Source organism: Bartonella sp. W8122, assembly GCF_016102485.1.
GTDB classification, from domain to species: Bacteria; Pseudomonadota; Alphaproteobacteria; order Rhizobiales; family Rhizobiaceae; genus Bartonella; species Bartonella apihabitans.
In genome coordinates this window covers 1,730,144-1,960,829 of sequence record NZ_JACFOO010000001.1, presented here as the reverse complement: position 1 = coordinate 1,960,829, position 230,686 = coordinate 1,730,144, and the positions used below count along the sequence as shown (strand labels likewise).

The 230,686-nt window shown below is 44.9% G+C and carries 205 protein-coding genes, 5 tRNA genes, 1 other RNA gene and 4 pseudogenes (2 of these 215 cut by a window edge); 132 read left to right on the top strand and 83 right to left on the bottom strand.

What is annotated here, in order from left to right; translation table 11 throughout:
- Window positions 1-131, bottom strand: partial view of an SCO family protein gene (locus tag H3S83_RS08610; RefSeq protein WP_198233147.1) — the 5' portion only. It extends 475 nt beyond the left edge of the window; the window shows 131 of its 606 coding nt (coding positions 1-131); it begins with the start codon at window positions 129-131; the stop codon falls past the left edge of the window.
- 212 nt (window positions 132-343) lie between these two features.
- On the opposite strand from H3S83_RS08610, the gene H3S83_RS08605 reads away from it, so the two are divergent.
- The gene (locus H3S83_RS08605; RefSeq protein ID WP_077973574.1) at window positions 344-985 is read left to right on the top strand and encodes a DapH/DapD/GlmU-related protein; all 642 of its coding nucleotides are present in this window, start codon (window positions 344-346) and stop codon (window positions 983-985) included.
- A gap of 107 nt (window positions 986-1,092) precedes the next feature.
- On the top strand, window positions 1,093-2,808 hold the full coding sequence (locus H3S83_RS08600; protein ID WP_198233146.1) for a thiamine pyrophosphate-dependent enzyme: 1,716 nt from the start codon (window positions 1,093-1,095) through the stop codon (window positions 2,806-2,808).
- Between the two features lie 113 nt (window positions 2,809-2,921).
- On the opposite strand, the gene H3S83_RS08595 is transcribed toward H3S83_RS08600, so the two are convergent.
- From H3S83_RS08595 to ssrA, 6 genes are all read right to left on the bottom strand, one after another.
- On the bottom strand, window positions 2,922-5,402 hold the full coding sequence (locus H3S83_RS08595) for an ATP-dependent helicase (RefSeq protein WP_198239694.1): 2,481 nt from the start codon (window positions 5,400-5,402) through the stop codon (window positions 2,922-2,924).
- A gap of 75 nt (window positions 5,403-5,477) precedes the next feature.
- Complete coding sequence (locus tag H3S83_RS08590; RefSeq protein WP_198239430.1) at window positions 5,478-6,584, bottom strand: serine/threonine protein kinase; 1,107 nt, start codon at window positions 6,582-6,584, stop codon at window positions 5,478-5,480.
- Window positions 6,585-6,876: 292 nt separating this feature from the next.
- Entirely contained in the window at window positions 6,877-7,143 is a 267-nt protein-coding gene (locus H3S83_RS08585) for a ribbon-helix-helix domain-containing protein (protein WP_198233144.1), read from the bottom strand.
- Complete coding sequence (locus tag H3S83_RS08580; RefSeq protein ID WP_077971934.1) at window positions 7,133-7,324, bottom strand: DUF4169 family protein; 192 nt, start codon at window positions 7,322-7,324, stop codon at window positions 7,133-7,135. The genes H3S83_RS08585 and H3S83_RS08580 overlap by 11 nt, the downstream gene beginning before the upstream one ends.
- 11 nt (window positions 7,325-7,335) lie before the next feature.
- Entirely contained in the window at window positions 7,336-7,917 is a 582-nt protein-coding gene (locus H3S83_RS08575; RefSeq protein ID WP_198224313.1) for an SspB family protein, read from the bottom strand.
- 286 nt (window positions 7,918-8,203) lie between these two features.
- Window positions 8,204-8,573, bottom strand: a transfer-messenger RNA (tmRNA) gene (ssrA, locus tag H3S83_RS08570).
- Window positions 8,574-8,752: 179 nt separating this feature from the next.
- Here ssrA and H3S83_RS08565 point away from each other — a divergent pair.
- Window positions 8,753-9,058 (top strand): DUF2853 family protein, encoded by a 306-nt coding sequence (locus tag H3S83_RS08565; RefSeq protein WP_077971932.1) that lies wholly within the window; start codon window positions 8,753-8,755, stop codon window positions 9,056-9,058.
- A gap of 307 nt (window positions 9,059-9,365) precedes the next feature.
- On the opposite strand, the gene H3S83_RS08560 is transcribed toward H3S83_RS08565, so the two are convergent.
- Both H3S83_RS08560 and H3S83_RS08555 read right to left on the bottom strand, forming a co-directional pair.
- A complete protein-coding gene (locus H3S83_RS08560; RefSeq protein WP_198239429.1) occupies window positions 9,366-10,709 on the bottom strand; it encodes a dicarboxylate/amino acid:cation symporter in 1,344 nt (447 codons plus the stop codon).
- A 688-nt stretch (window positions 10,710-11,397) separates the two neighbouring features.
- Window positions 11,398-11,793 (bottom strand): STAS/SEC14 domain-containing protein, encoded by a 396-nt coding sequence (locus H3S83_RS08555; protein WP_198224319.1) that lies wholly within the window; start codon window positions 11,791-11,793, stop codon window positions 11,398-11,400.
- Window positions 11,794-11,898: 105 nt separating this feature from the next.
- On the opposite strand from H3S83_RS08555, the gene H3S83_RS08550 reads away from it, so the two are divergent.
- The 4 genes from H3S83_RS08550 (at window position 11,899) to ilvC (ending at window position 16,618) form a co-directional block, all read left to right on the top strand.
- Window positions 11,899-12,636 (top strand): pyridoxine 5'-phosphate synthase, encoded by a 738-nt coding sequence (locus tag H3S83_RS08550; protein WP_198239428.1) that lies wholly within the window; start codon window positions 11,899-11,901, stop codon window positions 12,634-12,636.
- Window positions 12,637-12,737: 101 nt separating this feature from the next.
- Window positions 12,738-14,663 (top strand): potassium transporter Kup, encoded by a 1,926-nt coding sequence (locus H3S83_RS08545; protein WP_198233140.1) that lies wholly within the window; start codon window positions 12,738-12,740, stop codon window positions 14,661-14,663.
- Between the two features lie 264 nt (window positions 14,664-14,927).
- Window positions 14,928-15,587, top strand: coding sequence for a TetR/AcrR family transcriptional regulator (locus tag H3S83_RS08540; RefSeq protein ID WP_077971923.1), 660 nt, complete (start codon window positions 14,928-14,930; stop codon window positions 15,585-15,587).
- An 11-nt stretch (window positions 15,588-15,598) separates the two neighbouring features.
- Entirely contained in the window at window positions 15,599-16,618 is a 1,020-nt protein-coding gene (gene ilvC / locus H3S83_RS08535; protein WP_198233139.1) for a ketol-acid reductoisomerase, read from the top strand.
- Window positions 16,619-17,155: 537 nt separating this feature from the next.
- Here ilvC and H3S83_RS11700 read toward each other — a convergent pair.
- Window positions 17,156-17,497: a BA14K family protein gene (locus tag H3S83_RS11700; RefSeq protein ID WP_078039689.1), complete on the bottom strand. Its 342-nt coding sequence runs from the start codon at window positions 17,495-17,497 to the stop codon at window positions 17,156-17,158.
- A gap of 175 nt (window positions 17,498-17,672) precedes the next feature.
- Here H3S83_RS11700 and H3S83_RS08525 point away from each other — a divergent pair, with 175 nt between their 5' ends.
- Both H3S83_RS08525 and H3S83_RS08520 read left to right on the top strand, forming a co-directional pair.
- A complete protein-coding gene (locus H3S83_RS08525; RefSeq protein ID WP_198239427.1) occupies window positions 17,673-18,167 on the top strand; it encodes a DUF992 domain-containing protein in 495 nt (164 codons plus the stop codon).
- 207 nt (window positions 18,168-18,374) lie between these two features.
- Window positions 18,375-19,298, top strand: coding sequence for a PhzF family phenazine biosynthesis protein (locus H3S83_RS08520; protein ID WP_370541370.1), 924 nt, complete (start codon window positions 18,375-18,377; stop codon window positions 19,296-19,298).
- A 752-nt stretch (window positions 19,299-20,050) separates the two neighbouring features.
- Here H3S83_RS08520 and H3S83_RS08515 read toward each other — a convergent pair.
- Both H3S83_RS08515 and H3S83_RS08510 read right to left on the bottom strand, forming a co-directional pair.
- Window positions 20,051-20,692 (bottom strand): hypothetical protein, encoded by a 642-nt coding sequence (locus H3S83_RS08515; RefSeq protein WP_198239425.1) that lies wholly within the window; start codon window positions 20,690-20,692, stop codon window positions 20,051-20,053.
- 149 nt (window positions 20,693-20,841) lie between these two features.
- Window positions 20,842-21,185 (bottom strand): annotated as a pseudogene (locus H3S83_RS08510) (integrase core domain-containing protein); the annotation flags it as partial.
- Between the two features lie 171 nt (window positions 21,186-21,356).
- On the opposite strand from H3S83_RS08510, the gene H3S83_RS08505 reads away from it, so the two are divergent.
- The 3 genes from H3S83_RS08505 to H3S83_RS08495 all read left to right on the top strand — a co-directional run bounded on the left by H3S83_RS08505 (window position 21,357) and on the right by H3S83_RS08495 (window position 23,688).
- Window positions 21,357-22,166, top strand: coding sequence for an ABC transporter substrate-binding protein (locus tag H3S83_RS08505; RefSeq protein ID WP_198239423.1), 810 nt, complete (start codon window positions 21,357-21,359; stop codon window positions 22,164-22,166).
- A gap of 104 nt (window positions 22,167-22,270) precedes the next feature.
- Window positions 22,271-22,996, top strand: a complete 726-nt coding sequence (locus H3S83_RS08500; protein WP_198239422.1) for an amino acid ABC transporter permease — start codon at window positions 22,271-22,273, stop codon at window positions 22,994-22,996.
- Window positions 22,993-23,688 carry an amino acid ABC transporter permease gene (locus H3S83_RS08495; RefSeq protein WP_198239421.1) on the top strand — a complete coding sequence of 232 codons (696 nt, stop codon included), beginning with the start codon at window positions 22,993-22,995 and terminating at the stop codon, window positions 23,686-23,688. The genes H3S83_RS08500 and H3S83_RS08495 overlap by 4 nt, the downstream gene beginning before the upstream one ends.
- Window positions 23,689-24,007: 319 nt before the next feature.
- Here H3S83_RS08495 and H3S83_RS08490 read toward each other — a convergent pair.
- Window positions 24,008-24,083: transfer RNA gene (locus tag H3S83_RS08490), tRNA-Lys, on the bottom strand.
- A gap of 459 nt (window positions 24,084-24,542) precedes the next feature.
- Between H3S83_RS08490 and H3S83_RS08480 the strand changes: the two genes are divergently transcribed.
- The 3 genes from H3S83_RS08480 to H3S83_RS08470 all read left to right on the top strand — a co-directional run bounded on the left by H3S83_RS08480 (window position 24,543) and on the right by H3S83_RS08470 (window position 27,823).
- On the top strand, window positions 24,543-26,105 hold the full coding sequence (locus tag H3S83_RS08480) for a TerC family protein (RefSeq protein ID WP_198239419.1): 1,563 nt from the start codon (window positions 24,543-24,545) through the stop codon (window positions 26,103-26,105).
- A 100-nt stretch (window positions 26,106-26,205) separates the two neighbouring features.
- A complete protein-coding gene (locus H3S83_RS08475) occupies window positions 26,206-26,778 on the top strand; it encodes an NADPH-dependent FMN reductase (protein ID WP_198239418.1) in 573 nt (190 codons plus the stop codon).
- A gap of 25 nt (window positions 26,779-26,803) precedes the next feature.
- Window positions 26,804-27,823 carry a dihydroneopterin aldolase gene (locus H3S83_RS08470; RefSeq protein ID WP_198239417.1) on the top strand — a complete coding sequence of 340 codons (1,020 nt, stop codon included), beginning with the start codon at window positions 26,804-26,806 and terminating at the stop codon, window positions 27,821-27,823.
- 31 nt (window positions 27,824-27,854) lie between these two features.
- On the opposite strand, the gene H3S83_RS08465 is transcribed toward H3S83_RS08470, so the two are convergent.
- The 3 genes from H3S83_RS08465 to secD all read right to left on the bottom strand — a co-directional run bounded on the left by H3S83_RS08465 (window position 27,855) and on the right by secD (window position 33,330).
- Window positions 27,855-28,832 (bottom strand): YbhN family protein, encoded by a 978-nt coding sequence (locus H3S83_RS08465; RefSeq protein ID WP_198239416.1) that lies wholly within the window; start codon window positions 28,830-28,832, stop codon window positions 27,855-27,857.
- A complete protein-coding gene (ybaL, locus tag H3S83_RS08460; RefSeq protein ID WP_198239415.1) occupies window positions 28,829-30,601 on the bottom strand; it encodes a YbaL family putative K(+) efflux transporter in 1,773 nt (590 codons plus the stop codon). Before ybaL ends, H3S83_RS08465 begins: the two co-directional genes overlap by 4 nt.
- Before the next feature lie 179 nt (window positions 30,602-30,780).
- Entirely contained in the window at window positions 30,781-33,330 is a 2,550-nt protein-coding gene (gene secD, locus H3S83_RS08455) for a protein translocase subunit SecD (RefSeq protein ID WP_198239693.1), read from the bottom strand.
- 388 nt (window positions 33,331-33,718) lie between these two features.
- On the opposite strand from secD, the pseudogene H3S83_RS08450 reads away from it, so the two are divergent.
- The 3 genes and pseudogenes from H3S83_RS08450 to H3S83_RS08440 form a co-directional block, all read left to right on the top strand.
- Window positions 33,719-33,802, top strand: a pseudogene (locus H3S83_RS08450) (hypothetical protein); the annotation flags it as partial.
- Window positions 33,803-34,751: 949 nt separating this feature from the next.
- Entirely contained in the window at window positions 34,752-37,121 is a 2,370-nt protein-coding gene (locus H3S83_RS08445; protein ID WP_246741733.1) for a mechanosensitive ion channel family protein, read from the top strand.
- 1 nt (window position 37,122) lies between these two features.
- Complete coding sequence (locus tag H3S83_RS08440; RefSeq protein ID WP_198239414.1) at window positions 37,123-37,389, top strand: hypothetical protein; 267 nt, start codon at window positions 37,123-37,125, stop codon at window positions 37,387-37,389.
- A gap of 543 nt (window positions 37,390-37,932) precedes the next feature.
- On the opposite strand, the gene H3S83_RS08435 is transcribed toward H3S83_RS08440, so the two are convergent.
- Window positions 37,933-38,019, bottom strand: a tRNA-Leu gene (locus H3S83_RS08435).
- 648 nt (window positions 38,020-38,667) lie between these two features.
- Here H3S83_RS08435 and ilvA point away from each other — a divergent pair.
- The 5 genes from ilvA (at window position 38,668) to H3S83_RS08410 (ending at window position 44,373) form a co-directional block, all read left to right on the top strand.
- Complete coding sequence (gene ilvA / locus H3S83_RS08430) at window positions 38,668-39,936, top strand: threonine ammonia-lyase IlvA (protein WP_198239413.1); 1,269 nt, start codon at window positions 38,668-38,670, stop codon at window positions 39,934-39,936.
- Between the two features lie 40 nt (window positions 39,937-39,976).
- Window positions 39,977-40,507, top strand: coding sequence for a hypothetical protein (locus H3S83_RS08425; RefSeq protein WP_198224353.1), 531 nt, complete (start codon window positions 39,977-39,979; stop codon window positions 40,505-40,507).
- Between the two features lie 578 nt (window positions 40,508-41,085).
- Window positions 41,086-42,588: a DEAD/DEAH box helicase gene (locus H3S83_RS08420; protein WP_246741732.1), complete on the top strand. Its 1,503-nt coding sequence runs from the start codon at window positions 41,086-41,088 to the stop codon at window positions 42,586-42,588.
- 401 nt (window positions 42,589-42,989) lie between these two features.
- On the top strand, window positions 42,990-43,850 hold the full coding sequence (gene sseA / locus H3S83_RS08415; protein ID WP_198239412.1) for a 3-mercaptopyruvate sulfurtransferase: 861 nt from the start codon (window positions 42,990-42,992) through the stop codon (window positions 43,848-43,850).
- Window position 43,851: 1 nt separating this feature from the next.
- Window positions 43,852-44,373, top strand: coding sequence for an N-acetyltransferase (locus H3S83_RS08410; protein WP_198239411.1), 522 nt, complete (start codon window positions 43,852-43,854; stop codon window positions 44,371-44,373).
- Window positions 44,374-44,946: 573 nt separating this feature from the next.
- Here H3S83_RS08410 and pqqE read toward each other — a convergent pair.
- From pqqE to H3S83_RS08380, 6 genes are all read right to left on the bottom strand, one after another.
- A complete protein-coding gene (gene pqqE, locus H3S83_RS08405) occupies window positions 44,947-46,038 on the bottom strand; it encodes a pyrroloquinoline quinone biosynthesis protein PqqE (RefSeq protein WP_198239410.1) in 1,092 nt (363 codons plus the stop codon).
- The gene (pqqD, locus tag H3S83_RS08400) at window positions 46,035-46,340 is read right to left on the bottom strand and encodes a pyrroloquinoline quinone biosynthesis peptide chaperone PqqD (protein ID WP_198239409.1); all 306 of its coding nucleotides are present in this window, start codon (window positions 46,338-46,340) and stop codon (window positions 46,035-46,037) included. Before pqqD ends, pqqE begins: the two co-directional genes overlap by 4 nt.
- Window positions 46,337-47,095, bottom strand: a complete 759-nt coding sequence (pqqC, locus tag H3S83_RS08395) for a pyrroloquinoline-quinone synthase PqqC (protein ID WP_198212394.1) — start codon at window positions 47,093-47,095, stop codon at window positions 46,337-46,339. Before pqqC ends, pqqD begins: the two co-directional genes overlap by 4 nt.
- Window positions 47,088-48,023, bottom strand: coding sequence for a pyrroloquinoline quinone biosynthesis protein PqqB (gene pqqB / locus H3S83_RS08390; RefSeq protein WP_198239408.1), 936 nt, complete (start codon window positions 48,021-48,023; stop codon window positions 47,088-47,090). The genes pqqC and pqqB overlap by 8 nt, the downstream gene beginning before the upstream one ends.
- A 400-nt stretch (window positions 48,024-48,423) precedes the next feature.
- Window positions 48,424-50,871, bottom strand: coding sequence for a membrane-bound PQQ-dependent dehydrogenase, glucose/quinate/shikimate family (locus H3S83_RS08385; protein WP_198239407.1), 2,448 nt, complete (start codon window positions 50,869-50,871; stop codon window positions 48,424-48,426).
- A gap of 282 nt (window positions 50,872-51,153) precedes the next feature.
- On the bottom strand, window positions 51,154-52,191 hold the full coding sequence (locus H3S83_RS08380) for a LacI family DNA-binding transcriptional regulator (RefSeq protein WP_255520571.1): 1,038 nt from the start codon (window positions 52,189-52,191) through the stop codon (window positions 51,154-51,156).
- Between the two features lie 948 nt (window positions 52,192-53,139).
- Between H3S83_RS08380 and H3S83_RS08375 the strand changes: the two genes are divergently transcribed.
- Window positions 53,140-54,123: an autotransporter outer membrane beta-barrel domain-containing protein gene (locus H3S83_RS08375; protein ID WP_198239406.1), complete on the top strand. Its 984-nt coding sequence runs from the start codon at window positions 53,140-53,142 to the stop codon at window positions 54,121-54,123.
- Window positions 54,124-54,435: 312 nt separating this feature from the next.
- Window positions 54,436-55,116: a glutathione S-transferase gene (locus H3S83_RS08370; protein ID WP_198239405.1), complete on the top strand. Its 681-nt coding sequence runs from the start codon at window positions 54,436-54,438 to the stop codon at window positions 55,114-55,116.
- Window positions 55,117-55,694: 578 nt separating this feature from the next.
- Here the strand turns inward: H3S83_RS08370 and H3S83_RS08365 are convergent.
- A tRNA-Asn gene (locus tag H3S83_RS08365) sits at window positions 55,695-55,769 on the bottom strand.
- A 576-nt stretch (window positions 55,770-56,345) separates the two neighbouring features.
- Between H3S83_RS08365 and H3S83_RS08360 the strand changes: the two genes are divergently transcribed.
- From H3S83_RS08360 to H3S83_RS08340, 6 genes and pseudogenes are all read left to right on the top strand, one after another.
- A tRNA-Cys gene (locus tag H3S83_RS08360) sits at window positions 56,346-56,419 on the top strand.
- 559 nt (window positions 56,420-56,978) lie between these two features.
- Entirely contained in the window at window positions 56,979-57,653 is a 675-nt protein-coding gene (locus H3S83_RS08355; protein WP_077971865.1) for a protein-L-isoaspartate O-methyltransferase, read from the top strand.
- A gap of 142 nt (window positions 57,654-57,795) precedes the next feature.
- The gene (locus H3S83_RS08350) at window positions 57,796-59,151 is read left to right on the top strand and encodes a TolC family outer membrane protein (RefSeq protein WP_077971863.1); all 1,356 of its coding nucleotides are present in this window, start codon (window positions 57,796-57,798) and stop codon (window positions 59,149-59,151) included.
- Window positions 59,152-59,869: 718 nt separating this feature from the next.
- Window positions 59,870-59,957 (top strand): annotated as a pseudogene (locus H3S83_RS11695) (DUF2497 domain-containing protein); the annotation flags it as partial.
- Between the two features lie 137 nt (window positions 59,958-60,094).
- Window positions 60,095-60,634, top strand: a complete 540-nt coding sequence (locus H3S83_RS08345) for a DUF2497 domain-containing protein (protein WP_370541369.1) — start codon at window positions 60,095-60,097, stop codon at window positions 60,632-60,634.
- Between the two features lie 282 nt (window positions 60,635-60,916).
- Window positions 60,917-63,640, top strand: coding sequence for a valine--tRNA ligase (locus tag H3S83_RS08340; RefSeq protein WP_198239403.1), 2,724 nt, complete (start codon window positions 60,917-60,919; stop codon window positions 63,638-63,640).
- A 91-nt stretch (window positions 63,641-63,731) separates the two neighbouring features.
- Here the strand turns inward: H3S83_RS08340 and H3S83_RS08335 are convergent, their stop codons facing one another.
- A complete protein-coding gene (locus H3S83_RS08335; RefSeq protein WP_198239402.1) occupies window positions 63,732-63,980 on the bottom strand; it encodes a hypothetical protein in 249 nt (82 codons plus the stop codon).
- 356 nt (window positions 63,981-64,336) lie between these two features.
- On the opposite strand from H3S83_RS08335, the gene H3S83_RS08330 reads away from it, so the two are divergent.
- On the top strand, window positions 64,337-65,131 hold the full coding sequence (locus H3S83_RS08330; RefSeq protein ID WP_078040401.1) for a tetratricopeptide repeat protein: 795 nt from the start codon (window positions 64,337-64,339) through the stop codon (window positions 65,129-65,131).
- Window positions 65,132-65,731: 600 nt separating this feature from the next.
- On the opposite strand, the gene H3S83_RS08325 is transcribed toward H3S83_RS08330, so the two are convergent.
- The 5 genes from H3S83_RS08325 to xth form a co-directional block, all read right to left on the bottom strand.
- Window positions 65,732-66,478, bottom strand: coding sequence for an amino acid ABC transporter ATP-binding protein (locus tag H3S83_RS08325; RefSeq protein ID WP_077971854.1), 747 nt, complete (start codon window positions 66,476-66,478; stop codon window positions 65,732-65,734).
- Window positions 66,479-66,490: 12 nt separating this feature from the next.
- A complete protein-coding gene (locus H3S83_RS08320; protein ID WP_149867440.1) occupies window positions 66,491-67,204 on the bottom strand; it encodes an amino acid ABC transporter permease in 714 nt (237 codons plus the stop codon).
- Between the two features lie 2 nt (window positions 67,205-67,206).
- The gene (locus tag H3S83_RS08315) at window positions 67,207-67,959 is read right to left on the bottom strand and encodes an amino acid ABC transporter permease (RefSeq protein WP_198239401.1); all 753 of its coding nucleotides are present in this window, start codon (window positions 67,957-67,959) and stop codon (window positions 67,207-67,209) included.
- A gap of 128 nt (window positions 67,960-68,087) precedes the next feature.
- The gene (locus tag H3S83_RS08310; RefSeq protein WP_198239400.1) at window positions 68,088-68,993 is read right to left on the bottom strand and encodes a transporter substrate-binding domain-containing protein; all 906 of its coding nucleotides are present in this window, start codon (window positions 68,991-68,993) and stop codon (window positions 68,088-68,090) included.
- A 157-nt stretch (window positions 68,994-69,150) separates the two neighbouring features.
- On the bottom strand, window positions 69,151-69,927 hold the full coding sequence (xth, locus tag H3S83_RS08305) for an exodeoxyribonuclease III (protein WP_198239399.1): 777 nt from the start codon (window positions 69,925-69,927) through the stop codon (window positions 69,151-69,153).
- A 1,025-nt stretch (window positions 69,928-70,952) separates the two neighbouring features.
- On the opposite strand from xth, the gene rpsL reads away from it, so the two are divergent.
- From rpsL to alaS, 36 genes are all read left to right on the top strand, one after another.
- A complete protein-coding gene (rpsL, locus tag H3S83_RS08300) occupies window positions 70,953-71,324 on the top strand; it encodes a 30S ribosomal protein S12 (RefSeq protein ID WP_002964366.1) in 372 nt (123 codons plus the stop codon).
- An 18-nt stretch (window positions 71,325-71,342) separates the two neighbouring features.
- Window positions 71,343-71,813, top strand: a complete 471-nt coding sequence (gene rpsG, locus H3S83_RS08295) for a 30S ribosomal protein S7 (RefSeq protein WP_075868529.1) — start codon at window positions 71,343-71,345, stop codon at window positions 71,811-71,813.
- Window positions 71,814-71,843: 30 nt separating this feature from the next.
- Window positions 71,844-73,928, top strand: a complete 2,085-nt coding sequence (gene fusA, locus H3S83_RS08290; RefSeq protein WP_077971840.1) for an elongation factor G — start codon at window positions 71,844-71,846, stop codon at window positions 73,926-73,928.
- 64 nt (window positions 73,929-73,992) lie between these two features.
- Complete coding sequence (tuf, locus tag H3S83_RS08285) at window positions 73,993-75,168, top strand: elongation factor Tu (RefSeq protein ID WP_078040400.1); 1,176 nt, start codon at window positions 73,993-73,995, stop codon at window positions 75,166-75,168.
- 66 nt (window positions 75,169-75,234) lie between these two features.
- On the top strand, window positions 75,235-75,543 hold the full coding sequence (gene rpsJ / locus H3S83_RS08280) for a 30S ribosomal protein S10 (RefSeq protein ID WP_075870855.1): 309 nt from the start codon (window positions 75,235-75,237) through the stop codon (window positions 75,541-75,543).
- 27 nt (window positions 75,544-75,570) lie between these two features.
- The gene (gene rplC, locus H3S83_RS08275; protein WP_077971839.1) at window positions 75,571-76,308 is read left to right on the top strand and encodes a 50S ribosomal protein L3; all 738 of its coding nucleotides are present in this window, start codon (window positions 75,571-75,573) and stop codon (window positions 76,306-76,308) included.
- A gap of 2 nt (window positions 76,309-76,310) precedes the next feature.
- Window positions 76,311-76,931 (top strand): 50S ribosomal protein L4, encoded by a 621-nt coding sequence (gene rplD / locus H3S83_RS08270; protein ID WP_077971838.1) that lies wholly within the window; start codon window positions 76,311-76,313, stop codon window positions 76,929-76,931.
- The gene (locus tag H3S83_RS08265) at window positions 76,928-77,221 is read left to right on the top strand and encodes a 50S ribosomal protein L23 (RefSeq protein WP_077971837.1); all 294 of its coding nucleotides are present in this window, start codon (window positions 76,928-76,930) and stop codon (window positions 77,219-77,221) included. Before rplD ends, H3S83_RS08265 begins: the two co-directional genes overlap by 4 nt.
- Before the next feature lie 20 nt (window positions 77,222-77,241).
- A complete protein-coding gene (gene rplB, locus H3S83_RS08260) occupies window positions 77,242-78,075 on the top strand; it encodes a 50S ribosomal protein L2 (protein ID WP_077971836.1) in 834 nt (277 codons plus the stop codon).
- Between the two features lie 15 nt (window positions 78,076-78,090).
- A complete protein-coding gene (rpsS, locus tag H3S83_RS08255; protein ID WP_075870482.1) occupies window positions 78,091-78,369 on the top strand; it encodes a 30S ribosomal protein S19 in 279 nt (92 codons plus the stop codon).
- A 2-nt stretch (window positions 78,370-78,371) separates the two neighbouring features.
- Window positions 78,372-78,761: a 50S ribosomal protein L22 gene (rplV, locus tag H3S83_RS08250; RefSeq protein WP_075870483.1), complete on the top strand. Its 390-nt coding sequence runs from the start codon at window positions 78,372-78,374 to the stop codon at window positions 78,759-78,761.
- A complete protein-coding gene (rpsC, locus tag H3S83_RS08245) occupies window positions 78,761-79,471 on the top strand; it encodes a 30S ribosomal protein S3 (protein ID WP_077971835.1) in 711 nt (236 codons plus the stop codon). The genes rplV and rpsC overlap by 1 nt, the downstream gene beginning before the upstream one ends.
- Before the next feature lie 38 nt (window positions 79,472-79,509).
- The gene (rplP, locus tag H3S83_RS08240) at window positions 79,510-79,923 is read left to right on the top strand and encodes a 50S ribosomal protein L16 (protein ID WP_075870485.1); all 414 of its coding nucleotides are present in this window, start codon (window positions 79,510-79,512) and stop codon (window positions 79,921-79,923) included.
- A gap of 12 nt (window positions 79,924-79,935) precedes the next feature.
- Window positions 79,936-80,136 carry a 50S ribosomal protein L29 gene (rpmC, locus tag H3S83_RS08235; RefSeq protein WP_077971833.1) on the top strand — a complete coding sequence of 67 codons (201 nt, stop codon included), beginning with the start codon at window positions 79,936-79,938 and terminating at the stop codon, window positions 80,134-80,136.
- Window positions 80,137-80,148: 12 nt separating this feature from the next.
- On the top strand, window positions 80,149-80,388 hold the full coding sequence (gene rpsQ / locus H3S83_RS08230) for a 30S ribosomal protein S17 (RefSeq protein WP_077971831.1): 240 nt from the start codon (window positions 80,149-80,151) through the stop codon (window positions 80,386-80,388).
- A gap of 144 nt (window positions 80,389-80,532) precedes the next feature.
- A complete protein-coding gene (gene rplN / locus H3S83_RS08225; protein ID WP_008039971.1) occupies window positions 80,533-80,901 on the top strand; it encodes a 50S ribosomal protein L14 in 369 nt (122 codons plus the stop codon).
- 12 nt (window positions 80,902-80,913) lie between these two features.
- Window positions 80,914-81,228, top strand: a complete 315-nt coding sequence (rplX, locus tag H3S83_RS08220; RefSeq protein WP_077971829.1) for a 50S ribosomal protein L24 — start codon at window positions 80,914-80,916, stop codon at window positions 81,226-81,228.
- Window positions 81,221-81,778: a 50S ribosomal protein L5 gene (gene rplE, locus H3S83_RS08215; RefSeq protein ID WP_077971827.1), complete on the top strand. Its 558-nt coding sequence runs from the start codon at window positions 81,221-81,223 to the stop codon at window positions 81,776-81,778. Before rplX ends, rplE begins: the two co-directional genes overlap by 8 nt.
- 24 nt (window positions 81,779-81,802) lie before the next feature.
- Window positions 81,803-82,108, top strand: a complete 306-nt coding sequence (rpsN, locus tag H3S83_RS08210; protein WP_077971825.1) for a 30S ribosomal protein S14 — start codon at window positions 81,803-81,805, stop codon at window positions 82,106-82,108.
- A gap of 14 nt (window positions 82,109-82,122) precedes the next feature.
- A complete protein-coding gene (gene rpsH / locus H3S83_RS08205; RefSeq protein ID WP_075870491.1) occupies window positions 82,123-82,521 on the top strand; it encodes a 30S ribosomal protein S8 in 399 nt (132 codons plus the stop codon).
- Between the two features lie 37 nt (window positions 82,522-82,558).
- Entirely contained in the window at window positions 82,559-83,092 is a 534-nt protein-coding gene (gene rplF, locus H3S83_RS08200) for a 50S ribosomal protein L6 (RefSeq protein WP_078039658.1), read from the top strand.
- 12 nt (window positions 83,093-83,104) lie between these two features.
- Window positions 83,105-83,467, top strand: a complete 363-nt coding sequence (gene rplR / locus H3S83_RS08195) for a 50S ribosomal protein L18 (RefSeq protein WP_077971821.1) — start codon at window positions 83,105-83,107, stop codon at window positions 83,465-83,467.
- Between the two features lie 103 nt (window positions 83,468-83,570).
- Window positions 83,571-84,131: a 30S ribosomal protein S5 gene (gene rpsE / locus H3S83_RS08190; RefSeq protein ID WP_078040399.1), complete on the top strand. Its 561-nt coding sequence runs from the start codon at window positions 83,571-83,573 to the stop codon at window positions 84,129-84,131.
- A gap of 33 nt (window positions 84,132-84,164) precedes the next feature.
- Window positions 84,165-84,371 carry a 50S ribosomal protein L30 gene (gene rpmD, locus H3S83_RS08185; protein ID WP_077971819.1) on the top strand — a complete coding sequence of 69 codons (207 nt, stop codon included), beginning with the start codon at window positions 84,165-84,167 and terminating at the stop codon, window positions 84,369-84,371.
- A gap of 20 nt (window positions 84,372-84,391) precedes the next feature.
- Window positions 84,392-84,859 (top strand): 50S ribosomal protein L15, encoded by a 468-nt coding sequence (gene rplO, locus H3S83_RS08180; RefSeq protein ID WP_077971814.1) that lies wholly within the window; start codon window positions 84,392-84,394, stop codon window positions 84,857-84,859.
- Between the two features lie 230 nt (window positions 84,860-85,089).
- Window positions 85,090-86,436 (top strand): preprotein translocase subunit SecY, encoded by a 1,347-nt coding sequence (secY, locus tag H3S83_RS08175; protein ID WP_198239398.1) that lies wholly within the window; start codon window positions 85,090-85,092, stop codon window positions 86,434-86,436.
- Window positions 86,433-87,011 (top strand): adenylate kinase, encoded by a 579-nt coding sequence (locus tag H3S83_RS08170; RefSeq protein WP_198239397.1) that lies wholly within the window; start codon window positions 86,433-86,435, stop codon window positions 87,009-87,011. The genes secY and H3S83_RS08170 overlap by 4 nt, the downstream gene beginning before the upstream one ends.
- Window positions 87,012-87,194: 183 nt before the next feature.
- Window positions 87,195-87,563 carry a 30S ribosomal protein S13 gene (rpsM, locus tag H3S83_RS08165; protein WP_075870498.1) on the top strand — a complete coding sequence of 123 codons (369 nt, stop codon included), beginning with the start codon at window positions 87,195-87,197 and terminating at the stop codon, window positions 87,561-87,563.
- Between the two features lie 125 nt (window positions 87,564-87,688).
- Complete coding sequence (gene rpsK / locus H3S83_RS08160; RefSeq protein ID WP_075870499.1) at window positions 87,689-88,078, top strand: 30S ribosomal protein S11; 390 nt, start codon at window positions 87,689-87,691, stop codon at window positions 88,076-88,078.
- Window positions 88,079-88,171: 93 nt separating this feature from the next.
- Window positions 88,172-89,185, top strand: a complete 1,014-nt coding sequence (locus H3S83_RS08155; protein ID WP_077971808.1) for a DNA-directed RNA polymerase subunit alpha — start codon at window positions 88,172-88,174, stop codon at window positions 89,183-89,185.
- A gap of 23 nt (window positions 89,186-89,208) precedes the next feature.
- The gene (gene rplQ / locus H3S83_RS08150; protein ID WP_077971806.1) at window positions 89,209-89,634 is read left to right on the top strand and encodes a 50S ribosomal protein L17; all 426 of its coding nucleotides are present in this window, start codon (window positions 89,209-89,211) and stop codon (window positions 89,632-89,634) included.
- 885 nt (window positions 89,635-90,519) lie between these two features.
- Entirely contained in the window at window positions 90,520-91,914 is a 1,395-nt protein-coding gene (locus H3S83_RS08145) for a DegQ family serine endoprotease (protein ID WP_198239396.1), read from the top strand.
- A gap of 47 nt (window positions 91,915-91,961) precedes the next feature.
- A complete protein-coding gene (locus tag H3S83_RS08140) occupies window positions 91,962-93,242 on the top strand; it encodes a replication-associated recombination protein A (protein WP_198239395.1) in 1,281 nt (426 codons plus the stop codon).
- A 111-nt stretch (window positions 93,243-93,353) separates the two neighbouring features.
- Window positions 93,354-94,025, top strand: a complete 672-nt coding sequence (locus H3S83_RS08135) for an OmpA family protein (RefSeq protein ID WP_077971798.1) — start codon at window positions 93,354-93,356, stop codon at window positions 94,023-94,025.
- 216 nt (window positions 94,026-94,241) lie between these two features.
- Window positions 94,242-95,324: a recombinase RecA gene (recA, locus tag H3S83_RS08130; RefSeq protein WP_077971797.1), complete on the top strand. Its 1,083-nt coding sequence runs from the start codon at window positions 94,242-94,244 to the stop codon at window positions 95,322-95,324.
- Between the two features lie 1,323 nt (window positions 95,325-96,647).
- Complete coding sequence (gene alaS, locus H3S83_RS08125; RefSeq protein WP_198233210.1) at window positions 96,648-99,314, top strand: alanine--tRNA ligase; 2,667 nt, start codon at window positions 96,648-96,650, stop codon at window positions 99,312-99,314.
- Between the two features lie 546 nt (window positions 99,315-99,860).
- Here alaS and H3S83_RS08120 read toward each other — a convergent pair.
- Entirely contained in the window at window positions 99,861-101,690 is a 1,830-nt protein-coding gene (locus tag H3S83_RS08120; RefSeq protein ID WP_198239394.1) for a glucan ABC transporter ATP-binding protein/ permease, read from the bottom strand.
- Between the two features lie 210 nt (window positions 101,691-101,900).
- Here H3S83_RS08120 and H3S83_RS08115 point away from each other — a divergent pair, with 210 nt between their 5' ends.
- The 4 genes from H3S83_RS08115 to H3S83_RS08100 all read left to right on the top strand — a co-directional run bounded on the left by H3S83_RS08115 (window position 101,901) and on the right by H3S83_RS08100 (window position 104,859).
- Complete coding sequence (locus tag H3S83_RS08115) at window positions 101,901-102,884, top strand: RluA family pseudouridine synthase (RefSeq protein WP_198239393.1); 984 nt, start codon at window positions 101,901-101,903, stop codon at window positions 102,882-102,884.
- A complete protein-coding gene (locus tag H3S83_RS08110) occupies window positions 102,881-103,558 on the top strand; it encodes an HAD-IA family hydrolase (RefSeq protein ID WP_198239392.1) in 678 nt (225 codons plus the stop codon). The genes H3S83_RS08115 and H3S83_RS08110 overlap by 4 nt, the downstream gene beginning before the upstream one ends.
- On the top strand, window positions 103,551-104,339 hold the full coding sequence (locus tag H3S83_RS08105; RefSeq protein WP_198239391.1) for an ATP12 family chaperone protein: 789 nt from the start codon (window positions 103,551-103,553) through the stop codon (window positions 104,337-104,339). The genes H3S83_RS08110 and H3S83_RS08105 overlap by 8 nt, the downstream gene beginning before the upstream one ends.
- A gap of 91 nt (window positions 104,340-104,430) precedes the next feature.
- Window positions 104,431-104,859 (top strand): organic hydroperoxide resistance protein, encoded by a 429-nt coding sequence (locus tag H3S83_RS08100; RefSeq protein WP_077971782.1) that lies wholly within the window; start codon window positions 104,431-104,433, stop codon window positions 104,857-104,859.
- Window positions 104,860-105,502: 643 nt separating this feature from the next.
- On the opposite strand, the gene H3S83_RS08095 is transcribed toward H3S83_RS08100, so the two are convergent.
- The 3 genes from H3S83_RS08095 to H3S83_RS08085 all read right to left on the bottom strand — a co-directional run bounded on the left by H3S83_RS08095 (window position 105,503) and on the right by H3S83_RS08085 (window position 108,020).
- Entirely contained in the window at window positions 105,503-106,051 is a 549-nt protein-coding gene (locus tag H3S83_RS08095) for a hypothetical protein (RefSeq protein ID WP_198239390.1), read from the bottom strand.
- 142 nt (window positions 106,052-106,193) lie between these two features.
- Window positions 106,194-107,603, bottom strand: a complete 1,410-nt coding sequence (gene glnA / locus H3S83_RS08090; protein WP_077971776.1) for a type I glutamate--ammonia ligase — start codon at window positions 107,601-107,603, stop codon at window positions 106,194-106,196.
- Window positions 107,604-107,681: 78 nt separating this feature from the next.
- Window positions 107,682-108,020, bottom strand: coding sequence for a P-II family nitrogen regulator (locus H3S83_RS08085; protein WP_075870859.1), 339 nt, complete (start codon window positions 108,018-108,020; stop codon window positions 107,682-107,684).
- 236 nt (window positions 108,021-108,256) lie between these two features.
- Here H3S83_RS08085 and H3S83_RS08080 point away from each other — a divergent pair, with 236 nt between their 5' ends.
- Both H3S83_RS08080 and H3S83_RS08075 read left to right on the top strand, forming a co-directional pair.
- The gene (locus H3S83_RS08080; RefSeq protein ID WP_246741731.1) at window positions 108,257-109,786 is read left to right on the top strand and encodes an NAD(P)H-hydrate dehydratase; all 1,530 of its coding nucleotides are present in this window, start codon (window positions 108,257-108,259) and stop codon (window positions 109,784-109,786) included.
- Between the two features lie 131 nt (window positions 109,787-109,917).
- Window positions 109,918-111,159, top strand: coding sequence for a porin (locus H3S83_RS08075; RefSeq protein WP_078039644.1), 1,242 nt, complete (start codon window positions 109,918-109,920; stop codon window positions 111,157-111,159).
- Window positions 111,160-111,826: 667 nt separating this feature from the next.
- Here the strand turns inward: H3S83_RS08075 and uvrA are convergent.
- The gene (gene uvrA, locus H3S83_RS08070; protein WP_198239388.1) at window positions 111,827-114,742 is read right to left on the bottom strand and encodes an excinuclease ABC subunit UvrA; all 2,916 of its coding nucleotides are present in this window, start codon (window positions 114,740-114,742) and stop codon (window positions 111,827-111,829) included.
- Between the two features lie 236 nt (window positions 114,743-114,978).
- Between uvrA and H3S83_RS08065 the strand changes: the two genes are divergently transcribed.
- Window positions 114,979-115,470: a single-stranded DNA-binding protein gene (locus H3S83_RS08065; protein ID WP_198239387.1), complete on the top strand. Its 492-nt coding sequence runs from the start codon at window positions 114,979-114,981 to the stop codon at window positions 115,468-115,470.
- Window positions 115,471-115,895: 425 nt separating this feature from the next.
- Here the strand turns inward: H3S83_RS08065 and H3S83_RS08060 are convergent, their stop codons facing one another.
- Window positions 115,896-116,528, bottom strand: a complete 633-nt coding sequence (locus tag H3S83_RS08060) for a MarC family protein (protein WP_077973562.1) — start codon at window positions 116,526-116,528, stop codon at window positions 115,896-115,898.
- A 242-nt stretch (window positions 116,529-116,770) separates the two neighbouring features.
- Between H3S83_RS08060 and gyrA the strand changes: the two genes are divergently transcribed.
- The 13 genes from gyrA (at window position 116,771) to H3S83_RS07995 (ending at window position 133,895) form a co-directional block, all read left to right on the top strand.
- Window positions 116,771-119,563 carry a DNA gyrase subunit A gene (gyrA, locus tag H3S83_RS08055; protein WP_370541343.1) on the top strand — a complete coding sequence of 931 codons (2,793 nt, stop codon included), beginning with the start codon at window positions 116,771-116,773 and terminating at the stop codon, window positions 119,561-119,563.
- A 40-nt stretch (window positions 119,564-119,603) separates the two neighbouring features.
- On the top strand, window positions 119,604-120,098 hold the full coding sequence (gene coaD / locus H3S83_RS08050) for a pantetheine-phosphate adenylyltransferase (RefSeq protein ID WP_198239386.1): 495 nt from the start codon (window positions 119,604-119,606) through the stop codon (window positions 120,096-120,098).
- Window positions 120,099-120,135: 37 nt separating this feature from the next.
- Entirely contained in the window at window positions 120,136-120,693 is a 558-nt protein-coding gene (locus H3S83_RS08045; protein ID WP_198239688.1) for a peptidylprolyl isomerase, read from the top strand.
- A 10-nt stretch (window positions 120,694-120,703) separates the two neighbouring features.
- Window positions 120,704-121,216 carry a peptidylprolyl isomerase gene (locus H3S83_RS08040; protein WP_198239385.1) on the top strand — a complete coding sequence of 171 codons (513 nt, stop codon included), beginning with the start codon at window positions 120,704-120,706 and terminating at the stop codon, window positions 121,214-121,216.
- Window positions 121,217-122,070: 854 nt separating this feature from the next.
- Window positions 122,071-123,147, top strand: coding sequence for a tRNA preQ1(34) S-adenosylmethionine ribosyltransferase-isomerase QueA (gene queA / locus H3S83_RS08035; protein ID WP_198239384.1), 1,077 nt, complete (start codon window positions 122,071-122,073; stop codon window positions 123,145-123,147).
- A gap of 5 nt (window positions 123,148-123,152) precedes the next feature.
- Window positions 123,153-124,280, top strand: coding sequence for a tRNA guanosine(34) transglycosylase Tgt (gene tgt, locus H3S83_RS08030; protein ID WP_198239383.1), 1,128 nt, complete (start codon window positions 123,153-123,155; stop codon window positions 124,278-124,280).
- Window positions 124,281-124,347: 67 nt separating this feature from the next.
- Complete coding sequence (locus tag H3S83_RS08025; RefSeq protein WP_198239382.1) at window positions 124,348-125,334, top strand: LLM class flavin-dependent oxidoreductase; 987 nt, start codon at window positions 124,348-124,350, stop codon at window positions 125,332-125,334.
- Between the two features lie 473 nt (window positions 125,335-125,807).
- Complete coding sequence (locus H3S83_RS08020; RefSeq protein WP_198239381.1) at window positions 125,808-127,262, top strand: cobyric acid synthase; 1,455 nt, start codon at window positions 125,808-125,810, stop codon at window positions 127,260-127,262.
- A gap of 265 nt (window positions 127,263-127,527) precedes the next feature.
- Window positions 127,528-128,040, top strand: coding sequence for a bifunctional adenosylcobinamide kinase/adenosylcobinamide-phosphate guanylyltransferase (gene cobU / locus H3S83_RS08015; protein ID WP_198239380.1), 513 nt, complete (start codon window positions 127,528-127,530; stop codon window positions 128,038-128,040).
- 5 nt (window positions 128,041-128,045) lie between these two features.
- Entirely contained in the window at window positions 128,046-129,113 is a 1,068-nt protein-coding gene (gene cobW / locus H3S83_RS08010) for a cobalamin biosynthesis protein CobW (protein WP_077971754.1), read from the top strand.
- Window positions 129,113-132,862 (top strand): cobaltochelatase subunit CobN, encoded by a 3,750-nt coding sequence (cobN, locus tag H3S83_RS08005; RefSeq protein WP_198239379.1) that lies wholly within the window; start codon window positions 129,113-129,115, stop codon window positions 132,860-132,862. Before cobW ends, cobN begins: the two co-directional genes overlap by 1 nt.
- Complete coding sequence (gene cobO / locus H3S83_RS08000; protein WP_198239378.1) at window positions 132,841-133,467, top strand: cob(I)yrinic acid a,c-diamide adenosyltransferase; 627 nt, start codon at window positions 132,841-132,843, stop codon at window positions 133,465-133,467. The genes cobN and cobO overlap by 22 nt, the downstream gene beginning before the upstream one ends.
- A complete protein-coding gene (locus H3S83_RS07995) occupies window positions 133,467-133,895 on the top strand; it encodes an EamA family transporter (protein ID WP_077971747.1) in 429 nt (142 codons plus the stop codon). The genes cobO and H3S83_RS07995 overlap by 1 nt, the downstream gene beginning before the upstream one ends.
- A gap of 102 nt (window positions 133,896-133,997) precedes the next feature.
- On the opposite strand, the gene H3S83_RS07990 is transcribed toward H3S83_RS07995, so the two are convergent.
- Complete coding sequence (locus tag H3S83_RS07990) at window positions 133,998-134,786, bottom strand: TSUP family transporter (protein ID WP_198239377.1); 789 nt, start codon at window positions 134,784-134,786, stop codon at window positions 133,998-134,000.
- A 159-nt stretch (window positions 134,787-134,945) separates the two neighbouring features.
- Between H3S83_RS07990 and H3S83_RS07985 the strand changes: the two genes are divergently transcribed.
- From H3S83_RS07985 to cobM, 3 genes are read left to right on the top strand one after another with little or no spacing between them, the layout of a single operon-like run.
- Window positions 134,946-135,383 (top strand): TerB family tellurite resistance protein, encoded by a 438-nt coding sequence (locus H3S83_RS07985; protein WP_198239376.1) that lies wholly within the window; start codon window positions 134,946-134,948, stop codon window positions 135,381-135,383.
- Between the two features lie 14 nt (window positions 135,384-135,397).
- Window positions 135,398-135,784, top strand: a complete 387-nt coding sequence (locus H3S83_RS07980) for a cobalamin biosynthesis protein (RefSeq protein WP_198239375.1) — start codon at window positions 135,398-135,400, stop codon at window positions 135,782-135,784.
- Window positions 135,781-136,548 (top strand): precorrin-4 C(11)-methyltransferase, encoded by a 768-nt coding sequence (gene cobM / locus H3S83_RS07975; RefSeq protein WP_198239374.1) that lies wholly within the window; start codon window positions 135,781-135,783, stop codon window positions 136,546-136,548. The genes H3S83_RS07980 and cobM overlap by 4 nt, the downstream gene beginning before the upstream one ends.
- Here the strand turns inward: cobM and H3S83_RS07970 are convergent.
- The gene (locus tag H3S83_RS07970; RefSeq protein WP_198239373.1) at window positions 136,481-137,260 is read right to left on the bottom strand and encodes a cobalt-precorrin-6A reductase; all 780 of its coding nucleotides are present in this window, start codon (window positions 137,258-137,260) and stop codon (window positions 136,481-136,483) included. The two genes, cobM and H3S83_RS07970, sit on opposite strands and share 68 nt — an antisense overlap.
- On the bottom strand, window positions 137,247-138,350 hold the full coding sequence (locus H3S83_RS07965) for a cobalt-precorrin-5B (C(1))-methyltransferase (RefSeq protein ID WP_198239372.1): 1,104 nt from the start codon (window positions 138,348-138,350) through the stop codon (window positions 137,247-137,249). Before H3S83_RS07965 ends, H3S83_RS07970 begins: the two co-directional genes overlap by 14 nt.
- A gap of 117 nt (window positions 138,351-138,467) precedes the next feature.
- On the opposite strand from H3S83_RS07965, the gene cobA reads away from it, so the two are divergent.
- From cobA to cbiB, 4 genes are all read left to right on the top strand, one after another.
- Window positions 138,468-139,277 carry a uroporphyrinogen-III C-methyltransferase gene (gene cobA, locus H3S83_RS07960; protein WP_198239371.1) on the top strand — a complete coding sequence of 270 codons (810 nt, stop codon included), beginning with the start codon at window positions 138,468-138,470 and terminating at the stop codon, window positions 139,275-139,277.
- Entirely contained in the window at window positions 139,274-140,572 is a 1,299-nt protein-coding gene (locus tag H3S83_RS07955) for a cobyrinate a,c-diamide synthase (RefSeq protein WP_198239370.1), read from the top strand. Before cobA ends, H3S83_RS07955 begins: the two co-directional genes overlap by 4 nt.
- A gap of 229 nt (window positions 140,573-140,801) precedes the next feature.
- A complete protein-coding gene (locus H3S83_RS07950; protein ID WP_077971732.1) occupies window positions 140,802-142,025 on the top strand; it encodes an MFS transporter in 1,224 nt (407 codons plus the stop codon).
- A 5-nt stretch (window positions 142,026-142,030) separates the two neighbouring features.
- The gene (gene cbiB / locus H3S83_RS07945) at window positions 142,031-143,008 is read left to right on the top strand and encodes an adenosylcobinamide-phosphate synthase CbiB (protein WP_198233051.1); all 978 of its coding nucleotides are present in this window, start codon (window positions 142,031-142,033) and stop codon (window positions 143,006-143,008) included.
- Here the strand turns inward: cbiB and H3S83_RS07940 are convergent.
- From H3S83_RS07940 to grxB, 4 genes are all read right to left on the bottom strand, one after another.
- Entirely contained in the window at window positions 142,967-144,424 is a 1,458-nt protein-coding gene (locus H3S83_RS07940; RefSeq protein ID WP_198239369.1) for an MFS transporter, read from the bottom strand. The two genes, cbiB and H3S83_RS07940, sit on opposite strands and share 42 nt — an antisense overlap.
- A gap of 158 nt (window positions 144,425-144,582) precedes the next feature.
- Window positions 144,583-145,794 (bottom strand): NADP-dependent isocitrate dehydrogenase, encoded by a 1,212-nt coding sequence (locus H3S83_RS07935; protein ID WP_077973559.1) that lies wholly within the window; start codon window positions 145,792-145,794, stop codon window positions 144,583-144,585.
- An 80-nt stretch (window positions 145,795-145,874) separates the two neighbouring features.
- Window positions 145,875-146,225 (bottom strand): DMT family protein, encoded by a 351-nt coding sequence (locus H3S83_RS07930; protein WP_077971728.1) that lies wholly within the window; start codon window positions 146,223-146,225, stop codon window positions 145,875-145,877.
- A 21-nt stretch (window positions 146,226-146,246) separates the two neighbouring features.
- Window positions 146,247-146,897: a glutaredoxin 2 gene (grxB, locus tag H3S83_RS07925; RefSeq protein ID WP_198239368.1), complete on the bottom strand. Its 651-nt coding sequence runs from the start codon at window positions 146,895-146,897 to the stop codon at window positions 146,247-146,249.
- A 640-nt stretch (window positions 146,898-147,537) separates the two neighbouring features.
- On the opposite strand from grxB, the gene H3S83_RS07920 reads away from it, so the two are divergent.
- The 8 genes from H3S83_RS07920 (at window position 147,538) to H3S83_RS07885 (ending at window position 160,983) form a co-directional block, all read left to right on the top strand.
- Window positions 147,538-148,182 carry a hypothetical protein gene (locus H3S83_RS07920; protein WP_077971724.1) on the top strand — a complete coding sequence of 215 codons (645 nt, stop codon included), beginning with the start codon at window positions 147,538-147,540 and terminating at the stop codon, window positions 148,180-148,182.
- Window positions 148,183-148,601: 419 nt separating this feature from the next.
- Window positions 148,602-149,081, top strand: coding sequence for a thermonuclease family protein (locus tag H3S83_RS07915; protein WP_198224439.1), 480 nt, complete (start codon window positions 148,602-148,604; stop codon window positions 149,079-149,081).
- Window positions 149,082-149,376: 295 nt separating this feature from the next.
- Window positions 149,377-149,526, top strand: coding sequence for a hypothetical protein (locus H3S83_RS07910; protein WP_210327920.1), 150 nt, complete (start codon window positions 149,377-149,379; stop codon window positions 149,524-149,526).
- Between the two features lie 304 nt (window positions 149,527-149,830).
- Window positions 149,831-150,580 carry a hypothetical protein gene (locus H3S83_RS07905; protein ID WP_198239366.1) on the top strand — a complete coding sequence of 250 codons (750 nt, stop codon included), beginning with the start codon at window positions 149,831-149,833 and terminating at the stop codon, window positions 150,578-150,580.
- A gap of 164 nt (window positions 150,581-150,744) precedes the next feature.
- The gene (locus H3S83_RS07900; protein WP_198239365.1) at window positions 150,745-150,963 is read left to right on the top strand and encodes a hypothetical protein; all 219 of its coding nucleotides are present in this window, start codon (window positions 150,745-150,747) and stop codon (window positions 150,961-150,963) included.
- 225 nt (window positions 150,964-151,188) lie between these two features.
- Window positions 151,189-151,788 (top strand): invasion associated locus B family protein, encoded by a 600-nt coding sequence (locus tag H3S83_RS07895; protein WP_246741729.1) that lies wholly within the window; start codon window positions 151,189-151,191, stop codon window positions 151,786-151,788.
- A gap of 186 nt (window positions 151,789-151,974) precedes the next feature.
- Entirely contained in the window at window positions 151,975-160,275 is an 8,301-nt protein-coding gene (locus H3S83_RS07890; RefSeq protein ID WP_370541368.1) for a hemagglutinin repeat-containing protein, read from the top strand.
- A 435-nt stretch (window positions 160,276-160,710) separates the two neighbouring features.
- Entirely contained in the window at window positions 160,711-160,983 is a 273-nt protein-coding gene (locus tag H3S83_RS07885; RefSeq protein ID WP_198232751.1) for a hypothetical protein, read from the top strand.
- Window positions 160,984-160,988: 5 nt separating this feature from the next.
- On the opposite strand, the gene H3S83_RS07880 is transcribed toward H3S83_RS07885, so the two are convergent.
- Entirely contained in the window at window positions 160,989-161,318 is a 330-nt protein-coding gene (locus H3S83_RS07880; RefSeq protein ID WP_198239363.1) for a hypothetical protein, read from the bottom strand.
- A 232-nt stretch (window positions 161,319-161,550) separates the two neighbouring features.
- Here H3S83_RS07880 and H3S83_RS07875 point away from each other — a divergent pair, with 232 nt between their 5' ends.
- Window positions 161,551-162,009: an invasion associated locus B family protein gene (locus tag H3S83_RS07875; protein WP_198239362.1), complete on the top strand. Its 459-nt coding sequence runs from the start codon at window positions 161,551-161,553 to the stop codon at window positions 162,007-162,009.
- A 141-nt stretch (window positions 162,010-162,150) separates the two neighbouring features.
- Here the strand turns inward: H3S83_RS07875 and H3S83_RS07870 are convergent, their stop codons facing one another.
- Together H3S83_RS07870 and H3S83_RS07865 are read right to left on the bottom strand one after the other, a co-directional pair.
- Entirely contained in the window at window positions 162,151-163,872 is a 1,722-nt protein-coding gene (locus H3S83_RS07870) for a ShlB/FhaC/HecB family hemolysin secretion/activation protein (protein WP_246741728.1), read from the bottom strand.
- Window positions 163,873-164,687: 815 nt separating this feature from the next.
- Window positions 164,688-164,837, bottom strand: coding sequence for a hypothetical protein (locus tag H3S83_RS07865; RefSeq protein WP_198239360.1), 150 nt, complete (start codon window positions 164,835-164,837; stop codon window positions 164,688-164,690).
- A gap of 46 nt (window positions 164,838-164,883) precedes the next feature.
- Here H3S83_RS07865 and H3S83_RS07860 point away from each other — a divergent pair, with 46 nt between their 5' ends.
- The 8 genes and pseudogenes from H3S83_RS07860 to H3S83_RS07820 all read left to right on the top strand — a co-directional run bounded on the left by H3S83_RS07860 (window position 164,884) and on the right by H3S83_RS07820 (window position 173,223).
- Window positions 164,884-165,117 (top strand): DUF3363 domain-containing protein, encoded by a 234-nt coding sequence (locus H3S83_RS07860; protein WP_198239686.1) that lies wholly within the window; start codon window positions 164,884-164,886, stop codon window positions 165,115-165,117.
- A gap of 2,349 nt (window positions 165,118-167,466) precedes the next feature.
- Window positions 167,467-167,955, top strand: a complete 489-nt coding sequence (locus H3S83_RS07855) for an SDR family oxidoreductase (RefSeq protein ID WP_198239359.1) — start codon at window positions 167,467-167,469, stop codon at window positions 167,953-167,955.
- 869 nt (window positions 167,956-168,824) lie between these two features.
- Window positions 168,825-169,037, top strand: a complete 213-nt coding sequence (locus tag H3S83_RS11690; RefSeq protein WP_198239358.1) for an AraC family transcriptional regulator — start codon at window positions 168,825-168,827, stop codon at window positions 169,035-169,037.
- A gap of 342 nt (window positions 169,038-169,379) precedes the next feature.
- Window positions 169,380-169,862, top strand: a pseudogene (locus tag H3S83_RS07840) (ABC transporter permease); the annotation flags it as partial.
- Complete coding sequence (locus H3S83_RS07835; protein ID WP_198239357.1) at window positions 169,862-170,167, top strand: hypothetical protein; 306 nt, start codon at window positions 169,862-169,864, stop codon at window positions 170,165-170,167. The pseudogene H3S83_RS07840 and the gene H3S83_RS07835, both read left to right, overlap by 1 nt.
- 149 nt (window positions 170,168-170,316) lie before the next feature.
- Window positions 170,317-171,603 carry a peptidase M14 gene (locus tag H3S83_RS07830; RefSeq protein ID WP_198239356.1) on the top strand — a complete coding sequence of 429 codons (1,287 nt, stop codon included), beginning with the start codon at window positions 170,317-170,319 and terminating at the stop codon, window positions 171,601-171,603.
- Between the two features lie 19 nt (window positions 171,604-171,622).
- Window positions 171,623-172,579, top strand: coding sequence for a prolyl aminopeptidase (pip, locus tag H3S83_RS07825; protein ID WP_198239355.1), 957 nt, complete (start codon window positions 171,623-171,625; stop codon window positions 172,577-172,579).
- Window positions 172,580-172,863: 284 nt separating this feature from the next.
- Window positions 172,864-173,223, top strand: a complete 360-nt coding sequence (locus H3S83_RS07820; RefSeq protein WP_198239354.1) for a porin — start codon at window positions 172,864-172,866, stop codon at window positions 173,221-173,223.
- 58 nt (window positions 173,224-173,281) lie between these two features.
- Here the strand turns inward: H3S83_RS07820 and H3S83_RS07815 are convergent, their stop codons facing one another.
- Window positions 173,282-173,911 (bottom strand): hypothetical protein, encoded by a 630-nt coding sequence (locus H3S83_RS07815; RefSeq protein ID WP_198239353.1) that lies wholly within the window; start codon window positions 173,909-173,911, stop codon window positions 173,282-173,284.
- A 443-nt stretch (window positions 173,912-174,354) separates the two neighbouring features.
- Here H3S83_RS07815 and H3S83_RS07810 point away from each other — a divergent pair, with 443 nt between their 5' ends.
- Window positions 174,355-174,492 carry a hypothetical protein gene (locus tag H3S83_RS07810; RefSeq protein ID WP_198239352.1) on the top strand — a complete coding sequence of 46 codons (138 nt, stop codon included), beginning with the start codon at window positions 174,355-174,357 and terminating at the stop codon, window positions 174,490-174,492.
- Between the two features lie 137 nt (window positions 174,493-174,629).
- Here the strand turns inward: H3S83_RS07810 and H3S83_RS07805 are convergent.
- The 6 genes from H3S83_RS07805 to H3S83_RS07780 all read right to left on the bottom strand — a co-directional run bounded on the left by H3S83_RS07805 (window position 174,630) and on the right by H3S83_RS07780 (window position 179,893).
- Window positions 174,630-174,705, bottom strand: a tRNA-Thr gene (locus H3S83_RS07805).
- A 136-nt stretch (window positions 174,706-174,841) separates the two neighbouring features.
- Complete coding sequence (aat, locus tag H3S83_RS07800) at window positions 174,842-175,456, bottom strand: leucyl/phenylalanyl-tRNA--protein transferase (protein WP_370541367.1); 615 nt, start codon at window positions 175,454-175,456, stop codon at window positions 174,842-174,844.
- Window positions 175,453-176,808, bottom strand: coding sequence for an acetyl-CoA carboxylase biotin carboxylase subunit (gene accC, locus H3S83_RS07795; RefSeq protein ID WP_198234056.1), 1,356 nt, complete (start codon window positions 176,806-176,808; stop codon window positions 175,453-175,455). Before accC ends, aat begins: the two co-directional genes overlap by 4 nt.
- Window positions 176,809-176,822: 14 nt before the next feature.
- Window positions 176,823-177,305: an acetyl-CoA carboxylase biotin carboxyl carrier protein gene (gene accB / locus H3S83_RS07790; protein ID WP_077971708.1), complete on the bottom strand. Its 483-nt coding sequence runs from the start codon at window positions 177,303-177,305 to the stop codon at window positions 176,823-176,825.
- Between the two features lie 258 nt (window positions 177,306-177,563).
- Window positions 177,564-178,367, bottom strand: coding sequence for a DsbA family protein (locus tag H3S83_RS07785; RefSeq protein WP_198239350.1), 804 nt, complete (start codon window positions 178,365-178,367; stop codon window positions 177,564-177,566).
- Window positions 178,368-178,477: 110 nt separating this feature from the next.
- Window positions 178,478-179,893 (bottom strand): M48 family metalloprotease, encoded by a 1,416-nt coding sequence (locus tag H3S83_RS07780; protein ID WP_198239349.1) that lies wholly within the window; start codon window positions 179,891-179,893, stop codon window positions 178,478-178,480.
- A 120-nt stretch (window positions 179,894-180,013) separates the two neighbouring features.
- Between H3S83_RS07780 and H3S83_RS07775 the strand changes: the two genes are divergently transcribed.
- Window positions 180,014-181,159: a pyridoxal phosphate-dependent aminotransferase gene (locus H3S83_RS07775; RefSeq protein ID WP_198239348.1), complete on the top strand. Its 1,146-nt coding sequence runs from the start codon at window positions 180,014-180,016 to the stop codon at window positions 181,157-181,159.
- Window positions 181,160-181,196: 37 nt separating this feature from the next.
- Entirely contained in the window at window positions 181,197-182,177 is a 981-nt protein-coding gene (gene dusA / locus H3S83_RS07770; protein ID WP_198239347.1) for a tRNA dihydrouridine(20/20a) synthase DusA, read from the top strand.
- Window positions 182,178-182,247: 70 nt separating this feature from the next.
- Here the strand turns inward: dusA and H3S83_RS07765 are convergent, their stop codons facing one another.
- Together H3S83_RS07765 and cobS are read right to left on the bottom strand one after the other, a co-directional pair.
- Complete coding sequence (locus H3S83_RS07765; protein ID WP_198239346.1) at window positions 182,248-182,937, bottom strand: TIGR02281 family clan AA aspartic protease; 690 nt, start codon at window positions 182,935-182,937, stop codon at window positions 182,248-182,250.
- A gap of 39 nt (window positions 182,938-182,976) precedes the next feature.
- Window positions 182,977-183,723: an adenosylcobinamide-GDP ribazoletransferase gene (gene cobS, locus H3S83_RS07760; protein ID WP_198239684.1), complete on the bottom strand. Its 747-nt coding sequence runs from the start codon at window positions 183,721-183,723 to the stop codon at window positions 182,977-182,979.
- Window positions 183,724-183,842: 119 nt separating this feature from the next.
- On the opposite strand from cobS, the gene cobT reads away from it, so the two are divergent.
- Window positions 183,843-184,853, top strand: a complete 1,011-nt coding sequence (cobT, locus tag H3S83_RS07755; protein ID WP_198239345.1) for a nicotinate-nucleotide--dimethylbenzimidazole phosphoribosyltransferase — start codon at window positions 183,843-183,845, stop codon at window positions 184,851-184,853.
- Window positions 184,854-184,855: 2 nt separating this feature from the next.
- Here cobT and thiM read toward each other — a convergent pair whose 3' ends face one another.
- The 7 genes from thiM to H3S83_RS07720 all read right to left on the bottom strand — a co-directional run bounded on the left by thiM (window position 184,856) and on the right by H3S83_RS07720 (window position 190,014).
- Entirely contained in the window at window positions 184,856-185,680 is an 825-nt protein-coding gene (gene thiM, locus H3S83_RS07750) for a hydroxyethylthiazole kinase (RefSeq protein WP_198239344.1), read from the bottom strand.
- 2 nt (window positions 185,681-185,682) lie between these two features.
- Window positions 185,683-186,168: an Lrp/AsnC family transcriptional regulator gene (locus H3S83_RS07745; protein ID WP_077971696.1), complete on the bottom strand. Its 486-nt coding sequence runs from the start codon at window positions 186,166-186,168 to the stop codon at window positions 185,683-185,685.
- A gap of 97 nt (window positions 186,169-186,265) precedes the next feature.
- Window positions 186,266-186,913 carry a uracil-DNA glycosylase family protein gene (locus H3S83_RS07740; RefSeq protein ID WP_246741726.1) on the bottom strand — a complete coding sequence of 216 codons (648 nt, stop codon included), beginning with the start codon at window positions 186,911-186,913 and terminating at the stop codon, window positions 186,266-186,268.
- A gap of 763 nt (window positions 186,914-187,676) precedes the next feature.
- Entirely contained in the window at window positions 187,677-188,213 is a 537-nt protein-coding gene (locus H3S83_RS07735; protein WP_198224468.1) for a thermonuclease family protein, read from the bottom strand.
- Window positions 188,214-188,266: 53 nt separating this feature from the next.
- Entirely contained in the window at window positions 188,267-188,890 is a 624-nt protein-coding gene (locus tag H3S83_RS07730; protein WP_077971693.1) for a glutathione S-transferase family protein, read from the bottom strand.
- Window position 188,891: 1 nt separating this feature from the next.
- A complete protein-coding gene (mobB, locus tag H3S83_RS07725) occupies window positions 188,892-189,419 on the bottom strand; it encodes a molybdopterin-guanine dinucleotide biosynthesis protein B (RefSeq protein ID WP_077971692.1) in 528 nt (175 codons plus the stop codon).
- On the bottom strand, window positions 189,403-190,014 hold the full coding sequence (locus H3S83_RS07720; protein ID WP_198239343.1) for a molybdenum cofactor guanylyltransferase: 612 nt from the start codon (window positions 190,012-190,014) through the stop codon (window positions 189,403-189,405). The genes mobB and H3S83_RS07720 overlap by 17 nt, the downstream gene beginning before the upstream one ends.
- 547 nt (window positions 190,015-190,561) lie before the next feature.
- Between H3S83_RS07720 and H3S83_RS07715 the strand changes: the two genes are divergently transcribed.
- Window positions 190,562-192,547: a murein L,D-transpeptidase gene (locus H3S83_RS07715; RefSeq protein ID WP_198239342.1), complete on the top strand. Its 1,986-nt coding sequence runs from the start codon at window positions 190,562-190,564 to the stop codon at window positions 192,545-192,547.
- A 719-nt stretch (window positions 192,548-193,266) separates the two neighbouring features.
- Here H3S83_RS07715 and rpmG read toward each other — a convergent pair.
- The 4 genes from rpmG to topA all read right to left on the bottom strand — a co-directional run bounded on the left by rpmG (window position 193,267) and on the right by topA (window position 199,951).
- Window positions 193,267-193,434 carry a 50S ribosomal protein L33 gene (rpmG, locus tag H3S83_RS07710; RefSeq protein ID WP_075870557.1) on the bottom strand — a complete coding sequence of 56 codons (168 nt, stop codon included), beginning with the start codon at window positions 193,432-193,434 and terminating at the stop codon, window positions 193,267-193,269.
- A gap of 104 nt (window positions 193,435-193,538) precedes the next feature.
- The gene (locus tag H3S83_RS07705) at window positions 193,539-194,711 is read right to left on the bottom strand and encodes an MFS transporter (protein WP_198239341.1); all 1,173 of its coding nucleotides are present in this window, start codon (window positions 194,709-194,711) and stop codon (window positions 193,539-193,541) included.
- A 290-nt stretch (window positions 194,712-195,001) separates the two neighbouring features.
- Entirely contained in the window at window positions 195,002-197,260 is a 2,259-nt protein-coding gene (gene rnr, locus H3S83_RS07700) for a ribonuclease R (protein ID WP_198239340.1), read from the bottom strand.
- Window positions 197,261-197,290: 30 nt separating this feature from the next.
- Entirely contained in the window at window positions 197,291-199,951 is a 2,661-nt protein-coding gene (topA, locus tag H3S83_RS07695; protein ID WP_198239339.1) for a type I DNA topoisomerase, read from the bottom strand.
- Window positions 199,952-200,197: 246 nt separating this feature from the next.
- Between topA and H3S83_RS07690 the strand changes: the two genes are divergently transcribed.
- The gene (locus tag H3S83_RS07690) at window positions 200,198-200,368 is read left to right on the top strand and encodes a hypothetical protein (RefSeq protein ID WP_188318327.1); all 171 of its coding nucleotides are present in this window, start codon (window positions 200,198-200,200) and stop codon (window positions 200,366-200,368) included.
- Here H3S83_RS07690 and dprA read toward each other — a convergent pair.
- Genes dprA through H3S83_RS07670 form a run of 4 tightly spaced genes read right to left on the bottom strand, consistent with a single transcriptional unit; the run spans window position 200,349 to window position 204,488 of the window.
- A complete protein-coding gene (dprA, locus tag H3S83_RS07685; RefSeq protein WP_198239338.1) occupies window positions 200,349-201,524 on the bottom strand; it encodes a DNA-processing protein DprA in 1,176 nt (391 codons plus the stop codon). The genes H3S83_RS07690 and dprA overlap by 20 nt on opposite strands.
- Before the next feature lie 32 nt (window positions 201,525-201,556).
- Window positions 201,557-202,198, bottom strand: coding sequence for a glycerol-3-phosphate 1-O-acyltransferase PlsY (plsY, locus tag H3S83_RS07680; protein ID WP_198239337.1), 642 nt, complete (start codon window positions 202,196-202,198; stop codon window positions 201,557-201,559).
- 32 nt (window positions 202,199-202,230) lie between these two features.
- Window positions 202,231-203,529: a dihydroorotase gene (locus H3S83_RS07675; protein WP_198239336.1), complete on the bottom strand. Its 1,299-nt coding sequence runs from the start codon at window positions 203,527-203,529 to the stop codon at window positions 202,231-202,233.
- Window positions 203,526-204,488: an aspartate carbamoyltransferase catalytic subunit gene (locus H3S83_RS07670; protein ID WP_077971677.1), complete on the bottom strand. Its 963-nt coding sequence runs from the start codon at window positions 204,486-204,488 to the stop codon at window positions 203,526-203,528. Before H3S83_RS07670 ends, H3S83_RS07675 begins: the two co-directional genes overlap by 4 nt.
- 143 nt (window positions 204,489-204,631) lie before the next feature.
- Here H3S83_RS07670 and H3S83_RS07665 point away from each other — a divergent pair, with 143 nt between their 5' ends.
- Complete coding sequence (locus H3S83_RS07665) at window positions 204,632-206,260, top strand: acyl-CoA dehydrogenase family protein (protein WP_198239335.1); 1,629 nt, start codon at window positions 204,632-204,634, stop codon at window positions 206,258-206,260.
- 9 nt (window positions 206,261-206,269) lie between these two features.
- On the opposite strand, the gene ruvX is transcribed toward H3S83_RS07665, so the two are convergent.
- Window positions 206,270-206,749, bottom strand: a complete 480-nt coding sequence (gene ruvX / locus H3S83_RS07660) for a Holliday junction resolvase RuvX (RefSeq protein ID WP_198239334.1) — start codon at window positions 206,747-206,749, stop codon at window positions 206,270-206,272.
- Window positions 206,750-206,865: 116 nt separating this feature from the next.
- On the opposite strand from ruvX, the gene H3S83_RS07655 reads away from it, so the two are divergent.
- The 4 genes from H3S83_RS07655 (at window position 206,866) to gatA (ending at window position 210,967) form a co-directional block, all read left to right on the top strand.
- Window positions 206,866-207,570 (top strand): metal-dependent hydrolase, encoded by a 705-nt coding sequence (locus tag H3S83_RS07655; RefSeq protein WP_198239333.1) that lies wholly within the window; start codon window positions 206,866-206,868, stop codon window positions 207,568-207,570.
- Window positions 207,571-207,789: 219 nt separating this feature from the next.
- Entirely contained in the window at window positions 207,790-208,575 is a 786-nt protein-coding gene (locus H3S83_RS07650) for a hypothetical protein (RefSeq protein ID WP_198239332.1), read from the top strand.
- A gap of 592 nt (window positions 208,576-209,167) precedes the next feature.
- On the top strand, window positions 209,168-209,455 hold the full coding sequence (gene gatC, locus H3S83_RS07645; protein WP_077971667.1) for an Asp-tRNA(Asn)/Glu-tRNA(Gln) amidotransferase subunit GatC: 288 nt from the start codon (window positions 209,168-209,170) through the stop codon (window positions 209,453-209,455).
- 30 nt (window positions 209,456-209,485) lie between these two features.
- Window positions 209,486-210,967 (top strand): Asp-tRNA(Asn)/Glu-tRNA(Gln) amidotransferase subunit GatA, encoded by a 1,482-nt coding sequence (gene gatA, locus H3S83_RS07640; RefSeq protein ID WP_198239331.1) that lies wholly within the window; start codon window positions 209,486-209,488, stop codon window positions 210,965-210,967.
- Window positions 210,968-211,709: 742 nt separating this feature from the next.
- Here the strand turns inward: gatA and H3S83_RS07635 are convergent.
- The 6 genes from H3S83_RS07635 to H3S83_RS07610 all read right to left on the bottom strand — a co-directional run bounded on the left by H3S83_RS07635 (window position 211,710) and on the right by H3S83_RS07610 (window position 217,132).
- Window positions 211,710-212,420 carry an ABC transporter ATP-binding protein gene (locus tag H3S83_RS07635; RefSeq protein ID WP_077971665.1) on the bottom strand — a complete coding sequence of 237 codons (711 nt, stop codon included), beginning with the start codon at window positions 212,418-212,420 and terminating at the stop codon, window positions 211,710-211,712.
- The gene (locus H3S83_RS07630) at window positions 212,407-213,189 is read right to left on the bottom strand and encodes an ABC transporter ATP-binding protein (RefSeq protein WP_198239330.1); all 783 of its coding nucleotides are present in this window, start codon (window positions 213,187-213,189) and stop codon (window positions 212,407-212,409) included. Before H3S83_RS07630 ends, H3S83_RS07635 begins: the two co-directional genes overlap by 14 nt.
- On the bottom strand, window positions 213,186-214,244 hold the full coding sequence (locus H3S83_RS07625) for a branched-chain amino acid ABC transporter permease (protein WP_198232664.1): 1,059 nt from the start codon (window positions 214,242-214,244) through the stop codon (window positions 213,186-213,188). Before H3S83_RS07625 ends, H3S83_RS07630 begins: the two co-directional genes overlap by 4 nt.
- Window positions 214,244-215,320 (bottom strand): branched-chain amino acid ABC transporter permease, encoded by a 1,077-nt coding sequence (locus H3S83_RS07620; RefSeq protein WP_078039589.1) that lies wholly within the window; start codon window positions 215,318-215,320, stop codon window positions 214,244-214,246. The genes H3S83_RS07625 and H3S83_RS07620 overlap by 1 nt, the downstream gene beginning before the upstream one ends.
- Window positions 215,321-215,433: 113 nt before the next feature.
- Complete coding sequence (locus H3S83_RS07615) at window positions 215,434-216,567, bottom strand: ABC transporter substrate-binding protein (protein WP_078039588.1); 1,134 nt, start codon at window positions 216,565-216,567, stop codon at window positions 215,434-215,436.
- Between the two features lie 124 nt (window positions 216,568-216,691).
- Complete coding sequence (locus H3S83_RS07610) at window positions 216,692-217,132, bottom strand: VOC family protein (protein ID WP_198224490.1); 441 nt, start codon at window positions 217,130-217,132, stop codon at window positions 216,692-216,694.
- 223 nt (window positions 217,133-217,355) lie between these two features.
- Between H3S83_RS07610 and H3S83_RS07605 the strand changes: the two genes are divergently transcribed.
- From H3S83_RS07605 to H3S83_RS07585, 5 genes are all read left to right on the top strand, one after another.
- Window positions 217,356-217,934: a cold-shock protein gene (locus H3S83_RS07605; protein ID WP_077971657.1), complete on the top strand. Its 579-nt coding sequence runs from the start codon at window positions 217,356-217,358 to the stop codon at window positions 217,932-217,934.
- An 80-nt stretch (window positions 217,935-218,014) separates the two neighbouring features.
- Window positions 218,015-218,494, top strand: coding sequence for a DUF192 domain-containing protein (locus H3S83_RS07600; RefSeq protein ID WP_198239329.1), 480 nt, complete (start codon window positions 218,015-218,017; stop codon window positions 218,492-218,494).
- A 2-nt stretch (window positions 218,495-218,496) separates the two neighbouring features.
- Window positions 218,497-219,270, top strand: coding sequence for an alpha/beta fold hydrolase (locus tag H3S83_RS07595; RefSeq protein WP_198239328.1), 774 nt, complete (start codon window positions 218,497-218,499; stop codon window positions 219,268-219,270).
- Between the two features lie 54 nt (window positions 219,271-219,324).
- On the top strand, window positions 219,325-220,134 hold the full coding sequence (gene cysE / locus H3S83_RS07590) for a serine O-acetyltransferase (RefSeq protein WP_246741725.1): 810 nt from the start codon (window positions 219,325-219,327) through the stop codon (window positions 220,132-220,134).
- Window positions 220,135-220,218: 84 nt separating this feature from the next.
- Entirely contained in the window at window positions 220,219-220,431 is a 213-nt protein-coding gene (locus H3S83_RS07585; protein WP_077971651.1) for a DUF3126 family protein, read from the top strand.
- An 89-nt stretch (window positions 220,432-220,520) separates the two neighbouring features.
- Here H3S83_RS07585 and radC read toward each other — a convergent pair whose 3' ends face one another.
- Window positions 220,521-221,294, bottom strand: a complete 774-nt coding sequence (radC, locus tag H3S83_RS07580; protein ID WP_077971649.1) for a DNA repair protein RadC — start codon at window positions 221,292-221,294, stop codon at window positions 220,521-220,523.
- A 16-nt stretch (window positions 221,295-221,310) separates the two neighbouring features.
- Window positions 221,311-222,141: a type I methionyl aminopeptidase gene (gene map, locus H3S83_RS07575; protein WP_077971647.1), complete on the bottom strand. Its 831-nt coding sequence runs from the start codon at window positions 222,139-222,141 to the stop codon at window positions 221,311-221,313.
- A 908-nt stretch (window positions 222,142-223,049) separates the two neighbouring features.
- Between map and H3S83_RS07570 the strand changes: the two genes are divergently transcribed.
- The 4 genes from H3S83_RS07570 to ttcA all read left to right on the top strand — a co-directional run bounded on the left by H3S83_RS07570 (window position 223,050) and on the right by ttcA (window position 226,713).
- A complete protein-coding gene (locus H3S83_RS07570; protein ID WP_198239327.1) occupies window positions 223,050-223,871 on the top strand; it encodes an RNA methyltransferase in 822 nt (273 codons plus the stop codon).
- A 1-nt stretch (window position 223,872) separates the two neighbouring features.
- The gene (gene murI, locus H3S83_RS07565; protein ID WP_078039584.1) at window positions 223,873-224,679 is read left to right on the top strand and encodes a glutamate racemase; all 807 of its coding nucleotides are present in this window, start codon (window positions 223,873-223,875) and stop codon (window positions 224,677-224,679) included.
- Window positions 224,680-225,180: 501 nt separating this feature from the next.
- Window positions 225,181-225,798, top strand: coding sequence for a 30S ribosomal protein S4 (gene rpsD / locus H3S83_RS07560; RefSeq protein ID WP_075870585.1), 618 nt, complete (start codon window positions 225,181-225,183; stop codon window positions 225,796-225,798).
- A gap of 81 nt (window positions 225,799-225,879) precedes the next feature.
- Entirely contained in the window at window positions 225,880-226,713 is an 834-nt protein-coding gene (gene ttcA / locus H3S83_RS07555; RefSeq protein ID WP_198239326.1) for a tRNA 2-thiocytidine(32) synthetase TtcA, read from the top strand.
- A gap of 229 nt (window positions 226,714-226,942) precedes the next feature.
- Here ttcA and H3S83_RS07550 read toward each other — a convergent pair whose 3' ends face one another.
- The 4 genes from H3S83_RS07550 to purL form a co-directional block, all read right to left on the bottom strand.
- Window positions 226,943-228,223, bottom strand: a complete 1,281-nt coding sequence (locus H3S83_RS07550; protein WP_198239325.1) for a multidrug effflux MFS transporter — start codon at window positions 228,221-228,223, stop codon at window positions 226,943-226,945.
- A 72-nt stretch (window positions 228,224-228,295) separates the two neighbouring features.
- The gene (grxD, locus tag H3S83_RS07545) at window positions 228,296-228,628 is read right to left on the bottom strand and encodes a Grx4 family monothiol glutaredoxin (protein WP_077971641.1); all 333 of its coding nucleotides are present in this window, start codon (window positions 228,626-228,628) and stop codon (window positions 228,296-228,298) included.
- A gap of 101 nt (window positions 228,629-228,729) precedes the next feature.
- Window positions 228,730-228,963, bottom strand: a complete 234-nt coding sequence (locus tag H3S83_RS07540) for a BolA/IbaG family iron-sulfur metabolism protein (protein WP_077971639.1) — start codon at window positions 228,961-228,963, stop codon at window positions 228,730-228,732.
- A 63-nt stretch (window positions 228,964-229,026) separates the two neighbouring features.
- Window positions 229,027-230,686, bottom strand: partial view of a phosphoribosylformylglycinamidine synthase subunit PurL gene (gene purL / locus H3S83_RS07535; protein WP_198239324.1) — the 3' portion only. Its footprint extends 548 nt past the window's final position; 1,660 of the gene's 2,208 nt are visible here — the last part of the coding sequence; its start codon lies beyond the right edge, outside the window; the stop codon is at window positions 229,027-229,029.

Sequence of the window (230,686 nt, the reverse complement as noted above, 5' to 3'; positions counted from 1 at the left end):
GTCAGGCTAAAATCCTCACCCAGTGGCGGACTGACGAAGGTTTGCCAACCAAATATGAAGGCCATAAAAACCGCAACCAATAAAACAATGTAAAAAACACTTGAAACAGTACTTTTGGTTTCACTCGTCATTGCCAAAATCCCTTGAGCTTGAAGCATCGTCATAAAAGCCACTCGCGTGACCCCTGAAGATGATATTTCAAAATATATCGGTATGAAAACGATACTGCAATGAAAAGCGGAATTTAAATAATAATTGTCGACAAGCTTAGGGAGAATAGTCGGGATTGCACTTCTAGTCTATGCGTTTTATGGTAACGCAGTATTCAATATACCAGATTATCATGAGCATATCGCCAACAGATCAACGCTTTCAGGATAGTGAACCGCGCATCCATTCAACAGCCAAACTCCACGGTTGTAAACTTGGCCGTTTTTCCGAAATCGGCGAACGGGTTCTCTTACGTGATGTGACGGTTGGAGATTTCAGCTATTTCGAGCGCAATGGTGAAGCAATATATACCGATGTCGGCCGTTTTTGTTCGATTGCTTCGAATGTGCGGCTCAATGCTCTTGAACATCCGATGGAACGGGTAAGCATGCATAAAATGACTTACCGTCCGAATGAATATTTTCGTTTCATGACACTGGATAGTGCTTTTCGCGAGCGGAGACATAATAAACGCGTGACATTGGGTCATGATGTCTGGATCGGGCACGGAGCAGTGGTGATGCCGGGGATTACCATTGGTCATGGTGCGGTGATCGGTGCCAATGCTGTTGTAACCAAAGATGTCATTCCTTACGAGATTGTCGGCGGCGTTCCGGCAAAGCGAATAAGAATGAGATTTCCCGACTACATCATTCAGGCGCTTCTCGACCTTTGCTGGTGGAATTGGCCGCTAAACACACTTTATGAAGCTATACCCGATATGCAACAACTCTCGGCTGAAGAATTTATTGCAAAGTGGAAAAAGCTGGTCTGAGAGTAGAAAATCATCAAAGACGCGTGATTGACAAGGAATTTATTTTCAATTTCTCGTTGTTTATTTCATTAATTACAACGTATCTCAATTTTGAAAGGAAATTGTGAATGTCTTCTAAACGTGTTGGCGAGATTATCGTGGAAACACTGCAAAACGCAGGTGTGAAACATTGTTACGGCATTGTCGGTGATACACTCAACTATATCACCGATGCGATATATCGCTCGAAAATCGAGTGGGTCCATACACGCCACGAAGAAGCTGCTGCTTTGGCAGCAGGAGGAGAAGCTTATTTGACTGGCGAATTGAGTGCATGCGCAGGCTCGTGCGGGCCGGGGAGCTTGCATCTTATCAACGGAATTTATGAATCAAATCGCAATCGCGCTCCGGTTGTGGCTATAGCAAGCCAGCTTTCAACCGAAGTTATAGGCAGTGAATGGCCGCAGGAAGTTGATTTTCCCGCACTTTATTCACATTGCTCGGTATTTTGCGAGCAAATTTTGAACCCGGAGGAAGCCCAACGCATAACCGTCGAAGCATGTCAGGCAGCACTGACAAAAAGAGGTGTTGCTGTCATTGTTCTGCCGGTTAATGTTTCCATGCAAACGGTAAGCCATGTCACGCAATATAGCGTTCATCGGCCGAATCCGGTTATTCGTCCTTCCGATAGCGAACTTGAACAAGTTGCATCCCATTTGAACAAGGGCAAAAAAGTTGCAATCTATGTCGGTTCGGGTGTCAAGGGGGCTCATGACGAGGTGGTCGCTTTGGCTGCCAAATTGAAAGCACCAATCGGGCATTCATCAAAATCGAAAGATTTCATCGAATATGACAACCCGTATAATATGGGAATGAATGGTATGTTGGGTGGAAAGCCCGGTTTTGACATGGTTGAACATTGCGATACTTTGCTTCTGCTTGGTACCGATTTCGCTTATACGCAATTTTATCCTGATAAAGCGACGATTATTCAGGTGGATGAGGATGGAACCCATCTGGGGCGCCGTCATCCCGTCAATATGGGGTTGATCGGGGATGTCAAATCGACAGCGGCAGCACTTTTGAAATATGTTGACGAAAAGACCGATACCGCTTTTCTCGACCAGTGTCTGAAAACCAAAGCCGAGGCAGAAAAAGCCGAAGCGAAGGAAACCGCTGTTTCAAAATCGATTATTCATCCGCAATATCTCGTTTCGCTTATCAATCAATATGCCGACGACGATGCGCTGGTTACAGGTGACTGCGGTTCGCCAATGGTCTGGTTGCTCCGCCATTTCAAAACAAATGGCAAGAGAAGAACCCTTGCCAGTCTTTCCCATGGAACCATGGCAAATGCTTTGCCGCAGGCTATCGGCTTCAAAAAAGCCTATAAAGACAGACAAGTTATATCGCTTTCGGGTGATGGTGGCCTTGCCATGTTGATGGGTGAGCTTTTGACTGTTGTTCAGGAGAAGGTTGACATCAAGATTGTGGTTTTCAACAATTCTTCACTCAACTTTGTTGAACTTGAACAAAAGGTCGAAGGACTGGTTGATCACTACACCGATTTGCAAAATCCCGATTTTGCAAAACTCGCCGAATCGATTGGCATTAAAGGTTGGAAGGTTGACAAGCCGGAAGAACTCGAAGGCGCTGTCAAAGCCTTTTTGAGTGCCAAAGGTCCGGCACTTCTTGATGTCAAAACCAGCGGATATGAACTGGTTATGCCGCCAAAGGTAACGGCCGGTGAAGTTTCCGGAATGGCACTTTATGGTACCAAGGCGATTATGCAGGGACGTGTGAAAGATGTAACCGATCTGCTTATTCACAATTTCATCAAATAATCGCTTGAACGATTTGATAAAATAAAAGGCAGAAAATTGATTTATTTTCTGCCTTTTTTAAATTTTAGGGAAGCAGCGATAAAACCGGATGAAAGCCGGTGGACAAAAGATGCTCAGACTTTTTTGACAAAACTGTCGAGCACGCGTTTTTCGCCTGCTTTATCAAAAGCGATGGTGAGTTTGTTTCCGTCAATCGCTGCCACATTGCCATTTCCGAATTTGATGTGAAAAACCCTGTCACCCACGCTGAATTCGGACGGTTTGTCGGAAACGGATTTGGCGACAAGTTCGCCTTCTATAGTCTTTGAACGCGCTGCCCGTCCTGCACCATAGCCGGAATCGACTTCCCCATAACCGATGCGTTCCACATTGGCGCCCGAGCGGTTACCCCAATTGGTGCGTGTCGCGTCGGTTGCATTTTTTTTGGCTCTCTGCCAGCCAGGTGTCGAATAATTGTTCTGGAACGGTTCCTGCCGATCAAAGCGCGATTGCCCATAACCGCCATAGGATGTTTCTACTTCTGCAACTTCAACATGTTCATTAGGCAGTTCATCAAGAAAACGGGATGGTATTGTCGTTTGCCACAACCCGTGAATGCGCCGGTTCGAAACAAACCAGATATGCAGGTTTTCCTTTGCACGGGTAAGCCCGACATAAGCGAGGCGCCGCTCTTCTTCAAGCCCCGCACGCCCGCCTTCATCAAGTGAACGTTGATGGGGAAACAGCCCTTCTTCCCAACCGGGCAAGAATACGGTGTTGAATTCCAGCCCCTTGGCCGAATGCAGCGTCATGATATTGACCGCATCCATATCTTCGTTCTTTTCTGTATCCATAACCAGCGAAACATGTTCAAGAAAACTTCTCAAACTCTCGAAATCTTCCATGGAATGGATAAGTTCTTTCAGGTTTTCAAGACGCCCCGGAGCTTCGGCAGAACGATCAGCCTGCCACATGGCGGTATAGCCGGATTCATCCAGAATAATTTCTGCAAGTTCGGTATGGGGAGTATTATCAAGCATATTCTGCCAACGGCGGAAATCTTCGACGAGTTTTCTCAAAGAACTTCTGGCCTTGGGCTTCAATTCGTCGGTTTCTACCATTTCCTGAGAGGCTTTGAGCATAGGCTCATTGCGGGCACGAGCTGTATCATGAATTTGACGAACGGTTGCTTCACCAAGGCCACGTTTGGGCGTGTTGATAATACGCTCGAATGCAAGATCATCGGCGGGTTGTGTAACAACACGGAAATAGGCGAGCGCGTCGCGAATTTCTTGCCGCTCATAAAAACGCGGGCCACCGATAACGCGATAATTAAGCCCTAATGTGACAAACCGGTCTTCAAATTCACGCATCTGGAAGGAGGCGCGAACAAGAATGGCAATGTCGTTCAAAGCTAGGCCATGATGTTGTAATTGCTCGATTTCTTCACCAATAGCGCGCGCTTCTTCTTCCGAATCCCAGGCAGCATGGACTTTGACCTTCTGGTCATTTTCCGTTTTGCTATCGGTAAAAAGCGTTTTACCTAACCGGCCTTCATTATGGGCAATGAGATAGGATGCAGCCCCCAGAATATGCGAAGTCGAGCGGTAATTGCGTTCAAGACGAATGACAGTGGCACCGGGAAAATCTTTTTCAAAACGCAAAATATTATCAATTTCGGCACCGCGCCAGCCGTAAATTGACTGGTCGTCATCACCCACGCAACAAAGATTGACAGTTTGTCCGGCAGGGCGCTGTGCCAATAGCCTCAGCCATAAATATTGTGCTGTATTGGTATCCTGATATTCGTCGACCAGAATATAGCGGAATTTTTTATGATATTCGCGCAAAACATCGGCGTTTTTCTGAAAAATATGGATGGGATGCATCAACAAATCGCCAAAATCACAGGCATTCAGCGTTTGTAAACGTTCCTGATAGGCACGATAAAGCTCGCGCCCTTTGCCATTGCCAAATGAGCGGGCATCACCTTCCGGTATCTGGTCGGGTGCAAGGCCATGGTTTTTCCACCCGTCAATCATATTGGCAAAAGTGCGCGCCGGCCATCTTTTGTCGTCAAGCCCTTCAGCCTGAATAAGCTGTTTGATAAGCCTTATTACATCATCTGTATCAAGAATTGTGAAATTGCTGTTGAGCCCCACAAGCTCCGCGTGACGACGAAGAATCTTGACACCGATCGCGTGGAAAGTGCCAAGCCACGGCATACCTTCAACCGCGCCGCCGACCAGTTCACCGATACGGTTTTTCATTTCACGCGCGGCTTTATTGGTGAATGTGACTGCCAGAATCTGGCTCGGATAAGCAAGGCCAAGCCGCAAAATATGGGCAATGCGTGTGGTCAAAACCCGCGTCTTTCCCGTGCCTGCACCGGCCAGAACCAGAACCGGACCTTCCGTTGTTGTTACAGCAAGGCGTTGTTCGGGGTTGAGTTTTTTAAGATAATCGGCGTCAGCATCGGCATTACGGCGCGCAGCCATGGCGCGTTCTGCCAAACCAGTTTGACCATTACGAGCTTCATCGCGCGCAGAAGATTGCGGCGTCGGCTTTTTCGGCTCATCATCAAAAAACGGTATATCGTCAGGAAAATCGGTCATCATCACCAATCTAATGGTTCAAGATATTTTCTGCTAGGCTAGACTTGACGCTTTTACACGAAAATGAACGGAAAATCACTTTTTTTTGCGCTGTGCTTCATATTGATAGACACGCCGGTCAGTCAAATTTTTCCGGTTGTCTATGATTGGCGCAACAACCGGTTTCAAATTCGGCTCGCGTCTGATCAAGGCGACAAGATCATTGAGTTCGTTCATGGCAACGAGTTTTATAATGTCATCACGAATGGAGCCGTCTTCGCGCTTGGGCAGTTGATGCACAACTTGTAGAGACTCGATTTTCTGTCCTTTCAGAAGGTCGCGAACGGCTTTTTCGTCAAGTTTGTCGGATTCGACAAAAACATAAAGCCCTACACCCTTCGCCGGAAGCGAATAGGTTGCGATGGCAATATCGCCAATATCGGGATTGTCTTTCAAAAGATTGCGAATGACCGGTCCCTGATGTTGGACGCGGTCACCTGTTCCATCTCCATCCGACCATTTGAACATGTCTTTGGTAATAAAATTATAGACACGTTTTCCGGTCGCTAACCATAGACGTGACGGCCAGGAGCGGTTTTTCAATATCCGCTTTTCTGTCGGTGTCAGTAATTCGGGTGCAAAACTTCTTTTTTGTTTTATGAGATGGCGGAAATCTTCATAAGCAAAATAGCGATAGAGAGCACCTCGGCATTTATGCACACTTGCCAACTGGAAATCAATGATCGAAGCTTTCCCGTCACTTGTCATCAGCCAGTTTTGCGGCTTTGCAAGATCGTTATGGGTAATGCCCATGCGGCGTAAATTACGAAGTATTTTGAATGCACTCAAATAAAATTCGGGTTTGTTCGGGCGCGCCAGATGTAATGGTGTTCCTTCACTCCACGAGCGATAAAGCCCGTCTTTATCAACAGCAATAAGCTGTGGCACACCGTCAAGCCCGCGCACCTTCTTTAATGCCCGTATTTCTCTTCTTGCCAATATCCAGGCAAGCGGGCGAGACCATTTTGGCGCAGCCGTAACAATGCGGCGGATAACGCGTTTATGTGGATCATCAGCAAAATAGCCAACCCGCGTTTCCGAAAAAACATCGCGTTTCAAAACCATCAAGGCCACAAATTCTGTTAAAAATTGTGGGTCTTTCAAAGGCGGCAAATTACTGTCTGAATCGGCAAAATGTTCCATAGTGTTGAGTTAGACGGTTGGCTCTCTTCTATCAAGTCGGTTTGTTCAAATCGGGTAAAATTATAAAGGAGAAAAGAGAGGAAATAACTATTATTTTCAATTTTTTACAGAAAATTGCATTCTTTGCCATTTGTTCATGAGACACTTGTGTCAAATCGGAGGCAGATTATCCAAAGATGGACAAAGATAATATCCCGATTGACCTTCTTTTATTGACGAGCATTACTGGCACATAAAGGCGTGATCCGGTTTGCTATTTCCAGTAATCATAGCCTGATACGAGGCTGCTTTGTCATGTTTTGGAATGTTGCGCCAATTCGAGTGCAAAAAGGCGTAAGGAGGCTGAAAGGTTGACTCCCGCCGGTCTTGCCTCATCAACACATGTAACAAGGCTGGCAAAGGATAGACCCTGAGCTTCCGCTTCGCGCAACAAAATGTTGATATAGGCTTCTTCGAGCGAAATACTTGTTGCATGACCGTCAATGCGTACCGAAATCTTTTTCGATTGTGCTTTTTGCCAGTCTAGTGCAGCGATTGAAGACAGAATTTCATCCTTCATCTTCGTCGTGCCGAATTTTTCTCAAATCAAGAAAACTTACGGTTTTTTTCTTTTGCTTCTCTTCGAAATTGCGCTCGACTTTGGTGCGGCCGAAAATGACTCGGTTTTCGCTTGCTTTTGTTTCGTCATTCTGACGTTTTTTCTGTTTGCGAAATTGCCTTAAATTGACCAGATCAGCCATGAAAAAACGCCTTATTTCTTGCGAAAAGCATCAAGCGAGACAACATCTGCCGACGGTTTCTTTTCTTTTGGCGTTTGTTGACCGTCTTTTTCATTTTCTGTCTTTGAATGTGACTTCAATTTTACAGCAGATTTTTTCTTGTCTTTCTTGTCTGCAAGAATGGTAAGCTCGCCACCCTCGGTCTCTTTTGCAAGTGTCTTCACGTCCGGACTGTCATTATCGCTTTTGGGAAGATCGGAGGCGAGATCGAAAGCCGCTTCGAAAGCAGCCGTAGGATCATAGAATACCTGAACAGCAGAAAACGGTATAACCAGACGTTCGGGAACATCGCCGAAAGAAAGACTGACTTCAAAGCCGCTTTCGGAAACGTTCAAATCCCAAAACTGGTGTTGCAAAACAATTGTCATTTGATCGGGATAACGTTCTTTGAGACGTGAGGAGATTTTCACGCCCGGAGCGTTCGTCAGAAACGTAATGAAAAAATGATGGTCACCCGGAAGGCCGGCTTTTGCTACTTCAGACAAAACTTTGCGAATAACACTCCGTAAAGCGTCCTGAACGAGAATGTCATAACGGATCTGATCATGAACCATTGAAAACCTGTTCCTTCTCCGATGTATTTTATCCAAACTTGGCAATCATCTCTAATGCAATGTAGACGGTCTTTATGCAATGAGGCAATCAAAATCTCTTCAAAAATTTTATTGAATTTCTGTATGACAATGTCTTTTGGGTCTTTCGGGTGTTCCGGCTTTGTTTTTGACCCAAAAAAAGAAACTTCAGGAATGGCTTCCCGCACCAATTCAAGGACCCCTAAGAGAAAAAAGAGCAGTAAATTTTTACCAATAAAACCAATAGAGAGAACGCTTACAGACAGATAGTGAAGGCTTCTGTTGCCAGGTGCCTCCGAACCCCGCTTGGACCGGCGAAGGTCCAAGACTTAATTTGAAGCGTTCGCGCCGCAATTAAGCAGCGAGACGAGCTTCCGCATAGTTGTCATTTGCAACTACTTAAGTAGCCCGATAACGGTGGTACAATGCCGGGTAAAAGAGCAATCTTTACGCCCTTGTCGATCCTGTTTCGCCCCCTTCATAACAAAAACAGCTACAAAGCGTGAGCCGTTTTGGTTGTGGTGGAGGCGCCGGGTACCGCCCCCGGGTCCAATGGGTTTATTACACTGTCCATTTATTACCATAGCTGGCAAGCCAGCAAACCCAATATAGGTAAATCGAGGGAAAGAGGAAAGGGGGTTGTCTAACTTTTTCGCGCCCTATTTTCTACTTGGTAGAGATCAAAAAAATACCGGACCTGTCCGGCTCTGACACTGATTTTCTCGGGGGCATAAAGTCCGAAACGGGTTTAACGGAAGATCATTAACCGGTCGTTTTAAAAAATATCACCAATTTTTCCGATAGGAGACTGAAAGCAATGAAAAACCATTTGGAGCAAATAAAAAAATATGACGCAAATCCCGACGAGGATGCGGTTAAACGGCTAGAGAACCGTTTGTCACTTACTTTGCAAAAACGCGATGCTGCCGAGGTCGCTGTAAGCGATCAGAAAGAGCTTCAACGGGTAGAAAAATGGGCCGAAGAAAAGCTCGGTGCAGATGTCGAACAGAGTAAACGTGCAGTGAAAAAGACCGCCGAATTACTGAAAACGGAACATATGAAGAATCGGGTGACATTTTATTATTTTGTTGCCAAAGAATTGGGGCTTTTGGGCAAGATCTGACAAACGCGAGCTAAAACTGGACAAGCCTTAGCCAAAAAGTCGGAGTGAGAAAGTCCGGTTAGGTCGAATAGATAGCCCGCTTGCCCGAGCGTTTATAGAATTTTTCAGAATAGAGAAGCACATATGCTTTATTTGGTTTGATCGGGCGCTTTGTGTGGTTTGATCGGGATGTGGCTTGATCGGCGCTTGGGGTAGCTCGTTCGCGGCGTAATCTTGGCGTGGGTTTATTGGAGATTACCCAAAAATAAAAGCCCCTAAAGAGGGGCTTTTAATCGGCATAGTGTCTAATCTAGTAAACCAAATATTATTATTTGGCTTCTCCACTTTTCTGTTCTTCAACATGATGATGACCATGTTGATGTTCATGTCCGCCTAGAACCTTGTGAAGTTGGACTGTGTCTAGCTCGTTTTCCCAACGGGCAACCACAATACAGGCAACCGCATTACCAACGAGATTGGTCAATGCACGACATTCCGACATGAAACGGTCGATACCGAGAATAATTGCCATACCGGCAACAGGAATAGCCGGAACGGCGCCAAGTGTAGCAGCGAGCGTAATAAAACCGGCACCGGTCACACCGGCAGCACCTTTTGAGGAGATCATCGCCACAACAAGAATAAGGATTTGATGCTCGAGGGTGAGATTAATATCCAAAGCTTGTGCGATGAACAAAGTAGCCAATGTCATATAAATGTTGGTACCGTCGAGGTTGAATGAATAGCCTGTCGGAATAACCAGACCAACGACCGATTTTTTTGCTCCCGCATTTTCCATCTTTTCCATCAAGGTCGGTAAAGCTGCTTCGGAAGAGGAAGTACCGAGAACCAGTAGTAATTCATCCTTGATGTAGCGAATCACTCTGAAAATCGAAATGCCGTTATAGCGGCAGACAGCCCCGAGAATGACGACAACAAACAAAAACGAGGTGAGGTAGAAGGTTGCGACAAGGAAGAACAGGTTGATGACCGAATGAATACCGTATTTGCCGATTGTGAAAGCCATAGCACCGAAAGCGCCGATAGGAGCTGCTTTCATGAGAATGGCTACCAATTTGAAAATCGGTGTGGAAAGAGCATGGATGAAATCCAGAATAGGACGGCCACGTTCACCAACTGATCCCAAAGCAATACCGAACAATATCGAAAAGAACAGTACCTGAAGAATGTCACCTTCTGCAAAAGCCGAAACCACAGTGGAAGGAATGATGTTCATCAAGAATTTGACGATTGATGCATCATGGGCTTTTTCGGCGTAAACTTTGACCGCAGCGGTGTCGAGTGAAGCCGGATCGATGTGCATTCCGGCACCCGGTTCCAACACATTTCCGATGATCAAACCGACAATCAAAGCCAGAGTTGAAAAGGTGATAAAATAAAGCATGCATTTACCGGCGACCCGTCCGACTTTTTTCAAGTCGCTCATACCGGCAATACCGCTTACAATGGTCAAAAAGATAACCGGTGCGATAATCATCTTGACCAATTTGATGAAGGCATCGCCAAGCGGCTTCAATGATGCACCGACATCAGGATAAAAATATCCGAGCAAAATACCACAGATGATCGCGAATATCACTTGTACATAAAGTACTTTATAGAGCGCACGATGGGGTCGTGGTTGTTTCATTTGTTCAATTTTGTAAGCCATGAAGCCTCCCTCTGATCGACCGTGCTATTACTCATGTTGCATCGGCGGCTCCTCGGCCACCGCCCGGTCGACTTCTACAATAAAGTCTCGCAAGTCATATGCCAAGAGACTATTGGTCTGCAAGTTTATTTGAACGGAAAATAACCTTAAATATTGATAATTTTGATAAAAACGCACAGAAATTGTCAGAAAAAACCGTTCTTTTTTTTGAGCTTATCAACAACCGATTTAGAAAACGGGGCGTGCCGTAGCGCAGCTATTCTATTTGGCCATTCTTTGTAGCGGCAAAAGTTTCAATCGGACGGAAGACTTCAAGCTCCGGTTTTAACCGGATTCGAATATCGGCAAACATGGTTATAAAACGACGCTATCCAACTCCGTTAAAGCCGGGTTTGTAAAAAAACAGGAACCACCGGTTATTTTAAATGATGAGACAGCTTTGCTTCGGCTATAAACAAACGGTGAGAATAACAATTCTGTCATCTGTTGTCTTTAGACAAATGCCGGTTCTTTTGAAGCTATATCCGGTTGGCTATTGATATTGATCCGGTTGAGTCTTTTGCCGTGTTTCTTGCTGATAATATTAGAAATCCGGTTTGGGAAAGCATGTTGCGGTTGCATTTTGTCATGGACAAAGCTTTTTATACTGCCCGTTAAAAACAATGTGAAAGTTGAATAGTTGATATGATCAAACAGGTTTTGCCCCGATATAGTCCCAGGCTTTATCAATATTTTCGGAAGCAAACCATTTTGTTTCGATACGTCCGAAAGGCCGGAAAAACTCAATCGCAAGATTGAGCCAGGAGGGGCCGCCGACAATGGCATAACGCCTCAGTTTTTTGAAAGCTTCGGCTCTGATTTTGGCTGTGTCTTCGTTAAAGAGACTTTCCCAATCAATTCCGTCATATTCTTTAAAAATGACAATCATATCAATATGATTTTGCCCTTCCGCTTCCGCTTCAAAAAGTCCATAGAGATTTTCCACATCGGAAGAAGCAAGCACACCGTTAACGGAAAAACCGATTGCACCGGCGCGGTTGGTTTTGATCTTGGAGATCACCGGTATTGTATCTTCGGGTAACATGCTTTTGCCCTTTCTTGTGGCTGAATTAAGTTATATGTAGAACTTTGTATAACGTTTGAAGTTTTCAATACTACAGATTTTAAGCGGACTTGATAGGTGCTGTCGATGACAATAAAACTTTCGGTTAATCTTAACGCCATCGCGGTGTTGCGCAACCGCAGGAATTTGCCTTGGCCAAATGTTGTCGGGATGGGACGCATAGCGCTTGATGCCGGTGCTGACGGCATTACTGTCCATCCCCGTCCTGACCAGCGCCATATAAGGTTTACCGATCTTCCTGATATACGTCGTTTGATTGACGATGAATTTCCAAATCGGGAATTCAATATTGAAGGATATCCTGACGAAGCCTTTCTCGATTTGGCTGAAACTTATGCCAACCAGATAACATTGGTGCCCGACTCTCCCGACCAGTCGACTTCCGATCACGGCTGGAATTTTGCAAAGGATAGTGCGTTTTTGGAGCCGATTGTCAAACGGCTGAAAGATCGCTCGATCCGCGTCATTTTATTTGTAAATCCGGTGATCGACGGCCTTGATCAAGCAAAAGCGCTCGGTGCCGACGGTATCGAGATTTATACCGGTCCTTATGGTGATGCCTATGACAGTGATAAAAAACAGTTGCTCGCACTCGAAGCGGTGACACTTGTTGCTGAAAAGGCAAAACAATTGGGGCTTCTTGTCAATGCGGGGCATGATTTGACAGTGCCCAACCTCGCCCCTCTTGTCAAAAACGTGCCATGGCTTTATGAAGTTTCGATCGGCCATGGACTTATTGCAGATGCTTTGGAACATGGAATGAGGGAAACCGTTCTAAGGTTCAAAAGGGCGTTGGCCATTTAACTGCCCGATCGGGTGTCAACTGAAATAAATAGTTCGGGTAACCTTTTGCCCGTTTTTGATCTCTTTAACACAATTAAAATTTCGGCTGAAAGGATTGCGCTATGGCGGAGCCTCAAGATATTGACGCTGTGAGCGACGATCTCACGACAGCTGATGAAAATAATGACCATTCGAAAGAGAGTTTTTTACTCCTTTTGATTGGCGCTATCGGTGTTGTCTATGGCGATATCGGTACCAGTCCGATTTATGCTTTCCGCGAAGCCTTACGCGCCGGTGCAGGAAACCATGACATTTTGAAATATGACGTTTATGGCGTAATTTCCCTGATATTCTGGGCTTTATTGCTTATTGTTACAATCAAATATGTTGTGTTTGTTTTGCGCGCCGACAATAACGGGGAAGGCGGCATTCTCTCCCTTATGGCGCTCGCGCGCTCGACCTTTCGTAGAAAAGGTGGTTGGGCATTGGGAATCGGGATTCTCGGCGCATCTCTGTTTTTCGGTGATGCCGTTATTACACCCGCTGTCTCAGTGTTGTCTGCAGTTGAAGGTATGGAGGTTGTCGCTCCCGATCTTGAGCCTTTTATTGTGCCGCTCACACTTATTATTCTGGTGGCACTTTTTGCCGTGCAACGATTTGGCACGGGCAAGGTCGCAATTGTTTTCGGGCCGATAACGCTGGTCTGGTTTCTGGCTTTAGGCGGTTTCGGACTTTTCCATATATTTGATGATCTGACGATTCTGAAATCATTATTTCCCTGGTATGCCGTTTCCTATATTATCAGCAATCCGGCGACATCCTTTGCGGCAGTTGGAGCGGTATTTTTGGCGGTGACCGGCGCTGAAGCACTTTATGCCGATCTTGGACATTTCGGACGCCGGCCAATCGTCGCAGCCTGGCTGTGGATAGTATTCCCATGCCTTGTCCTCAATTATTTGGGGCAGGGGGCCTTTATTCTTTCTCACGGGCGCAACACAATTAATCCGTTTTATCAAATGTTGCCGGAATGGTCGCTCATTCCGATGATTGTGCTTGCAACTATGGCAACAGTGATCGCTTCCCAAGCTGTTATAACAGGTGCTTTTTCCATGGCACGTCAGGCCGTCCAGCTTAACATTTTGCCGCGACTTGAAATTTTGCACACTTCGGAAAAGAATCTCGGACAAATCTATATGCCGCGGGTTAATCTGCTTCTTGCGGTGATTGTTATTTGTCTTGTGATCGGCTTTGAAAAATCGTCCAATCTGGCAGCCGCTTACGGCATTTCGGTTACCGGCAACATGATTGTGACAACATCTTTGCTTTTCATTGTTATGAAACGCATCTGGAAGTGGAGCCTTGCTTTATGTCTCGTGCCGACACTGGCGTTTCTGTGTCTTGATCTTCTTTTCTTCAGTGCCAATCTCATTAAAATCCATGATGGCGGCTGGGTATCGGTGGGGCTTGCCTTTAGTGTTGTGCTCGTTATGTGGACATGGGTTCGAGGCAGCCGTCATTTGTTCAAGAAAACCCGCAAGGCCGAGGTACCGCTTGATCTGATTGTTAATAAAATGGCGGAAAAGCCGCCAATTATTGTACCGGGCACAGCGGTCTTTTTGACAAGCGATCCGAAAAGCGCACCCAGTGCTTTGATGCACAGCCTCAAACATTATAAAGTTTTGCATGAAAACAATGTGATATTGACGGTGAATACGGCTTCAACGCCACGTGTACCTTCAGTAGATCGGGCCCGTGTTTCCCAGTTTAATGAGCGTTTCATGCAAGTTACTTTAACATTCGGTTATATGGAACAACCAAACATTCCGAAGGCTTTGGCAATATGTCGCAAACTCGGCTGGAAATTCGATATTATGACGACATCCTTCTTTGTGTCCCGTCGTTCGATTAAGCCTGCAGCCAAATCCGATATGCCAATGTGGCAGGATAAATTCTATATTTTCCTTGCCAGAACCGCCGCCGATGCAACCGAATATTTCCAGATTCCTACCGGTCGGGTTGTAGAAATCGGCACCCAGATTACCGTTTGAAAGACAAAATTTGCTGTTTTCTGCCGGCTTTGTTCACGACCCGAAACGTGACAAGGCCGGTAAAATTATCCTGACAAATCTCATTCAAAACAAAAAAGAAATTTTTACTGAAAATAATACTTGATATTGCCGATTTCTCGTAGCATGGTTACGAACCGTACGGTACGGTACGCAAACGAAATGAAAATAGCGAACATGCAACTTTCTCGTAGCATGGTTACGAACCGTACGGTACGGTACGCAAACGAAATGAAAATAGCGAACATGCAACAGTCGACAAATGCTCTGGTCAATAATTTGACAGATCGTCAGAAAGACGTTCTGGACGCGGCATTACAATTGCTTGTCAAAGACCATCTGGCATTGACAATGTCGAAAGTCGCAAAGGCGGCGAGTTGCTCGAAAGAAACGCTTTACAAGTGGTTCGGCGATCGCAATACATTTCTTGAAGCAATGGTCGAGTGGCAGGCGTCAAGGGTTCGCGCAGTACCGATCAGCCGCGAAGCGGTTGATGAACAAACACTTTTTAACAGTCTTGAACATTTTGCGCGCGATTGGTTAATGGTTTTGACCTCGCCAACTTCGATTGCGCTTAACCGGCTTGCAGTCAGTCAGGCCGGTACGGACAAAAACAATCTCGGTAATATTGTGCTTTATCGTGGGCCTTACGCAATGGCGCGTCGCCTGAAACCGATTTTGGAAATCGGTCGCGATTGCGGACTTTTGCAAGTGGACAACCTCGATAATGCATTCCGGACCTTTTTCGGACTTGTTGTTCGTGATGTCCAGATACGTAAATTGCTGGGTGACGATTTTCACATGGATGATGAAGAAATCATTCGCGAAGCGCGCACAGCGACAAGGCAATTTTTTGCTCTTTTCGGGCATAAAAATATGAATAAAACAGATGAAACGCAAATTTAAGGGAGTTTTCTATGCGTGTTTATTATGATCGTGATGCAGATGTAAACCTGATAAAATCCAAAAAAGTCGGTGTTATCGGCTATGGCTCGCAAGGCCGCGCCCATGCATTAAACCTGAAAGATTCCGGTGTGAAGGAAATCAAAATTGCTCTTCGTCCGGGCTCTGCAACAGCTAAAAAAGCTCAGGCAGATGGATTCGAAGTTGTGACCGTTGCCGAAGCAGCCAAGTGGGCTGACCTCATTATGATGGTTACCCCCGACGAATTGCAGGCCGACATTTTTAAAGAACAGATTGCCAACAATTTGCGCGACGGCGCAGCAATTGCATTTGCTCATGGTCTGAACATTCACTTCGGTTTGATCGAACCGAAAAAGACAGTGGATGTCATTATGATTGCTCCTAAAGGTCCCGGTCATACAGTGCGCAGCGAATATCAGCGCGGCGGCGGTGTTCCGAGCCTTATTGCTGTTGGTCACGACGCTACAGGCAATGCGCATGATCTGGCGCTCTCTTACGCTTGCGGAATTGGTGCCGGTCGCTCTGGCGTTATTGAAACAACATTCAAGGAAGAAACCGAAACCGATCTTTTTGGTGAACAGGTTGTTCTTTGCGGTGGTCTTGTCAACCTTATCCGTTCGGGTTTCGAAACTCTGGTTGAAGCCGGTTATGCTCCGGAAATGGCTTACTTTGAATGCTGCCACGAGATGAAGCTCATTGTTGACCTCATCTATGAAGGTGGCATTGCCAATATGAACTATTCAATTTCCAACACCGCCGAATGGGGTGAATATGTCAGTGGTCCGCGTATCATCAACGATGAAGTCAAGGCGAATATGAAGCGTGTTTTGAAGGACATTCAGGACGGTACATTCTGCTCCAACTGGATGCAGGAATATAAATCCGGTGCTGTTCGCTTCAAAGCAATCCGTCGCATTAATGACGGACATCAGCTTGAACAAATCGGTGGCAAATTGCGCGAGATGATGCCGTGGATCAAAGCAAACGCATTGGTTGATAAAACACGCAACTAATCGCGCGTTTTTGTAGTCCAAATTCTGAAGAAGGGCTGAGGATGTCAGCCCTTTTTCTTTTAATATCATATAGAAAATTACCAATTGTGATAATCGGCTTGCAACTTACGATCAACGCGCAGGGCTGAAGCGCTGCAGCGTCATATTTATTTTCGAACCGTTCCGTGTTTCATTATCGGCTTCAAGAAACCTCCGGTTATAATTTTGTAAGGCAGGAAAAAGATTATCCGGTTTGATCACATAAAAACCTTCAATAATGTTTAACGGCCTTTTTTTACTCGATATAACCGACAAGCCAATGGTTGGAGCAAAACCCCGAAAAGCGCGGTTGACTGTGACAATACCTGATACCTCTTTAAAAGACGGGTAAGTGCAGACAACGTAGCAAACATCATTTGCAATTACCGTTTAGTCAAAATCGGCAGACGAACAAAAATATCATTGATTATAATAACGATCATCTTGTCCGGCCGGTAGATGAACGACCGACCACCAGATCGATCGCACATCAAAGCGTGTCCCGATTATAAAAATGATTTATTTCGGAAAAGGTGACTTGCAGGTCTGGCGAACGCCGCCCCGATCTATATAAGTATCGTCCGACGAACGATAGCTTTTATAACGGTCGCTACACCATTGCTGATGATTTATATCAGGGCCGGTATCCAGTTTATATGTGGGGCCGGAAGGATGCGTCAGCTCCGGTTTATAATTACGGTTAGGTTTTGGAACTCCATAATTCGAGTGAGGAAGCGGGGCATTTTGCGGGCGGGTTATGGGAGCCAATGGACTGTTTAATTCTACTGCACCGGCGTTTATTGCGAGCGTTGTGGATAAGAACAAAGGTATAACAAATAATTTAGCTAACCGGAAAATCATGGCCTTCCTCGTTAAAACCTTAAAGAATTCTGAATAAATTGAATCATAACGATCACGTTTCGTATCGTAAGTTATAAGAATTCAATGATACTCTTCAAAACTTCTCTTCAGGCAACTTGTAATTTTTTTAATATACGCCAAATTTGGAATGGTTAGTAGAGAAGGATCAAATATAATGTCACATTTTTTGAGAAATATTGTTATTGCCGGGATCGTGGTCGGGAGCGCTTGTTTGAGCGCCTCCGGAGCATTTGCAGATGACAAAGTCACAATCGGGGTGCTTGTCTGTACCGGGCAGGGCGCCGAGGGACATATCTTCAAAGCGACAGAAAAGCTCACCTGTGTTTTCCAGCCGAATGATAAAGGCGCCGAGACAGACAAATATGTCGGCAAAATCGAACAGCTCGGCATCGATATTGGTAAAGCAGGTGCCGGACAATTGTCGTGGATGGTCATGGCGGCAAGTAAAGACGCATACAAGTCCGGAATTCTCGTGGGTAAATATGAGGGGGTCAGTGTCGACGCTGCTGCCGGTGTTGGTGGTGGAGCCAACATACTTGTTGGCGATAACAAAGCGTTTTCTTTGCAACCAGTGAGTGTACAAGCTCATGAGGGAGCCAATATTGCTATTGGCGTTTCGAAATTGACTTTGAGCGCCGATAACAAATAATTTTTGAAAACGTCATATCTGGCGAAAAGAATAAAACTTTTCGACGCAATTGTTTGTTGAGAGACGAGACGTTTTAACAGAAAGGATGCAGCCTCAAGGCTGTGTCCTTTTATTTTTAGCATAATGAAACTTTACATATCGGTTTGTTTCATCATAAGCATAGAGAGGAAAAGTTTTATATTAAATGAACTTTGTCGCAAAAGGGGAATTGCTACCGTGGCGTATCATGGCCGTTTTTTTGAAGTTTACGACGTATTCAGTGACATGGTTCTCTCGGGCAATCCTGTAGCAATTGTGCATGAGTCAGACGGTTTGACCGATCAGCAAATGCAGTCTATCGCGCGTGAATTCAATTTGTCGGAAACTGTTTTCGTCAATCCTCCGAAAGATGAAAAACATGTCGCCAATTTGCGAATTTTCAAACCGGATGGAGAAATGTCATTTGCCGGTCATCCGACTGTTGGCGCCGCCATATCCCTCGCACGGAAAAATATAAAAAACAATTGCCGTAATGATTCACTTATTATTCTTGAGGAGAAAGTCGGAATTATCCGTGCGGTGGTTGATTTGAGTGAAAAAGTCGCTTTTGCCGAATTCGATCTGCCAAAACTCCCCGAACAACTTCCGATGGATACACCGAAAGAAATTTTTGCAGCAGTATTCGGGCTTGAAAGTAAGGAAATAGGCTTTGAAAATCATGTTCCCTCGCTTTGGACAGCGGGTGTTCCATTCTTTTTTGTGCCCTTGCGTAATCTCAAAACTGTTGCCAGTGCATCGCCTGATCCCGTTTATATTATGGAGAACTTCGACAAGCTTAACGTAAAGACACCGTCATTTTACCTCTATAGCCGGGAAACGCAGTTGTTCCAGAGTGCTTTTCATGTTCGTATGTTTCGTCCGGATGGTTCGGAAGATGCCGCAACCGGCTCGGCAGCATCTGCATTTTGCGGTGTTGTCCAGCATTTTGATCATCCATTGGATGGCAAGAAAGACATTTGGCTCGAGCAGGGAATGGAGATGAATCGTGTGTCGAAAATCCGTCTCGAATGGTATGTCGAAAACGGAAAACTCGTTTCTGCACGCATTGGCGGAACAGCTATCAAATATTCCGAAGGACATATCTTCCCTTGAATATTTTTTGGCTGTCCTGCCGTGATCATAGGGGGCGAGGAAACATTCTTTTACTTGAGATTGCTTTCAGCTTTTATGATTTTCGAAAAGCTGTTTTCAAAAACCATTATTTTCAGTTACCGAAAATCCTTAGCAATGTATGGTTTTAATATCCCGCTTTGGTTACGATGATAGAATAATCATAAAAAAATATAATATCTCACCACACTGTTGGTGAACTATCTTGTAAATTTATCTCGAAAACCATGAAATGATAAACCAATGTTTTCTGACCTTCGCAAAATTCAAGAAGTATTCTGCCAGAATTTTGTAGAAAAGCATGTTTGGCAACTTAATAAGTACCTTGAAAAGCTGATCATGAACAAGTGATGAAAAAGACCCTCATTCCAACTCGAGCTTGAAGGGAAGGTAAAAAACACAAGTTGGTTTCAGCCAGCATTGGCAGCAATGCGGTCAACTAAGCCGCGCGGCGTATTTTTCTCTAAAAGTAAACCGCGTTGAATCTCAGATGATCAGCGGTATATGAAGTTTAACACCCCGCGGCGCAAAGACTTAATTCAAGCAATTTAATCCAGAAGGTCGCTCCTCCCGGCGGGCAATCACTATGGAAGTCGCCTTTCACAGTGAAACCGCAGAGGACCAATCGCCCGATATAACGCATCTGAAAAAGCACAAACAGCAGTTAATGCACCAAAAGCGATAAGTATTTTTTCTTATTTCCTTCGATAATATGTTAGGTCAGAATAGATTATTTAAAAAATAATCCCGAAGCGCATTGGTCCAATTCCAGATTCGATGACGCGTTTACCAGAAGCATGAAAAGCATTGATTGCCTCATTATCAGCCTCTGATCTCCAAGCTTTATCACTAATAAAGCCATATCCATCCCCGACAACTTTAAAACTACCTTGTTTAAATATCGGGTTACCAGTCATATCGCCTTCAAGGACAATTTCAAATTTACCGGATTGGATAGCTTCGGCTAACCCGGACTCAGTAATTTTACCTTGAGCAATATGGCTTTTCATAACTTGAGTGAATAATTCCTTCAATTCATCATCGGTCATGTTGGGATTTGCTGTAATTGTTCCATCAGCTGAAACAGACGATCCATTCCTTAAAGATTCAGCAATGCTTGTCATGGTGTCATGATAAACAGAACCAGTCTGAACAGCATTAACATCGATTTTGCCTGCGATAAGTTCTTGAATTCTGGATATTGCATCAGATGAAGACGCAGAAAGAGGAGTGTTGCCAGAAGCGGCAACGGTCGGTGATATACCTCTTGAACCTTTAGTGTCGCTATTGAATTGATTGGTCTCGTTGGACTTCAGAAAATGTAGAGCCGTTTCTGCACCTGACATACGGCCATTATTAAATACAGAATTAATCATAACTGTCCTCCATAAATTGAAGGCAACTTAAGCCGTCATGTCTTAATACACCTAAAATACATTATTCTTCATGAATACAAGATTATTATATAATATAATTGGTTATAGATCAATTGATGTACTTTCTCCCGTTTGAGCGGACACATGATCTATTGATTTAACGCCCTTCTGAACATCCTTGGAGAGTTTATATTGAGCGCGGAATGTGGATGGATTACATTATAATCCTTGATCCATCCATTGATCTGCCGAAGAGCTGATTTGGAATCCGGAAAATTGGATATTTTGATATAATCGCGTTTAAGCGTTTTGACAAAAGCTTCCGAAATACCGTTTGATTGCGGGCTTTTGACCGGCGTAAAGCAGGGCTTGAGATTAAGCGCTACTGCAAACTGCCTCGTTTCCAATGCAGTGTAGCATGAGCATTGTCTGGTAAATGCTCAATGAGGTGTGGCGCCCTTGCGGTTGCAAAGTGCTTTTCAATCGCTTCCAGATTTTGCAAAAATAACAGTAGCAATCCGGTCAGGTTTGCATAACCTAAAAACATTCATTTTCTAAAATTTTTTTCTAATTGTAATAACGATTTTAGCAATATGTTTCTTATCTCACCGCTAAAAATGGAGAAAATGAAAACCTCATTCCAACTATCATGAAGAGGATCATCATGAAGCGTTATTTTTCCACATTATTGGCTGCAGTTCTTGTGCTTTTTGCCAGCGCCGCATATGCTGATCGTCTTGACGACATAAAAAAAGCTGGCGTTCTAAAAGTTGCATCTTTTGATAGCAATCCGCCATTTGGTTTTGTTGATGAAAAAACAAAACAGATCACCGGGCTTGATGTTGATTTTGCTCAAGCTGTTGCTGACAAAATTGGCGTTAAATTGGAAGTTCATCCAACCAATCCGGCAAACCGCATACCTCTTTTGACTTCAGGTCAGGTGGATTTGGTTGTGGCGAATTTTACGGTCACACCAGAGCGCGCCGAGCAGGTTGATTTTTCCATTCCCTATTTTGCTTCAGGTCAACAATTTATTGCCAAAAAAGGGTTTTTAAAATCAGCTGACCAACTGGCAAATTTGCGCATAGGAGCAGATAAAGGCACAACCAATGAAATCAATCTGAAAAATTTGTACCCGACAGCAAAAGTTATTACTTACGATGACACGCCATTTGCTTTTGCCGCGTTGCGAAACGGCAATGTGCAAGCCATCACACAAGATGGTCCGAAGCTTGTTGGTTTATTGGCAAATGTCCCGGACAAAGATCAATATGAGGTGCCAGCGTTTACCATTTCCAATGATTACATGGCAGCAGCAGCACCCAAGGGTGAAACTGCACTTGTTACTGTTGTCAATGAAACTCTGCTGGATTTGGAAAAGACAGGGAAAGCGGAAAAAATTTACAATAAATGGTTCGGCCCCGATAGCAAAACTCCGCTCCCCAGATTGTTCAAGATTGGAGATAAACAATAATTCTCGTCATCCAACATGAAACTTGTGCAAAGGAGCCGGCACAACCGGCTCTTTTGTCTGTTCCAGGAACAAAAATTTATACGCAAGACTTTTGAGTAAAGCACATGCTGTCACACGAGTATTTAGGTTGGATATGGAACGGTTATCAGGTAACCATTGTCCTTACTATTCTTTCATGTATCGCCGCCTCATTACTTGGTGCCGTCTTATGCAGCATGCGCATAAGCCCGTTTTGGCCCCTCAATATTTTTTCCAAAGCTTACATAGCGATTTTCCGAAATACACCATTGTTGGTTCAACTGTTCTTTTGGTACTTCGGGGTCAGCCGTTTTGTACCGGACAACATCAGATTTTGGTTACTGGATGCACATCAATGGGTTTTCGGCCCAGTTACTTTAAATTGGCCGTCATACGAGTTTATATACGGATTTATTGGTTTGGCACTCTATACAGCCGCCTATATCGCAGAAGAATTGCGGGCTGGTATAAAGACTGTACCGATAAATCAGGAATCTGCTGCTTATGCCCTTGGTTTTACGCGAAGCCAGGCATTCCGTTTTATAATTTTACCGCAAGCGGTACGCAACGCGCTTTCACCACTGCTCGGCCAATATATGATGGCTTTAAAAAACTCTTCTCTAACAGCCTCAATAGGCGTTGCCGAACTTTTCTATGTCGCAAGCCAAATTGAAACGCGTTCACTTTTGGCTTTTCCTGTCTATCTTATTTTGACAGTGTTATATTTAATAACCATTGCGCTTATCGAGATAATCGGGCGCATTATCGAAACACGTCGGCTTAAAAGCACTGGTCGGAGGGTTCAGGCATGAACTTTTCGTTCATTTTCGATAATTTCGAATATTTGATGATTGGTGCTTGGCCAAACGGGCCGGTAGGCGGCTTGGCTTTAACATTGCTATTGTGTGTTTTTTCAGCTGTCTTATCAGCTTTGTTCGGTCTTTTATCCGGTATCCTGCTTGTTATGTCGAGACAGAAATGGCAGTTGGTTCTGGTTGCTATTCTCGGGTTTTTCCGGGCCATCCCGATTTTGATGTTAATTTTCTGGATCTATTTTTTGCTTCCCATGATGCTTGGCATATCTGCGCCAAAAGTACAGACTATTGTTTTGGCGTTATCCTTGGTTGGCGGGGCTTATCTTGGTCATTCTGTTGCAGCAGGTCTGCGCAGCGTTGGCGACGACCAATGGGCAGCCGGACTAGCACTAGGATTTAATAGGTGGAAAGTTCTATGGTTTTTGATTTTGCCACAAGCACTGCCACGCATGGCACCATCATTTATCAACCAATGTATCTCGCTTACGAAAGATACGTCGTTGGCATATATCATTGGTACACAAGAATTTCTGACCTTGGCGCGGCAAATTGACGGTCGCTTGACAGGCGCTTATTCAACAGAAATCTATCTATTCGTCGGGATTGTTTACTTCGTGCTCTGTATGACATTGAATTTTTTTGCAGAATGCATCAACAAACACTATTCAAAAGAAAGACAGTTTGTCTGAAAGGCATTGCAGATTAAGTTTGTGTTTTGGTTCTGCTGCAATTATTTTAGAAAAACAAGCGAGATCCGTTTAACTATTTTCAAACATTGTCCGAAAATATAGGCATGGCAATGCGTTGGGACAAAAGACAATTGAAATCGCAAGACACTATTCTCAACGTGCTGACAAGAGCAAAAAGGTCGAAGCGGCTGTTGTCAGACTAGGTGCTAGAATGAACAAAAAGAGTACATAAATTGTCAAACTCTTCGAAAAAAGTGTCAAACTTTGTTATCGGAAAATTTTCTGGTCTAAAAAAACACTTATAAATCAGAGACTTAAATGGTGGGTGATACAGGGATCGAACCTGTGACCCGCTGATTAAGAGTCAGCTGCTCTACCAACTGAGCTAATCACCCAACGGCGTTGTTGATCAACGATAGCGGTTCTATAGCGTTCCTAAGGATTGATGTCCATAGAAAATTTTCGTTTTTTTGTCATTTCATTCATTGTTGAAGCGGGAAGTATAAAGATTGCGAAAATATCTTGATCTTCATACGAAATAGCCTCATTATATCACTTTCATTAACGCGTGTGACTTTGATTGTTACCGGTAAAGAGAGGACGATCGAGCGTAATGCCCGACCAAAATTCATCAGAAGACCCTTCTTGTAGTAGCGAGCGGTATAGGCCGTTTCGGGGATTTTTTCATTACCATCATGTTGATTTGGCGTTCCGGCGTGCTTTTAGAGCCGGAATAACAGGATCGGTTGTGTTCGCTGTTTTGCAAATGGCGACCTCGAGGATTAAAAATGGTTGACTATATTTTTCCTCGACTATTTTCCTTTGTTTGGCACTTTTCTCGGAATTGACGGATTATGGAATGGATAGCAAATCCCCATGCATGGATGGGGCTTGTAACACTTATATTTCTGGAAATTGTACTAGGCATTGATAACCTTGTCTTTATCGCAATTTTGGCTACAAAATTGCCTCCTAAAGTAAGGAACCGTGCCCGTTTGACAGGCTTGAGCTGTGCATTGGTCATGCGCTTGATACTGCTGACGGCGATGGGGTGGGTCATGACACTTGACCAACCTCTTTTTTCAGTGGGGAGTTTCAATTTCAGTTGGCACAGCATCATCCTGATAATAGGCGGAGCTTTTCTTCTTGCAAAAGGGACACTCGAGCTTCATGAAAGGTTGGAGGGCGAGGTTCAGGAAAACTCGACTTCGGTTGTCCATGCGGTGTTTTGGCAAGTTATTGTCCAGATTGTTGTGCTCGATGCAGTCTTTTCTCTGGATAGTATCATTACGGCGACGGGTATGATCCCAAAAGATCAGATGATGGTGATGTATCTTGCCGTCATTATCGCTATGGGTGTGATGATGTGGGGCTCTGGCCCCCTGATGGTATTTGTTAACCGCCATCCAACAGTTGTCATCCTGTGTCTCGGATTTTTGATGATGATCGGCTTTAGCCTCATTGTTGAAGGCTTCGGTTTCCATATTCCGAAGGGCTATCTTTATGCAGCTATCGGCTTTTCTGTTCTTATCGAAGCGTTCAACCAGATCGGCCGGCATAACAGAGAGAAACTTATTTCAACCAATGATTTGCGCGAAAGGACAGCCGGTGCAGTGCTGCGTCTTCTGGGCGGCGGTAAAAAAGAAGGGAGTCTCGGTGAAACAGTTGATCTTATTGCTGAACAGGCTGCCGCCTCGGAAATATTCAGGCCGGAAGAAAAGCAGATGATTCGTGGTGTACTTGATCTCGCTGACCGGCCTGTCCGGTCGATCATGTCCCCGCGAAACGAGATAGAATGGCTTGACCTTGATACTGATGAAGAGGAAATGCGCAACGAACTCGAGCAATTCAAACACAGCCGTCTTGTGCTTGCCCGCGAGAAAGTTGACGAATTTGTCGGCGTTGCATTGACTAAAGATTTGCTGCTTGATCTCGCCGAAGGCAAGAATATCGACTGGCAGAAAGCCATGCGTCAGCCCCTCGTCGTTCATGAAAATACCAGTGTTTTGCGTCTCATGGAAAAATTGCGTCGTTCAGCAATTCAACTTGCCATAGTGGTTGATGAACATGGCTCGTTTGAAGGTGTCGCAACCCCGACGGATATATTGGAAGCTATTGCCGGCGATTTTCCGGATGAAGATGACGAACCGGTTATTGCAGAACAGTTGAAAGATGGCAGCTTTATGGTTGAAGGCTATGCCGATATTCGTCGATTGAGCGGTTATCTTGATAAAGATTTGGTGGATGAGAATGATCGTTATACAACTCTTGCCGGTTTTATGTTATGGCATTTCGGACATTTGCCGGTGACGGGCGAGAGTTTTGAAGCCGAAGGCTTTAATTTCAAGGTCGTTGAAATGGACCGACGGAACATAGCAAAAGTGTTGATATCGCCGGTAAAAAAGCAAGATCAATAATTTGTCAATAAAAAAATAGTCAGTTATTTGTTAAAGACGCTTAACTTATCTACGAGAATTTGTAAGATAAAGAATAGTTCTCATTTGGAGGGAATTGGATATGGAACCACGTTTGCAGATCATCGTTACGCCTACGCGCGCTGGCCGTGTCGGTAAAAAGCTTGGCGATTGGCTGTGTTCATATGCGGACAGTCACTCGAACTTTGATGTTGAATTGATCGATCTGGCAACAATCAATCTGCCATTATTCGATGAGCCGAAGCATCCGCGTCTTCATCAATATGAACATTCCCATACAAAAGAGTGGAGCAAGCTCATCGCCAAGGGAGATTGTTATATTTTCGTCATTCCCGAATATGACCATCTGCCACCCTCATCTTTTGTCAATGCTGTGACTTATCTTGCACATGAATGGAGTTATAAAGCAGTATCATTTTTGAGCTATGGCGGCATTTCCGGAGGCTTGAGAGCTGTAGAAACGGCACGGTTGATGGTTAACGCCGTAAGAATGGTACCGATTCTTGAAACTTTGCCAATTCCCCAATATACCCAGTATATAGACGAGAATGGTAATTTCAGACCAAGCGCCGCTATTGAAGGTGGGGCACAGGCAGTTTTTGATGAATTGTTCAAAATGAATAACGGTTTGAAAAATATCCGCCCGAAATTTTGACATGTTTTAGCCTTCGGACAAGGTGATGACTAAATTATTAGTCGTTCTTGAAGATCAGGACGATGCGCGGGTCGCTTATAGCGTCCGCGCTGACATTGTTTTAGTGTCCGGCACATTGCAAAAAATGCAAAAACTATGTTCGGCACTGAAAAATATGGCGAGCTATTCGCCGCAAATATGGTTGCTGACTTCCGATCCCCATTTGTTGACTTCCAGAGTGATGGAGCGGTGCGGCGCGCAAAGGATTGTTGTTTCGGCTTTGCCGGAAGAGCTTCCGGCTTTTGTGAAAACGCTGGTAAATCAATGTAATGATTATCCTCTGGTGGCATTGATAGAAGCGGAAAATTCGCCAGATAATTCTTTGATCACGATTATCGGCGCTTTGGGCTTTAGTGGTATTCTGCTTCAGCCACGTAATCTTGACCAGACAATTTTGAGCCAGATAAAGGTAGGAAATATCGGTCAATTCATGACAAAATCCCGTGCCAATAATTTGGAAGCGGGTGTTATCGGGATGATCGAGGCACCTGACATTCCACGTTTGCTACCTTATTCACCTGATTGGCTGGGATTTATTATTAAACATCCGGTCAAATCGGGCCAGTTTGGCGATAATGCAACCAATTTATTGATGCGCGCTCTTTTACCCGTAGATAGTGGGCAGGAACAACTTCCCGAAGGTTCGGGGCTCGGTACGGATCGCATTATTATTGAAGATTTTATTTTGCCGATGGAAATCGGTGCCTATAAACGTGAATACGGGCATAAACAAAAGGTCCGCTTCAACATCAAGGCCGATGTTGAACGTTTGTCTTCCAATCCGGAAGATATGCGTCATATTTTTTCCTATGATCTTATTCTTGATGGTATCAAAAATCTCGTTTCGCTGGGTCATGTCGAACTTGTTGAAACATTGGCCGAACGGATAGCTGCACTCATTCTTGCTTACCCGAGGGTTCAAAAAGTTATCGTCCGGGTGGATAAGCTCGAGTTGGGGCCTGCCGCAGTTGGTGTGGAAATCGAGCGACAAAAAAAGAAAGCTTGAATAACGTCGTCTCTTCAAGCTTCTTTGAATTTTATTTCGTATCCGGTTTTTTCGCTGCGTTATTGGCAATATTTGCATTGCGCTGGCGGTATTGGCTTATTTCAAAAGCGGCAACGAAGAATAGCGAGATAACAAGCGGTATAATGAGATAAAGCAGGCGGAAGACAATGAGAGCCGAAATGACATCTGCCGCATTCATATTCGGCATACCGGCCATAAACAGGGCTTCCAATACTCCGACACCGCCAGCAGGCGCATTCGATAAAAGCGTTACAGTAAAGGACGCAAGGAATACACCCAAAACCGCAATAAAACCGGGGTTTCCGATATCGGGCAGGGTGGCATAAATAACGCCTGCCGCGCCAATCAATTCCAAAGGTCCAATAATCAATTGTTGAACGACAATACTGAAATGCGGATAGGAAATCTGGAATGACTTGCCGATTTTTAACGGGCGCAATTGCAAAAGGCTGCCCAAAATATAAAGCGCAACAAATGTCAACATTCCTATACCGATGGTAACGGCAAGCCATGTGGGAATACCTTCATGGACAAGCGTAATGAGATCCGGTCGTATCACGAGTACCAGTCCGGAAAGCAGGATTGTACCAAGAGCAAAGGTAAAGGAACAAAAAGCGACGAGAACGGCAATTTCCACACCACTCAAGCCCTTTTTGCTATAGGCACGATAACGCACTAAGGCGCCTGAAAAAACCGATGCACCGATATTATGGGAAAGCGCATATGTTGTGAACGAACAAATGGCAATATAATGAAGCGGTATTTTTTTGCCTAAATGTTGCAACGCAATACGGTCGTAACCGGCAAGAGCAGCATAAGCAAGCAATGCAAAAAATGCGGCAAGTACCCAGTGATGCGGGCTTAATGCGCCAAGCCTGCCGGTAACGTCACTAAATGAAATCGCCGATAATTTGTGGTAAAGAATATAGATGGACACCACCATTGCGACGATGCCGATAAGCGGCCAAATATATTTCTTCAGTTTCATACGTATCCACTCACATTTTCCGGCGTTCCCCCATTATTCGACGGGGAAGTTTTGTCATCCGAACATGCCTGTTCATCCTCTTCGGGATAACTCAAATGTTTTAACATACCTTTAGCGATTTCTTCGTCATCCGTCACTATCGTATTCGCCCCCATATCTTTTAGATAAGCGGTTTCCACGCCTGTGACAGCGTGGGCAATAATATGGATCCGGTCATTCGATTTGCGAGCCTCGGCAACAATTTTAGCCGCGTCAATTGCGCTTTTTGTTGATATAACCAGTTGACGGGCCTTTCCGATATTGGCTCGCTCAAGTATAGTGATATTGGCTGCATTGCCTAGAATTGCTTCATTTTTTTTGTCCTCGGCGCTTTTGACAGCCTGCCCGTTATGATCAATGACGATGAAATCTGTGTGAGAGCGTTGGAGAGAATCGGCAATTTTTTCACCGATATCGCCAAAGCCGACCAGAATTGTGTGGTTGGTTTTATCGGTTTTTGCCAAATCACTATCGTCATCGGCGCCGACATCTATAATCGTGGTTTCGCCATTTTTCGTCTCAAGACGGGAACGAATTTTTTCGGCGGCAAAACAGACCAGAGGATTTAAAAGAATGGAAAGAATGGCGCCTCCCACAATAAGATCCCGCGCTTCGTCATTGATAATTCCCAACGAAGTTCCAAGCCCTGCAAGAATAAAAGAAAATTCACCTATCTGGGCAAGGCCGGCACCAATTGTGAGAGCAGTTGCATAAGGACGATGAAAGAGCCGGACGATTGCGTAAGCAGCAAGAGATTTGCCGCCAATAATAATGACGAGTGTTACAATCAGAGGCAAAAAAGCTGTCAACAATTTGGATGGGTCAAAAAGCATTCCGACGGAAACGAAAAACAGAACGGCAAAAGCATCACGAAGTGGCAATGTTTCTTCTGTTGCTCTTTGGCTGAGCTCCGAACCACTCATAATCATACCGGCAAAAAAAGCACCCAATGCAATAGAAACGCCAAAAAGATGAGCTGAAAAAAATGCGACACCAAGAGCAATTGCAAGAACACTCAAGCGAAAAAGTTCTCTCGAACCGGATTGGGCAGAAATTTTCAAAAGCCAGGGGATAACACGTTGGCCAACGATCACCATCAAAATGACAAACAGTACAACTTTTGCAATTGTCAGAAGGATTGTCCCGAAGAGTCCCAATTGCATCCATTGGGCAAGAGGATCGGCTTCGCCGGTTATTCTTCCTCCCAGTGATGTTGACAGGGCAGGGATGAGCACCAGGGCCAGAACCATTGCCAGATCTTCGACAATAAGCCATCCGACAGCAATGCGTCCACGGTCTGTTTCAATGAGATTGCGCTCTTGCAACGAGCGCAAAAGCACAACGGTACTGGCTGTAGAAAGCGCAAGCCCAAAGACCAAGCCGCCACCCATTCCCCATCCCATGATAAGACCGAAACCTAGCCCCAATGCTGTGGCAACAGTCATTTGGACAATAGCACCGGGGATAGCGATTGCTTTGACCGAAAGAAGATCTTTAAAAGAAAAATGCAGGCCGACACCGAACATCAACAGGATAATACCGATTTCGGCAAGCTGATTGATCAAAACCGAATCGACACGGAATCCACCAGTGTGGGGCCCTACAATGACACCGGCCAGAAGATAACCGACAAGTGGCGAGATTCGTAAACGATTGGCGAGGACACCGAACAGAAATGCAAGGCACAATCCCACAACAATAGTTGTTACCAATGGTGTATCCTGTATCATCTGCGGCTGGAATTTCCTCCCTGTTTTTAATTAGACCCCCTCAATATGCCACGAACCTAAACATCATTTGTGTTAAGCTTATGACAAAATTTTCCGATTTGTTTTGTTAAAATCGGGCGATTACCCCCCCAAAAAAAGCCGGTATGACATGACCTCGTCACACCGGCTTTTGGAAAAAATTATTTTGCGCTCACTGAATTCGGGTGCGGTTTGTCTTCAATGAGATCGCGCCCCTCATGGTGATGATGCCACCAATTGCCAAGGAAGAGCAGAATTGGTGCAGCAATGAAAATTGACGACGATGTCGCAATAATCACACCGACAACCATTGGAACGGCAAAATTATGAACAGCACTACCGCCCCAGATCGCCATCGGGAGCATAGCAAGAACAGTGGTCGTTGAGGTGAAAATACAACGGATAAGCACCTGATTGATCGACATGTCGACCAATTGTCGCAAGGCCATCTTTTTATAGAGCCTCATATTTTCACGCATACGGTCATAAACCACCACTTTATCGTTGACCGAGTAGCCGACAATTGTGAGAAGCGCGGCAATAGCCGTCAAATTGAAGTCTAGCTGGAACAATGCAAAGAAGCCGACCATTTTTGTGGTGTCGAGGACAATGGTGACAATGGCACCGACAGCAAAGAACCACTCGAAACGCCACCAGATATAAAACATCATGGCAATGGCTGCGAGGACGACAGCAGTAAAGCCGGCTGTAGCAAGTTCACCGGAAACTTTCGGACCGACAACTTCGATCTGGTCAAAAGTGACATCGGGGTAGATTGTCTTGACGGCAGTTTTCAGTTTTTCAATGGCTGCAGTTTGTTGGGCTTCACCACCATCCTGTTGCTGAACTCTGATGAGCACTGTGTTCTGGTTGGAAACATTTTGCAGGGCAATTTCGCCCAATCCTAATTGTCCTAATGTCGAGCGCAATGTCGCGAGATCGGCAGGGGCCTTGGTGGTAATAGCCATCTGGCTGCCGCCCATAAAATCAATACCGAAATTAAGCCCCGGCTTGAAGAACAGCACGATTGACGCAATTGACAGGAAAATGGAAACACCAATGCCGATGAAGCGTGCGTTCATGAAGTGAAAATTGGTGTGTTGAGGAATGAATTTGAAAAATGAGTGGATGTGCAATTTGTTAATTTTCCATTCACGCACAACCCACGACATAATGATACGCACGATGGTGACATCGGTAAACAATGAAATGATGATGCCAAGAAGCATTGTGACAGCAAAGCCGCGTATCTGACCGGTACCGAACCACAACAGTAAAACTGTGGCTATAGCGGCCGTCACATTCGCGTCGATAATGGTTGAAAACGCATGTTTGAAGCCACGGTCAAGCGCGGCCATAGACCCCATGCCTTTTTCACTTTCTTCACGGATACGTTCATTAATAAGAATGTTCGCATCAACCGCGATACCAATTCCGAGAATGATACCGGCGATACCGGGAAGCGTGAGCGTTGCACCAATGAGACTGAGCGCCGCGAAAGTAAGAACAGTATGAAGGGCAAGGGCTATATCGGCGATAATGCCCCAAAGTCCATAAAGAAGGAAGATAAAAAGGGCAACAAGGAAGAAACCGGCAATACCGGTATAAAGCCCCATTTTGATCGCATCCGCACCGAGATCCGGACCGACAGTGCGTTCTTCTATCACTGTTAAAGGAGCAGGCAATGCGCCGGCACGCAACAAGGCGGCGAGGGTGGATGCTTCTTTGGGAGTGAAATTGCCGGTAATTTGTCCGCTACCGCCAGGTATGACGCCTTGAATGACTGGAGCTGTCAGAACTTTATTATCAAGGACAATAGCAAACGGCTTGCCGATGTTTTCTCGTGTAATTTCGGCAAATGCTTTCGCACCGATTGTGTTGAGCTTGAAGGAAATAAGCGACTTGCCGGGAATTTGCGGATCAAAACCGGCCGAAGCATCGGTTAACACACTACCGTCAAGCGAAACCTGATCATAAATAGGAAAACGCTGATTCTCGTCGGTATAACCCGGCAATATCGAAACACCTGCAGGCGGATTTTCCATATCGACATTGGTAGGAACAAGGTGGAATGTCATTTTCGCCGTAGTTCCGAGAAGATCACGTAATTGCTTCGGATCCTGTAATCCTGGCAATTGGACTTCAATGCGATCAAGTCCGACTTTTTGAATGCTCGGTTCGGCTACACCGACCTGATCGACGCGTCGACGGATAATTTCAAGGCTTTGGTCAACAGCATTGTTTACCCGATATTTGATGCCGGCTTCTGTCAGCGTGACGCGGATTGCGTCATTCTGCTCGCTTACATCAATATCAGACGAAGATGCGCGGAATGCGCCTGCCGAAATAGGGGTCGCCAATTCTTGAAGCGCAGTCAATGCGGTTTGGCGCTGACCCGCATCGGGAATGACGGCGACAATCGAATCGCCGATCATACGGACACTGGTTGACTGGATTTGCTTTTCGCGAAGTTTGCCACGGACATTATCAAGTGCGGTACGTAACTGATCGCGCTTGAGCGACTTGGCATCGACTTCGAGAACGAGCGAAGAACCACCTCTGAGGTCAAGGCCCAGAACAACTTTTGTATCCCTCATGAATGATGGTAAATATTCGAGCTGCTTTTCCGTCAACAGGTTAGGTAGTGCAACCAGAACTCCCAAGAGAAGAACGACAAAATATAAAGTTGTTAGCCAGCGTGGTGTTCGCATAAGATCCATCCAATAATTGGCACCTAAAAAATAGGTTCTATATTACGATTTGGTTCAGATAAGAACCTTCTTTTTGAAGTTTTCAACATTTAGGCAGTAGCAACGCCTTAATTTCGTGTCGAAAATATGATTTCCCGTCCGCTTGCCATTAAATGTTCGCACAAAGTCCTCTTTTCAGACTAATGGAAAGATCAAGCGGCAACAAGGACCGATGCCGGAGTTTTGCTAAGCTCCTGTTTGCACTATCGATTTTAGTGCTAATGCCTAATATTTCAAAACAATAATGCGGAAAATCTTCCTCGAAATCCGGTTTGTTCAAAAAATCATCAAAAAAAGAATATCGAGCGTCATTATGACGATGAGACACATTGTCGGCAATAAACTTTGATCAACACTTTGCGGTGGACTTGTCAACCTTATCGGCACCGGTTTTGAAACTTTGGTCGAAGCGGGTTATGCACCTGAAATGGCGATGTCATGCCGCTTTAAGCAGATAGACGATTAATTTCAAAATTGAAACAAGCTGCATTTCTAAAGTTAATCAAGTCATCTAAGAGTTATATTGTGAACCAATCCGCAACTTTTACACGGGCAATCAATTCCGGATCAATCGGGGAGGGAGTATTTGCTAACAAGAAACAAAAGTGCAAAGCCGATTGGTCAGAATGGTTGCCGTAATTGCAGTGCGTAACTTTTGGCTCATTATGTTTCCGGTAAATTCATGTGAACCGATTTCGTTTTTTGATTCAGGAATTTCATCCAATTGATTGAATAAAAACGTCTTTAAAGCTTTATTAACCGGCTTTCCTGATGACGGTAACGGATAGAGTATAACCGGCATTGTTCCGGTCAAATTGGCGAGATTTTGAATTCTACAGAAACCATCGAAAATTTCTGCCTGCCAATATCAAATATCTCGAAATCACGACGGGGTGTTTAGAGAATTTGATTCATGTTGATTGAGTAATGAATTGAAATTATTTGGTTTTATGGTGTTAGAATGTAGTGCCAATTTTTCGCGATCTAATTTGGTTGATGCGGCTTTTTGTTGATTTTAAAAGTCGCTATATTGTCATTTACAACAAGACCTTCAGGCTGGTTATGAAGGCCTATGAAGAAAATCCGGTGTTTGTTTCGACCTTGCTTTTACTTTCCTTGTGAACTTTCCTTGAAAGTGCGTTAGGTGCGTAAAATTCGATCGATTATGTTTTAGTCTTTGTGCACTTATTTGAAGAAGAACGATTTTTTTAATAATCGGAGAAAACAGGCCTTGGCTTGTCATAGTTTTGTAAAAATTTTATAGGAAAACAAAAAACAATAGTTGATATTGGGGGGTGTCCGGTAACATTCCCTAAAATTGCTTTTTGGTTTTTAAGGCCTATATGCGCGATTCGTTATCTTTATCTGGAATGGTTGGTCCCTTGAATTTTAAAAATCTCATTCGCAATTTCTGTTTTATCATTGCTCTGGCAATCTCTTCGACAGGAATGACCTTATCATGTCTATCGGCGGTCGGGAATGTTGCGGAGGCGCAAACGCCTTCAACCAGTGATAATACGGTTTTAAGCCCCGCAGATCTTGTCAAACAACAACAAGCGGTCGTGAATGGCTATAAAGATCAGCTAAAAGAGCTATTGAAGAGCTATGACGCCGGACAGGATGACGATGCAGCCTTGACCGATATCCGTAACAAAGCACAGGATGTCAGCGGCAAGGTCATTAACACGGCTCTGCTTTTCCGTTCACCGTTGAATGATATCAATTTACGTCTGGATCAATTGGGCGAGCCTCAAGACGGGGTTCAGGAAGCAAAAACAGTTACCGACGAGAGAAATAATCTTCGCCAGCTCAAAGTGAAGATCAATACTTTGGTCGGACAGCTCGAAGATTGTTCGATTGATGCCAATCGTCTTGTCGAAAGAACGATAGCGCAATCGCGGGAATTGTTTGCAAGAACATTGACGCACAAGGTGGAGTTTTCTTCACCTCTTGGTACACAAATTGCCCAATCTGCAAAAGATGCAGCGGCGGACTTTTTCTCGTTGATGTTTTCCTGGTGGCAATTTGTATATCAATTCAAGTTGTTAGCGCTATGTGCTAGCATTTTGATTCCACTTTTTATCGCTGGTGTTCTTGTTGTTTCGACGCATAAATTGATCGGTCGTGTCAAACATGAGGCGACGAAGGAAGAAGAAGACGCATCCTATTTGAAGCGCTTGTCATTTGCTTTTGTCGCAACGCTTGTTCCGACAATGATTTGCGCGGTTTTTGTCATTCTCATACTTATATTTTTCAACTATCTCGGAATTAGTTGGCCAAATCTGGAACCGGTATTCCGCTCGGCGGCAGACGTCATTATGCTGGTGTTTTTTATCGCCCGTATGTCTTTTGTCATTCTCTCGCCAAAACTGCCAGAGCTGCGGTTGATGAATATAGCACCGAAACCGGCGCGTCTGTTGATTGTGCTATTGACCTTATTGGCGTTGGTAATGGCACTGGATTATTTCCTGAATGCTGTTTATCGCGCCGTATCAGCGCCTCTTTCACTTGCTATCGCCAAGAGCTTCATTTCGGTTATTCTTGTTGGTATTATTATTCTGGCGATTTCCTTTGTTCGGGCGAGAACGAGCAGCGAGGACGATAAAAAGGTAACGTCCTGGCCGCTCTATATCCGTATTCCGCTTATTGTTGTCGGGTTATTGCCTATTTTGACAGCACTTGCCGGTTATGTCGGCATGGCCCGTTTTATTTCTCAACAAATCGTTGTTAGCGGTGCATTTCTTGTGTTGATGTATCTTGGCATACAAACAGCGCGTGCAACGGCTGAAGAGGGAGCTTTCGCCAAGACATTCATCGGTCGTCGTCTGGTACAAAGATTTAATATCGACGATAGCACAATGGACCAGCTTGGCCTTGTTGCCGGTATTCTCCTCAACATTATTGTGATTATTGTTTGTGTGCCGCCGATCATCATGCAACTCGGCTTTTCGGCATCCGATATTTTATCAGCCTTCATTCACATAATGACCGGCTTCGAAATTGGAAATGTATCCATCTCGCTTGTCGGTATTTCAATCGGCATTGTCTTCTTTTTGATAAGCTGGTTTTTAATCCGCTGGTTTATCGGCTGGCTGGATGGCACAGTGCTTGCCCGCGGAAAGGTCGATTCAGGTGTCAGAAATTCCATCCGTACGGTCGTCGGTTATGGCGGTATTGCGCTTTCCGCGCTGATAGGCCTGTCGGCCGCCGGTTTCAATTTGAGTAGCCTTGCATTGATCGCCGGTGGTCTTTCACTTGGTATCGGCTTTGGACTTCAAAATATTGTCCAGAATTTTGTCTCCGGTCTTATTCTGTTGGCAGAACGTCCCTTCAAAGTTGGCGATTATGTCGAAACCGGTACAATTGTCGGAATTGTCAAACGCATCAGTGTCCGTGCAACCGAAGTCGAGACGTTGAAACGGCAAACGATTATCGTGCCGAATTCAAGTCTCATTAATAACAATGTTGGTAACTGGACACATCGTAATAAAATCGGGCGTGTTGACGTGACGTTTACTGTTCCGGCCATGTCCGATCCGGAACATATCGTCGAGGTATTGATGGAAACCGCCAATAATACCGAAGGAGTTTTGAAAAATCCGAGTCCATGGGTCAGTTTTTCAAGCTTTGACAGCAATAATTTCAATTTTACTCTGGCAATTTACGTGCCCGATATTACCGCGACAATTGCGGTCACAAACAAAGTACGATTTCAGGCTTATAAGCGGTTTTCTGACGAAGGAATTACCTGATATGACAAAATGGTTTCTTGTAGCTGTTGCTTTGACATGTTTCTTTTCGGAAGGAGTAGAAGCTGCAACAATAAAAAATACCGACCAAAAAACACAGTCTCTCGTGGTCGCTGAAGGGAGTTCCAGACGGGATGTGTCTTTGAAGGCGGATCAGACAGTCGACATCTGTCCAAAGGGATGTTTCGTTACCTTCCCGAATGGCGATCGCTTTGCAATCAAGGCGACAGATACAATAGAAATTAACGGGAGTCGTGCAAGTTTCAAATAAAAAGCCGAAAGTAGAACGGCACTAGTTTGACGAATAGAGAGTGACCAATAGAGAGGTCGGTATTCCTGCCTTAAAAAACTGTGTCGGATTTGATGTCGGATGATAACGCTCTATCCCTTTGGCGTTTTGTTTCCTGTGGTTTTAAGGAACGCATGATAAATTAGCGGCAGCTCTTTTTGTGACGAAGAGCGTGCTTTTATATCCAAAAAATAGTCTCCATTTCGATCGGTTGCGCATCAAAGTGTAGTTGTTCTTGAATGTTTATGTTCGCGTTGGTTGCACCAAAGGCCTTGCAATTGACTTAATGAATTTGATCGAGAGCCTGCTTTAACTTGATTAAGAGCCTTTGATTAAGAGGCTTTAGTTAAGAGGGTGGGCAATAAGCTGAACGCAGAGCAATATCCCGTCAAAAATGTTCGTTTCGAACTTTTCTCCAATATGTTGCGAATTGAAAGATGAAAGCCACATTATCGGGTTGAGCATGCAACCGTTTTCTTTGAACCAGATGCCAGAAACGCAGGGGGGAAGCTTAAAACAAGGTTGTGGTGCGGACGGCGGGACTTGAACCCGCATGATCTAAAGATCGAGGGATTTTAAGTCCCTAGCGTATACCAATTTCGCCACGTCCGCAGCTTTTGCCCTTATAGGGAACGAATATCAAAAAGTGAAGCCAAAAAATTAATTTAAAATCGGCTCGGGGAAATAGCCACAATATTTTTAAATATCGAACGTTTCTGTCTATTTTTGCACGGTAGTTTTTTAGCACCGTAAATTAGTGCGCTGAAAAACGAGACGTTAAAAAGCAGTGAAAATAGTCGCCGATGTTTTCTCCTGTTGCTCGCCGGAATTTATCAGAATGGGAAAGATGATAGTTTTTATTTCGCCTTTTAATGAGCGAACCATGCGGGCATCTGGATATTGATTATTAAATTGGAAGGTCTACCGATATGACTTCATCAATCCGAGGAGATCGGGTTTTAGTAAATACGTTTCATTCTGCTATCTACCGATAATTTTCTTTGCGGGGTTTATTTTCCGGATATGGTGTTTTCAATATATGAAAAGGGTGGAGGGGCCGAAAGTCGTTTCAATGGAAGCAGCATTTCGTGCAATTGAACGCGATTGGTGCGATTGATATGAAAGTTGAATTTTTTGTGTCTCGCGCCATTCGACTGCGAATTTTTGTTGAATATAATCTTGTTTGATTTAATCTAGCCGGGATTGACTTTCCAGAAGAAAGCCAGCTCGAATTTTATGGAATAGAAAGCATTTTATATCATGAGTGAGTTTGTTCAAGACGTGGCGAAAGCTGCCAAAGCTTTGCGCAGTCTTTTTGATGAGACCCCGCTTCAGCGGAATGAGTATTTAAGTCAGAAATATGATGCAGAAATTTACCTCAAGCGTGAGGATCTGACTCCGGTTCGCTCCTATAAAATTCGTGGTGCTTTCAATTTCATTTCGCAAATGCTCGACAAGGTAGCTCCGGAAGCGGCTTTCGTCTGCGCTTCAGCCGGTAATCATGCTCAGGGTTTGGCTTTTGCCTGTCATCATTTCAAGCGTAAGGGTGTTATCTTCATGCCGGTGACAACACCGCAGCAGAAGATTGACAAGACCCGTTCATTCGGAGGCGAATTTATTGAAATTCGTATGATCGGCGATACTTTTGATCAATGCTATGCAGCCGCAAGAGCTTTCGTTGCTGAAGGCGGCGGGGTAATGGCACCGCCTTTCGATGATATGCGGATTGTGACCGGACAAGCAACGGTTATGTACGAGGCTGCAAAGCAGTGGCAAGAGCTGGTCGGAGATGAAAAACCCGATCTGGTTATCATTCCTGTTGGTGGTGGCGGGCTTGCCAGTGGCATCAGCCATTTTATCCGCGAAAGTGGTTGGACAAAAACCCACATCCGCTTCGCCGAACCGGAAGGGGCTGCAAGTCTCTATACGAGTTTGAAAGAAGGCAAACGCGTCAAACTGGAAGATGTTGATACATTTGTCGATGGTGCGGCAGTTGCCCAGATTGGAGAACTGAACTTCAAGATGCTGAAAGGGTTTTCGCCCTATGATGTGTTGATCGTTCCGGAAAACCGTTTGAGCGCAACGATGATTGAAATGCTGAATGTGGAAGGCATTGTGGTGGAGCCGGCCGGTGGCCTTTCAATTGATGCATTGAAGAGCATTTCTCCGCAGGATGTGAAAGGCAAAAAAGTTCTCCTTATCATTTCTGGTGGCAATTTCGACTTCGAACGTTTGCCGGAAGTAAAAGAACGCGCCTTGCGCTATCAAGGATTGAAAAAATATTTCATTTTCCGTTTTCCGCAACGTCCCGGCGCATTGCGTGGTTTTCTCGACCAGCTCGGACCGGATGATGATGTTGCGCGCTTTGAATATCTGAAAAAATCGGCACGCAATTTCGGTTCCGTTCTTATCGCAATCGAGACAAAACGTTTCGAGAATTTCGCAGTTCTTGAAACAAAGTTCAAAGAGCTTGGTTGGGCATATCGCGATATAACCAATGACAGAGTATTATTTGATTATATTATATAATTAAATCAAATAGTTATATTGAACCAAAAGGTCGTTATCAATGAAGTTTCTCACCTCGCTGTTTTTTGCTTTGGCGTTATTTATTTCCGGAATCGGAGTGTCGAATGCGGCCGAGCCGGACTCTATCCAGAAAGCCGAACTCGACGGTCTTGTTGCACAAATCAATAACGCAGCGCAGAAAAAGGATCTGAGCTTCATTGCCAATAATATGCCCGAGCGCCTTTTCAAGGAGATGGCGCTCAGGCTGAAGACAGACGAAGAGACTCTCAAAAAGAATTTTATCAATCAATTGGAAAGCCAGTTCTCCAATCTTCCAGCCGGAGCTTATCGTCTGGATACGGGGAAGATCGAATATCGGCAAACCACCAATGGTATTCCTTATGCGCTGATACCGACGCGGGTAGAAACAAAAGATGCCATTATCGAATATCCAACGCTGGCAATTATTGATAACACAAAGTGGCATCTCATTTATGGCGGGCAGAAGACTATTCAAAATCCGGTATTTCTGGAAATTTATCCGGATTTTCAGGATGTAAATATTCCGCAAGAAAAAATAACCCGCAAATAATTTATCCTGTTTGTTCCTGAAATATGAGGTTCATGGCTTTATCATTTTATAAAGTTCGGGCAGCATTCCGCTTAAGTTTTGTGTGACGATTGGCACTATTTTGATTGAGGAAAAAAGCTTTTCCTTGAAGGTGATAATTGCTGAACCTCGCGTGATGCATCATCGTTCACGCTTTTATCCGGTAGAATGAATATTAGATCGCAGCGGCAATATCCGACAAAATGAATTTTCATTTGGTGATGTTCGGATATTTTTGTTGAAGAAAAAACAGTCGCTCTTCCGGTAAACGACGAAGTTGCAACGAGCGGTCATAGTTTACTTATTTTGGATGAAAGCAGTTGCTTTTTATATCACATTGAACGATAAGGCTGGTTGTGATGCTTGGGTTGGTGAGCCAACTTTCTATAAAGGGACTTTGTAGCATCATTCACCTTGCCAAAGGTGTTCATTGGTCGCGCAAGTCGCTTCAAGGGCTAACCTCGAGCGTTTCGTCCTTATATTGATTAATCCGATGTTCCGGTTGCGCGGGAGATCAGGAGTAAAAAGCCTGTCCGGAAGTGGCAGGGAAAGATTTTATTTTGAAAACACAAAATTTGAATGCCTTCGAGGCATTGGGTGTATCGCCTATTCTCGCTAAAAATCTTCTGAAAGCCGGCATGACCGAGCCTAAGCCTATTCAGGAAGAAGCTATTCCTTCAATGCTTGCCGATTGTGACATTTTAGGTATTGCGCAAACCGGTTCGGGAAAAACATTGGCGTTCGGTCTGCCGGTTTTAACAAAAATCCTTTCAATGGGCGATAAGCGGCGCCCGAAAACAGCTCGCGCCTTAATTCTCGCTCCCACACGTGAACTTGCCGTACAGATTGAAGAGGCTATTCATATGGTCTCGAAAAATACGCATCTTTCCACTTGTCTCATTCTCGGGGGCGTTTCGAAAAATTCGCAGATCAAGCGCATGGCGCAAGGTGTTGATGTGCTCATTGCAACGCCCGGACGGTTGATGGATCTGGTGCGTGACAAGAGCGTAGATCTATCCCGTACAGACTATCTCGTTCTTGATGAAGCAGACCGTATGCTCGATATGGGATTTATCAAGGATGTGCGCCGGATTGCCGATCTTGTGGCGAAAGGTCGCCAGACAGCCTTGTTCTCGGCGACTATGCCGAGGGAAATCGAAAAGCTTGCAGAGACGCTTCTTCATGATCCGGTTCATGTCGAAGTTGCAAAACAGGGGACAACGGCTGCTGAAATCAATCAGGTTGTTCATAAAGTCGATCGTCGTAACAAAAAGGATGTTCTCAACAAGCTTTTGACCAATCCGGCTTTAAGCTCGGTGATTGTTTTTACGCGCACCAAACATGGCGCGGATGCGGTAACGCGCAATCTTTCCAAAACGGGCTATTCTGTTGCCGCAATTCATGGCAACAAATCGCAGAATGCACGTCAAAAAGCCTTGAAAGGTTTTCGTGACGGAACAGTGCGCATTCTCGTTGCAACCGATATTGCTGCACGGGGCATCGACGTTCCGGGAATTAGCCACGTTATCAATTACGAACTTCCTGACGAGGCTGAAAGCTATGTGCACAGGATTGGACGTACCGGACGCAACGGCGCGCATGGTGAAGCCATTACGCTTTATGACGAGAGTATCGAGAGTGCGCGGCTTAAGGCTGTTGAACGCGTTATTCGCATGAAGTTGCCACGTGAAGACGTTCCGCCGCAATTTGGTCCTTTGCCGGAAAAAGTGGAAAATAAACAAGGTAAAGACAAAACCGATTCCTCGGATCAGGCTCGCTCTCAGAAACACAAAAAGGACGGGACTTTTTACGAAAAGAATAGAACGCACCGCCGTAAACCTGTTTCCGGAAAGTCCAGCGGGACTATGACCAGAGATGACGAACAGGCTTTGTCGGGTGATCGTCAAAAAAGCTTCAAGCGGAGAAACAGAAATAACGATGCCAGAAAAAATCGTGAAACGCTCGAAGCACGAAACGAGAAACCGGTAAGCACAAAAAGAAAGAAGCCGAATAATCGTAAAAAACCGGTAAGATTAAGAAAGTCGGTAAGACGCGCGGCCTAAGTTTTGGAAGAGGAATAACTTCCTGATAATTTTCTAAACGGAATTATAATTCGAAGGCATTTCAGCTTTCCAACCGTTATGAATGAAGCCCGATAGCATTTTGATTGCTTTTCGGGCTTTTTCCGATTTGATCTCCAAGGTAGAGATGTCGGTTTGGGCGGGAATCTTGATTACTCGGGATATGAGTTGCTTTTGAAGTTTTCAAAAATCGAAAATGATCGGAAAATCTCCTTTGGACTATGGCAACGATTTCCAACTCATCGCCGCCCATCCGATTTGATTATGTCCTATATTAAACTTGCATTGCTCTATAAGTCCGCTACTATTCCGCTTTGAATCCTTGTTGAAATCACCTAATGTTCTCATATAGTTGCAAGGATTAAGGAAATCGGGATAATATCATGGAAACGCACAGTGAATTTATTGTTTCAGATGATTGGTTGAAAGCGCGATTGGGTGATTCCAATCTCTCGGTGCTTGATGCTTCCTGGTATTTGCCCGCCGCCAAACGCAATGGTCGGGATGAATATGAAAAATCCCATATACCGGGTGCTGTATTTTTTGATCATGATAAAGTTTGTGATGAGACATCCGGTCTTCCCCACACGCTTCCGAGCCCTGAAAAGTTCGCACAATTTGCAAGCGAGATGGGTGTCAATGCTGATGATACGATTGTGATCTATGACGGCATCGGGTTTTTCTCGGCGCCACGGGCATGGTGGATGTTTCGTGTTATGGGCGCAAAACATGTTTATGTTCTGGATGGTGGCTTTGTGGGCTGGCAAAAAAAACATTATCCGGTCACCAATGAACCGACAAAGATTAAAAAGGCGTCTTTTCAGGTAAAATTTGAACAAGACAAGGTTGTGCTCATTGACGAGATGCGGCAACTCGTGGACGGCGAAACAACTCAAATAGCCGATGCTCGTGGACATAAAAGATTTTTAGGTGAGGAAGCGGAGCCGAGACCGGGAATGCGTTCAGGCCATATGCCGGGCGCTCATAATATCCCGTTTTCGACTTTATCTACCGATGGTAATTTTAAAGATCTGAACAAGATTAAAACTATTTTTAAGGATGCGGGTATTAATGTCGCGGCTCCGGTTGTAACCACTTGTGGTTCCGGTGTCACGGCTGCGGTGCTTGCTTTGGCGCTCGAGTCATTAGGTAACCATAATGTAAGGCTTTATGATGGGTCATGGAGTGAATGGGGGTCTAAAAAAGATACGCCGGTTGTTACTGGCACTGATGGGGATGAATAATATGCCACATTTTCTCAATGCCCGTGTCACGCATCTGGAAATGTATAAGCGGCCTGCGATGACCGTGCCTTCTCCGATTAATCTGCAAATTGCGATTATGCGCGCCTATCATATGCCCGTCCATTTTTATCGCTATCTTTATGAGCAGATTGGCAAGGCACACCATTGGAATGTCCGTCGGAAAATGACGGACAGAGCTTTGAAAGATCTGATACAATCGGAAAATACAGTTATCCATATCCTTTATGTCGACGGTTGCCCCGCCGGTTTTGCTGAAATAAATCTCAAAGAGCTACCTAAATCTGCCGAAATTGTCTATTTTGGTCTTGTACCGGATTATCAGGGCAGGGGGCTGTCATATTTCTTTTTTAACGAGATATTGCATTCAGTATGGGAATCCAATCCCGATAAAGTCATTATTCAAACCAATACATTGGATAGTCCGCGCGCTTTGCAGCTTTATCAAAAATGTGGTTTCACACCGGTAAGCTACAATGATGTTATGATCGAGCGTTGGGATTGAGTAGGTACTTGGAAAAACTTTATCTTCTGAGAAGGTTATTTGCATAAAGATAAAGGTTTAATTGTTAGCTCGGTACGGGCATCCAATTTACATATCTCGCGAAAGAAGCTGACCTTATCTCATTGTCATTCGTCAAGGGGACAACGCGGTCTAATCGCTAATCGCGTTAATAATGGACATCAATAGCGTGCTTTTCCCCTTGTTTGATGAAAAGTAATGCGGGCATTGGATGATTGCCATTATATTTCAGAAAACTTGTCGTTATTCTCGGTCACTTATATAGTTTGCAGCGGCAGCGATGACTTCAATCTATGATGACCGTATAAAATTCAATTTGAATTTCAGGGTAAGAAATCTCGGCAGCCGAGCAATGGAAGACGCGTGAAGTTATAGACCTTGATCAAAAAACGCTGATGTTTTGTTAAATCAACTATTTCATTTTCGTGAATTTCGATTTTCCGGATTGATTTGAAAAAAAGACTCGGAAATTCACGATATCGAATTTTGTCGGTTCGCACCTTTAAGTTCAATAACGGCAATTAAAATCCGATTTGAAACGGAAGCAATATTTGATCAGAAAACGCCGATACGACGGTATTGAAGAGGTGCATTGGCATGGCTTGCTTGCTCTCCCAACTCTCTGATTTTCTGGTGAAAAGGTGACTTGATGCAAGCGGGGTCTGTTGCTGATGCATCACCTACCAATGCCAATGCCTGACAACGGCAGCCACCAAAATCAATATCGCGTCTTTTGCAGGACCGGCAAGGTTCCGGCATCCAGTCAAATCCGCGGAAGGCGTTGAACGCACTCGAATTATGCCAGATTTCGGAAAGTGTTTTTTCTCCGAATTTATCGAACTGTAACGTTTTAATGGTTCTCGCCGCATGACAGGGCAGAACTGTACCGTCAGGGATGACGACAAAGGCATCGCGAGCCCAGCCGCCCATGCATGGCTTCGGGTAATCGGCAAAATAGTCTGGAATGACATAGTCTATATTGATGATACCCCGTAGCTCCTCGCGATATTTTTCGACTTTTTCCATCTGTTTTTCAAAGTCTTCACGTTTGGGCATCAAGGCATTGCGATTAAGCAATGCCCAACCGGAATATTGAACATTGGCGATTTCTATGCGTTCGGCATCAAGCTTAAGCGCAAGATCGAAATAGGCGTCAAGCTCGTCGATATTGTAACGATGGATCGGTGCATTCAAAGTAAGTGGCAGGCCGAGTTTACGGACAAGTTTTGCTGTTGTTATTTTCTTCTCATATGCGCCTTTATAATGGCCTATCAATTCTGTTGTTTGCGGTGTTGTGCCCTGTAACGATAGTTGTACGTGATCAAGGCCTGCTTCTTTTAGAGCTTCCAATGTTGCTTCCGATAAAGCAACTCCAGCGGTAATAAGGTTCGAGTAAATGGCGCTATCATGAACGGCAGCAACAATTTCTACAAGATCTTTTCGCAATGTTGGTTCGCCACCGGACAAATGCGCTTGTAACACGCCGAGCTTTGCTGCTTCTTTGAAAAGTTTTTCCCAAAAACTCTTATCCTGTTCCTGATCGGCTTTCATGAGTTCCAGCGGGTTGGAACAATAGGGGCATTGAAGCGGGCATCGATAAGTGAGTTCTGCCAGCATACTGATGGGAGGGAAGATTTCTACAGTCATATTTTTACGACAAGTTGGTCGGCCCAATCTTGTAAAAAGGAGTAAACATCGTCAATGATTTCGTGAACCGGAGCATCATAGGTTTCGGATAAAGAAAGAGCAATCTCGCGGGCAGTTTTCGTTCCGTCACAAAGCCGCAATATATCAAGTCCGATTTCATTCGGCCAAAACACCTTTTCCGGTGAAAGCAGCGCGTAAGCCTTCCTCACGGGTTCATATTGGATTCTGACGTGATGAAACAATTCCGGGCGACTTTCGTCGCTCAGAATTTTTCTTTGTTTTGTCAAACGGTCTGCCATCATTCGTTCGAGGTACCGCGAAAAGCGCCAGGGGGAATACGTCCGGCTTCTCCGTAAGCATAATCCAGCGCATCAAGCATTGACCAGAGCACACCGGTTTTGAATATCAAAGCATCTATGACGGCCTGCTGTTTTTCGGGCGTGTCGGCATGTTCGCGCACATAGGCCAATGAAAAACTTGAATCCTTCGGTGCCTGTGTCAATCTCGGTTTGAAATAGGCCAATGTCTCTTCGCTCACATAAGGATATTTTGCCAAAATACCCGGAACACGTTCGGCAATGATTGTCGGTGAAAACAATTCCGTCAATGAAGAAGCAACACCTTCGAGAAGCGGCCTTTGGCGGCAGAAGTTAACATAAGCTTCGACAGCAAAACGCGTTGACCAAAGAGCTTGTCTTTCGCTTTTGACCATCTCTTCATCAAGTCCCAAACCGGTGGCAAGTTTCAACCAGCGCGCAACGCCGCCATCCAGCCCGTTTGTGCCATCATGATCGCTAATCCTGCGGCGCCATTCGGCACGGAAAACCGGATCTTTGGAATTCATCAGAATTGCCGCATCTTTTCGTGGAATGGCTGCCTGATAACAATAGCGGTTCAATGCCCAGGCTTGAAGTTGCAATTTCGTCATTTTGCCAGCCATCATCATTTTATGGTGGGGGTGGTTGATATGGTAACGTTCTTTCCCGATCTGACGTAGTATTTTTTCAAGTTCGTCAGGTGTCAGGCCATTGCGGGCGATATTGTGATAATCAGTCAAAATTGATCTCCATTCCGTCAAATGCAACTTCCCAGCCGGATTGTTCGACTTCATGACGTTCAGCCGAATGATCATCAAGGACCGGGTTACTATTGTTGATATGAATAAATATCTTTCTTGAAACTTTTGCGTTGCACCAGGCTTCGATAGCGCCATCGGCACCCGATATCGACATATGTCCCATGCGTTGTCCGGTTTTGGGACCAAGGCCGGCTGTTATCATTTCGTCATCGCGAAACAAGGTGCCGTCAAAAAACAGGCAATCACTATTTTCTGTCTGATTTTTGACAAAAGAACTCACTTTTGCACAACCCGGAATATAGGAAACCGAGTGATTGTTTTCCTTGTCAAAAATTCTGACGCCAATTGTATCTTCAGTTTCGGAACCGAAATCCTTTTTCTTTTTGTCTTCCAGAAAAAGAGCAATTTTTCCGGGAACCGGAAAAGCCTTGATCTCAATGCCCAAAGGTTCATTATTCACATCAGAAATCTTGGTTAACCTGTTGAGTGGCAATACTATTTTCTTGACTATTGCTGGATCCAGAATGTTGAAAACGGGATTACTATTAAGCACATTGATAACACGTTCCGTTGCGTAAATGACAAAGGGTTGTCTTTCGCGCATGGTCAAAAGACCGGCAATATGGTCAATATCGGCATTGGTGAGAACAACTGCAGAAATCGGGGTTGAACGCAATAGTCCATTCGGGTCTGGAAAAAGTTCCGGAGTGGAATTGATTTGCTGGCGTAAATCGGGCGAAGCGTTAAAGAGTATCCAATGTTTTTTGTCTGCCGAGGCAATGATACTTGATTGGGTGCGGGGTAGGAAACCCGATTGATGGTTGCGCGCATTGCGGCTAAGATAGTAATTGCAATTCCATTGCGGAAAGCCGCCGCCTGCTGCTGATCCTAAAACTTTAATATACATAACGAACTGTCTGATTTGACGTTTTTTATTGACTTGGCGATAGTGCTAAAACTCTTGAATAACCGGCATGACAAATTTTCTGCACTAATATGAACGGATAAATATCCGGTGAAATTTTTTCAAAACTTTGCGGGGTTGATTGCGGAACGATATGTCAACCGGCATGAAGCCGTTTTTTAACGCAACGCCTGCAGAAAAAACTGCAGGCGTCATGTTCAAATCAACGTTTGTTCTTTACTTCCGCTGGCAAGTAACGGGAAATTTCCATTCCTGCAGCGACTTGACACATAGACGGTTTTTTCCATGTTTTTTTCACGGTTTTTCTCCTTCAATATTCGGGTTTATTGCTTCTGCCGGATAGACCGGAAGAAGCTTTTTCAAAAAGGGCAGAATGTCCCTTTTATTTTTTATCCGGCAAACTGTAGGCGATTACCAGATCGGAACGGTTTTTGTTGGTTCCTGTGCGTGTGGCACCACCCACAACGGCTACGATATATTGTTTTCCATCTTTGCCGATATATGACATTGGTGCACCTTGTCCGCCAACGGGCAGACGACCGCGCCAGAGTTCTTTACCGGTGTCGCTATCAAATGCACGGATGTAATAATCAAGCGAACCATGGAAGAATGTCAATCCACCGCCGGTAACAAGCGGCCCGCCCATTGTTGGCATTCCAATCGGGATATAAACGCCGGGGACAAATCCGTGAACCGGTGCATCCTGAATAGAGCCAAGCGGAACCTGCCATTTTGTTTTTCCGGTAACAAGGTCGATAGCCGTCAATGAACCGAATGGCGGTTTAAAGCACGGTACACCGAGCGGAGAAACAAACATTGAGCGTTCAACACCCCATGGAGTACCGGTTTGCGTTGAATATTCGCCTTCAGTGGTTGGCTTCAAACCGATTTCCTTGGCGACATCCTGTTTTATGAAACGGCCCCATTGTGCCATGCGTATATCATTGACGATAAGCGTACCGGTTGCAGCATCGATTGCGCCGCCACCCCAGTTCATGCCGCCATAATAGCCGGGGAAAATAAGAGTGCGTTTCTTATCCGACAATGGTGTCCATTCGCCTTCCCAACGCATCGATTTGAATGCGATACGGCAAACGAGTTGATCGAAGATTGTGCCACCCCACATATCGGATTCTTTAAGTCTTTCTGTGCCGACTGAAAGAGCCGAGAAGGGTTGTGTCGGTGCAACATTCATGCCCGGCATCGCATCTGTGGCGACAGCGCGTTGCTGGACCGGATAGACTGGTTGACCATTGCGGCGGTCAAGAACAAAAATCTCGCCACGTTTTGTCAACTGGATAACAACCGGTACAACGGAACCATCAGGTCTTGGAAGGTCATAAAGTATAGGCTGGGACGAAACGTCATAGTCGAACTGGTCGATATTGGCAGTCCTGAAATGCCAGGCTTCCTTACCTGTTTTTATGTCTACCGCGACGATAGAGTCATTATATTCATCCGAATAAGGGTGGCGATTGCCTGTCCAGAAGTCCGGTGTCTGGTTACCTGTCGGGAAATAGACAAGGTGAAGCTTCGGATCATAGGCGGCTGTGCCCCAGAAATTCGGTGTTTCAGGCGCATAGGTTTGACCGGCTGGAAGCGGAGTGCTGTCTTTTGCACCGCGTGCTGCATCCCATGCCCAGAGAATTTTACCGGTAATGGCATCAAAACCACGGACAACACCGGAAGGTTCGCCAACTGTCAGGTTATCGTTCAACCGTCCACCAACGACAATCACGCCTTCGGCAACAAGCGGAGCGGAGGTGATATTGTATGAGCCCTGATCGCTTGTTGGAGGTTCTTTTGTAAGACCAACAGTCAGGTCAACAAAACCATTGTCGCCAAAGCCGTCACAAAGCTTGCCGGTTTCAGCGTCAAGTGTGAAGAGACGTGCGTCAATTGTGGTTACAACAATACGTTTGCGACAAACCGTCGGAAGGGCAGCCTCGGTATTGCTGCTGTTTTCGTTATCACCGTTTGATGCTGAATAATTGGCAGCAGCCTGTTGATACTGCTCTGTGAGGTCCGTATAGCCAACGCCACGGCATCTCTTCCAGCCTTTTGTACTCTGGAAGATTTTCGGCTTCGGATCATATTTCCATTTTTCAGTACCGGTTGTTGCATCAAGTGCGATAATTTTATTGAGCGGTGTGCAAAGGTAAACCGTGTCATCCACTTTGAGTGGCGTAACCTGATATTCTGCACCGTCGATTGCAAGATCACCTGTATGATAAGTCCAGGCAACTTTCAAATCCTTTACGTTGGATTTGTTGATCTGGTCGAACTGGGCATAACGGTTGCCTTTGGTGTTGCGCCCCCATGCAGGCCAATCATTTCCGCTGTCCTTTCCTGCATCTTCATAGACAACAGGCGACTTTTCGCCACTTGCTGTTACCAATGCATGCGGACGCGGCATATTGGCGAGAACCGCAATAACAGCGATGGCAAGGACCACAGAGCTGACCGTTGCGAACATTGCGGAAAACGACTTTACGCCATTTTTCTTGAGCAATGCCGGCGAAATGATAGAAACGACCAAAGCAAAAACGAGAAATACCATAATTCTTGGCACAAGCTGCCAAAAATCGAAGCCGACTTCCCAAAATGCCCATAAAAGATCAACAATGAGCAGCCCATAGGCAACCCATAAAGCCGAAGCACGACGTCTGAAAACGTCGATGCCGATCACCATCATGGCTATACCGGCAATGGCATAAAACCAGGAACCGCCTAGTGCTATGAGCCAGATACCGCCAATGGTGAGTGCTAGCCCCAATAAGAGGGCAATGATCCCAAGGACGCGTAGCGTCCATATTTTCCAATTTGTCATTTATACTCCCAATCTATTGGATTACCTCGCCCATCAATCAAGAGACCGACAAATTTTCGATGCACCGCTTCAATAAATTCCGTTTCAGCTTGATCAATTAGCAATTTTTCGAGAAAACAAAGGTTAGAAGCCTTTCAAAATATGCAGATGTCGGGAAATTCTCATTTCCGGTTTAACCTGCGACATTTTGTCTCCAATTTTGTCTAGTCTGACAATAGCAAAGCAGCAAGGCTTGGGGCGTCACTAAAATGACGCAATTGACGCAATTAAAAACTTGCCTTTTCAGATATTTGTTTTGCAAAAAATTTTAAACTCTGGCTGTCTCAGATGAGTACCGTGATTTCCCGCCAGAATCGGGGCTGCTGCATTGGCTATTGCCCACGCGACTTGTGTGTCGACATCCTGATCGAGAACGAAGTCAATCACGTCTTGTTGAAGAAGCAATTTGTGCTGAACGCTCAATTCATGGCTGATCCACTTTGGCCGGTCAGGCATTTTTTTCAGAATATCGCCGATAGCGTCCGGTGCATGAACTGCCGAATATATTCCGACGATATGATGTTTTTTTAATGTCTGGAGCACAATCGTGCTCGTCATATCGTCATCTTCACTGGTTTCGTGAATGATAACCGGACAGTGTTGATCGATTATTTTCAGAAAGCCCACAACACGATCGCGATGTTCACGCCGTTTGTTCGAACCTTGAATAACAAGAACCTCTCCGTCATTGCGCAATAATCCATTCATTAATTGTCCGGCAGTTTCACCCTGAACAAAATTGTCAACGCCACCATAAAGATGGTCGACATCAATCGGTACGTCATTGACAATCGTGACAATCTGCTCGCCACGTTTTGCCACTTCACGAAGTGCGGGGATTGCAGCTTCATCCGATCCGGCTGCTATGATGAGCGCATTGCGCTGGAAAGGAGGCGTTAAAATCGCTTTATAAAGGTTATCGTGGTCGCCTTCGGGAATGAGTGTGCGATGTAATGAAATATATGACGGTAAATTGCGGGCATGAATTTGCGCTAACGCGTCAATTTCTCCCCATAAAGGGGAGTGGTTGCGGGGCGCATTTTTGGGAATAATAAGTTCGATACGGTATGTGCCATGCCAGAGATCCGGCAGGACGCGTTTCATACCGAGTTCCCGCGCAGCCGCAATAATTTTTTTGCGGGTCGTTTCCGATACACTTCCACGTTCATTCAAAACACGATCGACCGTGCTCCGGCTCATCCCCGTCAGCCTTGCTATATCGGATGTGTTTACACGTTTAATCCCGGCTTTTCTGAAACGTGAACAAGCTATAGCTGACAAAAATTCTTCTCCCGAAATTATATCCCGAAAATTGACATCGAAATTGCACTGAAGAAATACTGCAATCCCTTTTCAAAAACATGCCAACGTATCAAAGCAGATCAAACGTGTCCGGACTTAGGAATATCAAGAACACGATGAGCTTTTTGATTAATGTTTGGTATCTCTTGAAAAGAGGCGATTAATAATAACATAAAGCTTGATTTAAAAACCCATTTTCCGGCTCTGTAACAGCTTTTTGAAGAGGTAAAATAATTTCAAGAAACAAATATCATTATGTGAATGGCTATCAATTCAAGTAAATAAACTTGAATAAATTATATAATATATATTAAGAAAAACAGCTTAAATTGAATATTATTATTTTTTATGATTAAAATATATTAATATATAATCAAATTAAAATTATAAAAATTCCTCTCATATTATTATCCGGTTTTTCAAATTGCAAAACTTTGATAATGGTGAGGGCGTTATTTACCCCTATGCACCCCACTAAGTGATAATGCCGGAAAGGATGCTTTTTGGTGGTTTTGCCGGAAATTTTCATGACCCATATGTTTTTACAGGCTTTTTTGTCGGCTCCTTTATATCGGCTCCTTTATAGATGGAGTATTTATTAACGCAGTCTATTTCAGCTTCTATCATCACCTCCACATGTCGGTTTTATAAAGTCTGAGAAAAGTATAATTTTTAACCGCATTACCAAAAAACGCGTCGCCCCTGATTGCAAACTGCTTTTGTGAAGCACAAGAGCGATAGTTTATGTGATTTTCATCCGGTTTCCGACGCCGGCAATTTATGAGTGATAAACTTCAATCAATCGGGATTTTTTTAAAAAATTCAGCTCGTTTTGATGTGGTGGCGAGTAATCGGATTTTCGTCCGGTTAAAACAAGCTTGAACATTGCTGCCGACGGATCGCGCGTTTCTGAAAACGCGTTCAATCATGGTCGTCAAATCGGTTATCAATAACATGTTGAATCAGGGCGCAGACTTGATAGCCAATGCCGGCATTCGTGCAGCCAGAAGTTCTGTTGCAGAGGGTGGCAATAATCCATGGCAGATGAATTTGATGCCGTTCTTTGTTATTGACGGTAGCTCGAACCGTTACAAGACAGGAAGTCATGCAGATGTTGACGGTTTCAATATGGCTGTCGGCTTGGCAACCGGTTTTGAACTTGCAGACAAACATCCGGTAACACTCGGTGCATTCTTCGAATATGGCCGTGGTACCTATGACACTTCTAATAGCTTTGCCAATTATGCATCGGTTCATGGTGACGGTGACACACACTATACAGGTGGTGGTGTTCTTGGTCGGATCGATTTTGCCGGTACAGGTTTGGGTCTTGTCAACAAGCTTGACGCAGGTCAGGCAGACGGGCTTTATGCGGAAGCATCGTTCCGTGCCGGTCATATAGATACCGATTTCGACACAGATGACTTGTTGGGCGAATTCGGCGTGGGGAGTGATTACGACAGTGGTGCGGACTATTACGGCCTGCATGGTGGTGTCGGTTATGTCATGAATTTCGACGAACGTAATTCGGTTGACGTCTATGGCCGCTATTTCTGGATGAGAGTCGATAGCGAAACCGTTGATGTCGGTCGTGACCGTTTGCACTTTGATGAAGCTGATAGCTCGCGTTTACGCATCGGCACCCGATATACAATGATTTATAACCAACAGCTCAAGCCATATGTCGGTATTGCTTACGATCATGAATTTGATGGTGAAGTTGCAGCCCGTGCTTATGGATTTAAACTGGACAAGCCGTCGCTTGAAGGTGACACAGGCATTGTGGAAGCAGGTATTTCGATGAAGCCTGTCAGCACGATTGATGCTTTGAGTGTTGATGTAACCGGTCAGGGCTTCATTGGTAGACGTGAAGGCGGTGGTGGCGGCCTCAAGATCAAATACCAGTTCTGATCAGCCGCGATTGACGAACTGTAAAAATTTGTTTTTCTAAATTATCAAGAAATACGACAGATAAAACCTCTCCTTTTAAAAAAGGAGAGGTTTTATTTTGTTGAATTCATTTAACTTATCAGGAGAATATGATTAAGCGGCAGCTTTTGATATAAAAGAAATATTATAAGACGTGAATTTAGAAAATTTTGTATACTTCAATAGGTGTTGCTGCAATCTCGAATAAGATGTTGCACAGTTAGAAAATTATCCGGATTTCTATCGGGCAAGAAAATTGTAAAACCTATTTTAAAAATGTCAGGGTCTTTCCGAATGTACCAACTTCATATTGCTAACAAAAATTACTCCTCATGGTCACTACGGCCATGGGTGCTTATGAAAACTCTCGGTATAAAATTCGAGGAAATAAGCCATAGCTTCAAGCCGGATAATTTTGATCGGTTCAAGGTGTTTTCGCCATCTGCAAAAGTTCCGGTTCTGATCAATGGAAATGTGACAATATGGGATAGTCTGGCAATAACGGAATATTTGTTTGAAAGCCATGCTTCCGTTTGGCCGGAACAACGTATTGCCCGGGCGTGGGCGCGTTCGGCCGCAGCGGAAATGCACTCTTCATTTCAAGCGTTGCGTACCTGCTGCCCGATGTCTGTTGGTGTTGTCGCAAAGTTGAAACAAATGACAGTGGATTTGGAAAAAGACATTCGCAGATTGGATGAATTATTTCTGTCAGGCCTTGAAGAATTCTCCGGTCCGTTTCTGGCGGGGGACAAGTTTACAGCGGTTGATGCTTTTTTCTGTCCGGTGGCTTTTCGGGTTAAAAACTACAATCTTTTGTTAAATAGGAAATCATTAGACTATGTGGAAAAATTGCTTGCACTTCCCGCAATGCAGGAATGGGAAGAGCGGGCTTTGGAAGAGCCAGAAAGAGATCTTAGGCAAGAAGCGGAGCTTGATCGCTATGCCAATCGTGAAGAGGATCACAGAAGAAATTGATAAATCATTCAATGGTGTTTCTAAAGTTCTATGGAAATATTTTTAGCGTAGAAAATTGTCTTTCCACATCACTTCTGCAAACTGCTTTATAGCGCTCAGGATGCCGCAGCGACATGAGAGGTTGCATCTTTTCTATAGCAACTGTTTCAACCTCTTCGCTCGCCTTAATCAGGAATTCGAAAAAAATAATCCTTCCAGTTACAAAACCTTTCTATGGATAGAAAAAGTTTCCCGTTTTGAATGTGGTTGGCGTAGTTTTATGAGAAAGACCGGCAAGAACATATGGCTAAAAGGGCCGATGTTCGTTCAGATGTTTAATTCAGATGAAACTGATGAACATGGCATATTGAAATATGCCAATAGAACAGCGCAAAAATGTTTGTAACGCGTTGCAAAGAAAGAACGAACGGACTTCCAGAAACTTTATAACAACGAATAATTTGAAAGATATTTCTTAAAGCTCAAAAAAATGTCCTGACCGCTATTACATATAATTCCTATACAAGCCATAACAGCGAACGTTTGGTCTAAATAAGCTATTTCGGAAAACTTCATCACCAGAACAGACAAGAATTAAGTGGCTCCCCGGGCCGGATTCGAACCAGCGACCAACCGGTTAACAGCCGGTTGCTCTACCACTGAGCTACCGGGGAATGGCGCTCACTTGTGTGATGCAGCAGGGCTATAGCAAATGAATTTATGTTTTGCAAATAGGGAAATGATATTTTTTTAAAAAAATCTCGTGACGACTTTAATAGAAGCATCAATTTCAACAAATTATCCGTAAAATTGGCCTTTTTGGCAAGCTATTGATGAAAGACACGGCCTTCGTCCGAGCCGACAAAAAGGATGAAACCATTATTTTTTTAACGCAATAAAGCCGCAGCTCTACGCAAGAAGGGATTTTTCCAAGACTCACTTTTTGAAAAGAGGATTGTTCTTAGAAGTTTTTGTTGCCATTCCGGTTATTTTTGATGTTTGCACATAAAACCGGTTCCGATTTTTAACTTCCGGACAAAAGGGTCATCATATTTCACCACAACATGATCGTAGCCGGTAAATTTTTTTTAGATATGTCAGGAAAAGGCATCAAATTATTTTTCACTACACACCATACAAAACTCCGAAGCGCAATCATTGGAAAAGATTTATCAAAAAATACACATAATCATAATCGGGTATCTTGACGGAAGCGTTCGCTTAACTTAATGACCTACGTACATTTTTGAGGCCTCGTGGCGGAACGGTTACGCAGAGGACTGCAAATCCTTGTAACCCGGTTCGATTCCGGGCGAGGCCTCCACTTAATCGCTTACGTCTTCCCGTTTTTCCCCATATTATTTCATAAAAGTATTTTTGATGAGGGGAGAAATTTATCTGTTCTTTCAGAGCGTGAGCGAGGTTCTTCCCGGGGGCACTGTTTTTCATAATTCCGGAAAATTGATGTGAGGGCAAAAACATTTGTTCAGATTCTGTTTATTTTATCGATTTTGCCCATAAAGTTTTTAACGATAGGAAATGGTTGTTATCACGAACTTGGCGGCTAAATGCCGATTTCGGACAATGAGGACAAAATGCCGGTAGGTCAGAGGTACTTCCACCCTGATTTTGAACTCCAGGCTCACCAAAAGCCCGGGTTTTTTGTGATCACCGAGTTTTTTGTGATCAAATTCATTTTCTGTGGTATATGGACTCGCAAACGGAACTATTAAGTGGGAAAAACCCTATTTGCTGATTTCTTGAGCGGAAAACAGGCCCGGAAAATCTTGTGATTGACTGTAGCCGTGTTTTTTGCGACACCTCACAGGGTATATATTTCCGTTACAGCATTTTACGTGGTGGATTAAAAAGGAAGTTCGGTTATGGCAGCAGATTTTTCAATGCTCAGACAGAGAATGGTAGACGGGCAGATTCGGACCGTGGATGTCACGAAGCTGGGAGTTCTGGCAGCATTTTTGACCGTTCCCCGCGAAAAGTTCGTGCCAGAAAACCTGAGGGAATTAAGCTATACAGACGAGGCGATTCCGTTGACGGCTTCACGCGCCGGAGGGCGTGGACGTTACCTTATGAAACCTGCCGCTTTGGCAAAACTGTTGCAGGCGGCCGATATCAAGTCTGAAGATGTTGTGCTCGATATCGGTGCAGGTACGGGATATAGCGCCGCACTTTTGTCCAAATTGGCAAGCTCGGTCATTGCTTTGGAAGAAGATGAAAAATTGGCAGCTTATGCCAATGAAAATTTGCAAAATGGCAGTTATGACAATGTCGTTGTTGTGAAGGGGCCGTTGACAAAAGGTTACGCGGAAGAAGGTCCGTTCGACGTGATTTTGCTGGAAGGGGCTGTGGATTTTATACCCGAAGGCCTTTTTGCACAGCTTAGGGAAGGCGGAAGACTTCTCGTTGCAGAGGGGCAAGGAAATTCTGCGGTTGCGCGCCTTTATATGAAAGAAGACGGCGTTGTTTCGGCTCGCCGCTTGTTCAACCTAGCAATCAATCCTTTGGAAGGGTTTGTAAAAACACCGGAATTCGTATTCTAAATGTTCCTCTTAAGGGTTGCGCTTGTGCAACGTTTTGATTTTTAATGCCTTGATCCATTGCTTTTTTGCGACGGTCGAGTAAATAGTAACAACTCGTCGGGGTAAGACGAGTTACGAAAAGTTTTTGAATAGAGGTGTAGCTGTGGTGAAAACAAAAAAAGCTCTTTTGTCGGCTTTGTTGCTATCAGGCGTTGTTTTTGCAACGCAATCGGTGCATGCCGAAACGCTCATGGGGGCTCTCGCCAAAGCTTACACGAATAATGGCAATTTGAACAGTGAAAGAGCAAGTGCACGTATTCTTGACGAGGATATAGCTATCGCTAAATCGAATTTCCGCCCACAGATCGAAGGGTTTGGCTCCTATGCGCGTGGGCGCAGCGCCGCTACAACTTACTATACAACCACCGGTTCACTGGGTGTGCAATTAAGCCAGAAAGTCTTTGATGGCTTTGTTACCAAGAACACGGTTGCTTCGGCAGAGGTCAAGGCACAGGCGCAACGGGAATATCTTCGAAATACCGAACAGAATATGCTGGTAAATGCAGCAACTGCCTATGCCAATGTTTTCCAATATCGCCAAATTGCAGAATTGCGCCGTCAGAACCTTGCAGCGCTTGAAGAACAGGTTCGCGCTGACAAAGCAAAACTTGATGTTGGTGAAGGAACGAGAACCGATCTGGCACAATCGGAAGCAGCGCGTTCGGTTGCAGTATCCGAGCTTAGTCTCGCACGTGCCGATGTCAAATCGGCCGAAGCAGTTTATCGGCAGGTTATCGGGGCTGATCCGGACAAGTTGGAGCGGCCTCCGGTTTCTAAAGCTCTGCCGGCCTCGCCGGATGCAGGATACAAAATCGGAGCAGCGACTCACCCTGCGATTCTCTATTCGAAATATCTGATTGATGCGAGCTCCTATAATGTGAAAGCAAAGGAAGGTGCTTTGCTTCCGCAAGTCGATTTATCGGCAAGCACTTCCTATAACCAGATTTATAATGGCCCCGGTGATGGTGGCCGGTCCAACTCTGTTGGCGTTTCCATTAATGTTCCTATCTATCAGGGCGGGCGTACTTCGGCCCAGATCCGGCAGTCAAAAGAACAGCTCGGGCAAGCAAGAATCCAGTTGGATCTTGCTCAGGATAGTGTTCGCGAAAATATGTCCTCTTCCTGGTCCCAACTGGAAGGTGCTCGTGCTTCGGTAATCGCTTATCGTGACAGTGTTCGTGCTGCTGAAATTGCTCTTGATGGTCGGGTACAGGAAAATCGCGTTGGTCAAGCGACAACTCTGGACGTTTTGAATTCACGCACCCAACTTATTGATGCACAGATTTCTCTGGTTACAGCCGAACGGAATGTTGTGGTAGCAAGCTATAATGTCCAGTCCGCAATTGGTAAAATGACAGCCGCTCAATTGGGATTGCATGTCGTTAAATATGATCCGGAAGAACACAACAAGGCAGTGAAGGATAAATGGATTGGTGTGCGCACACCGGATGGTCGCTAAGTTTAGCTGACAAGACGTTTTTTTCATTGTCGTTCAAAAGAACAAAATGAGGGTGCAATGGTAATCCATGCGCCCTTTTATTTTTAAAAATTTCAGATTTTTTATTTCCGAATAGAAAACGCATAAATAACGCATGATTTTTTCACATTAATTTAAAATAGAAATTTCTTTTAGATATAATCAATATTATTTTTGAGAAGAAAAATATTGAAAAACTAATTTAAATGAATGGTTTTTATTGAGACTATACGGGAATATTCCGGATATAATATATATATGGTGTTGAATGAGATCGATAAGAACACTTGATTATTATTGAAATACGAAAAATAAAAACGAATCGCCCATTCTGTTGCGGATGGAGATGTAGCAAGACATTTTTCCGGACGGAATTTCATATTCCCGATCAAGGCTGAGAGAATGCAAAAACCGGCGTCACGAATTGCGTGATTTCTTTTGTAAATTGCTCGGTCAAAAAAAACGGGAAACGGAAGAGACTCGAAAAATTTAGAGCGCGGTTACAGGTCGGGAATTAATCTGAAAATGCAAATTTCGGCTGTTGGATATTGCTTAAACATCAAGCTTGGCAAAAATCGGAGCAGGGCGAAGCGAAGAAATCTGTGCGTAGGTGGTTGGAAGATGCGCTCCATTATTTTAGTAGGGTTAACGATTTGCTAAGTTCAACGCAGATTCAGATTGCATTTATGAGGTTAATGGTATGGCACAAAGTTCAAATGCGTTGAGGGAACAACCGACAACGGATGAGATACTCGCGTCTATACGAGAAATAATTGAGGAAAATACCGGTCGTGTAAATGATCGTACTGCTGCAAAAACTTCTGTGAATAATCGTAGCGCTGCTAAAGCCACAGGACAACAGACATTAAATAATGCGCAAAATAATGCTCAGACAGGACTTGATGATTTGTCGGTTGATGAGGCTATGAAAGTATTGGCCGCACGGATAGGGCTAAAAAAAGACAGCAATCAAAGCGTGGCTGATGCTGGTACTAAAGATGCTTTTTCAAATGATGTATCGGCACCATCGACTCTTCGTCAAAAACCGGTTGATGAGCCATTACAATCCTCTTTCCAACAGCAAAATACTGTCAATGAGACTCCGCAAGATTTTAATAACCAGCCTGCTGGCTTAGCCGGTAATACCGACTTAGCCGGTGGGCAACAGATTGCACCTGACAACACGAATTATCAATCGATTGAAAGCGCAGATTTGTCAGCTCGGCAGGATGTTGAAACGGCTGCCGATAACGCTACAAATACGGAAGTGAATAATGAGGATATTTATTCCGATATTCATTTCAGCCCTGAATTTTGGAACCATGTTAATGCCTTGGCCGAAGAAACTCTGAGGCCGATTCTTGTACAATGGTTGCAAAAACGTTGGCCAGCTCTTGTCGAGAAAATCTTGCGTGAAGAAATTAGTGGTGCATTCAAGAGAAATTTTCCGTCTGATCAAGGATGATAAGGGAAGGGGATTTTTCTGCTCATCCAATTTTGATTGCGGGCAAATATAGTCATTGAAAGCCAATTGAGGTTATAAAGCCGTCTCATAAATGCAAATTGTTTTTGTGTTGGCAGGCGGTTTTATTTTTTCGACAAATTGTGCAGAATTATTCCATTATTTTTTGAATCCTGACATGAAGTCGGCTACAACCGTAAAAATAGTGTTGTCCAGATTAAACTCGGCCATTTTTTGAAATGGGCAATGAGTGCAATCGCGTACCGGTAATAATTGGAAAAGAGAATGTTAGACAAGACATATGATGCCGGCTCGACCGAGCCCCGTATAGAAAAACAATGGGAAGACAACGGCGTGTTCAAAGCCGGCGCCGGTTCGAAGCCCGGTGCGGAAGCGTTCAGTATCGTCATTCCGCCGCCCAATGTTACCGGCTCTCTCCATATGGGACATGCGCTCAATAATACCATTCAGGATATTATGGTTCGTTTCGAGCGTATGAGGGGCAAGAATGTTTTGTGGCAACCTGGTATGGATCATGCCGGTATTGCCACACAAATGGTCGTCGAACGGCAGCTCGCGCAAAGAAAAGAACCAACCCGTCAGGAAATGGGGCGGGAAAAATTTGTCGAACGTGTTTGGCAATGGCGCGAAGAATCGGGCGGCAAAATCGCACACCAATTGCGGCGTCTGGGTGCTTCTTGCGACTGGTCGCGCGAGCGTTTCACGATGGATGAAGGGCTTTCGCGTGCGGTGCTCGAGGTTTTTGTTACCCTTTATAAAGAAGGGTTGATTTATAAAGACAAACGTCTTGTCAATTGGGATCCGAAATTGTTGACCGCGATTTCCGATCTTGAGGTCGAGCAGAAGGAAGTAAAGGGCCATCTCTGGCATTTCCGTTATCCTCTGGAAGGTAAAGTCTTCAATCCGGATGATCCGAGCACCTTCATTGTCGTGGCGACAACACGGCCGGAGACTATGCTTGGCGATACCGGTATTGCCGTTAATCCGAAAGACAAAAGATATAAGGCACTCATCGGCCACCATGCAATATTGCCGTTTGTCGGCCGCAAAATTGAAATTGTCGGTGATGATTATGCTGATCCCGAGGCGGGCACAGGTGCTGTTAAAATTACACCGGCGCACGACTTCAATGACTTCGAAGTAGGGCGTCGTCACAACCTGAGAATCATCAACATCATGACAGAAAATGCCAAAATTTTTCTGCGTGACAACGAGGATTTTCTGAAAGATCTGGACAAGACCGAAGAGCTCAACAAGCTCGTTGACGCATTCGATCAGGTGGACCGCTTTGTCGCACGGCAAAAGATTGTCGAGATGATGGAAGAGGGTGGCTATCTCGCAGGCATTGAAGACCACACTCACATGGTTCCTCATGGAGATCGCGGTGGCGTACCGATTGAGCCATTATTGACCGATCAATGGTATGTCAATGCGGCAGAGCTTGCCAAACCGGCCATTGATGCTGTCAAGAACGGCAAGACCACAATTATTCCCAAAAATTGGGAAAAAACCTATTTCAACTGGATGGAAAATATCGAACCGTGGTGCATTTCCCGCCAATTATGGTGGGGGCACCAAATTCCGGCGTGGTACGGGCCTGATGGCAAGGTATTTGTCGAAAAATCGGCCGAGGAAGCACAAAAGGCTGCTGACGCGCATTACGGCAAAGCGGTTGAATTGCGGCGGGACGAAGATGTGCTTGACACCTGGTTTTCATCTGCTTTGTGGCCATTCTCGACACTCGGCTGGCCTGACAAGACAAAAGAACTCGAAATCTATTATCCGACGAGTGTTGTCGTTACCGGTTTCGATATTTTGTTTTTCTGGGTTGCCCGCATGATGATGATGGGGCTGCACTTCATGCATGATGTGCCGTTCCATAACATTTATATGCATGCGCTGGTTCGGGACAAACACGGCGCCAAAATGTCGAAATCGAAGGGAAATGTTATTGATCCTCTCGATTTGATGGATGAATACGGTGCTGATGCATTGCGCTTTACTCTGGCTATTATGGCGGCACAGGGGCGTGATGTGAAACTCGATCCCGCGCGCATTGCCGGATATCGTAATTTTGGAACGAAACTCTGGAATGCTACGCGTTTTGCCGAAATGAACGGCGTTGCCTATGATCCGGCATTCAAGCCGGAATCGGTCAAACTTTCGCTTAACCGCTGGATTTTGACAGAACTTTCGAAAACGATTGAAGCGGTTACCTCCGGAATTGAAACCTACAAGTTCAATGAAGCGGCAGCGGCGGTTTATCGGTTTATCTGGAATACTCTCTGTGATTGGTATCTCGAATTGTTAAAGCCGATTTTTCAGGGAGAAGATGAGAACGAGAAAAAGGAAGCGCAAGCTTGTGTTGCCTGGGTTCTTGAGCAAGTCTATAAAATTCTCCACCCGTTTATGCCTTATATGACAGAAGAATTATGGGCTTTGACGGCAACAGATAAACATAAAAGAGATACCATGTTGGCGCTGGCATCGTGGCCGGATATCAATTTCCGTGACGAAAAAGCGGCAGAGGACATCAATTGGCTTATTGATGTTGTCGGCGGAATCCGTTCGGCTCGCGCTGAAATGAATGTCCCTGCGGGAGCTATGGCACCTTTGGTGATCGTCGAGGCAGGACAGACAACAAAAGAACGTGTGGAGCGCCATGAAGCGGCAATTAAACGGCTTGCCCGCATCGAAACAATCGAATTTGCAAACAAGGTTCCCGAAGCGTCGGCCCAGATTATACTAGGCGAAGCAACATTTTGCATGCCACTTGGAAAATTGATCGATTTCGAAGCGGAGCGTGCAAGACTTTCAAAGGAAATGGGGAAAATCGACCTTGATATAGAGAAGGTTGAAAAGAAGCTCAATAACCCCAAATTTGTTGCAAATGCCAAGCCGGATATTGTCGAAGCCGACCGGGAACGTTTGGACGAACTCAATGCGGCCAAAGAAAAACTGGTTATTGCAATCAAACGGTTGGGATGAATTTCTTTCGAATAACGTCAAAGTAAAAATACCGCCCGGAAATTTTTTCGGGCGGTTTTCTTGAAATTAAACCGTTTTTGCTAAAGCAAATTCAACCTCTTCCGCTACCATTACCGACAGATGATGCATAGTTTTTACGCACCGCTGGAGCAGGAGCAGGAATGTTGGCAGGATTGAGTGTCCGCCACTGGCGTTCGCCATTGTCACCAAGATACCAATAACCGGTTGTTCCGGAAGTGTCGGTTGCTTCGTTTACAGAAGGCTTTTGCGTTGTCGTGCAGCCCGACAGAACTGCCATAAAAAACGCGAACGCTACGATACTCGATTTACTCGTCATCATTTCAACTCATAGAAAAGGTTGATACGGATTAGATAAATAAAAGTGGCTCAAAACTACGGCCATCTCGAAAATGCGACTATCTCATAATTATGAGCATCTCATTGTCAAACAAGACTGACCTTCATTAATTTTACATAACTGGCTGGCCGGATGCAATTTTAAAAAACATCGCATTATAACGGATTAACCATAGCAAACTCAATTTTATATGTTGCTTTCAGGCAACACAATTTTCATTGTTTATGTGCTATCGTCAGCAACATAGTTGGTGCCTCATTCCCACCACAAAGCCAGTGCATTTTTAACAATGCAAAGTAATTTTGTTGCGTATCTGTGGCGAGACAGGAAAAATTCAAATGAAAAGATGCAAAGAAGGTTGGTTGACCAGTGTGACAGCACTCACATTGGGAATCTGCCTTTCTACCGCATCGGCTTTGGATATCAATCACAGCAAAAACGAGTCGAATAGTCCATTCGAATTTTTCAAAAGCGGTATTTCTGCCTATAAAAACGGTGATAAAGATCAAGCGGTCAAAGCACTGAAATATGCGGCTGACAGGGGGCACCCGGGAGCTAACTGGAAACTTGCCCGCATGTATGCCGATGGCGATGGTGTGGTCGAAAATGATTATGAGGCTTATCAATTTTATGTTCGCATCGTTCAGGAAGGCGCTGATCCGGGGTCGGAAGATGAAAGTTATCTTTCCGATGCACTGGTGGAAATTGCAAGTTATCTCGTAACCGGCATTCCGAATTCACCTGTCAAACAGGATATGCCTCAAGCGCGCAGTCTTTATTTGCAAGCGGCTACCAATTTCGGCAATCCCGAAGCACAATATCGCTTGGGGAAAATGTTGTTGAATGGCGATGGCGGCGAAAAAAATCCGGTTCAGGCAGCTCGCTGGTTTCAGCTTTCGGCACGAAAAGGCAATCCTGCAGCACAGGCAATGTTGGGGAACATGTTATTCCAAGCGGGAAAGACCGTACGGGGACTGGCGATGATGACTGCGGCCTATGAAAAAGCTGCTCCGCATGATCAGACATGGATAAGACAGTTACAAGAACGTGCTTTTGCGGTTTCCGGAGAGGCCGATCGCCGCACAGCTATTTCTCTTGCGAGCGATATTATCAAAAATGATAATGGTTTCTGATACCGGTTTTCTTCCGTTATAATTTAAATCTATATTACCGCCATCCCTTATCAAGAGGCTTTGAGATCTGACTACAGTCAATAAAAACGGCCGGTTATTAGGCTGATGTCAAGTAAAACAACGATATTTAATTACCGGATATAGTGAAAGTGGATATTTTTCTAAAACTATTATAGAGTAAACATTATTCCGGACTTAATATCCTCTAAACGTTTCTTGGCTTTGTCCTGAGAGACTGTGAAATATCCATTTCTTACGTTTTAAAAATTTCAGTTTTCAAAAAAATATAATAATATGTTTTGGCGCCTTCCGGTGTGGTTACTACGCACGCATATAATTTTTAAGCAGGGGACACCGGATGATCGGTTTGATGGTAGTGGAAATTGCCGGAAAAAAACAATGGCGAAATTGTTCCTTTCAGGCTCTTAGAGAAGAAGTGTTCACTCTTTCTGTTAATTCAAGAAAACAAAATGGCTAAACAGTCACAAAGACTTAACGGCCTTCGGGCCATGAGAATTGAAGCAGCAAAAGCGGGATATTTGCCCGACCAATGCCACACGATCTAAATCGCACACATTATCATTCATCGGGTTTCACGAATTAATGGCTTAATATCTTTGACAGAAAATCACGGGCACGCGGCGTTCTCAATTCCGGCGAAGCAAAAAATTCTTCCGATGTGCAGTCTTCCAATATTTTCCCGTCATCCATAAAGATTACTCTGTCGGAAACTTTATGAGCAAAGCCCATTTCATGGGTAACGCAGATCATGGTCATTCCATCTTGAGCAAGCCCGACCATGACATCAAGAACTTCACCCACCATTTCGGGGTCGAGAGCCGATGTCGGTTCGTCGAACAACATGACAATCGGATCCATAGTCAAAGCGCGCGCTATTGCTACGCGTTGTTGTTGACCACCCGATAGTTGACCGGGATATTTATCTTTGTGATCAATCAAGCCGACACGTTTGAGATACTTTAATCCGCTCTCGACGGCTTCTTTTTTGGAACGATGAAGAACTTTAATTTGTGCAATGGTCAAATTCTCCATCACGGACAAATGGGGAAACAGCTCGAAATGTTGAAAAACCATTCCGACACGGCTTCTCAGTTTCGGCAAATTGGTCTTCGGAGAATGAACCGGAACACCGTCAACCCAGATTTGCCCCTCCTGAAAAGGCTCAAGAGCATTGATGGTTTTTATAAAGGTCGATTTTCCTGAACCGGAAGGCCCACATACAACGACCACTTCGCCCTTGCTTATATTGGTCGAGCAATTTTTCAAAACGTTGAATTTTCCATACCATTTGGAAACGTTTTTGACTTCAATCATGTGTTCGGACATGAAACTTTCCTATCAGCGAATAATCGAGACTTTTTTCTGCAGGTACATAACGGCCTGCGACAGCGTAAAACAGATCACAAAATAGAACAAGGCGGCCAGTATATAAGCTTCCTGTTTAACACCGAAATTGTTTGCCACAATGTCGAAACCTTTAAGAAGGTCATTACCGCTAATTGCATAAACCAGTGATGTATCCTGAAAGAGGATGATAACCTGCGTCAGAAGCACGGGAAGCATGTTGCGCAGTGCTTGTGGCAAGATAACAATCAGCATGGATTGCCAATAGGTCATGCCGAGAGCTTCACTGGCAAATTTCTGTCCCTGTGGAACTGAACGTATCCCCGCCCGCATGATTTCTGCAAAATATGCCGCTTCAAAAGCAGTGAATGTTATAAAGGCTGAATTGTTTGCTCCGATCGAATGACCGGTGACAAAAGGCAATAGAACAAAAAACCACAAAATAACCATAACCAGCGGAATTGCGCGCATAGCGGTGACATAGAAGGTTGCAAGCCATGATAACGGTTTTATCGAGGACAACCTCATCATTGCGAGAAGTGTTCCGAAAATGATCCCCAATATTGTAGCGACGACCGTCAAAACAACACTGAAAACAAGTCCCGACAAAATATAGGTTTTGAAAACATCGAAGGTGAAAAAAGAAAAATCCATCCACGAAAAGTCGAATGTCAGGTAATAGGAAAGGGTAGACCCGAGGTTTGACATGATTATCTACCCTCCGTCTGGAAACCGGGAATTTTGACCATCCGTTCAATAATTGACATGACAATAAAAATAGCCAGAGAAATAATGACGTAAAGAACTGTCACAACCATGTAGTTCTCGTAAACATGACTGACTTCTTCAATAGCCTGAAACTGGAATTGCATCAGTTCGTGGATTGATACGGCAAAAGCGACAGCCGAATTTTTCACAATCCCCATGGATTCCGATATGAGTGGTGGCAGGATGGTACGCATTGCCCGGGGCAAAATAACATATCGATAAGTCTGATAAGTCGTAAATCCCATTCCCATAGCAGCATAACGCTGTCCTGTCGGAATGGCTTCAATTCCGGAACGAACCTGTTCGGCGATACGGGCAGAGGTAAAAAATCCCAGTGCGCAAATGATCAATATCATCGGCGGAAAGTTCATTGCTGGCGGATATATCTTCGGGACTACGAAGTACCAAAGGAAAATCTGGACAAGGAGTGGAATGTTGCGGGTTATTTCCACCCAAATCCGTGCAATTATCCGCAATATCCGGTTCAATATTGTCGTGCGTGGCAGCGTTCTCATTGTGCCGATAATGACACCGACAATAATGGCTAATATCAAACTCGAAATTGAAAGTAGAGCCGTATTCAAAAAAGCGTTGAGTAAAGTATCAAGATAAGTATGGCTCACACCTGCTTTACCGAAACAACCGGCAATGTGGGTGTGATCAATATCATCCATACAGAGGAATGAAAAATCCATTGTAGACTATTCCCGACAAACTTATGCGAGTACCCGCACACCTAAACTAGACGAGCCAATCGTTCCGATACGGAATAAAATTGGCTGCATATAATTTCAAATACATGCAGCCTTTACGCACAGTTTTATTATTTGTTTTCTTTATATTCTTCCATTGGCTTGTTGTTGGGATGTTCCCATGCATCTTTGGTAATATCCGAAAGAGGTAACCCGACAACTGTATTTGACGGCGGAACCGGCTGCATGAACCACTTGTTATAAAGTGTTTCCAGTGAGCCGTCTTTTACTTGGCGAACAATACTGTCATCAATGGCCTGTTCCAAGTTTTTGTCATCAAGACGCAACATACAGGCAATCGGTTCAACCGAGAGAACGTCATTCAAAATAACATAATCGGACGGATTCTTCGATTTTGAAATATTTCCGGCCAGAATTGATCTGTCCATCACAAAAGCATCAGCTCTTCCCGATTCCAGAAGCAAGAAACTATCGGCATGATCTTTGCCGTTTACTTCCTTGAAATCGATATTTTGCGCGCGTTTGTTTTTGCGAATAAGCTGTACAGATGTTGTTCCTGTCGTCGTTGCAACTGTTTTTCCGTTGAGATCGGCAATCGATTTAATGCCGGAATCTTTTTTGGTGGCAATGCGTACTTCTTCGACATAAGTTGTATAGGCAAAAGCTGCTTCTTTACCTCTCGCAGCATTGTTGGTTGTCGAGCCACATTCGAAATCATAGGTTCCGTTTTGCAAAAGCGGAATGCGATTTTGGGACGTGATCGGTAAATAATTGATCTTGATCGGTTTACCTATCTTTTTAGAAATATCGTCAATAATACGTTCAGCCATCTCGGTATGAAAACCGACATATTTGCCGTTGCCGAGTGCATAAGCCAAACCTGACGATTCGCGCACGCCCAACGTTATCGAGCCGCTATCTTTAATTTTTTCAAGTGTGTCCTTTTGCTGGCCCAATGCTGTTCCAGTCAGTCCCAAGATTGCCATAGCGGCAAAAGCCATCAGGGCTCTTTTCATGAATGTTCTCCTTAATCGGTTATTTTTGCAAGAAAATTTCTGCCAAACGCAAGTTTAGCACATTTTTTTCATGAATATAACATTTCTGTATTTTTAAACGCATTCTTTATTTTTAGACGCATTCTTTGCATTTGACGGGTGAAAAAGACAAACTGACCTAACGTAACTCAATAACGACAGGAACATGATCGGACGGTTTATCCCAGCCGCGAACAGCCCGTTCTACAAAGCTAGCTTCAAGTTTGTCCGCGGCTTCGGGAGAAATGAAAAAATGATCAATTCTTATTCCATCATTTTTCTGCCATGCGCCAGATTTGAAATCCCAGAAACTATAATCGGGATTATCCGAAGTGGCGCGGGTGGCATCATAGAAGCCGAGATTTTTTATCTTCCACAAAGCTTCGCGACTTTTTGGCAGATACAATGCATCTCCTTCCCACTCCTGAGGATTTTTGGCATCAAGAGCAGAATCGATGACATTATAATCGCCGGCAAAAATCAAAGGTTCTTCCAAAGCAAGAAGGGAAACTGCGCGGTCGTAAAAGCGTTCATACCAACGTAGTTTATAAGGATATTTTTCGCTATCAACCGGATTACCGTTCGGTACATAAAGCGAGACAATACGTATAACACCGGTTTTGGTCGAATAAACAGCTTCGATATAGCGGGCCTGTTCATCGCTGTCATCGCCAGGCAGACCACAGATTACCTCGTCAGGATTTATCTTTGAAAGAAGCGCAACACCGTTGAAGCCTTTTTGTCCATGGGTATTGATGTTGTAACCCAGCGCTTCAATTTCGGCTCGCGGAAAATTAGCATCGATTGTCTTTGTTTCCTGCAGACACACCACGTCGACTTGAGACTGCTTAAGCCACTTTATAAGAGTATCATGTCTGGCCCTGATACCGGCCACATTCCAGGTTGCTATTTTCATGATGAACACTTTAATCAATGTTTTTCTAAAGCTTCAAGTGTTTGTTTTATTATAATGAATAATGGGGACAAGAAAATCTTCAATCACAGTCCTTACAATAAAGACAATTAACTTCCTAACTGTGCGGGCAACCTTTGAATTGCACGGGCTTGAAAAAAGTAACCTGTCACACGTATAAAAAAATTGACTTTCGCGAAATTTTGCCAAGTGCAGCCCCCAAACCGCATAATTTCATTTCGGACTTTGTCGACAGTTCATATAAACCGATAGATCATAATCCGATATGAACACGTTGGCTGGTAAAAATAAATTCCGTAGCTACGCTGTAGAGACCTAAAATTTAAACAATTTTACGCGGCCTGTAGCAAAAAAATGAATGACAATATTCTGATATGGCTTTCTCGGCAGAGTTTATCATCATCAGTGATGACAATATACCGAAATGTTCATCATATTTTAACGGAATAACTTATAGCCGATTCTTGTTTTCAGTCTGGTTGATTCCTCGAATGACCTGATAATGGACATTAAAACCGAAATAGGAAAGCGTCCGACACTCTCTGAAAAGGGGTTCAAAAAGGGAATAGGCTGTTAAAATCAGGTCAACATTGTCGCTTCTATGTCGATAAACCGCCAATTGTTCATCTAATCGCTGTAAAATTCGCGATTTCATAGTTTTTCTCGGCTATAGGACTTGACGCAACAACCGTTTATCGTTAATAAACCGCCATCGGAGCCGATGTGAGGTTAGCTACATTTTCAAAACGACACGTTTTGGAGTTCGCCTCAAACAGGGTTCGTTTTACGGTTTTGAAACGCAAATGCCGGATGCATGAGGCTTTGAAAGGTCTCCTCTGCTTATAGTCGGGTGATCTGCACGATAGCGGTGAGGCCCGGTTTTTTGTGCATGTGTTTACTGTCGTTACCAGTTGGTTCGGAGCTAAATCCGGTTGATTGGGAACTAAATAAAGTGAAGCGGCCCAAATTGGGCGAGACGAAAAAGAGATTGAAAAGAGGAAGGTTGAATGCCTACCGTAAACCAGTTGATCCGCAAGCCGCGTACAGCGCCGGTCAAGCGTAATAAGGTTCCTGCCTTGCAGGCAAACCCGCAAAAGCGTGGTGTGTGCACGCGTGTTTATACAACGACACCAAAGAAACCTAATTCGGCTCTCCGTAAGGTTGCCAAGGTTCGTTTGACCAATGGTTTTGAAGTTATTGGTTATATTCCTGGTGAAGGTCATAACCTTCAGGAACACTCCGTTGTCATGATTCGTGGCGGACGTGTTAAGGATTTGCCTGGTGTTCGTTATCACATCATTCGTGGTGTGCTTGATACACAGGGTGTTAAGAATCGTAAGCAGCGCCGTTCCAAATACGGTGCCAAGCGTCCTAAATAAGTTTGAGAGACGAAGCCAATGTCCCGTCGCCATAGAGCAGAAAAACGTGAGATTAATCCAGATCCGAAATTCGGTGATCTTGTGATTACAAAATTTATGAATGCCATCATGTTTGATGGTAAAAAGTCAGTTGCAGAACGCATCGTTTATGGTGCGCTTGATGCAGTTGGAGATAAAGCAAAAACAGAACCTGTTGCTCTGTTTCATCAAGCATTAGAGAATGTTGCTCCTCATGTTGAAGTTCGTTCTCGCCGCGTTGGTGGTGCAACCTATCAGGTTCCGGTGGATGTTCGTCCTGATCGTCGTCAGGCATTGGCCATTCGTTGGCTCATTGCTGCGGCCCGTAATCGTAACGAAACAACTATGGTTGATCGTTTGTCGGGCGAATTGATGGATGCAGCGAATAATCGTGGTTCGGCTGTCAAGAAACGCGAAGATACGCACCGTATGGCGGAAGCCAACCGCGCATTCTCGCATTATCGTTGGTAAGAGAACTCTTTTTAATCGAAAGCAAAAAATATGGCTCGCGAGTATAAAATCGAAGATTATCGCAATTTTGGTATTATGGCGCATATTGATGCCGGTAAGACCACAATGACCGAGCGTATTCTTTACTATACCGGTAAGAATCATAAAATCGGCGAAACGCACGATGGCGCTTCTACGATGGATTGGATGGAGCAGGAGCAGGAACGTGGTATTACCATTACCTCTGCTGCAACAACCACCTTCTGGAGAGGTCGTAACGGCGAGAAGTGCCGGTTCAATATTATTGACACCCCGGGGCACGTCGATTTTACGATTGAAGTCGAACGTTCTTTGCGTGTTCTTGATGGTGCTATTGCACTTCTGGATGCGAATGCCGGTGTTGAGCCCCAGACTGAAACTGTATGGCGTCAGGCTGAAAAATATCATGTACCGAGGATGGTTTTTGTCAACAAGATGGACAAGATCGGCGCTGACTTTTATCGCAGTGTTGAAATGGTCGGTTCACGTCTTGGTGCAAAGGCACTTGTTCTTCAATTGCCAATCGGTGCAGAGAATGATTTCGAAGGCGTTATTGATCTTATCGATATGAAAGCCCTTACGTGGGATGGTTCGATTGGCGGTCATACAGTTACCAGCGAAATTCCTGCTAATATGAAGGAAAAAGCTGAAGAATATCGTGAGAAACTGGTTGAGTCTGCTGTTGAAGTTGATGAAGCAGCTACCGAAGCCTATCTCGAAGGTAAAATGCCGACCAATGAAGAGCTGATTGCATTGATCCGTAAGGGTACTTGTGAAGTACTCTTCCATCCGGTTCTTTGTGGTTCTGCTTTTAAGAATAAGGGTGTTCAACCTTTGCTGGATGCAGTTGTCTCTTATCTTCCGTCTCCGGTTGATGTTCCTGCCATTCAGGGCGTCGATGTTAAGACAGGTGAAGAAACAACGCGTGAATCTTCCGATGCTGCTCCTCTTTCAATGCTGGCATTCAAGATTATGAACGACCCGTTTGTTGGCTCATTGACTTTCTGCCGTATCTATTCGGGCGAGTTGCATAAAGGCGTCTCTCTTGAAAACACTGTAAAAGGTAAGAAAGAACGTATCGGTCGTATGCTGTTGATGCATTCGAATGCACGCACAGATATTGATGAAGCTTTTGCCGGTGATATTGTAGCATTGGCAGGTTTGAAAGAAACAACAACAGGCGATACCCTTTGCGATCCGCTTCATCCGGTCATTCTCGAACGCATGGAATTTCCTGATCCGGTTATTGAAATTGCAATCGAGCCAAAGACGAAAGCCGATCAAGAAAAGATGGGTATTGCGCTCAATCGTTTGGCTGCTGAAGATCCGTCATTCCGTGTTAAATCGGATGAGGAATCCGGTCAGACTATTATTGCAGGTATGGGTGAACTTCATCTGGATATCATCGTTGACCGTATGCGTCGCGAATTCAAGGTTGAAGCTAATGTTGGCCAGCCGCAGGTTGCTTATCGTGAAACGATTACGAAACCTGCCGAAGTTGACTATACCCATAAGAAGCAATCTGGTGGTTCGGGTCAGTTCGCTCGCGTCAAGATTCTTTTCGAACCCTATGACGGTGAAGGTTTGCTGTTTGAATCCAAGATTGTTGGTGGTGCCGTTCCTAAGGAATATATTCCGGGCGTTCAAAAAGGGCTCGAAAGTGTTATGGGTTCAGGTCCTCTTGCCGGCTTCCCAATGCAGGGTGTTAAAGCCACTTTGCTTGATGGTGCCTACCACGATGTTGACTCTTCGGTTCTTGCCTTCGAAATTGCCGGTAGAGCTGCATTCCGTGAGGGTGCCCAGAAAGCCGGTGCTCAGCTTCTTGAACCAATTATGAAGGTCGAGGTTGTTACACCGGAAGATTATGTTGGTGATGTTATTGGTGATTTGAATTCTCGTCGCGGACAAATTTCCGGTACAGAGCCGAGAGGTATTGCAACCGTGGTTGACGCTATGGTTCCGCTCGCAAACATGTTTGGTTATGTCAATAGCTTGCGTTCGATGAGCCAGGGGCGTGCCCAATACACAATGCAATTTGATCATTATGAACCAGTGCCTACGGCAGTGGCTCAAGAAATTCAGAAAAAATTCGCGTAATCAGGCGGTTACGTATTAACTTTCAACTCAGCCCTGAATAGGGCAGGAAATGGAGAGAGCTCAGATGGCAAAGTCCAAATATGAACGTACGAAGCCGCATGTAAATATCGGCACGATTGGTCACGTTGACCATGGTAAGACAACGCTGACGGCAGCGATTACAAAATATTTTGGTGAGTTCAAGGCGTATGACCAGATTGATGCTGCGCCGGAAGAACGTGCTCGTGGTATCACGATTTCTACAGCGCACGTTGAATACGAGACAGAGAAGCGTCACTACGCTCACGTTGATTGCCCGGGACACGCTGACTATGTCAAGAACATGATCACCGGTGCTGCCCAGATGGACGGTGCAATTCTTGTTGTTTCTGCTGCTGATGGCCCGATGCCTCAGACACGTGAACACATTCTTCTTGCTCGTCAGGTTGGAGTTCCTGCAATTGTTGTTTTCTTGAACAAGGTTGATCAGGTAGATGATGAAGAACTTCTTGAGCTTGTCGAGCTTGAGGTTCGTGAACTTCTTTCGAAATATGATTTCCCTGGCGACGAGATTCCGATTGTTAAGGGTTCTGCATTGGCTGCTCTTGAAGGCACCAACAAGGAAATCGGTGAAGATGCTGTTCGTCTTTTGATGCACGAAGTTGATGAATATATCCCGACTCCGAAGCGTCCGATTGATCAGCCTTTCTTGATGCCGATTGAAGACGTGTTCTCGATTTCCGGTCGTGGTACAGTTGTTACCGGCCGTGTTGAACGCGGTGTTGTCAAGGTTGGTGATGAAGTTGAAATCGTTGGTATTCGTCCGACAACAAAGACGACGGTAACCGGCGTTGAAATGTTCCGCAAGCTTCTTGATGAAGGTGAAGCAGGCGACAACATTGGTGCACTTCTTCGTGGTATTGAACGTGAAGGTGTTGAACGTGGTCAGGTATTGGCGAAGCCCGGTACAGTTACACCGCACACCAAGTTCAAGGCAGAAGCCTATATTTTGACAAAGGATGAAGGTGGTCGTCACACACCATTTTTCACCAATTATCGTCCGCAGTTCTATTTCCGTACGACAGACGTTACCGGTATTGTAACACTGCCGGAAGGTACAGAAATGGTTATGCCGGGTGATAATGTTACGATGGATGTCACACTGATTGTTCCGGTTGCTATGGAAGAGAAGCTCCGCTTCGCTATCCGTGAAGGTGGCCACACTGTTGGTGCCGGTATCGTTTCTAAAATCATTGAATAGTTGAATTTTAATTGTTAAGGAGCGTCTTTGAAAAAAGACGTTCCAATTGACAGGGATAAGAAAAGTATGAACGGTCAGAACATCCGCATTCGCTTAAAAGCGTTTGATCACCGGATTCTTGACGCATCGACACGTGAGATTGTGTCGACCGCCAAGCGTACTGGCGCCAATATCCGTGGACCGATTCCGCTTCCGACGCGAATCGAGAAGTTCACGGTTAATCGTGGGCCGCACATCGACAAGAAGAGCCGTGAGCAGTTTGAGATGCGTACACATAAGCGTCTTCTTGATATTGTTGATCCGACGCCGCAGACTGTGGACGCGCTTATGAAGCTCGACCTTTCTGCTGGTGTTGATGTCGAGATCAAGCTTTAAGGCTTGGGGACGGAAGGAACGAACCCGATGCGTTCAGGTGTAATAGCACAAAAGCTGGGCATGACCCGCGTCTATAATGATGCCGGAGAACATGTACCTGTTACAGTTCTTCGTTTGGAGAATTGTCAGGTTGTTGCTCAGCGTACAGTTGAGAAGAATGGCTACACAGCTGTTCAGTTAGGCGTAGGGCTTGCAAAGGTGAAAAACACTTCTCAAGCGTTGCGTGGTCATTTTGCAAAAGCTTCGGTAGAGCCGAAGGCAAAAATTGCGGAATTTCGTGTAAGTCCCGACAATCTTCTGGAGGTTGGGGCCGAGATTACTGCGGAACATTTTGTTCCCGGTCAATTGGTTGATGTCACCGGTACATCAATCGGTAAAGGTTTCGCCGGCGTTATGAAACGTCATAATTTTGGCGGACATCGTGCTTCGCACGGTAACTCCATTACGCACCGTGCCCATGGTTCGACGGGTCAACGTCAGGATCCGGGCAAAGTGTTTAAGGGTAAGAAAATGGCTGGCCATATGGGGCAGACGAGAATTACAACTTTGAATATCGAAGTTGTTTCAACCGACGCTGATCGCGGGTTGATTTTAGTTCGCGGTGCTGTTCCCGGTTCGAAAGGTGCCTGGATTTTGGTAAGGGATGCTGTCAAGAAGAGCGTTCCGGAGAATGCACCGAAGCCAGCCGCTTTGCGTCAGCCAAAGAATGCTAAAACAGATGCTGCTGCCCCTAAGGCGGAAGCTACAGTCGCTGAGGGAGCCTGATAATGGATCTCATCGTAACTACTCTTGACGGCAAGGATGCTGGCAAATTGAAGGTATCGGAAGATGTCTTCGGTTTAGATCCTCGTGAAGATATTCTACAACGTGTTGTCCGTTGGCAGCTCGCCCGTCGTCAGCAAGGTACACATCAAAGCCAGACACGCGCCGATGTATCGCGTTCGGGCGCAAAAATGTACAAGCAGAAGGGGACAGGCCGCGCCCGTCATTCATCTGCTCGTGTTCCGCAATTCCGTGGTGGTGGTAAGGCTCACGGGCCAGTTGTCCGCAGCCATGCACATGAACTACCGAAAAAGGTTCGTGCTTTGGGTTTGCGCCATGCATTGTCGGCAAAAGTCAAAGCCAATGATCTGATCATTGTGGACGAGTTGAATGTCAAAGAAGCAAAAACGAAAGTTTTAGCCAAGGATTTCGCAAAACTCGGTTTTTCTGATGCACTGCTTATCGGTGGTAAGGAAATTGATTTGAAGTTTTCCCGTGCCGCATCGAACATTCCAAATGTAGATGTTTTGCCGGTTCAGGGGATTAATGTTTATGACATTCTGCGTCGTGGCAAACTTGTTTTGTCCAAAGCAGCTGTCGAAGCCCTTGAGGAGCGGTTCAAATGACAGATCTTCGCCACTATGATGTCGTCGTAAGTCCGGTTATTACCGAAAAATCGACGATGCTATCGGAAAACAATCAGGTCGTGTTCAAGGTTACCCCCAAGGCGACAAAATCTGAAATCAAAGCGGCTGTTGAAGCTTTATTTGGTGTCAAAGTTACAGCAGTGAATACAACAACCCGTAAGGGTAAGGTGAAACGTTTTAAAGGCGTTGTCGGTCGACAGAGTGATGTCAAAAAAGCGATCGTGACGCTGGCTGAAGGTCAGTCAATCGACGTTTCGACTGGTCTTTAAGAGGCTCGGAGTTAGGAATAATGGCACTCAAGCACTTTAATCCGACCACGCCAGGGCAGCGTCAGCTTGTTATTGTAGATCGTTCAGGTCTTTACAAAGGCAAGCCAGTAAAAGCGCTGACCGAAGGGCTGTCGTCGAAAGGCGGTCGTAATAATCGCGGCCGTGTAACTGCCCGTTATCAGGGCGGCGGTCATAAAAGAACTTATCGCTTTGTGGACTTCAAGCGTTTGAAACGTGATATGCCTGCAAAAGTCGAACGTTTGGAATATGATCCGAACCGGACAGCGTTTATTGCGCTCATTCGTTATGAAGATGGTCATCTGAGCTACATTTTGGCTCCGCAACGTTTGGGTGTCGGTGATACGGTTGTTGCTGGCGTTAATGTTGACGTCAAGCCCGGCAACTCGATGCCTCTTGGTAATATGCCTGTCGGTACGATCATCCACAATGTTGAAATGAAGCCAGGTAAAGGCGGGCAGATTGCCCGTTCGGCCGGTACTTACGCCCAGCTTGTTGGTCGTGATCAGGGAATGGCTATTCTTCGTTTGAATTCGGGTGAGCAACGTCTGGTTTCCAGTGGCTGTTATGCAACTGTTGGCGCCGTTTCGAATTCGGATCATGGTAACACAAACGATGGTAAAGCTGGTCGTGCCCGTTGGCGTGGCAAGCGTCCGCATGTTCGTGGTGTTGCAATGAACCCTGTCGATCACCCTCATGGTGGTGGTGAAGGTCGTACATCAGGCGGTCGTCATCCGGTTTCTCCGTGGGGTAAGCCTACAAAAGGCAAGCGTACACGTTCGAATAAGGCGACTGATAAATTCATCATGCGCTCACGTCATCAACGCAAGAAATAAGAGAGGTAGTCTGAAGTGGCTCGTTCAGTATGGAAAGGACCGTTTGTTGACGGCTATCTTCTCAAGAAAGCTGAGAAGGTACGTGCCGGCGGTCGTAACGAGGTTATTAAAATGTGGAGCCGTCGCTCCACGATTTTGCCGCAATTTGTTGGCCTGACCTTTGGTGTCTATAACGGAAACAAGCATGTTCCTGTTTCTGTTTCGGAAGAAATGGTCGGACATAAGTTCGGTGAGTTCGCTCCAACCCGCAGCTATTATGGTCACGGTGCGGACAAGAAAGCGAAGAGGAAGTAATAATGGGCAAAGCTAAGGCTCCGCGCCAGCTTAAAGATAATGAAGCAAAGGCAGTCGCTCGCACAATTCGTGTCAGCCCGCAGAAGCTTAATCTTGTAGCGGCAATGATTCGCGGTAAAAAGGTTAATACAGCTCTTGCAGATTTGACTTTTTCTCGTAAACGCATTGCCGATACGGTGAAAAAGACGTTGGAATCTGCGATTGCCAATGCAGAAAACAATCACGATTTGGATGTCGATTCGCTTATCGTGGCGGAAGCTTCAGTCGGTAAGTCGATTGTTATGAAGCGGTTTCATGTGCGTGGTCGTGGCCGCGCCAGCAGAATTTTGCGTCCGTTCTCTCATCTTACAATTGTTGTTCGTGAAGTGTCCGATAAAGAGGAGGCCGCATAATGGGTCAGAAGATCAATCCAATCGGGCTTCGTCTCGGTATCAATCGTACATGGGATTCTCGTTGGTATGCCGATACCGGTGAATATGGTCGTTTATTGCATGAGGATTTGAAAATCCGCAAATATGTGATGAACGAGTTAAAGCAGGCAGCTATTTCGGAAGTCGTTATTGAGCGTCCGCATAAAAAGTGCCGTGTTACCATTCATTCGGCTCGTCCGGGCCTGATCATTGGTAAGAAGGGTGCCGACATCGAGAAGTTGCGTCGCAAATTGTCTGAAATGACACATGCCGACACTGCTTTGAATATCGTTGAAGTCCGCAAACCGGAAATCGACGCCGAGTTGATTGCCCAGTCAATTGCCCAGCAATTGGAACGTCGTGTGGCTTTCCGTCGCGCTATGAAGCGTGCCGTCCAGTCGGCAATGCGTCTTGGTGCTGAAGGTATCCGTATCAATTGCGCCGGCCGTCTTGGTGGTGCTGAAATTGCCCGTATGGAATGGTACCGCGAAGGCCGCGTTCCGCTTCATACCTTGCGTGCGGATATTGATTACGGCACAGCGGAAGCCAATACTGCCTATGGTATTTGTGGCGTGAAAGTTTGGGTATTCAAGGGCGAAATTCTTGAACATGACCCGATGGCTTCAGAACGTCGTGCTACTGAAGGCGATAATCAAGGTTCGAATTCGAACCGCCGTCGTGAAAACGCCTGATTTTTAGACGGGCAAAAAAGGATTTGGAGTAGAGAACAATGTTGCAGCCAAAACGCACAAAGTTCCGCAAGCAATTCAAAGGCCGTATTCACGGTGTTTCGAAGGGTGGTACGGAACTTAATTTTGGTGCCTACGGTCTTAAGGCTATGGAGCCGGAACGTGTTACTGCACGTCAGCTCGAGGCGGCCCGTCGTGCTATCACGCGTCAGATGAAGCGTGCCGGCCGTGTGTGGATCCGCGTTTTTCCGGATGTTCCGGTATCATCGAAGCCTACCGAAGTTCGTATGGGTAAAGGTAAAGGCGCTGTCGAATTTTGGGCAACGCGTGTTGCACCAGGACGTATCATGTTTGAGCTTGACGGCGTACCTGAAGATGTGGCACGTGAAGCGTTACGGTTGGGCGCATCAAAGCTTCCAATTAAAACACGTTTCGTCCAGCGTATAGCTGAATAAAGGGACTAAGCGATGAAAGCCTCAGAAGTACGGGCCCAGACGCTCGATCAGATGAATGAAGAGTTGGCCAAGCTCAAGAAAGAGCAGTTCAATCTGCGTTTCCAGAAAGCAACTGGTCAGTTGGAAAAAACAGCGCGCGTTAAACAGGTTCGCCGTGATATCGCACGCATAAAAACAATCGCCCGCCAGAAGGCGGCCGAAAGCAAGGCTTAAGGAAGTTAAGACATGCCTAAACGCATTCTGCAAGGCGTTGTCGTCAGCGATAAGAACGACAAGACTGTTGTAGTCAAAGTAGAGCGGCGCTATTCGCATCCGCTGTTACAGAAGACTGTCAGCCAGTCCAAGAAGTACAAAGCGCATGACGAAAACAACGAATTCAAAGTTGGTGATCAGGTCTTTATTCAAGAATCGAAGCCAATTTCGAAAGACAAGCGCTGGGTCGTTGTTAAAAACGGCGCTGCTTAATAAATCGGATTTTTGATAAACAAAAGGTTGGGTATTATTGTGCCCAACATTTTGTTTGAAAAAGTCTTAATCATAATTTGACAGGCAAGTCCGAATGTGTCAAATGCACTGCCGGACGTAAACATTTAGAGAAGGCGGCCAGTCATGATTCAGATGCAAACAAACCTCGACGTCGCGGATAATTCCGGCGCCCGTCGTGTCATGTGCATCAAGGTGCTGGGCGGCTCGAAGCGGAAATACGCTTCTGTCGGAGACATTATTGTTGTCTCGGTCAAAGAAGCAATTCCGCGTGGCCGCGTAAAAAAAGGTGATGTGATGAAAGCCGTGGTGGTTCGTACTGCCAAGGATATTCGTCGCGCTGATGGTAGCGTTATTCGTTTTGATAAAAATGCTGCTGTCTTGGTTGATAACAAGAAAGAGCCGATCGGTACTCGTATCTTCGGACCGGTTCCCCGTGAACTTCGCGGTAAGAATCACATGAAGATCATCTCGCTCGCGCCAGAAGTACTATAGGGAGCCGTTGCGATGAACAAGATTCGTAAAGGCGACAAAGTCGTCATCCTTTCAGGTAAGGATAAAGGGCGCAACGGGGAAGTGATCAAGGTTAATCCTGAGGAAAACACTGCTATTGTACGCGGTATCAATATGGTGAAGCGCCATCAGCGGCAAACGCAAACTCAGGAGGCAGGCATTATTTCCAAAGAAGCTCCTCTTCATATTTCCAAATTGGCGATCGCCGATCCTAAGGATGGAAAACCTACCCGTGTAGGATTTCGTATCGAGAAGGATGGCAAGAAGGTTCGCGTTGCCAAGCGTTCGGGAGATCTGATCAATGGCTGATAAGATTCAAGAGCCGCGTTTGAAGACGCACTATGTCAATGTTGTTCGCAAAGCACTGCAAGACAAGTTTCATTACGAAAACAATATGCAGGTTCCCTATGTCGAGAAAGTTGTTCTCAATATGGGTGTTGGCGAAGCAACTGCAGATTCCAAAAAACCTGCCAGAGCTGCTGAAGATTTGAGTCTTATTGCCGGGCAGAAAGCAATTGTAACGCACGCACGTAATTCCGTTGCGACATTCAAGGTTCGCGAGGGAATGCCTCTCGGTGCTAAAGTTACATTGCGTAGAGACCGTATGTATGAATTTCTTGATCGTCTGGTAACAATTGCTTTGCCACGCGTTCGCGATTTTCGTGGTCTTAATCCGAAAAGTTTTGACGGTCGTGGCAATTTTGCCATGGGTATCAAAGAACACATTGTGTTCCCGGAAATCAACTACGATCAGGTAGATCAAATCTGGGGTATGGATATCATCGTTTGTACGACAGCGAAAACGGATGATGAAGCGCGTGAATTATTGCGCGGTTTCAATTTTCCGTTCCGTGCGTAACGGCAAGCGTAGCGAGGTAAAGTTATGGCCAAAACAAGTGCCGTTGAGAAGAATAAGCATCGCCGTGCGATGGCTAAGCAGTTTGCAGCGCGCCGTGCGCGTCTGAAAGCAATTGTCATGGATCAGAAGGTGCCGTTGGAAGAGCGCTTTCGCGCATCCATTCAGCTTGCCGAGTTGCCTCGTAACTCGGCAAAGGTTCGCATCCGTAACCGTTGTGAAGTTACAGGGCGTCCGCGCGGTTATTATCGTAAATTGAAAATGTCACGTATTGCATTGCGTGATCTCGGTTCGTTCGGGCATATCCCCGGCGTTGTCAAATCAAGCTGGTAAGAGGAGTTTCGTAAATGTCTATGTCAGATCCTCTTGGAGATATGCTTACCCGTATCCGTAATGCACTCGGACGCAAGAAGTCGAAGGTTTCGACGCCTGCATCAAGATTGCGCGCTCGTGTTCTCGATGTTTTGCAGACCGAAGGCTATATTCGCGGATATAGTCAGATTGATTTTGAAAACGGTAAGTCCGAGCTCGAAATCGAATTGAAATATTTTGATGGTGCACCGGTTATTCGTGAAATTTCGCGTGTTTCGAAACCCGGTAGACGCGTTTATGTTTCTGTGAAGTCTATTCCACAAGTTGCAAACGGTCTTGGCATTTCTATCCTTTCAACTCCGAAAGGTGTGATGGCTGATCATGAGGCTCGTGAGCAGAATGTTGGTGGGGAGCTTCTTTGCCGCATCTTCTAAGAGATGTCGGGAAAAGCTAGAAAGATAGGTTAATACAATGTCACGTATTGGAAAAAAACCGATTCATGTCCCGGCTGGCATTACTGCTTCAGTTGATGGGCAAGCGATCAAGGTCAAAGGACCTAAGGGAGAATTGAGTTTCGTTGCTGATGACGAAATCCATCTCAAATTGGAAGATAATGTGGTTCATGTAACGCCGCGCGATCAAACCAAGGAAGCACGCTCGAAATGGGGAATGTCCCGTTCGATGATTGAAAATATCATTGAAGGTGTTAAGAGTGGCTTTGAAAAGAAGCTTGAGATCAACGGTGTTGGTTATCGTGCAGCGATGCAGGGTAAGAATGTTCAACTTTCTTTGGGATTTAGTCATGATGTGGTTTATCATGTTCCTGAAGGTATCACTGTGGCAGTTCCGAAGCCGACTGAAATTCTGGTTTCGGGAATTGACAAGCAGAAGGTTGGGCAGGTTGCCGCCGAAATTCGCGAATATCGCGGGCCGGAACCTTATAAAGGTAAAGGTGTCAAATATGCGAACGAGCGTATCGTGCGCAAAGAAGGCAAGAAGAAATAAGGAACTTGCGTCATGGCTTCGCCTAAAGAAATACTTCAGCGTCGCGCGCAGCGTGTTCGCCGTCAGGTCAAAGCGGTTGCTAACGGCCGCTTGAGATTGAGTGTTCATCGCTCAAATATGAATATTTATGTTCAAATCATTGATGATTTGCATAGTCGCACAGTCGCATCGGCTTCAACCTTGGATAAGGAACTTCGTCCTTCGCTCAAGGGTGGTGCCAATGTCGAGGCAGCAACTGCTGTCGGCAAACTTATCGCTGAAAGAGCCAAGGCTGCCGGCGTTAAAGAAGTTGTATTCGATCGCGGTGCATATATTTATCATGGTCGCATTAAGGCTTTGGCCGATGCAGCTCGTGAAGGTGGTTTGAGCTTTTAAACTGATTGCCCGATTTTTTCGGGCTTTTTCGCCGAAGAATTCCTCTTGTTGTGGGGGAATTCTTTTTTGATACGTGCTTCCGGAAAAGAAAAAGGAATTAGGAATGGCACAAAAAGAACGTAATAATCGTGACGAGCGTCATGAAGAGCGGGACAGCGAGTTTGTTGACAGACTCGTTCATATTAACCGCGTTGCCAAGGTTGTTAAAGGCGGACGCCGTTTCGGCTTTGCCGCTCTTGTGGTTGTAGGTGATCAGAAGGGGCGTGTCGGGTTTGGTCATGGTAAAGCCCGCGAGGTTCCGGAAGCAATTCGCAAAGCTACCGAATCAGCCAAACATGAGATGATTTATGTTCCACTTCGTTCTGGTCGTACTCTTCATCATGATGTCGAAGGACGTCATGGTGCCGGTCGTGTATTGTTGAGATCGGCTGCTGCCGGTACCGGTATTATCGCAGGTGGTCCGATGCGTGCTGTTTTTGAAACACTTGGTATGCAGGATGTTGTTGCAAAGTCGTTAGGTTCGTCCAACCCTTACAATATGATCCGTGCGACATTTGATGCATTGAAGCGTCAGGTTCATCCGAAAGATATTGCTGCACAACGTGGAATAAAATATTCGACGTTGCAGGCTCGTCGGCAAAATCTTATTGGCAACGAAGAATAGTTCGTGGAACTTGCGATATAGAGGAATTTGAAAATGGTTGGGAAAAAAACCCATAGTGGCAAGAAGGTAACTGTTGAACAAATCGGCAGTCCAATTCGTCGCCCGCAAGTTCAACGTGCCACGTTGAAAGGGCTAGGGCTTAACAAGTTGCATCGCCGCAGCACTTTGAACGATACACCTGCAGTGCGTGGTATGATTGCAAAAGTAGAGCATCTCGTCCGTATTGTGGATGAAGGCTGAGGATTGTAGGAGTAAAGAACATGAAACTCAATCAACTGCGCGATCAGGAAGGCGCTACAAAGAATCGTAAAAGAGTTGGGCGCGGCATCGGTTCCGGCATGGGAAAAACGGCCGGTCGCGGTGTAAAAGGTCAGAAGGCACGCTCGGGTGTTGCTATTAACGGTTTCGAAGGCGGGCAAATGCCTGTTTATCGCCGTTTGCCGAAGCGTGGTTTCAATAATCTGTTTGCAAAAAGCTTCAATGAAATATCGCTTGGGCGTTTGCAGGCCGCTATTGATGCCGGTAAAATCGATGCATCAAAGCCTGTAAATGTGGCTGTGTTGAAGGCTGCCGGTGTCATTCGTCGTGAAAAAGATGGTGTCCGTCTTTTGTCGGATGGCGAATTGAAAGCCAAAGTAACCTTGGATATTGCTGGTGCTTCAAAAGCAGCAATCGAGAAAGTTAGCAAAGCCGGTGGCGTTGTTAATATTCAAGCTGCCGCCGAATAAAGCAATTTCTTGAAACATATGTCGGTCTGGTGTGATGTGGTAAGCATTCATTCCAGACCTTTTTTATATGTATGATTGTTATTGCAAAAACTATTTTTATCAGGCAAAACGTCTGTGAGTTAAAATAGGTTTAACGAACATTGTTTCTCTTTGCGTTTTTTTGCGCAGGGGGGTAAAGCATGTGTTGATTTTCATGGTGTTTTGCCGTGAATTAAAACCGGAGAGATTTTATGGCATCTGCCGCAGAACAACTGGCTTCCAATCTTAATTTTGGCGCCTTTTCACGCGCTACCGAACTGAAGAAACGTATCTGGTTTACTTTGGGTGCATTGCTTGTCTACCGTTTTGGTACTTATATTCCTATGCCGGGAATCAATGTTGATGCATTGAGACAGACATTCGCCCAACATTCTTCTGGCGTTTTGGGTCTGTTCAATATGTTTGCCGGTGGTGCTGTCGGTCGTATGGCAATTTTTGCTCTCGGTATCATGCCCTATATCTCTGCATCTATTATCGTGCAGTTGATGACCTCCGTTATCCCTTCGCTCGAAGCCTTGAAGAAAGAAGGCGAGACAGGACGAAAGATCATCAATCAATATACGCGTTACGGGACTGTTTTTCTGGCACTCATTCAAGCCTACGGAATTGCCATTGCACTTGAAAGTGGTATGGGTACCGGCTTGCAGATTGTATCCGATCCGGGGATGATGTTCAGGATTACCGCAGTGATTACGCTTACCGGTGGAACAATATTTTTGATGTGGCTGGGTGAGCAGATAACCTCTCGCGGAATTGGTAATGGCATATCACTCATTATTTTTGCAGGTATTGTTGCAAATCTCCCGTCTGCGATTGCACAGCTTTTGACAGCGCATGCGCAAGCCGATCTTTCCACATTTATGCTGCTTCTTATCATTGTTATTTGTATTGCAGTTATTGCTGTTATCGTTTTTGTGGAGCGCGCTCAACGGCGGATCATTATTCAGTACCCCAATCGCCAGATGGGTAACCGGATGTTCAAAGGCGATACATCGAATTTGCCGCTGAAGCTTAACACAGCCGGTGTCATTCCTCCGATTTTTGCATCGTCACTTTTGATGTTGCCTGCAACGGTCAATAATTTTTCACAGAATATGCCGCATTGGCTGCAAACGATTTCGTTTTCGTTAAGTCACGGGCAACCGCTTTATATGATTGTTTATGCGGGGCTTATGGCTTTCTTCTGCTTTTTCTATACCGCTATTGTCTTTAATCCGAAAGACACAGCTGACCAGTTGAAAAAGCATTCAGGATTTATCCCGGGAATAAGACCGGGTGAACGGACAGCGCAATATATCGATTATGTGCTTACACGCATTACAGTGGTCGGCGCGATTTATATTATCCTTGTTTGTCTTTTGCCGGAATTTTTAATGTCGACGCTACATGTTCCGTTCTATCTTGGTGGTACGTCGCTTTTGATCGTTGTAACTGTAACACTCGACACGATTGCCCAGATTCAAGGTCACCTTGTTGCCCATCAATATGAGGGGTTACTTAAGAAATCAAAACTCAGGAGCGGGAAAAGAAATAGATGAAACTGATTTTTTTAGGACCGCCCGGTGCCGGTAAAGGTACTCAGGCAAAAATACTAACCGAGAAATACGGTATTCCGCAATTGTCAACAGGTGACATGTTGCGCTCTGCTGTTGCTGCCGGAACCGAGATTGGCAAAAAAGCCAAGTCGATTATGGATGCTGGTGGACTGGTTTCTGATGAAATCGTCAACCAGATAGTGTCTGACCGGATTGACGAGCCCGACTGCAAAAAGGGGTTTATTCTCGACGGCTATCCTCGCACAGTAGGGCAGGCGGAAGCATTACAAACAATTTTGTCGAGCAAACATACAAAGCTTGATGCAGTGATTGAACTCGTAGTTGATCAGATTGCACTCGTTGACCGTATGAAAACCCGTGTGGCGGAAACCATTGCTGCAGGTGGAAAAGTCCGTTCGGACGATAACCCCGAAGCTTTTGCCAAACGGCTTGTCGAATATAGCGAAAAAACTGCACCATTATCGCAGTTTTATGCAAAGACCGGACTGTTGAAGAAAATTGACGGCATGGCTCCTGTAAAAGAAGTCACATCAGCGATTGAAAAGATACTTCACTGAAACAGTTCATCATATATGTGAAAGGGAGTTGACTTTTGCGGTGAAATCCGTCAAAGACAGCACAATTTCATTTTTTTGAGAGATGATTGGAATCGGCTTTGTGTGCGGTTCTGGTCGTTTTGTGCTTTAGTTGTTTCATGACTACTGCACAAATGGTTGAAATTTAATTTAAGGAGAACAGGCGTGGCTCGTATTGCTGGCGTCAACATCCCTACGAATAAACGCGTTATTATCGCTCTTCAGTATATTCATGGGATTGGGCCGAAATTTGCTAAAGAAATCGTTGATAAGGTCGGTATTCCTGCTGAGCGCCGTGTGAGTGAACTTTCGGATGCTGAAGTTCTTCAAATCCGTGAAGCTATCGATCACGATTATCAGGTGGAAGGTGATCTTCGTCGTGAAGTCTCGATGAATATCAAGCGTCTTATGGATCTTGGTTGCTATCGTGGCTTGCGTCACCGCCGTTCGTTGCCGGTTCGCGGTCAACGTACCCATACCAACGCACGTACCCGTAAAGGCCCGGCACGGGCAATTGCCGGTAAAAAGAAATAATTAGCAATACATGAATTCGCTTCACTTGCAGGTTGGTCGTAAAAGGTTACCAAAAATGCAAGTGGTAGCAAATAAGGTGTAGCCGCTGGAACTACGGCGGTGCAGAGATCAGTGAAAGGAAAATTATGGCCAAAGAGCCTACACGTATTCGCCGTCGCGAACGTAAAAACATTTCATCGGGCGTAGCCCATGTTAATTCGACATTCAATAATACGCTCATCACGATCACCGATGCTCAGGGAAACACGATTTCCTGGTCGTCTGCCGGTGCTCAAGGGTTCAAAGGTTCGCGTAAATCGACACCTTTTGCTGCTCAGGTTGCTGCAGAGGATTGTGCAAAAAAAGCACAGGATCACGGGATGCGGTCGCTGGAAGTAGAAGTTTGCGGTCCTGGTTCAGGTCGGGAATCAGCTTTACGGGCTCTTCAAGCTGCAGGTTTTATTATTACATCTATTCGTGATGTGACACCCATTCCGCATAATGGTTGCCGTCCGCGTAAGAAACGCCGCGTTTAATCCGGTTGTTTTTCGGTGTCAGGGCGCTGCTCTGGCGTTCAAGCTGGCCGTCACGGCTGAATGGTGACGGAAGTAAAGGACAGGAATAGGAATATGATCCAGAAAAACTGGCAGGAACTGATTAAGCCTAATAAAGTCGAGTTTCAAACGCAAGGTGGTTCAAATAAAGCTATTGTAATTGCCGAACCGTTGGAACGCGGCTTTGGTTTAACATTAGGTAACGCTTTACGGCGCGTGTTGCTGTCTTCCTTGCGGGGTGCAGCTATCACAGCTGTACAGATCGACGGTGTGTTGCATGAATTTTCGTCAATACCGGGCGTGCGGGAAGATGTCACTGATATTATTTTGAATATCAAAGAGATTGCCATCCGCATGGAAGGTGAGGGACCAAAACGCATGGTCGTCCGTAAAGAAGGGCCGGGTGTCGTCACAGCCGGTGATATCCAGACGGTAGGCGATGTTGAAATCCTCAATCCGGAACATGTTATCTGCACGCTCGATCAGGGCGCAGAAATCCGTATGGAATTTACAGTGAATTCGGGTAAGGGCTATGTCCCGGCAGATCGCAACCGTAATGAAGATGCTCCAATCGGGCTTATTCCGGTTGATAGCCTTTATTCGCCAATTCGCAAGGTTTCTTATAAGATCGAGAATACCCGTGAAGGTCAGGTTCTTGACTACGACAAATTGATCCTGACGGTTGAAACGAACGGTGCGGTCACGGCAGAAGATGCTGTTGCTTTTGCTGCTCGTATTCTACAGGACCAACTTTCGGTATTCGTCAATTTCGAAGAACCCCAGAAAGAGGCTCCGCAAGAGCAGGTCTCCGAACTTGCATTCAATCCGGCCTTGCTCAAGAAGGTGGATGAGCTGGAACTTTCAGTTCGTTCTGCCAATTGTCTTAAAAATGACAATATCGTTTATATTGGCGACCTTATCCAGAAAACGGAAGCAGAAATGCTGCGTACTCCTAATTTTGGTCGTAAGTCGCTCAATGAAATCAAGGAAGTTCTTGCATCTATGGGACTTCATCTTGGTATGGAAATCCCCGCTTGGCCGCCTGAAAATATCGACGACCTCGCAAAACGTTATGAAGATCAATACTGAGTTAAAAATTAAGGAGAAGGCTCATGCGCCATGGTAAGTCAGGCCGCAAGCTGAACCGCACTGCTAGTCACCGTAAGGCGATGTTTGCCAATATGGCAACGTCACTGATCGAGCATGAGCAGATCGTGACGACGCTTCCAAAGGCAAAAGAAATTCGTCCAATCGTTGAAAAGTTGGTAACGTTAGGCAAGCGTGGAGGTCTTCATGCACGCCGGCAAGCCATTTCTGCGATTCGCGATGCAAAACAGGTAGCGAAATTGTTTGATACATTGGCACCGCGCTACGCTACACGTAATGGCGGTTATCTGCGTATTATGAAAGCCGGTTTCCGTGCCGGTGACAATGCTCCTCTGGCTGTTGTGGAATTTGTTGAACGCGACATCAATGCCAAAGGTGCAGCAGATAAAGCACGTGTAGAAGCTGCTGCCAAGGAATCAGAAGCCGCTTGATTGGCTATCATTTGAAAAAATGATTAATGTTAAAAAACCCGCTTGTTTGGCGGGTTTTTTGTTTTTTTGGCAGTTTATTCGTTGAAATCGGAAATGTCACGTTTGAGGCCGATTTCGGTTGTTTCGACTTATAACCGGAAATTCATTGGCGTTTTAAAATTTTTGTTGATGACAGTGCGCGGGATTGTCGCTCGGCGAAAACGGGTCTCGTTTGGTAGTTGAATTACCGCAGTGCTTGATGATGAATGATTATTGGACATTGGCTATCGACTTGCCATGAGCCTGCTTCATAATTGAAGAAGAGACACGCATTGTTGAGCCATTTATAATGGATTGAAAATGAATGGCGTTCGTTTCATAAAATTGCCTTCCTGTTGAATGGCTAATTCCATTAAAAATTGCCTGAAAATCCGGATCAGCTCGCCACTTATTTTACTATTTTTTCTTGAGATGTCTTATCAATAGGAACGTTTTACGTGAAAGACATGAATGTGGTCGGGCGGAGGGAGATAATCGGATATAAATAGATGATAATTGGGCGAATGAGAGCTTCGGAAGGACAATGTCATAGAGCACTCAATATCTTGCGAGCTTTACATATATTATGCGAAGTTTTTATAATTGTCAGATGGCACAAAAAAGAAAGCCGGAGTTGGTGAGCCTATTGATGATAATATCAATGGGATTGGCGAGTGCACCGAGACTCGTAACTACTGACAACAACATACTAAAATCAATTCAATTTCGTTCTTTTGACAAAATCATAAATAGAATGAGAATCTGTTGAAGGCTGTCGAATAAGGATCGTTTCTTTTGATGAAACGCTTATAGATTGAAAACTGCCCGAACCATTACAAGAATAAAGTCTTTTGTAAGGAAATAAGAATGAAACCCATTTTCAAGGCCATTGTTCTTTTCAGCTTATTGACAGCCCTTTTACCTCAAGCAAGCTTTGCAGAAGTTCCGCAGTCACAAGCCGAAATCAAATTGAGCTTTGCACCTCTGGTTAAGAAGACAGCACCGTCTGTCGTCAACGTTTACGCGGCAAGAATCGTTCGTGCCCGTTCACCTTTTGCCAATGATCCATTTTTCGAACAATTTTTCGGGCAACCGTTACAAAACGCACCATCACGCAAGCAATCGTCGCTCGGTTCCGGAGTTATTGTTGATCAAAGCGGGCTTATAGTGACGAATTATCATGTTATTCGTGACGCCGACGAAATCAAAGTCGCTTTGTCCGATGGACGTGAATTTGAAAGCAAAGTGATGCTGAAAGACGAGGCGACAGATATAGCAGTTCTGAAAATCACTCCGAAGGGAACTCCCTTTCCGGTCTTGCCTTTGGGCGACTCGGATGAAGTCGAAGTTGGCGATCTCGTGCTTGCAATAGGTGATCCGTTCGGCGTGGGGCAGACCGTTACCAGCGGTATTGTTTCAGCACAAGCCCGTACACGTGTCGGTATTTCCGATTTCGACTTTTTTATCCAGACAGATGCCCCGATCAATCCCGGCAATTCTGGTGGTGCATTGATTGATATGCGGGGTGAGCTCATCGGTATCAACACGGCCATCTATTCGCAGTCGGGTGGTTCGGTTGGAATCGGGTTTGCCATTCCGGCAAATCTTGTAAAAACCGTTCTTGATGCGGTAAAAAGAGGAGAGCAGACATTCGAACCTCCCTATATTGGCGCCTCTTTTCAAAATGTAACAGCAGATGTTGCCGAAGGGCTGGGAATGGCTCAGCCTTATGGCGCCATTATTACCGATGTTACAAAAGGAAGCCCCGCTGAACAAGCCGGTCTTAAAATCGGCGATGTTATTTTGAAGGCGCAAAATGTGCGTATTGATAATCCGGACAGCCTTGGTTATCGACTGATGACAACGGGGATCGGTCATACGCTCGATATTGAGTATCTGAGAAATGGTGAGACTGGAAACACCTCTATTTCTCTCACTTCGGTTCCCGAAAACGAGGTTTCACGTCCGGAAAAATTGACAGGAAATACTCCTTTTGCCGGTGCCGAAGTTATGAATTTGACGCCAATGAATGCACGCCGGTTTCATGTAGCGCCAGACACAGTAGGCGTTGTAATCAATAATGTCGACGACAATAGCAATGCGGCAGGTATCTTTCAGCGTGGTGACATTATCCATGGTCTCAATGGCAAGGACATCAAGACAGTTGACGATCTGAAGAAGGTCCTCTCAAAAGGTAATCCGCGTATCTGGCAACTCGAATTCGAGCGCAATGGCATGTTGGTTCGTCAATTTGTGCGTTGAGGTGACAGGTGACTAACGACCTTTTTACATCCTCTACTGATTCCGACATGGATAAAACCAGGCCGCTTGCGGAAAGAATGCGGCCGCAACACCTATCGGAAGTTATTGGTCAGGACCATCTCACAGGGCCGGAAGGTGTGTTAACCAGAATGATCGCATCGGGTTCAATGGGGTCAATGATTTTCTGGGGGCCTCCAGGGACTGGAAAAACAACCGTGGCACGTCTTCTCGCAAACGAGACAAAATTGGCTTTTGAACAGATCTCGGCTATTTTTTCAGGCGTTGGCGAACTTAAAAAAGTGTTCGAGAGTGCCCGTGCAAGACGTATGTCTGGCAGGCAAACATTACTTTTTGTTGATGAAATCCATCGCTTCAATCGTGCTCAACAAGACAGTTTTTTGCCGGTTATGGAAGACGGGACAGTCATACTTGTCGGTGCAACGACTGAAAATCCATCATTCGAACTGAATGCTGCTTTGCTTTCGCGTGCACGCGTTCTTACTTTTCATCCGCTTGATGAAGAAAGTCTGGCAACAATTCTTAAAAGAGCCGAAAAAATCGAGGGTAAAACATTACCCGTTGACGAGCGCGCACGGGAAATGCTGGTGCATATGGCAGATGGCGATGGGCGTGCCGTGTTGACCATGGCAGAAGAATTGTGGCGTGCAGCGCGGTCGAATGAAGTTTTTGACGAGAAAGAACTGCAAAATATCGTCCAGCAAAGAGCTGCTATATACGACAAAGGCCAAGACGGACATTATAATCTGATTTCGGCTCTTCATAAATCGGTTCGAGGTTCCGATCCCGATGCGGCGCTTTATTATCTTTCGCGTATGCTGGATGCAGGAGAAAATCCGCATTATATTGGCAGGCGGCTTGTGCGGATGGCAATTGAAGATATCGGGCTTGCCGATCCGCAGGCATTGGTCATCGCCAATGCTGCAAAAGATGCCTATGACTATTTGGGATCTCCCGAAGGCGAACTTGCGTTTGCTCAGGCCTGTATTTATCTTGCAACGGCGCCGAAATCCAATGCCGGCTATACCGCTTTTAAGAAGGCAATGCGGTCAGCTCGCGAAAACGGCTCCTTAATGCCGCCAAAATATATCCTTAATGCTCCTACAAAATTAATGAAGCAGGAAGGTTACAGTGAAGGCTATCGTTATGATCATGACGAGCCGGATGCATTTTCAGGTCAGGAATATTTTCCTGAAAAAATGGGGCATCAACATTATTATGACCCGCCGGAACGGGGGTTCGAGCGTGAAATAAAAAAGCGCTTGGAATGGTGGGAAAGACTACGTAACGAACGCAAAAAAGAAAATTAATATGGTATTAACGGATAAAAATTGAATTCATCTAGTGAAATCCGGTAAGCCACCTCTATAATCTCCGACAGGAGATTTACGCGAATCTACTCAAAACGGAGATTACAAACTATGTTGAAAAAGTTGGGCATTCTTTTTCTCTCTGCCAGTTTTTTGACCGCATGTGAAACGACAAATCCCTATACCGGCGAAAGTCAGGTATCGAAGACGGCAACCGGCGCAACAATTGGTGCTGTCGCTGGTGCTCTTGGTGGTTTGATGGTCGGCGGATCGAGCCACGCGCAAAGAAATGCTGTTCTGATCGGTGCCGGCGTTGGTGCGCTTGGCGGTGGACTCATAGGAAATTATATGGACCGGCAGGAAGCCGAACTTCGTCAACAATTGCAGGGAACCGGCGTATCTGTTACCCGTGTTGGTGATCAGATACGGCTCAATATGCCGGGCAATATCACTTTCAATACCGATCAGGATTCAGTCAAAGGGCAGTTCTATCCGGTGTTGAATTCTGTTGCCATTGTATTGAAAAAATATAACAAATCTCTGGTTGATGTTTTTGGTTTTACGGATTCGACCGGCAGTCTCCAGCACAATCAGGACTTGTCGCAACGACGCGCACTTTCGGTCGCAAATTATCTTAATAGTCAGGGCATTGATGGGCGGCGTCTGGCTGTTCAGGGATACGGACCTTCCAATCCGATTGCTTCAAATGATACAGTCGAAGGGCGCTCGCAAAACCGTCGTGTAGAAATCCAGATTGCTCCTTTGCGTCAGGACGGTTATTGATTTTCCCGATCTGCTAACTTTTTGAAACCGCCGCACAAACGGCGGTTTTCTTTTTACCCAGTTTATTTTCTTTAAGAGAACATTATTAGAACAAAAATAATTAATTCAATAAAAACAATGTATTAAGATACTTGCCAAAAGAGAACAAATAGTGTACAAAAACATTATAATCAAGTGCATGCTCTGGCTTCATATATTAGAAAAGGTTAGTGTAAGATGTCACAGAATACATTGCGACTCGTTGAGGACAAAACAGTGGATAAATCGAAAGCTCTGGATGCCGCACTATCCCAGATTGAACGTTCATTTGGCAAAGGCTCTATTATGCGCCTTGGCGATAATAAGCACATTGTCGAGATCGAAACAATTCCGACAGGTTCTTTATCGCTGGATATCGCGCTTGGTGTAGGTGGCCTTCCCAAAGGGCGTATCGTAGAAATTTATGGGCCTGAAAGTTCCGGTAAAACAACTTTGGCGCTTCATACAATTGCCGAAGCGCAAAAGCGCGGTGGTATTTGTGCGTTTATTGACGCCGAACATGCTCTTGATCCGGTTTATGCCCGCAAACTTGGTGTCGATGTTGAAAATCTTCTCATTTCGCAGCCCGATACAGGCGAACAAGCTTTGGAAATTACCGACACATTGGTCCGCTCGGGTGCTGTTGACGTTCTGGTTGTTGACTCTGTTGCAGCTCTTACGCCGCGCGCTGAAATCGAAGGCGAGATGGGAGATTCGCTTCCCGGTCTGCAAGCTCGTTTGATGAGTCAGGCTCTTCGCAAATTAACAGCTTCAATTTCCCGTTCGAATTGTATGGTTATCTTTATCAATCAGATTCGAATGAAAATTGGCGTCATGTTTGGTTCTCCGGAAACGACGACTGGCGGTAATGCTTTGAAGTTTTATGCTTCGGTTCGTCTTGACATTCGTCGTATCGGTTCGATCAAAGATCGTGATGAAGTTGTAGGAAACCAGACTCGTGTCAAAGTCGTCAAAAACAAGCTTGCCCCTCCGTTCAAGCAGGTAGAATTTGATATTATGTATGGCGAGGGAATTTCCAAGTTAGGAGAACTTATTGATCTTGGTGTAAAAGTCGGCATTGTTGAAAAATCCGGCGCATGGTTTTCTTATAATTCCCAGCGTTTGGGGCAGGGGCGCGAAAATGCCAAACAGTTTTTGCGTGACAATAAGGAAGTTGCCGAAGAGATCGAGGCTGCCTTGCGCCAGAATGCAGGTTTAATCGCAACGGAACTACTGGAAAACGGTGGCCCGGAAGCCGATGATGAAAGTGCAGCGGGGTGATCCGGTTTCATCGAAACCGGCTAAGATAGGTTAGGAAGATTTCCGGCTCGAAATTTTGTCCATACCAACGTGAAAACGTTTAAGGAATTACGATTTCGAAATCCGGTTCATGATTGAATAAGGGGCGTTAGCCGGAAGGCTGCCGCCCTTTTATTTTACATAATTAAGTTAGCGATTAGGAATAATTCCGTTAGCATTGAATATGAACATTGTTTGATAGAACTTGAATTGTAAGGGCTAGCTAATAAAGCAGGCTGGAAAAACCGACTGGAAAACCGACTGGGAAAAAAGGCCGGAAAAAACATGCGGAAAAAAATGGCTGGAAAAGTGGCTATGTCGGAGTGAAACGGCTTTGTTCTGTCGAAATCATATTCGCTTTGCAGTGGTTGTGCGTGACTACACAGTTTTTCATGAAGATTCTTCTGTCGTCATTCCAATAGTGTTCGTAAAATTCCTTAAAATTCCCTGAAAATCTATTTACGGCATTTTGTACAGCGCATTGTACTTTAACATGAACGAAGTGTCCGGAGTTTTGTCGTTATCAGCGCGAGGTGTTCGCTTTTTAACAGCGTTTTGATCGGGCGCTTCTGGAAAACAAATTGAACGGATAAAAGTTCGGTCTAATGAACTTTATTATTCATTATTACCAATGGTTGTCTTTCTCTTAGCTCCGTAAGCAATTATCGCAGAATGAATGAGCCGTGTTCCAATTTTATGAATTGTCGTGCCCCGAGTTAAGCATTTGACCAACTGTTGCTGGCAAATTCAAAAATTCGCGGATGAAAGTTTATCAGGTGCGGGTCAGTGTTGGTTTCGGGATTAAATAATGCGGGGGAAGAAGAACCGATTTGCGGTAGAAAATTGAAGAAAAACGGGTTTAACACAACGAAATGTAGCCGTAATTCAAAAAATTCCCTCTCACGCAATTCATCGAGGATATTTGGGTAACAGATTCCCACAAGGATTTATATAATTTGGGAATTTGTGATAGAGCGGCCCTGACCAAAAACCGGACAATGGATAGCCATTGAATTTAAGCGGATAAAATGTGTTCATCAGAAGTTGCTTTCGCTATCGCCCATTAAAGTCTTCGTGATAATGTTTGAATAAGCGCAATTTTTTTAAGCTCGCGGCATATGTTTCAAATGTTTTCTGTTGATCTACTTTGCTTAAGCCAAAAAGCACCGGATATAGAATTCACAATGCGGGATTGGCGTGAAAAAGTGGTTTTCAGATTAGAGAATATGCTCTAAAAGGCAGTCAATATATTTTTTAAAATCGGGCGGGCGAGATGAAGCTCTGCGGCGAATACAGGTGTCAGTGATGAATAGTGTTAACGAGATCCGGTCAACATTTCTGGATTATTTCCATAGAAACGGGCATGAAATTGTCCCGTCCAGTCCTCTGGTTCCGAGAAATGACCCAACCTTGATGTTTACCAATGCGGGAATGGTACAGTTCAAGAATGTGTTTACCGGCCTTGAACAACGCCCCTATAAAAGGGCAACCACAGCACAAAAATGTGTTCGCGCCGGGGGGAAGCACAACGATCTTGACAATGTAGGCTACACAGCGCGCCACCACACCTTTTTCGAGATGCTTGGCAACTTCTCTTTTGGTGATTATTTCAAAGAACAGGCCATTTATTTTGCCTGGAATTTACTGACCAAAGAATTCGGTCTGCCGAAAGAAAAGCTGCTTGTCACCGTCTATCATGAGGATGATGCCGCAGCCGAGCTATGGAAAAAGATAGCCGGTCTCACTGACGATAAAATTATCCGGATTTCAACCAGCGACAATTTCTGGGCGATGGGCGACACCGGTCCTTGCGGGCCATGTTCGGAAATTTTCTATGATCATGGCGATAAAATCTGGGGCGGCGTGCCGGGAAGCGCCGAGGAAGATGGCGATCGTTACATTGAAATCTGGAACCTTGTTTTCATGCAATATGATCAGGTTACAAAGGACCAGCGTAATGATCTTCCGCGCCCATCTATTGACACGGGCATGGGGCTTGAACGTATTGCCGCTGTTTTGCAAGGTGTTCATGATAATTACGACATCGACCTCTTCAAGACATTGATCCGCGCTTCCGAAGAGGCAACCGGCGTCAAGGCCGAGGGAGAATTTGTTGCAAGTCACCGTGTGATAGCCGATCACCTTCGTTCATCTGCCTTTTTGATTGCCGATGGCGTTTTGCCTTCCAATGAAGGACGTGGTTATGTATTGCGCCGCATTATGCGTCGCGCCATGCGTCATGCCGAGCTGCTTGGAGCCAAGGAACCGTTGATGTGGCGCCTGTTGCCGACTTTGATACGCGAAATGGGACAAGCCTATCCCGAGCTTATCCGCGCAGAAGCGCTGATTTCGGAAACCTTGCGTCTGGAAGAAACACGCTTCCGCAAGACTTTGGAACGTGGTCTTACCCTTTTGAACGAGGCAAGCCACAATCTGAAATCGGGCGATCATCTTGATGGTGAAACAGCCTTCAAACTTTATGATACCTATGGTTTCCCGCTTGATCTTACTCAGGATGCGCTTCGTCGCCGCAATATAACGGTTGATGTCGAAGCTTTTGACAAGGCAATGGAACGCCAGAAAGCCGAAGCCCGTGCCAATTGGGCGGGTTCCGGAGAAGAGGCAACCGAAACCGTCTGGTTTGCCGTTCGCGATCGCGTCGGTTCCACCGAATTTCTTGGCTATGAGACAGAAAAAGCCGAAGCAGTGATTACTGCAATTGTGAAAGATGGCAAAATTGTCGATGGTCTGAAGGAAGGTGAAGAAGGCGCATTGATCGTCAATCAGACACCTTTTTACGGTGAATCCGGTGGTCAGGTGGGCGATACCGGCGTAATTGCCGGCGAAAAGTTCTCCTTCAACGTCACAGACACACAGAAAAAGGCAAATGGTGTTTTTGTCCATATCGGTGTTGCCAAAAACGGTTCGATCAAGACCGGCGATGTTGTCGAGCTTGATGTAGACCAAAAACGGCGTCGTAAAATCCGCGCCAACCACTCGGCAACCCACCTTTTACACGAGGCTTTACGCGAAACATTGGGTACCCATGTTGCCCAGAAAGGGTCGTTGGTAACACCGGAACGTTTGCGTTTCGACTTCTCGCATCCGAAACCGATGACAGCGGAAGAAATCAAACAGGTTGAAGATTTGGCAAATGAAATTGTTTTGCAAAACAGCCCTGTTACAACCCGTCTTATGAGCGTTGACGATGCTATTGCCGAAGGTGCAATGGCCTTGTTCGGCGAAAAATATGGTGATGAAGTTCGTGTTGTTTCTATGGGGCAACGGGTTGACCCGACAAAAGTTGGAAACCGCGCCTGGTCGCTTGAACTTTGCGGTGGTACCCACGTTAAACGGACAGGTGATATCGGGCTTATCCGCATTGTCTCCGAAAGCGCAGTTGCTGCCGGTGTTCGCCGTATTGAAGCGCTGACAGGCGATGCCGCGCGCCATTATCTGGATGGACAAGATCAACGTGTCCACGAAATTGCCAATGCATTGAAGACAACGCCTCAGGAAGCATTGGAACGTGTTCATGTGCTTGTTGAAGAACGTCGCAAGCTCGAAAAAGAGTTGAATGAAGCGAGAAAGCAATTGGCCTTGTCCGGTGGTGCAAATGATCACGGCGAAGCCGATATTGAACAGATAGACGGGCTGGCCTTTATGGGACGTGTTGTTCACGGTATCGCGCCCAAGGATTTGAAGCCACTTGCCGATGCCGGTAAAAACAAGATCGGTAGCGGTGTTGTTGCCTTTATCGGTGTTTCGGAAGATGGCAAGGCGAGTGCCGTCGTCGGTGTTACCGACGATTTGACAAAACGGTTCAATGCTGTCGAACTCGTCAAAGCATTGTCCGAAGTTCTGGGCGGCAAAGGCGGTGGCGGCCGTCCTGATATGGCCCAAGCCGGAGGACCGGATGGCAACAAAGCAGATGATGCCATGAAAGCCTTGAGGCAAAAATTACAGAAATGAATATTTAAAAAAGCGGGTTTAGCCCGCTTTTTTATTGTCTTATGGGCTTATGATTTTATTGTTTCTACCGTCCTTCTCTGCAGTCATTCCATCAAGGCCGTAGAGAAGTTTGACGCTGCTTCCGGTTTTGGGCTTCATACCATTTTAGTGAAATTGCGAGAGTGCGGGAAGCTCACTTTGGAAGGTAATAGCGCGCCGATCTTGAAATGCCACGTGTTTTTCGAGAGCAGGGCGCTACGGGAGGTTTTAGGCCTATTCAAGGGAATACTTTAAGCGCGGCAAGACCTACAAATTCGTTTTTGGCGAACAATCGGACAGAATTAAATTTATTGTAGAAATTTGCCTTTTTCGCTCATGCGTTTATTCTATTCCGGTTCAACCCATTTCTTTTTATTCGAAAACGCCAAGTGTTTTCTTGCCCCGCAAGTTGCCAATATGGAGGTTATTTACCCGATCTTACAGTGAAACCGGCCAATCTGATAACATTGAGCTTTACCATCGGCAATGATTTTATAGTCGAGGCTCTGGTTCATTAAATCGGTCGGGTTAAGATGGTTGTTGAGCCTGAACAGCATTGTCACGATTAAGCGCATGGGGTGAATGGTCTATTGTCAAACCACCCGCTTTCAGGAGGGCTGTGAAACGACCGCCTTTTTCGGCAAGTTCATCGAAACTTCCTTGTTCCACAATATGCCCACGATCCATAAACAATACCAGATCCGCATTGCGCACAGTCGAAAGCCGGTGGGCGATGATGATCGTTGTCCGATTGCGGCTTACAGTGTCAATTGCTTCTTTGACACGTGCTTCCGTTTCGACATCCAGTGCACTTGTTGCTTCATCAAGTACAAAAATAGGCGAGTTTTTGAGCACTGCTCTGGCAATTGCAAGCCTCTGCCGTTCACCACCGGAAAGCAATGACCCGCGTTCGCCCACCCGTGTGTCATAGCCATTGGTTTTTGCACGAATGAAATCATTGGCTGCAGCAATCTTGGCAGCCTCGAAAACCTCTTCATCAGTGGCATCGGGACGACCAATGCTGATATTTTCTTTGATTGTGCGGTTAAAGAGACCCGAATCCTGAAACACGGTAGCCATGGCATGGCGAAGAGATGCACGGTTGACTGTTCTTGTATCCACACCATCAATCGTTATAACGCCGCTTTCCGGATCGTAGATACGTTGTAACAGATTGATCAGTGTTGTTTTACCCGCACCGGTAGGCCCGACGATTGCGGCTGTCTGGCCGGGTTTGATTTCAAAAGAGATGTCATAGACACCTTGTAGAGTGTTCGAAAATTCGTGCGTGACATGATCAAAACGGATATCGCCTTTGACGTTTGTCAATGAAGGAAGGCCAGCCGGTTCGGCTGCCGCAACAGTCGAATCCATCATGTCATAAAACGCGTCGAGTTTTGCCCGATTGGAACCAATGAGATTGATGAAATTGCTGATCTGGTCAAGTTGTCCAATCATCATTTGTGAAAAGAAGACAAAGGCAACAACATCACCAATATTAAGAATACCTTTGGAAACGAGATAAGCACCGAGAACAATGACGACAATCACTGTAATTGTCGAGGCCATGCGGTTAAGGCCGGCAGCCAAGGCCCACCAGTTCAAAACCGGATATTGGGCTTTCAGGACATTTTGCGCATTCTGTTTAACGCGCGCACTTTCCTCGTCTGCTCTGTTGTAGCTTTGAACGACGGAGACGTTGGAGATTGAATCTGTCACATGCTCGAATAAAGCAAGATGATATTTTTCAACCGACTCCTGTCCTGTCTTGGTCTTGGTCATGACAAGACGCGCAATCATAATATAAATCACGCCAAGCGAAACCAGAACGATGGATAGCCGGTAGTCTGTCCAGATTGCGACGCTTAACAGAATGATAAGCTGAATCATTGATGCGAGATGCTGGCGCATGAATTCAAGCCACATCGTGAACATGGATTCGCAAGCCCTCAGCATTGTATGAAGTGCGTTGGAGGTACCGATTTTCTGGTGCCATGCGAGCGGCATATTGATAATGCGCTGGTAGGATTCAGCCAATACACCCAAGCGTCTGCGATGTGCCAGACGATCGGCCCCTCTGTCGACCATTACGGTTGCCACAATGGAAAACATACCGAGAGCTGTCCACAATGCGAGATAAGGAATAACGGCTGAGAATGTATCACCAGCCGAAAAGGCAGTGCCGCTTGATACTGCTTGCGCGGTCAAAGACAGTTCATCAATAATCCAGCCGAAAATTTTTGGTATGAAAACCTGCACTGCCGCCATGGCAATGTTGGCTGCACAAATGATGATGACCGTTTTCTTTTCTGTCATCAAATAGCTGACTGCGCGCGTATAAGTTTTAAAAAGCGACAAGCTTATACCTCCAATGACACCTTGTCCCCGTGGTTGTCCGTTTGAAAAACAGTTCAACTGTTTATAATGTTTATTTAATGTGCGCTACCGTTCAATTTACGATCAGCAAAACCACTTTTAACAACAGGATGTAACCGAGTGTGATCGTAATGATAAATCATGTCGCTATTGTCGTTCGATGATGCTAGAGAAAACACCAAGGAGATGACGATGGCCGGTGTTGAAATAAAAAAAGTTGATGAAGATGAAAACGGTATGCGCGTTGACCGCTGGTTCAAGGCTCATTATCCGGGACTGGGATTCGGCTACCTGCAAAAACTTTTGCGTTCGGGGCAAATTCGTGTTGAAGGGGGCCGGGTAAAGTCTGACACGAGACTGCAAATCGGGCAATCGGTGCGCGTGCCGCCTCTCCCTGTTGATGAAAAAGGTGCCGTGCCGCTTACAGGCAAAACTATTCGCGGGCAGGATGACGGTGACGTTTTAAAGCAAATGCTTCTTTATGAAGATAAGAAGCTTTATGTGTTTAACAAGCCCGCCGGTCTTGCTGTTCAGGGTGGTTCGGGTGTTACCCGTCATGTCGACGGCATGCTTGAAGCCTGGCGTAATCAAAAAGGCGAAAAGCCACGCCTTGTCCATCGGCTTGATCGCGATACGTCAGGCGTACTGGTTGTTGCAAAAACACGCTCCGCAGCGCAGGCTTTGGCAGCAGCATTTCGTGCCCGTGAAACCAAAAAGACCTATTGGGCTATTGTGAGAGGTGTTCCCAAAAAACGCGAAGACAAGATTTCGACATGGCTTGTTAAGGAATCGACCCCTGACGGCGATAAAATGCGGGTATGCCGGCATGGTGAACCGGATTCCGATCATGCTGTTTCGCACTATCGTGTTATAGACACGCGCGGGCAGATTTTGTCGTGGCTTGAAATGGAACCCTATACAGGACGCACGCATCAATTGCGTGTTCATGCAGCCTATATTGGTCATCCGATCATTGGCGACCCCAAATATTTTTATGCAGACCAGAACTGGGAACTGCCAGGTGGTATCCAGAATCGACTTCATCTCCATGCCCGCCGGATAAGAATCCCCAATCCTTCCGGAGGAATATTGGACGTGACTGCTCCTCTTCCGCCCCATATGGTGCAAACTTTCAACCTTCTTGCATTCGATGAAAGTGACGGAGATCAAGATTGACCGACAAGCCGCTTCGCCTCGCACTTTTTGATTGTGATGGAACGCTGGTTGATAGTGTCTTTGCTATTCAACGGGCAATGGTTCAGGTATTTGAAAAATTTTCTTATAAAGAACCTGACCTTGACGAGACAAAACTTGTCATCGGCCTATCGCTTGATCGTGCGATTGCACGTCTTTTAGATCGTCCTGTTGATGATGAAATTCTCGAAATGGTGACAGCTTATAAACAGATTTTCGCAAAAAACAGAGGCGATATTTCTTTTACCGAGCCGCTTTTTCCGGGAATTCCGGAAATGTTGACAGCGCTTGAAAATAAAGATGATGTTCTTTTGGGCGTTGTCACCGGCAAGTCGAGGCTTGGAATTGACAAAATACTGGATGCCTACAAACTTCATTGTTTTGTTACAATCAAAACAGCAGACGAATGCCCGTCAAAGCCTGATCCCACAATGGTTATCGAAAGTTGTAAACAAACCGGCGTGTTTCCAGAAAATACTTATGTCATCGGGGATTCAATTTTCGATATGCAAATGGCGAAGCTTGCTCATGCCAAAGCGATCGGCGTTTTCTGGGGCTATAATACGCCGGAAGCTTTGAAAGAAGCAGGTGCCAATAAACTGGTAAGAGAGCCAAAAGACATAATTTCGATTTTTGAAAGTGATAACAATGCGTGAATTGCTGCAAGAGCTGAACGACGATGCTGAAAAAGCTAATCCGGTGAAACAGGCTCAGATTCTCTCGAAACGCGAATTACCAAAGCGGTTTTACAAAGAAGCTTCCGTTAAGGAAGAAGGCGGGGAATTTGCTGTTGTTCTTGATGACAAAACAGTCAAAACGCCGGCACGCCATAAACTTGTTTTGCCCAATAGAGCGTTGGCCGGGATGGTCGCACACGAATTCAATTCGCAACAAAAGACAATTGATCCGGCGAAAATGCCGATAACCCGCCTCGTCAACTCGATCATCGATGGTGTCATCGATAATGTGGATGTTGTGCGGCACGATATTCTGGAATTTGTCGGCAATGATATGTTGTTTTATCGGGCGGATTCTCCCAAAGAGCTGGTTGAAAGACAACACCATCATTGGGACCCCGTCCTTGATTGGATTCGCAACAATTATGGCGCCCGTTTTATGCTGACCGAAGGGGTGATGTTTGTAAAACAGCCCGAGGGTTCGATTTCAGCTATACGCGATGCTCTTCAAACAATCGAGTCTCCTTATGTGCTGGCGGCATTGCATTCGATCACCACTCTTTGTGGTTCGGCGCTCATTGCACTTGCGGTCTGGAAAGGTAAAATAAATCTGACAGAGGCTTGGCAAATCGCCCATCTTGACGAAGACTGGACAGTCGAACATTGGGGAGAAGATGTCGAAGCCAAGAAAAAGCGTGCCTATCATCAGGCTGAATATGAAGCGGCTGCAGCTGTTATAGCGGCTATTGAAAACCTGTAAATTTCAAAAGTTTGACCGGTGGTTTATTGCTTCTCCGGAAAAACACGCTAGGTTAAAGAAGCAAGTTTTTATCACCAAGGAGTGAAGCTCAATGTTATCGAACATAATTTATAGAACGACAGCGATTGCTGAAGGCGGGCGGGAAGGCCATGTGCACTCAGAAGATGGTGCACTCGACATCGACTTGGTAAAACCTAAAGAGATGGGTGGTAACGGTACTATCGGTGCCAATCCTGAAACGCTTTTTGCCGCCGGTTATGCTGCATGTTTTGAATCGGCAACGCGTTTTGCTGCACAAAAAGCGGGATTTAAAGTTCAGGACGGAAGTTATGTAAAGGCCGAAGTCGGAATTGGACCACGCAAAAGCGGTGGTTTTGAACTTACAGTCGTTTTGACAGTGCATCTGGAAGGGCTCGACAAACAACAGGCTGAAATGGCCGCCCACACCGCGCATAACGAAATTTGCCCTTATTCCCATGCGACGCGCAACAATATCAGCGTGCAGATTAAAGTTATCTGATAACAGAAACTCAAAAAAACACTGCGGTATCTAATGCTTATGAAGTGATAGGGAGAGTTTTTTCTGAAATGAAAAGCTTTCTCTCGGCTTAGGCGCAAAATTCGGTCAAACCAGTTTGATGCTGCAGTGATTTTTATTTTCATGGCTATCGTCGATAACTCGAATGAGCACTTGCAGAGACAGATAAGTCTGAAAGATCGCACATCCCGATTTTCAAGTGCTCGGTCACCACGCAATGGCCGTCAGCCTATCTTCAAAATCGAATTTGTTATGGCTTTGATAAAGGGGCTGTTTTTTCGTGTTCGGCATGGTAAAGCCGCATTACCAGCTAAAATTTTTGTTCGAGATCACTTGGTCAGTCGTGCAATTTCTAACTCTCCCGTCGCGATATATCAGCATTGAAATTCATCACAAGCGACAAAATTTCAAATTTTGAAGATTGTTATTCTGTTTTGAGCCGCAAAAACAAGCGGTCAGCCACCGACTTTGCGGAACAGCATCTAAAAATTGTTGGAAACCGGTTTGAAAAAAATGCGGCTCAGTTTGAAACGTGTCGAAAACTTTCTAGAACCGCACGTGGATTTATGAAAAGAGAAATCTGGATTTTATGAAATCAAACAAATGAAGAGTTAGATCACAAACGCTATTTGATCGGTTTGATTTCCGGCGCGCTGAGCTTTATTTCTTCAAATCCCGGAAATGCTTCGCTCATTGTAGAAATTGTTGTTGCGTCGTCACCACGGACAAAATACCACTGATTATTATCAAGAATGGCGACAAGTTCGCCTTTGATCTGATTTTTGTTATTGCCGTTGATTGTTGTGATCACAAAATCGGTGGGAATAATATAGTAAGGCGTTCCATCCTTGAATTCTCCCGCACTTTTTTTCGATTGGCTTATGGTTATTTTGTCAACCTTATAGGCTTGAGCCAATTGTTTCATCTGGTTCACCATAATCTGGCGGAATTGCTCCTGATCAACTTTCGATTGAGCAGCTAGTGTCTGGATGATACGCGGTGGTATTGCATTCAAAACAGCATCGAAATTGGAAGTTTGGAGCGCAGTTGCGTAATTATTTGTCGCATCGCTCAGCATCTTGACTTCTGCGTCCGTCGCCGATCGTGCACTGGCCGAGTTTAGTCCACAAAAAGCAATTGATAAACCAAAGATGATTTTGGAGATGCGTCGCATAACTTACCCTTGATACTGTTCACTCATATGTCTGTTATAGTGAATCCGGAGTCTAAAGGCAAAGCGTGACAGGAAAAAGGCAGGAAATGTTACAAAAACGGAGGCCGAAGCCCCCGTTTTTAATGATCTTGGTTAACGAAAATCAGACCGAATAATACATGTCGAATTCGATCGGATGAGGTGTCATCTCGAAACGCAGAACCTCTTCCATCTTCAATTCGAGGAACGAATCAATCTGGTCATCGTCAAATACGTCACCGGCTTTAAGGAAGGCACGGTCTTTATCAAGACATTGCAATGCTTCACGCAAGCTGCCGGAAACAGTCGGGATTTTTTTCAATTCTTTTGGAGGCAGGTCATAAAGATCTTTATCCATTGCCTGTCCGGGATGGAGCTTGTTCTTGATGCCATCAAGACCGGCCATCAGAATTGCCGAGAAAGCCAGATAAGGATTGGCTGTCGCGTCAGGGAAACGGATTTCTACACGTTTTGCATTTGGCGACGAACCGAACGGAATACGGCAGGAGGCTGAACGGTTACGTGCCGAATAGGCAAGCAGAACCGGAGCTTCATAACCCGGAACAAGACGCTTATAGGAGTTGGTCGACGGGTTGGTGAAAGCGTTGATAGCTTTTGCGTGTTTGATAATACCACCGATGAAGAACAGGCAGGTTTCCGAAAGACCGGCATATTCATTGCCGGCAAAAGTCGGTTTGCCGTCTTTCCAGATCGACATATGGACGTGCATACCCGAACCATTATCGCCAAAAATCGGCTTCGGCATGAAGGTTGCCGATTTGCCATAAGTATTGGCTACCTGATGCACGACATATTTGAATATCTGCATTTTGTCGGCTTCGCGCACCAATGTGTCAAAGCGGATACCCAACTCGTGCTGGGCGGCTGCAACTTCGTGGTGGTGCTTTTCAACGCGAACGCCCATATCGGTCAGAGCGGTCAACATTTCCGAACGGATGTCCTGACAGGAATCAATCGGAGGAACCGGAAAATAGCCGCCTTTTACGCGCGGACGGTGCCCGAGATTGCCCATCTCGTATTCGGTGTCATCATTCGAGGGGAACTCGTTGGAGTCGAGCTTGAAACCGGTATTATAAGGGTCATTTTTGAAGCGAACATCGTCAAACAAGAAAAATTCGGCTTCAGGGCCGACATTGACTGTGTCACCAATACCCAATGATTTGAGATAAGCCTCGGCTTTTTTGGCGGTCGAGCGCGGATCGCGGTTATAGGATTCACCTGAGATCGGGTCGAGTACGTCGCACAGGATAACCATTGTGGATTGGGCGAAAAACGGATCCATATGGGCGGTCGTTGGATCGGGCATCAAGACCATATCCGACTCATTGATTGCTTTCCATCCGCTGATGGAAGATCCATCGAACATGACACCATCAGCAAATGTGTCTTCACTGATTTCAGCGATATCCATGGTTACATGCTGTAATTTGCCTTTAGGGTCACTAAAACGCAAATCTACGAAGCGAACGTCATTATCCTTAATCTGCTTAAGGATATCAGATGCAGTCGTCATATTACATTCCTTATTTAAAAGTAATAAAGGGTTGATCGGACATGCCCCGTAAATATGGGGCATGAGTTAACTTATGGCTTAGATAGCGTCTACGCCCGTTTCACCTGTACGGATGCGGATAACCTCTTCGACAGATGAAACAAAAATTTTCCCGTCACCGATGCGACCGGTTTGTGCAGCTTTGCGAATAGCTTCAATCGCCGGCTCCACGGTTTCATCGGCAACAACAATTTCGACTTTTACCTTGGGGAGAAAATCAACAACATATTCTGCACCACGGTAAAGCTCTGTATGGCCTTTTTGTCGGCCAAACCCTTTGGCTTCCGTAACGGTTATACCTTGCAAGCCGACATCCTGAAGGGCTTCCTTCACTTCATCAAGCTTGAATGGCTTAATGATAGCCTCGATTTTTTTCATATTGATTTCGCCTCCAACGTTAAACTTTAGCTTCGGTAACCGCTTTAAGTCGATTTTTCCATTATCTATTAAGTTATAAGCATGTTTTGTGCCAAGTTGGAAAAATAACGCAATAACTCAACAATATTTTGCAGGAATGCGCAATTTATAGATTGTTAACCATAGCGAATTTTGACCAAACAATTATATTGGACTTAACAATTTGTGTCGTGGATGAATAAAAAATGGGCGGCGTGATGAAAAAATATGCAACACCAAAGTTAAGTAGACATTTTCCTGTTGAACTTTTGACACCGAAAGAAATGGGGAAAGCCGATCGGCTGGCTGCCACGTTAAACGGGCATGACAGTTTCAAACTTATGGAACGCGCCGGTGAGGCTATCGTCGATATTATTTTAAATGATTATCGGTGTTGCCGAAAAATCGCTGTTTTATGCGGGCCGGGAAATAATGGCGGCGATGGTTATATGGCGGCCCATATTCTTAAAAGCCATGGTTTCGAACCGACTATATTTGCGTTAGGGAAACCAAGAGCGGGAAGCGATGCCGAAAAAGCGGCTGCTTTGTGGGGCGAAAAGCGCTTGCCTTTTGATAAATTTTCTTCGCCACAGGATTTTGATGTCGTTATTGACGCCTTATATGGAGCAGGGCTCGATCGCCCTTTGGAACAAACGCTTCAGGAGAAATTGAAAAAATTGAATGAAAGTGGTGTTCCGGTTATTGCCGTCGACTTGCCTTCGGGTGTGTTCGGAGAAAGCGGGATAATAAAAGGAGAGGCTGTCAAGGCGGCAAAGACAGTCACATTTTTCAGATTGAAGCCCGGACATGTATGTTACCCCGGCAGATTACAATGTGGCGAGATCAGACTTGCCGATATCGGTATTCCGGAAAAAGTGCTGGAAATTATCAAACCGGAGCGCTTTATCAATTTTCCTTCGCTCTGGCTCAACAATTGGCCGGAACTCGATTATGATACACATAAATATCGTCGCGGACATGCGGTGGTGTTTTCCGGCCCTCAATCATCAACCGGTGCTGCACGACTTGCTGCCCATGCTGCCGCAAGAAGCGGAGCAGGGCTTGTTACAATAATTGCTCCGGAAGACGCACTTCTCGTTCATGAAATGCATCTCACCAGTATCATGCTTAAAGAAATGGGGAGCGACGCAGAAATTCTCGACTTTCTCGAAAGCCGGAAAGTGCGTTCGGTCGTTCTGGGGCCCGCATTCGGTTCATTGGAGCGTGCTTTTTCGATTGTAGAAGCAATTCTTTTGAAGAGTAAAATTTTTACACTCGTTCTTGATGCCGATGCGCTTACTGCTATCGCCAAAGAAAGTCGGAAAATATTTGCACTTATCAAACAATCACCGGTCAAGGTTATTATGACGCCACATGAAGGGGAGTTCCAACGCGTTTTTTACTCTATTTCGGAAAGCAAGGATTTGTCACGTATTGAAAAAGCGAGGATAGCTGCGAGCGAAAGTGGTGCGGTGGTCGTCTATAAAGGTGCGGATACAGTCATAGCATCTCCAGATGGTCGCCTTGCGGTTAATGTAAATGGGACACCGTTTCTTGCGACAGCAGGTTCCGGCGACGTGCTTTCGGGAATTATCGGTGGTTTGGGTGCACAACACATGCCGATTTTCGAAGCAGCTTGCGCCGGAGTCTTTCTGCATGCGCAGTGTGCTGACCATTTTGGACACGGTATGATTGCAGAAGATATTGTTTCAGCAATCCCCTTGGTTCTTTCCGAGACAATTATGTGACTAATTTATCACTACTTAACTATAGATAGCACTTTTTTCCAATTTTGGCTTTTCATTGCGGGGGGACTGTCACATAACATCATTACAAATTTCTATTCAGTATAGCCTATCGGGCACAGGGAGAAATCCGTATGAAAATTAAAGCACTGTTGGCAGGTTCTGCTGCTGCCATGGTTATATCGAGTGCATCTTACGCTGCCGATGTTGTTGTAGCCGAGCCGGAACCCGTCGAATATGTACGTGTTTGCGACGCTTATGGACAAGGGTATTTCTATATCCCCGGAACCGACACATGTATGCGCGTTGGCGGTTATTTGCGTGCCGATATTAAAGGCGGCGATAATGTTTACGCATATAAGGGCAAAAAAGATCGTGACACCTATGCATGGCGTGCCCGCGGTGAATTGCGCTTCCAGACAGCAAGCGAAACCGAACTTGGTACTTTGCGCACCTTGGTCGAACTACGTAATCAGTGGGACGATGGCAATGATACTTTGAGCGGTCAGGCCCACTTTGCGTACATCGAATTGGGCGGTTTGCGTGTTGGTGTTGACGAATCGATTTTCTGGCATTGGACGGGCTATCTCGGTAAAGTCCTGAACGATGATGTCGTTGATCCCGGCATGTTCCAGCGTACCAATGTTTTAAGCTATACATTCTCCGCAGATAACGGCTTTTCGGCAATTATCGGTGTTGAACAAGGTACTGATAACGGCAGCGATAATGCTGGCGACAACTATTATCTAAAGGGCATGGGTAAACGGGTTGCAACCGGTGCCGGAAAAGCCAACCGCGATGACCCCAATGCGCGCCATTTCTATAGTGGTAGCAGCATTGATGATTACACACCGAATGTTCTTCTCGGTGCGAAATTCGTACAGGGCTGGGGGTCTATTGCTGCTATTGGTGCTTATGATGCACAATGGGAAGAATGGGCTGCCAAACTTCGTGTCAATTTGAACGTAACCGATCAATTGTCGGTTTGGGTTATGGGCGGTTACAAGAGCAATGACGACTATTACGCCTATGACGATGTTTATAATAATGATCGCCCCAACAGAAAGCATGATTATTATTATCGCATGCACACCAGTCAATATGGTGATTGGGGTGGCGATTGGGCCGTTTGGGGTGGTACAACCTATAAAGCCACCAAGAAGGCTTCCTTCAATTCCCAGTTGACCTATGACGATACAGATGTTTTCAGTGCATCGGTCAATATGGCTTATGAGCTTGTTCCGGGTCTCGTTGTTACACCTGAAGTTTCTTACCTGAACTTCGGTAACGACAAGAAGTGGGATGATGGTTCACGCGTTACATTCCACGGTGATAATGCCGTTCAGGGAATGTTGCGTATGCAGCGCAATTTCTAAAATCATATCCATTGATGTTTTTAAATGGCGGCTTTGGCCGCCATTTTTTTTAACAAATTTTGATTGGCTTTTGATTTTCTGTCCGGCTTTCAGATTTATAAGATTGATTGCCTCGCTATAATAAAGAGATAGCGAATGCGCGATATGACGAGACATTGCAGGCGAACAGGGAAAAGTAGCGACTTCGAATTTTTATGATAAAGAGATTGGTTGCGAGCGAAGGTAGGAAGCATTTGGCTTCTTGGAAGTTGGTCCCGCTTATCCGGAATTGAAGCAATTGCCGCGTAAAACGCATTCAAAATATTTATGAATGAGATGTGTTTTAAAGTGATCTCATTATTAGCTCTAAATAGGGCAACTTATCGGAACACTGAGCTACAAAAATATCTCCTTGATCAACAACATACCTGCGAGAAGGGGTAGGAGAGGCAAAGCCCGTGAGAGGGATTGAGATGAGGAGCAGCCTGCAAAACATGTGAGTTGCCATTCCGCGGCATCGTTTTTGTATTTGGGTTTTTGTATTTGGCTATCGTTCTTTAAGTTCAGTCATTTGTCTACGACAAAAATTTTCAAATTTATTGGCCTCAACAATTTCAAAAAAGGCGAAACTTTAAAAGCCACGCCTTTTTTATAATTTTTCCCGAATGCGTTTTGTTTGACTAAGTCGTTACGACATTGCTTTTTTCGTTGGCCTGCGCTCCAGAAGTTCTTTCAGGAACTGTCCGGTGTAAGAGCGCTCGACTTTCACAATATCTTCAGGACGGCCGACAGCAACGATTTCGCCGCCGCCATCGCCACCTTCCGGTCCAAGATCGATGATCCAGTCGGCGGTCTTGATCACTTCAAGATTGTGCTCGATAACTGCAACAGTATTTCCCTGATCGACAAGTTCATGCAGCACTTCAAGAAGTTTTGCGACATCATGGAAGTGAAGGCCCGTCGTCGGTTCATCCAGAATATAAAGTGTCCGGCCGGTTGCCTTGCGTGCCAGTTCCTTGGCGAGTTTTACGCGTTGCGCTTCACCACCGGAAAGGGTGGTCGCCTGTTGCCCGACCTTGACATAGCCAAGCCCGACCTTGACCAATGTATCCATCTTGTCGCGAATGGCAGGCACTGCTTGAAAAAACTCCGCCGCTTCATCCACTGTCATATCAAGAACATCGGCGATGGATTTACCTTTATAGGTGACTTCCAACGTTTCCCGATTATAGCGTTTGCCGTGACAGACATCACATGTCACATAAACATCCGGCAAAAAGTGCATTTCGATTTTTATGACACCGTCGCCCTGACAGGCTTCACAGCGCCCGCCCTTGACATTGAATGAAAAACGCCCCGCTTGATAACCACGGGCTTTTGCTTCCGGCAAACCGGCAAACCAGTCACGTATCGGGGTAAATGCACCGGTATAGGTTGCCGGATTCGAACGCGGCGTGCGCCCGATCGGTGACTGGTCAATATCGATCACCTTGTCGAGATATTCGAGCCCCTCAATTCGATCATGTTCGGCCGGATGTTCACGGCTTCCCATGATGCGCCGCGAGGCTGCTTTAAAAAGCGTCTCGATGAGGAATGTCGATTTCCCGCCACCTGAAACACCAGTGACACAGGTAAACGTTCCCAATGGAATATCGGCTGTAATATTCTTTAAATTGTTGCCTCTCGCACCCACAACACGCAATTTCTTTGTCTTGGAAATTTTGCGGCGCTCTGCAGGTACGGGAACGAACATTTTTCCTGAAAGATATTGGCCAGTGAGGGAAGCCGGATCATCCATAATATCTTTTGGCGTTCCTTGCGCAACAACTTTACCGCCGTTAACACCGGCAGCCGGACCAATATCGACAACATAATCAGCAGTCAGAATGGCGTCTTCATCATGTTCGACAACAATCACCGTATTGCCGAGATCACGTAGATGTTTAAGCGTTTCAAGAAGACGTGCGTTATCGCGCTGGTGCAATCCAATAGAGGGTTCATCAAGAACATAGAGAACGCCGGTTAGCCCTGAGCCGATTTGAGAAGCAAGCCGGATGCGCTGGCTTTCACCACCCGATAATGTACCGGAGGCGCGCGCTAGTGTGAGATATTCAAGCCCGACATCATTCAGAAATTTCAAACGGTCACGAATTTCTTTTAAAATGCGTGAAGCAATATTCTTCTGTTTTTCATTGAAGGTCTTGTCCACTTCCTGAAACCATTTATCGGCTTTGGAAATCGACATTTCGGACACTTCGCCAATATGAAGCTTGTTGATTTTTACGGCCAGAGCTTCCGGCTTCAACCGATAGCCTTTACATGCCGGACAAGGGGAAGACGACATATAACGCTCAATCTCTTCGCGCGACCAGGCTGAATCGGTTTCCTTCCAGCGCCGTTCCATATTCGGAATGACGCCTTCAAAATTTTTTGTCGCAGAATAGGAGCGCATACCGTCGTGATAGGTAAATGTCACTTCTTTCTTGCCGGTGCCATAAAGGATAGCATGACGGGCTTCTTCGGAAAGGTTTTTCCATTTGTCTGTGAGCTTGAAATGATAAGCTTTTCCAAGCGCTTCAAGTGTTTGGTTGTAATAAGGTGAAGAGGATTTCGACCACGGAGCAATAGCACCTGCTTTCAAAGACAAATTCTCGTCAGGAACCACCATTGCCGGATCAATCGCCTGTAGCGACCCCAAGCCGTCACAGGTAGGGCAAGCACCGAACGGATTGTTAAAAGAAAAAAGCCGTGGCTCTATTTCGGGAATTGTAAAGCCCGAGACAGGACAGGCGAACTTTTCGGAAAAGAGTAAACGTTCATGCGTATCATTTTTCGATTTATTGGCCGAACCACCGGCTGTCTGTTCTTTCGGGAGCGGTTTATCGGCAAGTTCGGCAACGGCCAATCCATCAGCGAGATGAAGACAGGTTTCAAGACTATCGGCAAGACGGGCAGAAATGTCGGGTTTTACGACAAGGCGGTCTACGACAACATCAATGTCGTGTTTGTATTTTTTATCGAGTTCCGGAACATCGGCAATCTCGTAAAAAACACCGTCGATTTTGACACGCTGGAAGCCCTTTTTAAGGAGATCGGCCATTTCCTTTTTATATTCGCCTTTGCGCCCGCGTACGAGCGGAGCCAGAATATAAAGTCGTGTTCCTTCAGAAAGTGCCAGAATGCGATCAACCATCTGGCTGACAGTCTGGCTTTCAATGGGTAACCCAGTGACGGGCGAATAGGGCACACCGACCCGCGCAAACAACAAGCGCATATAATCGTGAATTTCTGTCACCGTGCCGACAGTTGAACGCGGGTTTCGACTCGTGGTCTTTTGTTCAATGGAAATCGCCGGAGAGAGACCGTCAATCTGGTCAACATCCGGTTTTTGCATCATTTCCAGAAATTGTCTGGCATAGGCTGAAAGGCTTTCAACATATCGCCTTTGCCCTTCGGCATAGATCGTATCGAAAGCAAGCGAGGATTTACCCGATCCCGAAAGACCAGTCATGACAATCAATTTGTCTCTCGGCAAATCAAGATCAATGTTCTTTAAATTGTGTTGGCGGGCACCACGTATTGAAATATATTTCTGATCGGACATATTTGGCCTTGCGGGGAAAGAACAAAAATGGAACACTCGCTTTCAAATAGGTGAGATGGTCGAAAATTGCAATGGTAAGATTTGGCCTAACCAAATAACAGAAAAAGAAGTTCTGTGGAAATCGGACGAATAAAACAGGCTTTTTTGCCCCAAGCGTGAAAATAGATTATATGGTGGCAAATTAAGCTTTAGCATTTAATTTTCGGCTTTTTGCCGCGTGGTTTGGAGTTTTTATAATGGCAGGCAGTGTTAACAAGGTCATTCTGATTGGTAATCTCGGTGCAGATCCGGAAATTCGCAGGATGAATTCTGGCGATCAAGTGGCAAGTTTGCGCATTGCAACGTCGGATACGTGGCGTGACCGTAATACAGGCGAGCGTCGCGAGCGGACAGAATGGCACAGCGTTGTCATTTTTAACGAAAATCTGGTCAAGGTTGTCGAGCAATATCTTAAAAAAGGCGCGAAAGTTTATATTGAGGGGCAGTTGCAAACCCGCAAATGGCAGGATCAGAACGGTAACGACCGTTACACAACCGAGATTGTTTTGCAAAAATATCGCGGTGAATTGCAAATGCTTGATAGCCGCGGCGAAGGTGGCGGCAGCCGTCAGCAGGTGAGCGATCAATCCGGCGGTTTTGGCGGTGGCTACGGCAATTCCGATCAGGGCGGGAACAACCAATCTGGAAGCAATTTTTCGCGTCAGCTTGATGACGATGTTCCGTTTTGAGGCTCTGGTTTTTGAACGGTCATCTTGAGTTGCGATTGCCATTTAATGCATTGTCGTGATGTTCCTTGAACCTCATTTGCCTAACTCAAAAAATTGAAAAAGCTCCCCGTTTTCATTGTTTTCAAGCGAATCGCAGCTTTTGGGAATAAGTGAAGCAGGGAGTTTTTATCAGGCTGCGACTTTTATTTCTAAGACGTCTTGCCATAGAAAATAAAGCCGATATTCCAATATGTAAGATTGGCTGGATGTATAGCCTATTCCGAAACTGTCTTGCCGGATTGTCACTCGTGTTTTCCAAAGTGTTTTGAACATGTCTTTGTTTCGGGCGTGTCCGGCAGTTTTTCATGAAAATTGGAGCGGCAACCAGCCACATGCGCAACAATCCTGAAATGATGCGCGAAAAGGCGTTTGGTGGCGATGCGGTTTCACACAATATGGAAGAGAGCCAAAATCCCGTTGGCGACGAATTGCACGGCAAGAGCTGCAAGGATGACACCGAACAGGCGGGTCAGTATTGTTCTACCCGTTTCACCAAGAAGTCGGTCAATCGGGTGGGCAAGAAGCATGAAGCCATAACAGACAATCACCGAAATCAGAATAACAAAACAGGAAACCAGAGTGCCGACGAATCCGGGGTTTTTGCTGGCCATCAGAATGGTGGCCGAGATCGCGCCGGGACCGGCAATCATCGGTATAGCAAGCGGGAAGGCTGCAATATTGTGAATATGATCTTTGGTGACGGCGGTTTTGACAGATTTCTGTTTTCTTGCCGAACGTTTTTCAAAAATCATCTCGAAAGCAATCGCAAATAATAGAATACCACCGGCAATCTGGAATGCACCGAGCGAGATGCCCAAACCTTCCAATATTGCACCGCCGATAAGCGCGAAAGCAAGCAGGATAACATAAGAAATGACAGACGCAGCAATGGCTGTGGACTTGCGTTCCATATGCGTCATGTCACGCGTGAGGCCTAAGAAAATAGGCACGAGACCTACAGGGTCAATTGTAACCAGTAATGTGATAAACGCATTTAGCAACAAACCTGCATCGAACATGATTGTCACTCCTTGGTGCGCCATCATTCGGTATGTGCCAAAATCCGGGGCTGTTGAAAACATTCATTTCTGCTCTCATGGCACAAATTCAACATAAAGTCATCCACCGATTTTTCTCGTAGCTAACTAACACACTGAAAATAATAGCCAAATCAATACATGCAAAGACAAGAGAAATTGGCTTTTCGGGGCATTTTTCGTTATAAAGGAAGGGCTGATTCTATTAAGGAAGTTGTGTAGCCGTGAACGATCAAATTGTACCACCAGATTCAGGAAATCCGAACGGTATTGAACCGGTCAATATTGTAGAGGAAATGGAGCGCTCTTACCTCGATTATGCGATGAGCGTCATCGTATCGCGTGCGCTGCCTGATGTTCGCGACGGTATGAAGCCGGTGCATCGACGCATTCTCTATGCGATGAACCAGATGGGGCTTTCTTTCAATAAGCCTTATCGTAAATCTGCCGGTGTTGTCGGCGAGGTGATGGGTAAATTCCACCCGCATGGCGATTCGTCTATCTATGATGCGCTGGTCCGTATGGCACAGGATTTTTCGCTGCGCGTTCCGCTTATTGACGGGCAGGGGAACTTCGGGTCGATTGATGGTGATCCGCCGGCAGCTATGCGTTACACCGAATGTCGGCTGGAAAAAGTTTCCGATAGTCTGCTTTATGACATCGACAAAGAGACTGTCGATTTTCAGGATAATTATGATGGCCGCGAGCAGGAACCGATTGTTCTTCCGGCACGTTTCCCGAACCTTCTTGTGAATGGTTCGGGCGGTATTGCGGTTGGTATGGCCACCAATATTCCGCCGCACAATCTTGGTGAAATTGTCGATGGTTGCGTTGCTCTCATTGATAATCCTGCCATAACACTTGACGAAATGCTCAAGATCATACCGGGGCCGGATTTCCCGACTGGCGGGATTATCCTCGGGCGTGCGGGCATACGTTCGGCTTATGAAACCGGACGCGGCTCGCTCATCATGCGCGCCAAAGTCGATATTGAAGAAATCCGCAATGACCGGCAGGCCATCGTTGTTACTGAAATTCCCTATCAGGTGAATAAAGCGACAATGGTTGAAAAAATTGCCGAGCTTGTTCGTGAAAAACGGATTGAGGGCATTTCGGATTTACGCGATGAATCCGATCGTGAAGGCTATCGCGTTGTGATCGAGCTGAAGCGCGATGCCGTTGCCGATGTCGTTTTGAACCAGCTTTATCGCTACACGCCTTTGCAAACCTCTTTCGGCTGCAATATGGTGGCATTGAATGGCGGTAAGCCTGAACAGATGACTCTCCTTGATATGCTCAAGGCCTTTGTTCTGTTCCGTGAAGAAGTTGTTACACGGCGTACCAAGTTTTTACTGCGCAAAGCACGTGAACGTGCCCATGTTTTGGTTGGTCTGGCAATTGCTGTTGCCAATATTGACGAAGTCATCCAGCTTATCCGTAATGCACCGGACCCGCAAACCGCGCGTGACCAGTTGATGACACGCCGTTGGCCGGCTGCAGAAGTCCGTCACCTTATCGAATTGATTGACGACCCGCGTCACATTATTCACGAGGATAACACCTATAATCTTTCGGAAGAGCAGGCACGTGCCATCCTTGATTTGCGCTTGCAACGCCTGACAGCTTTGGGACGTGACGAGATTGCCGACGAGCTCAATAAAATCGGCGCGGAAATTACAGATTATCTTGATATTCTGGGTTCCCGTTTGCGTGTTTTGACAATTGTCAAAGACGAATTGATGGCTGTTCGCAACGAATTTGCCACGCCGCGTCTTACTTCATTTGGCTCCGGTGGTGCCGAAATGGATGATGAGGACTTGATTGCACGTGAGGAAATGGTCGTCACTGTAAGCCATAGCGGTTATATCAAGCGCGTTCCGCTCAACACCTATCGGGCGCAACATCGCGGTGGTAAAGGCCGCTCCGGCATGACAACAAAGGACGAGGATTTTGTAACCCGTCTGTTTGTTGCCAATACGCATGCGCCGGTTCTGTTCTTCTCTTCACGCGGCATTGTTTACAAGGAAAAAGTTTGGCGTTTGCCGGTGGGAACCCCTCAATCGCGTGGCAAGGCGCTCATCAATCTTCTGCCTTTGCAGCAGGGTGAACGCATCACCACAATCATGCCATTGCCGGAGGACGAGGAAAGCTGGAGCGAACTTGATGTCATGTTTGCAACAACACGTGGCACGGTGCGTCGAAACAAGCTTTCCGACTTTGTACAAGTTAACCGCAATGGTAAAATTGCAATGAAATTCGACGATGATGAAGATGAAATTCTGTCTGTCGATACCTGTACAGAAAATGACGATGTGGTTTTGACCACTGCTGACGGTCAATGTATCCGTTTTGCCGTTTCCGATGTTCGTGTCTTTGCCGGTAGAAATTCCATTGGCGTGCGCGGTATCAATCTCGGTGAAGGTGATAAAGTCATTTCAATGGCTATTCTGGAGCATGTCGAAGCAACGCCAGCCGAACGGTCGGCTTATCTCAAACGCGCCGTTGCCGAACGTCGTGCGGCTGGTAACGATAGCGATGATGTAACAATCAGTGACGAGGAAGAAGCAACAGGCGATGCCGAGCTTAGCGACGCACGTTATAATGAACTTTCTCAACATGAACAGATGCTGTTGACGGTAAGTCAGTTCGGTTATGGCAAACGTTCTTCATCCTACGAGTTCAGAATCTCCGGTCGCGGCGGCAAGGGGATAAGAGCGACTGATCCATCAAAGACAGCTGAAATCGGCAAGCTGGTTGCAGCTTTCCCAGTTGAAGAAAACGACCAGATCATGCTTGTTTCGGATGGCGGTAAACTCATCCGCGTTCCGGTGGCAGGAATTCGCATTGCAGGACGTTCGACAAAAGGTGTCACGATTTTCGATACAGCCGAAAACGAAAAAGTTGTTTCGGTTGAACGTATCTCTGAATCGGAAGAGGACGATAGCGACGTTGACGAAACTGTGCCGAATGATGACAACAGTTCGTCAGGCAATTCTGATACGCAAACGGATGATTGAATAATCAAGTCATAGCAAGATGGCTGACGGGAGGTGAAAGATGAAAGTGGCAATTTTTGCTGGCTCGTTTGACCCGATTACCAATGGCCATCTTGACGTTTTGCGTGGTGCCTTTAGAGTGGCTGACAAAGTTGTCGTTGCTATTGGCATCCACCCGAGCAAAGCCCCGCTTTTTACGTTTGAAGAACGTAAGAAATTGATCGAAACCGTTGCCAAGACTATTTTGAAAGACACTGAAAAGCGTTTGGAAGTTATTTCCTTCGACAATCTGCTGGTTGATAAAGCACGCGAGATCGGCGCAAATTTTATTATACGCGGTTTGCGTGATGGCACGGATTTCAACTATGAAATGCAACTTGCCGGCATGAACAGGGCGTTGGCACCTGAAATACAGACATTATTCTTACCGGCAGCCGATACGGTTCGTTCAATTTCTGCTACTCTTGTTCGTCAAATTGCGTTGATGAGGGGGGATGTTTCGCCCTTTGTTCCCGAAAATGTTGCATTGGCGTTAACAAAAAAATTCAAATCATAAATGGAGAAAGATCTTGGTTCGTAAACTTTTGGGCATTATGGCCGTTCTGTTTGCACTTTTTTCGCTTGCCCCCGTGGCTTTTGCTGCAGGTGGAGAAAATCTGATATTAACACTGAAAGATGGTGATGTAACAATCCGGTTGCGGCCTGATCTTGCTCCCAAACATGTTGCGCAAATTGAAAAGCTCACCAAAGAAGGTGCTTATGATAATGTTGTCTTCCATCGGGTTATTCCGGGCTTTATGGCGCAGACCGGCGATGTAAAATTCGGCAAAAAAGGCAGCTCTGAATTCAATATTCGTCGTGCCGGCATGGGTGGGTCACAATATCCCGACCTTGCAGCAGAATTTTCCAAAGTCCCCTTCAAACGCGGCACAGTTGGAATGGCACGTTCGCAAGACCCGAATTCGGCCAATTCCCAGTTCTTCATCTGTTTTGATGATGCGTCTTTCCTCAATGGCCAATACACGGTTGTTGGTGAAGTGGTAAAAGGCATGGATGTCGTTGATAAAATCAAAAAAGGGCGGGCAGATAATAACGGTTCGGTTGCTGATCCCGACGTCATTATAAAAGCACGTATAGAGGCTACAAAATAAAGGAAAAGAAATGGCTGAGATTAAAGATCCGGAAAATACTCTGATATTGGAAACGACAAAGGGCGATGTGGTTATAGAATTATTGCCTGATGTTGCACCCGAACATGTCAAGAGAATTAAAGAATTAACCTGTGAAGGTGCTTATGACAACGTGGTTTTTCACCGCGTGATAGACGGCTTTATGGCACAGACCGGCGATGTCGAATTTGGCAAAAAGGGTGGCAAGAAATTCAATGCAGCGCGAGCAGGTATGGGCGGATCCGACAAGCCCGATCTTAAAGCCGAGTTTTCCAATGTTCCACACAAGCGCGGCACTGCCTCTATGGCACGCAGTCAAAATCCGAATTCGGCAAATTCCCAGTTTTTTATCTGTTTTGAGGATGCTCCGTGGCTCAATCGGCAATATACGGTTTGGGGACAGGTCATTGAAGGCATGGAAAATGTCGACAAGCTCAAAAAAGGCGAGCCTGTTAGCGATCCTGACAGCATTGTTAAAGCAACAATTGCTGCGGATAAAAAATAATTTTCAAGGCTCGACACAGTTGTTCGGAAGCTTTCATTTATAAAACTTGAAAAAAGGTGTTCTGATAAAATTCGGAACACCTTTTGTTTTTTTTAAACGTGAAATTCCGGCACATGGAAGTTGTTGCTCTTTCTAAAAATAAGGGCGATATAACCTTCATGAAATGATTCATTTATTATATTTAAAACTTTGATTATTATGAAAAAAATACGATTGTGATTCTTATCTATCGCTATCGTCCCGCACTATGTTGTCTAAGATAAATGGCATCGGGAATGAACGGATAACGGACAACCAAAAGCTTAAATGTAAAAGTGATTTTGCGCGGCGCTAAAAACCGGATTTTCATTATTTTTCTTATGTAAAATATGCTGATATTCATTCGGTTTATTGCAGGGAAAGCTCCCGAATAACCTGACTAGAATATATCCGGCTTCAATGCATTTCCTGATGTTTTCCGAAAGCCTCCGCCATTTTTCATTTTAATCCGAACTTGACGCTAACTTACCTGTGGAAGTTGAAATGCCCTTTTAGTGTTTTGACAGAAACACTTGATAAAAACACGATTTTTAGCCCGAAAAATCGCGTTATATCCGCATTCCTTTTTTGAAGATACTCTGTGACAAATGACAGAATTAATCGCCGAAAACCGCTTCACACTTTTCGGAAAATAGGTTTTTAGTTGCGCATTTTTGATTCCGAAAACCGCTTCACACTTTTCGGAAAATGCTTTAGTAAAAAGCCATTACCAAGTATCCTTGGCAAGGCCTCCATAAAGGTTGGTCTTTTAATCTGATATAACAGTGCGACAAGCCTTATCCGCTTGTCCGATTTATGAATGTGCGTGCGCTCTTATGCAAGTTGATCTTTTTGATTTCGAGTTACCTGAAAAACAAATCGCTTTGCGACCTGCTGTGCCGCGAGAAAGTGCCCGTCTTTTACACGTCGGAAAAGGCGGGTGTCTTGAAGATCTACATGTGCGCGATTTACCCTCACTTCTCAACAAAGGCGACGCACTGGTTTTCAATGACACCAAGGTTATAAAAGCCCAACTACAGGGAGAACGGCGGCGCGGTGCAGCCATTGCCCATATTGGCGCAACACTTCATAAACGCGTAAGCCCCAATGAGTGGCTTGCTTTTGTTCGTCCGGCCAAACGTTTAAAAATTGGCGAAACAATTGTGTTCAACAAGCAGGATAGAAGCCTTGGCGATGACGACAAGCTTATTGCCACAGTTCGCGAAAAAGGTGAAAACGGCGAAATGCTGTTGGAATTCGATAAATCGGGAGCAGAGCTTGATCGTGAAATCGCGCTTATCGGCCACATGCCATTGCCACCTTATATTGCTTTGAAACGGGGCGAGGACAAGCGTGACGAAACCGATTACCAGACCGTTTATGCACGTGAAGAGGGGGCCGTCGCGGCACCAACGGCTGGACTTCATTTTACCAAGGATTTGATGCAACAGATCAAAGATCGGGGTGTTGAAGAATACTTTGTAACGCTCCATGTCGGCGCAGGCACATTTTTACCTGTCAAAGTTGACGATACAAAAGATCATAAAATGCATTCCGAAATTGGTCATATAGACCAACAAACGGCAGATGCATTAATGGCTGTGAAAAAACGCGGTAACAGGGTGATTGCTGTTGGCACAACGGCTATGCGACTTCTGGAAAGTGCTGCGGATGAAAACGGTCAACTTGATGCGTGGGCCGATTCAACTGATATTTTTATAACACCAGGTTATCATTTCCGTTTTGTCGATTGCCTGATGACCAATTTCCACTTGCCGCGCTCGACATTATTCATGCTTGTATCGGCTTTTAGCGGGCTTGATGAAATGAAACACGCCTATCAACATGCTATCGAAACAGGCTATCGTTTTTATTCTTATGGCGATACAAGTTTTCTGGAACGAAAAGATTAGGAACAATGAGCGAAACCTTCACCTTCAAGAAAATTACTGAAGATGGTCACGCGCGGCGTGGCGAAATTACAATGCCGCGCGGCAAAGTCCGCACACCTGCTTTTATGCCGGTAGGAACCGCCGGTTCGGTGAAGGCAATGTATATGGAGCAGGTCGAAGAACTTGGTGCCGATATCATACTCGGCAATACTTATCACCTGATGTTGCGCCCTGGTGCCGAACGTATTGCAAGATTGGGCGGCCTTCATGTTTTTGCTCGTTGGCCAAAACCTATTTTAACTGACTCCGGCGGTTTTCAGGTTATGTCGCTTGCAGGGCTTAGAAAATTGACCGAAAAGGGCGTGACCTTCCAATCGCATATTGATGGTGCGCGTTATGAGCTGACACCGGAACGGTCGATCGAAATACAGTGCCTTCTTGATTCCGACATCCAGATGCAACTCGACCAATGCGTTGCCTTGCCTGCCTCATTCAAAGAAATGGAAAAGGCAATGGAATTGTCTTTACGCTGGGCAGAACGTTGCAAAACGGCTTTTGGAGATCAGCCGGGCAAGGCCATGTTCGGTATCGTTCAGGGTGGGGATAATGCAAGTTTGCGGGAACGGTCGGCTCATGCTTTGAAGGATCTTGATTTGAAAGGCTATTCCATTGGTGGCCTGGCGGTAGGTGAGCCGCAAAATGTCATGATGGATATGCTTGATGTGACCTGCTCGATTTTGCCGCAAGATAAACCGCGTTATTTGATGGGTGTTGGTACACCTGATGATATTTTAAAAAGTGTGGCCCATGGCGTTGATATGTTTGATTGTGTCATGCCGACAAGGGCAGGCCGACATGGTTTGGCATTTACCAGATTTGGTAAAATCAATTTGAGAAATGCAAAACATGCCGAAGATCCGCGCCCGTTAGACCCCCAATCTCCCTGTCCGGCAGCACGGGATTATAGCCGTGCTTATCTTCACCATCTTGTAAAAGCGGGTGAACCATTGGCCGGAATGGTGATCACGTGGAACAATCTCGCTTTTTATCAGCAATTGATGCAAGGTATAAGAGACGCGATCGAAGCACATCGTTATGCCGATTTTGTAGCCGAAGTGACAGATGAGTGGAACAGGGGCGATAGAGCAGATTGATTTAAAAAGCTCTACTCAATTGAATTTCTCTCGTTGTATTCATTTTCAGAGTTCCTATATTTAAAAAATGAAAATATCTGTCCTTGATCTATGTCCCGTGCCTGAGGGAAGTTCGGTTGCCCAGGCGTTAAAAAATTCAATAGCTCTTGCCAAACATGTGGATGAGCTAGGGTTTCCTCGTATTTGGTACGCTGAACATCACAACATGACCGGCATTGCAAGCGCTGCAACGGCGGTTGTAATGGGGCAGATTCTTGCCTCGACCAATAAAATCGTTGTTGGTGCGGGCGGCGTTATGCTTCCCAACCATTCTCCGCTCGTCATTGCCGAACAATTTGGCACTCTTGAAGCACTCTATCCGAACAGGGTTGAACTCGGATTAGGTCGTGCTCCGGGCACAGACCAGATGACAGCCAGAGCCTTGAGACGCTCGCTTGATAGCAACCCGAATGATTATCCCCGCGATGTTGTCGAATTGCTTGATTATTTTAAAGATGCCGAGCCTCAGCAACAATTGCGCGCAGTTCCGGGGGCAGGTTTGCATGTGCCAGTCTGGATTTTGGGGTCGAGCCTTTATGGGGCGCAGCTTGCGGCAGTTCTGGGCTTGCCTTATTCATTTGCCTCGCATTTTGCACCGGCCGAGCTTTATCGCGCGCTCAAAGTTTACCGCGATAATTTCCAACCGTCGGAATATCTTGATAAACCCGTTGCAATGGTTGCGGCAAATGTTGTGGTTGCTGAAACGGATGACGAAGCAAAGTTTCTATTTTCTTCCCAACAACAATCCTTTGTCAATTTACGGACAGGGCGTGCCGGTCCATTACCAAAACCGGTTATGAATTATGTTGATAATCTGCCTTTCAATCACCGCTTGGTGCTTGAACAATCTTTGTCCTGCTCTGTGGTCGGTTCATCTGAAACAGTCGCGCAGGGGCTTAAAAAACTGATAGCCGATACGAAAGCAGACGAGTTGATTGTTACCAGTCCGATTTGGGATAATAAAAAACGCATGGATTCATTCACGCTTCTTGCCCGAATCATTAAAGATTTATGATTTTTAATCACTCTATGAGCAAGCGGTAGAGCCCTTAATAACCGAGCGCTAATGGTCGCAGATTTGTGGGGTTAAAATCATTTATTTCCAAAATGCACAGCCGGCGTTTTTATTTGGGTTGAAGCTGTCTTACAGAGCTATCAATGCGCCGTTTTCTGAAAAGATGTGGAAGAACCGGAAAGTCATCTTTTCTCAACCCGTAAAGCAGGCTAGAAATGCGTAAAACTGCGCAAGCGGTGGCCCGTTTACGCAGTTTTATCTTACGCATTTTCCGGACGATACTCATACACGTGTCCGGAATTACACCTCTGGTACGCACTACCTGATCCAGAGAGAAACAAAGTGTTTTTGTTTCTGGAGCCTTTGTAGATCAACAATGTTAATCACGGGTTAGCGAACACTTAATGAAGTATGAAAATCGCTATTTTTTTGAAAAAAAATTGCGATTTTTTTATCGGTAAAGGGTGATTGATTTGGCACGTGCATTGATGTTTCAGGGCACAGGTTCCGATGTCGGAAAAACAGTTCTTGTTGCCGGCTTTTGCCGTTTGGCCTCCCGCAAGGGCATCAAGGTAATGCCGTTCAAACCGCAAAATATGTCGAACAACGCTGCGGTTGCCGATGATGGCGGCGAGATTGGGCGTGGTCAATGGCTGCAAGCTTTTGCGTCACATGAAAAACCGTCCGTTCATATGAATCCGGTTTTATTGAAACCGCAAAGTTCGACCGGTTCCCAAATCATTGTACAGGGCAAGCTTTCGGGTTTTGCAAAAGGTGCCGATTATCAAAAAATGAAGGGTGAACTTCTTGATCGGGTAATGGAATCTTATGCCCGATTGAAGGAGAGATGCGATTTGGTGCTGGTGGAGGGGGCGGGCTCACCGGCAGAAATCAATTTGCGCCATGGTGATATTGCCAATATGGGGTTTGCCCGAAGCGCCGATGTGCCGGTCGTATTGATTGGTGACATTGACCGCGGTGGTGTGATCGCTTCACTTGTCGGCACCGCAACAATTCTTGATCGTGAAGACCGTGCAATGGTCTGCGGTTATCTCATTAATAAATTTCGTGGGGATTTGAGCCTTTTTGATGATGGAATCAAAGCAATCCGGAATTTTACCGGCTGGCCTTGTCTCGGTGTAATCCCGTGGCTTGAAGGGGCAAGCCTGTTGCCTCCTGAAGATTCGATGGCACTCGAACATAGAGAGCCGAAAAAACACGGCAAAGTAAAAATAGCTGTACCGGTTTTACCCCATATTGCCAATTTTGATGATCTCGACCCGTTGGCCCACGAAAGGGATGTTGAAATTGTCTTTGTCCGGAGGGGTGAGCGTTTTCCAACCGATAGCGATATTATTATCCTTCCCGGTTCCAAATCGACCATAGCGGATATGATTGCTCTTCGTGAAAATAAGTGGGATGGGGAGATTATCGCACACGCTAAAAAAGGCGGAATGGTTATCGGCATTTGCGGTGGATTCCAGATTCTGGGCAGGAAAATTTTTGATCGCGATTCTCTGGAAGGAAACGTTACCGAAATAGACGCGCTTGGCCTGCTTGATATGGTAACAAAAATAGGGGAACGAAAACTCACGCGCAATAGTAATGCTGTTCATCTTGCAAGTGGCCTTCCGCTCAGAGGTTATGAAATCCATATGGGCAAAAGCTTTGGTCCCGATTGTCGCCATGCCCCTTTGCAAATAAACAATGTCGAAGACGGGGCAGCCTCGCCCGATGGAAAGATTTGGGGAACCTATCTCCATGGTTTATTTTCGGCAGATGCTTTCCGTCATTATTTTATCGGAAATTTTGGTGCAAAGCCGGATGCATCCGGACATTTTGAAAAAATTGATAATGCGCTCGATAAGATTGCCGATGAACTGGAAAAGGCTGTCGACATAAACGCGCTTTTTCGGCTTGCACGATAAAGTTTAAGCAGCTATCTCTATAAATAGCCGGTTTTTTGCAAAAGAATTTGCGAAAAATAAACTGGACTTTCAGGAAGTGGACCCAATTCGGGCATTTCATTCGAACCGGTCAGTCAAATTATTGTATTTAAGAATGGGCTAGAAATCCGGTTTCGGTTTGTGTTCTCATCATTCAAGAACTCTGATTCTGTATCAGAGGCATGAAGCCGGTTTTCAGCTTTCTTTGTAAAGTGATGAATGTCTATTCCGTAAATGGAGGAGTTTTTTGGCAAAGATAACATTGATTCTTGGCGGTACGCGTTCGGGAAAGTCGGTTTTTGCCGAAAATTATGTGTTGTCTGCCAATAAAGTACCGGTCTATCTCGCAACGGCAGAAATTTTCAATGAAGAGATGGGAAAACGGGTCGACATACATCGCTCACGCCGAGAGACGGGTTGGATCAATGTTGAAGAACCGATTGATCTTATAGGCGAGATCCAAAAACACAATAATGAACAAAAGATCATCCTTATTGATTGTCTCAGCGTTTGGCTTGGCAATTTATTGGAGCATCACAGGAACGTTGAAACAGAAATAGCAAAGCTTGTTGATGGTCTTGCAAAGCTTGAAGTAGAAACGGTTTTTGTTTCGAGCGAGGTAGGACTCGGCATCGTGCCGGACAACAAGCTTGCGCGTGAATTCAGTGATTATGCCGGTCTCATGAACCAGAAAATTGCAACTATAGCAGAAACGGTGTTTTTTGTTGCGGCTGGTCTGCCGCTTAAGTTGAAAGGCTAAGTTTGATGTCGGAACAAAAATTTTTACAGAGCAAAATCCCAACCACCGTCATAACCGGATTTTTGGGTTCCGGAAAAACCACAATGATCAGGCATTTATTGGAAAATGCGCAAGGCAAACGCATTGCTCTCATCATTAACGAATTCGGTGAACTTGGCGTGGATGGTGGTTTGCTCAAAGGTTGCGGCCTTGATAATTGCCATGATGATGATCTCATTGAACTTAATAATGGCTGCATCTGTTGCACGGTTGCCGAAGAATTTATTCCGACTATGACCAAACTTCTCGAGCGCGAGGATAGACCTGATCATATTGTGATCGAAACATCAGGTTTGGCACTTCCCCAGCCGCTTGTTGCAGCCTTCAATTGGCCTGAAATCAAAACGCAGGTGACCGTTGACGGAGTGATTACCGTGATTGACGCTCCGGCGGTGGCCGAAGGCCGGTTTGCCGATGATATTGACAAAATCAATGCCGAACGGGCCCAAGATAATTCGATCACCCATGAAAGCCCGCTCGAAGAATTGTTTGAAGACCAAATTCATGCGGCTGATCTTATCGTCCTCAACAAGGTCGACCTTATCGACGAGGACACGCTTGATAATGTGCGCAATATCATTTCGAGCCATAGCGACAGAGTTCCCCAAATGGTCACATCGAGTTTCGGCAGTATCGGAACCGATCTTATATTGGGGCTTGGCGTCGGTACCGAGAGCGATATTGAAAACCGCAAATCCCACCATGAAATGAACCATGCGAAAGGCGTTCCCCATAACCACGACGAATTCAAAAGCTTTGTCGTCAATGCACCATCAATCCATGATCCGAAGGCTTTGATCGAACGGTTGAAAACGATCATTGAAGAAAATGATATTTTGCGCCTCAAAGGTTTTGTCAATGTGGTTGGAAAGCCGATGCGTCTTGTTGTTCAAGCCGTCGGTCAGCGGATTGATTCCTATTTTGATCGCCCCTGGCAAAAAAACGAAGAGCATAAAAGCCATCTTGTTGTTATCGGCCTTCACGAGATCGACGAGGAGAAGGTGCGCAAAACTATTGAAGCGCTTGATGTCTGATGCATTTGCTTCTTGCCCAGAAGGGAACCATAGCCGAACAGGACAAAGCGATTGATCTTGGACAGTCGCCGGCCGATGTTATTTTTCTTTCGGCGGCTGACACCGAATTGGCAAGCCTTTCGGTTGCAAAAGCCGCATTGAAGAAAACAACGTCTTCGCTGAGGCTTGTCAATTTGCTTTCGCTTTCACATCCCATGTCGGTCGACACCTATGTCGAAAAAACCGCGTCATATGCGAAATTGATTGTGTTGCGCGTGATAGGCGGCGAAAGTTATTGGCCTTATGGCTTGCAAGTCCTCCACTCGCTGGCACTGGAAAAGAATATCAAACTGGTGGTCTTGCCCGGTGACGATAAAGTAGACGAAAATTTGCAAAAATTTTCTACTGTTGCCGAAGAGGATTGCCGCAATCTTTGGCACTATCTCATTGAAGCGAGCGCGCAAAATATGCGCTCCTTTCTTGAATATTGCGATTATTTGCTGGGTCGCCACGAAAAGCCTGTCGAGGCGATCCCCTTGATGAAGGCAGGCCTTTGGTCTCCGGATGACCCGCCGTTAACTGTTGATGATCTCGTAAAACGTCACAATGCCACCCATAAACCGGTTGTGGCGATCTGTTTTTATCGTGCATTGGTGCAGAGCGGGCAAACAGCGAGCGTCGAAGCACTTATTGATGCTCTTCAAAAACGCGGCTTAATCCCACTGCCGATTTTTGTTTCAAGTCTCAAAGATGAATTGAGTGTCGCAATTGTCGATTCAATTTTTGACCGGCTTTCTCCCGATATTGTGTTGAATGCAACAGGCTTTGCGGTTTCAAACGGGCATACGGGACGAAAACCTACCGTGCTCGAAAAGCGCGGCGCAATGGTTTTGCAGGTGGTTTTTGCCGGAAGCAGCAAAGAGCAATGGGAAAAAGACGGTCGTGGCTTGACCGCCCGTGACCTTGCCATGAATGTTGCGCTTCCGGAAGTTGATGGACGCGTATTCACTCGCGCTGTGTCTTTCAAATCGGCAGTGGAATTTGATGACGAGACAGAATGTAATGTTGTCGTCCATAAACCTTTGAAAGACAGGGTCGATTTTGTTGCAGAGCTCACAAAAAACTGGGTAAGACTGCGCAATAAGAAGCCACATGAGCGCCATATTGCCATAGTCATGGCCAATTATCCGGGAGGCGATGGTCGCTTGGGGCACGGTGTCGGGCTTGATACACCGGCCGCCATGATTGTGACGCTTAAAGCCATGAAAAACCAAGGCTACGAAATAGAAAATATTCCGGAAAATGGCAATGAGCTCATGCGGTTGATGATTGAAGGTCCAACCAATGAAGGGGTGAAGGGAAGGATAGTCCGGACAGCGCTTTCTTTGAGTCTTTACAAGAAGTTCTTTCAATCGCTTGATAAAAAGATTCAAGATGAAGTGACTGCACGCTGGGGTGCGCCGGAAGACGATGCCTATGTGGTTGACAATGGATTGGCCTTGCCGGTTTTAATGGTGGGGGAAACGGTTGTCGGATTACAGCCGGAACGCGCATTCGGAATGGATGCAAAGCAAGTCTACCACGCACCCGACATTGTTCCCACCCATCATTATCTCGCATTCTATTTCTGGCTCCGTTTTGTTTATAAAGCCGATGCCATCATCCATATGGGTAAACACGGCAATCTTGAATGGCTTCCGGGAAAAGCTTTGGCACTCTCGAACCATTGCTATCCTGAAGTTGCTCTTGGACCGATGCCGCATATCTATCCGTTTATTGTTAACGACCCCGGTGAAGGGACACAGGCAAAACGACGCTCTTCTGCCGTTATCATTGACCATCTGACCCCGCCTTTGACACGCGCGGAAAGTTATGGCCCGTTAAAAGATCTGGAAGGGCTTGTTGATGAATATTATGAGGCCTCAGGCGTTGACCCGCGCCGTCTCGTAAAGCTCAAAGGCGAAATACTTGATCTGGTGCGGCTCACCGGTCTCAATCATGATGCCGGAATTGAAGACCATGATAGCGATGATCTGGCACTTGAGAAACTTGATGCCTTTTTGTGTGATCTTAAAGAATTGCAAATCAGGGACGGGCTACATATTTTTGGTAAAGCGCCTTCCGGAGAACAATTGGAAAATCTCCTTGTTGCAACGGCTCGTGTGCCTCGCGGCGAGGGGGAAAACGGCAGTTTACACCGCGCTATCGCCGATGATCTCGGACTTGCTTTCGACCCGCTTGATTGTGTTTTTTCAGAAAAATGGCAAGGTGAAAAGCCTGAAATATTGAAGGGCATGACCGACAGCCTATGGCGCACAAATGGTGACACGGTTGAACGGATTGAACTTCTGGCGCTGGCGCTGGTGTCGGGAAAGATCACTCTTCCGCAAAACTTCATGAAAACAGCGCCAATTCTTAAAAATATTGAAGAAACATTGCGGCCATTGATTTTAAGTTGCGGCAAGGCAGAAATTGACGGGCTTTTAACCGCTCTTGACGGGCATTTTGTCGAGCCGGGTCCATCCGGTGCCCCGACACGCGGGCGGCCGGATGTATTTCCGACAGGGCGCAACTTTTTTTCGGTCGATACAAGGGCAGTGCCCACACAGTCGGCTTGGCAATTGGGTAAAAAATCGGCCGAGCTTCTCATTATCCGCTATGTGCAGGATCACGGTGATTGGCCGAAGGCTTTCGGCCTTACCGCTTGGGGAACCGCCAATATGCGTACCGGTGGCGACGATATTGCGCAGGCTCTGGCACTTATCGGCGTCAAACCTTTGTGGGATGCGGCATCCCGCCGTGTGACCGGTGTCGAAGTTATTCCTGTAGCAATTCTCGGGCGGCCACGTGTTGACGTGACATTAAGGATTTCCGGCTTCTTCCGCGATGCATTTCCCGAACAGATAGCCTTGTTCGATCAGGCGGTGCGTCTCGTTGCCTCGCTTGACGAGGAGGAAGAGGATAATCCGCTCCATGCGCATTATTTGAAAGACGTAAAAACGCTGACGGCCGCCGGAAAAACCGCAAAAGAGGCAGAAAGAGAAGCCGGTTTTCGTGTTTTCGGCGCTCGACCGGGTGTCTATGGAACAGGCGTTCAGGAGCTTCTCGACAAGGGCGAATGGAATGACCGTAACGATCTTGGCAAAGCGTGGATTGCCCATTCTTCTTTTGCTTACGGTAAGGAAGACGGGGTGGCTGCCCAAAATATGCTTGAAAACCGGCTTCATCATATCAATGCGGTTGTCCAAAATCAGGATAATCGCGAACATGATCTTCTCGATTCCGGTGAATATTATGCCTTTGAAGGGGGCATGGCTTCGGCGGTTGCTGATAAGCAGGGGGCTTTTCCGAAAGTCTATCACAATGATATGTCGCGCCCCGAACGGCCAATGATAAAAACATTGCAGGAAGAAATCGGGCGGACACTCCGCGGGCGGGCTGTTAATCCCAAATGGATAAAAGGGGTTATGCAACACGGCTTTAAAGGTGCGGTCGAAATGGCTGCAACGGTTGATTATCTCTTTGCTTTTTCGGCTACAACAAATGCCGTATCCAACGAACAATTCGAAGCGATTTATAATGCCTATATCGACGACGAGACTGTGCGGAATTTTTTAATCGGAAACAATCCTGCAGCTTTAAGAGAAATGGCACATAAACTTGAACAGGCAATCCGGAGAGAGTTATGGAAACCGCGCTCCAATTCTGCTTTGTTTGAACTGGAAGAACTACAGAAAGGCTCGATAAGATGGACGCCAAGGAAAAGCTGACGGAAGCGGAATTAAATGCCCGTCATGCCGAAAAAATGAAAAAGAAAGAGGCTGCGCGCAAAAAAATAGAAGCCGGTAAAACCAAAGAAAAAGGTCTTCTCATTGTTCATACGGGCAAGGGCAAAGGCAAGACAACGGCTGCTTTCGGTATGGTTTTTCGTGCTCTCGGCCAGAATATGAGGGTTGGCGTTGTGCAGTTTGTCAAGGGATTACGCCAAACCGGCGAGCGTATCGCACTTGAAAAATTTGGCGATCAGGTGCGCGTTTATGCCCATGGTGAAGGCTTTACATGGGAAACGCAGGATCGTGAAAAAGACATTGCCGAAGCGCGAAAAGCATGGAACATTGCCAAGGATATGATCCTCGACGACACCACGGATATGGTGCTTTGTGACGAGTTGAATATCGTATTGCGCTATGATTATTTACCTTTGGAAGAAGTGCTTGATGTATTATCGAAGCGACCTTTCATGAAGCATGTTATCATTACCGGTCGCAATGCACGAAATGAATTGATTGAGGCTGCCGATCTGGTGACAGAAATGGAATTGGTCAAACACCCGTTCCGTTCCGGCATAAAAGGACAGAAGGGGATAGAATTCTGATGACCGCAACCTGGCAGTTCTGGGCATTTCTTTCAGCAATTTTTGCGGCTTTAACAGCGATTTTTGCAAAAGTAGGTATAAGCGGTATTAATTCCGATTTTGCCACTTTGATAAGAACAATCGTTATCATCGCCGCATTGTGTCTCTTTTTAAGCATTACCGGACAATGGCAACGTCCGGGAGCTATTCCGGCAAAATCATGGGTTTTCCTTGTTTTATCAGGGCTTGCCACGGGTGCTTCATGGCTTGCCTATTTTCGCGCTCTGCAATTGGGAGATGCTTCCCATGTTGCCCCGATAGACAAATTGTCGGTTATTTTTGTTGCCATTTTCGGCGTTACTTTTCTTGGTGAAAAACTGACAGCCATCAATTGGACCGGCGTCGTGCTGATCGGCGCAGGCGTTATTTTGCTGGCATTAAAATTTTAGAAGAGCATAATTGTTCTGCCTTTAAAACCGGTTCAGCAGGTTTATGCAAACCGGTTTTTCTTTTTAGCTCTACGATGCATCCTGAGGGGCAGGCTTTAACTCTCAGAGGTTCAGCCATTGCCGTAGCGGATTGTCATGAGCTTCCAAGAGTTTATAGGCAAGAATAACGCATACAATGACCAATAGCGGTTTTATGAGCTTGGCACCGGTTTTCATGGCAACGCGCGCACCCATTTGTGCACCGATGAATTGGGCAATTCCCATAGCAATGCCGATTTTTACATTGATCGAGCCCATGACAGCAAAGGTTAAAAAACCGCCGAGATTGGATGAAAAATTCAACAATTTCGTATGGGCTGTCGCTTTGAGGATTCCAAACCCCGACAAAGAAACAAAGGCCAGCATATAGAAAGAACCGGCACCCGGACCGAATATGCCATCATAAAAGCCGACAAGTGGCGCCATAGTCAGCGAAAAGATGATTGGCTGCATCCGCTCCTGTTTATCAATGTCGTTGAGGTTCGGCTTGAATGCAAAATAACAGGCAACAACAATGAGCAGAACGGGCAGGAACGCTTGAAATAATTTGACAGGAATGAGGGTCGCAACCAATGCGCCGATAACACTTCCGATAAAGGCCATAGTGGCTTGGAGGATTTGTTTCCTTATATTGACATGCCCACCACGGGCATAGGCCACCATTGCAGAAAATGAGCCGAAAAGTCCTTGCAACTTGTTTGTGCCCAATGTTTCGACAGGCGGAAGGCCTGAAAGCATAAGGGCAGGGATGGTGATAAGGCCACCGCCACCGGCAATCGAATCTATAAAACCGGCAAACAAACCGGCAAAAATCAAAATCAGAACAGTCGGGTCAAAAAGGAATTCCAGCATTGGCGAATATTACCTGAACAGAATAGAATAAGGAATAATAGAATAATTTCGATAAAGAAACGTCAAACGTTGCATTCATGCACTTGTGTTTTTTGTGCAATATTGGCAAGCTCTACTTTTAGTTCAGCTCTTCTAACGTGGCAAGAAGCGGAGTTTCGCATGTTTGACAGCATCGCAAATTATTTTTCCCGTCATAATTCGGTTCGTAAAGTGGCCGAAAATCCGGCAACAGCGGCCGAGCTTCTCTTGCTCATTCATTTGGGCTTTGCCGATGGCAAACATACGCCAAGCGAAACCGCTGCTTTTTCAAAAATTGCCGAACAACAATTCGGCGTATCTCCCGATGCTTTGCCGGATGTCATCAAATATCTTTATGATTACGGCTATGAAACCACAACCGGTCAGGCTGCGGCTCTCTTCGGCGAATTGGCGCCGGATCGGCGTATTGCACTTATCGAAAATTTGATGACAATTGCTGCTGCCGATAATCATGTCGATGCGGATGAAGTCGCGCTCATTCATCGGATAGCAGCCATTCTCGGTGTCCCTTCACAAGAGGTGGAACGGATTTATAACACTGTCAAAGGACGCGCTTGAAGGCAAAACCGGATATGGTCAACAGAAGTTCTATGCCGGTTTTTGTGGGCATAGGCATTTCATCATCTGCCACGACGGGCGATATGGAAGAAGCTCTCAAAACTCTCGAAAAATGGAATATTGCGGCTTTTGCAACACTTGAAGGTAAAGAATCCAACGGTCTTATTTTAAGCGCTTTGCAACGTTTTGCTGTTCCTCTCGTTACATTTTCGTCTGAAGAGTTGGAGACAATGACTTGCTTTCTGAAGAACCCTTCCGATATTGTTTTTCAACATACGGGCTGTCACGGTGTTGCAGAAGCGGCGGCTTTGGCGGCTTCAGGTAAAAGTGGTATTTTGCTCGTTGAAAAGACAAAAATTGGTGGGCTTACCATTGCGGTGGCAGGACAGAAGGAAGAATGACAGTATATTTTATTGGCGCAGGTCCGGGGGCATATGATCTCATTACAGTGCGTGGGCTTAATCTCATAAAACGTTGTCCGGTCTGCCTTTACGCCGGCTCGCTTCTTTCGGAAGAATTGATTGCCGAAATTCCTTATAAAGCACGGCGCGTCAATACCGGTCATCTTGATCTTGATGCGATTGTCGAAGAGTTTGTCAAAGCGGAAAAAGAGAGGAAGGATGTTGCAAGGCTCCATTCCGGCGACCCTTCTATCTATAGTGCAATAGCCGAACAGATGGCAGCGCTCGACAAGCTTGCGATCAATTACGAGGTGGTGCCGGGGGTTGCTTCCTATGCGGCGGCAGCAGCAGCCATGAAGCAGGAATTGACACTTCCAAAGCTTAACCAATCTGTCATTTTGACACGGACATCAGTCAATTCTTCACCCATGCCGGAACTTGAGACATTGTCAAATCTCGGACAAGCAAAAGCGACAATGGCAATTCATCTTTCGGCAAAAAATATTGCCGCAATCCAGAAAGAATTATTGCCGATTTACGGGGCCGATTGCCCCGTCATTGTTGCCTATCACGTAAGCTGGCCGGACGAAAAAATCATATCAGGCACGCTTGCCAATATTCATGAAAAGATAGCGCAAGAAAAAATAGAAAAAACCGCCATCATCTTTGTCGGGAAAGCGCTTCGGCCGGAAAAGCTTAGCCGTTCGTCTCTTTATGCTTTTCCGCACGGTCCGCTTGGCAAAACGTCCGCACCACGTCGATAACATCTTTTTCCGTGTTCAATGTGACGACATCGGGCAGGGGCCTTCTGGTAATCATAATCACCGGCAGGCCGAGTTTGCGCGCAGCCTCCAACTTGGGAAAAGAGGCAGTCCCACCGGAATTTCTGCACACGAGACAATCAAAATGATGTTTGACGAGAAAGTCATATTCTTCTTGTTCGTTTTCCGGTTTACCAAGCACAATTTCTATATTGGCTTCGGGAACAAAATTTTCCGGCTTCTCGACCATACGCGCGACAAATGAAACATCTTTGCGCACAAGAAACTCATTGACGTGTTGGCGCCCGATGGCAAGAAAGCAGCGGCTATTTGCAGGAATAGCAGTAACGGCTTCCGCAATATTATTCACCGTCAGCCACTTGTCTTCTTTACCCGCTTGCCAGAGCGGACGCTCGAACCGGATATAGTCGATTTTTTCTGCGCGCGCTGCCCGCCAGGCATGATCGGTCATAGTTTCGGCAAAAGGATGGGTTGCGTCAACGATAAGCCCTATATTTTCCTTTTTGATTGTATTGATAAGCCCGTCAATGCCGCCAAACCCGCCAATGCGGTATCGCCCCGCGGGAATTTTCGGATGCGATGTGCGGCCAGCGAGAGACGAAAGAACAGGATAGTCCTTTTCAGCAAATTTTTCTGCGAGAGCATAGGCTTCGCTGGTGCCACCCAATAATAAAACTGTCCTACTTTCTCGCAAGAATATTTCCCTTCCTGTCGGTCACAATGATTTCGACCGATACCGGCGCATCCCTTAATGTTTCTTCAGCAATATGTTTTGCCTGAAGCGCAATAGGGGTAGCAATATCAATTCCTTCTTTTGTAGCAACATCAAGCACTTCTTTTGCAGTGTTCGCATTTTCGATGAATTGCTTGAAAGATTGGTTCAAGCCGGCATTCTTTGCGATAGTCCACAAATATGTCTTGTCGACTTGGGAGCGGGAAGAATGAAGGTCCATTTCGCCTTGCGCGAGTTTTGTGAGTTTTGCAAAACCACCTGCAATTGTCAGTTTATCAATCGGGTGGTGACGCAAATATTTTAACACGGCACCGACAAAGTCTCTCATATCCAATATGGCATAGTCGGGAAGATGGTAGATTGCCTGTGCGGCATCTTCCGAAGTTGCGCCGGTTGCACCTAGAACATGGCTTGCCCCTTCCGCACGTGCAACATCAATACCGCTATGAATAGAATGAATCCATGCCGAGCACGAGAACGGATGAACAATACCGGTAGTGCCGAGAATGGAAATGCCGCCCAGAATACCAAGGCGCGGATTCCATGTTTTGAGCGCGATATTTTCGCCATCCGGCACTGAAATTGTAATGACCAGATCTTGCGGAAAAGAATATTTGTCACAAATTTCCTTGCAAACCTCGCTCATCATCCGGCGCGGAACGGGGTTGATGGCCGCTTCCCCGACATCAAGCGGCAAACCCGGTCTTGTAACAGTTCCAACACCTTTTCCTGCTTTGAATATAATTCCACTGTTTGGACGGGCAGGGGTGAGAGTGGCAATAATGGTCGCCTTGTCTGTCACATCGGGATCATCACCTGCATCTTTGATAATTCCTGCTGTCGCCTGATTTTCTCCAAGACTTTTGAGAGAAAGCGCAAATTGCGGCATTTGCCCCCTTGGCAATCTTATCTCCACGGGATCGGGAAAAGCACCGGTTATGAGAGCAGTGAGCGCTGCCTTGGTTGCAGCGGTAGCGCAGGCGCCTGTTGTCCAGCCCAAGCGAAGGGGACTTTCCGGTTTGCGTTTCAATGTGCTTTGCAGATCTGCCATTTTGACAATATTTCTTGAAAATTAAACGTTTACAGTGGTTGGAAACTGCACAATAGATAACACATATAATGCATTGATTCTTGATTTCTATAGATTTTACCATCAAAAGGACCCGAAATGACGGCAGATTTGCCATTCGAATTGCCACAGTTCATTGCGGGGCATGTGTGGTTGGTGGGCGCTGGGCCGGGTGATCCCGGACTTCTCACACTCCATTGTGTCAATGCACTCAAACAGGCAGACCACATCCTTTATGATGCGCTGGTCGATCATTCGTGCCTCAAGCTTGCAAAACAAGGCGCAATTTTAGAATTTGCCGGAAAACGTGGTGGTAAGCCTTCTCTTAAACAGCAAGAAATTACCGACCGCATGATTTGCCTTGCCAGAGAAGGCAAGCGGGTTTTGCGTTTGAAAGGCGGCGATCCTTTTGTTTTCGGGCGTGGTGGTGAAGAAGCGCTTGCCTTGATAGAGGCGCATATTCCCTTTCGCGTTTTTCCCGGAATAACAGCAGGAATAGCAGGGCCTGCCTATGCAGGTGTTCCGGTAACGCATCGTTCGGTCAATCATAGTGTATTGTTTTTAACCGGTCATGATGCTGACGGAACAGTGCCCAAATCTTTTGACTGGAAAGCAATTTCGCGCGCTGCACCGGTTCTTGTGTTTTATATGGCGATGAAACATATTGATGAAATTGCCGATGACCTTATGAAAGGCGGGCGCAAAAGTGACGAGCCGGTTATGTTTATCACGCATGCGACCACCTACAATCAGCGGATTTATAAAACCGAACTCGGCCATATAAAACAAACAATCAAAGAGCATAATATCGAACCGCCGACAATTGTTGTCGTGGGTAAAGTTGTTTCTCTTTCCGAAAAACTTGCTCCAAATATTGTTACAGACGAATTGGATAACAGATCATTATGAATGGCTTTATGGTGAGCGCTGCCAATTCGGGAGCCGGTAAAACTGTTATCACTCTGGCATTGATGCGCGCTTTGAAAGAAGTGGGGGTCGCCGTGGCGCCGCGAAAAGCAGGTCCCGACTTTATTGATCCCGCGTTTCATAAAGCGGCAACAGGCGAGGATAGTTACAATCTCGATTGTTGGGCAATGCGCGACGCGCTCATAAGAAATATCAATTTTACCGACACTTCGGAGCAGAAGTTTTTTGTGGTCGAAGGTATGATGGGGCTTTATGATGGCGCCATTAACGGCAAGGGGTCGTCTGCCGAACTTGCCCGATTGTTGGATTTGCCGGTATTTTTTGTTGTCGATGTGACAAGCCAATCACATTCGGTTGCGGCACTTGTCAAAGGCTTTGCCGAGTTTATGCCGGAATTGCGCTTTGCCGGAATTATTCTGAATAAAATTGGAAGTCCCCGACATGAAGCTATGCTTCGTGCGGCCTTGCGACCGCTTGATATTCCGGTGGTTGGTGCGGTCTACAGGAATGAAGCGCTGACACTCCCCTCACGTCATTTGGGTTTGGTTCAAGCTTCGGAAAGAACCGATCTTTATCACTTTATCGGAAAAGCAGCAGAAATCATTAAGGCAAGCGTTGATCTCGAGGCGATGATCACATTATCGACTTCAAATCGGGTGAAAGTTACTAGTGCTACGATTGATCATATTCCGCCACTTGGACAGCGTATTGCGGTGAGCCGTGATGATGCTTTCCGTTTTTCTTATCCACACCTGCTTGATGGTTGGAGAAAAGCCGGTGCCGAAATCACATTCTTTTCGCCTTTGGCGAATGAGGCGCCGGATAAAGAGTGTGACAGCATTTATTTATGTGGTGGCTATCCGGAGCTTTTTGCCGGAAAACTGGCGGCAGCGGATAAATTCAAAAAAGCCATGGTTGATATGGCAAAAGCCGGAAAAACCATTTATGGCGAATGCGGTGGTTATATGACCTTGGGGGAAACATTGGAAGATAGCGAAGGGGTTAAACACCTGATGCTTGGTCTTTTGCCATTGAATACCAGCTTCAAACAGAAGAAACTGCATTTAGGCTATCGCCGTCTGGTTCCGGAAGGAAAGTTTTTCGGAAAAACCCGCTTTCGAGGTCACGAATTCCATTATGCCTCCATTGTCGATGAAAAAGTTGTTACACCGCTTTTTAAAGCCTATGACGCGCTCGACAATTCTTTAGGTACAAGGGGAATGAGAATAAACAATGTTGCCGGCTCGTTTATTCATTTGATAGATATTGAAGGTTGAAAAAAATCGGAAATTGTGGATGCAGTTAAAACTACATGCATTTATTGCAATTTCGCTAAAAGGTAAGCTATTCAGTTTTCTATCGGAAGAGCAGTTAAAGCAAAAGACTTCAATACAAACTGCCGTGAACATATTGAAATTGGAAGATATTTTCTTGCACTAATATGATGTGAAATGGCAAAACCGGATAATTGAAAAACTACCGCATTCAGGGATTCGTCCGTTAATTATGAAATATGAAATTGATAAGCTCAATGTTGCTTCCGCGGTTAACGCAAGAACACGCCGTATCAGCATACTTGCTCTTGCTGTCGGCGCCTTCGCAATCGGTACATCAGAATTTGTTTCAATGGGGCTGCAACCGGAAATGGCCAAAAGTTCGGGAGTCGATATACCGACCGCCGGCCAATATATTTCGGCCTATGCAATGGGGGTTGTTGTTGGTGCACCGGTTCTGGCTGTAGCAACTGCAAAATTTCCGCGGAAATATGTTCTGATTGCTCTGATGCTGTTTTATGCTTTTGCCAATATTGCGAGTGCCTGTGTGACGAGCTTTCACGCGCTGGTTGGCTTACGGTTCATGAGCGGTTTGCCGCACGGCATCTATTTCGGTGTTGCCTCTATTGCCGCTTCTTCCATGGTGGAGATGAAAAATCGTCCCAAGGCGATCGGTGCGGTGATGCTGGGGCTTACAATTGCGACTGTTGTTGGCGCACCTTTTGCAACCTGGCTCGGTCAGCAACTTGGTTGGCAAATGGCTTTTGTGCTGGTCGGCAGCATCGGTGCTCTTTGTGCTATTTTGGTATTTTTGTTTTTGCCCAGTTTGCCAACGGCATTGGGTACAAGTCCGCTTACCGAACTTAGCGCTTTAAAAGAAAAGCAGGTCTGGTTCATGCTGGCAATGGTAGCCATTGGCACAGCAGGTCTCTTTACTGTATTCAGCTACATCAAATCGACTTTGACTGTCGTTTCCGGTGTTTCAATTGCCTGGGTACCGTTTATCATGCCGCTTATCGGCCTTGGCATGGTAACAGGAAACATCTTCGGACCAAAAATAGCGGTGAAAATTGGTCCGATGAAGATGATATTTTATGCAATGCTTTGGAGTACAATTACATTCTTTCTGTTTTTCTTCCTCTGTCACTCCGGCATTACGGCTGCGATCGGTTGTTTTTTGATTGGTACATCTTTTGCCAGTATGCCGTCAGTTCAGGCGCGCGTGATGGATGTTGCAGCCAACGCCCAGACACTCGCCGGAGCACTGATGCAATCGGCCTACAATGTTGCCAATGCTTTGGGTGCTGAATCGGGTGCAGAAATTTTGCGCCTAGGCTTCGGTTATCAGGATACGGCGATTTTGGGCGGGTGTCTTACATTTTGCGGTGTGTTGATCTTTGCAGCATCGTGGTACGTCGATAAGCGTGATCAGGCCAAAGCACAAAAACAGGTGTGACACCGGTGGAGCGTCTCTGTTTTATCCTTTTATTGGCGCTCCTGATTGATCGTTCAATCGGCGACCCCGACTGGATATGGCGCAAGCTCCCTCATCCGGTAGCGGCTTTCGGGGCAGGGATAAAGTGGTTTGAAACAAGATATAACAGAAAGTCGATGTCGCCCCGTCTCAGGAAATGGTGTGGCCTCGATGCTCTTCTCGTCTTGTTAACCGCAAGCTTTTTTGTTGGCCTTTTTATTCATAAATTTTTGTTCGGATTGGGGTTCGCAGGGATAGTCATTGAGGCGCTGGTTGCCTCCATATTTATTGCTCAAAAAAGCCTGGTTGATCACGTTGGTAAAGTGGAAAAAGCGTTCAAACAAGGTTCGCTTGTTGAAGCGAGAGATGCTGTTTCGCTCATCGTCGGGCGGGAAACAAAAAATCTGGATGAAAGTGCGGTTTGCCGTGCAGCTATCGAAAGCCTCGCCGAAAATAGCTCTGATGGCGTTGTGGCACCTGTATTCTGGTATCTTGTTCTCGGTCTTCCCGGCCTTTTTTGTTATAAATTGGTGAACACTGCCGACTCGATGATCGGCTATAAGAATGAGCGCTTCAAGGATTTCGGCTGGGCTTCGGCACGACTTGACGATGTTGTCAATTTTATACCGGCAAGATTGACAGCGTTTATCGTTATTCTGACATCCGGACTTTTTATCAATTGGAAAGCTGCAGCAAAAGCACTCGAAGTGGTGAAAAAAGATGCGAGGCACCATCATTCGCCCAATGCCGGTTTTCCCGAATGCGCCTTTGCAGGCGCCCTTGATGTCAAGCTTTTGGGACCGAGAATCTATTCAGGCAAAGCCGTTGATGAACCTTTCCAGAATGATAGCGGGAAAATGGCCGGTCCCGCCGATATTTATCGTGCTATCCGGCTCTTCAAGCGTTTGATGGATGTGTTATTTTTAATTATTCTGGTGCTGTTTCTGATCGCTTTGGTTGTTTGAATGTTTTCCATCGGGACGGTTGAGCATATCGCGCGAAATAATAAAGGCGAGCGGTACAGCAAGTAGCAATATAATAATCAGAAAGATAAACAGCACTTTGGAAGCCGCAATCATACCGCTGACACCACCCGGATCAAATAATCCGGCAAGATTGGTAATGCTTCCGGCGAGTGCTGCGCTTAAAGCTGTTGAAAACAATTGGATTGTTGTGAGAGATGCACTGGCACGCGTGGCGTCTTTATCGGAAGCACATTGTAATACGCGGGTAAGCAAATGCGGCCACGATGTTCCAGCCCCGACACCGATCAGAAAAAGGGCAATACAAATCGAAATCAGAAATCCCGATGATTGCATTTCGGAGGGGATGAAATAAAACAATGTTACCATTCCGAGCATATCAATCACGGGCGCGAGAATGATGATTTTGCGCACAATTTTTGGAGCGGCTCCGGCACTTGGCAATGAACCACAAGTCCAGCCGATGCTCATAAGCGCGGCAATATAGCCTGCAACAAGTGGTCCACGCCCGTGAAGTTCCTGAAGAAACAGGGGAAGATAAAGCTCCGCACCGTTTACAGCGACCGAAATAATAACCATCAGGCCGTAAAGCGGCAGGAATATCGATTGAATAGAAAATGAACCTTCGGGAAGCATTTTGTTTTCAGAATGATTATCGATAATCCCAAGAATGAAAAGCAGGATAGCACCGATAATAATACCGGCAATTTTAATGTTGTTGTCGGCAACCGCACTGCTTGCGGAAATGGCAAGAACCATAACGGTCAAAACAGCAAGTTGGATAACAGGAAGCCGTTCCGAAGCATTCTTAAGTTTTGCCGAGGCAGGCAAAACTTTAAGTGCAACGCCGGAAAATAAAAGTGCCAGAATACCAACCGTCCAGAATGAAGCACGCCAAGTGCTGTATTCGGCAAAAATGCCGCCAATAGCGGGGCCAAGTAATGTTGAAATGCCCCACATGCCGGAAATGAGCCCCATGGCACGTGGCCATAAGGCAGGGTCGAATACAATTCTGACCATGGAATAGGACAGTGACAACAAAAATCCGCCGCCGAAACCTTGAATGAGCCGACCAAACAGGAACGCCGCCATAGTCGGAGCGACACTACAGATAAGGGTGCCAACTGCAAACAGGAGAGCAGAAAGAACGTAAGCTGTTTTAGGCCCGAAACGGGCTAGCAATTTTGCTGCGAGCGACGCACCGATAAGCGATGCTGTCACAAAAATTGTTGCTGCCCACGAATAATATTGTTCACCGTGAATATCGGCAACAAGGGAAGGGAGAATAGTGACAACAATATAGACATTGACCGCATGCAGAGCAACCCCGCCTGCAAGTGTTACAGAGCGGACACCATTTCTACCTGAAAGAAGTGTTGACCAGCCTTGTTCATTCATTGTTATCCCTATGTATTTTTAGAATCAGTGTCGGTCTTCTAAATAACGTCATAAGACCGTGGAGCCAAGAAACGAAACTTTGATCGAAGATTTTTGTTCCCGCCAAAACAAAAAGCCCCGTTTGAAACGGGGCTTTCGGCTTTTCAAATTTGAAACGTTCAAGCAAGTGCTTTGGCAAGATTTTCTGCAATCTTGTCAAGGAAACCTGTTGTTGAAAGCCATTTCTGGTTCGGTCCGATAAGCAAGGCAAGATCTTTGGTCATGAAACCGGATTCAACCGTGTCGACACACACTTTTTCAAGTGTATCGGCAAAGTGCTTCAACTGGTCATTGTTGTCGAGCTTTGCACGGTGTGCCAAACCGCGTGTCCATGCGAAAATTGAAGCAATCGAGTTGGTCGATGTTTCTTCACCGCGCTGATATTGGCGATAGTGGCGGGTTACTGTTCCATGTGCAGCTTCGGCTTCAACTGTTTTGCCATCCGGTGTCATGAGAACCGATGTCATGAGCCCCAAAGAGCCGAAACCCTGAGCCACTGTATCGGATTGGACATCACCATCATAGTTCTTACATGCCCAGACATAACCACCGGACCATTTAAGTGACGAGGCAACCATATCGTCGATCAGACGGTGCTCGTAAGTGAGATGGTATTTATCGAATTCAGACTTGAATTCTTTATCGAAAACTTCCTGAAAGATATCTTTGAAACGGCCATCATAAGCCTTCAAAATGGTATTCTTTGTGGAAAGATAGACCGGAACTTTGCGTTGCAAACCATAATTGAACGATGCACGGGCAAAATCGCGGATTGATGCATCAAGGTTATACATGGCCAATGCAACGCCGGCCCCCGGTGCATCATAAACGTCATGTTCAATAACGGTTCCGTCTTCACCGACAAATTTGATTGTCAGCTTGCCTTTACCGGGGAATTTGAAATCTGTTGCTTTATATTGGTCACCAAAAGCATGACGACCGATAATGATCGGCTTTGTCCAGTGCGGAACGAGTCGCGGAACGTTTTTGCAAATAATTGGCTCACGGAAAATAACGCCGCCAAGAATGTTACGGATTGTACCATTCGGCGACTTCCACATTTTTTTCAGGTTGAACTCTTTAACGCGCGCTTCGTCGGGTGTGATTGTCGCGCATTTAACGCCAACACCATATTTCTTGATGGCATTTGCAGCGTCGGTTGTTACCTGATCGTTGGTCGCATCACGATTTTCTATCGAAAGATCATAATATTTCAGATCTACATCGAGATAGGGATGGATCAATTTTTCCTTGATATATTGCCAAATAATGCGTGTCATCTCATCGCCGTCGAGTTCGACGACGGGATTTGCGACCTTGATCTTTGCCATATGATAATCCTCTTCCATAATTTTGGTATTTTTGCCGTTATAACATTCGCAAACACGAACTGGAAAGCCCTAAACCGAGATTATAACGGACCTTTGAAGATGAAGTAGGCGCCGCTTACAATAAGCGCAAAGCCGACAAAATGGTTTATCGTCAGTTTTTCGCCAAGATAAAGAATGGAAAAACCGGAAAATATCAGAAGCGTGATCACTTCCTGAATCGTTTTGAGTTGGGCCGCACTATACACAGTGTGTCCCAATCGGTTTGCCGGAACTGCAAGGCAATATTCAAAAAATGCAATTCCCCAACTTGCAATAATGACGATCATTAACGGTTTGTTGGTGAATTTCAAATGCCCATACCAGGCAAAGGTCATGAAAACATTTGATAACAACAACAAGCCGATAGGCGCGATATAGGGTAAAATTTGCATTTGTCGTAAATTAAAAAAAGTTTATAAAGCGCGATCGTAATAAAGCTGTATGCCGGTCAGAGCAGAAATATGTTTGACATAATCCTGAAGTCGTTGTGGCATTTTGATATCTTTCACAATTGTCAAATTGCGTAATGTGGGAAAGATCATGACATCGTCCCAGCTCAAGTTTTCATTGGTATTATCCGGATGAAAAGACAAAGTTGCGAGTTTGTCTTCGACCTTCTTTTTATGTTCGGCTGTTTCAGCCATCGCCTGATCAAATGATTTGCCAAGGTTTTTTTCTTTTTTGCCTTGAAAATATTCAATGGCTGATTTTGTAGCAAATTCCGGAAGAGACGCTTTTACATTTCGCGGGAAAAGCAATGCATTAATATCCGAAGAGACCTCGGAAAGCTCGTCAGTGACTTTCTTTTGTATGTCTGTTGACGGAGAAACAACCCGACTTTTTTCGCCAATTTCATCAAATTTATGCGCAATGTCCAAGCTTTCCACCATAGCTGAACCATCGTCGAATTCCAGAATAGGAACCTGTTTTTTGTGAACAAGTCGCATACATGTTTCAGAATCATCATTCAGTAAAACAATATATTCAACAGGAACCTGTTTATATCCGGCCATCATCTTGGCACGGACACAGAATGGGCAATGGTCGTAATAATAAAGTTTCATCGAATAATTCCTTACATCTCTAGGAGTTCGCTCAGTGATATGGGCAGCATTGCAGGACTGAAGTTATCTTCTCCAACCTTAGCTCAAAACGACCGATTAGGAAAGAAAAGTAAAATTGAAGAGGAGCGATTTGATTTCGGGATAACGCGCCTGATTTCGCATTAATGTAATACTCCGGTCAATTTAATACTCTCGTCAATGCAACACTCCCGTCAATGCAACAATCCGAGCCGATTATGATCACGGCTGGTCGTTCGCCAATCGCGTCAATGGTTTAGGATAGTAGGAAATCCTTGTTTTCAAAAATGGCAAACATGGTGAGCTTACTATGATCCGTTTATAGAAAACTATAAGACGTGGATTTCATACAAAGAATGTATTGCGTAGAAATTCCTTACATTTAACAGATCGGTTTAAACCTGTGCGTTATGAGACCGCCTCTCTAAACTGTTGTTTTTGTCTAACTTCGTTCAGTTGGAATTGCCTCGACCAATAAAACATTTTTTTGATAGGCGTGTTATCTTTGCAATTAATCCGGGTTCATAGCTTTTGTCGGTTTATTTGCATATTTCAGTTAATTGAACTATATTATTAACAAAGAATAATGCTGGACTGAATTGGCATTACACCGGAGGCGAAAATGGTATCAATCACATCAACCGACTTGAACTTGGTCAATCATGGTTTTGATGTTCCGGGGTTGCGGGCTGCCCAGAATATTCAGGAAATTGTTCAGGAAAAGAATGCGACACAGACCGTGCGTGTCGATGATCGTAATGTGATGTCGCCACGTATTTCCGACGCGTTATCGCGTATTCAGGAACTTGTTGAAAAAGGTATTAATGCATCCGGCATTATCAATCAACAAGTCAATTTGAACATGACAAATCCGCAATATTTTACCGGCACTTTGAAGGATGCCGATGCGGCTAAATATGCCGGGTTCGAAGGTGTTCCAACGGGCAATTTTCAGGTGTTTACACCTCCTCAAATCAGTGACGATAAGCTGAAAGACCTTGTTAAATCGACCGCCCAGCTTGGTGGCCTTACAAAAGGTGATGATGCTTTGTTCAAAGCCCTGCAAAATGACACTGCAAAGATCTATAACCAGAAGGATGCCGAAAATCTTCTTGGTAAACCGGTTGACTGGAAGCAGGGGAGCATTGGCGGAACAATGTGGGATCGCAATGCAATTGACCAAAAGGCAGTGCAACAAGTTGCACAGGATGGCAAGCAAATTTTTGCAGGCGCTATCGGATCAATTCATTTTGCTGTTGTCTATTAACAGAAATATACTATTATATTTGTATAACGGTTCAATATAAAATGTATATTGAACCGTTTTTTTATATGTTTATTTTTGTAGCTTTACTTTTATTTTTCGCAATATGGACTAACTATCAGGCATTTTTATAATATTGTATTTCCGTATATCATTCAAAAATCTTTTTTTTAAAACTGTATAAAAGTTGTTTTTATCTGCCGACAGAGGCTTGAAAATAATCAAAAAAAACGGACATAAGTCTGAAAGTGCGTGGTATATTCGTCATCCTGATTGATGCACCTTAACGTGACAACTCGGCAATCCGTAATTCTACAATAAAAGACGGTATTGGAACTTTTTTCGGCCTTATTTTATTATTTAAATTAACAATGGATGCGCTTAGACTGTTTCAGGTCTCGAAAGATGGTATGGAGTGTATAATGCGCTTTCTCATTTCAATTTTGCTTTGTGTGATGACATTGCCGGCCTTTGCTGAAAGCCGTACTGCAATAATCGGAGCTATCCAAGTTATTGATGGGGAAACACTCGAAATTCAAAATCAACGCATAAAATTGTGGGGAGTAGATGCTCCGGAACTTAACCAGACATGTAAAGATGGTCAGGATGCCGGCTATGATTGCGGAAAAGAAGCCGCATCTGCACTTTCGCAATGGCTGACAGAATTGCAACCTGTGCGCTGCGAACCGCGTGGCAATGATAATTCAGGCAATACGATTGCAATTTGCTATACCTCAACTGGGGATGACATAGCAGGCTGGATGGTTCGCAACGGCTATGCTATTGATTGGCCGAAATATTCCAATGGTTTTTACGGCGTTTCAGAAAAACAGGCACAATCAAACAAGAGCGGTGTTTGGCAACATAACGAAGCTGCGCCGTGGAAATTGACTGAAAAATAAAAATTTAAAAGAGCTAAGTATCAATGTCTTCCTTCATCAAGGAGGGGGCGAAAACTGCCATATGTTATAATAGATTATTTGCGCAATTTTAGTCCCCGCAATAGCGAGACGCATATCGAGCCGTCACCTTATAGCTATTTCAGGTAGCCCCTTCGGGCGGAAAGTCATTCGCTCATATAGGAGGCAGGGGTATTGAACTATTAAGCTCGCATTTAAATAATCAGTATCAACCTTTATGCTGGTGAGCATAATTGCCTTTGCCGGTTCAAATATTCATGTTGTGAACGACATTAACATGAAAGGTAGCAAGGTTTCTGTCATCGCGGCGCAGGCTGCCGAGAATACGGCCGAGGGCATCAAATATGTCTCCGACAAGATCGCGAAGGAGGTTAAGACGCCAGAAGATAGGCTTTATGGGAAGATGGTGGCTCAGCCAGGACAATAACTGATTTTACTGTGAATATTTTTATTCCCGAACTAAAAAATGTTCGCTACCTCAGAAATAAAAAGCAATTCTAAGCAAAAATCCAACTTGCTAAAGATCAAGGCATTCAATATAAATTTATTATTGATGCAGAACGCGGAACTGATCCACTGAACAGATTAAACACTAAACTTATAGATGCAATAAAGAAAGTAGGCGGTAAGGTATATGCTTTTGATCGAGGAAAAGGCGGAATCTTCAATAGTAGAGGTCCGAGCCTGATAGAGATACCTTTACCTTAATCTTGACTATATTTGGAGGAATTATGAAATTTGGTGAAGAGCCACCACATATTAGGTTGTATTTTTCCAACACAACAGTGCCTGGACAAAGGGAAGTTTTTTTTGAAAAATTCATTGAATGGCTATGCCAATATGATGAAAGGCTTGGCGTTGAATTTATTTCGGATGATCCTGAACGCATTCGTCATCCGTTTTCTTATGACAAGCTCAAGACAAATAGACAAGAAGTATTCGACGAAATAACAAAACTATCCAAATTTTATAGTTTTTATTTCAGAAGACGTAAACAATTTAAATATAGTGGTCATTTCTCAATTGGAAGTTTTGACCCAACGCATCCTATGCGGCTTTGTAGTCTTAGGATTGATTTTCCGCTGACAAATAAAAACCTGGATAGTTTTAATTGGCAGGACTTTTATATGGAGCTATTAAACTGGTTTTATGATGTCGAGTTATCATGTTTGCATATGTATTCTTTGGGAGAATTGAAACGTCCTAAATATGAAACAACCTCTTTTGGTAGGTGGAATAACCCTAATATTCCCTTTCCTTATTGGGCGCAGTCTTTGAGAAAAGATCTCTATAAGAGTATTGACGTTTCGATCATAAAAGAAGCCGGTTTTAGAGTAGAAGAAACTCTAAATCATATAACAATTTTTGTTACAAATGATATGTTTGATATTGTTAACCAACCTGATAAATTTCATGAAAGGTCATCGGAATTAATCTCTTTAATGCCAAAAGATTTTTATAAAGGCTATTACGAGATATAATTAAACTGTTTTATAAAACACAACAATCGTGAAAAGCATTGTGATGAAAGATATCAAATGACACCTATCAAATAGGTTTGTAGGTTCTCTGATAGCTTCATCACTCTAGTAGGGCTGTAAACTCATCAGAATAAAAAGAGTTAGAGACACTACAAGAAAAGATAATGACCGAAGAATTTGGTGATTGGCGATTGCGCTATATCGAATCTACAGCTGTCAGCACGCTGATTGCGCCGCATATCAACGGCATAATCAAAGAAGCTGCTGCACAATCCGGTCTGATGGGCGAAGATTCCACACGCATGTCAGATACTCTTATCAAGCATCATCCTCGGCCTTCTTCGTTGGTGCAGGTGGTTCAGACGCTGCCGGGTATCCAGTAATGAGATTAAAATTTGTGAAAAAGATGAGCTTGTCAATATAACTGCCGTTGAAATTGAATATGCAGGCAATTTCTGGATCCAGAGCCGAGTCGAGATAAAAATATATTTTTGAACATATTTGATTGTTATTGTTATGCAAAATTTTCTACTTTCTAAACGTTAAAAAATGTTATATAAGCTTAAAATTATCATGTAAAGACAGTTTTGCAACGTGGGGGTTGGTAAATGCCAAAGCGAATGAGAATCGCTACATTGAGTATTTTATTGCTCATGATACCATTTTCCGTATCTTATGGACAGGAAAGCGCACAGCCTCAACAGCAAGCCCAACAAGTGGTGTCAGAACCTAGCGTTCAAAAATTTGACGATTGGTTCTATCGTTGCATTGAAGTACCAAACGGAGAGGCTAATAAAACAACCAAGCAGTGCGAGGTGGCGCAAATCCAACAGGTGATGCAGGGCGATCAGCCGGTGACGGTGCTATCAATTGCGATTGCCATGACTGCTCCTGCAAAAGTAGGCGGCAAGCCTGATTTATTGATGACAAGTGTTGCACCGCTGAATGTCAATCTACCAGCCGGTATCCGCTATAGCATCAATGGTAAGGATACCTTGAAGGTTGAATATCGCAATTGTAATCAAGCCGGTTGCTGGGCGCAACAGAAGCTGGATGTAAAATCGCTAGCAGTTTTGAAAAAAGGGGGTGAAGGTGAAGGCCATTTTCGCTTAGCCGATGGGCGCAACGTCAATATCAAATTTTCACTCAAAGGTTTGACAGCAGCGTTGGCTGCACTCGAAAAGGGTGATGGTTATGACACGCACTAATTGCTAGCAGATAGAAATAAAGAACCGGTTTTTTAGTAAAACTGGTCTTTGCCGCATTTTTATTATTGGACAATCTAAGCACAGATCCATCGGGGATTTGTATATTTGGAGTAAAGGCATCAGGCCTGACCACCTGACAGAAAGGTAAAAACTATGGCGATCATTGGACTTCGAGGTGAAAGTTGGATGACGACATTGCATTATATGGGAAGATACAGCCGTAGCTTACTAGTCAGTGCGGCGAGCCTATCGCTGATTTTTCAACCGATTTTAGTGCATGCCGGCGGTTTGACAGTTGATCCCAATGTCGGCGCCAATAATCGCCCGAATATCAATGCCGCTCCTAATGGAGTGCCGTCGATTGATATTGCGACGCCGAACGGCTCAGGGCTTTCCCATAACAAGTATCATGAATTTAATGTTGATAATCCCGGCCTGATTCTCAACAACCTCAATGGTGAGGTCGGGACGTCGCAGCTTGGCGGTGTTATGCCTGGCAACCCGAATCTTCGTCAGTCCGGTTCGGCCTCGGTCATCCTCAATGAAGTGACAAGCGGCAATCGTTCTGCGCTGAACGGGCCAGCAGAAGTGTTCGGTCGCAAGGCCGATGTGATTATTGCTAATCCTAATGGTGTTACCTGTAATGGCTGCGGTTTTATCAATACACCGCGCGCGACATTGACGACAGGTATTCCGCAGATTGGTCTCGATGGTTCTCTGACGGGCTTTGATGTTCGTGGCGGTGATGTCACCATTGGTGAGAAAGGTGCCAATCTGGCATCCGGCAAAGGCTCGGTAGATATATTCGATATTGTATCGCGATCTGTGCATCTTGATGGTGCTGTTGCCGGTCATGATGTTGGCATCACTGCTGGAACAGGCAAGTTTGATTATGCCTCGCGCGAAATGAAAGAACTCTATGATATTGCCGGTAAGCCGGAATATGCGATTGACGGTTCTGCGCTTGGCGCGCTGCAAGGTGACCGCATCAAGGTGATTGCCACGGAAAAGGGCGTTGGCGTTCGGATGCGTAACGATATGGCTGCTAATGTCGGTCAACTGATACTTTCAGCTGATGGCAAGATCAGCCTCAATAATGCTTCTGGCCGCGAAGGTGTCGATGTTGCAAGCCGCAGCAAAACAGTGGCAGCGAAGAAGATCACATCAAAGAAGAATGTCGAGATCAAGGCTAATGATGGTATTACGCTTGAAACAATCGGTGCCGATGGCGATTTGATGGTGGATTCCGGTGCAGGCTTGCTCTCGATTGAGGGTGATGCAATCGTTAATGGCAAGCTTGGCTTCAAGTCAGGTGACTTGATCAAGGCCAATCAGGTCGCCTCTGGTGGTGCTATGGATTTAGTGGCAGCCAATGGTATTGACGTTCTAGCTGCTATTGCTGATGGTCAAGCGCGACTTCATGCCGAAAGTGGTGATATTAACGCCAAGAATGGCGTCAAAGCTGGTGGTGGAGATCTGGTGATCTGGGCTGATAAAGGCTCGATCAATGCCGGTACTCTGATCAGCTTCAACAATATGACACTCCAAGCCGGTCAAGACCTCAATGTCATTGGCAATGTCATAGCACAAGCCAATATTAACGCTGCAATTGGGCACAATGTAGCTGCACTTAATTTCATTGCTGGTATGGATATGGCGGCAACGGATAAGAGCGGTAATCTGACTTTGGGCAAGCAGGGAGGTCTGACAGTCAAAACCGGCAGCGGCAGCATCAAGAGCGGCAATATCTATGCCAATAATGACATTGAGTTGGATACAGGCCAGGATGTTGCCATTAGCAGTACTATATTGTCTTCGCAAGGTGGTGTTGCGATCAAGGCCGAACGTGGCCAGTCCAATGCTGTCAGTTTTGATAGATTGATGGCAGATGGAGTATCAACTATCCGATCAAAAAGCTTGACGTTCAATTCTCTGTTGTCCGGCAGTGATGTTACTTTGGATATTGATAGGCTTGATGCAGGGCTTGTTCTGAGCGGTATGGATATGGACGCTTCGCAGAACTCGTCGACAGGCGATATCTTCCTGAAAGATCACGGCAAGCTGATGATCAATGCAGCCGATGCCATCAATGCCAAACAGTTGCTCAGTGCCGGTGATATGGTGCTTCATGCGGTCAATGATCTCAACTATGGCAATTTGGCCAGCTATGGCAATGCGAATATTACATCCGACAAGGGGGTTATCAGCATTCAGAATGCAACAGCAGCAGCGGGCAATATCACATTAACGGCGTTATCTCTGGATCTTAGCAACAACCGCGCCAAGATCCAGACAGCACGTACACTCACACTCAACGCCAATGATATCAATGTTTTAAACAGCAAACTCATCTATGGCGGCTTAAACCTCAACGGGAAGAACAAGCTCAACGCACGAAACGCTTCACTGAATGCGATTACCAAAAACGGCGGCTCTGGTGATATCACGCTAAATCTGCCTTCTCTTGTGGCTGATGAATACACAGATATTCGCGCTGAAAATGATTTGTCCATCAATATAGCCGATATTGACAATAACGGTGTTATCGCTTCAGGCAATGATTTGAAGTTCTATGTATCAAATACTCTGACAAATCATCAGAGCGGTCTAATTTTCGCAGGCCGTGATGGTTACATCTATGTTGATGGTACTGTAACAATTGATTACGGTGCTATCATGTCCGGTAATAATTTGACGTTCGCCAATCGCGCAGGGAATGGGCGGACAACTACCATCGTCAACAAAGCCGGTCTTATCCAGTCAGGCAACAACTTGGCTATTTTAACATCGTATTTAAAGAATGAAGCCGATAAAGCTCCGACTTGGTCAAAGTATCAGGAATATGGTGAGCGAATCAAATTTGCACGCCCGGATAAAAATAATGAACTATACAATTACGGTGTGTCTGACATGCGCGGACTCCTTCTTTATCAACCCGAACACGAGGATGAGTTGCCATGGGGGGCAGGTGGATGTAGTAATGGTTGCGATAAAACTTGGCTCCAAGTTCCCCTTTGGAAGACCAAGGAACAAACCTATGGTGATCTCCAAGTTGATGGAAAAATCTATAAAGCCTTTACGTGGAACGAAATTGATAGAAATTCCGGTAAAGGCAAGATCTGGTATGGGTTCAATACCAATGCCTTCATGCAACAGCAGAATGATGTTCAATTTTTTACCGATAAGCCTACTATCCAGGGGATGATCCAATCCAAAGGTGATATGTCTATTGATGCCACCACGATTGATAATTCTTACAGCAACATAGAAGCAGCTCGCAAAGCCTCAATTATAGCTGATACCGTCAATAATATAGGCATGACGCTCTACCGCACTAAGTACATGTATTGTGGTGCGGGAGATACATGTTTCGTCTATGATGCTAATGGCAACAAGACAGGCGAATACATCAACAATGGTGAAGTAGGTTATCTAGGCTCTGAAGTGGTTGATTCAGTCAATTCAACCATTAAGGCCGGCGATTTACTGACAATGAATGTCGGAACCTTGAATAATTTGGCTGCAGAGGGTTCTATTACGGGCAGTGCACATTTTGAAGCCAAGCCAGTATCAGGCAATCCCTTGGACGCTTTGAAAGGTTTGACAGCAGGCGGTGCATTATTTAAATCAAACGCCAATATCAGTGCACCTAATTTTAATCCGGGCATGCAATTACCAGCTCCTAAACCGAATTCAGGCGGTTTTGGAGGAACGCTCCCCAACCAGAGTTTTATTTATGAAACGCGAGCAGACTTTCTGGATGTCGGTAAATTCTATGGATCCGGTTATTATCTTGATCGTGTTGGTTACAAACCCGATAAGCAAATTGTTTTCTTGGGCGATGCCTATTTTGAGAACCAGCTGATTGACAAGCAGATGCGTGATCTTGTCGGGCAAGGGCTTGGCAAAGGGTCTTTTGTCCCGGGTAATGACGTGATTGACCAGATGAAAGCCCTTCTTGATGCCGGTGCCGATTACAGCGTTAAGAACGGTCTTGTCTTTGGTGAACCTTTGACGCCCGAACAGGTCGCTAATCTTGATCAGTCGGTTGTTGTTTACGTCAAGCAGAATATAAACGGTGTGGATGTCTATGCTCCGGTTCTCTATGTCTCGGCCAAGGACAGGTCAAGTGTCGTTTCATCGGGTGCAAAAATTGAAGGCGGCAGTGTTAACATCACTGCTGACAATCTGACCCATTCGGGGCTGATTGCGTCGAATACCAGCTTGAAATTGGAAGGCAAGGAAATCTTATCCAAAGGCGGTGGTTTTGCTGCAAAGGGTGACCTATTGTTAGCATCTACTGGTAATATCCAGTTGGATGCGGTGACATCGACCAGGAATGGTCAAACGGTCATCAACAGGACACAAGCGATTGATGCGGGCGGTACAGCTATTATTCAGGCTGAAAAGAATGTTGATCTGAATGGTGTGGATGCCAAGGCTGGCGGCAGCCTCGGTATTTATGGGGAAAACGTCAATGTCGGCGCCGCCAAAACAACCAATAATGGTTCGGAAAGTGTCCAAGGCTCAAATGTTGAAGCAGGCATGGATCTTCAGGTCAAGGCCAATCAGGATATTAATATTGAAGGCAGCCGCGTTCGTGCCGATGGCCAGCTTGCGATGTTGGCCGATAGAGGTAATTTGACCATCCAATCGTCAAATGGAACGATTCAATCGGGCACTGACAAAACAACGGTTCAACAGAGTTCACAAGTATCGTCTGGCAGTTCCATGTCTCTGTCAGCGGACAAGAATATTACCATAGCCGGATCAAATGTTGATTCGAGTGGCTCGCTTGGTATCAAGGCCGGTGAGAATGTGGCGATTGTTGCGACACAAGAAACAAGTGCCACAAAAGATGGTACCGTCGCTTATGATACGACGAAAAATGTAAGTTCATCTGTCTCAGCTAAGAATGATATGGGCATTGAGGCAGGTCAAAATATTCTTATCGGTGCATCCGATCTGAAAGCCGGTGGCAATATTGGCGTGCAGGCTCAAGGCGACATCAGTGTTGTCGCTATGGCCGATTCCCATAACAGCAGCGTGAATGGTGAGATAGCGCAGGGCGAAAGTCATAGCACGACGGCAGTCGGTTCCTCTATTACATCCGGGGGTAATGTCACCGCTATAGCGGGGTTGGATGGTAAAGATCATAATCTTAATATTATCGGCTCCAGCGTTGATGCCGATGGCAAAGTTGGTCTGAAAACTACAGGTGACATCAATATTCTGGCTTCACAGGATACCCAACAATCTCGATTCCATATGGAAGAGGACGGCGGTACGTTCGGCGGTGGCAAACACACAAGCGATAAGAGTAGAGATGCTGTAATTTATAATGGTTCTTTCATCAGTGGGGATAAAGGCGTTAATATCCAATCCGGACAAAATACCACGATAGCGGGTTCTGCTATCGTCGCCGGAACGGAAGATAATAAGGCTGATATCAATATTAAGGCTGGCAATAACATTATCATCTCATCCGAGACATCAAGTCTGGCGATGAGCGATAGTAAAAGCGATAAAGGCTTCTTGAGTAGTGGCAGTAAAAAAACAACCAGTTACGACGAATATGCGATAAGTTCAAACCTGGGTGCATCAGGCAATATTAACCTTGGTGCTGGTGAGCATATTGCGATTGCTGGATCAAATATTCATGCTGTCAACGACGTTAATATGGAAGGTAGTAGTGTTTCTATCATTGGAGCGCAGGAAGATCACAATGCCTCCGCTACTAAGAAAAAATCAGGTTTCGGTGTCGGCTCTGGCGATGGGTTCTACTCAATATGGGGCAAGGAAGGCAAAACCCAAACTTCTGAGACAACAGTCAATGTCAGTTCGAACATTTCTGCTGGCAACAATGTCAACATCACAGCGCGCGATAGCGATGTGAATATTGTCGGTAGCAATGTGATTGCTCAAAATGACATCAATCTTGATGCAGCAAGAGACATCAACGTGCTTCCCGGTAAGGAAAGTTATGCACAAAGTGAAACTAAAACAAAATCAGGCATTGGTGTACAACTATCCCATTCAGATACGGGAGCATCAATTGGGTTAGGTTATAACTCTACAAAAGATTCGAAATCGAGTGATGCGGCAATCAATGCAAAATCCGGATTACGAGCAGGCAATGATGTGAATATGAAAGCAGGTAATGATGTTAATATACAGGCAGCAGATGTCAGTGCTATGCGTGACGTTAACATCCATGCCACTAATGACGTCAATCTTCTCGCAGCTAACGATGTGACCAATTATAAAGAAATGCATGAAAAGCTTTTTGCTGGCATCACAATGTCGGTTGAAAGTGGCACCCTGCAAGGCATTCAAAGTATCAATAAAGCCGTTGAGGATTTCAAGAATGCCGGAACAGACAAAAATGGTCTTCTCAATATTGCTGCAGGTATCTATAATGGTCAAACTGGTAATGGTCGAATTAGTGGTACCTTTGAAGATATCAATGCGTTGGCGCATGGGACAGGCCTTAACGATAAATCTATCGGTAAAACAGGTAAAAAGGATGGCCCAAGTATACTTGACAAGGGCAACCTAATAAGTGGTTCTCTTACAGTTGGTTTCCAGAAATCAAAAACTGAGATGAATCAATCTACCTCTTCTCCTGTAGTTACTACAATTGAAGGTGGTCGTTCCGTCAACATTAATGCCGATAATGGAGACATTAATGGTGTAGGTGTTCAGATTGGTGCTGGCAGAAATACTATCTGGAACCTTTTGGGTGATGACAAAGCCGGTGATATAAACTTGACTGCTGGCAAGGATATCAATCTTATCAGCGCATTAGGCACTCAAAGCACTTCGGGAAAATCATCATCTTATGGGGGAGGCATAGGGATAGAACTTAATGGTACGCCAACGGCCAATGCTAATTTTACTCATGGCAACTTAAAATCTGATGGTATTTTCAATGTGAATAGTCATGTCGTTGGAACAGGTGATATTAGTTTAAAATCCGGCAATGATACCAATCTTAAAGGCGCTGTCGTTATGGGCGAAAGTGTTAAAGCGGATATTGGCGGAGATCTGAACATAGAGAGCATGCAAGACACTGCGTCTTCTCATAGCAAATTAGACACTATATCTGTCAATAATGGATCAGCTGGTATAGGCGGTGAATGGCAATATAAAAAATCCCAAAGTGACTATGCCAGCGTTGTTGAGCAATCAGGAATCGTTGCGGGCAATGGAGGATTTGACCTAAAAGTAAAGAAAAATACTGGTCTTAAGGGCGGCGCTATAACTAGTACAGCTGATGCCAATAAAAATCGGTTAGAAACTGGTTCATTAACAACGAGCGATATAGAAAACCATGCGTCAGCAAAAGCTGAAACTGGCGGCATTATGCTCCCAGCAGGGGCATTGGATCAGGGTAAATACGGTATTGCTAAAACTATTGTCGGCAGTCTGATGAATAAAGGTGAAGCATCAGAATCTAATTTTGGTCAAACAAAATCAGTAATAAGTAGTGGTACAATTGTCATAACTGATGAAGACAAGCAGCGAGCTTTAACTGGTCATGGCGCTAATGACACAATCGCAATGCTGAATCGTGATGTTGCCAATGCAAACACGCCGGCAGAAAAAATTGATTCCGAAAAGCTGGCTAAAAAAGCAGCTGAAGAACAAGCTTTAATGCAAGACTTGTTTAAATTGGGTGTTCAATATACTGATGATGCATATAAGACTCTGTTTAAAACAGAACAGCCAATGGACGGCGTTTTGACAGACGCTGAAGGCAGAGTCCTGAGAGATAAAAGTGGTAATCCTATTTATTATCGTTTAACGCCAGAGCAGCAAGCATCATTGCAAGCAGGTAAAAACAATAAAGTTCGTGTTTATTTCAATGGTATTAATACTCCAGAAGATCGTGCCGTATCATATGGTATCGAACTTATCAACGATCCTACCGCTGGGCCAATTTATATAAAATGGTTCCCGCCAGCAGATACCAAAATCGGTGAACTATTAGTAGCTGGTTATCAAAAAGTTCTTGAAAATAATTTTTGGGGAATGACTGATTCTGCATTAACAGCACGTCAACTACAACAACAGTTTGGTAGTGACGGATTGATATTGTATGGCCACAGTCGAGGGTCCATGACTATTCTCAATGCAATGAGATCATTAGGTAAGAATCAAAATGAACTACTTGCCAATACTGAGCTGAAGTTTTATGGACCGGCGGCAAACGCAAAACAAGCGGCCGAACTCTTGAATAAATTGAGTGGAGGAAAAAGTAATAGTGTATATGTAGAAAATCATAAAGTTGATTTTGTCGGATCATTTGTCGGTGGAAATCCAACAACAATGACACAGATTCCTGGCGGCAGTAATAACACTATGGAAATCCTGAATGTCTTACTTGGTAGATTCAGCGCACATGGTTGTTATGGTAACTCTTCTGGTGAATGTCGTAACTCATTTGGTTCATCACATGGTGTATACGTGCGAGCAGGGAGATAGGTTATGATTTATAGAAAAATGACCACTATTCTTCTGATATCTATTTTGCCAGGTTGTAGTCTTGGCCACTTGGATCAGCCACGGGTACCAATCCACGAACTTTATGTCAAAAAAAGGTGCTGATGAATTAGAGGTCAAAAAAGCTCTCATGGAATGCGGATATCCTGCACCTTATTATGTTACATCGCAGGGGTATGATTTAACTGATAATGAAGTCATAATGTACACAAAATGCATGGAAAATCCGGTTTCAAGACCTTGGAACACGCCGCCAGTAGGGTTGTCTGCAATACATTCAGGGAGGAGAACCTGCCTGCTTGTAAACCGAATGCGGTTATTCCCTCCCGCAGTGTTTCGAGAAGAGTGAATAGTACTTATTGCAAAGAATGGAAAGACGAGCATCTGCAAGTATGTGAGCCCTAATCGGGAGAAAACATGATGAAAATGAAGACAATCGGTATCGCATCAATATCTATGGCGACTATCTTCATAAGTGGTTGTTTGACAATGAGCGGTGACTACAAAGTCACCGCAGTCGATCAAGCAGGTAAGCCGATTATGGAAAAGTCTGAAATTTATGCTGAAGGACGCATGATTTATACGATGAGAAATGCAATTTGCGCCAACAACCCCGGAGCCACCGTCCACATTACGGATATTCATAGCGGAAAAGAATTAAAGAGTGAAAGCCCTTATAAATGTAGATAACCCCACTATTTCAAATCCGAACTATAATGGGCGCAATTCAGTCCTTTATTATAAGTGACAAATCTTGTGATCTTGTCCTCATTATCAACATATACACGCAATTCACATGATTTAGTAACATAGCCCCCGAGCGGATTACCTGAACCAGTTACCAAGAAGTTGCCTTCTTTTTGTCGGTAATAATATTTTTCGCCCTTTTCATCCACGCTGAAACCACCACCTGGCTCGATGGCTTTTTGTAAATCACTGATTGGCCGACCTCGCCATGCTTCCTGTATTTTAGCAGGGATATTGGTTAAAAACCAACAGCCGCCCAAAAGTGTAACAAGTGGCATAAACAATAAAACGTTACGCGTAAAATAGTCCGCCTAATTGAATGAAGTGACAGCTATTAGTATAAGAATAATATTTATAAAACAACAAAAATCTTGAAAACATTGTGATGAAAGATATCATATGACGACTATAATAAATAGGTTTTTAGGTTCTCTGATAACTACTATTTGTCTAGTAGGGACTGCAAACTCACAAGAACAAAAAGAGATAGAAACACCACAAGAAAAGATAATGACCAAAGAATTTGGTGATTGGCGATTGCGCTGTATCGAATCTGAAGCTGTCAGCGATGTTACTTCGTCGAAGCAATGTGAAATCATTCGTATTGCTCAAATACAAGAAACAGATATAGCCGTTACCATTCTCACATTGTCATTGACAATGATATCCAATGAAAATGCAAAACAACAACTCGCAATGACAAATATCGGCCCACTCAACATTTATCTACCTGACCAACTTGAATATAAGATTGATGGGAAATCTGCTTTAAAAGCACCCTTCAACACATGCAATGAAGCCGGATGCTGGTCACAACAAATACTAGATCAAAAGACAATCGACGCTTTAAGAAAAGGCAAGATTGCACAAGCAAAATTCCGTATGATTACCGGACAACCTGTAACGGTAGAATTTACACTCAAAGGCATATCAGCTGCGCTTGATGAGGTAAGCAAAAATTCCAAATAACAGTTTGTATTCCATCTATCTATTCGTCATTGATTCATATGGCGGAGGAAGATAATGAATGTAACGCTGCCACTCTCGCCATCATGCATTTTCGAAATAAAAATTTAGCTCTCTATTAAATAAAGGGAAGTTCAAAGCGCTCTAAAAGGTTAAAGACACGCTGGCAAAAGCCATGCCGGTGTTCTTCAAGACCGTACCAGAAAAAATCTCTGAATAACCGGCGTCCAGATTGATCCTACCTCCGACAAATTTCGCACCGGCAGTCCAACTTGACAGATTTTCATCTTCAAAGCCCCAATCGGCCTGGGCAAAGACTTGACCATAATCAAGACCGACATAAGGGCGGAATTCACCCAATGCACTCACCAATGTTGCATTGTTGCCCCATGGAACAGTTCGCCATGCAATTTCATTGCGGGTAAAAAAGCCATTATTGCCATAGAGGAGACTATCACGCGAACCTCTGACATTGGAATAGCTGCCAATGGATATCTGCTCTGCAGCAAAGAGATTATCGGGACTATATTGACCAACCAGAAGGTTATTGACAATAAAATTCTGATTTTTGATCTTGAAAGGCGTCGCAACACTAATTGTTCCTACGAATTTTGAAAATTCTGGGTCAGCATCACCGGCACCCGGATCATGTTTTTTTACGGCACCAAACCAATCCAAGCCTTGCATATAATTTAAGTCGAATGTCCATGTTCCATCCAACATTTGTCTGGAATGTGACAGATCAATATTGGCAACCGTATACATACGGCTGCCGACTTCGATTTTATTACCAAGCAAGAAGTTGTTTGTTTCTTTGTATGCCAAGCCAACATTTAGTGTTGTCAAAGATTTGTTGTCGCGATAGAGTAAGCGGCCAACGGATCCACGCAATTCGCTTGAATCACCTGACGTATTGATCGGACCAAAATTGCCTGGCACGGTTGATTTATATTCATAGTAGTAGCCGCTGACATTAAAAGTCCAATATCCGTTCGGTATACTGACGCTGCCGGAATAGCTATTACTGTTGCCGTCGAGATCATTGTCATTCCAATAGTCTCTTTGTGTACGTTGATAACCAAAATTCCAAAGATCATTAATTTTCAGAACGTTGTCGAGAGTAAGATTGGCATTATAGCGCGCAAAGCCAGTAGAATCTTGTCCAAGATTGTCATGAGAAAGGTTGATTTGCCATCGTTTGTTCGGCTGGTTGGTCACATTGAGGATAGTCTCACCTTGCTCTTTGCCAGGTAATATATCTGACTTGGCATTATTCGATGCCAACCGGTTCATCTGGTCTAAACCCTGTTCGACATCACGCATATTCATGACCTTACCCTTCATACGAGGCATGGAGCTCATGATCACGCCGTCATACGGGCTAACTGGTTTTCCATTATAATAAATGTCGCTGAGGATTCCTTCTTCGACAACGAACTTGAGCAACCGCGATTTTTTGATGTCTTGTGGTGGAATATAAAGTCTGGCTGTGACATAACCTTTATCAAGATAAAGATTGGTCAAATCCTTCATAATTTTTTGTATATCAGCAATGCCAATACAGTGACCGGTATAGGGATTGGTGATTTTATCAATCGCACCAACGGATACTTTCTTTGCTCCTTCAACCGTTACGTGATCAATATCAAAACACGTACCATCGCTTGGCATGATGGCCTGTTCCAACCTTGGAGTTTCGTTACCTTGAGGTGTAAACTTGCGCAAAGTTTCTATCTGCTGTTTCTTTTGTTGCTCGGCCTGACGCCGTGCAAAATCATCAGCTGGTGACTGAGCATTAGCAGCAGATACAGATAAAATAGCACTGGCAAAAAAGAAAAGTCCGTATTTTTGGTATGTTTTTAACAAGTTTCCACTCCCCAATGGTACTCAACATCCTGAACTCGGCCAATAAGACCTTGCGAAACTGTCCGTGTTTATGACACATAGTATTCGTAAATGCTTTAGTATTGAATCATTTTCCAACGTAAAATACGCAATGATAGAAAATACAAATATATTTTTCTGATATTCATAAAATATCAACAAAACGCTGCGAAAATGCTTGGCTTCAAAACGCTCTTTTGGACCTTCATGAAAGAAATTGGAGCCGACATCAATTAGCTTTAAAAAAATCAAATGTTGCACTCCACATGTGGACTCGTTGATGTCTCCGGGACAGCAACAATAACGGCTAAAATTTCTGCCCCAATCAGTACATCGTCGTAAAACATGGCAGCAAACCCTCAGTTTGCAAGATCAAGGCGGTCGGTGATCTTCCTTCAATTCATATCAGATATGAATATGGAAGAATGTGGTTATGGGCAATACGTTGATGTCATTTGATGATATTGAGGTTATGCTTACTTTGTTGTTGGCTGTAATCCTAATGTGACCGTTTGTGTTGTTGGCAGTAAGTAGTGGGGGAGAGTCAACAAAATGGCGCCTTGGGCATTTAGCTTGTGCTGGGACGTGTCAAAAACTCAAATGGACATTCCTAAAGGCCAACTGCGATCGACCTCAGTAAAATCAATGCGCCATCAAAGAAGGTTTAATAGGAGGTTTAACGGCCTCATAAATTTTCTTGTAAGACTTTTTCTTTGCAACATTACCGTGACTACCAAAGTTTTTAAAATTAAAAAGTCAAATAACTGTTTTCTTAATGGCTTGTTTTAAAAGCATTATTATCCAGTATTCGGATCCCCAGATATCTCATTTTTGAAATGTTTTCGCTGTTGCAGGTGTTTTGCGGGGATGATGGTGAAGCCGTCGAAGCCTTGATTGCTTTGCGCCTGGACTTCGGCTTGATATTCCGGTGCGATCGACTCACGCATGGAATAACTTGAACAACTGGGGATAACGAGAACATAGGGCAACTAGATCGCACCTACCGGTAACCTCATTACAACACTGAAAGAAAAAGAGATCAGTGATCTTTGTAAAACAATCAGTTACAAGACCGGCTTGCCTTATCAGTCAGTGGTTGTCGGAGAGGCCGTCCATGGCATATATCGGCAGCAGTACGCGTTTGCCTCTGGGGGGCTATGCCATGCTCGACAACGGTCGCAGCTTCCAGCCTGTGCTGTCGGCGTCGGCGATGCAGAAAAAACTTGACAGTATATCAGTGGAATTGAAAGAGCCACCGGCGGGATTGAACAGAGTCCCGACGAGCAAAGAGGCTTGTCATCATAACTATCCATTTTTATGAAATTTGTGGCAATTATGATTTTTATAAATTAGCATCCATAGACTTATATATTTAATCAAAATAGTTTTTATGTGCAACTGGTGCTGAATGGGGGCGATTTTTTGCCTTTCACACACGAAATTTGCTCCTGTGAAAGGCGTAAGTATACACAGTCGAAACCATTACTAGCAGTCTACACGTTGGATATTAGAAGGATTAAAGATCCTCGGCGTTCTAACGTGTTGGACAATTCTTCCTCTCTTCTGACGGATATTCTAGACAGCACGAATAATGCATCAAGCTAATCCTATCAGCTTATTATTATTCAAGCCTATGCTTGTTCTAGATAAGCTTTTTGTGGAGATAAAATGATACAATAGTTACAGAAAAAGTAGTCACATTTGGCATTTTTATATAACAGAAAATACGATCAAGAAAGACCAATCACGTGTGCTTCAATGGATTATATATTTAAATGACGTACGCAGTTGTGGATTCGCTAACACTAGTAGGAATAATGTCGTTGAAATCTGTGATTTTTAATGAAGTTAGCTGACCTATCGACTTGCTTTTAGACATGTCTATTATCCGGACGAAAACGAGGTTATTAACTATAAAAATTGTGTCAGGCTTTGCGTGTGCTGTTTTTGTGTAGGCCAAGTCAGGACGAAGATTGGGATCAGGCTAAACTTGTGACTATACAATGATAAGGCATTTAGAGCTTTGTCCAGTACGTTTTCAGAGGCACGGGTGGCAGTGATACGATAGCGAGCTTACTACCGATACGATTTATTATTTTTTTAATAAATAATCCGATTTTATTAATATCATTTATTCAGCATTCGTATAAGATAAATTCTTGAACAATATAGTTCTGATCTGTAACATATATGCCGTACAAATTAATTTTTTAACATTTTTATATTATAATAATCACAGAGAATAATAATGTAAAATATTACGATAATATATATGATAGCATCATAATATAAAATAAACGATAAATATATGGAAATATTTAATGCATCGGATGGATTGGCATTTGGAGCCTTTTTACTCCCTACTTAAAAATTAGTTCAATACATAAGTCCAAGAAAATTCTTAGGTTATTATCAGTCACACTTTGCATCTGTTCATTCTTATGCGCTGCGGCCACAAAGATTGAATATCTGGTATTAACCCGTTTTTGCAAGGTATTAGAGCGGACTTTGTCGCGCCCACTTATTCCGTCTTATTGCATCGAGAGTTTGGGCACGACACGCACTATTCTAAACTGCTTAGAATGTGGTGACTTCTAGCCCGCATGGAGGAAGTTCTAGGTTTTATGCTCTCGGGCATAATTGCACATATAGAAAACTGAGGACTTGGCTTCATTATAACGGGAGTTCTATTTGCTATTTTGGCAGGTCTTTGTCTCAAGAGACTATTTAAACACACAGGGGCATATAACTTTCACGAAGGATAAAAATAATTGGAATGCAATAACCCTTACAATGATTTTCCAACTATCCCTTGGTTTATGTTTCATGTCATACAAGGAAATGCATTATGGGATTTATTATTTATCAATAATACTTATATATTAGGTTATTTTTTATTTTTATATTTTAAAAAAATAAATAAAATAAAAATAGTGTTTTATAAATAATAGATTATATGTTATGCAATTGTATTGCTTTCAATATCTGAATGTATGGTCGTTTTTTTCTTTTTCATGTCATTAAATTTAAAGAATGTAGTGGGTGAATCGTTAATTGTCAGTGAGTGTTTGTCATTTTTGCAATGGTAATATTGTTTGCATTAATTTCTAATAATTATGTAATTAAATTGTACGGCTCATTCAACTTCTGCGCTATTGGTTTAATAATCGCCGCTTTTGGCGCGGCATTGTGCCTCCTTTTGAAAGAATCTTTTCCCATATTAGTATTAGGTTAATTCATATTTTCGTTTGGCTTTTGGTTATTATTTTCATCATTTATATTAGGTAGAGTTTATGTAATATATGGTAATAAAGCATAAAACTTATTTACAATATTCAATACATTCATGCATTTTTTTTCGTCAATAATATTCGTTATAATAAAAATTATGTCGCATATTTTAGAAAAATTATTAAACATAATAATATATTCCATTACGTATACACCTATCAATTAATAAATATGATAATATCTTTTTATAAATAAAGTAATAGGTTATGCTATGACGTTTACGAAAATTCAAACTAATAGGGGGCGAAATGAAAAAATAGCATAGAGCTTCGAAGCGCATTAATTGTGGGAGCAAGCTCACGATTCGGTAAGTGTATTGCCATAGACTACAGTCAGAACGGGTATCACGTTCATCTCTTTGGACGCAATGAATCTGCTATAAATGGAATATTGCTTAATATTCAATCTTCGGGAGGTGCGGGGTCAGTTATTTGTGCCGATATTCGCAATAGCCAAGAATTAGCAAATGCTATCCAGAAAATCTTAGCAAAAACGCCTACCCTTGACGTTGCAATTAATTGCGCTGGCGTTGTCCGAACCGATGCGGTTGATGAGATGTTAGACGATGATTTTGAGCTAATGCGACAAACAAATCTAACTGGCATTTGGCATTGTATGAAGCATGAATCAAAACAGATGAAACTACAGAAAAGCGGCGTCTTAATTAATATATCAGCCAATATAAGTATGCATAAGATCAGGCCTATGATGTCTGAGTATGGTGCTTCAAAAGCTGCCTTGGCTGTGCTCACGCAAACAGCAACCTTAGAGTAGCTGACCTTCAATGTAAAAGTTCACACTATCAGTTTTGGACTGCTAGACACAGCTCTATCTAACGGGGCAGGCGAAGATCAAGCTGCACGTGACAACCGTGTGGCAAGCACTAATCCATCAAAACGGGTTGATTACCTTGGTGAGGTCTCATTAGTTTGTCTATGGTTGTCTACTTGTCCGGGCTATTTGGAAAGTCAAGACATCATTATCAATGGCGGAGCATCATTATGGAAACGGATAGCTGCGTCAGTATATGAGGATTGAATAAACGTGATTGTGTTTATTCAAACAATAGAAATTCTTTATTTATAAGATATGTCTTACACGATGAGACCGTTATATCATCGGGAAATGATACTCTTAGATTGTCTAAAGGCGATTTATGTATCTTACTCGCTGGAACAGTGCATGCAATAGAATTTTCCAATGGCAAAAATATATAATCAAAAAATAAATTCATTAAAAGATATAACCTCAATAAGAACGAAGTTTATTTAGATTACAATTATAGAAATATTACTTTATTGCTTGCTGCTGCGCTTACATATGAATCTAAAATATTTAACGATATATCTTTCACTCCACCTAAAACATAAAAAGTTAATATAGAATTATCAAATACTAACTGATTTTTAAAAAAATTTAAATCATTAAATTAATATATATCAATTGTATTATAAAATATTTTCACTTATAGTATCATAAAAAATATATAAAATATATTTATGAAAAGCTCGATAATACAACAAGAATAGTAAAATTTAAGAAAAAATGAATTAATAATATTCGGAATAAAATAGATTACTGAGTTTATTTAAATTTTTATTCTATAGAACAATTATTATAGAAAATTCAGTTTAAAAGAATTGGTGAAAGAGCTTTCTATATATGAGGATATTCTTATAAGGTATTTTAAATCTGTTACACGAAAGACACCGAATCAACACATGATAAATAAGAGACTCCATATTGCAAAAGATATGATGATAAATACCAAAACCCCGTTGGGGGTTCTTGCGAAGAATGTTGGATATGACAGCTTCTCAGGATTTTTTAGAATTCAAAAAGGAATTTCTTGTTGAACTCAAGTTTCTTGAGACAAGGTACATTAGAAAAGCAATCTGAATGTAACCATAAGAACATTTCTTTTTAGCTCTTCAAAAATTCTATACGGTAAATAATTCCACTATGACGGGCAAAACGATAGGATCTACCTGATGTAAAAAGCCTTCTCTCGAAAGGATTGGGGCGGGAGGAATATTATAAATATATTATTGGTTAAACGATTTAATGTCGCCCCTTTAGTGGTAGCCTGAAAATATTTTGCACAACCATAGTCCCAACGTTATATTAATTCAAGCTAAAATGACGTCCGATGGCGTTAATATCTCGCCACGCACGTTGCACCGTATTCTCCCGATCAAGCCGTACCTTTCATTTTGCTGGCAATTACTTTTATGGCGACGATTATAGGTGGCGGTTTTTGGCAAATGATAATTTTGCTCGTCTTGTCGCAATGGGTGCAATATGCACGTCTGGTTCGCGGCTCTGTTTTAGGGCTGAATGATCAAGAATTCATCCTGTCGGCACGCGCTAAAGGAGTCTCTAATCCTCGCATCATTTTCCAACATATGTTGCCCAATTTGTTAGGTCCGGTAATGGTGTTGATGACGCTGAATGTGGCTAATAATATACTGCTAGAGAGTAGTCTGACCTTCCTCGGTATGGGGGTTGATCTGAAAACGCCAAGTTGGGGTGGCATGTTGGCCGATGGTCGCACCTATTTGCAAAGTGCATGGTGGGTCAGTTTCTTTCCTGGTCTGGCAATCCTGTCAACTGTTCTGGGTTTAAACCTGCTTGGAGATTGGCTGCGCGATATTCTTGATCCTCGAGGGAGAACACGTTGATGAGTATAATCTATCAAAATTCCGTTTCGCGCTCGCTCACACAGTGGTGCGCGCGTATTGAGCAAGAATACAAATCAACCGACCAGATATCGTTATGGTTGTTTGATGATCTTGATAGTCTTCAAATTGCTCAAAAAAACATGCAGAATAAAGGCTATCAACTATCTTTTCATTGCGCACTAAAACCATTGGTGCACTTTTTTATGTCTCTCGAAAATACTGAAAATCTGCGTCAGATAAAGGTGACCTATCCGGTTTCGCCTGATGCAAAAAAAATCGCTTCAGACTTGAAGCCTATCCGCTAGCAGGCATGTTTCCACATGCAGATGTGGCTTTTGAAGCCGGATCTGACTGTGATAATTATTACGTCAATCTTTTTTTTGCTGATGGCACAATGCGACAAGAGAAGGTATTTGCCCCAAATCAGCTGGCGAAAGACTGCTTCGGGCGAGATATGTTGCGCCCTTGCGGCTGGCTGCGCGTCTATCGCAATGGAGAATGCATTCGTAACGAGCAGGTTGTGACGGATCTCGACGAGGTTTTTGATGGCGCTATGCAAGCCATCCGCACAATGCCGCTGCCGCCAACGATGCCCTATTTTGAAGAATTATCGATCCGTGTTAGCCTGCCGCAGAACGAAAAACCGGTCGGCTATGGCCAAGAGATTATAAGTTATCTGGAAATTCTGCACGAGGAATTATATTTCTCGACACTTGAATATTACCAGTCAATCAACGGGCTTCCTCCGGAAGACCGTACTGTTAGACCGGGCCAGATTGCGCCCTTGATTACCCGCTCCAAGGACGACAATTGTCATATGGCCATTGAACTTGTCCCCTTGTCGACAAAGAATACGGCTTTTGCTGCTCAAGAACTACAGCTAGCCAATCGGCCAATGTCCCATAGCGCTATAGCCGCAGCCCTTGATAATATTGGCGGAGCATTGCTACAAGCGAAGAGCCGCAGCGGCCGTGGGGTATGTGCGCGTTATAATAAAGGAAGCGATAATGCTGTTATGATCAGTGGTTGCCAGCATGGCAACGAAACGACCGGCACAGTAGGAGCGTTGCGTGCCGCGCATATGTTGTCATTCAGAAAAAATGCCCATTTTGTTATATCGCCGTTGGAAAATCCCGATGGCAACGCATTATTTCTCAGGTCAATTCTCGAAAATCCTCATCATATGCATCACGCAGCCCGCTATACTGCCTTTGGTAATGACTTGCAGAATACACCGGATTCCGCACCGATGGAGCGCGGGATACGAATTGAAGGACGGAAATGTTCGGGTGCAAAATTGCATGTCAATCTCCATGGTTACCCAAGCCATGAATGGATCAGGCCGCTTTCAGGCTATATTCCGCATAATTTTGCAATGTGGACATTGCCCAAAGGGTTCTTTCTGGTCTTCCGCTATCGGGAAGGCTGGGAAAAAACAACACGTCAATTGGCGGAAAAAGTTACAGCATGTCTTGCCTTGAATAATGCCGGCTTGGCAATGAATGACTTACAAGTCAAATTATATCGACAGCATGCCGGTGAACCGGGGTTTGAAACAATCAATGGCATTCCCTGTTCTTTTGCGCTTTATCCCAATGCCACTTTCGAGGTAGAACTCGTAACAGAATATCCCGACGAAACTGTTTATGGGGATGATTTTAAGCTTGGGCACCAAATGCAGATGGATACCGTGCTGGCGACTTACGAAGCTTGGCAAGGATTGACGCAAGAGAACAGTTAAAAGAGAGACAGGTTTGTTGATGAGTGAACTTTATCCGACAATTGAACCATTCGAGCATGGTATGCTTGATGTTGGTGATGGACATAAGCTTTATTGGGAACGGGTAGGTACCAAAGGAGCCGAGCCGGCAGTTTTCCTGCATGGTGGGCCCGGCAGCGGCATTTCCGAGAATCATCGTCGGTTGTTTGATCCGAATAGATATGATGTTTTGCTGTTCGATCAGCGTGGTTGTGGTCGTTCCACGCCTCATGCTTCAATAACCGCGAACACCACATGGCATCTAGTTGAGGATATGGAAAAGCTTCGTCAGATGGCGGGAATAGATAAATGGTTGGTTTTTGGAGGCTCTTGGGGGTCGACGCTGGCGCTCGCCTATGCCGAGACTCATCCGGACCATGTTAGTGGTTTGGTCCTTCGCGGAATTTTTACCGGAAGCAGGGATGAAATGAATTGGTTGAACCAATATGGAGCTTCGGAAATATCACCCGATTATTGGGAGAATTACATTAAGCCCGTACCGGTTGCGGAAAGGAATGACCTGATCGGCGCCTATCACTGCCTTCTCAATCATGAGCAAAAGGATATTGCTATCAATGCTGCCCGCGCCTGGAGTGATTGGGAAGCGAAAAATGTATCGATCATACCGCCGAAGCCCTCTCACAGAACGCCGCAATCCGATCAGGCGGCGTTGGACATAGCGCGGCTTGAAAATCATTATTTTGTTAATGACTGCTGGCTTGAAGAGGAACAGCTTTTTCATAACCTTGATAAAATCCGGCATCTGCCTTGTGTGATTATACATGGCCGGCATGACCTTATCTGTCGTTTATCCTATGCGTGGAAGTTACATAAATCCTGGCCCGGGTCGAAGCTTCATATTGTCGAGGGAGCCGGGCACAGTTACTCCGAGCCGGGTATCCTTGATTGTCTCATAAAAGCTACTGATCAATTTGTTGAAGGCCGAAATTTTTTATGATGTTTAGAAAGGAGCGTCGTTTAATCAGTCCTGATCTATTCGAATGGCTAAATTAATGAATGAATAATATCTCGTATATTCGTTTTGATATCGCTGCCAAAAGCATCACATGTCGCTGATATTGAAAGAAAAAATAACATAAAATCAAACAGTTGACATTTATGTAATATTTTTGGCAATGATAATTCCAACATATCTGGCACGAATAACTACATTCGGATTTCTGGCTATCTCCGCAGTGTTGTAACTGCTGGCGACAATGTTTATCTCGCCGAAAAACCGGTTTGCGGAATGATAGATGGAAATGGTTTTCTTGTACGACTTTACACTTCCATCCCGCTTCGCAAACCGAACCGGAATGTTTAAAAACATATATAGAACTGCGTTCGGAAAGATATGATAGCTCGGATTCCTCTTCGACGAATATGCGTTATGCCTATATCCCGTTAGGCGGACGTCGGTTAGGTGTTGATGAGTCAATTGTCACAAGCTATTCAAGCTATTTCGGTTATGTTTATAACGGCAATGTCAATGCGGCCTCTAGCAGGTCTATTTCTCGTTCAAAAACACACGACAACCTCATGACCGAAGAGCTTTTTAACCATGATAATTTCGATGCGGCTGCTATACTATCGGTATTGTAGCAAGGTTAAAAAACAAAGCCATCAGAGTACGAAAGTTAAACACAATTGAGCTGTAGGCTTACGGAACAGCGTTTTGTGTTTTTGTTTCATAAAATGGTAATGTTGGATTATTGGTAACTTTTTTAGTTTTATTAAAACCGGGCCAAAACTCTTCAATTTCCCATAAATGACCTTTGGTTACATCTTTGATATGTTTTATAATCTCTTCATAATCGTCGGAAGAAAAATTGGACCACCCTATAAATACATTCCACTGCCAAAAATTTCTGAGGCCGCCAACATTTTTTTCTGCTAATTTTTGCAATAAGAGGCGGTCTATCGGCGGATGCAAAGCGTTTATTTTGTTCTCGTAGTCAGAGTGTTCTGCTGGAACATCATTTAGGAACATAGCTTTAAAATAAATATTTATAAATTTTGCAGCTACACCGTGTGTGAACTGCATTGTTTTGTTTTTGATAGTATTTTCGGCCGCTAGACAAATTTTTTGCCGCAACTTTTTATGTAAATTATCGAATTCAAGCGGGTCAGGTAAATCGTCTAAAGTCTGATAGTCCAAAAGTGAGCTATTAAGAGCAATCTCTGCACCTTGTTCACCCGTAAATCGACAATTCCTTGAAGCTCGGGCTGCGGTTGATGCACACCAAACAGAAAACCTTTGCTTAACATCAATTAATTTATCTCTATCCATGTGAGCAGACCTTTATGAATATTTGATACTTACTATGCAATCGAATGAGGAAGGCCACAATGCTATTTATAACTTTTACCAGGTAATTTTTGTATTGAGTTCACAGTATATTGTTGTGATTTGCTTATAGAAAGGTTGATAGGATTATCGGCGGATTTGCCAATAATCTCGGGTATTAAAGACCATGATTTGACCAAACCACTGACACAGGAATTGACGAAAACAATTCTGACAGAACCGGGATATTAGTCGGTACCGACTTTGCTAGCGGATATGGCAGTGACCATTATAGGAAAATTGGCAATGATTTTGCTCCACAAAAGAAGGAAAAGATAAAACAACGGATGCTGATAAAAGATAAGACACTTAGTTGTTGAAAATAAAAATGCCTCGGATATTTTCCATTATCCGAGGCTGTAATAATTATAGGGGGAGCCGACGCCATGAACAATAAGCCAGTTGATTCACACCTTGGTTCTGACATGTCTGTCGTTGATATCGACAATGATATTTCTAATGTATTGAAAGGCACTATTTACGGTTGGCTGACGATGGCAAAGAATTCGAAACGGCCGTTGTGATAATCGCAAAAGAGGAAATCAAAAAACTTGAGAAATAGAACAAAATAAAAACTTCTATGCCCTCTCTTTCTAAATCCTTGCCCTCCCTCAAAAAAATATAAATAAAAACAATAAGTTATAATGGAAAAAAATGATAATGGTGCCCCCAGAGAGACTCGAACTCCCGACCCCCTGATTACAAATCAGGTGCTCTACCAACTGAGCTATAAGGGCGCCGCACTGCAACTAGCATAAACTTCGCCAAAGGCAAACAGAAAAATTGCCAAAACAACAATCTTTTTTGCATGCTAAAAATTTTTGAAAAACATGTGGGAATTTAGCCGCCAATTTTGCGAGAAATATAAAGATTTTAAAACTCGGCGTGGCCGGATAGGGCTTTTTTCAGGCGCGTTTCATAATCTTGTCTCGTAATTTCTATCGCACCGAAATGCTCGAGATGCGGTGTTGTAAATTGTGTGTCGAGAAGAATGAAGTGATGGCTTTTCAAATGGTCTACAAGCGCAACCAGACATATCTTGGAAGCATCAGTGACGCGCGAGAACATGCTTTCACCGAAAAAGGCTTGCCCCAAAGCCAAACCGTATAAACCACCGACAAGCTTTTCGTTTTGCCAAGCTTCAACTGTATGGCAAAAACCGAGTTCGAATAGCTCACCATAAGCTTTGCGAATGGGGTGATTGATCCACGTTGTTTCACGTCCGGGCTTTGATTCGGCACAGCCGGAAATAACGCCTTCGAAATCGGAATCAATGACGATTTTGAACGGCTCTTTCTTTATAGTTTTCTTCAGACTTTTCGGAATATGAAAATTGTCCAAAGGAATAATTCCACGCCGTTCGGGACGTATCCAATAAATGTCGGGGTCTTCGGCATCATCCGACATAGGAAAAATACCCTGCGCATAGGCGCTTAGAAGTAGCGCAGGGGTTAATTTATCTTTTTCTTTTTCAGACAAAGCTATCAGCTATTCGAAGCCGACTTATTGGCAAGATATTTTTCCAGCCAGTGGATGTCATAATTTCCCTTGGCTATATCTTCATTGCCGATAAGATCGCGGAAAAGCGGCAGTGTCGTTTTGATACCGTCGACAACGAACTCGTCAAGAGCGCGTCTTAACCGCATCATGCATTCAAGCCGTGTTCTTCCATGAACAATCAGTTTGCCGATCAGGCTGTCATAATAAGGCGGTATCCGGTAACCGGAATAAACGCCGGAATCAACACGCACGCCCAGACCACCCGGTGTATGGAAGTGGGTAATCAATCCGGGGGAAGGGGTGAAGTTGACCGGATCCTCGGCATTGATACGACATTCAATCGCATGGCCTGAAAAGTGGATATCACTTTGTTTTGCCGAAAGCCCTTCGCCGGCGGCAACCTGAATCTGTTCGTGAACAAGGTCAATGCCGGTTACGGCTTCCGTTACCGGATGCTCGACCTGAAGACGGGTGTTCATTTCAATGAAATAGAATTCACCATGTTCATAGAGAAATTCGATTGTACCGGCACCGCGATAGCCTAATTCGGCACAAGCATTCGCCACGATCATGCCAATTTTCTGTCTTGCCTGATCATCAAGAACGGTAGAATTGGCTTCTTCCCAGACTTTCTGATTACGTCTTTGCAAAGAACAATCGCGTTCGCCAAGATGAATGGCATTTCCCGCACCATCGCCCATAACCTGGACTTCGATATGACGCGGATTTTCAAGATATTTCTCGATATAGACAGCATCATCCCCGAAAGCGGCAGCAGCTTCGCTACGAGCGGTATTCAATGCAACCGACAATTCGTCACGTGAACGGGCAACTTTCATACCACGTCCACCGCCACCGGCCGATGCTTTGATGATAACCGGATAACCGATTTTATCTGCTACCTTATAAGCTTCTTCGTCCTCGGTCACACCGCCATCGGAACCCGGAACAACGGGAATACCCAACCGTTTTGCGGTTTTCTTGGCTTCGATTTTATCGCCCATAATACGAATGTGGGCAGCAGTCGGGCCAATAAAGGTAATAGAATGAGCTTCCAGAATTTCAGCAAATTTGGCATTTTCTGAAAGAAAACCGTAACCCGGATGGATGGCGTCTGCACCGGTAATCTCGCAAGCCGCGACAATTTGTTGGATATTGAGATATGAATCGCGTGAGGGGGGAGGTCCGATACAGACACTTTCGTCGGCCAGTCTTACATGCATGGCATCGGCATCGGCTGTCGAGTGGACAGCTACGGTTTTGATACCAAGCTCTTTACAAGCACGCAGAACCCTGAGTGCGATTTCACCACGATTGGCGATCAGGATTTTCTGAAACATTTAGCGATCCTGTCTTATTCAACAACGACCAGAGGCTCACCGAATTCAACAGGTTGCGCATCTTCCACCAAAATAGCTTTAACCGTGCCTGCACGGGGTGAAGATATCTGGTTCATCGTTTTCATTGCTTCGATAATAATCAAGGTTTGACCTTCTGAAACTTTTTGCCCGACTTCAACAAATGGACGGGCCCCTGGTGCAGGTGCCAGATAAGCAGTGCCAACCATAGGGGAAGTTACGGCATTTTTGGTCAAATCTTCTTTTGCCGATTCTGCGGGAGCAGGGGCAGCCGGTGCAGCCGGTGCTGCAGGAGATGGAGCGTAGACGGTTTGTACAGGTGCACCTGCATTCAACTGGCGCGAAACACGAATGCGCAAGTCTCCTTGTTCAACCTCGATATCCGAAAGGTTGGTATCATTGAGTATTTCGGCGAGATCGCGGATGAGATCTTTGTTAACACCTGTGCTTTTGACGGTACTTGTTGTTTTTGTAGCCATCTCTTTCTTTACTCCTCGATCGTCGTGACCGCTTTCAAACTTCTATAACCGGAAAAGATTTCGCTCCGGTTGCCTTCCGTTGGCGCAATAGCCATGTCAGGCAGATAAAACTTTCTATCATGAAGCTGTAGCATTTTTAGCAACAGCTTGACACATAAAACGCTTATAAGCATGTTGAGAAAAAAGCGAAAGTGCAAATTCCTCAACTCAAACACAGCGTCAACAAAAGTTTAATCTTGCGTGACATTACAGAAAAAATTATTGTTCTAGCAATGTAATTTTCTTTTTCAGAATGTTTTCTCCTACGGCGCCGACAAGAACTTCATTTCCTAAAATATAGCTCGGTGTGCCGTTGATATCGAGCAAGTAAGCAAGTTTGCCGTTTTTCATAAAGACTTGCTGTATATCCGGATCCTTCATAGTTTGACGTAATTGTTTCTCATCAACGCCAAGTTTTACAGCAATTTTTATGGCCTTTTCCTCATTGGCACGTCCCTCGCTTGTCATCATTTGACTATGAAAAGCCGCAAATTTCATTGGCATCAGTTTCATAAAGGCACGTGCCACAATGTGCGCTTTAACCGAATCATCACCTAAAACAGGAAAATCCTTGAGCACGACACGTAAATCGGGGTCACCCTTTATAAGAGCCTGAATATCAGGATAGGACTTTTTACAGTAACCGCAATTATAATCGAAGAATTCGACTAATGATATTTTGCCTTTCGGGTTTCCCAAGATACCATCATCCGAAGAATTGAATATCTCGTCTTTCATCTCGGTTATTGTCGAAGAACGATTTTGAGTGGTCTTTTGCTCGATTTTGTTATTGAGAGCTTCCTGTACTTCAAGCATGACTTCCGGATTCTTTACGAGATAGTCCTTGACAACCTCGCGAATATGATCGTCTGAGGTCTGATTTTTAACCGCGTTCGCCAATGCAGTGATAAAATTCGGATCGGTGAGAAGTGCATTTTTTATTTGATCGGTTGTATTGCTATTTGCTTCAACAGCCAAAGCCCCTTTATCCATAGAGGCCACTGATAAGAAAATCCCCATCATGCCTGCGAACAAAAAACGTTTGTTTATGAATGAGGGTATAAAATATTGCATTGATTGGCTCGCTTTATTCAAAACTCAGGTAATTGCGTGTTATTTTTTTAGTTGCCGCGTTATTTTTTTAGTTGGGTTGTATTGAGAATATCTTGGGCGCGCAACCACTCGGCCGACCCGCGTGCAAGCTTCTGTTGGGCTCGCGTTGCAAAAATGCGTGCCTGCATACGATTGCCACTATAATAATGCATGTCGGCTGTTGCAAGATCGGCAAGTGCGACTTGTCCGCTTCTTCCGTAAGCGAGTGCAAGATAGCCATAACCGGCAGCAAATTCCGGCTCTTTGGCGATTCCGGCACGTATTTCAGTTATAGCGAGCGGAACGTTTTTGGGGTCATTTGTTAACAACAAAGCATGACCATAGCTTACACGCAAAAGACTGGAACCGCGCGGGTCAAGCTCTGCCGAACGTTTATAAGCATTGGCAGCACCGGCAGGGTCATTCGCTTTAATGAGAGCGTCTCCCAACAATTCGAGAAAATAGGGGTTTTTCGGTTCGTCTTTTATAAGGTCTTTTACTTTTTCAACCGCATTTTTCGGGGAACCGCTCTCGACAGCCAATATTGCTTCGCCGTAACGGGCAGGAAGCCCGCGCGGATTGTCTTTGAACATGCGGCGGAGTTCCGTGAAATGATCGGTATATGCTGCTATTTTTGCCCGAGCCATGTCGTGACGCAGTTGTAACTCGGGCGGGTCTTTCTTGTCATAGTAAGGGCTCTGTTTGGCTAATGTTTCCAAAGCGGCAATACGTTCGCGGGGTAACGGGTGGCTCACTCTATAGGGGTCAACTTTCGCACCGGAAAGAGCGAGTGCACTGGAAAAACGCTCGAATGTTATCAACATTCCTTTCGTCGACTGGCCCGTTGCGTTAAGGTAATTGACTGCCGCTCTATCGGCAGCGGCCTCTTCACTGCGTTGATAATTGAGAAGAGTACGCATTGCTATTTCGTTACTTCCGGCAGCTATTCCCCCGCCAGCTCCGGCAGCGGCCGAATTACCGGTGGTGGCGCCGGCAACGCCAGCCCCAATTCCTAACAACATACCAATAACAGCCATGGTTTGAGCGCGCTTTATTTGTTCGCGCAAACGTTGCTGGTGCCCATTTGCCAAGTGTCCTGTTTCGTGTGCTATAACGCCGATAATTTCGTTAGGACTTTCGGCTTGCATTAACGCACCGATGTTGACGAACATACGCTGACCATCAACAAAGGCGTTGAAACTTTGGTCATTGACGATAATAATTTGTATCTTGTTCTTTATGCCCGCGGCTTTAAAAATCGGCGTTGTATAATCGTATAATAATTGTTCAATTTCGGCATCACGGATGATTGGAACAGACTGGGATTGAGCTTGCGCAACATTCATAGATGGCGCAAGAACCAATATGGCAGCGAGACCGAAATGGACCAAGAGAGTTATTGATCGTTTTATAAAAGACAATAATTTTTGTCTTGAAGTCTGCAACTCTATCTTCATAGATACTCCCCGGAGTGCTTCGAGCAGAGATACATGGTTTTTCATCGTTCTAGCCATGGCTTTCAGGCTTTTGTGCGGCACATGATTTGAATTTATACGTTTTTTTATGTGGAGACCAGTATGATTTGTCTATCGAAAAGAAGTGATGTCGATCCCTTTTTTGCAATGGACGTGCTTGCCGCCGCCAATAAAAAGCTGAAAGACGGTGATCCGGTTATTTCCATGGCAATAGGTCAGCCCGCTGCATCTTGTCCGATGATTGTCAGAGAAGCTGCCAAACGCGCGCTCGAAGATGGCCATATCGGATATACCGATTCGTTAGGGCTTGCACGTTTACGTGAAAAAATTGCCGCCTATTACGATGAACATCATCACCTTTCCATATCGCCTGAGCGGGTAGCTGTTACGACAGGGTCATCCGCCGCATTCAATCTGGCCTTTTTGACATTTTTCGATGTTGGAGAGCGAGTCGCAATAACGCGGCCCGGTTATCCGGCCTATCGTCATATTATGAAGGCGCTCGGGCTTCAGGTCGTCGAAATCGACACAAATGGAAACGGTTTGATCGACATAGAAAAACTTGAAGAGGTGCATGCACATACGCCGCTTAAAGGTATTTTGTTCGCCTCTCCGAGCAATCCAACGGGGGCATCTATGAAACCGGATGACCTCAAAAACATCATACAATTTTGTAAAACGCACAATATTACAGTGATTGCCGATGAAATTTATCACCGGCTGAACTTTACCGGTCCCGATGTTACAGCATTGTCTTTCAGTGACGAGGTAACCGTTATTAACTCGTTTTCCAAATATTATTGTATGACAGGTTGGCGTATCGGCTGGATGGTATTACCTGAAAATGCAGTAAGAACAGTCGAGCGGATTTCCCAAAATCTCTATATATCGGCTCCAGAACTTTCTCAAATAGCTGCCATCGCGGCGTTCGACGCAACAGCCGATCTGGAAAAGATAAAAGATAGCTATCGTATTAATCGGGAACATTTGAAAAATGGCCTACCTTTATTAGGGCTCAAATTACTGGCGCCCATGGACGGAGCATTTTATGCTTATTGTGATGTATCAAAATATAGCAATGATAGTACAGAATTTGCCCGGAAAATGCTTGACGAAACCAATGTAGCGGCAACCCCCGGAGTGGACTTCGATACTGTGGAAGGAAAACGCACAATGCGTTTTTCCTATGCCGGTTCGCCTGCCGAAATTGACGAAGCATTGAAGCGCCTCAAAAACTGGCTGCTTTAATAAATATCGAAAAAATCAAAGCGGAACGTTGGGTAATATGTCAATTTATGACGGAGCAGAAAAACCGAAATTCGCGATTGCGCCGATGCTTGATTGGACTGACCGGCATTGCCGCTATTTCCATCGCTTGTTGACAAAGCACTCGTTGCTTTATACGGAAATGGTGGTCGCAGACGCTGCAATTTTCGGTGATAGAGAGCGGCTTTTGAAGTTTGATGCATGTGAACATCCGGTAGCCTTGCAATTGGGTGGCTCCTCGCCGGACAAACTCGCTGAAGCTTCGAAAATTGGTGAAGATTTCGGTTATGACGAAATAAATCTCAATGTTGGTTGCCCCTCGGATAGGGTGCAATCGGGTGCGTTCGGCGCTTGCCTTATGGTGCAACCCGATCTCGTCGGAAACATTGTTGAAAAGATGAAATCTGCGGTCTCTATTCCGGTGACAGTCAAATGTCGTATCGGTGTCGACGAACAGGATGTCCTTCCGGCACTTGATGATTTGAGTAAAACTGTTTGGCAGAGTGGAGCCGATGCCTTGTGGGTGCACGCGCGAAAGGCGTGGCTTAAAGGTTTAAGTCCGAAAGAAAATCGTGATGTTCCCCCGCTCGATTATCAGCGTGTCTATGATCTGAAGAGGGAAAACCAGAGTCATTTCATAGGGATAAATGGCGGAATTCAATCAATAGATGAAGCTGTAGGTCATTTGAACCATGTCGACGGAGCAATGCTCGGGCGTTCTATCTATCACAATCCTTCCATTCTTTGCGAGGTTGACAGCAAAATCTATCATGACGATCGGGCACCATTGGCGGAAAGTTCAATCATTGAGGCAATGTGCGAATATGCTGACCGCCACGTTAAAGGCGGTGGCAGGCTTTCTCATGTTACGCGCCATATGATAGGCCTCTTTTCCGGTCGTAAAGGCGCAAAAAAATGGCGTCAAATCCTTTCTACTGAAGCTACTGGTCAGGACGCGAATTCCTCGATTTTGCGTAAGGCTTTTTCCTATATCGAGTAGATTGCTAGAGGAACACCCCATTAAGAGCTAAGGATGTTGTTGGCTCATCATGGTCGGTTCTTCGTAATTATCAATCAGCAAGAATGAGCCGGTCGCCACGCACTGAATAGCCCGATAGGCGGTTAAGAAAGCTCATTCCCAGCAAACTTTCGGACAGGGCGCCAGGTTGGCTGACAAGAGCGCGAACATTATCACGCTCGATATCACCGATTTTCATATGATCAATAATGACAGCGGCGGCATTTGTACTCCCGTTTGCTGTTGCGACAGAATAATTAAATCCCAGTTTGTTGACATCAATATTGGCTGCAAGGGCATCGTCATAGGTAAGAACCACCGCGGAAGCGCCGGTATCGATCGTAAAGTTCAAATTTGTTCCGTTAATCGAAGCACGTGTCTGGAAGTGACCGTTTGCCGAGCGTTCAAGAGTTACCGTTTTGCCATTTTCATTGTAACGTGTAAGAGGGCTTCCCGGAATGATTCCGGCTGTTAGCCGATGTGCTATATCCTGCAATTCGTACCGTACACTGTAAACGCTCATAAGTGCAAAAATGATAACACACCAAATTGCGATATTTCGCATTGCATCGGTGAATTTGATCTTTGAACCGAGTAATGCCGACGTTGCTGCAAGCCCCCAAATTCCGTAATAACCCAAATAGGCAATCTTGTCGGTTGCGGCAGTTTGGAAATCAGCGAATGCCAATATTAAAATGACAATCAAGGCAGCAGCAGAGATAATAAACCAGAATGGTTTCATGACCTGTTCTCTCTCGTCAATAATGAATAGTGACAGTCGTTAGAAAAGATTTATTGTGGCCAATAAAATAATGGCAAGACATTGTTCGATTGCTCCCAAGGTGTCACCGGTATAACCACCAATACGCTTGAGACACTGTAAGGAAAAAACGTAAACAAACAAGCATAGAACGACAATAGAGACGATCATCCAAATAAGCCCGAACGAAAATAGGCCAGTAACAAGCAAAATGATTGCTGTAATTGTCAATGTTTTACGCAAAGTAACAGGGGAAGGTTCTCCGGCAGCGGCTGCAGTACCATTCTTGCGGGCAAGAGGAAGTCTTGTCCAGAACCACACCATTCCGCCACGGCTTACCGCTTCGCTGACCATAAGTGCAATGAACGCCGCATAAAGACCAAGATTGACCAAAATGGACGAAATAAGTTCTATTCTTAACAGGATTGAAAACAATAAAGCCACTGTTCCGTAGGTTCCGATACGTGAATCCTTCATTATTTTCAGGCGTTCTTCTCTCCCTTTTGCTACGAAAAAGGCATCAGCCACATCTGCAAGCCCGTCTTCATGGAGTGCGCCGGTTATGATAATTGTGAGCAGCACGGATAAGGTCGCAGAAATCCATTCATTAAACCCCGCCAAGTGGACCAAAGCGAGGCACAATGAGGAAATGAAGCCGATAATCAAGCCCGCTATGGGGAAAAAATGGGCATCTTCAGAAATCTTGTGCTCGGGCGAAAACCAATGGCTATTTATAGGCAAGCGGGTAAGAAAGCCTAATGAACGCATTAATGGGCCAAGAAAATCGCACAAGTTTTCTGTTACTCCTGTTAAAGTGATTTCAAATTGCTTATAGAACAGTCGTTAATGAGATTCTATTTGTTCTTTTTTGTTTGACAGGTGTTTTTGTGACAGCTTCCAGTCCTTTTGATGATTTTCGCGCTTTATTGAACAGTTTGCCTGACCCCGATGAAAATGCCATAAGGTTGGCCAGAAAGCGTCAGTCGGAGCTTACAAAGCCGGAAGGTTCGTTGGGAAGGCTCGAGGATATTGCGCTTTGGTACGCGGGTTGGAGAGGCAAAGAAAAGCCGCTTGTTACCCGGCCTCTGGTTGCAGTATTTGCCGGAAACCATGGTGTGACAGACGAAAACGTTACACCTGTGCCACGTACAGTTACCCAGCAGATGGTTGAAAATTTTGCTGCCGGCGGTGCAGCAATTAACCAGATATGTATCGCTTACGATCTGGGGTTGAAGATATTCGACCTCGCTTTGGACTATCCGACGATGGATATTACCAAAGATGCTGCGATGGATATGCGTGGAGCTGCTGCAACAATGGCTTTCGGTATGGAATCAATTGCCGGTGGCACCGATTTGTTGTGTTTGGGCGAAATGGGAATCGGCAATACAACAATTGCTTCGGCAATTTCTCTGGCTCTCTTTGGCGGAAAGGCCGAAGAGTGGACAGGGCCGGGCACGGGTTCCAAGGGCGATTATTACCGACGCAAGATTGCGGCGGTGAAGAAGGCAGTCGAACTTCATAAGGATCATCTCGACGATCCGTTTGAAGTGATGCGTCGTCTTGGCGGTCGTGAAATAGCAGCCATGATGGGTGCTATTCTTGCCGCGCGCATGGAAAAAATTCCCGTCATACTTGATGGCTTTGTTGTCACATCGGCGGCGGCAATTTTGCATAAGATCAACCCGCATGCTCTTGATCACTGCATTGCAGGGCATGTTTCGGCAGAACCGGCGCATCGCCGCCTGTTAGATAAAATAGGTAAAAAACCGCTCCTTGATCTCGGAATGAGATTGGGCGAGGGAACCGGGGCGGCAATTGCAGCGGGTGTTGTCAAGGCAGCCGTTCTCACACATTCGCAAATGGCAACCTTTGATGAGGCCGGAATTAAAATCTGATACTAATCTTCCGCTATCCCGTCATTTTGCCAAGGACGGATTGAAACAGATCTATCAACTATTTGGTCATCCATTTCGGCAAGTGCATCAATGAAAAGGGGCACAAAACTACCCGGGCCTTTCGCCTGATGACCGGCAATTGCTCCGGCTGCCGAGAAGGCTGCAAATGCTTTCACTGTGGCTTTTAGTGCCTGGTCAGGCGCGAGCGCGATAAATGCACCTGTTACGCAGGTAAGGGCACATCCACAAGCCGAAACCTTGGACATCAAACTGTGTCCACCTTCGACTAATATGTGCTCATTACCATCTGTTATAAAGTCGGTTTTGCCAGACATGGCAATGACTGCTTTTGTTTGTTTTGCAGCTTCTATTGCTGCATTGAAGCGACTTTCCCCTTCGGCATGGCTATCGACACCGTGTGCGCTGGTTTTTGCAGTGAAGGCGATAATTTCCGAAGCATTGCCTCTTATCACTTTCGGGGACAATTCAAGAAGATGTTTTGTGGCATTTCTCCTGAAGGACGTTGCAAAATGAGCTACGGGGTCGAACACAACAGGCTTACCCAGTACTTTTGCGCGTTTCATAACCAGTCGTATGCCGGCATATTTTTCACGTGTCAATGTGCCGATATTTGTGGTTATCGCATCAGCGTTATCCACAAATTCGGCCGCTTCGTCAGGTGAAAATGACATGACCGGAGAGGCACCCAATGCGTTAAGTACATTAGCGCAGAAGTTCATTGCCACTTCATTGGTCAGACATTGAATGAGAGGGCGTTTTGCCCTCAAATTATCAAGGCTAAGCCGCTTATCAATTTCAATGGACATTTCTAAAGATGGTTTACTTCTTTCTCTAATACCATGTAATCAAGCGGTAGTTCTGTTGTATATTTTATCTGTTCCATGGCAAAGGCAGAGGATACATCTCTGATGTCGATTTTTGCGATTAGTTTTTTGTAAAAAACATCATAGGCTGCAATGTCCGGTACCACAACACGCAGAAGATAATCGACATCTCCACTCATACGATAAAACTCAACAACTTCGGGAAATGCGTGAACAACTTCCGAAAATCTTTTTAACCATTCATGGTTATGAGCACCGGTTCTTACTGATACAAACACCGTGACCCGCGTATTGACCTTCTCTGGCGAAAGGATAGCAACACGGCGCTGAATAACGCCATCTTCTTCCAATTTCTGAATGCGCCGCCAACAAGGTGTTGTCGAAAGGCCCACTTTTTTTGCGATATCAGCGACCGCAAGTGTTGCGTCCTCCTGCAAAAGACGAAGAATTTTCCTATCAAGACGATCCATTGTGATATCCAAAAAAATTAATACATTGAGCATCAAGCACTTTATATAAAAAACAAAACCTTTTTAATAGTAGTAAATAAAATTATTCTACAATTTATCATATGTAACTTACGACCAGTTTTTTGAGTGTTGGTAGTAATTCACTTTCGAACCAAGGATTGTTTTTTATCCAATGAGTATTTCGCCACGAAGGGTGGGGAAGAGGAAGAACGTGATACCCTTTAGCTTGTTGAATTGTTAGAATATTTTTCCAATCTTTTACGGTTTCCGTTACAGATTTTTTATCGAGATTGTGAATGTGATATTTTTGGGCATAACCGCCAATGGCGATAACAAGTTCGATTTGTGGCATTGCCGCAAAAATCCGGTCATGCCAAGTCAAACGACATTCTTTGCGGGGAGGCAGATCGCTTTTCGTTTTGCTGTAACCGGGAAAACAGAATCCCATGGGGATAATGGCGAATTTGCTTTTATCATAAAAGCATTCGCGATTAACCCCAAGCCATTCACGCAAACGCTCGCCGGAGGGATCATTAAAGGGTATGCCCGTGTTATGGACACGCATTCCGGGCGCCTGACCGGCTATCACAATGCGGGCAGTTGACGAGAGATAGGCCACAGGACGAGGCTCGTGCGGCAGACGTGGCATGAATAACGGCTTGTCATAACATATCCGGCAAGCTGCTATTTCTCTGTCGAGTTTTTCTATTTCGTTTAAATTTGCTTTGCTTGATCTGTTCATCATGAAACCAATATATCCGGTCCAAATAGTCCTGCAACGGTCTATTAGATATGTGGTTTGAAAGAACTTCATTGAAGTTTCTTAAATGCAATCGGAAAGCATGAGCGCTCTACGTTCCGTTCTAGAGATAAAAGACAGAAGGGATTTTTGGGTAGAGCCGATGAAACAGCTCGGGTCCAAGAAAGATCTGAAATTTTAAGAAAAATTTGTTAAAAAAGTCGAAAGGCTTAAGCCTCTGCGAGAAAAAGTCGGGAGGCGAAAACGCGCATGCGGAATTGCGGTACATATAATTCGTTCATTCGTCTATCAAGAAAGGTTAGAGGCAATATTGTCGATATGGCAGAAGCTTTTCCCAACTCTACTATTTGTCCAAATAAACTAACCTTTAATAAAGCGTCTATCTGTTAGAAACGGAAAATCATAAATCGGAATTGTAACAGTCAGTATGCGGTTTTCTTTAAAACAAATGTCATTCACACGGGGTGCAAAAATTACGTTCATTCAAGACAATAACGACACCATGCGCAGTTAAGGGAAAACGACGAAGATAGGAAGCCTACGCCTAAAATCGGGAGGAGCCGCCAAATATTTTAAAAATCAAGAACGAACTTTGCGAGATTCACGTGACCAATAGACTTTCTGTTTGAAGGGAAAGTTTCCATAAAACGAGCGGATTTGTCTGATCAATATTTACACGACAATCGACAAATACCGGCAAAGCCAAATTCGGTAAAGATTGAGAAAAACACGTGTCGGTTAATTAAAATCAGCGTGGATGAGCACGGCGCCATGTGTGTGGCCATTCGAAAGTGCTTGACCAGATACCAAGCTTTTGTTTTCGCGCATCCGCTTCTTCTTGTTTATAGTCGTAATAGCTAACCGCCCAGCCATCTTTTACCATTTCACGATTGAGCTCACGGTCTCCCGAATAGCATTTCGCCAATAAGCGGTCGTATTTATCTGTTTTCGTCGATGTACAACTTATTTCATTTCCGTTTATCAAGCTTTCAAGATGCTGTTTGGCCAATTCACCACAGGGGTAAGAGGCACCATCTTTATTACAAAATTGGTGGAGTTCGGGCGCATCAATCCCTAAAAGCCGGACTTTAATGCCTTGGAGATGCAACGAATCGCCGTCCGAGAGCCGCGGAATGCCATGAACGATTTTGACTTCTTCGGGGGCGAAAGACTGGTCTTCATCGACAGAAGTCTTTTTGACGCCCGAAAAATAGAGATAGAGTGCCGTGGCCACAACAACCACTGCCACAACAATATCCAATAGGTTGATATTTCTGCGGATCATAGGTCTATTATTCAAGTCCTCAGCAAGATGAACCGACCAAGGCGATTTAATCTTTAGCTGATTGGAATCATGACATGTTTTTTATATCCGGGGCGTGTTTGTAATTTTTGGTACCAGGATTCGACATGGGCAAACTTGTTTTTACGCGGCAAATCCATCTCATAATAATAATAAACAAAAACGCCGGGGATGATGTCACCGATCCCCAAATTCTCTCCTGAAAGGAAAGGCTGCTTTTTCAGCTCGCCATCCATAATCGCAAGTCCTTTTTCGAACTTGTCTACAGCCTCGACAACTTTTCGGGAGTCACGCTTTTCGGGAGCAAGGCGAACAACATTCATCAAGAGATCTACAAATGGCGTAAACAATGTCCCCATTGTCCAATCCATCCATTTTTCGGCAGCTGCACGTTTCCCGCAGTCTTCGATCCACAATACCCCTTTGCCATAACGAGCGGCAAGGTAGCGCACAATTGTGTTGGATTCCCAAAGAACCAGGTCGTCATCCTTGATTGTGGGAACCAATCCATTCGGATTAAGTGCTAAAAACTCCGGTGTATCCAATCCACCATATGCGCCGCCAGCTTTGATATATTGATAATCGAGCCCGACTTCTTCGAGAGTCCAAAGAACTTTTTTTACATTGCTAGACGTAGGGCGCCCCCAAAGTACGAGCATTCTATGCCTCTTGCTTTTGTTCCAGTTTCATATGTTTAACAATAAAATCGGCAATTGCTGCTACATCATCAATATTGAAATAAGGCAAATGCTTTTCCGCTACAGGCTCATCCGATGCAATAGCGACAATATGCGGGTCCGATTTATTGAGAGGTTCGCCAATTTTGCCACCTTTGCGGCGAACTTCGAGCTTATCATGCTTATCACGTTTATATCCTTCGACTATAACGAGATCGCAGGGTGATAAAAGGTCCAGAATGGTAGAAAGTGGCGTTTCTTCTTCTGTTTTGTTTTCGTGGATAAGTGCAAAACGACGCGATGATACGACCGCAACCTCTTGAGCGCCGGATTTGCGATGACGCCATGAATCTGTATTTTCATGATCAATATCAAAATCATGATGAGCGTGTTTAACCGTGGAAATTTTGTAGCCGCGTGAAGTCAATTCTTCAACAAGGCGCACCACCATGGTGGTTTTTCCATTGTTTTTCCAGCCGGTTACACCGAAAACTTTAAGATTGTTTTTCATCTTTTATCCCGAAATTTTCCTGTAGATATTGATAATCCTCAGGCGTGTTAACGTTAAAGAATGCACCTTCGCTATAAACATTGTCAAACCGCACTATAGACACATTGTGAGCAAAAGCGAATGAGCGGATGCTTTTGTTTTCGGAACCTATCAAAAAATTGAAAAGGTCGGATTTAAGCTTTGTTGCCCACAGGGCAAAAGTCGGTTGCAACCCCGATGGTGTGGAGGCAATCCTCAGACAAGTCGTAGTGTCGATTGCCGAAGTCATTTTAACAAAAAATTCATCCGGTATAATCGGGCAATCAACCGGCATTGTAAGTACAAATTGGTAGTTATTTGTAGAAGCATATTGAAGTCCGGCATATATACCCGCTAGCGGACCTGCATATTTAACTTCGGGTGGATCGGGAAGAACAGGTATGTCAATGTCGGTGTTTACTCGGGTATTGGAGCTTATTGCGACGGGAAAATGGTGCTTTACCAATATCTCACGCTGATTTTCCGCAAGGGTCTTCCCGCCAAATTTTAAACCTGCTTTATCCTGTCCCATTCGGGAGGAATGACCACCAGCCAATATCAAACCCAAAATTCTCATTGATTTAACTCTGCGTCCTCGTTCCTATCACATTGTGATAAACACCTGACAAAACACTCTATGGCCTTTTTGATCCAATGCATTGCTTCATTCGGACATTTCGACTGCAGGATAGGAAGCATTAAATTGTCGACAGATTTTAATGGATGCATTCTTCAAAGTCGACAGAAATGCCATAACAAGTTTTTGTTTTCTTTTATTCCTGTTTGAAGACCACCTCGCTGCAAAAGCATAAAAATTACTCTAACATACTGGAAAGGTTAGAAAAAATCGACGATTAACGCATTCGGAGACAGGGGAATGAAATATTCCGGAAGGTTTCGTGAGAGGAGAAGTGATTTCTTATCCAATATGCTGCTTCAATTCGCGACATTTTTTTTGACGTGTCGTGACAAAGGCGAAGCTCGATAGAAATCCTGCAGCCTTTTAAGGAGGATCAAAAAATTGTCGGAAGGCAATAACAATTGGCAGGGAGCATTTCAGGTTTAACAGCTTGGTTACGAAAATCTTGTAAAAGGTTGCTGTAATTTCTCGGAAAAGCTGGACAATGTTGAAAAAACCAATCTCTCGCCTTGTTTTTACATTTTTCGCCGGTTCTGTACTTTATGCTTCGCCTCTTTGCGTGGAACAAGCTTTCGCCATCAACAATCTGATGGAATTGTTCAGCAAAAAATCGAAGCCTGCACCGGTGTATGAAGCACCGGTGGACGGAAACAACCAGCTCAAGGTGCAAGACCCTTCATTGTCTGACAAGTCGCAAAATAAAGCGATCAAGAAGCCGAATATCGAACAAATCAAGCGTGCAACTATCGCTAGTCCCAAGCCATTTGATTATAAGCCTGAACGTATCGTGCCAATCAAATTTCCGGCGATCGATCTTATCGAGACGAATTCGACCGTAAAATCATCTTCTCCCTTCAACCTGCCATTATCTGCCCGCTATAATGTTATACTGGAAGGCGGCGCTTCAAAAGACGAACAAGCGACAACAGAGTTTCGTTTAGCCGATTTGTCCGTTGTTGATGCTGAGGCGGAACAGTCGATAGCCGGGATAGTCATTCACTATTACGAACAAAATCCGAAACTTTTATGGTCGCAAGACGGGGAAGTTGTTACAAAAGCAAAAGATATTTTGCGTTTTTTTAGCCATCTAGATGACGACGGCTTGGAACCACAAGATTATATAGTGAAAATGCCGGATGAAAATCTATTCGGTGAAGAACGACAGCGTGCGCTCGCCAATTTTGATGTCACTTTGACAAGCCGGATTTTGCGCTACATTCAAGACGCTTCAAACGGAAGGATTATTGCCGACCGCTTGTCTCCTTTTCATGATTTACCACGAAAAGAGATAGACTTTGCCGGTGAGTTAAACCGGATTGCTAAGAGCGAAAACACGATTGCGATTTTAAAATCCTATCTTCCACAATCTGACTATTACCTAACATTGAAGAAAGCTTTGGCAGAACTTCCCGAAGCCCGTCATAATGATAATATTAAAATTGCAGCCCAAACCGTAATCAAACCGGGCGAAACGAATGACAATTTGCCCAAATTTACAGCGCTCCTTTTAAGTCGGGCGCCATCAGGCTATCTCAGTGAGCATAAAGCGATACTGCAAAATCTCAATGGTGAGAAAAATTATAACGGCCAATTGGTTGATGCTGTCAAAGATTATCAAAAATTCGTCAATAAAACGGCCGATGGTATTATCGGGCCTTCAACCATCGCAACATTGGTAAATAATAATGTTGATGTGAAGCGACAAAAAATCATTAATTCAATGGAACGCCTCAGGTGGCTTCCGCATGATTTTGGTTCACGTTATGTATTGATCAATCAGGCAGCATACAGAGCGCAATATGTCGAGAATAACGAAATCAGGCTCGACATGAAGGTTGTTGTGGGGAGCCCACAAAGACAAACTTATTTTTTCTATGACCGGATAAGGCTTGTTACTTTTAATCCTTCTTGGGGTGTTCCAAATTCTATTGTCGTAAATGAAATGTTGCCTCGTATCCTGCAGGATTCGGGTTACCTCCAGCGCAATAATTACCAGCTTTATGACAGCACCGGCAAACCGGTTTCGGCGTCTGCGGTCAACTGGCAAAAAGTTGCTTCAAACGGCCGTGGAATCAGTATTCGCCAAACGCCGGGGAAAACAAATGCCTTGGGCGAACTCAAGATACTTTTTCCCAACAAACATGATATCTATCTGCATGATACCCCCAATAAAGCGGCATTTTCACGTGATATGCGCGCGCTCAGTCATGGTTGTGTGCGGCTTGAATATCCTCGTGAAATGGCGGCAGCGGTGCTGGGCAAAAATGTTGATGATTTGAAACCTTATTTTGCAAAAGGTGAAAGAAGCGTATCGCTCGGTCAACCGGTTCCGGTCTATCTTACTTATTTTACCGCCTGGCCTGATCTTAAAACCGGTAGGATCAACTATTATGATGATGTTTATAGCCGCGACGCGTTGATGGCCGGAGCAACAGAAAAAACCGATTCCGTCAGACAGCAAAATATGTAAAACCGGAATAGCGAGACAAAACATTCGGCGATCATTTCATGAAAGAGGTGATCCGGACTTGTTTTCTGAGGATAGAGTTGCAGATGGCAGCTATCTTCAAAAAATTCCACGATCTCGTTGTTAATCGAGCGGCATTGGCTGTCAGCTTGTCGGTATTGTTTTGTGAATTCCCGTCTTGATGACAAGATCAGTGGGCCTTCCGGTAAATTTGGCTCGACAGTGGCCGTTCAAATTGTGCCATCACCTGAAGATAAGCAAATACATGCGGACAAGCAGAAACAGTTCAGCTCTTTAAAATATTGATGATAATATCAATAGTGCTCCGACAGTTTTAAAACAATTATGCCTTTTGTCGTGTGAAAAGGGCTCTGTAAAAAATTGATGTTATGGAATGATGTCCATTCCAATTGTAGTCAACTATTTCCATGAAAAGAATTGGGAAGTTTACGAAAGTGATTGGAGCGTTCTACCGATAAAAGAGCGGGCAAGGTTTTGAATGTGCACAATCGCAGTCATTGATCAGCTGGATAATCAAATCGTCAATTATTGATAAAAGGTGTGGGCAAATCGATAAAAAGGTGAGGAAAATTACCAAAATAATAAAGGCAATTTGGCTTGTTGATTAGAAATCGGCTAATTTTGTCCTGATAATTAAAAATCAGCTAATAAAAAAACCGCTTTTCCGCAGAAAAGCGGCTCTTTCAATTGAAAAAAATCAATTACTTGATTTTTGTTTCTTTGAACTCGACATGCTTTTTTGCAATCGGGTCATATTTACGTTTTGTCATTTTTTCTGTCATTGTGCGGCTATTTTTCTTTGTAACATAGAAAAAACCGGTATCTGCAGTCGACAAAAGCTTGATTTTAATGGATGCTGCTTTAGCCATAATAAGGATCCTGTTCCTAAAAATAAAACGACCACCTTTAAACCGGATATATCGTTCCGGTTCACGTGGATTTTGCCGCGACACTAAGGATGTTGTACAAAAAGTCAAGAGCGGATTAGCTTTAACACAACTCTTGAGACCACTAAAATGATATAAAGTCCGAAAAATGTGGCCATTGTGTTCGAAAAACCGAAAGGTGGAAACAGATCCATCGCTTTTCCGATTGCCGTTGGTCCGACAAGCATTCCGATGCCATAGCAAAAAATAAAGGCTGAATTGGCTGCAGCAAGTTCGAATCCCTTGAGACGTGCTCCAAGTTGCGCCAGACCTATTGTATAGAGGCCAGCCGAAACTCCTCCCAAAATAAAAAGATCAAGAATAAGCAGCCATTTGACCTCTGCAATCCAGGGAATCAATATTGTCCCGATCAAGCCAATGATTGCACAGCCCATCAAGGGATAGCGTCTGTCCGTAACAAAATCGCTTATAATACCTATCGGAATAAGCAGGAGAACATTTCCCAACGCAAGTATGGACATGAATTTGGCAGCTTCACCCTCGCTATAGCCGAGATTCAGACTGAAGGGGGTAATAAGCGTCAATGCGCCCATTTGTATTGCACCGTAAACCAGTACGGCCATAGTTGAACTTGGCACAGCAAAAATATAGCGGATAAAAGCAACGTGGTCGCTATCTTTGAATGTCGGGCTTAAGTTCCAGGCAATAACAATTGGAATTGCTGCCAGAGCAATCAGAATACAGGCCGTACCGAATGGAGTAAAACCCTGACTTCCTACATGGGCAAGAAGGGTAGGGCCAATAGTAAAACCTAGCCCGAGTGTAATCGCATATATCGCAAGAATCGTGCCGCGTTTAGCTGGAGGAGCCGAGCTGTTTACCCAAAATTCGGAAAGGATAAACATCACCGTAATGGCAAAATGTAAGGTGAAGCGCAAAACGAACCAGATAAAAATCGATTCGAAATAATAAAATCCTAAAAAGCTTGCACATCCGACGCACATCATCGTCAATATGGAACGTGCAACACCGAGTTTTTTAGCAATTCGTGCTGTAAAAACGGCAGCAATAATTGTTGCGATTCCGCCCACAGTTCCGCTGTAACCTATCACGCTACTGGAAAAACCACGGGCAGCCATGAGAATAGAAATAAGTTGGGTCCCGAGCCCCAATGCCATACCCACTGCACCAATCGTTGCAGTGGCGGCAAATATTGCGCGCCATGGCTTCAAATTCTGTGAGGGATGATCAGGCTGCATGATAGAATAACTGGTTATCTCTTATAATAATCGGGAAAAGGAAAGCGTTATCTTTCAAAATCGCTTGGGATGCTAGAATAAGGCTGATCAATCCTTCTTTGTTTTTTATGCGTTTCTTTGCATAATTATAGTTACGGTCAAATTTACCTATTCTGTTTGTTCAAGTCAATTTTCGGGATGTTTGATAATTATTTGTTGCCGCAATGATCACGCTCTAATCTTTGTTAATTGACTTGATAATTTCGGTTCATTAACAAAACCGAAAATCACTGAACAAACCCCTTATTGGTTTACGTTCGGCTTTTTCGTGCTGAACGGTTAAAACGGCGTGCACCTGTTTTGGTTTTATGATGAGATACGGGCGAAAACGCCATTGGTCTTGGAGAGCTCAACATCTCGAAGCGTAACGCGCCGGCAATTGGCTGGGCTTCGACAAGACGCACATGGACGCTGTCACCCAATTGGTAGCCTTTATGGCTCTTTTGGCCGATCAAAGCGTGTCTGGCTTCATCAAAAATATAATAGTCTGTTGCCAGAGTTGAAATGGGCGTGAAGCCGTCGGCCCCGAGGCGGTCAAGCGATATGAATAAACCGGATTTTGTTACACCGGCGATACGACCTGTAAATTCAGCTCCTATCTTATCGGCAAGAAAGTGAGCAACAAGGCGATCTATCGTTTCCCGTTCTGCGGCCATTGCACGGCGTTCGGTGAGAGAAATTGCAACAGCAATTTCATCAAGATTTTTTTCTTCTTCATCCGTTAAACCATCATTGCCGAACTTCAATGAACGGATCAACGCGCGGTGGACAGTCAAGTCCGCATAACGGCGAATGGGAGACGTAAAATGTGCATAATTACGTAAATTGAGCCCGAAATGACCTATGTTTTCGGGAGCATATTCCGCTTGCGATTGTGTACGCAAAACCACTTGATTGACGAGCTCTTGCTGGTCTGTATCTTTTACACGCTCGAGGATTTTGTTGAAGCGTTCGGGTGTCAGTTCGGCGCTTCGAGAGAGCGATAAACCAAGCGAATGCAAAAATTCGCGCAATCCTTCCTGTTTTGCAAGCGAAGGCTGGTCGTGAATACGATAAATCAGAGGCTGGTGCTTAGATTTGAGAGTTTCGGCGGCCGAGACATTGGCTTGAATCATAAATTCTTCAATAAGCTTATGGGCATCAAGCCGCGGCGGGACAACGACATCTTTGATGCGGCCGCTTTCGTCAAGAATAATTTTCCGTTCAGGAAGATCAAGCTCTAGCGGCTGTCGTTTGTCGCGCGCCTTTTTTAATGCATCATAGGCTGCCCAAAGAGGCTTTAAAACATTTTCAACTATCGGAGACGTCTTTTCATCCGGCTTTCCGTCTATCGCTTTTTGTGTCTGCACATAAGAGAGTTTTGCGGCAGAACGCATCATGACGCGGTGAAAACTATGGTTTCGTTTTTTCCCCTGATCATCAAAAATCATTCGCACCGCGATAGCCGGACGGTCTTCTCCTTCTCGCAACGAACATAGATTGTTGGAAATGCGTTCCGGCAACATCGGCACAACGCGATCGGGAAAATAAACCGAATTGCCGCGTTTCAGTGCTTCTTTATCAAGTGCACTATCGGGCCGGACATAATAACCGACATCGGCAATCGCTACTACGACAATAAAACCACCTTTATTGTCCTCGCTAGTATCTATTTCGGCGTAAACCGCATCATCGTGATCTTTTGCGTCTTCCGGATCAATAGTGACGAGCGGAAGATCGCGCCAATCTTCACGATTGTCCATCGTAGCGGGTTTTGCAGCTTCTGCCTCTGCAAGTACACGTTCAGGGAAAACATAAGGGATATCATGCGAGATGATCGCAATCATTGACAAAGCTTTTTCGCTATCGATACTGCCCAGAATTGCTGTTACTTTTCCGCGCTTTAAACCGTAATGCTTGTCCCGTCCGATTTCGACCTCCACGAGGTCACCGGATTTTGCTTCACTATCCGGCGGCAAATCGACAGCAATTTCGGAAGCTTTCCGGTCGATCGGCTCCAAACGCCATTTACCTTTGCCAATATCACGAAGAACTCCCATTGTCGTGAGTTCCTGTTTATCGATTTTTTTGATTGCGCGAGCGGTATAAGCAGGACCATCTTTTCTTTTGTTACGAAAAATCTTGGCTAGGACTCTATCTCCTACACCAATAGCCGGTCCTTTCGTATGTTTTGCCGGATGGAGCGAGACAATGGGCGCATCTTCGCCATCCCAGTCGCTCGGAAAGGCAATAAAACCGCCGTCGCGATCGCGACCTTTAATATCGATAAGTGTAACAGGCGGCAAAGTGTGTTTGGGAACTAATTTATTACGCTGTTTGGCAACAACACCTTCGGCCTTGAGTTCGCGCAGAAGATCTTTTAGCCAAATTCGCGCATCCCCCTTGAGGTTGAAAGCTTTGGCAAGTTCCCGCTTTCCTGACAAATTCGGGTTTTCCCGAATGAAAGAGAGAATATCGTCCTTTGTAGGGAGATGGGAACTTTTCCGGTTAACGTCGGGATGTTGTTTCATAGCTTGTTTTCCATCCCGCCGTTTGACGGGTTATTCACCTTTTTTGGAAGTTGTCTTTTTGCTTGCTTCAGTTTTTGCTGTCGTTTTTTTTGCGGCAGTCTTTTTTGTGGCAGTCTTTTTTGACGTTCCGGCTTTTGCTTGTGACTTCTTTACAGCACCTTTACGGCCATTTTTGGGAGAAGCTGCTTTTTGTGCAATCAGTTCCAAAGCTTCAGCCAAGGTCACAGATGCCGGATCTTTGCCTTTTGGTAACGTTGCATTGATTTTTCCCCAATTGACATAAGGTCCATAGCGCCCGTCACGTACAGTTACCTCTCCACCTTCCGGATGTTCTCCAAGTGTTGCCAGAGCTTTAGGTGTGGAACCCCGGCGAGAGCCACCGCGCGCCTGTTTTTCCGCCAGAACAGTAACAGCGCGATTGATGCCGATGTCAAACACTTCTTCAGGTGTTTCAAGGTTGGCATATTGCCCGTCACAGGAGACGTAAGGCCCATATCGCCCAATTGCTGCAATAATCGGCTTACCATTTTCGGGGTGGATACCAACTTCTCTTGGCAAGGATAACAGTGCCAGAGCTTTTTCCAGATTGACTTCGTTCGGTGTCCAGCTTTTTGGCAGACCGGCGCGTTTCAATTCCTCGCCATGTTTACACTCAACATAGGGGCCGAAACGACCGGTTTTAAGTGTCACATCTTCGCCGGTATCAGGATCTTTTCCAAGTATCGTTGGTCCATCGATTTGCGCGTTTTCGCCGTTGGAAGTGTCGTCACTCCCCAATTGCCTTGTATATTTGCATTCGGGATAATTCGAGCAGCCGACAAATGCACCGTAACGACCGAGTTTGAGTGACAAGCGACCTTCATGGCAAAGCGGACAGGAGCGTGGATCACTGCCATCTTCCCGGGGCGGAAATGCAAGTGGAGCAAGTGCATCATTCAATACATCAAGGACATTGCTTACCCGCAATTCTTTAATGTCGGCGACCGAGGCATTAAAAGCGTCCCAAAATTCGCGCAAAACGTCTTTCCATGAAAGTTTGCCATCGGAAATCAGATCCAGCTTTTCTTCAAGATCGGCAGTGAAATCATATTCTACATAACGATTGAAGAAATTTTCAAGGAAGGCTGTAACAATACGCCCTTTGGCTTGCGGAATAAGTTTACGTTTTTCAATCGTGACATAATCACGGTCGCGCAATGTTCCGAGCGTAGACGCGTATGTCGACGGACGACCAATTCCCAGTTCTTCCAACTTTTTAATAAGCGTTGCTTCGGTGTAGCGGGCAGGGGGCTCGGTTGTGTGTTTCAGAGATTCAATGGAAACTTTTTTCAGCTTTTCGTCTGCTGCCATTTCCGGAAGTCGTACGGAATCGTCCCCATCAGCCGCGTCATCGTCTTTTTGATCAAGATAAGCGGCGATGAAACCGTCGAATTTTATCACAGACCCAACGGCTCTCAAATTTGCACGATCAGAACCTTTGATAGCTTCGATTTCGACAGTTGTCCTTTCGATATCGGCGGGCTTCATCTGGCTTGCAATAGCTCTTTTCCAGACGAGTTCATAAAGCTTGAATTGATCGTTATCGAGATATTTCCTGATATCGTCAGGTTTTCTTTTGAAATCTGTCGGGCGAATGGCTTCGTGAGCTTCTTGGGCGTTTTTCGCCTTGGTAGAATAAAAACGTGGCTTTTCGGGCACATATTTTTCGCCGAATGTGTCTTGAATTGCATTTCTTGCCGCATCAATTGCTTCCGGTGCGATTTGAACACCATCGGTACGCATATAGGTGATAAGGCCGGTTGTCTCTCCGCCTATATCAATTCCTTCATAGAGCTTTTGGGCAATCTGCATTGTGCGTGAAGCTGAAAAACCAAGCTTCGAGGAAGCAGCTTGTTGCAATGTTGACGTTGTAAAAGGAGGAACCGGATTACGCTTGGTCGGCTTTGATTCGACACTTGTGGTGCGATAATCGGCGCCATCCAGCATGCTGCGAATGGTTTCAGCTTGTTGTTCGGTCTTTATATCAAGTTTCGCGAGCTTTTTCTGGTTGAATGCAGTTAATCTTGCCATGAAACTTTCATCAGCTTGAGTGGCTAGTTTAGCTTCTATTGACCAATACTCTTCGCGCTTGAAGTGTTCAATTTCCGACTCACGGTCGCAAACAAGACGCAATGCAACAGACTGTACACGACCGGCAGAACGCGCTCCCGGCAGTTTTCGCCAAAGCACAGGCGATAACGTGAAACCTACGAGATAATCAAGCGCACGTCTTGCCATATATGCATCAACCAGCGGAATATCTATATCACGCGGGTGCTTCATTGCCTCCAAAATGGCATGTTTTGTAATGGCGTTAAAGACGACCCGTTTAACGGGTTTGCCCTTTAATAACTTTTTATGCTGCAAAACATCAAGAACATGCCAGGAAATGGCCTCACCTTCGCGGTCAGGGTCGGTTGCCAGAATAAGACCATCGGCGTCTTTCAAAGCTTTCGATATTTCAGCGAGACGTTTTGCACCGGTAGAGCTGGTGTCCCACTTCATCGCAAAATCCTGATCCGGCAATACCGACCCGTCTTTTGCCGGTAGATCACGCACATGCCCGAAAGACGCCAGCACTTTATAATCGGGTCCTAGATATTTATTGATCGTTTTAGCTTTTGCCGGTGATTCGACTACGACAACATCCATAATGATATCCGTTTCCCTGAACCAATGATTTTTATCCCCTCTCAATTGACCGGCTTGATAGCTTTGGTCAAGGCTAAATGAAAAAAAAACGTATATGCAACTAATGATTGCACTATGAAAAAGTACACGTTATTATAATAAATCTCACTAACAATCATTAAAAATGACGCGTTGACCATGAAAATTTTTACGTTGGCTCCAGATCAATAAAACATAAGGAGAATTAACGTAACGAGGAGAAGTTACATGTCTATAGAACGCTTGAAAATCATAGGCTATATAACTGATATGTCTAAACAAATGAACGAGATGGCAATAAATGTCGATTCGCCGTTTTTGGCATTTTTGTTGGACATGGTCGCCAAAGAAGGACAAAATATTCTAAAAAATAGCGAGTCTAGTCAGAAAAATCAGTGACAGCAATTGAAACCATGCCGCCACTGTGGCGGACAAGTTTTCCCGCCAGATCCAATTCGACCAGAATGAGATAGATTTGGTCAATCGGGACTTCGGATGCAAGGCTGAGCGTCTCCAGGTCAATCGGTGCTGTAGAAAGAGCATTTAACACAGCGTCACGGTCTTTATCTATTCTGTCAATTGCATTTTTATATAAAACCGGTGTTTGTGGAAGCTCTGTATAGTTTTCGTCGGTATCACCGAATATCGCTAATTGCCTATTATCTTGTGATGGAGATAAAGGTGTGAGTGTTTCTGTGATGTCTTCCGGACGGGTGACAAGCAGTGCACCTTCTTTAATGAGATTATTTGTGCCCTGTGCACGTGGATCTAACGGAGAACCCGGTATTGCAAAAACGATGCGCCCCATTTCCGCAGCCAATCGGGCAGTAATCAGGGAGCCTGAACGGGTTGCTGCTTCACATACCAGAAGTCCAAGTGACATTCCGGCAATAATTCTGTTGCGTCGGGGAAAATCCTGAGCTCTGGGTTGAGTTCCAATGGGCATTTCGCTGACGATCGCCCCGCCTTTATCCAATATGGTGAAATACAACTCTTTATTTTCCGGCGGATATATATGGTCAATTCCACCGGCCATCACTGCAATTGTTCCGGTATCAATGCTCGCATAATGAGCGGCTGTATCAATTCCACGGGCTAAACCGGAAATTGTTGTGAAACCCGTTTTCCCCAACTGATTGGCAAACAGTGTTGTCAGTTTTTTCCCGCCGGCCGATGCATTTCGCGAGCCTACGATACCCACAGAGGGAGAAAAAAAACGATCACAATTTCCTTTTACCAAAATGAGAGGGGGAGGTGCTTCGATTGCCCGCAAATAGGGAGGATAATCGGGCTCACCCAAGCCGATAAAACGTGCGCCGATTTTTTCCGAAAGTTCGAGTTCGCGCTCTGCATCTTCACGACTGGCGATCCTGATAGGCTTTCCTCTGCCCCCTTTGGAACTCAGTTCCGGAAGTGCAATAAGGGCTTCACCTGCCGAACCGAAATGTTCGATAAGATCAATGAACGTAACAGCTCCCACATTTTCACTGCGTATCAATTGTAGCCAATGGAGGCGCTGCATATCGGTGAGGGGAATCCCTTTACGTTTTTCCATCTGAATTGCAACTTCCCGCTATATTTTTCCTGCTATGTTTTTTTAGAACCGATTTTGCTTTCTGTCCCAGTCATTAAACGTCGTATATTGGTATGATGTTTCAAAATAACGATTAAACTCATTACCGAAAGAACAATAGCAAAGAGTTTCTGGGATGGGGTATCCATGAAAAGTATGATGAAAACCGGAACAAGAATGACTGCAAAAAGCGCAGAAAGTGAAGAATAACGGGTAATAAATGCGGTAAGCAGCCAAACACAGATAAACACCAGTGCAGCGGGTGGAAAAAATCCCAGACAAACGCCGAGATAGGTTGCAACACCTTTACCACCCTTGAATTTGAGCCAGATCGGATAGATATGACCTATAAAGGCTGCAAAACCACCCAAAGCAACAACGACAATATTGTTATAATCCAATGACGATAAGAAAGCGGCAATATAAACCGCAAGAGTGCCTTTAAACATGTCGCATAAAAGCGTCAGCAGTGCGATTTTCTTGTTACCGGTGCGTAAAACATTCGTAGCACCAATATTACCCGAACCGATTTTACGGACATCTCCAAGGCCGGCCAATCGGGTGAATAGCAGTCCGAAGGGAATAGAGCCGACGAGATAGCATATAATCAATGTCAACCATGAGACCATTTTGGGAGATAAACCGATGTCGGCCATGGAGTTACCCTTTTTTAGTTTTGCCGTTCAATTCAAGAGTTCTGATATTGGTATACCATTTTTCCCGACACGTAGGTTTTTAGCACATGTCCTTGAAAACGTGCATTCTCGAACGGGGTATTTTTTGAACGAGAATGCAGCATATCAAGAGTTAAAACCCAAGGGTCGTCGAGATCAACCAATATGAAATCGGCAGCTTTTCCGGGTTTTAGACTGCCCGCGTCGATTTCCAGAATCTTTGCCGGATTGGTAGAGAGCAAAGCGGCAATTTTTATAAGTGATAACGATTGATCGTGATAGAGTCGCAAAGCGGCAGCAAGTAACGTCTCCATACCCACAGCACCGGCTTCTGCATCTTCGAAGGGTAAACGTTTTGTATCAGCACCTTGAGGATCATGGCTTGATACAATCATATCGATCGTTCCATCGCGGACAGCTTCAATCATAGCATGGCGATCATCTTCTGATCTGAGCGGCGGCGAAAGGCGGAAAAATGTCCGATATTCGCCAATGTCATTTTCATTCAATGTCAGATTATTGATTGATACTCCGGCTGTTACATTATTCAATTTCTGTTTTGCCTGACGCATGGCATCTGCCGACATTGCAGTGGACAATTCGGCTGCATGATAACGACACCCCGTCAAAGCGGCCAAACGCAAATCTCTTTCCAGCGGAATCACTTCCGCCTCTTTGGGAATACCCGCAAGGCCAAGCCAGCTTGAAAGCAGCCCTTCATTCATAACGCCTGTACCTGTCAGCCACTTGTCCTGCGTTTCGTGGATAATGAGCGCATCAAAGTCATGGGCGTAAGTCATGGCACGCCTGAGAACCAAAGAATTTTCGATTGTTTGATGACCGTCGGTAAAAGCGATGGCGCCGGATTCTTTTAAAAGACCGAATTCGGTCATTTCCTGACCGGCCAGTTGCTTTGTAATTGCCGCCGAAGGATAAACATGAACACAGGCATTATCGCGAGCGGTCTGTTTTACAAATTCGACAAGCGCTACGTCGTCAATGACCGGATGGGTGTCTGGCATCATAACAAAAGACGTAACGCCGCCCGCAGCCGCGGAATTGCTTGCCGAGCGGATCGTCTCGCGATGTTCGTTCCCGGGTTCGCCTACGTAAACGCGGGCATCAACCAGTCCTGGCAGGATTGCCTTTCCTTGGGCATCAAAAACCTCTGCCCCTTCAGGCGTTCCCTGATTTTGAGCATTAGCACCACAAGCTTTTATAATACCATCAACGACGATGAGCGTTCCTATTTCGTCTTTGTCACATGACGGATCAACGATACGGGCATTTTGGTAAACGATCGACTGCGTCATTGATTTTCTCCTTCGCTGCGACGCGGATCCAAAAGAGCCTCGATAACAGCCATTCTGACAGCAACTCCCATTTCAACTTGTGTGTGGATAACACTTTGCGGACCATCAGCAATGTCGGATGCAATTTCTACTCCCCGATTAATCGGTCCGGGATGCATAACAATACAATCTTTTTTTGCCAGTCCGAGTTTTTGTTTATCAAGCCCGAAAAAGCGGAAATATTCTCTAACGGAAGGAATAAACGCCCCCGACATGCGTTCGCGCTGCAGACGAAGCATCATAACAACATCTGCATCTTTTATGCCCTCCTGCATGTTTGTAAAAACATCCACACTCATATTGTCTATTTCATTGGGAAGAAGCGTTGTGGGGGCAACAGCACGCACACGAGCTCCTAGTGCATTGAGACTGAGGATATTGGAGCGGGCCACACGCGAATGCAAAATGTCGCCACAGATAGCCACAGTCAAACCATCGATTCGTCCTTTCGCACGCCGGATTGTCAAAGCGTCAAGCAACGCCTGTGTGGGGTGTTCATGGGCGCCGTCACCGGCATTGACTACCGAGCAACTCACTTTCTGTGCAAGCAATGCGGCCGCACCGCCGGATTTGTGCCGAATGACGAGAATATCGGGATGCATGGCATTTAACGTCATTGCTGTATCAATAAGCGTTTCGCCCTTTTTTACCGACGAATGGCTCACCGCCATATTCATCACGTCGGCTCCGAGCCTTTTTCCTGCAAGTTCGAATGAGGATTGTGTCCGGGTCGAATTTTCAAAAAAAAGATTAATTTGTGTTCGCCCGCGCATGGACGTTTTTTTCTTGTCAAGTTGTCGCGATATTGCGACATTGGCATCAGCACGGTCGATCAATGTTGTCAGGTCGTGCGCAGTCAGGCCTTTAATGCCTAAAAGATGCCGGTGGGGAAAAATGGGGAAAGATGTTGTTTGTGTCATGATGAAAATTTCCTGAAGAAACTGACTGACACTACAACAAGGCTTGCTTTTTATGCAATGTCTGATTTAACCGCACGAGAACTAAATGTGTTTATATGGTTTGATCTATATATTTGACTTGAAATGAAATTCGGGAAAAAATTGTGAGCACTTTGCCTAATCAGAATATGATGCGAAAAAATGCGTTCTTGGACGATGCGGTTTTGTTCCGTTTTTCGTCGCTCTTGCCGACGCCGTTGCTCGCGGGATTCGAGGAAATCGGTGCATTTGTTGCCAGTCGTGAGGCGCAAGATCTTGCAAGGTTGGCCAATATCCATCGCCCGATATTGAGACGGGAGAACGAATGGGGTGATGGCATACAACAATTGGAAACGCATCCTGCCTATCATGCGCTGCTACGTCGCTCACGTCAGGCAGGGCTTTGTTCTTCGTTGTGGGAGAATGGACCGGCTGAAAATGGTGTTCGCTACCAATCACGAGCCATCAGACTTTTTCTGATGGCCGGTCTTGAAACCGGACACTTAAATGAAATCACATCAACAAGCGCAGGTATTTCCGCTTTAATTGGCGAATCCGATCTATTTGCCAAATGGCAAAATGCTTTATTATCACGTCAACACGATTATTCTTCTCGTCCTGTTTCCGCAAAACGGTCGGCAATACTGACTTTCGCATGTGACGATATAAAGAATAACTTGCAAAATATCCCCCATGTTTCAACGGCAACGCGTATCTCCTTCGACTCGGCGAATGGACGTGATCTTTATCGCATCGACGCAGTTAAACAGTCCGTTTTAAATCCGATGTCGGACGGCTATTTCGTAACGGCGGAAGTAGGCGGCCAGAAATGTTGCTTTTTTATTTCCCGTTTTCTCGAAAATGGCACTTTGAACGGAGATCTTTCAGTAGATTTTCTTATCCATCGCGCCGGTGAATGTTCTGCCCCCGAAGGCCAAGTTACTTTCCACGACAGCCTTGGCTGGCTCATCGGTAAAATCGGTGAAGGAGATAAGGTCATAAGAGATGTCGAAACCATGACACGTTTTGACCAGGCGGTTATTTCGGCTGGTGTACTAAGAGCGGCGCTGCAAAGTGGCATACAGTTTTTCCGGCGCTTCAATCCAAGGCAGGTTTTGCCGCCTTTGACAGAACGGGTTTTTGCCGATTTGGCACTCGATGTCGTCGCTTCGCAATGTTTGGTGATGAGGCTTGCTCGTGCTTTTGATAGTGCCGCTTCAAATAGGGCGGAAGCTGCGTTTGCTCGTATCATGACGCCGATTGTAGCAATTCATATCAACGAATTGGTCGTTCCGGTTATCGGAGAAATTATAGCGCAAATGGGTGCACAGGCATTTATGTTTGATAGCCGCTTGGCGAGAATGCTTGTGGACGCTCCAATGCGCACGATAAAAGGAAACGGCGGAAATGACATTGTGGTTGATACCATCCGTTTAGGTGAAAGGGCGCCGGGACTTTTCCAAGGGCTGCTTGACCAGATCGGCCGTGATATTGGTGCTGCCGGTCCCAAAACTGTTGAAATATTACATGCAGCAGCTCAAGTTGCCATCAGCGACATTGGTGCCGGACGGCTATTTATCGAACAAATGGCTTATGCGGGTGCTGCTGCTGCCTTGCAACAGGCAGATATGCCCCATATCACTGCCGCCTATATTGAAAGTCGCCTTGGTGGGCAATGGCGTTCGTCTTACGGTATGCTGAGTGCGCGTCATCACGCCGGACATATATTGGATACGCTTTATCCCGCCGTTTGAGTTAAACCTTTATTTTAAAGTTCGAGCCAAACTTTGAAGCCTGTCGAGTGCTCCTTGTAAAATGAACGCGGCTGCCGCAGAATCAATTCTGACGGCACGTTTTGCACGCGAAACATCCATTTCGAGAAGACCACGTTCCGCTGCCACTGTTGATAGCCGCTCATCCCAGAACACAAAAGGAATCGGCGTCAAGCTGTTCATATTATGGACAAAAGCACGCGTTGCCTGAACGCGTGGGCCACTCGTGCCATCCATGTTTTTTGGAAGGCCGATAATTGCAACGCCAATGTTTTCTTCAAGAAAAATTTCCAGAAGCTCTTGAGCGTCAATAGAGAATTTTTTGCGTTTCAAGACGGGGCGAGGGGTGGCAAGACGCCAACCGAGATCGGATACAGCGATGCCTATCGTTTTTGTCCCCAAATCAAGGCCTATAATATTTTTGTCCTTAAGACCGAGATCAGGAATTTCAGTAATATCTATAACCGACATTGAGGCTCGCCTTTATGAAATATCCCGCTTCAATAAGCAGGTACTTGGCATTTTAGGATTTTGCGTTCAATATACGTTAAAAGATGGAACTTCCAATAAAAAACAAGGGTAGTGGCATGAAAATTACATGGCTCGGGCACGCAGCTTTTCGCGTTGAAGTTGGCAAAGCAGTTATTCTTATAGATCCTTTTTTGACTGGTAATCCGGCGGCAAAAGACCTCAATATCAAAAAGGCTGTCGAAGGTGTCACCCATATAGCCCTTACCCATGGTCATAGCGATCATGTCGGAGATACAGTTGCTATTGCAAAGGAAAAAAATGTACCGGTGACAGCAAATGCCGATCTCGCTGCCTGGCTTCAATCGCAAGGTGTGAAAAACGTCGTTCCCGGTAATGCCGGCGGTACACAGGCTCATGACGGCTATAGCATTACTTTTGTCAATGCCATTCATTCTTCTGCCATGCTCACCGAAAACGGGGTTTCGCAATGTCTTGGCAATCCGAACGGGCTGGTATTCCATTTTAATGATGCTCCGACACTCTATCATATGGGCGACACAGATATTTTTTCCGATATGCAGTTGATTAACGAATTGCATGAACCGGAAATCGGTATTGTGCCGGTTGGCGATTTCTTCACAATGGGGGGAGCTGTTGCAGCGCTCGCATGTCAACGCTATTTCCATTTCAAAACAGCGATACCTTGCCACTGGGGCACTTTTCCGGTTCTTGATCAAACGCCGGAACGTTTTGTTAGAGGCATGAAAGGAACAGAAACAACGGTTGCATTGCCAAAAGTCGGTGAGACGCTCAATTTCTGAGCGTCTTTTTTTGCTTGAATGTTCAGCCTCTATAGCTTCACTATCATACTTGAGAGCAGATGGTCGAATTTTTATTGACACTTATGATAGTGAATATTCCTTCTATGAGGTCAGCACAAAAGACTTTTCATTTTCTCTAAAAAACAGCGTTTTACCTTATTCTGGCAATATTCCAGAAAACCGATTATCCAAGTAAATATTTTTTCGGAGAAAACCACGATGAAAAAAAGCTTCGTAAAACTAGCTTTTTTACTTATTTTTCTAACTTATGGAACATCTGGAATGGCTCAAACAAAGGTCGTTGCTAAATCATTAAACGCGCCGACAGGCATTGCATTTAACAATCAAGGTGAAATGTTGGTTACCAACTGGTCCGGAAATTCCGTCGTTAAGATAACGACAGAAGGAAAGCAACAAGTTGTTTATTCCGGCATAAGCGCTCCAGCCGGCATTGTTGTTGATCATCGCGATAATATCTATGTTGCTTCCTATCAGGATAATTATATTTTAAAGATAGATAACATCGGTAATGCGTCAAAAATCGCGGGCGGTTTTCATACCCCCACAGGGATTGCTTGGTCAAATACAGGTGAGTTATTAGTCACCAATCGTTCATCAGGTGAAATAGTATCCGTCAATGTTGAATCCGGTGCAAAAAAGATAGTAGCATCAAAACTTGGCTTACCTGTTGGTGTAACACAATTGCCTAATGGCGATTTGGTCGTTTCGCAGTATAGCGGGAATTTGACGCATATTAATGCAGAAGGCGTTCATAAGCAGCTAGGTTCCAGCTTTAATCGACCTGGCGTGGGCATTGTGACTGTTTCTGACTGTTTGGTTGCTGTCGTTGATAATGGTGCAGGTGCTGTTCGACTGGTGAATGTTGATACAGGTGAAACAAAACTGCTCGCTAATAATTTGGATGGGGCTGTAGCTTTAGCCTATTTCAAGGACCATTATTATGTTGGAACTTGGAATGATGGCCAAATACGTGTTTTTGATTGATATCAAATTCTTAAAAATGAGCTTCAATCTTTACGAGCAAGATCAATACAATAAGGGTAATTATCCCGTCTTGATAATTCAATCGACACTCTCATTTCTGGTGCTTTTTGCTTGGGGTATGAATGCGAGAGACACACGAGGACTAAGTCACATTTAACTTGGCAAGGTTTTGGGCCATTGCCCCGTTTTCCACACAATTGGCCTGCGCATACGGGGCGTAAGTTACCCAACCCTAAACCATCAATTACCGCTTGGTTTGGAAGCTCTAGAGAGAAGAATTTGATAATGGATTCTACGCACCAAAAATAAGGATAATTCGCATTGGCAACGTGTATGTTGTGCGAGAGCTATCGCCGATTTTAGGTGGACTATATCTCTATTTTAAGAGCGCGATTCCATGTTATTCGAGCGTTTTTCCTGCTCTTGATCAGACATCCGAACAGCTCGTTCTTGGCGTTGACGATGGAAAAACGGTTGTAGACACACCAAAAGTCGGTGAAACGCTCAATTTCTGAACGTCTTTTCTTGCTCTTGGAGGCTTCGACCTGTATAGATTCATTAGAGAAAATGTCTTTCATACGGGATTTACCTAATGTCTGTAGATATTAAAACGGTCAAACGTGTTGCCCGTCTTTCGCGCATTGCTGTGAAAGATGACGAAGCAGAGCGTATGGCAAATGAGTTGAACGCTATTTTAGGATTTGTTGAGCAGCTTGACGAAGTGAATGTAGACAATGTCGAGCCGCTAACATCTGTGATTCCCATGACTTTGCGTACACGTGAAGATGTTGTCACCGACGGGAACAAAGCATCCGACATTGTCGCCAATGCACCTTTGAGCGAAGACAATTTCTTCCTCGTTCCTAAAGTTATCGAATAGCAATTTGAATATTTATTTTTGAGGCATGATATGACCGATTTGACGAAGCTGACAATTGCCGAGGCTCGTGACGCGCTCAAGAAGGGCGAATTCAAGGCAACAGAACTGGCGGATGCATATATTCATGCCATTGAAACATCCAATTCCGCTATTAATGCCTATGTATCGGTAACTGCCGATCATGCTCGGAAGATGGCCAAAGCCTCTGATGAAAAAATAGCGCAAAAGAAGGCAGGGGCGCTTGAAGGCATTCCTCTCGGTGTGAAAGATCTTTACGCAACTTATGATATCCACACCCAAGCCTGTTCCCATATCCTTGACAACTTCAAACCGAAATATGAGTCGACTGTAACCAGCAATCTATGGGCTGATGGCGCTGTTATGCTCGGCAAGCTCAATATGGACGAGTTCGCAATGGGATCGTCCAACGAAACATCCTATTATGGTCCTGTTGTCAATCCGTGGCGTGCCAAAGGTTCTAAGGAAAAGCTGGTGCCCGGTGGTTCTTCCGGTGGGTCGGCTGCTGCTGTTGCTGCTCATTTGTGCGCTGGTGCAACAGCCACCGATACTGGCGGTTCCATTCGTCAACCTGCCGCATTTACCGGTACTGTTGGCATCAAGCCCACCTATGGGCGTTGTTCTCGCTGGGGAATTATTGCTTTTGCTTCTTCACTTGATCAAGCTGGCCCCATTGGCCGCGACGTGCGCGATTGCGCTATTTTGTTGAAATCTATGGCTTCCTTCGACGAGAAAGATTCGACTTCCGTCGACATGCCCGTCCCCGACTATGAAGCGTCTATCGGAAAATCGGTCAAGGGCATGAAAATCGGTATTCCGAAGGAATATCAGGTTGACGGCATGTCGGAAGAGATAACGGCACTTTGGCAAAAAGGTATAGACTGGTTGAAAGAGGCGGGGGCTGAAATCGTCAATATTTCACTTCCTCACACCAAATATGCATTGCCGGCCTATTATATTGTTGCGCCAGCAGAAGCATCATCGAACCTTGCCCGTTATGACGGTGTGCGTTATGGACTTCGGGTGCCCGGTAAAGACATTATCGAAATGTATGAAAATACCCGTTCCGAGGGGTTCGGACACGAAGTCAAACGGCGTATACTCATCGGCACCTATGTTTTGTCGGCCGGTTACTATGATGCCTATTATCTTAAGGCACAAAAAGTGCGTACACTCATCAAACAGGATTTTGATAAATGTTTTGACGCCGGCGTTGATGCCGTTTTGACTCCGGCCACACCGACTGCGGCCTTCGGAATTGCAGATAAAAAATTGAAAAACGATCCTGTAGCTATGTATCTCAATGATATTTTTACGGTTACTGTGAATATGGCAGGGCTCCCCGGAATTTCATTACCGGCCGGACTTTCCAAGGATGGGCTACCCTTAGGTTTGCAACTTATTGGCAAGCCTTTCGGTGAGGAACAATTATTCCAGACAGCCAATATTATCGAACAGGCGGCTGGCAAGTTTTCTCCTGAAAAATGGTGGTAATCGATCGTTGATATCTGCTAATATCGGCAGTCACTAATAATTCCTCTTAACACGGCAAAAATTTTGCCGTGTTTTTTGTTTACTCAAGCATCACTCATGGAACGATGAATTTGAGGTTCGAGGGAATAAACGTGTAGCTGCATGGCGTTTCAAAGTTTATATCTGACGGACGTGATAAATTTTGGGATAACATAAATTTTAAAAAATACAAAAAACAATAGCTTAATATGAATTATTAAAATATTAGATTAATGAATTGAGACTCACGATTAAAGGGTCGGGGGGCGGTTCCAAGATCGTCGAATAAGGCCGGTAAAGAGGTTAGTCCGGGATTTTATAAACCGGACTGCGCACTTTAGAGCTTGTCGGCGTTTTACGAGCGATATAGTCTTCTTATATTTTATCGCTCAATATGGGGCTTAGGATATTTCACTTTGAGATCAAAGCTAATGCTTTAAAAAAATCACTTACACAACCGGTGAATGGCTTTCTGATATGGATAGCAAGCCGGATGAATAAAAGCGATAGGTAAATTATCCCTCAACATCGTCTCCGGATATTTCACAGTGCGAATTAAAACGTATGCTTTAAAAAATCATCTACACGATCATTGATCGACGTTTTTATACGGATAAAACAAACCGGATGACTAAAACCATAGGCGAATTATCTCTCGCAAAATATCGGAACAATTGCGAGCAGAGAGTCATTGCAAAATAAGCGGGATAAACCGACGGGATTGTTATCCCCCGAGATAGGCTGCTTTCACGCGCGGGTCTTTGAGCATGGTTTTGCCTTCACCTTCCAGTATGATTTTACCAACTTCCAGAATATAGGCATAATTGGCGACCGATAGTGCAGCAAACGCATTCTGTTCAATGAGCAGGACTGTTTTGCCCATCTCGTTGATTTTCCGGATAATAGAGAAAATTTCCTGAACGAGAATGGGGGCAAGACCCAATGACGGCTCGTCGAGCATGACAAGTTCGGGATTGCTCATAAGCGCTCTTCCAACCGCGAGCATTTGCTGCTCACCACCCGACATGGTTCCGCCCAATTGTTTTGACCTTTCTCTAAGCCTTGGGAAAAGATCAAAAATCCATTCGATATCCCGCTTGATACCGTCTTTATCCTTGCGAATATAGGCACCGAGTTCGAGATTTTCCAAAACGGTCAAATGCGGCATGATACGTCGCCCCTCAGGGCTTAAGGCAATTCCTTTTTTTAAAATTTCCTCCGGCTGTTTTCCGAGGATATTTTCACCTTTATAGAGGATTTCACCTGATACCGATTTGTTCAGTCCTGCTATCGAGCGAACCGTACTGCTTTTTCCGGCGCCATTTGCTCCGATCAATGTGACAATCGAGCCTGCCTTGATAGACATGGACAAGCCTTGCACAGCTTTGATTGCTCCATAATTTACACGAAGATCGTTAATCTCAAGAATGTTCATCAACTTCTCCGCCTAGATAGGCCTCGATAACTTTCGGATTATTGCGGATTTCTTCCGGTGTACCATTCGCAATAAGGGCACCATATTCCAATACCCAAATGTGGTTGCACAGACCCATAACAACACGCATATCATGCTCAATCAGCAAAATAGTGAGCTTGAACTCTTTTCTTATTCGTGAAATGAAATCACGCAATTCTTCACTTTCTTGAGGATTCATACCGGCAGCCGGTTCATCAAGAAGTAACAATTCCGGTTCGGTAGCCAAAGCCCGGGCAATTTCCAGACGCCTTTGAGCACCGTAGGGGAGTGCCGTTGCAGGCTGGTTGGCGAGATCAGCAAGGTGAACGCGATCCAAAAGGTCAAGCGCTTGTTCACAAATGTGCTTTTCTTCTCTCACTGCTGAGGGAATGAATAGGGCACTTGCAAACCACGGGCTTTTTTGGCGCACATGTGCGCCAACCATGACATTTTGTAAAACGGTTAATCCTGTAAACAAGCGGATGTTTTGAAAAGTGCGGGCGATATGACGTTTACAAACCACATTGGGGTGAAGGCCGGAGACTTTTTCCCCGTCAAAGGTAATTGTGCCGGTTGTCGGGGTATAAAAGCCAGAAATCATATTGAAAACAGTGGTCTTCCCCGCACCGTTGGGGCCAATAAGGCCGGCAATGCTGCCCCGTTCGATAGCAATGTTGATATCGTTAACAGCCGTTAGTCCGCCGAATCGCATAGTGACATGATCAAGTTTTAATATCGCGTCAGTCATGAACGGTCTCCGCTTCGGGCTTCAGAATTTTTCTTGAAAAAGCGATAAATACCGTTCCATGAAAATTCACGTGTTCCAAGCAAGCCGCTTCTCCAAAACAGAATAATTCCCATCAGCAATATCGAGAAAATAACCATTCTAAGCCCCGGAATTCCGGGAATATGAATGAAACCGAAATCGATTGGCTGCTCGACAATACGTAACCACTCCAACATTACCGTAATGATAACGCTACCAATAATACTACCGGTAATGGACCCGAGACCACCGGCCACGACAATCATCAAAATATTGAAAGTCAAAAGAAAGTTGAACATTTTCGGATCGATTGTCGAAATAAGTGCAGCAGTCAGCGCACCTCCGACACCGGCGAAAAACGCGCCGATTGTGAAAGATAATGTACGGTAGAAAAATGTGTTGACGCCCATAGTTTTGGCCGCAATTTCGTCATCACGGATGGCGCAAAGTGCATTTCCTGTATTGCTTTTTAAAAGGAGCACAATAAAGGCGACGGTGAAGGCGAGCCAACCGTAGTTCCACCATAAATTGGCATATTGCGGTATTCCTTTAATACCGAGCGAACCATTTGTAATCGGTGTGGCATTGGTAATGACAACGCGTATAATTTCGGCAAATCCAAGTGTTGCAATGCCAAGGTAATCACCGCCTAGTCTCAAAACAGGTATCGCAATGACGAGACCAAGAATCGCAGCGCAAATGCCGCCTAAAATCACAGCAAAGAAAAATGGTACTTGTAAATTTTGAAGTGGACCAAACATCGGCTGCAAAATCCACATCATCTGCTTTTGTTCAGGCGACAAAAGCAAGATAGCGCAAACATAAGCACCGATGGCCATAAAACCGGCATGACCCAATGAAAACATTCCGGTAAAACCATAAATAAGGTTGAGTGACACCGCCAGAATTGCATTGATCGCGATAAGGTTCAAAATACGCACAGTGTAAGCATCAAAATTACTCTGCGCATAAAACAAAAACGCTATAAGGCACGCAATCGAAATTAGTGAAAGTATGATTTGCGAGGATTTTGACATCAGATTTTTTCCTCACTTTTCTTACCCATAAGTCCTGTCGGCATAACAAGTAGGATCATGATGAGCATGATAAAGGCAAATGCATCACGGTAGCCCGAAAGCGACGGGAAAAATGCAATAATCATGATTTCTATGAAGCCCAAAAGCAGCCCGCCCAACATTGCTCCTTCAACCGAACCGATACCGCCAATAACCGCTGCAATGAAAGCCTTAAGCCCGGGAATGACCCCCATATAGGGGTTTATTTGCGGGTAACGTAGCGCCCACATAATACCGGCAATTGCTGCAAGTGCCGACCCCAGACCGAATGTAAAAGCGATAATTTTATCGACGGATACACCCATTAACCGCGTTGTTTCAATGTCACGTGAAATAGCGCGCATAGCCAGACCCGGTTTGGTTTTATTGATAATCCATAAAAGAAGAACAACAAGCACCAGCGAAACGATGGGGACGATCAGAGCCATTGGCACAATGCGGATGACCCCTTGGGCGCCCTCGCCAAGATGCCATTGAATGGGCGTTACAAGGAGTTCCGGTTGTTTTACGCTTTTTGGCACACCGGTAAATAGCACAGTTGCAAGGTTTTCGATAAGGAATGACATGCCGATTGCACTGATAAGCGCTGAAATACGGGGTGCATCACGCAAAGGACGGTAAGCGATACGATCGACCGCGATACCACCCGCACTGGTTACAAAGACAGCAAAACAAACGGCAAGCAGCCAGACAGGCGTAAAGTTCTGCGGGCTTATGAACGCATAATAAGCAAGCGCCAAAACCAGAATGATGAATAAAGCCGCCCAATAGGATTTTATCGGTTTTTTGAAACCGATAAAGACAGAATAATAAACGACAATTGCCAAAAGGAGGAGGAGTACCGCCGCCCATGCCGGCATAAAGCTGATTGTCGAGAAAAAAACAAAATAGGCACCAAGCATAAAAATATCGCCATGAGCGAAATTGATAAGTCGCAAAATGCCATAAACCATTGTGTATCCAATGGCTATTAATCCGTATAGTGCCCCTAACGCCAAAGCATTAAAGAAATGTTGAATGAACATTTCCGTGCTCATGTTTTAGCCTTCCTGATACTCTGATCCGTATTATTGAGAAAGCACATACACAACCAAATTGCTCCGGTCGAGTTTATTTCGACCGGATCGTTCATTAAAATGGATTTATCCCCTTATAATGCAGGTTTTACCTCACCGAGATAAACACGCTTTCCATCCTTGATTTCGATAACGCCGATCGGAATTTCTGGATTATGATTTTCATCCATTGTCATAGCACCGAACGGCGTCTCGAAGTCTTTCAGTTTTGCAAGTTCGGCTGTAATCGCTTCGCGGTCGCTGCTTCCGGCTTTTTCGATCGCATTCATAAACATCATATAGGAGGTATAGCCTAGAACCGCGTTAACATTCGGTTCTTTGTTAGGATAGGTCGCTCTCCATTCTTTGGTGAAGTTTGCAGCCGCCTCGGGCATATTCGGCATATTGGCGTCATAAGGGAAGGTTGTATGTAGGAAACCTTCGGCAGCGCTTCCGCCGATTGTCACTGTTTCGGGGTTGTCCATGGCGTCACCACCCATAATACGGAATGTCGCGCCAAGTTCGCGTGCCTGTTTCAGGATAATGGCCCCTTCGGCGAAATAGGCTGGAATGAATAATACATCCGGTTGTTCAGAAATAATCTGGGTGAGGGCAGCCGAAAAATCCTGATCACCCGAGTTATAATTCAGGTTCGCTACGACTTCGCCGCCAAGTTTTTTGAAGGAGCTGTCGAAAAAGTTTGCTAGCCCGATTGCGTAATCGTTAGAAACATCCTTCAAGATAGCTGCTTTTTTCGCGTGTAATGTATTAAAAGCATATGTTGCTGCTCCGGCGCCCTGATAAGGGTCAATGAAACAGGCGCGGAAATAATATTTTTTCCCTTGGGTGACGAGCGGGTTTGTAGCCGATGTTGCAATTGCCGGAGTTTTCGCAGGCTCTGAAACCTCGCCACCGGCAAGCGCGAGCGACGAACCATAAGTTCCGATAATCCCGTTGACTTTATCGGAAGCTGTAAGTCTCATGACCGCATTGGCTGCCTCGACTTTGTCGGATTTGTTATCGACAACGACAAGTTCTACTTTGCGTCCGAGCACTTCGGGCTTGATTTTGTTGGCAAGTTGAACACCTTCAAGCTCGAGTTGGCCGCCAAAAGCGTTTTGTCCAGTCAGCGGAAGAAACACTCCTATTTTAATTGGTTCGTCGGCAACAGCACTGAAATTCAGTGCTGTGACAGCGATCGCGGTCGCAATTAATTGTTTGAAAGCCATAATGATTTATCCCTCTCTTTTTTCAGAATGAATTTATTATAATAAAACTTCATAATATGAACGGGTTTCCTGCACAAGTTACGAAGCCAAAATCCATCTATATTTATAAAACGCAAGAATAGCTTTACCAAGTTCCAGTATTGTTCATAGAAGCCCACGGTTCCTGGGGCGCGAGTTTTTCGCCTTTTTGCAATAATTCGATGGATATGTCGTCAGGGGATTTTATAAAAGCCATATGTCCGTCGCGCGGTGGCCGATTAATAACGATTCCCTGTTCCGATAAATGTTTGCAAGTTTCGTAGATATTGTCCACTTCATAAGCCAGATGGCCGAAATTGCGCCCGCCGTGATAGTCTTCCTTATCCCAGTTATAGGTAAGCTCGAGTTCCGGAGAATGCTTATTTTTGGCCGAATCCATGTCATCGGGCGCAGCCAGATAGATAAGGGTAAAACGCCCTTTTTCATTTTCGATGCGGCGGGTTTCCGTTAGTCCGAATACGGTGCAATAGAAATGGAGTGATTGTTCGAGGTCTTTAACCCGAACCATAGTGTGTAGGTAACGCATTTTGTTTCTCACTTTCTCTGGTCAAAAAATTTTAACGGTTTTTGAAGTCGATGTGAATATCGCAATCGATGTAAAAATGGTTGAAAAAGATTTCTTGCGATTGCGCTTCTACTATTTGGGGAAATCTTGTTAAGGGGACTTGCGCCACTAGGACCGAGCTATATTAACTGGTCGTAAAGAGAATCATACGTGATTAATTACTATTAATAGGACTGTAAGAATTATGGCGAGTGACGAAATATTGGAAGGCTTCCTTCCATCTCAAGATAGTTCTGAAACAGCAGCAACGGATGTTGTCGAAATAAGTGGCAGCATCAAATGGTTCGATGTAAGCAAAGGTTATGGTTTCATCGTTCCGGATATTGCCGGTGTTCCGGATATCCTTCTTCATGTGACTGTAATGAGACGTGACGGTTTCCATACAGCGCTCGAAGGTGCGCGTGTTGTTTGCATGGTCAAGAAAGGCGAACGTGGCTTGCAATGCATTCAGGTTAAATCGATAGACCTTTCTACTGCTGTCCACCCTTCGGAATTGCCTGCACGTACCCATGTCGTGGTGTCACCGGAAAGCGGCTTGGAACGCGCAATTGTGAAATGGTTCAATCGGGAGAAGGGATTTGGCTTTCTGACGCGGGGTGAAGGGACGGAAGATATTTTCATCCATATGGAAACCTTGCGGCGTTTTGGCCTTGCCGAATTACGTCCCGGTCAGGTTGTTCTGGTACGTTATGGACGGGGTGAAAAAGGCCTTATGGCTGCGGAAATCCATCCGGATATTGCTATACCATTCCCTACACATTAGAATTTTATTTTTCTGGTAACATATTTTTTCAAAATTATAGCTTTTAAAAGACTCGCAAGTTTTTTGGGGAGTTTCCTTTCATGAAGAGTTTGATTGCGGGTTTTATCTTTTTGTTATTTACGATGGGGCAAGGGGTATATGCTCAAGAACCAATGCGTTTACCTGTTGACAGAGCGCCCCTCGTTATCATCACAGACAGTGGTAAAATCTCTTATAATGTCGAAGTTGCCAAGACACCGGAAGAGAATGAAGCCGGACTAATGTATAGGGCGGATTTTCCTTCCGATAGAGCTATGTTATTCGTTTTTCCGGACATTCGCATTGTGACAATGTGGATGGCAAATACACCGTTACCGCTCGATATGGTGTTCCTCGATGACAAGGGAATCATTGTATCGATTGCAGAAAATGCGGTACCATACTCAACAAAAATTGTTTCATCACATGTGGCGGCTGCCTTTACAATCGAACTTAATGCTGGTGAAGTCCGAAAAAACGACATAAAGATTGGTCAAAAAGTCGTTCATCCGGCTATATGTGGTGAATGTAAAGTGGATTAGACATGAGTGCAGAAGACGTACAATATTTCCATCATGACGGATTCAAACTTGCTTATCGGGAAGAGGGGGTCGGTGAACCGGTTTTATTAATCCACGGTTTTGCCTCGTCTTCATATGTTAATTGGTATGCACCGGGGTGGTTTCGTGCGCTGAATGAGGCCGGCTATCGGGTTATAGCGATTGATAACCGTGGACACGGTTTTTCCGATAAGAGCCATGATCCTGCTGTTTATACGCCACAAGCAATGGCAGGAGATGCTGTAGCACTTCTTGATCATCTAAAAATCAAAAAGGCTCAAATCATGGGCTATTCCATGGGGGCAAGAATCACAGCCTATATGTCTATTCTCTATCCCGATTATGTTAATAGCGCTATTTTCGGTGGGCTCGGTATTGGCATGGTGACCGGTGCAGGAAACTGGGAACCCGTGGCGGAAGCACTTTTGGCAGAAGATATTTCGAAGATTACCAATAAACGGGGGCTGATGTTCAGAAAGTTCGCTGACAGGACGAAAAGCGACAGGAAAGCACTTGCAGCTTGTGTCATTACCTCAAAACAGGAATTGACAGCTGCCGAAGTCCACTCGATAAAACAACCGGCATTGGTAGCTGTTGGAACTCTGGACGAGATATCGGGCGAAGCTGAACCTCTTGTGGCTTTGCTGCCCCATGGAGAAGCTTTAATAATTCCGAACAGAGATCACATGTTGGCAGTTGGTGATCCTGTCTATAAAAAGGGTGTCATTAATTTTTTGGCACGATATCCCATTGCTTGACAATGAGCATAGACAGGGCAAACATTTTGCCCGCAAAAGAGAAGGGTAAGAAAATTGCCTTGCTGTGAACAAAAGGTGGAAGCTATTGACCCCGCCTTACTTTTTAACAATATCAAACAAGAAGCAATGGAGGCGTTGGAACAGGATCCTGCTTTAGGTGAATTTTTCCAACATGCCATCCTTGATCGTGCCAATTTATCGGAAATGATCGCCGGTCGGGTTGCTGCACGGCTTTGGACGCGCGAACTCAATGAAGAATTATTGTCGCAAATATTTGTCGAACAAATTGATACGATGGATCATCTGGAAGATATTATCACCAGTGATATATCCGCAGTGTTCCATCGTGATCCGGCGTGCAACCGTTTTATGGAGCCGGTGCTTTACCTGAAAGGTTTTTTGGCTATTGAGGCTCATCGTTTTGCTCATAATCTATGGCTCAAAGGCAGAAAAGATCTCGCTCTATTTTTACAGGGGCGGTCGTCATCGGTATTCCAGACAGATATTCATCCGGCAGCCCGGATAGGCAAGGGTATTTTTTTAGACCACGCAACAGGTCTTGTTGTTGGAGAAACAGCAATCATTGGCGACAATGTTTCCATGTTGCAGGATGTGACGTTGGGCGGAACAGGCAAAGAGTCGGGCGATCGGCATCCTAAAATCGGTCACGGTGTTCTGATTGGTGCGGGTGCAAAAATTCTTGGCAATATTACGGTTGGAGATTGCGCAAAGATTGCAGCTTGTTCTGTTGTTCTAAAACCAGTTGCGGCCTATAGTACCGTGGCTGGTGTGCCGGCAAAAGTGGTTGGAAAAATAGCTGATAACGAACCGGCACTAAGCATGGATCAGTCAATTAATGAGTGAAATGAAAGACCCGCGTCTTTACAGAAGCGAGGTTGTACCTTATCTGGCATTTTGTTTAACGATGGCAATTTTTAGGAGATCGCTGTGAAGCCTGATGAAATCAAGAAACTTGACGGCTACTTTAAGCGCAAATTTCAAAACCGGTCACTGCAAGTAAAACCCAGACCCCGTAAAGATGATTCTTGTGAGCTTTATCTTGACGATGAGTTTCTCGGGGTGATTTACCGCGACGAGGATGAAGGCGAATTGTCTTACAATTTTTCGATGGCAATTCTTGATATCGATCTCGACGAATAGTCGAGATATTGATCGTTAAAATCCTCGCAACCCGATAATTTTTTTGCATAAAGCCGCTGACATTCGTTAGCGGCTTGTTTTATTTTTGTTCAGAGAAGTTTCTTTGCACGAAAGCTCACATAACCATTGCGTGCGATGATGATATGATCATGGACTGTTATGCCCAAGGCATTTGCAACATCTTTGATCATATGCGTCATCGAGATGTCGTCGCGAGAAGGCGACGGATCGCCTGAGGGATGATTGTGAACAAGAATAAGTGCCGATGCAGAAAGTTGTAACGCACGTTTGACCACTTCCCTTGGGTAGACAGGTGTGTGATCTATAGTGCCAATTTGCTGGATTTCATCAGCAATCAATCCATTTTTCTTGTCGAGAAAAAGGACACGGAATTGCTCCCTTGTTTCATGGGCCATAGCTGCTTTGCAATAGCCAAGAACCTTATCCCACGAAGAAAAAATATCCCGTTTGCGTAATTCCGCACGGTTTACACGTTCGGCTATACCCGAAAGGATTTTTAAATCCCGTGCTACAGAAGGACCACATCCGGGAACTTCCTGCAAAAGTCCAATATCGGCACCGAGTACATCGGCGAGACTGCCAAACCGGTTCAACAGGGCCTTGGCTAATGGCTTCGTATCTGCGCGCGGAATCGAACGAAATAACAAGAGTTCCAGGTATTCATAATCAGGAAAACCGACACCGTGGGTTTCGAAATAACGATGACGCAATCGTTCACGGTGTCCTTTATTCTCTGCAATGAGGTTATCTTTCGATAAATCCGGCTTTCGACCGGAGAGTCCGGGCGTTAACGCAAAGGACGCTTCTTCGGAAAACGCATTTTCATCCGGATTCTTGGCCATGATATGAGGTTCCCGCTCATGAATGTGTTACGGGAACGTAGTAAGTATTATTTTGTGAAAGAGTGAAAATTTCACAACCGTCTTTTGTGACTGCCATTGTGTGCTCGTATTGTGCGGAAAGTGATCTGTCACGAGTGACAGCGGTCCAGCCATCATTAAGGATTTTCACACCAGGCTTTCCAAGATTGATCATTGGTTCAATCGTGAAAATCATTCCCTCGCGTAATTCTGGTCCTTCACCGGGATTTCCGTAATGAAGGATATTCGGTGCATCATGGAATATAAGTCCTACACCATGGCCGCAAAAATCACGTACGACAGAACAACGCTCCGACTCGGCGTAACGCTGGATTGCAGCGCCAATGTCACCGACAGTAGCGCCCGGTTTAACTGCCGCAATCCCGCGCATGAGCGATTCGTGCGTGACTTCGAGTAAACGTTCTGAAGCTCTTTTTATCGGACCAACAGGATACATACGACTGGTGTCACCATGCCATCCGTCTTTGATAAATGTTACGTCGACATTCACAATATCACCGGCATGAAGTTGTTTGTTTTCCGGAATTCCATGGCAAACAACATGATTGATCGATGTACAGCAGGATTTTGTGTAACCACGATAATTCAGATCGGCAGGCAGAGCATCACGATCGGCACCAAATGCGAACACAAAATCATCAATTTCCTGAGTGGTTACTCCCGGTTTGACGATGTCGACGAGTGCATCGAGACATTCTGCTGCGATCCGCCCAATTTTACGCATTCCAATGAAGGCTTCTTCATCGTAAATACGAATTTGTCCGGTGTATTTTACAGGTGCATTTTTATAATTGACGTAACTAACCATTTGCCTAACTATTTCTATCTTTTGATATGACAGGCACATTGAACAACTTTAATTGCATGTCATATCACAAGCGATATTCCGATCTTCTATTTCAAACAAGCCTTCGTGAGACTGGTAGATACTAATCTTACCGAAGGTGAATTCAAAGCAGCATGTTACCACTAAATCATAACAAGCATAATCTGTGATCGATATGATTGCACGTTATTTATCGGAATAATAAAGCCGAGGGCCGCTAAGATAACGTCTTTTTTACCGATGAAAAATTTACGTCAATTCCGGCGGCTCCCTGCAAAACCGGCTAAAATCCAAGAAAAAAGTTGTTTAGGGATGCTGGACTCAAACCGGAAAAAATATCATTGACGCATTGAAGTCTTAGTCATCAAGTCATTTGACAGGTTGAACAAAATGTCAACAAGGACCGCCAAAGGGATTAAAAAATATATTTTAGGACATCAAAAACGGAATTAGAAAATCAAAAATGGTACCGAGACAACGTTTGCGGGAAGAAATCATCCGTCGGGCAAAACTCTATTATCGGTAGTGTGAAACGATATTGATAATAAGACACGGAATATTTTAACCGGATATGAACATCCAGACAGGCAATTGTCCTGAAAAAAGTTAGAGAATTGCCAGAACGTCGCTAATGGTCATATTGGCGCAAAGAACCATGATTGTTGTGATAATAGCAACTGCTGTTAGTGTGATTGTTGTTTTAATTTCAATGTTCATTTTCTCGTCCCCCATAGCCACAGGTTCAATAAAAATTTATATCATCTGCAAAAATGACCGGATTTAGGCATGAAAAAGGCAATTTGTCGTTCTTTTCGAGATCAAGGTTAATGTTTGGTTGAGGTTCTGTGAAAGACGCATTAAAACGCATCAAAAATAAAAGAAGAAATGAAATGGCTGGAACAGATAGGAAAAGAGAAAATATGACGGGTGGTCCCGTTATTGTACTTGTCGAACCACAATTGCCGGAAAATATTGGTATGGTGGCACGCGCTATGGCGAATTTTGGTCTTTCCGAATTGCGGCTTGTCAACCCACGGGAAGAGTTTCCAAACGAGAAAGCTATAGCCACTGCCAGCAAAGCAGATCACATCATCAACGGTGCTCAAGTATTCGATAGTTTGCGGGAGGCAATTTCTGACATAAACTTTGTCTTTGCTACGACCGCCCGCGAGCGTGATGGTTTCAAACCGGTAAGGAGCGCAGTAGAAGCGGCAGATGCTATGCGGATAAAGGAAAATTCGGGACAGCATACTGCCATTTTATTCGGTCGGGAAAGATGGGGGTTGAATAATGATGAAATCAGTCTGTCTGACGAAATTGTGACATTTCCTGTCAATCCTGCATTTGCTTCTCTGAATATTGCTCAGGCGGTTTTGCTCATGTCATATGAATGGATGAAATCCGGTTTGGAACGGGAAACTGACACCGCATTTCGTAACAAGGAAATGGAACCGGCGCATAAAGCCACGCTCTACGGCCTTTTCGAACAATTGGAAGAAGCGTTGGATGTTCGCGGGTATTTCCGACCGAAAGAGCGCAAAGAGATCATGGTGGAGAACTTACGTTCGGTTCTCACTCGTGCAGCATTCAGCGAGCCGGAAATACGCCTGTTAAGGGGGGTTGTTTCTTCTCTCGATCATTTTTCACCCAAACTGCCGCGCGGGGCGGGGGCGCCGGACCATCGTAAACGGACAAAGGAAAATAGTAATTAAAATGACAGAACGGCCTATACTGTTTTTCGACAGTGGCATCGGCGGGCTTACAGTATTGCGCGAGACGCGTATTTTTATTCCCGATCGAAAATTTATCTATATCGCAGACGATGCTGCTTTTCCGTATGGGAATTGGGAAGAAGATGAGCTCAAATCCCATATTATTGACCTGTTTGCAAAGTTATTGAATCTTTATAATCCGATTCTTTGCATTGTCGCCTGCAACACCGCATCCACTCTGGTTTTAAAGGATTTGCGTCGTGCCCATCCTGATGTGCCTTTTATCGGAACAGTCCCTGCGATAAAACCTGCCGCCGAACAAACACGTTCAGGTTTGATATCGGTTCTTGCAACACCGGGAACTGTCAAACGTGCCTATACGCATGAACTCATTTCCTCTTTCGCTTCCAAGTGTCACGTCAGACTCGTGGGAAGCGCCAAATTGGCCGGTTTTGCGGAAGATTATTTAAGAAGAAAGCCGGTTGATCGCGCATCTCTGAAACAAGAGATAGCGCCGTGCTTTGTCGAGAAAGACGGCCATCACACCGACATTGTTGTACTTGCTTGTACACATTATCCATTTCTGGTCAATCTGTTTCGCAAAAATGCAAAGTGGCCGGTTGACTGGATAGATCCTGCAGAAGCAGTAGCAAAACGTGCATTATCTTTGCTTCCGGATGCCGACCAAGTCCAGACTCTGACGGAACATCTTGATCTTGCCCATTTTACTTCCGGCAGGACCGACTATGCGACAAACAGATTGCTTCATGGATTCGGTTTGCGTTTGACGCCACTTGGTCAAGAATGAAGATTTAATTTCAAAATCGGGATACCACATAATTTCGGTGTTTAATCGAGGACCAAGATACAAGATCGTATCCTTTAGGACTGGCTTCGATAAATTGAAGAAAGGGCAAGCGTAGGGCTCTAACGGATTGCAGCTAATTTACGTCGACAACCGAACCGGTTTAAACTTTTTAACCTGCATTCAGGCGCATTTTTCGACCCTAAAATTGTTTTTGGAACGAAATTTACAAACTTCGTTTTGTATCGTGCCAAAAATCGCTGAAAATAGGCGTTGTTTTTCAACCTATATCGGTCTGTCCGCTTGACTTCGAATGTTAATTTCATTAAAGAACCTCACAAGTTTTTTCGGTAGACGATAAAGCTTTAACCGACGTGTCCCGTGGACATTTGCGCAAAGCGTGCGCGATTTGTCCTGTCAGTTCATGAATTTTTATGGGCAGAGGAGGGCGCGTTTCCCGGAAACAAAAAATATTGTTTCGATATTGAATTTTAAGGAAATGCGATGAGCAAGCGCGAAACTACGAAATATAAAATTGACCGCCGCATGGGCGAAAACATTTGGGGGCGTCCGAAGTCTCCGGTTAACCGCCGTGAATATGGTCCGGGTCAACATGGTCAACGCCGTAAAGGCAAGCTTTCCGATTATGGCACCCAATTGCGCGCCAAGCAGAAACTGAAAGGTTTCTATGGTGATATTTCGGAAAAACAATTCCACCGCATTTACGAAGAAGCTGGCCGTCGTCGTGGTGACACAGGCGAAAACTTGATCGGTCTTCTCGAATCACGCCTTGATGCAATTGTTTATCGTGCAAAATTTGTTCCGACAATCTTTGCTGCCCGTCAGTTCATCAATCATGGTCATGTGAATGTGAATGGTCGTCGCACCAACATTCAATCTTATCGTTGCAAGCCCGGTGATGTAATTGAAGTTCGCGAAAAGTCGAAACAATTGGCACTTGTTCTTGAAGCAACCCAGTTGCCGGAACGCGATGTTCCCGATTACATTGAAGCCGATCACACCAAGATGAAGGCAACCTACACACGTATTCCGGCTTTTGCCGATGTTCCATATGCTGTTCAGATGGAACCAAATCTGGTTGTCGAATTTTATTCACGTTAATTGTGAAGCAAATTTTCGGTTTATGCAGGGAGCCCATCGGCTCCCTGTTTTTGTTTTAGAACATTTTTGAAGGAAGGTGAAATGGTTGCACTGAATGATATCGACGATAATGTTGATGGTTGTCATCCGCTATTTCGTGATGCTCCTTCAACTGTTGAATTCAATAAGCTCAGAAAACGTTTGTTGCGGCATATGCGTCAGGCGTTGGATGACTTTTCGATGATTAAACCGGGGCAGAAATGGCTCGTCGCTTTGTCTGGTGGCAAAGATTCTTATGGATTGCTTGCCCTTCTCCTTGATCTGAAATGGCGCGGCCTATTGCCGGTTGATATTTTGGCTTGCAATCTCGATCAGGGGCAACCCGGATTTCCAAAAAATGTTTTACCGGATTTTTTGAAACACTATGGAATTCCCTTCAGGATTGAATATCAGGACACTTATTCGATAGTCACTGAAAAATTGGACAATAGCCAGACTTATTGCTCGCTCTGCTCAAGATTAAGGCGGGGCAATCTGTACCGGATTGCGCGCGAAGAGGGCTGCTCGGCTTTGGTTCTCGGGCACCATCGTGACGATGTTCTGGAAACGTTTTTCATGAATCTTTTTCACGGCGGACGTTTGGCTGCCATGCCGGGCAAGCTGGTAAATGACGAGGGAGATATGCTGGTTTTGCGGCCGCTTGTCTATGCAGCGGAAGAAGATCTCGCAAAATTTGCCGAAGCCATGCAGTTCCCGATTATTCCGTGCAACCTTTGTGGCAGTCAGGACGGTCTTCAGCGCAATGCAATGAAACATATGCTGAATGATATTGAAAAGAAAATGCCCGGTCGAAAAGACACGATGATACGTGCATTGACAAATGTTCGTCCAAGCCACTTGTTGGACAAGAAGCTTTTCGATTTCAGTGGTCTTTAAGTATGTTTTTATTCCACTCCTTAACACTTATCTTTCGGTTATGGAGCCGGCGGAAAATAAAGATCGAATAGGTCTTTTTCCGACATAAGACAATAAAACTATCCGGCTTTAATATGTTGGAACAGGGATAGTTTTATTTGCTTTTAAGAAACAACTGAAAGCCAATTCTGAAACAGCAGAAGACAAGCGGTTCTATCGTAAGTTTGTGATGTTGTCCGGTATAGCGGGCTCAATCTTTGTCTGAATTCATGAGCGTTACATGAGATCTATGGCGGGCTCCGGAAAATAGCCTTCCTTTTTCGGCTATCAGTATCAATATGATTGCGCCACATGAAAGCAGAAAAAAACCTCCTGCAATCGGAATTGTCGTACCGTCAAATTTTTGCGCTATAATAAATCCCAGTCCTGCACCGATAATCGTTTGCAGAAAGCCGAATACCGAGGAAGCAGTTCCTGCAACCTTTCCGAGTGGTTCCATGGCAAGCGAGTTGAAATTGGCACCTAATCCACCATAGGAAAACATGATGATGATAAGCAGCACCATGAAATATATGAATGGAGTGGATCCTCCTGCAGAGATCGAGCCGATAAACCAGATCAATGATGCGAAACAAAAAATCAACAACAGAGAATGGGAAATTTTTCGCATTCCGAAGCGGCCCACAAATAGCGAGTTCAGAAAAGCGGAAAGGGCCTGAAAAGCGGCGACAAGAGCAAAAGCCGCAGGAAACCACGGACCAAGATGATAAATTCCATCATAAATCTGTTGTGAGGTGTTAAGGGTGCAAAATAACCCCCCGAGCGCCATCGAAAATGCCAACGTATAGCAAAGAGAAACGCGATTTGAGAGGACCATCACAAGGCTTTCTCCAACAGACGAGAAGGTTAGAGGACGTTCCTCATACAAAGTTTCGGGCAAGCGAAAATAAACCCAGAAAGCGATAAGGGTACCGGCTAATGCCATAAAGAGAAAGATGAATTGCCAATGACCGAAAACCATAATTGCTTGCCCAATTGCCGGCGCAACAACCGGAACGATCATGAAGACCATCATGACAATGGACATAACTTCAGCCATTTGGCGACCGCCATATATGTCACGCACAACGGAAACTGTGAGAACGCGGGTTGCCGCCGCTCCGATTCCCTGAATAGCCCGCAATATCAATAACCATGCAAAACTTGGAGCAAAGGCACAGGCTGCGGATGAAAGTGAATAAAATATCAAACCGGCTATGATAGGCTTGCGCCGGCCGAAGCGGTCGCTGATCGGCCCGAATATCAATTGCGATAATCCGAAGCCGACGAGATAAGAAAAAATAATATAATGTTGGTCATTTTCCCCTGACATCCGGAGACTATGGGACATGTCAGTCATTGCCGGCAACATAATGTCAATGGCTATTGCATTGGTCGCCATAAGTGTTGCGATCATGACTATAAATTCTTTATAGCCAAGATTTGCCTTTACCGCATCTATGTGCTGTTGTTCGCTCGAATTATGTGACATGGGGTCCCTATAACAAAAGTGCCGATCATAAGACCGGCACAATGATTAAAATGGCAATAGTCCTGATATGATTTAGGCAGTTTTAACAGCTATGCCTTTCTCTTCAAGCAAATTCTGCAATTCACCGTTCTGGAACATTTCACGGATGATATCACAGCCGCCAACGAATTCTCCCTTTACATAAAGTTGCGGGATGGTTGGCCAATTGGAATAGTCTTTAATTGCTTGGCGTAATTCGTCCGAAGTCAATACATTGACGCCTTTGTAGTCAAGTCCGAGATAATCCAGAATTTGTACCACTTGTCCAGAAAAACCACACTGGGGAAAACCGGGAGTGCCTTTCATAAACAGCACAATGTCATTGGATTTGACTTCGTTATCAATAAAATCGCGGGCAGCGGTCATTTCTTTTCCTTCCGTTTAAGCCAGTTAAGGCTATCGAAAAATCGAGTTATATGTATGGTTAAAAAGGGAATGAAACAAGCCCTTTCGCAATAAAGTCCGCGTCAATCCGGTACACTGGTTTGTAGGGCAAGTGCATGAAGCACACCACCCATAGTGCCTTTCAAAGCGTTATAAACCATTTGATGTTGCTGTACACGGTTCTTGCCGCGAAAGCTTTCGGCAACGACTTCGGCTGCATAATGTTCACCGTCACCGGCCAAATCGCGGATTGTCACTTTGGCATCGGGAATGCCATCACGAATGAGTTTCTCAATCTCATGTGCGTCCATTGCCATAATGCATCTCCTATATTTTATTCGGTCAGAATAGCATAAGCTGAATAGCTAATCGACGGTTGGTTATTTATTTTCCATAAAGTCCGGAAACCAGCTTTCATAGGCATTTTCAAGTTGTTTGGCAGAGAGTTTGATCTGTCCTTCAATGACCAAATCTTGGCCGGTCACTTTACCCAGATTGGTAAGTTTTACGCCGGCTTTTTTGGCTTGTTCTTCAACAGCAGCATATTTATCAGCATTGACAGATATCAGGTAACGAGCCTGATCTTCGCCAAACAGTTCTGCATGGGCAGGCGTCTTTCCGGTTAATTTCGCACTTACACCATGATGCGATTTCATAACCATTTCCGCCAGAGCAATTGCCAAGCCGCCATCAGAAAGGTCATGACAAGCGGTGATCATTCCGGCTGTTATCAATTTTCTGATGAAACAACCATTTTTCTTTTCTTTGTCAAGATCAACGTGGGGAGGGGTACCTTCCTCTTTGCCCAAAATATCGCGTAAATAAACTGATTGTCCTAAATGGGAGCCACAATCACCAACGAGAATGATAAGATCTCCGTCTTTCATTCCATCAATTTTTGCCATCTTATGCCAATCCTCGATCAGACCGACACCTGCCATTGTGGGGGTAGGCAATATGCCCTCGCCATTGGTTTCATTGTAAAGTGAAACATTTCCGGATACGATCGGAAAATCAAGCTTTTTACATGCTTCACCAATACCTTTGATTGCATAGACAAGCTGGCCCATAATTTCAGGCTTTTCAGGGTTGCCGAAATTCAAATTGTCGCTACAGGCAAGCGGTTTGGCACCGGTTGCACAGAGATTACGCCAACATTCGGCAACAGCTTGTTTACCGCCCTCGAATGGATCAGCCTGACAGTATCTCGGTGTAACATCGGAAGAAAAAGCAAGTGCCTTATGGGTATTTCCCTCGACACGGATAACACCGGCATCGCCGCCCGGGCGCACCAGACTATTTCCCTGAATAAGGGTATCATATTGCTCATAGACCCAACGCTTCGAACTCTGGTCAGCGGAACAGAGAAGTTTCAATAATGCATCCTGCAGATTTACCTGTCGGATATTGGCAATATCTATTTCTTTAGCCTCTACAGGTTTTACCCATGGCCGATCATATTCCGGCGCTTCATCACCCAATTTTTTAATGGGAAGATTGGCGACTTCTTCACCGTGATGAAGAACGCGGAAGCGTAAATCATCAGTCGTTTTCCCGACGATAGCAAAATCAAGACCCCATTTTTTGAAGATTGCAGCGGCTTCTTTTTCGAGTTCCGGTTTCAAAATCATCAGCATGCGTTCCTGACTTTCAGAAAGCATCATCTCGTAAGCTGACATATTGATTTCACGAACCGGTACACGATCCAGATCAAGTTCGATACCGAGATCGCCCTTTGCTCCCATTTCAACGGCAGAGCAGGTGAGGCCGGCTGCCCCCATATCCTGAATGGCAATGACGGCACCCGATGCCATAAGTTCGAGGCACGCTTCCAACAGACATTTTTCGGTAAAGGGGTCGCCTACCTGAACAGTAGGTCGTTTTTCACCAATTGTCTCGTCAAATTCGGCGGAAGCCATGGTCGCTCCGCCGACACCGTCACGACCGGTTTTGGCGCCGAGATAAACAACAGGAAGCCCCACACCTTCGGCTTTGGAATAAAAAAGTGCATTGGTTTTAGCGATTCCCGCAGCAAATGCA

Coding starts and splice junctions, on each gene's coding strand:
- rpmD (WP_077971819.1), top strand. CDS start 84,165: ATGGTTGGGAAAAAAACCCATAGTGGCAAGAAGGTAACTGTTGAACAA.
- H3S83_RS08495 (WP_198239421.1), top strand. CDS start 22,993: ATGAACTTTTCGTTCATTTTCGATAATTTCGAATATTTGATGATTGGT.
- rpsL (WP_002964366.1), top strand. CDS start 70,953: ATGCCTACCGTAAACCAGTTGATCCGCAAGCCGCGTACAGCGCCGGTC.
- H3S83_RS07980 (WP_198239375.1), top strand. CDS start 135,398: ATGGTCAACAGAAGTTCTATGCCGGTTTTTGTGGGCATAGGCATTTCA.
- H3S83_RS08470 (WP_198239417.1), top strand. CDS start 26,804: ATGACTAAATTATTAGTCGTTCTTGAAGATCAGGACGATGCGCGGGTC.
- H3S83_RS07540 (WP_077971639.1), bottom strand. CDS start 228,963: ATGGCAATGGACGCACATGAGATTGAGAAACTCATTCGTGATGGCATT.
- H3S83_RS07605 (WP_077971657.1), top strand. CDS start 217,356: ATGGCGAGTGACGAAATATTGGAAGGCTTCCTTCCATCTCAAGATAGT.
- H3S83_RS08325 (WP_077971854.1), bottom strand. CDS start 66,478: ATGTCCGAACACATGATTGAAGTCAAAAACGTTTCCAAATGGTATGGA.
- H3S83_RS08540 (WP_077971923.1), top strand. CDS start 14,928: ATGCAACAGTCGACAAATGCTCTGGTCAATAATTTGACAGATCGTCAG.
- H3S83_RS07570 (WP_198239327.1), top strand. CDS start 223,050: ATGGCTGGAACAGATAGGAAAAGAGAAAATATGACGGGTGGTCCCGTT.
- rplX (WP_077971829.1), top strand. CDS start 80,914: ATGAACAAGATTCGTAAAGGCGACAAAGTCGTCATCCTTTCAGGTAAG.
- H3S83_RS07810 (WP_198239352.1), top strand. CDS start 174,355: ATGAACAATAAGCCAGTTGATTCACACCTTGGTTCTGACATGTCTGTC.
- ruvX (WP_198239334.1), bottom strand. CDS start 206,749: ATGTCGGTTATAGATATTACTGAAATTCCTGATCTCGGTCTTAAGGAC.
- H3S83_RS07615 (WP_078039588.1), bottom strand. CDS start 216,567: ATGGCTTTCAAACAATTAATTGCGACCGCGATCGCTGTCACAGCACTG.
- tgt (WP_198239383.1), top strand. CDS start 123,153: ATGAGCGAAACCTTCACCTTCAAGAAAATTACTGAAGATGGTCACGCG.
- H3S83_RS07595 (WP_198239328.1), top strand. CDS start 218,497: ATGAGTGCAGAAGACGTACAATATTTCCATCATGACGGATTCAAACTT.
- H3S83_RS08140 (WP_198239395.1), top strand. CDS start 91,962: ATGGATAAAACCAGGCCGCTTGCGGAAAGAATGCGGCCGCAACACCTA.
- H3S83_RS08525 (WP_198239427.1), top strand. CDS start 17,673: ATGTCACATTTTTTGAGAAATATTGTTATTGCCGGGATCGTGGTCGGG.
- H3S83_RS07865 (WP_198239360.1), bottom strand. CDS start 164,837: ATGCGTGAGTCGATCGCACCGGAATATCAAGCCGAAGTCCAGGCGCAA.
- H3S83_RS08065 (WP_198239387.1), top strand. CDS start 114,979: ATGGCAGGCAGTGTTAACAAGGTCATTCTGATTGGTAATCTCGGTGCA.
- H3S83_RS08385 (WP_198239407.1), bottom strand. CDS start 50,871: ATGACAAATTGGAAAATATGGACGCTACGCGTCCTTGGGATCATTGCC.
- rplF (WP_078039658.1), top strand. CDS start 82,559: ATGTCACGTATTGGAAAAAAACCGATTCATGTCCCGGCTGGCATTACT.
- map (WP_077971647.1), bottom strand. CDS start 222,141: ATGGTTAGTTACGTCAATTATAAAAATGCACCTGTAAAATACACCGGA.
- H3S83_RS08565 (WP_077971932.1), top strand. CDS start 8,753: ATGAAAAACCATTTGGAGCAAATAAAAAAATATGACGCAAATCCCGAC.
- rplQ (WP_077971806.1), top strand. CDS start 89,209: ATGCGCCATGGTAAGTCAGGCCGCAAGCTGAACCGCACTGCTAGTCAC.
- H3S83_RS07920 (WP_077971724.1), top strand. CDS start 147,538: ATGGTATCAATCACATCAACCGACTTGAACTTGGTCAATCATGGTTTT.
- H3S83_RS07730 (WP_077971693.1), bottom strand. CDS start 188,890: ATGCTCGTACTTTGGGGGCGCCCTACGTCTAGCAATGTAAAAAAAGTT.
- queA (WP_198239384.1), top strand. CDS start 122,071: ATGCAAGTTGATCTTTTTGATTTCGAGTTACCTGAAAAACAAATCGCT.
- H3S83_RS08595 (WP_198239694.1), bottom strand. CDS start 5,402: ATGACCGATTTTCCTGACGATATACCGTTTTTTGATGATGAGCCGAAA.
- H3S83_RS08135 (WP_077971798.1), top strand. CDS start 93,354: ATGTTGAAAAAGTTGGGCATTCTTTTTCTCTCTGCCAGTTTTTTGACC.
- rpmG (WP_075870557.1), bottom strand. CDS start 193,434: ATGGCTAAAGCAGCATCCATTAAAATCAAGCTTTTGTCGACTGCAGAT.
- fusA (WP_077971840.1), top strand. CDS start 71,844: ATGGCTCGCGAGTATAAAATCGAAGATTATCGCAATTTTGGTATTATG.
- rpsE (WP_078040399.1), top strand. CDS start 83,571: ATGGCACAAAAAGAACGTAATAATCGTGACGAGCGTCATGAAGAGCGG.
- H3S83_RS07765 (WP_198239346.1), bottom strand. CDS start 182,937: ATGAAACCATTCTGGTTTATTATCTCTGCTGCTGCCTTGATTGTCATT.
- H3S83_RS08025 (WP_198239382.1), top strand. CDS start 124,348: ATGAAAATATCTGTCCTTGATCTATGTCCCGTGCCTGAGGGAAGTTCG.
- H3S83_RS07655 (WP_198239333.1), top strand. CDS start 206,866: ATGAAAATTACATGGCTCGGGCACGCAGCTTTTCGCGTTGAAGTTGGC.
- recA (WP_077971797.1), top strand. CDS start 94,242: ATGTCACAGAATACATTGCGACTCGTTGAGGACAAAACAGTGGATAAA.
- tuf (WP_078040400.1), top strand. CDS start 73,993: ATGGCAAAGTCCAAATATGAACGTACGAAGCCGCATGTAAATATCGGC.
- H3S83_RS07935 (WP_077973559.1), bottom strand. CDS start 145,794: ATGGCAAAGATCAAGGTCGCAAATCCCGTCGTCGAACTCGACGGCGAT.
- H3S83_RS07745 (WP_077971696.1), bottom strand. CDS start 186,168: ATGGATCGTCTTGATAGGAAAATTCTTCGTCTTTTGCAGGAGGACGCA.
- ttcA (WP_198239326.1), top strand. CDS start 225,880: ATGGTTGCACTGAATGATATCGACGATAATGTTGATGGTTGTCATCCG.
- H3S83_RS07900 (WP_198239365.1), top strand. CDS start 150,745: ATGACCGAAGAATTTGGTGATTGGCGATTGCGCTATATCGAATCTACA.
- thiM (WP_198239344.1), bottom strand. CDS start 185,680: ATGTCCATTGAAATTGATAAGCGGCTTAGCCTTGATAATTTGAGGGCA.
- H3S83_RS08335 (WP_198239402.1), bottom strand. CDS start 63,980: ATGATGACGAGTAAATCGAGTATCGTAGCGTTCGCGTTTTTTATGGCA.
- rpmC (WP_077971833.1), top strand. CDS start 79,936: ATGAAAGCCTCAGAAGTACGGGCCCAGACGCTCGATCAGATGAATGAA.
- plsY (WP_198239337.1), bottom strand. CDS start 202,198: ATGGCCGACATCGGTTTATCTCCCAAAATGGTCTCATGGTTGACATTG.
- H3S83_RS08550 (WP_198239428.1), top strand. CDS start 11,899: ATGACAATAAAACTTTCGGTTAATCTTAACGCCATCGCGGTGTTGCGC.
- H3S83_RS07990 (WP_198239377.1), bottom strand. CDS start 134,786: ATGCTGGAATTCCTTTTTGACCCGACTGTTCTGATTTTGATTTTTGCC.
- H3S83_RS07955 (WP_198239370.1), top strand. CDS start 139,274: ATGAATGGCTTTATGGTGAGCGCTGCCAATTCGGGAGCCGGTAAAACT.
- H3S83_RS08345 (WP_370541369.1), top strand. CDS start 60,095: ATGAAAGTATTGGCCGCACGGATAGGGCTAAAAAAAGACAGCAATCAA.
- H3S83_RS08505 (WP_198239423.1), top strand. CDS start 21,357: ATGAAGCGTTATTTTTCCACATTATTGGCTGCAGTTCTTGTGCTTTTT.
- H3S83_RS08145 (WP_198239396.1), top strand. CDS start 90,520: ATGAAACCCATTTTCAAGGCCATTGTTCTTTTCAGCTTATTGACAGCC.
- H3S83_RS07650 (WP_198239332.1), top strand. CDS start 207,790: ATGAAAAAAAGCTTCGTAAAACTAGCTTTTTTACTTATTTTTCTAACT.
- H3S83_RS08100 (WP_077971782.1), top strand. CDS start 104,431: ATGTTATCGAACATAATTTATAGAACGACAGCGATTGCTGAAGGCGGG.
- rpsN (WP_077971825.1), top strand. CDS start 81,803: ATGGCCAAAACAAGTGCCGTTGAGAAGAATAAGCATCGCCGTGCGATG.
- pqqB (WP_198239408.1), bottom strand. CDS start 48,023: ATGTATATTAAAGTTTTAGGATCAGCAGCAGGCGGCGGCTTTCCGCAA.
- cobS (WP_198239684.1), bottom strand. CDS start 183,723: ATGCGTTCATTAGGCTTTCTTACCCGCTTGCCTATAAATAGCCATTGG.
- H3S83_RS07635 (WP_077971665.1), bottom strand. CDS start 212,420: ATGAACATTCTTGAGATTAACGATCTTCGTGTAAATTATGGAGCAATC.
- rpsK (WP_075870499.1), top strand. CDS start 87,689: ATGGCCAAAGAGCCTACACGTATTCGCCGTCGCGAACGTAAAAACATT.
- H3S83_RS08085 (WP_075870859.1), bottom strand. CDS start 108,020: ATGAAAAAAATCGAGGCTATCATTAAGCCATTCAAGCTTGATGAAGTG.
- H3S83_RS07550 (WP_198239325.1), bottom strand. CDS start 228,223: ATGTCACATAATTCGAGCGAACAACAGCACATAGATGCGGTAAAGGCA.
- H3S83_RS07675 (WP_198239336.1), bottom strand. CDS start 203,529: ATGACGCAGTCGATCGTTTACCAAAATGCCCGTATCGTTGATCCGTCA.
- H3S83_RS08605 (WP_077973574.1), top strand. CDS start 344: ATGAGCATATCGCCAACAGATCAACGCTTTCAGGATAGTGAACCGCGC.
- grxB (WP_198239368.1), bottom strand. CDS start 146,897: ATGAAACTTTATTATTACGACCATTGCCCATTCTGTGTCCGTGCCAAG.
- H3S83_RS07630 (WP_198239330.1), bottom strand. CDS start 213,189: ATGACTGACGCGATATTAAAACTTGATCATGTCACTATGCGATTCGGC.
- H3S83_RS08590 (WP_198239430.1), bottom strand. CDS start 6,584: ATGGAACATTTTGCCGATTCAGACAGTAATTTGCCGCCTTTGAAAGAC.
- H3S83_RS07875 (WP_198239362.1), top strand. CDS start 161,551: ATGACCAAAGAATTTGGTGATTGGCGATTGCGCTGTATCGAATCTGAA.
- H3S83_RS08600 (WP_198233146.1), top strand. CDS start 1,093: ATGTCTTCTAAACGTGTTGGCGAGATTATCGTGGAAACACTGCAAAAC.
- xth (WP_198239399.1), bottom strand. CDS start 69,927: ATGAAAATAGCAACCTGGAATGTGGCCGGTATCAGGGCCAGACATGAT.
- H3S83_RS07885 (WP_198232751.1), top strand. CDS start 160,711: ATGATGAAAATGAAGACAATCGGTATCGCATCAATATCTATGGCGACT.
- H3S83_RS08040 (WP_198239385.1), top strand. CDS start 120,704: ATGGCTGAGATTAAAGATCCGGAAAATACTCTGATATTGGAAACGACA.
- H3S83_RS08585 (WP_198233144.1), bottom strand. CDS start 7,143: ATGAAGGATGAAATTCTGTCTTCAATCGCTGCACTAGACTGGCAAAAA.
- H3S83_RS07600 (WP_198239329.1), top strand. CDS start 218,015: ATGAAGAGTTTGATTGCGGGTTTTATCTTTTTGTTATTTACGATGGGG.
- uvrA (WP_198239388.1), bottom strand. CDS start 114,742: ATGTCCGATCAGAAATATATTTCAATACGTGGTGCCCGCCAACACAAT.
- H3S83_RS08045 (WP_198239688.1), top strand. CDS start 120,136: ATGGCCGTTCTGTTTGCACTTTTTTCGCTTGCCCCCGTGGCTTTTGCT.
- cobW (WP_077971754.1), top strand. CDS start 128,046: ATGTCGGAACAAAAATTTTTACAGAGCAAAATCCCAACCACCGTCATA.
- H3S83_RS07625 (WP_198232664.1), bottom strand. CDS start 214,244: ATGTCAAAATCCTCGCAAATCATACTTTCACTAATTTCGATTGCGTGC.
- rplE (WP_077971827.1), top strand. CDS start 81,221: ATGGCTGATAAGATTCAAGAGCCGCGTTTGAAGACGCACTATGTCAAT.
- H3S83_RS07775 (WP_198239348.1), top strand. CDS start 180,014: ATGATTTGTCTATCGAAAAGAAGTGATGTCGATCCCTTTTTTGCAATG.
- ybaL (WP_198239415.1), bottom strand. CDS start 30,601: ATGATACAGGATACACCATTGGTAACAACTATTGTTGTGGGATTGTGC.
- H3S83_RS07670 (WP_077971677.1), bottom strand. CDS start 204,488: ATGACACAAACAACATCTTTCCCCATTTTTCCCCACCGGCATCTTTTA.
- H3S83_RS07735 (WP_198224468.1), bottom strand. CDS start 188,213: ATGATCCGCAGAAATATCAACCTATTGGATATTGTTGTGGCAGTGGTT.
- pip (WP_198239355.1), top strand. CDS start 171,623: ATGAGTGAACTTTATCCGACAATTGAACCATTCGAGCATGGTATGCTT.
- rplD (WP_077971838.1), top strand. CDS start 76,311: ATGGATCTCATCGTAACTACTCTTGACGGCAAGGATGCTGGCAAATTG.
- H3S83_RS07785 (WP_198239350.1), bottom strand. CDS start 178,367: ATGATGGGGATTTTCTTATCAGTGGCCTCTATGGATAAAGGGGCTTTG.
- rpsQ (WP_077971831.1), top strand. CDS start 80,149: ATGCCTAAACGCATTCTGCAAGGCGTTGTCGTCAGCGATAAGAACGAC.
- H3S83_RS07880 (WP_198239363.1), bottom strand. CDS start 161,318: ATGCCACTTGTTACACTTTTGGGCGGCTGTTGGTTTTTAACCAATATC.
- H3S83_RS08580 (WP_077971934.1), bottom strand. CDS start 7,324: ATGGCTGATCTGGTCAATTTAAGGCAATTTCGCAAACAGAAAAAACGT.
- cobN (WP_198239379.1), top strand. CDS start 129,113: ATGCATTTGCTTCTTGCCCAGAAGGGAACCATAGCCGAACAGGACAAA.
- rplN (WP_008039971.1), top strand. CDS start 80,533: ATGATTCAGATGCAAACAAACCTCGACGTCGCGGATAATTCCGGCGCC.
- H3S83_RS08095 (WP_198239390.1), bottom strand. CDS start 106,051: ATGCGACGCATCTCCAAAATCATCTTTGGTTTATCAATTGCTTTTTGT.
- H3S83_RS07610 (WP_198224490.1), bottom strand. CDS start 217,132: ATGCGTTACCTACACACTATGGTTCGGGTTAAAGACCTCGAACAATCA.
- ilvA (WP_198239413.1), top strand. CDS start 38,668: ATGAGTGAGTTTGTTCAAGACGTGGCGAAAGCTGCCAAAGCTTTGCGC.
- H3S83_RS07835 (WP_198239357.1), top strand. CDS start 169,862: ATGAGTATAATCTATCAAAATTCCGTTTCGCGCTCGCTCACACAGTGG.
- H3S83_RS08170 (WP_198239397.1), top strand. CDS start 86,433: ATGAAACTGATTTTTTTAGGACCGCCCGGTGCCGGTAAAGGTACTCAG.
- rplV (WP_075870483.1), top strand. CDS start 78,372: ATGGGCAAAGCTAAGGCTCCGCGCCAGCTTAAAGATAATGAAGCAAAG.
- H3S83_RS07905 (WP_198239366.1), top strand. CDS start 149,831: ATGAAATTTGGTGAAGAGCCACCACATATTAGGTTGTATTTTTCCAAC.
- coaD (WP_198239386.1), top strand. CDS start 119,604: ATGAAAGTGGCAATTTTTGCTGGCTCGTTTGACCCGATTACCAATGGC.
- radC (WP_077971649.1), bottom strand. CDS start 221,294: ATGGCCAAGAATCCGGATGAAAATGCGTTTTCCGAAGAAGCGTCCTTT.
- H3S83_RS07830 (WP_198239356.1), top strand. CDS start 170,317: ATGTTGCGCCCTTGCGGCTGGCTGCGCGTCTATCGCAATGGAGAATGC.
- H3S83_RS08075 (WP_078039644.1), top strand. CDS start 109,918: ATGAAAATTAAAGCACTGTTGGCAGGTTCTGCTGCTGCCATGGTTATA.
- H3S83_RS08560 (WP_198239429.1), bottom strand. CDS start 10,709: ATGGCTTACAAAATTGAACAAATGAAACAACCACGACCCCATCGTGCG.
- rplP (WP_075870485.1), top strand. CDS start 79,510: ATGTTGCAGCCAAAACGCACAAAGTTCCGCAAGCAATTCAAAGGCCGT.
- pqqD (WP_198239409.1), bottom strand. CDS start 46,340: ATGATGGCAGACCGTTTGACAAAACAAAGAAAAATTCTGAGCGACGAA.
- H3S83_RS08545 (WP_198233140.1), top strand. CDS start 12,738: ATGGCGGAGCCTCAAGATATTGACGCTGTGAGCGACGATCTCACGACA.
- H3S83_RS08115 (WP_198239393.1), top strand. CDS start 101,901: ATGGCCGGTGTTGAAATAAAAAAAGTTGATGAAGATGAAAACGGTATG.
- H3S83_RS07705 (WP_198239341.1), bottom strand. CDS start 194,711: ATGCAGCCTGATCATCCCTCACAGAATTTGAAGCCATGGCGCGCAATA.
- dusA (WP_198239347.1), top strand. CDS start 181,197: ATGTCAATTTATGACGGAGCAGAAAAACCGAAATTCGCGATTGCGCCG.
- murI (WP_078039584.1), top strand. CDS start 223,873: ATGACAGAACGGCCTATACTGTTTTTCGACAGTGGCATCGGCGGGCTT.
- H3S83_RS07950 (WP_077971732.1), top strand. CDS start 140,802: ATGAAATATGAAATTGATAAGCTCAATGTTGCTTCCGCGGTTAACGCA.
- H3S83_RS08060 (WP_077973562.1), bottom strand. CDS start 116,528: ATGTTCGATGCAGGTTTGTTGCTAAATGCGTTTATCACATTACTGGTT.
- topA (WP_198239339.1), bottom strand. CDS start 199,951: ATGGATGTTGTCGTAGTCGAATCACCGGCAAAAGCTAAAACGATCAAT.
- H3S83_RS08555 (WP_198224319.1), bottom strand. CDS start 11,793: ATGTTACCCGAAGATACAATACCGGTGATCTCCAAGATCAAAACCAAC.
- H3S83_RS07740 (WP_246741726.1), bottom strand. CDS start 186,913: ATGATGAACAGATCAAGCAAAGCAAATTTAAACGAAATAGAAAAACTC.
- glnA (WP_077971776.1), bottom strand. CDS start 107,603: ATGACGACTGCATCTGATATCCTTAAGCAGATTAAGGATAATGACGTT.
- H3S83_RS07815 (WP_198239353.1), bottom strand. CDS start 173,911: ATGGATAGAGATAAATTAATTGATGTTAAGCAAAGGTTTTCTGTTTGG.
- H3S83_RS08515 (WP_198239425.1), bottom strand. CDS start 20,692: ATGATTAATTCTGTATTTAATAATGGCCGTATGTCAGGTGCAGAAACG.
- H3S83_RS08440 (WP_198239414.1), top strand. CDS start 37,123: ATGACAAAATGGTTTCTTGTAGCTGTTGCTTTGACATGTTTCTTTTCG.
- cobA (WP_198239371.1), top strand. CDS start 138,468: ATGACGGCAGATTTGCCATTCGAATTGCCACAGTTCATTGCGGGGCAT.
- H3S83_RS08575 (WP_198224313.1), bottom strand. CDS start 7,917: ATGGTTCATGATCAGATCCGTTATGACATTCTCGTTCAGGACGCTTTA.
- rplB (WP_077971836.1), top strand. CDS start 77,242: ATGGCACTCAAGCACTTTAATCCGACCACGCCAGGGCAGCGTCAGCTT.
- sseA (WP_198239412.1), top strand. CDS start 42,990: ATGGAAACGCACAGTGAATTTATTGTTTCAGATGATTGGTTGAAAGCG.
- alaS (WP_198233210.1), top strand. CDS start 96,648: ATGAATAGTGTTAACGAGATCCGGTCAACATTTCTGGATTATTTCCAT.
- H3S83_RS07915 (WP_198224439.1), top strand. CDS start 148,602: ATGCGCTTTCTCATTTCAATTTTGCTTTGTGTGATGACATTGCCGGCC.
- rpsG (WP_075868529.1), top strand. CDS start 71,343: ATGTCCCGTCGCCATAGAGCAGAAAAACGTGAGATTAATCCAGATCCG.
- H3S83_RS08315 (WP_198239401.1), bottom strand. CDS start 67,959: ATGGATTTTTCATTCCTCTGTATGGATGATATTGATCACACCCACATT.
- rnr (WP_198239340.1), bottom strand. CDS start 197,260: ATGAAACAACATCCCGACGTTAACCGGAAAAGTTCCCATCTCCCTACA.
- H3S83_RS07910 (WP_210327920.1), top strand. CDS start 149,377: ATGAAAGGTAGCAAGGTTTCTGTCATCGCGGCGCAGGCTGCCGAGAAT.
- H3S83_RS07995 (WP_077971747.1), top strand. CDS start 133,467: ATGACCGCAACCTGGCAGTTCTGGGCATTTCTTTCAGCAATTTTTGCG.
- accB (WP_077971708.1), bottom strand. CDS start 177,305: ATGGCTACAAAAACAACAAGTACCGTCAAAAGCACAGGTGTTAACAAA.
- H3S83_RS08340 (WP_198239403.1), top strand. CDS start 60,917: ATGTTAGACAAGACATATGATGCCGGCTCGACCGAGCCCCGTATAGAA.
- secY (WP_198239398.1), top strand. CDS start 85,090: ATGGCATCTGCCGCAGAACAACTGGCTTCCAATCTTAATTTTGGCGCC.
- ilvC (WP_198233139.1), top strand. CDS start 15,599: ATGCGTGTTTATTATGATCGTGATGCAGATGTAAACCTGATAAAATCC.
- rplO (WP_077971814.1), top strand. CDS start 84,392: ATGAAACTCAATCAACTGCGCGATCAGGAAGGCGCTACAAAGAATCGT.
- H3S83_RS07720 (WP_198239343.1), bottom strand. CDS start 190,014: ATGAGAATTTTGGGTTTGATATTGGCTGGTGGTCATTCCTCCCGAATG.
- H3S83_RS08375 (WP_198239406.1), top strand. CDS start 53,140: ATGGTCGTCAAATCGGTTATCAATAACATGTTGAATCAGGGCGCAGAC.
- H3S83_RS07930 (WP_077971728.1), bottom strand. CDS start 146,225: ATGCAAATTTTACCCTATATCGCGCCTATCGGCTTGTTGTTGTTATCA.
- pqqE (WP_198239410.1), bottom strand. CDS start 46,038: ATGACTGTAGAAATCTTCCCTCCCATCAGTATGCTGGCAGAACTCACT.
- H3S83_RS08370 (WP_198239405.1), top strand. CDS start 54,436: ATGTACCAACTTCATATTGCTAACAAAAATTACTCCTCATGGTCACTA.
- rplC (WP_077971839.1), top strand. CDS start 75,571: ATGCGTTCAGGTGTAATAGCACAAAAGCTGGGCATGACCCGCGTCTAT.
- H3S83_RS08355 (WP_077971865.1), top strand. CDS start 56,979: ATGGCAGCAGATTTTTCAATGCTCAGACAGAGAATGGTAGACGGGCAG.
- H3S83_RS07985 (WP_198239376.1), top strand. CDS start 134,946: ATGTTTGACAGCATCGCAAATTATTTTTCCCGTCATAATTCGGTTCGT.
- H3S83_RS07965 (WP_198239372.1), bottom strand. CDS start 138,350: ATGGCAGATCTGCAAAGCACATTGAAACGCAAACCGGAAAGTCCCCTT.
- H3S83_RS08500 (WP_198239422.1), top strand. CDS start 22,271: ATGCTGTCACACGAGTATTTAGGTTGGATATGGAACGGTTATCAGGTA.
- H3S83_RS08265 (WP_077971837.1), top strand. CDS start 76,928: ATGACAGATCTTCGCCACTATGATGTCGTCGTAAGTCCGGTTATTACC.
- H3S83_RS08105 (WP_198239391.1), top strand. CDS start 103,551: ATGCGTGAATTGCTGCAAGAGCTGAACGACGATGCTGAAAAAGCTAAT.
- H3S83_RS07890 (WP_370541368.1), top strand. CDS start 151,975: ATGACGACATTGCATTATATGGGAAGATACAGCCGTAGCTTACTAGTC.
- H3S83_RS08310 (WP_198239400.1), bottom strand. CDS start 68,993: ATGAAAAGAGCCCTGATGGCTTTTGCCGCTATGGCAATCTTGGGACTG.
- H3S83_RS11700 (WP_078039689.1), bottom strand. CDS start 17,497: ATGATTTTCCGGTTAGCTAAATTATTTGTTATACCTTTGTTCTTATCC.
- H3S83_RS08425 (WP_198224353.1), top strand. CDS start 39,977: ATGAAGTTTCTCACCTCGCTGTTTTTTGCTTTGGCGTTATTTATTTCC.
- H3S83_RS08410 (WP_198239411.1), top strand. CDS start 43,852: ATGCCACATTTTCTCAATGCCCGTGTCACGCATCTGGAAATGTATAAG.
- H3S83_RS07620 (WP_078039589.1), bottom strand. CDS start 215,320: ATGAGCACGGAAATGTTCATTCAACATTTCTTTAATGCTTTGGCGTTA.
- dprA (WP_198239338.1), bottom strand. CDS start 201,524: ATGGAAAAACGTAAAGGGATTCCCCTCACCGATATGCAGCGCCTCCAT.
- gatC (WP_077971667.1), top strand. CDS start 209,168: ATGTCTGTAGATATTAAAACGGTCAAACGTGTTGCCCGTCTTTCGCGC.
- H3S83_RS07690 (WP_188318327.1), top strand. CDS start 200,198: ATGTCTATAGAACGCTTGAAAATCATAGGCTATATAACTGATATGTCT.
- mobB (WP_077971692.1), bottom strand. CDS start 189,419: ATGAAAAACAATCTTAAAGTTTTCGGTGTAACCGGCTGGAAAAACAAT.
- H3S83_RS08465 (WP_198239416.1), bottom strand. CDS start 28,832: ATGAAACTGAAGAAATATATTTGGCCGCTTATCGGCATCGTCGCAATG.
- gatA (WP_198239331.1), top strand. CDS start 209,486: ATGACCGATTTGACGAAGCTGACAATTGCCGAGGCTCGTGACGCGCTC.
- rpsD (WP_075870585.1), top strand. CDS start 225,181: ATGAGCAAGCGCGAAACTACGAAATATAAAATTGACCGCCGCATGGGC.
- rpsH (WP_075870491.1), top strand. CDS start 82,123: ATGTCTATGTCAGATCCTCTTGGAGATATGCTTACCCGTATCCGTAAT.
- secD (WP_198239693.1), bottom strand. CDS start 33,330: ATGCGAACACCACGCTGGCTAACAACTTTATATTTTGTCGTTCTTCTC.
- rpsJ (WP_075870855.1), top strand. CDS start 75,235: ATGAACGGTCAGAACATCCGCATTCGCTTAAAAGCGTTTGATCACCGG.
- H3S83_RS08320 (WP_149867440.1), bottom strand. CDS start 67,204: ATGTCAAACCTCGGGTCTACCCTTTCCTATTACCTGACATTCGACTTT.
- H3S83_RS08475 (WP_198239418.1), top strand. CDS start 26,206: ATGGAACCACGTTTGCAGATCATCGTTACGCCTACGCGCGCTGGCCGT.
- H3S83_RS07940 (WP_198239369.1), bottom strand. CDS start 144,424: ATGAATGAACAAGGCTGGTCAACACTTCTTTCAGGTAGAAATGGTGTC.
- grxD (WP_077971641.1), bottom strand. CDS start 228,628: ATGACCGCTGCCCGCGATTTTATTGATAACGAAGTCAAATCCAATGAC.
- rpsC (WP_077971835.1), top strand. CDS start 78,761: ATGGGTCAGAAGATCAATCCAATCGGGCTTCGTCTCGGTATCAATCGT.
- accC (WP_198234056.1), bottom strand. CDS start 176,808: ATGTTTCAGAAAATCCTGATCGCCAATCGTGGTGAAATCGCACTCAGG.
- H3S83_RS08330 (WP_078040401.1), top strand. CDS start 64,337: ATGAAAAGATGCAAAGAAGGTTGGTTGACCAGTGTGACAGCACTCACA.
- H3S83_RS07780 (WP_198239349.1), bottom strand. CDS start 179,893: ATGAAGATAGAGTTGCAGACTTCAAGACAAAAATTATTGTCTTTTATA.
- H3S83_RS08480 (WP_198239419.1), top strand. CDS start 24,543: ATGGAATGGATAGCAAATCCCCATGCATGGATGGGGCTTGTAACACTT.
- rplR (WP_077971821.1), top strand. CDS start 83,105: ATGGCTTCGCCTAAAGAAATACTTCAGCGTCGCGCGCAGCGTGTTCGC.
- cobM (WP_198239374.1), top strand. CDS start 135,781: ATGACAGTATATTTTATTGGCGCAGGTCCGGGGGCATATGATCTCATT.
- cobO (WP_198239378.1), top strand. CDS start 132,841: ATGGACGCCAAGGAAAAGCTGACGGAAGCGGAATTAAATGCCCGTCAT.
- H3S83_RS08155 (WP_077971808.1), top strand. CDS start 88,172: ATGATCCAGAAAAACTGGCAGGAACTGATTAAGCCTAATAAAGTCGAG.
- H3S83_RS07715 (WP_198239342.1), top strand. CDS start 190,562: ATGTTGAAAAAACCAATCTCTCGCCTTGTTTTTACATTTTTCGCCGGT.
- H3S83_RS07895 (WP_246741729.1), top strand. CDS start 151,189: ATGCCAAAGCGAATGAGAATCGCTACATTGAGTATTTTATTGCTCATG.
- H3S83_RS08080 (WP_246741731.1), top strand. CDS start 108,257: ATGAAAAAATATGCAACACCAAAGTTAAGTAGACATTTTCCTGTTGAA.